Source organism: Parapedobacter flavus (assembly GCF_035818675.1).
Classification (GTDB): domain Bacteria; phylum Bacteroidota; class Bacteroidia; order Sphingobacteriales; family Sphingobacteriaceae; genus Parapedobacter; species Parapedobacter flavus.
The window spans coordinates 286,890-517,575 of record NZ_JAYKZZ010000001.1; the positions used below are offsets into that span (position 1 = coordinate 286,890).

Genomic DNA, 230,686 nt, shown 5'->3' on the forward strand with positions numbered 1-230,686 from the left:
TACGACGTGTTGATTTTGGGCACGGGCAGTCGGCCGACGATGCCGAAAGGTATCCCCACGATGCCGGGCATATTCAGTATGCGGCGGCGTGCGGATGCGGATAACCTCCGGAAGTTTCTCCGCAAAGACGCATCGGTCGTGATCATCGGCGGGGGGCTGTTGGGATTGGAGATGGCGGCGAGCCTCTGCGAAATGGGCATGAAGATCACCGTGGTGCAGCGGGTATCCCGTTTCTTGAATCGGCAACTGGACGCGCTGGGTAGCCAGATGCTCCACGAGGAAATGGTGGAGCTGGGGTGCGACGTGTACTATAACGACGAAGTCCAGCTGTATTATGGCCGGAACAAGGTGAATAAAGTCGAGCTGAAAAGCGGCCGGCAAATCAAATGCGATGCCGTGATCGTGGCCATAGGCACCACGCCCAACATCGAGTTGGCCAAAGCGGCAGGTCTCCAGTGCCACCGTGGCGTGGTGGTGAACAATAGACTGCAGACTAGCGCCCCCTCCATTTATGCCATTGGCGAGATTGCCGAGTTCGAAGGGACACGCTACGGCATCACGGCAGCGGCAGAACAGCAGGGGGCCGTGGTAGCGCGGTATCACCATGGCGATGTGGGGAGTGTCTATGAAGGCAGCGTGTTCATGAATATCATCAAGATACAAGGGTTCGACCTTTGCAGTATCGGCCTGGTGGATTGCCCCGACGATAGCTATGAAGAGATTGTTTTCATCGATAAGGCCAAACGGTATTATAAGAAATGCATCATTCACCAAGACCGGCTGGTGGGGGCCATCTTGATTGGCGACAAAAATGAATTCCTGGAGTTCAAGGACCTGATAACCAATAAAACGGAGCTCAGTGAGAAGCGGTTGCAGCTGTTGCGGAGTGGATCAACGAAAGAACCCGTCATCGGGAAGCTGGTCTGCAGCTGTAACCAGGTAGGTGAGGGGAACCTGAACAACCTGATCCAGTCGGGATGCACCGAGCTGGATGCCCTATGTGAAGCCAGCGGAGCGGGTAGCGGTTGTGGCTCATGCCGACCACAGGTGGCGGCGATTTTGGAAGCTTGTTTAGCGGAAACTGAAAAAATGGAGGTGGTCAATGGCTAAGCCCATGCAAGCTGAATTGCAGCGCGTCAAAGTGAACCTCCCAGGTGGTCTGGTGCCGATCGGTGATTTCAGTACGTTGCTAACGGCAATCGCATCCGTTGGGATCGAGACGGTAAAGGTAGGCGCCCGCCAACAGTTGCTTTTCGCGGCGACGCCGGAACAGATCGAAGAACTAACCTACGACTTTTTCAGTCAGGAACTGCTCCACGAAGTAAACACCGACTATTACCCCAATATCGTCAGTTCCTATGTGTCGGATGGCATCTTTAACCAGCCCCGGTGGCTACGGGAAGGGATTTACAAAGATATTCTAGCCTCTTTTGCGTCTGTGCCTAAACTGAAGGTCAACATCGTGGATGCGAACCAATCGTTAGTGCCCTACTATTCGGGCAACCTGAACTTTGTGTCGTCCGATGTCGGAAACTTCTGGCACGTTTTCATCCGGTGGCCCAAAACCAATCGGATATTTGAATGGTCGTCGCTCGTTTACTCCATGGATATCGGAGAAATTTGCCGGGAGTTGGAGGCCTTGATGCTCGATGATGACGGCCTTCCGAAGATGGGTGATGCCGGTGTGGGAGCCGCTCTCGAATCGAAGGTGAAGGCAGTGGTACCATTCCAGGATCAGGAGCCGGTTCAGCCATTTGTCGAGTCCGAATTCCGCCTGCCCTACTACGAAGGGTTCAACCGGTACGATGAGAAGTTCTGGTTGGGGATATACCGCCCCGATGAAACCTACACGGTTTCCTTTTTATTGGATGTCTGCGAGGCTTGCCAAGCCTCCCGCATCGGCCAGTTGTATACGACGCCTTGGCGCTCGTTGATCATCAAGGATATCCGGCAGGAGGATCGGAACGTATGGGACCATATGCTCGACAAGCACCGCGTTAACCTGCGCCACGCATCGAACGAACTGAATTGGCAGGTTGAAGATTGGTGCGAGCCCGCCCTGCAGCTGAAACGTTCGATTGTCCGGTATTTCGATCGGTGGAACATCCGGACGTACCGGCTGTGCTTTGGCATCAAGCTGGGCTCGAACAGTGGTATCTGGGGCTCTATTATCTTAAAAGCGGTAGCCAAAGAAGGCCACGAGCCACGCTTTGACGTGTTGCATACGCAAGATTTCAATGCCAATTCCCGTGTGCTTATTCCCTATAGGCGAGGGGTGGCCAAACAGGCACTGCCCAGGGTACTCAAGGCACTTTGCGACGGCTTTTACGATTCGTATGCTGCCGATAGCGACTTGCCTGCCAGCCGGGCCGCCGCGCAGTTGCCCGAGGCGGAGGGGCAGCCCGTACTTCGGCAGTTCCAGTGTGCGCACTGCCTGAGTATTTACGATCCTACGTACGGTGATGCGCTGGCGGCGGTGCTGCCCGGATTGGAATTTGATGATTTGCCGGGCGACTATACCTGCGGACTTTGTGGCGCGCCGAAGACAGATTTTAAACTATGGAGCTCTATATTGCATTGACCCTATTCATTGTCGGCTTTTTATATGCGTCGGTTGGCCATGGCGGTGCCAGCGGATACATTGCCGTCTTTTCGATTTTCGGCATTCCCGTTATCCAATACAAGCCACTCATTTTGGTGCTCAACATGCTCGTGGCGGGCACCGGCTTCACCCAGTTCTGGCGCGCCGGTTACCTCAAGTGGTCCATTTGCTGGCCGTTTCTGATTACCTCGATCCCCGCAGTATTTCTTGGCGCACGATATGCCATTGTAGGGCATTTATACTTCGTGCTCCTGGGCCTTGCGTTGATTGTACCCACCATCCGGTTGCTGGGCATCACGCCGAAAGCGCACGTCCAATCGAAACCCGTGCATGTGCCGTTGGCGTTGCTGATGGGAGCGGTCCTCGGTGGACTGGCCGGTATGCTGAATATCGGCGGCGGCATCTTTTTGAGTCCGCTGCTCATCCTGCTGGGCTGGGCGAATGCCAAGGAGGCCGCTGCATCCTCGGCAATTTTCATTACGCTGAACTCGCTGAGTGGTTTGCTGGGCAGTACGTCGCCCATCTATATCGATAGTCAGATCGGTTTTTGGTTCTGCGCAGCCGCCACAGGCGGGTTCATGGGCGCCTATTTCGGTAGTGCCCGTTTCCCGATGGTGACGGTGCGTACCCTGTTGAGTGTGGTGTTGATGATTGCTTGCTGCAAACTGTTATTTTTTATGTAATGGCATTGTTAAAAGACGATATCGGTCGGTCATTCCGTGTGTTGCGTGTCAGCCTGTTGGATACCTGCAACTTTGCGTGCACCTACTGCGTGTGCGACGACCAGCACCCCACCCGAAAGGCCCAAGCGAACACCCTGTCGGTACACGAACTTACCCGGTTGATTGGCCATCTGCACCGGACCCTCAACCTGCGGGCGGTGCGTTTAACGGGAGGCGAACCTTTGCTTTACGCTGATTTGGTGCCCCTGATCGAGGGCATCCGTTCGCTGGGCATCCGCGACATCAAGATGACCACGAATGGGTTCTTGCTGGCACGGAAAGTTGAAGCACTCCAACGCGCCGGACTGCAGTCGATCAATGTGTCGCTGGATGCGCTGGATGAGCAATGCTTCTTCCGGGTGACCAAGCGGGTCGGGGTTGAGCGGGTGATCGCAGGTATTGCGACGGCGAAAAATGCCGGAATGGACGTCAAGATCAATACCGTTGTGATGCGGGGTGAAAATGATCACGAACTATTGCCCTTGCTGGATTTCGCATTCAGACACGGACTGAAAATCCGCTTGCTGGAACTGATGGGAATGGGGCATCTATACGGAACGGGCGACGGGAAGTTTTTTTCGAAACAGGAGATGTTGGTCCGGATTGCCAGCCGGTACCGGATCCGGGAGCTGGCCAAGCGGCCCGGCGAAACCGCGACATACTGGGCGACCGCTTGCGGCCATAGCTTCGGGATTATTGCCAATGAAAGCCAGCCGTTTTGCTCCGACTGTAACCGACTGCGATTGGACATCAACGGGAACATCTACGGTTGCTTGAGCAGCAATACGCCCATTCCCATTGCGGATATCGCTACCCAAAAGGGGCTGGAAGCCAGCCTGGATGCGGCCTTGGCACAAAAGCAACTGAAATTCACAGGAAGTGAGATGAGTATGTTAACCATAGGAGGATAAAGAATGATTACATTAACATTTTATGCCGCATTAAAGGACCATTTTCCGGCCTCGATGGCGGTCGGCGAGCCGCTGAGCGATGTACGGTCACTACGCACGTACTTGACCGATAAAAAGCTGACGGCTTCGACGTTGCTGGCCCAGTGCCGGTTTGCCGTCGCTGATACGTTTGTTGACGACGGGTATACCCTACGTGACGGCGATGTGGTCTTGGTCATTCCACCGAGTAGCGGGGGGTAGGCATGGAACATTTAAGCACGGAACGCATCGATGTGCTTTCGTTATGGCAGCAGTGCCACCACCCCGAAGCGGGGGGAATCGTCTTATTCAGCGGTGAGGTACGGAACAACCACCAGGGCAAAGCGGTTTCGCATCTTTACTATGAAGCAGCCGAACCCATGGCCAACAAGCTGATCGATGCATTGCTGGAGGAAGCCAAGCAACGGTGGGGACTGCAGGTAGCTGTCGCGATACACCGGTTGGGCGAGGTGCCGGTGATGGAAACGGCGGTGGTGGTGATTACGGCGGCAGCCCACCGCAAAGAAGCCTATACGGCAAACCAGTACATCATCGACCGCATCAAGCACCATGTACCGATATGGAAGTGCGAATGCTTTGCGGATGGGGAGCGGGTTTGGGGCGGACACTGCTCCTGCCCGGATGAGCACATGGATGAACGAAAACTTAAAGCGGAGTAAATGGGTGTTACCATGCGGAATTTGATAGGGCTCGTGCTCTGCGGCGGCAAAAGCAGCCGGATGGGGACTGACAAGGGAACGTTGGTAAGAGACGGTTGTACATGGGCCGAACACATGCGGGCGAAATTGCGGCAGCTGGATTTGAAAACGTATGTTTCGATTAATCCCTTGCAATTCGAAAAATATGGACAGTTTTTTTCCTCAACGGCAATGATACCCGATGCGGTGGATGTCAAAGGGCCTTTGGGAGGGTTGTTGAGTGCACACCTGCGTTTTCCAAAAAAAAATGTCCTGGTTGTTCCGTGCGATATGGTCGACCTTGACGTGTCTTTACTACAACGGCTGTTGGACATTCGCCGACAGATTGTGCAAGCGGATGTCTATTTATACGGGCATGCGGAATTTACCGAGCCGTTGTGTGCAATTTATACGGCTTCGGGTCTTCGGAAGCTTTTCGTGAGCTACAACGAAGGGAACCTGACTGACTTTTCCGTAAAGCGCGCCACGCAGTCGCTCAGTGTGGTATATCTACCCATACCGGAACACACGGATGGTTTCCGCAATTACAATACGCCGGAGTGTGTTGCCGAATGGCAGGAAGCTGATTGTATGGATAAGGGTGTTTCCGTTGTTTACCCTGAGTTGTAAATCGCAGAAAAACGGGGTTTGCTACACGTCCCTGTACGCTTGCACCCAAACCCTGTCGACAACACGAGGTCAACCGGTAGGGTGCTTAATTTTTTAGACAAAGATGAACGTATTTGAACCGAAATGAACTTATTTGCACTTCGGAAGCGATCGCATGCCATTGATGATGTGTATGAGCAGGTGTGATGCATATGACTTGTGGGAAAAAACTGTTACCTTTAAATGAAGTAGAGCAATCAGCTATGCATGAAGTCACGATAAAATACAAGAGCCGGAAAACGCTCAAAGCCTTAACTGCGTTGGGGGAGTACTTGGGTTTTACCATTTCCGCCCCCGAAGCTAAGAGCGAGGCAGCTACATATTCGATCAATGGTGTACCTGTAGAAACCGGCGATGCATCTATTAACATCCGCGAATTGGATACGGTATTCACGGGTAAGAACATGGATGCAGCATCATTGCGAAAATCGGTATGCACCCCATGCTAAACGTACTTTCGACGATAGTCCCAATTGATATTCCGTCGTTTCTCAAATTTTCCAAGGTGCATTCTGGGCCCATTCATCAGGAAATCCTAAGTTCCTAACATCAATTTTATGATGCGCAATAAGGCTTTCTATCTTCGAAGTAAAGGTATTGGTCGGATTAAAGCTCGCTAATAAATGGTTTACGGCGATGATGGCCCCATATAGATTCGAATTAGCGAGCTCCGGTATGTTCCCCTCGATTTTATTTTTTTTACGAGAGGGGAAAGTGAGCTTATTCGCTGTAAATTTTCTATTCCAAAGCCTTGAGTGGTGGGCACAGACGTTTCGGCCACCGAATGTGGTACCGTCTATGAATACTGTTTCATCCTGCTAGTTCTGCAGAAACATATAACCACTCAATCGGTAATAACTGACACTTTCTAAATATCGTTTAGCCCTATCCTCATCATCAATTTGCAGATTCCGTTTTAACAGGAGGGCTATCTGCTCATCAATCGTTAATGCTTTTTTGGAATATTTCATAATTAGGTCGGCTTTCAGCAAAAAAAACCCCTGCAAGATGCGCTTGAGTCAGAGGCGTGCAGGGGAATAACATTGCAAAGTTAACTTATTTGTTGATAAATGCAAAATAGTTTTAAATTTGGAATGGGCTCTGCTGAATATTATTTCTTACATTTCCTCTATAAAAGTTGTCCCGCTTCGGCAGAGGAGAGATCGATAAAGTTGCTTTTTTATTTCACGCATTTATAGTTGTATATCGCAGCAACTTTATCTAAGTTTATTTCGGAAAACATCATGATATTATAAAGTTGCACTTCGAAATGTCATGATATAATTAAGTTAAATTTCCGTATATTCAGGTGTGTATGTTTTCAAAAAAGCAGGGGTTTTTCCCGATGTTACATTTTAAATCCATCGACAGCAGGATGATCGTAGCCCATACGATAGATGATGTATATGAGCAGGTGTAATCACCCAAATCAACGATCGTTGATTACAAATCCACGTCCGTTGATAACGAATTAACGATCGTTGATGGTCGATAAACGAACAGCGATGGCAAATCCCCGTCGGGGGAGACCCACCCCCAACCGTTGACGGCCCGCCCATGTCCGTTGATAAGGCATCCCTGTGCGGTGCTGCGTTATCTTCAACCGTTGATGCCGTATTCCCGTCGGGAAAATAAAACCCACGTCCATTGGTTGCGATCAAACGATCGTTGATGGGTGATTAGCGAACAATGATGGAAAATCCCCGTCGGGAAAAGTGCATCCACGAACGGGGAGGCGCTTTTCCCATTCGACGATGCCGCATTCCCGAACACGGATAGCCGACCAATGCATGCGGAAACGCCTCGCATACGCGGGTTAGCGGTGTAAGCGCCTTCTGCGGTAGGGCAGGCAAAATAGGCGACAAAAAATTTGCATTCCCAAATTATTCCACCTAAATTTGCTATGCATGCATAATAAATTGTGAGCAAAACCGGGTATGAACGAAGATAACTCGATAGACTATTACTTGAAGGCCGCGTGGCAATCGGCAGCGAATAAATACAACCAGATTGCATCCCAATTCGGTATTACCCAAGCTACTGGTTACGTACTCATCAATATCCATAAGGAAGGTACGGCGGTCTCGCAGATTGCCAACCTGTTGGGGGTGAAGACCACAAGTTTGTCGCGCATACTGAACAACCTGGAAGGTTTGGGGTTGATTTATAGGGAGACCAACAGCGCCGATAAACGCTCGGTAAAAGTGTTCCTGACGGAACTGGGCAAAGAGAAAAGGGAGCGGGCCAAAGACGTCGTACGGAAATTCAACGCGTACCTCGACGAGCACCTGTCGGACGAAGAGCGGACATCGACCATACGTACATTGAAGCACATCAATCAATTGGCGATACAGTATAAACCAGAGTAAGACGTGAGACATTAGATATGAGACTTCAGATATGAAACACGAGACAATAGACAAAAGGCGAATCACAAAAGTGGCTGTATTGGGTTCGGGTGTAATGGGCTCGCGCATCGCCTGCCATTTTGCCAATATCGGCGTGGAAGTGTTGCTGCTCGATATCGTTCCCAAAGAACTGACACCACAGGAAACGGCTAAAGGCCTGACACTGGAAAGCAAGGCTGTACGTAACCGCATCGTGAACCGGTCACTCCAGAGCGCTATCAAAAGCAATCCGTCGCCCGTATTCAGTAAGCGCAGCGCGAAGCTGATCACGACCGGTAACTTCGACGACGACATGAGCGCAATCGGTTCGGCCGACTGGGTCATCGAGGTGGTGGTAGAGCGACTGGATATCAAGAAACAGGTGTTTGACCAAGTGGAGCAACACCGCAAAGCCGGCACGCTGGTGACGTCCAACACCTCGGGTATCCCCATACACCTGATGGCCGAAGGGCGAAGCGATGACTTCAAAGCTCATTTCTGTGGTACGCACTTCTTCAATCCACCCCGTTACCTGCGGCTGCTCGAAGTGATCCCTACCCTTGACACGAAACCGGAAGTGGTCGACTTCCTGATGCATTATGGCGACAAGTTCCTCGGAAAGACCACCGTTTTGTGCAAAGACACACCGGCGTTCATCGGAAACCGTATCGGCGTGTATTCCATGCTGGCGTTGACCCACTTGGTGGAGCAGCTTGGTCTCACGGTGGAGGAAGTGGATAAATTTACCGGTCCGGCCATGGGCCACCCCAAATCCGCCACCTTCCGCACCGCCGATGTGGTGGGGCTCGATACGTTGGTGAACGTAGCCAATGGACTGGCCGAAAACGCACCGGATGATGAAGCCAAAGGTGTTTTTCAACTGCCCGACTACATCCGGCAGATGGTCGATAAAAAATGGCTGGGCGAGAAGAGCGGACAAGGATTCTACAAGAAGATAAAAGACGAAAAAGGGAATAGCGTCATCCTGGCGCTCGACCTGAAAACGCTGGAATATCGGCAACAGGACAAGGTGAAGGCAGCGACGCTGGACGCTACGAAAGGGGAGGACGATATCCGCAAACGCATGAAGGTGTACGAGCAGGGCACCGATAAAGCCGGTGAATTCTTCCGTGCCATGCACTACCCGCTGTTTGAATACGTTTCCCGGCGGGTGCCCGAAATCACCGACGAGTTTTTCCGCATCGACGATGCCATGCGTGCCGGGTTCGGCTGGGAGCTCGGTCCGTTTGAAGTGTGGGACGCGCTGGGCGTGAAGGAAACCCTAGCGAAGATAAAATCGGAAGAGAAACGCGTCCCCGGCCACAGCGGCGAGGTAGCCGGATGGGTACAGGACATGCTTGCGGCAGGCCACGACTCCTTCTACAAGGTGGAAAACGGCGTGCGGCATTATTACGATATCGGCAGCCAGTCGTATAAGCCCATTCCGGGTACGGAGGGCTTTATTATCCTGGATAACATCCGCGGACAAAAAACGGTCTGGAAGAACAGCGGACTGACCATTACCGATCTCGGCGATGGCATCCTCAATGCGGAGGTCCATACCAAAATGAATACCATCGGTGGCGATGTGATCCAGGGACTGCATAAGGCAATCGATTTGGCCGAAAAAGACTTCCGCGGACTCGTTGTAGGTAATGATGGAGCCAATTTCTCCGCCGGCGCCAATATCGGTATGATCTTCATGATGGCTGTAGAACAGGACTACGACGAGCTGAACATGGCGGTAAAGACCTTTCAGGACACGGCCATGCGACTGCGCTATTCGGCGATTCCTGTTGTGGCCGCGCCGTTCAACCTCGCCCTGGGCGGGGGCTGTGAGTTTTCCATGCATGCCGACTTCGTGCAGCTCCATGCCGAAACGTACATGGGGTTGGTTGAATTTGGCGTGGGCGTGATTCCGGGCGGTGGCGGCTCTAAGGAGTTTGCCTTACGTGCATCAGACGAATTCAAGGAAGGGCAGATTGTGCAGCAAACGCTGCGCGACCGGTTCCTTACCATCGGGCAAGCTAAGGTGTCTACCTCGGCGGTCGAAGCCTTTGAACTGGGCTACCTCCAAGCGGGCAAATATGCCATCAGCATGAACCGCAGTCGGCTGCTGGCCGACGCCAAGGCGAAGGCCGTTGAACTGGCCGAAGCGGGCTACACCCAACCGGTACGGCGTACCGATATCAAGGTGCTGGGTAAGCAGGGGCTGGGCATCGTGTATGCCGGAGCCAATTCGATGCGTGCAGGCAACTACATCTCCGAACACGACCAAAAGATTTCCGAAAAGCTGGGCTGGGTGATGTGCGGAGGCGACCTGTCATCGCCAACCGAAGTGTCGGAGCAATATTTACTGGACTTGGAGCGCGAGGCATTCCTGTCGTTGTGTGGGGAGCGGAAAACGCTGGAACGGATCCAGCACATGTTAACCAAAGGAAAAGCATTAAGAAATTAAGATGATGGAGGCGTATATAGTTGCAGGATACAGAACAGCGGTTGGAAAAGCCCCAAGAGGCGTTTTCCGTTTCACGCGGGCAGACGATTTAGCGGCAGATGTAATCAAACATCTCGTTGCATCGGTACCCAATTTAGATAACGAACAAATCGACGACGTGATTGTGGGTAACGCTACTCCGGAGGCAGAGCAAGGGCTCAACATCGGTCGGATGATTTCGCTGATGGGCCTGGATACCGAAAAGGTGCCGGGCGTAACGGTGAACCGTTACTGTGCATCCGGCCTGGAAACCATTGCTACGGCCGTGGCTAAGATTAAGGCAGGCATGGCGGACGTGATCATTGCAGGTGGCGTGGAGGTGATGTCGGGCATGCCGTTCGGCGGCTGGAAGCTGGTGCCCAATCCGGAGGTGGCCAAGAACCATCCCGATTGGTACTGGGGGATGGGGCTAACGGCAGAGGCTGTCGCCAAGGAATACAACGTAAGCCGCGAAGATCAGGATGAATTTTCGCTGAAGTCGCACCAGAAAGCACTGGCAGCCATTGAAAACGGGAACCTTAAGGATGGCGTGGTGCCGATTACGGTGCAGGAACGGTATTTGGAAAACGGAAAAAAAATCAAGATACGCGAATACGTGGTGGATACCGATGAAGGGCCACGGGCGGATACCAATATGGAAGCTTTGGCCAAGCTGAAACCCGTCTTCGCGGCAGGTGGTTCGGTTACCGCGGGCAATTCCTCGCAAACATCGGATGGCGCTGCATTCGTGCTGGTGGTATCCGAGAAGAAAATGAAAGAACTGAATGCCGAACCCATCGCCCGGTTGGTGAGCTACGGCGTAGCCGGCGTGCCGCCGCGCATCATGGGCATCGGACCTATTTTTGCGATTCCAAAAGCCTTGAAAATGGCGGGGATGAAACTCGAAGGGATGGAGCTGATCGAGTTGAACGAAGCGTTTGCCGCCCAGTCTTTGGCCGTCGTCCGCGAGCTCGGCATCAATCCCGATATCTTAAATGTAAACGGCGGTGCCATTGCATTGGGGCACCCGCTGGGTTGCTCGGGAGCTAAGCTTTCCGTGCAACTGTTCCATGAAATGAAACGCCGGAACCAGCGGTACGGCATGGTGACGATGTGCGTGGGAACGGGGCAAGGTGCAGCCGGAGTTTTCGAGCTTTTATAATCATATAGATATAATGGAAAAAACGAGGAAAACAGCGATAAAAGGTGGTGAGTTTGTCATCTGCGAGACGGACTTTACGGACATATTCATTCCCGAAGAATTCGATGAGGAACAGGTGATGATCCGCCAAACGTGCGAAGATTTCCTGGCGGCTGAGGTTTTTCCCCACCTGGATCGTATCGATGCACAGGAGGAGGGGTTGATGGAAAGCCTGCTCGACAAGGCCGGCGAACTAGGGCTGCTGGGGGTTTCCGTCCCGGAGGCCTACGGCGGATTCGGGAAGAACTTCAATACCTCCATGCTGGTGGCGGATGTCATCGGCGCCGGCCATTCGTTCGCCGTGGCCCTTTCGGCCCATACGGGCATCGGCACGCTACCCATTCTTTACTATGGCAACGACGCGCAAAAGGATAAGTATGTGCCCAAGCTGGCCACGGGCGAGTGGAAAGCCGCTTATTGCCTCACCGAGCCCAACTCGGGTTCGGATGCTAATTCGGGGCGTACCAGTGCCAAACTCAATGCCGAAGGGACACATTACCTACTCAATGGCCAGAAGATGTGGATTACCAACGGGGGATTCGCCGATGTGTTCATCGTATTTGCAAAAATCGATGACGACAAGAACCTCACGGCATTTATCGTAGAACGGGATTTCGGCGGTATCACCATGAATCCCGAAGAACACAAGCTGGGCATTAAAGGATCATCTACCCGCCAGTTGTTTTTCAATGACTGTCCGGTGCCCATCGAGAATGTACTCTCCGAGCGGGAGAACGGGTTCAAGATTGCCGTCAACATCCTCAACGTGGGGCGCATCAAGCTAGGCGCGGCCACCATTGGCTCGTCGCGGCGGGTCATCGATCAGGCTATCAACTACGCCAATGAGCGGGTACAGTTCGGCTTGCCGATTTCCAAGTTCGGCGCCATCCGCTATAAATTGGCCGAGATGGCCGTGCGGAACTATGCCGTGGAAAGTGCCGCTTATCGTGCAGGACAGAACATTGATGATGCCTATGATGCCTTGGTGGCGGGTGGCATGGATGCGGCGAACGCCAAGCTAAAGGCCACCGAACAATTTGCCATCGAGTGTGCCATATTGAAGGTATGGGGCTCGGAGATGCTCGACTATGTGGTGGATGAGGGGGTGCAGGTGTACGGCGGCATGGGTTACTCGGCCGACGCGCCCATGGAACGCGCTTACCGTGACGCCCGCATCAACCGTATTTTTGAAGGCACCAACGAAGTGAATCGCCTGCTCATTGTGGATATGCTGCTGAAACGTGCGCTCAAAGGCGAGCTCGACCTTATGGGGCCGGCACAGGCAGTGGCCGGTGAGCTGATGGCCATCCCCGACTTCGGGGAGGCGGATGATGCACCGTTCGCGTATGAAAAGAAACTGCTCGCCAACCTTAAGAAGGCGGGACTGCTGGTGGCCGGCGCGGCCGTACAAAAGCTCATGATGACCCTGCAAAAGGAGCAAGAGATACTCATGAACATTGCCGACATCATCGGGGAGGTGTACCTCGCCGAATCGACCTTGCTCCGTGCCGAGAAACTGGTGCAACAGCGGGGAGAAGAATCCGTACAACGGCAGGTGGATATGGCACGTATCTACCTGCATACCGCGATAGACCGCGTATACCTCGCTGGCAAGGAAGCGCTTCATTCCTTTGCAGAAGGCGACGAATTGAAAATGATGTTGGTCGGCATCCGGCGCTTCACCAAGGCCGAACCCTATAACATCAAGGAAGCCCGGCAACGGGTAGCACAAATGTTAATTGAAGCAAATGGCTGGTGTTTTTAACGTCTATTAACGTTCAATAGGCGCTTAAAGATTCACAAACACATGAAACGGAACCGGGGCGGGGAAACTTGCCCCGGTTCTTTTGTTAATAGAAAGTCGGGTATATTTCGTACGTTTGGTTAACGTATCATTGATGGCATCAGCAGTTGAAGAACAGAAACTATTGGTCAGTTACCGGGAAACCGGCGAACTACGTTTGCTGGGCAAGCTGTACGAGCCGTATATGCCGCTCATTTATGGATTGTGCTTTAAGTATTACAAAAACGAGGCAAAGAGTGAAGACGCGGTGATGCAGATTTTCGAGTCGCTCATTACGAAGCTGCGGGTCCATGAGGTGAGCAACTTCAAGAGTTGGCTATACACATTGGCGCGGAACCATTGCCTCATGGACCTGCGCACCACCAACCGCATCAATACCGTCGATATCGATGACCATCTTGTGGAAACTGACGCTTTTCTGCATCAACATCATAAGGGGGAGGGAGTCCCGGAGGAACAACTTGCGTTGATGGAGTCTTGTTTGGACACACTTAATGACGAACAGCAAACCTGCGTTCGGCTATTTTACCTTGAGCAGAAATGTTATAAGGACGTTGCCGACATCACCGGTTACGACCTCAACAAGGTGAAAAGCCATATCCAGAACGGCAAGCGTAATCTGAAAATCTGTATGGAGAGAGATAAGCATGGACAATAGTTACCACATTGTACGTATACAGCGGTACCTCAACGGCGAACTCAGCCGGGATGAAATGTATGAGCTCGAACGGGAGGCGCTCGACGACCCGTTGTTGCAAGACGCCATTGACGGCTATCGGATGCAGAAGGAGGTCAGCCATCGGCAGCTGAGCCTTTTGCAACAGCGATTGGCCGACCGCATCGCGGGGCAAGCAAAGGAGCGCAACGCATTTTTCTTTGGGTGGCAACGCCTTGGCGTAGCGGCTACCGCATGTGTGCTTATGGTGCTGGTGCTGGTATTGCTGTGGATGCGCAATCAGCCCACACAACAACCATCAGCCGGTAAAGAGGTACAAGTAGAACTAACGACTCCGGAACTTCCTGGAAACGTTCATGTGGTCGCAGCGGCCGGCCCCGGACTGGATGCCTATCCGGAAGGTGGGTGGGACGCGCTCAATGCCTATATAAATAGTGGCCTGGCCGGTGTTTCGCTGAAAGGGAAAGCAACATTAACTTTTGATATTGATGCACAAGGGTTGCCGACAGATATCCAGGCAGTAGGAGAGGCCGACATAGCCTTGCTTTCGGAGCTACGGCGATTATTGGCGGAAGGACCGAAATGGAGCGGTAGCAGGGGGCAAGCCGAGGTTACCTTCGAATAACCGATGGGTCGCGATACGTCGTTTTTTTTGTTCGAGCGCTTGTCTTTGCTATATTTGTGTTACAATGTCAAAAAACCGTGCTTGGAGTGATGAAGAATTGATAGCGGCCTTAGCCGATAGCGATCAGTTCGCATTCACCGAAATCTATGAACGTTATTGGAAAAAGTTACTGGCGATATCCCTTAGACACACAGAAGATCAGACCCTAGCTGAAGAAATCGTCCAGGAGGTATTCATTGCCCTTTGGAACCGTCGTAATCAGGTTGTCATCCGGTCGTTAGACGGCTATCTGGCCACCGCGATAAAGTTTGGTGCGTTAAAAAGCATATACAAGGCACGTAGGCATCAGGAAATCGAACAGACGAACGTTTACCATGCGGATCAGCAGCTTGACGAAGAAAAAATAGATGCCCGTTTCCTCAAGGAATACGTGGATGGCATTATTGAACAGTTGCCCGAGAAATGCAAGCTGGTATTCCGCTACAGTCGCGAAGAATACAAGTCGAATAGGGAGATTGCCCAAGCGTTGTCCATATCCGAAAAGGCGGTTGAGGCACATATAACCCGGGCACTCCGGTTTTTGCGATTAAATCTACGCAAAGCCGGTATCTTTTGCCTTCCTTTCTTTTTCTTTTAGTGCGCTCCCCTTTTTTCTGTCGTGCTGATTTTTTTTTCGAATCGGTATAGGGTTGCTTGTGCTATTGTGGTACATCCTATTATACAGCACCAGAAAAAATGGTTTATGCACGATAACGAACGCCACGCCCTTATCGGAAAATACCTGTCGGGAACCGCCACGAAGGCCGAGGAAGAACGGTTGCTAGCCTGGTATAGACGCCGCAACGACGGAGAAGAGGTGGTCTGGGATGCCGATACGCCGGATGGTGAACACGAGGTTAGGTCGCGCATGCTGGCGCGGATTACCGCACATGCACGTCTAACTGTAGGCCAACAGCCTTTGAAGCGCTTCCGCCGTACGCGGGCCATCGGCATTGCGGCCGCCTTATTGGTGGGGCTGTCAATGATCGGGGTGCTTGCATGGTATCTGGGGTTAGGTGGCATCCGGAGTCAACAAGTCATTGCCATAGCACCCGTTAAGCAGGTAGAAAACCGGTTTATTATCCTGCCGGATAGTAGTAGGGTGCTGCTGAGGCCGGGAAGCACCTTGGTATACCGATCGGACTTTAAGGGAGCTACGCGTGAAGTGGCGCTCACCGGTGAAGGCTACTTTGATATTAGAAAACAGGAAAATAAGCCGTTCATCATCCATACGGGAAAATTGAAAACGACCGTGTTGGGTACGGCATTTACCATAAAGACAGATAAACACCAACACGAGGTGTCGGTGACGGTGCAGCGGGGAAAGGTTAAAGTAGAGGACGATAAGCAGGTACTCGCCGAATTGACGGCTAACCAGCAGATGGTTTATGATGCGGATGCTAAGCGGTCGCAACAGGAAGCGGTGGTGGCGGTCGATGAACTGCAATGGACACATGAAGATATGCGATTTGACGCCATGCCATTCAGCGAGCTGACAACCCGGTTGGAACGCCGATATGGCATAGCGATTCGTTTTGCTCACGAAGGGCTCGGCAATTGCCCGGTAAGCGGGTTGTTCCGCGGTACCGAAACGTTGGATGAAGTACTTGATATCCTTTGCGCCACGCGGAATGCATCTTATACAAAAACCAAAGATGGCCAGGTATTGATTGATGGCACAGGGTGCCGCTTGCAGCAGGGTTAAGCGGAATAATGAAAAAGGGTTAACGACAAATAAAATGAGTGGATAATGATAAAAAAACTCCCCCGCCGTGGAAAGCTTGAGGGAGTAGCGATCTAAAAAATTCGGTAATAATTTTAAATCTAACACAAATAATGCAAAAATACTTGGTTTTTGCAAACGGGTCGGTACAACGCCGGTTTACCCCGTATTCGCGAACTAGTTTTCTGTTCTTTATGAAGGTCAATTTCATTTGTGTGGCATTGCTGACGCTAGCGATCAACCTATTGGGTGCAACCGAAAGCGTTGGGCAGGGTATCCGCGAAAAGCAGGTACAATTACGACTGAACAATGCCCCGTTAAAAGCCGCACTACTAGCGTTGGAAGAGGCAACGGATATGCCGGTCTTCTTTCCATCGGAAGTTGTAGAGCGTTACCAGGCGCCATTGTTGGACGGCCGGACGCGATCGGTGGCCGAGACGCTCGATCTATTGTTGGCAGGCACGCCATTGGGTTATGCGGAGCGCGATGGACGTATTATACTATCGGTCAAGCAACTGGCCCAGTCGTCCGGCCAAATACTCAACGCCACCGTACAGCAAACCATCCGGGTAACCGGCATGGTGGTAGACGAGCGGGGGCAGCCGGTCTCGGGCGCCACGGTGATCATCAAGGGGTGGGAAACGTTACCCCGGGATGTCGCATCGAGCACGGCTACCGACGTGAACGGCCATTTCGGGATCAATGTGCCGAATGAGCAAGCGGTGCTCGTTTTTTCGCTGTTGGGACACAAGGCGGTGGAGGTGGTAGTCGGCAAGCAGCGCTTGTTGACAGTTACGCTCGAAGAAGACGCCGCCACCTTACAGGAAGTGGTGATTACCGGTTTGTTCGAGCGGCCCAAAGAAATGTATACCGGTGCAGCGCGGTCGTTTACCCAAGAAGATCTACAGCAGGTAGCCAGTAGCAACATGCTTGCAGCATTGAAATCACTGGATCCGTCTTTTCAGATGCCAGAAAATATCAACCTCGGCTCGAATCCCAACGCCCTGCCCGACGTTACACTCCGGGGTGGGAACAGCTTGATCGACCCGAGCGCTTCGTCGTCCAACCCGTTCCATTACGAAAATAATCCCAACACGCCATTGTTTGTCATGGATGGGTTTGAAGTGTCGCTTTCGCGGATCAATGACCTTGACCTGACCCGCGTTAAATCCGTTGACATCCTAAAGGATGCCACGGCGACTTCGATCTATGGCTCCCGCGCAGCGAATGGAGTGATTGTCATTGAGACCATCCGGCCGCAGCCCGGAGAGTTCCGGGTGTCATATAATGGTAACCTCACGCTGGAAGCGCCAGACCTTTCTGCCTATAACCTGCTGAACGCCCAGGAAAAGCTCGATATTGAGGAAAAAGCCAACGTATATGATTTCGGGTGGAACTTCCGGGACCAGCAGCTGGCCCATTATTATAACCACCGGAAAGCGGAAATCCTTAGGGGTGTCAACACGGACTGGATGGCGCTCCCCTTGCGTAATGGCGTCGGCCAGCGGCACAACCTTTATATCGAAGGGGGCAACGAATCCGTACTCTACGGCGTAGGAACCGTGTTTTCCAACACGGCCGGGGTAATGAAGGCATCCAATCGCCAAACGTTCTCGGGCAATACGTTCCTGTCGTATCGCACAGAAAAACTGAACCTGCGTAACGACCTGACATTGACCAGTAATGTCGGTAACAACTCGCCTTATGGCAGCTTCGAGCAATATACCCGGCTCAACCCCTACTGGACCCCCTACAACGCCGACGGTTCCCTGGCGTATTACCTCGAGACGGTTTACGACGAGTATGGCAACCGGCTTACGTTGTTCGACCAGTATGACAACCTGGATGGTACCGAGCCGGGGAGGCCGACCAACCCGTTATATAATGCGAATTTGGGCATTACCGACCGGGCCCGGTATACCAACGTAACAAACAATACCGCTTTCCGCTGGCAGGCCATGCCTTGGTTGCGGCTCGACGGTAGCCTCGCCCTTCAGTTCCAATGGGACGAGTCCGATAAATTCTTACCGGCGCAACATACCTCTTTCGCAGGCACCGAAACCTTTGAGAAAGGGTCGTATGAAAAAGGTGACGGCAAGAAAACCAATTACGACATCAACCTATCGGCCAATGTGAGCGAAACATTCGATAAGCATATGCTGTTTGCCACCATGGGCGTCAATCTGCAGCAAGTAAGGAGCTTTACCAATTATTTTACCGTTGTGGGTTTCCCCAACGCACGCTTAGACGACCTGACCCAAGGCCTTAAATTCAAGGACGATTCGCGGGTTACGGGAGAGGAAACCTACAACAGGTTGATGGGCGCGTTTGCCAATGCATCGTATGCATACGATAATCGGTTCCTCCTGGACCTGTCATACCGGCTGGATGGCTCATCGCAGTTCGGAGCCAACAACCGTGTTGCCCCGTTCTGGTCGCTGGGGGCCGGTTGGAACCTGCATAACGAGCCACTGTTTGCCAACTTGGATTGGTTGCAGCTTTTAAAGGTCCGGTATTCTTTTGGTTATACCGGTTCGCAGAACTTTGCATCGTACCTGGGCAAGACAACATCGCGATACTATGTAGGCAAGGATTACCGCGGTATGATTGGCTCCTACCTATTAGGGTATGGAAATGATGACCTATCCTGGCAAAAGACCAGGAAAAGCAATATCGGCTTCGACCTGACGGTGGCCAAGAAGCTGAATATCTCTGCCAACTATTACATCGAAACCACCAAAGGGTCTATCGGTACCGTCAGTACTGCACCGTCATCGGGCTTCAACTGGTACTCGGAGAACATCGGCGACATCCAAACCAAAGGGTGGGAGCTGTACAGCCGGTATACCCTCTTCAACAATGGGCGCAACAACTGGTCTGTATTTGCCAACCTCTTTTCCGTAGATAACAAGATTTCGAAGATATCCAACACGTTGGAAGCACTCAATGCATCTGCCGACACCACGTATGCATCCACGCCCATCACCAGGTATGCCGTGGGGCAGTCTACCACCGCCTTGTGGGCCGTCCGGTCGTTGGGTATCGACCCGGCTTCCGGCTATGAAATATTCTTGAAAAAGGATGGCACAACCACCAATATATACGACCCGCGGGACCAAGTGATTATCGAAAACGCACGGCCCAAGCTCGAAGGTACGTTCGGGACGAATTTCGAGTATAGGGGCATCGGTGCCAACTTGTTTTTCCGCTTTAAGCTGGGCGGATACGCGTATAACCAGACATTGGTAGACCGGGTAGAGAATGCCTCGGTAAACCGTTACAACGTAGATAGCCGCGTGGCCGAAGAGCGTTGGCTGCAACCCGGCGACCGTACTTTCTTCAAGGGACTGATCGACTATTCGGGTAGAGCCATCAATACGTTGACCTACAACTCGTCGCGGTTTGTACAGCGGGATAATTTGCTTTCGCTGGAGAGCGTGTCCATTTACTACCGGTTTAGCGACCAGTTGAATAGCCGACTGGGGTTATCCAATACCCGGATTACCTTGTATAGCAATGAAGCCCACCAATGGTCGTCCATTCGGCGCGAACGGGGACTGGATTATCCCTTTGCCCGGTCATTCACCTTTCAGGTATCTACATCTTTTTAAAATGAATTGTTACATGATCATGAAAAGAAAGTCGACCCTATATTTCTCCCTCCTTATATTCGCCTGTTGTGCGACCTCTTGCGAGCAATGGCTCGACGTAAAACCTTCCAATCAATTTGACGAAGGCGAACAGTTCGAGACTGAGCAGGGATATCACGATGCGCTTATCGGGATTTATCAATCCATGGCTGTCGACAGTACGTACGGCGCGGACCTCGGGTTCAAATTTATCGACGTGCTGGCCCAGCTTTATCAGAACAAGCGGTTCGTTTCCGACTATTACGGACATACGGCGCGTTACGACTATGCCGCCGGCAGCGATGAACAAGACAACCCCAAGCCCGCCATTGCCGATATATGGCGGTTCCAGTACCAATCGATCGCCCATGTTAACTACCTGCTGAAACACCTGGACCGTAAACCCGACGCCTTGGGCGAGCAACGTTTCGGCTTGGTGAAGGGGGAAGCCTTGGCGCTGCGGGCGTTGCTGCATTTCGATCTGCTTAGACTATATGCACCGATGTATACCGAGAGCACGGCATCGGCCCCCGGCATCCCCTATATGGAAGCATTTACGGTGCATCCGCAGGAGCGGCTTACCCTCGACGAGGTACTGGCCAGGATTTTGGATGACCTGGAGGAGGCCGTGGAGTTGCAATCCGTTTTCACCGAGATCGACCCGATTGCTGGCAACCAAGGAGCCACATCGTCCGAACTGTTTCTGATGTTCCGGCAAAACCGCATGAACTACTGGGCAGCGAAAGCGCTGCTGGCACGGGTATACCTTTACAAGGGCGATAAAGCCAATGCATTGGCGATGGCGGACGAAGTTATTAACTCCCAGCAATTCCACTTTGTCAATACCGCCAGTCTCAATACCGATGAACGGATGGAAGGTTCCAACACCATTTTTTCATCAGAGCACATTTTTTCGATCTACCGTTCCGATTTGTCGGGCGTGGCGGACCGCTATTTCAAAACCCAGCAAACGGCTGCGGAGGCGAGCGACCTGTTCAGCACCGGTGCCGCGCTGGACGAATGGTATGAAGTGAGCCGCGAAGGGTATGGTGTAGATATCCGGTCGCCCCTGGCCACGGCCAACCGGTGGAATGCGTTCAACACGGGCACGGTTTACACCAAGAAATATTATGCTGATCATCCATCCAATGTGAACCAACGGCTTATTCCATTGATCCGCCTGCCCGAGATGTATTACATCGCAGCCGAGGCGGCCACCAGCATCGACCAGGCACTCACCTACCTGAATGCGGTGCGGACGGCGCGGCTGCTTCCCGAATTGACCACAGCTACGGTAACCGATGGGGAGCAATTGGAAAGCGAATTGTTCAAGGAATACCGCAAGGAGTTCTACGGAGAGGGCCAGCTGTGGTATTACTACAAGCGGCACAACTACGCGAGCATTCCGAATAGCCCGGTGTCCACCATGACACCCAGCCTGTATACATTCCCCATTCCGGATGACGAGTTAACGTATAATGTGAATTTTTAACCGAGAGATATGAAGGCAATGAAATATAAGTTGTTTTTTCTGGCGATACCGATGCTCATTTCCGGTTGTTCCGAGGACGATCGGCTGCTTTTTGACCAAACAACGAGTGTTTATTTCAACAATAGCGATTCGTTGGAGTATACCTTTGCTTTTGAGCCGGAAGCGGTATCATCGGATACCATCTACCTGGATTTCCGGATTACCGGTATGGCTGTGGATGTTGACCGCGAAATTGGCATCGAGACGGACAGCCTCACCACGGCAAAAGCGGGCTACCATTTCGATATCGTCAATCCCGTGATCCCCGCAGGCACGTACGAAGCCAGTGTACCGGTGGTATTGTACCGGCGCCCCGGTTTGGTAGATTCCGTGGTTACCGCCTACCTTCGGATCGTCGATTCGCCAGACCTGCTGGCCGGGTATGACGATGCGGCCTGGAGTTGGCCGGTTCTGCGCGCCAAATACAGCCGCCGGCGGTTTAAGTTTACCGTAACCGACCAGCTGAATAAGCCGGCCATTTGGGATAGTTTCTGGATGAGCTTCTTCGGTGATTACTCGCGCGTGAAATTGCGGTTTTTAGCCCAAGCCACCGGATACACCAATTGGAATGCCGGGGTTTACCTGCCGCAGGACCGGAATTTCATGATTCAGGCGGCGCGTTATGCCCTTTACGAATATGAACAGGCCAATGGCCCCATGTTAGACGAAAATGGAAACCGGGTTGTGTTTCCGTAAACAGTGAATAAGCAATGAGAATACGCGATATCAACGTGTTGTGCCTGCTCGTCCTATTCGGGCTTAGCGGGTGCTTGAAAGATAAGGGGAACTACGATTACCAAAGCATCGAAAAAGTAAGTATCAACGACCCCGCGCAGTCCAGCCGGATATATATCGAGCCCGGGCAGACCCTTCAGCTCAATCCGGTGCTCAGCACCGCTTCCGAGGGCTTGAGTTACCTTTGGTTTGTTTATAACAATTCGCCGCAGTCGCCCTATAACCTGCCGAAAGATACCTTGGCGAATACAAAAGACCTCGACTACGCACTCGATCCCGCCATTTTTAAAATGGGTGAGGACTATCGGCTGACCTATAAGGTAACCGACGATGCAACGGGATTGTCGGCTTTCTATTTTTACGACATTACCGTATCCAGTAAGCTCACCAACGGGTGGGTAATGCTGGAAGATAAGGCCGGGAGCGCCGACCTGGCGATGGTGCTGGATAACGGTGAAGTGGTTTATAACATTTTTACGGACCGCCATCCGGATTACCGCGTTGCCGACCCACTGTCGATTTCGATATCCGCAAGAGACGTTACCGACGACGTGAGCACACCCGGTAAAAAGATTTACCTGGTAGCCCAGTCGGATGCTTTTGAAATCGATCCCACAACCTTCGAAAAGCGCTTCGATTTCGATTTCTTGTTTTTCCAGTCCCCTCCAGCCGTAGCACCCACCATGATCGCATGGCCGTCTACCGGTACCGGACTGTTGATTAACGAAGGGAAGTTGAGTACCAACCTCACCGGCGGTTTCCCCAATGCCAAGAAATTCGGATTATATCTAGCCACGCCCAACGGGGATTATGATTACGATATGGCGCCCTATTTCGCATCGCGTTTTGCGTATGCCGATACGTACCAATGCATCATGTACGATCAAAAACACCAACGATTTTACCAGGCGTCATACGATGCGCTGACCGCTTTCCCGAGCAACGCCAGCGATACCGATATTTTTGATATGAATAATGTGGGGCTAGATATGGTCAAGATCGACTCTTCTAACCTGACTAACACATACAACGCGATCATGAAAGATGAGGCGCAGGCGTATATCCTACAGTTCTCGATGGTTGCTACAGAAGGTAATCCGGTAATAACCAAACTCAAACAGCCGATGAACGCACCGGAGTTGATGACCTCGGCCAGCCAGACCGCATCGACCATCACACCACACGTTTTTTATGGTGCGGGTAGCGCACTTTACCGGTACGAAATATCTTCCAATTCGTACCGCACCGCACATACTTTTCCGGCAAACGAAAGTGTCACGGCCACCCAGTTCGTACGCAATGGTTACGGGTTGAATGCCCCGAAACTACTGGTCGCTACGTGGGATGGCACCGAGGGGAAATTATACCATTTCCGCCTTTCAAATGCGGGCCACGTAGAAGGCGTGGACCGGACCGACGCTGGGTTTGGGAAAATCATAGACATGGCATACAAGAATTAATAACGATATAAACACCTTACGACATGAGATATTTGAAATTTTTGGCCATCGGCCTGCTGATGACAACAAGTGGAATTACACTAGCCCAGCAGGCGCAAGACCCCCGTATGCAGGTTGCCCGTGAAGGGACACCCGAAGAGAAAGCCGCCTTGGAAGCAGACTTACGCGGAGCGGTCGGCTCGTACACGAATGAAGACGAATACCGGACGGCACAATACCTCTTCTATGCATTGGGTTACCAGGATGTCGCCGACTCCCTCAACCTCGTGGCCGTCGAAAAGTTTCCGAAAGGTCGTGCGGCGAGATCGGCGTTTGTGACGGATGTGTTTTATGAAGCAGAAGACGTCAAAGCAAAAGAGAAGGTATATAAGAAGATTTTAAAGAAATGGCCCGTAGCGAAGTTCGCGGGCGATGAGGTAGTTTACGACTACATGACCGCCAGTCTCTCGAGGGATTATGCCGAAATAGGCGATTTCGACAAAGCCATCGAATACCTCGGGGAGCTGCGGGAGCGGTTTTGGCGGGGCAACGGATACCTACCCGTTGCGCAGGCCCTACTCACGGCAGGCGATACGGCCCGCGCGTTGCCATTAATCCAACTGGTTGAAGAAGACGCTTATTATTTCCTGACGCTGCCCGAGGAAGAGAAGGATAACAAAGCCCGGTTCGCGGCAGTGGGATACCCCGGTGCGGTATCCATGCTGGCCGATGTATACACGAAACAGGGCGATTACGAAAAAGCATTGCAGAAGATCGAAGAAGCCATACAAGCCGCCCCCGATCAGGCCGACCGGTTTGCCGCTTCATATGCGGTTTGCCTGGAAGCGGCGGGCCGGAAGCTGGAAGCCCTGAACGAGCTGGCCAAGATATACAAAACCGGGCAGTTTGGTGTGGCCGATAAGATGAAGGAATTGTATGCGGAATTGAATACGACAACCAAGGGATTTGAACGGTACCAATCCGCATTACAGGAAGGAATGGTGGCCAAGATACGAGAGCACATCAAAACGTTGGAACAGTACAAGCCGGCACCCGACTTTGAGTTGCTGAACTTGGACGGGCAAAAGGTGGCCCTATCCAGCCTGAAAGGCAAAGTGGTGGTGCTCGATTTCTGGGCGACGTGGTGCCAGCCGTGTATCCGCTCGTTTCCGGGGATGAAAGCTGCGCAGGAAATGTATGCCGACGACGATGCGGTGGAATTTCTTTTTATCAACACATGGGAGCGTACGGAAGACTATAAAGAACAGGTTGCCGCGTTTATCGAAAAACATGCGTACCCGTTTGAGGTGCTCTTTGATGACCAGGTCGACCCCGCCACCAAGCAGAACCTGGCGGCTGCGTTCGGCGTTCAGGGGATACCGGCTAAGTTCATCATTGACAAAGAAGGAAACATCCGCTACGCGCTGACGGGGTCATCGCCACAAGTGGAGTACATCAAAATGGAGATGAAAGAACTGATAGAGGCAGCAAAGGAGCCGATGTCCGCCCGCTAGCGGATATCCTGTTTACTCGTCTACCCAGTGGACTTTGCTTTCAACGGGGAGTCGGTTCGCTTCCCGTGGCGGCTCATCGTGGTAACCCATGTAAAAGAAGCCGAGGCATTCTTCATGCGGTGCCATGTCTAGGAAATCACCGATGTGATGGATGATGGTACTCGGGCTGCTCCAGTAGCCGCCGATACCGGCCGCAGACGCCGCAAGCCAAAGGTTTTGCACCGCGCAGGCCGTGGCGGCCAGTTCCTCCCATTTCGGTACGGCACCGCTGTACGACACGATGATAGCCGCCACCGCTCCGGAGCGCAGCACTTTGTCGCGGGTGTTTTCCAACTTTTTTTGCAAGAACTGCTCCGGTGGTGTTTGTGCTTTGTAGAGCGATGCCAGCTGGTCCGCCAGTCGCGCCAGCCCTTGTTCGCGGAACACGACGAACCGCCACGGCTGGGTGAGTTTGTGGGTAGGCGCTGCATTCGCGCACGCCAATAACTCGGTTAGCAATTCTTTGGGTATAGCTTGTGCGGTATAGCTCGGTGGAAAAATTGCCCGGCGATGGTTGATTACCTGTTTGATGGTTTCGAAATGAGTTGATGGCATGTGAATGAGTTATGACGTATGGTTTTTCTTACGATGAATGTCGACTTCCGGCTAGTTCAACAATATGCAAAATGGTCCGGACAGCCTTTTCCATATCCTGTACGGATACCCATTCCACTTTGCCATGGAAGGCATGGCCGCCCGCGAAGATATTGGGGCAGGGGAGGCCCATGAACGACAGGCGTGAGCCGTCCGTGCCGCCGCGGATACTCCGGCGGATCGGTTCCATCCCTGCGCGGTGGATGGCCTCCAAGCCGATTTCCATGATTTGCGGGTGGCGGTCGACCACCTGCTTCATGTTGCGGTACTGTTCGGCTACTGCAAACCGGTAGCTGCAGCCGGGATGGTGGGATAGTACCTCTTTTACGATAGTTTCCAGTTCCAGTTCATGGCGATGTAGATTTTCATCGGTGAAATCACGGACAATAAACTCGATGGTGGCCTGTTCGACGCCCCCTTTGATGGACACCGGGTGCACAAAACCCTCGCGGTTGCTGGTTGTCTCGGGTGATAGTCGATCTTTGGGCAGCGAATCGATGACGGTGGCCGCTATTTTCAGGGCACTTTGCAACTTACCTTTGGCAAAGCCGGGGTGTACGCTGACGCCATCGATGGTGACGGTGACCCCGTCGGCCGAGAACGTTTCATCCTCAATGGAGCCTGCCGTTTCGCCATCCAGGGTGTAGGCGAAATCGGCACCCAGCTTGGCTAGATCTGCTTTGTCCACACCACGGCCGATCTCTTCGTCGGGCGTAAATAAGATTTTGACGGTTCCGTGTTTGATTTCCGGCTGGGTCATCAGTGCCTGGACGGCGGTCATGATTTCCGCTACCCCAGCTTTGTCGTCGGCCCCCAGCAAGGTCGTGCCACTGGCCGTAATGATGTCGTTTCCCAGTTGGTTTGCCAGGTCGGGGTGTTCGGCAGGTTTGATGGCCACGTTGGGGTCATCAGGCAATGCGATGTCTCCGCCGCCGTAATTCCGGTGCACGATGGGCTTCACATCGGTTCCCGAACAATCGGGCGCCGTGTCCATGTGGGAGCAGAAGCAGATGACCGGTACGGCTTTGTCGATGTTGGCGGGGATGGTGGCATACACGTAGCCATGTTCGTCGAGATGGGCATCGGAGACGCCCATGGCGAGCAGTTCGCCGACAAGTATCCGGCCGAGGTTTTTCTGCTTCTCCGTGGAAGGGCAGCTTGCGGAAGTCGGGTCGGATTGGGTATCTATCTGTACGTAGCGCAGGAAGCGCTCCTCAACGCTGGATATAGGGATATTGTTTATGATCGAATCATTCATGGTAGCGCCAAACTTAGGCAAATTTCTTTGCACTACGGGCACCCAGCAAACAAATCACTAATCCCTTATTCATAATTTAATGTCGCCGTAGCCCGGCAATCCGCATGGCTAACCAGGCGGACCCAACGGGTCTGGAAAGCCTCGGGAAACACATAATCCACGTTTTGCCCGGGAGCGACCTTCAGTTGCTTGTAATCTACCCACATGCCCTGACCGGTAGGGTCTGCCTGCAACGTGAAAGTGACCTCTTTTTCCGAATCATGCAAAAGATGGAGGCTGCGTTTGTCATAAAACGCAATAAGATAAGGGTCGGACGGTACATTTGCCTTCACTTGGCTCCGATTCCACGGGCCGCCGTGGCCGGTCGGTTTCCCCAGCTTCCACAGATCATCGATCGCTCCCACCCAAACGGCCGCTTTTCCGTCGTCGGCCACGATGATATGCTCGCTGCTGTGTGACTTCATGCGTTCGGGGTTGATACCGGTCATGACCAGCATGCCCCGATAGGATGCATAATCTTGGATGCCATACGGATGTGAAGTGACCGGCCTGATTTTAGCGTAGCCATCGGCATTTTCGGCAGGAAGCTCGTAAAAAGTACCGTGACACGAAAACAAATCGCGCTCGGTGGCTACTTCGCGGCATACCCGCAACGCGCCGCTATGGGTGGCGGCAGTGTAGGGGGAGGGACCGAAAGGCAACCTCCAGCGCCGTCCTTTGTCGTCTATCACCAACACCGATGCCTGATCGATGGTTACCACTTGTTTGGGAATGGCAAACCGTTCCCGGATGAAAGATTCTGTCGTGTCGTCTGTTTTCTTTACCAATTTCAAGTGTTCATCGAGTTCGTAGTAACCCGTCGGGCGGGATGTGCCCTGCGCTACGGCTGTTGCTGCCAGTCCCAGTGCGCGGCGATCGTTTCCCAGGCCGTATAGGAGCCCCCCGGTGTACGTCGATTGTGCGATAGGCCGCAAACCCAAAAAAATGGGGTCCGGATCTTCATTCCTTTCTTCAACATCGGTATAGTTGAACTGCACGGATAATTTCGCGGGTGCACTTACCCGAGCACGAATCCACTCCCCTTGGTCACGATTGGAAAAAAGGTGGGAAGCGCCGTTTTTCGCAGGCACACGCACGGAGCTTAGCGTGGTCCATTCGCCGGTACCCTTAGCATCCACCTCAAACGTCACATTTACATCGTGGTCGCTCTCATTATGTAGCCAAGCCATGCGCCGGTCCCATCCTGCAAAGAGAAACGGTTCGGAAGGCGTTTCGGGTTTGACCTCCTCAGCCATCCAAACGGCGCCTTCGGCCGTCGTAGGGCCCAATTCATCGGGCACTGTGTACGAGGTGAACCACAAATTGGAATTGGACTGCCCAGGCCCCCCAATATCCCCTTTGGCTTTCCGCTTGTTGAGGAATTCCCGCTGTGCCGAATCGTCGCAACCGAACACCAGTCCACCCCCCCAACGCGTGAAGTCGCCAATGACCTTCAGATATGCCGACCTGGGGCGTATGCCCGCACTGTTGGTGGAACGGAACGTGCCCGGGAATCTCCAGAACATGCCGTGCATAGTCATGAGGTAATCGGGGTCCGACTCCGTCCCAATATTCCGTATCCGGGGCCACTCCGTATTCCACCCGTGGGCCCCGTCGTAGCTATGGCTGGCTTTCGGTAGTCGGTAGAAGTGCCATGATCCATGGTCGCGGACACCCAACACCAATGAACGGTGATCCCAGCCAATGGTCCAAATAGGATCCGATTCCGGATGTTGGTTGCCGTGGATACCGCCCGGGCCGGTAACTTCGGTAAATTGCATTCTACGAATCAGCTTCCAGGAATTGCCATCCCATTCGCTTAAGCCGCCCGAGCGTGCGTCGAATTCTTCAAGTGCCTGTTTTCCGCGCTCGCCGTTGTTGCTATATACCACCACGCCTTGGCCGGAATACATCCCTTTGCCATGCCAACCCACAAGGTTTGCCCGCGGTACCCCCCGCGTATCCGTGTCTTTAAGGTTTTCATCCGACGTGATCCAGGTAGGCTTGAGTGTATGCACATCGACATCGTAAAACCCTTCCTCCATGGTGCCATAATAAATGCGGTTGGCAGGGTCCGTAAGGTGTCGGGCATTGCCTGTATGTCGGCCGGGCATGTCGCTATAGGGAATCGTACGAACGCTCCCGTTACCGTCAATAGCGTAAGGGCCAATGAACAATTGGTTGCTTTCGGGGTGAATCATCCGGTTGGCAGGCGTGCCGCCAATGCTTTCCTCATGGATAGTCCGTGTAAAGTCTGGCGCAATCTCATACAATTTATCTGACGACCCGAAGGGTAAATGCGGACCGTAAGTAACTGCCCATAGCTTACCCGCCCACGGTACCACGGCGCCGGTGCCGCATTCACCTTCATGGTTATACATGGCCAGATGCGGATAGATGCCGCTAACGGATAGGGTATCTGCCGGTTGCTGAGCTGGTCCCGCTAGCGGAAATAAAAGTCCTGCGGCGAGGAAGGCGCTGGTCATAAAAGTAAATTTACTGAAGTCTACCATGGTTCATGCTAAGATAGACAAAAGTAGCCTATTTTTAAGAACTTTACCAGACCCCTTGCGGGCGCCTAATCAGAAATTTAGGCAATAAAAGGAAGACTACGAAAGACCCCCTCAAAGTCTTCCAAAGGAGAAAAGCAAATAAAAGTGCGCCAAAAAGATTTTCGGGGTACCCCGAAAATCTTTTTGGCGCACTTTTATTTGTGAATGTGGTCTAGTTGTGTCAAAAACATCGATTTTTGCGTTTTTTACCGCGGTAGAATCAGACACCTTACCCCATCTCATCGGCACTCGGTCCGTAGCTGCCCGGTATGGGGATGTCCAGCAGGCGCAGGAAGACACCCAATTGCGCACGGTGATGTATCGTTTGGCTGAATGCATGACGAACCATACCATACTTATTTGTGTCGAGGTACACCACATCACCACCCCGCATCGTCCAGGGCTTGTCCAGCAAGTTTTCGGGTAAACGTTCCAATGCCGACTTGCCGGTCTGGTACGATTTTTCAAACAGCGCCAACAGGTCGGCGTTGCTGTCGATCGGTGCCGGTGTGTAATTCCCTTCGTTGAAGTCCAGCACATCCTGGTCTACAGCCATTGCATACCACGATGGGATTTCGGCGATATGCGTAGCCAATTGTTTTAAGGTCATACTTTTCGGGTGTGGTGACCAGTCGAACCGATCTTCGGGCACGAGCGCAAGCATTTTCCGGGTAATTGCCGCTTCGCTTTCCAATTCTGTCAATAGTTCTTTAATGATGTCCATTTTTCTATATTTATTAATTTCTTATTGCAAAACTAGCTTCGGTCAGTGACAGCCCTATGGCAGGATGAAAAAGGAGAAAATTATTTTGTCTTCTCCAATGATTTGATGCGTTGTTTCAGCGACAATCTTGGTACAGGTTATAGTCCGCTGCTAATCGGGCATGCGACCGCCATTGATGCGAAGTATCCGCCTCGTCAAAAGCGTGGCCCTGCCGTTTGGGTTGATTCGGCAAACGATTCCCATATATTGGTAACGGCGGTGCAGACGGCTATCCCACTCCCTGTACCAGACGTCTCCAAGGGATTGCAGTTTGGACCCAATCATGTCGGAGACTTCCGAAGGAATTCCCGTGCTCATTCGAAAATCGACCAGCAAGCCGTCTTCCGAGATCGCTCCGCCGAAATTATAAACAGAATCGTTCGCTGCCTTCCCGTCGGGTAATCGATATTTTCGGCTCAGGATGCCGTTCAAGTCAAGGACGTTTCCCGCAAAGCGGGCAATGGGATTTGGACGGGTATGAACATAGGTAGCATTTGCTGCGACCGGCTTATACCAATGGGAAAAATCATAATGGATGGAATCAACGGTAACCTCGGCCTGGATAGTATAGTAATTGTTGCTATCCTGCAGCCCGGTAATATCGGCTCCATAATCGATGGCGACTTTTGGCAGTGGTGGCAAATCGATATAACCCAACGAACTGCTGTACCCTCGGGAGGCCTCTTGGCTCAACGGTTCGACCTGTTCTTTGTCGGAATGCCGTACAAATGCCACGGAAGTGGGTACTTCCGATTTGTAATCGACAACAATACGTACAATATCCGGATGTTCTGCAAAAAACGTTTGGTTTGACGTGCTTGGAAAGCCCAGCTTAAACATGGCTTGGAGGTTTTGTTGCCCCATGGTGCTGACCGCGAGTGCGTTGCAAAGAAATGCGAGATACCATCTTTTGTCCATATACAGTTGTTGAGGTTAATCACTTGCCATTGACAGGGCAGATGGTGTTGGAATGATCGTTACCTTCCCATCGGCTTCCAATCGGACATACAATTTTATTGGGACACGCATTGGCCTGCCTGATGAATAGTAAATCCCTGGTGTCCATTTGCCTTGTTCGCGAATGGTACCCTCGGATACGAATATTGTTTCGAGTTGGGCCTTTATCCAATCGGAAAAGGAGGTCGCATCACCGGACAGCAGGTCCAATGTCGGCAAATGTCCCGCTCTGTTGACGATACCGCCAAAGACCAAAATCGAATCCCCTGAGGCTTTTACCCCGCTTACCTGGAATGCGCTCGTTATCCTGTGACTTGCCGTATCCATTTCGCCTTTGAATCGGGGTGTAAAGCTGTCAAAACCGCTTCCGGTTTTACCGATTAACTGGTACGATTCATAACCATAATATACGACGGAATCGCGATGGATGACCATCCATGTATTTCTGCCCGTTTTTCCGGGATTATTGTCCCCGTCAATATAAACAGCCGTAAAAGACGGCGTTACAAAATTGATTGGGCTGTATAGTTTCCGGAATAGGTAGGTATCACCTTCATATTCCATATCAAACGGTTCGCCATGTCTCCCGTCGGTCATAGCCGTGTCAAACTGCAAATAGAAAGTGGTTGGTGGATTCGCACCGAATCTTGCCCTGATCGATTTCACGAACGGGTACTTTTTGAAGAAAGCGTTATTGGATGTATCCGGCTGCACGATATTCCAGGAAAGGCGTGGGAACGAACCGACGACGTAAGGCTCCCTGTTTCGCTGTGCAGTTGCCGTGAATAGGGTGCTAACAAATAATAACGTGATGATAATGTATTTCATCGTGGTTAGCGTTAGCGCGTAGTTTTCAATAACCTTGTTACAAATCTAATTAAAGTTGCCGTAATGTGCAAACATACAATGGGATGCAATCAATTGATTGACGAGTTTTTATTGCCCGTCACAGCGTTTTCGTCCTACCAACCATATACCCACTTTTCCTTATCTTTGTTGCCCCGGTGAAACAATCCACGTCTCGCTCGGTTTCTTAAAGTCCGTAGTACATGAAATTCGAACTCACATCTGAATATACGCCCACGGGCGACCAGCCCGAAGCGATCCGACAACTGGTAGAGGGTGTCAACGCTGGTGAAACATACCAGACCTTACTCGGCGTAACCGGATCGGGGAAGACATTTACGGTGGCCAATCTTATCCAGCAGACCCAACGGCCCACGCTGATATTGAGCCATAACAAAACGTTGGCGGCACAGCTATACGGTGAGTTCAAGCAGTTTTTTCCGGAAAATGCCGTCAACTATTTCGTTTCCTACTACGATTATTACCAGCCGGAAGCGTACATCGCTTCGTCCAATACCTATATCGAAAAGGACCTCGCCATCAATGACGAGATTGAGAAACTCCGCCTGCGCACCACATCGGCGTTGATGTCGGGCAGGAGGGATGTGATTGTGGTTTCGTCCGTATCGTGTATCTACGGTATGGGCAACCCGGAGGATTTTTCGCGCTCGGTATTCCGCTTCGCTGTGGGAACCGTCGTTAGCCGGAATGCCTTTCTGCACCGGTTGGTGGAAATATTATATGCCCGTACGACCACCGATTTCAAGCGGGGTACCTTCCGCGTGAAGGGCGACACTGTCGATATTTTCCCGGCCTACATGGATGAAGCCTACCGCATTTCCTTTTTCGGCGATGAAATCGACGAGCTTAGCGTCATCGACCCCATCTCGGGAAAAACACTGGAGAAAATGGAAGATATGGCGCTGTTTCCGGCAAACCTGTTCGTTACGCCGAAGGAAAAATTCACCGAGTCGCTATGGACGATAGGTGAGGAACTGGAAATGCGCAAAGAGCAGCTATTGACTGATGGGAAGCCGCTGGAAGCCAAACGGCTTGAAGAGCGCGTCAACTACGATTTGGAGATGATGCGCGAACTGGGCTATTGCAGTGGCATCGAAAACTACTCGCGCTTCTTTGACGGGCGGCAACCGGGCATGCGACCGTTCTGCCTGCTGGACTATTTTCCCGACGACTACCTCACGGTCATCGATGAAAGCCACGTTACGCTTCCGCAGATACGGGCGATGTATGGCGGAGACCGTTCGCGGAAACTTTCCTTGGTGGAATATGGGTTCCGCCTGCCAGCGGCGCTGGATAACCGCCCGCTGAATTTTCCCGAGTTTGAATCAACTGTTGGCCAAACTGTTTATGTGAGCGCTACACCGGGCGACTATGAGTTGCAGCAGACAGAAGGCGTGGTGGTAGAGCAGGTGATCCGCCCTACGGGACTGCTCGACCCGATGATCGAAATACGACCGGTGGTCAATCAGGTGGATGACTTGCTGGACGAAGTGGACCGGGTAACCAAAGAAGGTGGCAGGATACTGGTAACTACCTTGACCAAACGCATGTCTGAAGAGCTCACCAAGTACATGGCCAAGTTGGGTATCCGCGTGCGGTACATCCACTCGGAAATCAAAACGCTTGAACGTGTGGAGATTCTACGTGGACTGCGGTTGGGCGAATTTGATGTGTTGGTGGGTATCAACCTGCTCCGGGAAGGGCTGGATCTACCGGAAGTAACATTGGTGGCGATTCTGGATGCCGATAAAGAAGGGTTCTTAAGGTCGGAGCGTTCGCTCATACAGACCATCGGCCGTGCCGCCCGTAACGACAAGGGCCGCGTGATTATGTATGCCGATACAATCACGCAGAGCATGCGGGTGACCATCGACGAAACAAACCGGCGCCGTGAGAAGCAGATCCGTTACAACGAAGAGCATGGCATCACACCCCGTACGGTGGGTAAATCGCGGGAGGCGATCCTGGAGCAGACGTCGGTGGCCGATTTCAAAAGTGGTGACGTCAAGATTTACGTAGAGCCGGATCCGAAGAGTAGCATCGCCGCTGATCCGCTAATTCAATACATGAGTAAGCCCCAGCTGCAGCAAGCGGTCGATAAAGTGCGTAAAGATATGAACAAAGCGGCCAAGGAGATGGACTTCCTGCAAGCGGCCAAGCTGCGCGACGAGCTGTTTGCACTCGAGAAGACATTTGCTGATTTATTTGGTGAGTAGTGATCGGCTGTTCGGCCTATTCTTTTTTTCTTTTTTTATTGGTTAAAGTTCGTTTAAAATGTTACATTCGCTGACAAGTTAACTGATTGTTTTCTGCCAATCCTTATGTTATTTGATTAGATATCTATACGAACACACGCTTGCTCTGGGATTGACTTGTTTGCCGCAACCATCGTATGTGGCTTGTCATTGCTCAGCCACTTATCGCCATGTATTATTGTGTCTATTTGTTCCCAAAGCTGGGAAACCATTCAATAGTGTAGGGTGGGTTGATGTTTTCTTTTGGCATGCTAGTAGCGTACACACTACAATTTTCGTTATGAATCAGAAGCCCAGCGAAAAGCTGGCAAGTTAATTGAAGCAGTTTAGTTGTCGATGCGCATTACTTATTGATAAAATTACAAGCTACATGACGGTATTTAACGGGAAGAAAATTATTTTAGGAGCGCCAACTGCGTACGGGTTTTCTGAAATTATTGAACAGGAGCTGAGACATCAGGGCTTCGAGGTGTATAACTTGTCGTGTGTTCAACATGAATTTAAATATAAGAATATTGCTGAGCGTTTGAATTGTTACTTTCATAAAAATTTTCTGGGTCAGAAGGATTATAAGACCTATCTGAAATTCAAGCGCGTCGAAGACGAACTGTTGGATCGCGTGGCAAAATTACCACGGGTGGATTACGCTATGCTGATCCGTCCGGATCAGTATTCCGAAGATATCATCAATATGATCAGCCTAAAAGCGGATAAAACGGTCGGTTACCAATGGGACGGTCTGAGCCGTTTTCCAGAAGTGTACAAACGGATTAGTCTTTTCGACCGTTTTTTTGTCTTCGACCCGAATGATGCCGTACACACGCAAGCTCTGCCTGTTACCAACTTCTATACCAATTCTTTTGACGTCAGTTCAAGCAAGAAGCACGAATCGGATGTGTACTATGTGGGGACTTATATGAAACGGCGCGCCTCCCAGTTAGAAGAGATCATTACTACCCTTCAGCATCAAGGGCTTTCCGTCAAATACCATATCTGCAAATTTAAAAGCCGGAAGCCGAGTTTTAAGTATTTGGAGACAACTTCTTTCGAATTGGGATATCACGAGAACCTTCAGTTTGCGTTCAACAGCAAAATTTTGTTAGACGTACCCACTACCCATCATAATGGTTTGTCCTTCCGGATATTTGAAGCGATTGGGTTTGAGAAGAAACTAATTACCACTAATAAGGCGGTTAAACATTATGATTTTTATCATCCAAACAATATTTTTGTGTGGGATGGTCAATCGCAGCAAATGTTGGGCGATTTTCTTGATGCGCCGTACGTAGAATTAGCTTCCCATATCAAAGAGAGTTACAGTTTCAGCAGTTGGATCAAAGCTTTGCTTCGTGAGGAGCAATACGTGCCCGTTGAATTTCCAAATACAGAACTGCAGCCAGTTTTAACATACTAAAATTTGGTTTGCGACCTCAGAGATAACCAAATGTACCGTAGTCAAACACCTGTGCATCCAATAGTTTTTTATTTGCCTCAGTACCATCCCATTCCCGAAAACGATGATTGGTGGGGAAAGGGGTTTACGGATTGGGCAAACGTGGCTAAAGCCAAACCGAAATTTAAAGGGCATTATCAACCTCATTTGCCGGCCGATATGGGCTTCTACGACCTTCGGGTGATTGAAACGATGGAAGAACAGGCTGAATTGGCAAAGTCTTATGGTGTTCATGGGTTTTGTTATTACCACTACTGGTTTAACGGGAAGCTTCTCCTCGAGAAACCGTTGGAGCAGATGTTAAATAGGGGCAAACCCGATATGCCTTTTTGTTTATGTTGGGCAAATGAAAACTGGACGCGGAGATGGGATGGCCAAGAGCACGAGGTGTTAATTGCCCAACAATACAGCCCCGATGATGATTTGGCCCATATCCGGTACCTGATACCGTTTTTTAGCGACAAGAGGTACATCAAAATCGAGGGGAAGCCCGTATTTTTAGTGTATCGGTCCGAGCTTCATCCAGACATAAATAAAGCCACCCAAATCTGGCGGGATGAAGTGCGAAAGGCAGGTTTTGAAGATCTATATCTAATAAGGGTAGAAAACTTCTTGCGGAATCTCGACCCAGCGACACATGGATTTGACGCTGGTACGGAATTCGCACCGGATATGGCGCATCGTGGCCCGAAGTATTTTAAGAAACGGAACCTAGTGAAATACGGTATTTCGAAGTGGTTGCACAACTGGAGTATTAGAAAATCGGGATATATCGAAAACGGCGTATACGCTTATAATGACTTGGTGGATAACATGCTCCGTAAGCCTTCGGTGCCTTACAAGCGATTTCGATCGGTTTGTCCATCTTGGGATAATTCCGCTCGTAGAAATACAGATGCGTTGATTCTACAAGGAGCTACACCAGAACGCTTTTCAGAATGGGTACGTGAAATAGCCATTCAAACAAAAGACATGTTTGACGACGATGAGCGGCTGATTTTCATCAACGCGTGGAATGAATGGGCAGAAGGGTGTCATTTGGAACCGGATAGACGATACGGACTACGTTATTTGGAGGCTTTGAAAGCCGGGCTTGAAACTACATAAAATTAGTGGAGACAGGTTATGCAAACGCTTCCCTTGGTTTCGATAGCTCTTTGTACATACAATGGTGCTGCGCATCTAAAGGAACAGCTCTTATCCATTCTCAACCAGCGTTATAAAAATATCGAGGTGGTAGTTGTTGATGATGCATCGACGGATGATTCATGGTCGATTGCTAAAAGCCTGTTGACAGACCCTGCCCTCAAAGGTCCACAGGTGAGACTTTATCAAAACGAACGGAACTTGGGTTATTCAAAAAACTTCGAGCGTGCGATTTCACTTTGCAACGGGGAGTTCATCGCATTGTCAGATCAAGACGATATATGGAACGTAGAAAAGGTGGAGAAAATGGTTGCAGCTATCGGTAGCCACAGTTTAATATACCATGATTCAGCGTATATCGATGAGGCGGGGAATAGTTTGCATAAGTATACGTCGGACCGGTTTCACATGTATCAGGGACACGGTGCCCGCGCGTTATTGCTAGAGAACTGTGTGAGCGGACATACCTGCATGTTTCATGAAAAGATACGTAATTACATACTGCCAATACCTGCGGGCGTTTTTCATGATTGGTGGATTGCTTATCAGTCGGCTACTTTCGGTTCTATTGTGTATTTGCCGGAGCCTTTAGTCAAGTATCGTCGCCATGCAGAAAATGTTACTTTTACAGGAGAAAAATTTGGTCGTAAGGCGCAACGTGTCTTAAAACTTTCGCAAAAGAGAGAACGTGCCATCAATGAAGCAATACGCTTAAAGGCATGTGCTGATTTTGGGAAAAATCCGGATAGAGACTTTGTGCGCAAACTGCATGACGTGTTAAAAGGTCGGATTGATCATTGGCTTAATTTCCGTGCTTTCATTTTGTTGTCTTTGCACCGCCAAGAACTTTTTTCGGTTTCAAAGAAAGCCGCCAAACGGCCACTGTCGTTTGTGTTTGACCGGTATTTTCTGGGGTTAAAGTTAAAAGCATATTGGTATCGGTTGATTTCATAGTGCGTCAAAGATGGCGGGCGCTGAATCGACCCTTTCTCGACGAATGGTAGAGGTACAATGACAACGCGACTAAAGCGTGGTAGAGGTCGAAGCGCTTGTAAAAAACCTCGGCGGCTTTCTTCATGTTCTTTCTGAATGGAAAAAATGGGTTGGTTCGCAGTTTGCTGCCAAAATATCGAATGACATTTGTCCACATGTCCTGAATAAATAGCTCGTCTTCATTGATCGAACTGAACCCTCCAGAAACGAAGCAACTGACCACTATCGGTATGTATTGGACATGATACTTCGCTGTACAGAGCAGATTGAAATCATAATCTGCGCAAACGCGATATTTGGGATTATACCGATGCCCATCATCGAAAATACCACGGTGATAAAAAGTAGCCTGGTGGCTGTAGTTGTGCAGCATCAATTCGGCGGCGCTGGTTTCTCCCCGGTACATCGCGCCATCTTTTGCCCACGGCGTGTCTCCTACCATTTTTACGTTGCCGTATACAAGCTGCGCGGTGGTGCCGGTTAATGCCTTCCGTATATCGGCCAGCACAGCGGGCCCGTAAAGATAATCATCGCTTCCTAGAAACAGCAGCCAAGTGCCCGTACTGCGCTCAATGGCTTTATTCATCGCATCGTAGATGCCATTGTCCGGCTCAGCGAAAAAATGGATGCGATCCGTATCAAAACCTTCAGCTATTTGTGCAGTGTCGTCAGTAGAGCCACCATCCTGAATGATAACCTCTATATCGGTGTCGGTTTGTTTTAAAATGCTTTCCAGGCAGCGTGACAATGTCCGTCCGGCATTGTAGGTAGGGATGATGATACTGAAAAGAGGTGGACTCATCTGCCTAATATTTTTTTCCGAAGACGTTTGAACCATAACGTTTTTCGCGGGGAGAGGTAATACTTCAATGCTTCCCGGTCTTCACCGATTGGCTGTTCGTGCTCGTCTATCCGCTCGCCTATAAAATGATAACCCGTTCTGGGTACCGGAAATGGTTTGCGTTCGAAAAAATCGTCGTGTATCGTTTGCGAGCGCCCGAATGTCCGATAAACTTCCTGTAGGAAATTCTGGTCGACCCCGTATTGATCGCGCTGCTCGGTTATAAACCCCCTGATGGCAGACTCCATGGCGTAGCTGCCACCCCGTATTCCCCACATACCTCCCAGAATGCCCAACCCTTGCGCACCGAACGGCGTTTGGTGATGTGGATGGTCGCGCATGACATGCAGTGTGTTGCCCGACTTGATCCATTCGTCTACTGCTTTCTGTTCCCGCAGGCTGATCCGCGAATCTGTATCCCTGAAAATGGCGTGGGAACAGTCTTCAATATCGGCGGCAAGAAAGCGCCAGAATAGCGAATAAATCGGACTTCCGGTCATGTCGATTAACTGAACATTCAATTGTTGTAATTGAGTGAGGGTTTCATCGGGGACGGTGTTGTCGTGATAGACCAGCACGTGCCAATCAACATAGATTTCGCGAGCCAGCTCCGCATTGCGGATAGCGCCTACCGTATAATGGGGTTGGTCGCCCCATAAGCTGAATGACAAGTATTTAACCGTATTGTCTCTAATCATATTCTCTTCAAAGCTTTCGATGCAATCAAAGTTACTAAACTGACCGACAATCTCAGGTCAAACGTCATTATTTCCAAAAAAGCTACATTTGTAGGGTATTCTAGTCCGCACCGCGTATGCCAAATAAATTTGCAAAGCAGCGTTCTCCTCGCGTTTCCGTACTTATGTCTGCTTATAATGCGGAGCGTTATGTTGGTGACGCTATTCAAAGCATACTTGATCAGTCATTCAAAGACTTCGAGTTGATTATTTTTAATGATGGTTCTACTGACAGCACTGCGTCTATAGTTAGGCAATATTCGGATCCTCGCATTCGCTTTATGGATAATTCCGTAAATAAAGGATTGGTCTATGCTCGCCGCACCACACTAGAAGCTGCAGTAGGCGAATATGTAGCGATTTTGGATAGCGATGATATTGCGATGTCGGGACGTTTGGCGCAGCAATATGATTTTATAGAAAAGTACCCTAATGTGGTTTTATGTGGGGGTAATGCTGTTTTAATCGATGAAGAAGGAAAATCAACGGGTAAGCTCCTGCACCCGGCCTACCGAGCATCCGAATTAAAAGCCCGGTTTTTTTGGAGCAATATTCTGGTTAATTCAAGTGTGATGTTCCGCAGGGAGCAAGCTGTTGCAATCGGGGGGTATCGGGATATGGCGCCCGTTGAAGATTATGATTTATTTGTACGATTAGCAGATCAGTATTCGATACATGTATTCAATGAGCCGCTGGTTTATTATAGGATACATGGGCAAAATATTTCGCAAACAAAGTATGATAAAGCAATTGAATACCTGCGAATAATCAAAGACCAACAGTTACAGCTACTGGGGGCCGATCCTGATATGCTTGGCGCTGTTTTTGATGCATTGCTTTGGAGACGATTTACAGACCATGCTACCGATGACTTCTTTACATTATTGATGCAGTTGAAATCGGCAAACCGCTTGTCGGGGAAATTGCCTATCAGGTTTTTTGAAAAAGAGTTGTTTAATCGATGGTATGACGTGGTGACCGCGACAATACCCAAAAGTCGAGCAGCATCGTACCTGCTTAGGAAAGGTCTTTTTAAGGTTTCCTTTACTTCATTCAAACAGAAGCGCCGCATCTTCAAATTTTGGTTGAGATTATTAATTAATTAGCAATGCGATTCGAACGATTTTGGTCGAGGGTGAGAGGAAAAAGAAAAGGGCTACCTCGTAACTTTTTCTTGCAATATGAAAGCTTATCCGAGCAGGAACAAACATCGAACGCCCGGTTTCGTATATCGCCGGATTTGTTTTACCCCTGTTTAACTGATGCTACCAGCAATACCGCTTTCGATAGACATTATGTCTATCACCCGGCGTGGGCAATGCGCATCATCAAATCCATTAATCCCGACCGTCACGTCGATATTTCTTCCACATTGCATTTTTGCAGCATGCTTTCTGCTGTGGTACCCACCGACTTCTATGATTATCGTCCAGCTGATTTGGTGTTGGATAACTTAACCTCATCGTTTGCAGACATAACATGTTTGCCTTTCCCCGATGACAGCGTTCTGTCATTGTCTTGTATGCATACTGTAGAGCATATCGGGTTAGGTCGTTATGGAGATAAATTAGATTACGATGGAGATTTAAAGGCCATTTTCGAATTGAAACGTGTCATCGCGCCGGGCGGTTCACTGTTGTTCGTCGTGCCCCTGGGTGGCGAGAGTGTAATCTGCTTTAATGCCCATCGGATTTACGATAAGCAGCAGGTACTGGCGCTGTTCAGTGATATGGAATTGATGGATTTTACCTTGATTCCCGAAGATGGTGCGGATGGTGGGTTGGTCCACAATCCATCAGACGCGTTGTTAGCCAAGCAATTCTATGGTTGCGGTTGTTTCTGGTTTAGAAAGGGGGCCACACAATGAAAGTGGTGAAATTTCTCGGTGGTTTGGGTAACCAACTTTTCCAATATGCGTTTTTCTGTCGGTTACAACAAACATTTCCCAAGGTGAAAGCCGACCTATCAGGTTACGATTCGTACGGTCGTCATAATGGCTTTGAGCTCAATCGAATTTTCGGTGTCCAACTACCCCAGCTGACATCTTTTGAGCGTAGGCTTTTTGACTGGCAGGACCGCAGATGGGTTTCGCGCAAGCTACGCCGGATTTACGGAACAAAAAAAGCATATTACGAGGAGAAGCAGTTATTTGGATATGATAGGCAAATCTTTACTGACCCCAACCATCGTTATTATTGGGGGTACTGGCAACATATCAGTTATATCGAACCGGTGGCGGACCGATTGCGTATTGACCTTCGTTTTCCAGATTTTTCAAATTTGGAGAATGTCAAGCTCGTTGAAGTACTCGCCGATGAAAATACTGTAAGTGTACACGTCCGCCGAGGCGATTATTTAGGTGATCCCTTGCTGGGTGGGATTTGTGATGCCGATTATTATCATCGCGCGCTCGACTATATGAAACGGAATATTGACCAGCCACGTTTTGTCTTTTTCTCAGACGATATACCGTGGTGCAAGGCAAATTTTCCGCTTACAAATGCACTTTTCGTAGATTGGAATAAGGGGTTGGAGAGTTTTCGGGATATGCAATTAATGAGTTTATGTAAACACCATATCATTGCCAACAGTAGTTTCAGTTGGTGGGGCGCTTGGTTCAATTCGGATCCTCACAAGATTGTCGTCTCGCCTAGCCACTGGGTGACAAAGGAAGGGTTGGATGTCTCTGGAATAATTTTGCCCCGATTCTGTGTTTGCTAAACCTTTCATCGAGGATTACGCGACTACCGATTGACTTGTGTGTTCTCTCGGTGTTGGAGAAGTGCACGTAATCCTTCACCTATTTATACAAGTCAACCTCGCCATTGGATGGATTCAGATAGATTTTCTCGCTCTGTTTATTTGTTTATAATGTGGAGATTTGGCTTATATAGTTGTCTCTGGGTTAAAAATTTGTAATATTTGGATATTTAACGTAAAATAATTGATACAATCAAAAGATTGGCGGTCTTAAGCGTTAATTCACGATTAAAATAGCTAACAAAGACCCATTAACAAATATTGAAACATTTTAAACCATTAAAAGGTCATGTTTATTCTTGCTGTTGAATGGACTACCGGGTAGCAGGGTTTACTTAAATTCTAGTATCATGGCTGGCCTGTCCTCCGCTCAGCGGCAAAGTCTTATTGTTCATGAATTGGGACATGCGATAGGCTTCAGGCATACCAATTGGCAACCATTGGGCGAGCCTAAAAGCGGGACCCTGCCGGATAACGGTGCAAAGTTTCAAGCTGCCAACCTGCTAGGTACACCAACAGGCGCGGATGTCAATTCTATTATGAATGGTGCAACGTGTGGCACAAGTCCCGTTACACTGTCGAGCTATGACATTATTGCCTTTCAGTTTATGTATCCTGCTAACCCACCAGTGTTTGGAGCAATTCCTGTCTTTAGATATAATCACGACAGTAACCGCAACCATTTTTTTACTACAGATATCACTGAAAAAGGAAATGGATCAAACAATGCCTATGTTTTTGAAGGAATTGGGTTTTTTGCCGCACCACCATTTGCTCCGGGGGCCATTCCTATTTATCGCTATTATCATTCTGGAGTGAAGGATCATTATTATACTAGGACACCTGGTAGTTATAATGGGTACACAGCGGAAGGAGTTGCATTTTATGCCTTCTACCCCTCGTCGGCTGGGAGTGTACCCATATATCGTTATAATCATAACGGAGTGCGTGATCACCACTACACGAAAAATCCAAATGAGGGCCCAATGCCTGGTTATGTATACGAAGGAATTGAGTTTTACGCATACTAAGATTTAGAAAGTCTTGGAAGTCTTCGTTCTTGCGTCAGACAAAATTGTAGTAATTAATCTATTAAAAACTATTTTATTGTGCGGGGGGGCGAAATGGGTAGGTGTGTCCTGCTAGCGACAATGTTTGTTTTGTGTGCATGCAAAAAGGAACACAAAAACGAACCTAGGTATTTGGACCAAATGGTACTTATATATATCGCTGCTAATAATGATCTAAGAACTGAGGCACTAAATAGCGTGAATAAAATAGAGAGCGCATATGAACCGAGCCTCAATTTACTGGTGTATTTAAAAATAGGTTCGGAATCGTCGGTTATTTTGAAGGTCAAATCTGATAATACATCGGAGATCGTAAGTGATACCATTGCGATATATGGAAATGAAAACTCCTCCGATCCTTATTTCTTGTCTAGAGTGGTTAACGACGCTAGAAAACTCAGCCCTGCTTCTTCGTACGGGTTGGTTCTTTGGTCGCACGCAAGCTCATGGGCACCCCCCCTGGAAATAAGATTAAAATCATTTGGTCAAGACAATGGTTTGGAGATGGATATTATTGATTTAAAACAAGCGTTACCGTCCGATTTCCGGTACATTATTTTCGACGCTTGTTCTATGGCCAGTATCGAAGCGATCTACGAATTGAAAAATAATGCCCGCTACATATTGGCGTCTCCGACCGAGGTTTTGTCGTCGAGTTATCCTTATGGGCAAATCGTACCGTATCTATTTGGTGGAAAAGAGGAGCTGATAAAGATCGGACAATCATTTATAAGTTATTATCAGTCGTTAGGAGGAGAATATGCATCTGCGGCGGTTTCGTTGATTGATACAGATTCCTTGTCGTTGTTGGCTCGAAAGATGAAGGTTTTATTGAGTTCGAAAAATTTGAAAATAGGGTTTGACAAGTCGGTACTTCAGCGATTGGATTTCGACCCAAACTCACGGGTTAAGGCTTATGATTATTTGGATTTTCTTAGAAAAGGCTTCGAACCGGAAGACTACTACGCTATAACGGAACAAGTAAACGCTGCCGTTTTGTACAGGCAAAGTACAGAGGCTTTTTTGAATAAGCCAATAACGCATTTCAGCGGATTGAGTATTTATTTGCCCGAATCCCATGACCCACTTCATTCGTATTACAGTAAGCTTGAGTGGTATAGCGCTAGCGGGATGTCCGTATTGTTTGGCAACTGATCTCGAGAGTTGTCTTTAGACTTATTTTTGCTAATTGGGTGTATTTGTTCGGCTCATTTTTTGAACCAGCTATAAATCACCGTATATTTATCCGGTTTTTTGATTAGCGGTATGAGTAGCAATCTTAGAAGTCTAAAAAAATCTGTCACCTTATTTTTCAATGCGTATGGACTCCGGGAGATTCAGATGTTATTGAAATATCACAGATTTTCCTTGGTCCGATCGGATAAAATACCAATGCTCATTTCGATGATTGACGATCGAAGGTTGGGAAAGGGACTCACGGATCGTTTTAAGGGGATTGTTAGTGTTTATGCATTAGCGAAGGCGATAAATGTACCATTTCGTTGTATTCACAGTCATCCTTTTAACCTAGGCGAATTTTTTGCGCCCAACAAGTACGATTGGCTTCCAAAACCAGAGGAGCTAAGCGACACGATCGGTGACGTCCGTTTTAAATTATTACGAAAGCAGCATACCATAAAACGGTTGTTGAACGTACTGCCGTTAAATAAGCAAATGCGTGTATATGCAAATTTGGACTATCTTGATGAAATAAACGAAAAGTACGATCGGCAATACCAGTGGGGGCAGCTTTTTAACGAACTCTTCAAACCGACGAAACTATTGGATGATCGTCTGAAAGAGCACCTCAATCATATTGGAAACCCGGCCTTTATCGCTTGCGTATTCCGCTTCCAGAATCTTTTGGCTGACTTCAAAGAGTACCAATTCAAACCGCTGCCACCATCCGACCGACAAGCGTTACTATCCAAAAACGTAAATGCGCTGAAGCGCATTTCGGAACAGAGCGACGTGCCCGTGTTGGTTACTTCGGACAGTTCTACCTTCCTTGCCGTGGTGAAAGATCTCAAGAACATCTATACCATTCCGGGTAAGGTTGTCCATATCGATAATGTGATCGATGCAGAAAGCGAGGTGTATCTGAAATCATTCGTCGATTTCCTGATGTTGTCGCGGGCGCAAAAGATATACAGCTTAGGCACTGGCATCATGTATAAGACCGATTTTCCGAAATACGCAGCCAAAGTGCACGACATTCCGTTTGAGCGGATTTTAATCGAATAATGCGCTTCAAAAATAAAATCCCTATTTTTGACCGTTTAACGGGCCGCAATGGATATCGATTTTGTAATTACCTGGGTGGATATGAACGACCCGAAATGGCAGCGGGATTTCGCTGCTTATTCGGGTAAGATAGACAACAAGAAGAATGAAGTGACCGAGGCCCGTTTCCGGGACCATGGTCTGTTGAAATATTGGTTTAGAGGCGTCGATAAATTCGCTCCATGGGTGCGAAACATCCATTTCGTTACGTGCGGTCAGCAACCCGATTGGTTAAACACAGACCACCCAAAGCTACGGATGGTTAATCATGAAGACTATATCCCCAAGCAATTTCTACCATGCTTTAATTCGAGCCTCATCGAAATTTACCTGCACCGTATACCGGAGCTGGCAGAGCACTTTGTTTATTTCAACGATGATTTTTTTATCATCAATGACCTCCCGCAATCGCGTTTTTTTACCGATGGGGTGCCCAACGATATCGCGGCCTTCCGCATGAATATGGGGCTCTCGCTATGGAGCAAATGTTTGAAGAATAACATCGAGATCATCAATCGGCGCTTTGACAAACGGGAAGTGATGGCGCGCGATCATGATAAATGGTTCCATGAAAGTTACGGCAAACGTGCTCGACTCACGCGGCTCCTCAAGCCGTATGGCAAGTTCGTAACATTGCGGACACCGCACAATGCGCAGCCATATACCAAAACGACGTTTGAAGAGGTATGGGACTACGCCAGCAAGGAATTGACAGCAATGTCATCGCATCGTTTCCGTAACCCTGAAGATTATACGCAAGAGCTTTTCCGTACATGGCAGATATGCCGCTCCAACTTTGTGCCCTACAACACGTACGCGGATACCAAGATGTTTCCCCTCGTTTTCAGGGCACCGAAAGCGATCAAGGCGATACGCGAGCAATCGTATAAGTTGGTCTGCGTAAACGATAGCGAACACATTGTTAATTACGATAAGACCATGCAGGCAGTCAGCGATGCATTCAACCATATTTTACCCGAAAAATCAAGTTTCGAGCGATGATTGTGCCTGTGTAGAACTCTCATTTCTCGAACATTGACGGAACGGGGTAATGGTTCGCTAAGAAAGGCCTGATTTTTTGTCGATCCCGGTCGTCTACATGCTGGTTGTCATTCAGACAAAAAAGCTTAGAGCCATGTTCTTCAAGATATCCAGCAAAATTATGTTTGTAAACGAGGATTCTGCCCGATTCTTTTCTTCTCACGTACTTCATGTGGCCCCGGCCTATCGCCAAAGCATAATATGAAAACGCCGAACGGTGGAGGTCCCCATATGTTCGAGTACGGTGCGTCTGCGATTGTAATACTTGCTCGCTGAATACCTCCTCCACTGCTTTGAGATAGTCCGATTTGCGGTAAGCATCTACATTATGATGTGGTACCCCTGCGTAATATTTTCCAAATTTTTCTTCTATTAACGCTGACGCATCCGCAACCATTCTCGCGTATTGCCCCAATTTCTTTCCCACAAGACCTTTTATTCGGTGACGCCATTTACCAAGCCGTTTTCTTTTTAGCCGCACAATGGGGTGCCCATCTGGTGCGAAAAAGAAATCAGCCAGGAGGTCAGCATTGAAGAACATATCGTCGTTCGCAAACAAGAAATGTTCGGATAGATTTGGGATTCGATATAGAAAATACTCGATGACGCTGGAATTGAAACATGGTAATGATTCTGAAGGTAGGATTTCCCTATGGTCAACTAACTGTATTTTGGGATGGTTGGTGTCTAACCAATCGGGTGCCTGATTGTCGGTAACGATGAATATCCTTCGGATCCAAGGGACATGTTGAGCCGCTGACCGAAGCGAGTATTTCAATTCCTCATTATTCGCATAGCGTCCTTTGTTGTTCGCTTCCGAGTTATCATCTACTTGGTCTGTGAAGGCTTGTTTTTTCGCTAACCATTTAGGATCGCTGCCATCCACCCACAGATAAACCAAGTCTATTTCAAAGCGCAGGTTGTTCATTTCGTAAGTATATTCCTAATATAGTAATATTTGGTAGTTTATGAGAAATCACAAAAATATGATAATTGTAGCATATTTGCTATTTCTTTTGTGTTACTTCGATGGCAACGTCACCAAGGGTGATACGGACATGGTGGAACGGGACAAGTTTGCTCAAAATACCGAAGATACTACGAAATCGGTAACGAAAAACTTGAAAAAAGCGTTTTCGGTACGGCGGTTGCTAGAAATAAGTAGTTAGGAAATAAATAGCGGGAGCATCATGGCAAAGCATTTATTCATTATAAGGCACGCAAAGTCGGACTGGGGTTTCGATGTGAGTGATTTCGACCGCCCGCTTAATTCGCGTGGCTTCAAAAATGCGCCTAAAATGGCCAAACGGTTGGCCGATTATACCGTTAAACCCCAACAATTGGTCAGTAGTCCCGCCAAACGGGCCATCACCACGGCGCAGATTTTCGCTGAGCACCTGACTATTCCGGTGAACGAGATCAAGCTCGAACCGCGTATATACGAAGCATTGCCCAACACCTTGTTGCAAATCATCAATGAATTGGACAATGGCATTGATCGTGTAGCTTTTTTTGGACATAACCCCGGCCTTACCTTATTGGTTAATTCGCTGGCAGACGAGCATATCTATAACCTCTCTACGTGCAGCATCGTTCATTTGCGTTTTGATGACGTAAGCGAATGGGCATCGATATCGAGTGGAACCGGAACCAATGTCTGGTTTACCGAGCCCGGCAAGGAAGAGTAAGAAGGGACGACAACCGTTCTCCATGTTCGGTAGAAAAACATTACCTTTATCGCCAGATGCCGAATAAACTCCATAGTGAGACCTCGCCTTATCTAAGGCAACACCAGTTTAATCCCGTTGAGTGGTACCCTTGGGGTGATGAAGCCCTGCAAAAAGCTAAAACCGAAAACAAGCTCATCATTGTTAGCATTGGATACTCCGCATGCCATTGGTGCCATGTGATGGAGCGCGAAAGCTTTGAAGATGAGGCCATCGCCGCACTGATGAACGAACATTTTGTTTCCATCAAAGTGGATCGGGAAGAACGCCCCGATATCGACCAGATATACATGGTCGCCGTGCAGTTGATGACAGGTCAGGGTGGGTGGCCGCTCAATTGCATATGCCTGCCCGATGGCCGGCCCATCTATGGTGGTACCTATTTCCAACCCGAACAATGGACGCAATTCCTGAAACAGCTGGTTGCCATGTGGAACGAAAACCCCGCATTGGCCAATGACTATGCCGAGCGGCTTACCACTGGTATCCAACAGAGTGAACAACTGCCTTTTGTGCCGATTCCGGAAAGCTATACGAAAGAAGACTTGGCTGCAATCGTTACCCCCTGGAAGGAACGTTTTGACAAACAGGAGGGTGGATATAATCGAGCACCTAAATTTCCGCTGCCGAACAATTGGCTGTTCCTGCTGCGTTACGGTGTGCTGATGGATGACCCCAGCGTGGTGGATCACGCCCATTTCACCCTACGGAAAATCGCATCCGGTGGTATTTATGACCATGTGGGTGGTGGCTTCGCACGATATTCGGTAGACGCGCGCTGGCATATCCCGCATTTTGAGAAGATGCTGTATGACAATGCGCAGTTGGTCAGCCTGTATGCTGAGGCCTGGCAACAACAGCCTGTTGCACTGTATAAACGTGTGGTGAGCGAAACGTTGCAGTGGGTACAGCGTGAAATGACCAGTCCGGAGGGCGGTTTTTACTGTGCACTGGATGCCGACAGCGAGGGTGTGGAAGGGAAGTTCTATACCTTCCAGCAGCATGAAATCGAAGCGGTGCTCGGTGAAGATGCGGAACTTTTTATCCGCTATTTCGGTGCGACGAAAGAAGGGAATTGGGAAGAAGAACACACCAATGTACTGAAGATAGATATTGAAGCAGACGGCATGGCCCAAGAGGCTGGATTTTCGGTGCACGAATGGGAAACGGTACTCGCCGATGCCAAGCGGAAATTACGCGACTACCGCAGCAAACGGGTGCGTCCGGGATTGGATGACAAGCTGCTGACGGCTTGGAACGCCATGATGCTGAAGGGATTTGTCGATGCATACCGAGTTTTCGATATACCCGCATACCTCGATGTGGCTTTGGCCAATGCCGCATTTATAAAAACGCACCTCTATGCCGAAGACGGCGGTTTGTGGCGCCAACCTCCCACAAACGGCAAAGCCATCGCAGGGTTTCTCGATGATTATGCATTTACCATCGAGGCCTACATCGCATTATATGAGGCCACCTTCGACGAGCATTGGCTGCAGGAGGCGAAACGGCTGGTAGCCTATGTACTGGATCATTTTTACGATGAGGAGACTTCGGTATTTTACTATACATCGGCACACGCCGATCCGCTTGTCGCACGGAAAACGGAGACCATGGACAACGTGATTTCTTCTTCTACCTCTACCATCTCCCGGCAGTTGCGGTGGCTGGGATTGGCTTTTGACGAACCGCATTATACCACTATTACCGCACAACAGCTGGCCAAGGTGGTGCCGCATACCGCGCCGTACGGATCGGCTTATGCCAATTGGGCCACCCAGTTGCTTGATGAGGTAAGCGGGAACTTAGAAGTGGTGCTCACCGGACCCGGTTGGCGGGCACTGCGCTGCGAACTGGACAGGCATTACGTGCCCAACAAAATGATATTAGGCGGAACAAAAGGAAGCCTCCCCTTGTTGGCAGGGCGGATAGGCGACGTAACTAGGGCGTACGTGTGCCGTAATAAAACATGTAGCCTGCCGGTAGCGCAGGCCGACGAATTAGTGCAATTAATTACAAGTAGATAAACCGGTCACGCGTGACGCATGACCACAATTTTAAACACAATGACAATAGCACCCAACAGCGTAGTAACGCTGACGTACAAACTCCACACCGTCGAAAATGGTGAAAAAACCTTTGTTGAAGAAGCTGGAAAGGACAATCCGCTGGACTTCCTGTTTGGCGCGGGAATGATGCTGCCGAAGTTCGAAGAACATATCGCTGGTTTGGGAGCTGGGGATGCCAAAGATTTTGAATTGGTTGCCGAAGATGCGTACGGCGAAGTTAATGAACAAGCCATTGCTCCGCTGCCGGCCGATATGTTTAAGGAAAGCGGCCTTCCTGCGGTGGGCGAAGTCCTCCCGTTGCAAGACAACCAGGGCAACCAGTTCAGGGGTAAAGTAACCGAGGTAAGCCCGGAAACCGTAGTGGTAGACCTCAACCACCCCATGGCCGGGCAGAACCTGCACTTCGCCATCGAGGTGCTGTCCGTCCGCGAAGCTACGGAAGATGAGCTTTCCCACGGGCATTCGCACGGACCTGACGGTACGCACGAGCATTAATCACTTATGGTTTAGTATTTCGTTGCCCGGAGCATCTCCCTTTTACCGGGTGCTCCGGGCACTTTTTCTATGGTAAATCCAAAAGACTTCAGCGTGCGCTTGAGGTGACCGGTAATGGCATAGGTAACGAAAATGCCACCGGACTTTAAAAATGTGCAGACATGCCGTAGCGTTTCTTCCGTCCACATCTCCGGCTGGTGAACCGCTGCGAAGGCATCGAAATATAGCACGTCAAATCGTTTCTCAGTGGTAAATTCCAGTACTTGCGAATGGGCGATTTCAAGCGTGCACCCATCTAGAATGGTCTGCGGTGTTGCCAAACCGTCTGCGTATCGGGAGAGGAAGGCGACCCATAGCGCGGAGCTTACATAGTCGCCGTATGCGGTTTGCGATAGGGTGGCGGCCGGCAGCGGGTACGCCTCCACACCGGTGTAATCGAGCCCAACGCCTTTTGCGAGGCAGTCATCTGCGGTAAGAAGAAAATTGAGCCCTGTACCGAACCCGATCTCCAGTATACTAACTCTTTGCGGCTGGTGCTGCACCACGAAATGCCCTAAGCCCATGCCGAGGAATACGTGCTTGCTTTCCTGTACCGCGCCGTGGCGCGAATGATAATGCTCGCCGATGGCGGGATGATACAGCGTTTTGGAACCGTCAGACGTGACAACAAATTCGACCATGTCGTGCAAACTTAAAATAAATCCATTACTTTAGCCTCCTAAATATGGAAAGGCAACAGTCCAATTTCTTGCAGAACTACGGCAGCATTTTACTGTTGTTGCTGGGTATCGTGGTGGGAAGCATTGTCGGTGGTTTCTTCCCCGGCACGGTGACTTGGCTTAAGCCCTTGGGCGATATTTTCCTTAACCTGCTGTTTGCCGCAGTTATTCCCTTACTGTTTTTTGCTATCGCCGCTGCGGTTGCCAACATCGACGGTTCGCAGAAGCTGGGCCGTATCATTTCGGTGATGGCGGGTGTGTTTCTGGGCACCATTGTCATCGCAGCGGTATGCACGATAGTGGCACTCTGGTTCTTTCCGGTCGAAGCTCCGCAGGCTGTGCAGGAGGCGGGTAGCGAACTTTTCCAGGGCGATCCGGGCGATACGTGGGGCGCTAAGCTGGTGCGGTTTGTTACGGTAGACGAGTTCTACAAGCTGCTGTCGCGCGAGAATATGCTCGCCTTTGTGATTTTCTCCTTTCTCGTGGGGATTGCAGCTATGCGGGCGGGGGAGACGGGTGGTGCGTTCCGGAAGTTCCTTTCTTCGGGCAATGAGGTGATGAAGCATTTGCTCATCCTGATCATGAAAATTGCGCCCATTGGTTTAGGGGCTTATTTTGCCTACCAAGTGGGCACCATCGGCCCGGAGCTCTTCGGGTTTTATGCTAAGCCGCTGGGCCTGTACTATGTGCTCGGCGCCGTTTATTTCATCGTCTTCTTTAGTATTTATGCATACATTGCCGGGGGTAGGCTGGGCATCAACCGGTTCTGGAAAAACAACATCTTGCCCTCCGCTACGGCCGTGGGTACCTGTAGTAGCATCGCCACCATGCCGGTGAACCTTTCGGTGGCTTTCAAGATGGGCATCCCGCCCGCTGTGGCCAATGTGGTCATTCCGCTGGGGGCAACGTTGCACAAAGATGGCTCGTCGATGTCGAGCATCGTCAAGATCTACGTGGCGTTCGTATTGATTGGCTGGGATTTCTTTGACCCGATGACCCTACTCACCGCTATCGGCATTACTGTATTGGTCAGTATCGTAGCCGGTGGCATTCCGAATGGCGGCTATATCGGCGAAATGCTGATGATTTCGGTATATGGGCTCCCTACCGAAGCGATTCCGGCAGTGATGATCATCGGCACATTGGTAGACCCGATGGCGACACTGCTCAATGCCACGGGTGATAATGTGGCGGCGATGATGGTGGCGCGGTTTGCCGGTGGTAAAAACAGATTGAATGTAGCTGGTGGATTGAATACGGATGATACGGATTGACATAGATTCATTACTCCCTTTCGTGCAGTTCCAAACATCGCGGAGCGGGGGTGCTGGCGGGCAGCACGTCAACAAGGTGGAAACCAAGGTTACCCTGCTGTTCGATATCGCTGCCGCGACCGTATTTTCCGAAGAAGAGAAAGCGCGTATCCACAAACGCCTATCTAATCGCCTGCAGGCCGAAGGTCTCTTGCAGATCAGTAGCCAGGAAACCCGAAGTCAGCTGCGCAATAAGGAGCTGGTGCTTCAAAAGCTGGGGGAGCTCCTTTCAAACGCCCTGAAGACCGAGAAGCCTCGTAAAGCGACGAAGCCCTCCAAAGCAGCCGTGCAGAAGCGCCTTGATACCAAACGATTGCAGGCGCTACGCAAAATCAATCGGCGGAAAGATTGGTTTTAAAACCGGTATCCCACCCCCACCGAGCCATACCGATGGCGGAAAAACATTCCCGGAACCTCCTTGGTGTAAAAAATGTACTGGAAATGCAAAGAAAGTGCGTTTTTGGCATACATTACGCCAACTTGGTTGTACCATACCCATCGGGCAGGGGTATAGGTTACGGGTCCTTTGTCGTGCAGGAACATACCCCCTTGGAGCGTGGCGTCGTAACCGACGAAATGCAACCGTGGACTGTAGTACAGGAAAAGCTCCTTGGCCATTGTATGGCCACGTGCCTGTAGCCGGCTGGAGGTGTATACCGACCGGTGAAGCGGATTGATACGGCCGAATCGGAAGCTGGGCGACGCAGATAACCCCGTGTGGTTGAGCCCCAAGGTAGCGGTTGCTCGCCACGACATATCAAACCAGCGGGCCGGGTTGCGGTAGAACAACCCGCCATAGTGCACAGCCGCATCTATGCCGAAGGCGTTTTTCAGCTGGTATTGCCAACCCGCGATGTCATATAGGCGGAAAGCCTTGTGGAAGCTTTCCTGAAACTCCTTGCCGAGTGCCCGCTGCCCGATGGTACCGGCTTCCACAGTGACGGACATGAACCGCTCGCTTTCAAAATAGCGATCGAAATTCGCAGCGAAAAACAAGTAGGCAGTGATCGGCCGATCTACTTCCTCGATGTGGCGGATGTTGGCCGTATAGGCATTGTACATTTTCTGTCCGACGGTCAAGCCCCAAATGCGGTTGGCTTCATTGATCGACAACTTCGCGCTATCTGCCGCTTTGCGGATATTGAAAAACACCCCATTGGTGTAGTATTGGTCTTGTTTGTTGAACAGGTATAGGTCATTGTCGTTCCTGAAATTGAACTCCGTGCGGGGAAAATGCTGTGCCAAACACATGGAATAGCCAAACAGCAGTGCCAGGGCCATGCAGGCTTTACCGATGTGGTGTAGTGGGCTGGTCATTATTTAGTTAATGGTCTATCAATCTTCCCGAAAGCAAACATACGGATTTTTCTACACGTTCTGTTTAGAACGATTCTAAAAGAGCGCAATCACTTGCTTTATTCGTACCTTCATTTTCCAATTCGTAATTTTGCATTCCGGTATTAATCCATTGGGGGATAACGACATGAAGAAAAGTTCAGTAATAGGTATTATCGTTATCGCAATAGCCATCGCTATGATTATTGTGATATATGCAGATTCGAGTACCTACTCCAGTTTCACGGAAGCCAAGGAAAAGCAAACCGAATTATACGTTGTGGGTGTGCTCAACAAAGAGAAGGATTTGCATTACGATCCGAAGGTTGATGCCAATCACTTTTCGTTCTATATGTACGACAATGACAGCACCGAGTGTCAGGTTATTTTCCGGGGTGCAAAACCGCAGGACATCGAGCGCTCTGAACAGATTGTGCTGACCGGCAAGATGGTTGGGGAGAATTTCCATGCGAGCAAGATTTTGATGAAATGCCCATCCAAATACAACGAGGATGAGGTAGAAGTGATAGAGGCGACAACGGCCAATACCCTGGGCTATGTTGCGCCGCCAACCGGTAATCGTTAGTATAGATGGATATAGCTTATGTAGGCGAGCGCCTGTTGCCCGGGCAAATCGGCCAGTTCTTTGTCATTCTTTCCTTTGGCTCTGCGTTATTGGCCTGCGTGGCGTATTACTTTGCCACAAAAAATAAAGAAGACCATTCGTGGCTACGCATAGCGCGGGCTTCCTTTTGGGTTAATGTCGTATCGGTCTTGGCCATAGGTACTTGCCTGTACTATATTATTTACAATCATTTATTCGAGTACCACTACGCGTGGGCCCATTCGTCTAAGTCGTTACCCACCCACTATATTATTTCGAGTTTTTGGGAAGGGCAGGAGGGGAGCTTCTGGCTTTGGATGTTCTGGCAGGCACTATTGGGCGCTGTGTTGCTATTTAAAGCCAAAAGCTGGGAAAGCCCGGTGATGGCTGTGGTAATGCTCTGCCAGGCCGTGCTAGGCTCCATGCTCATCGGCATCGCCATTTTTGGCGAGCGTGTGGGAAGTTCGCCGTTCATCCTCTTCCGGGATGCGATGGACTTACCTATCTTTTCGAATCCGAATTATGTCAACATGATTGCGGATGGGAGTGGCCTGAACGCCTTGCTACAGAACTATTGGATGGTCATTCACCCACCTACGCTGTTCCTCGGGTTTGCTGCAATGATTGTGCCCTTTGCCTATGCGACTGCGGGATTATGGACGCGGCGTTATAAAGAATGGATTACGCCGGGTTTGCCGTGGGCGCTCTTCGCGGTGATGACCCTGGGCGCGGGTATTATCATGGGCTCCTTCTGGGCCTATGAGGCGCTTAACTTTGGGGGCTTCTGGGCTTGGGACCCGGTGGAAAATGCCTCCATTATTCCGTGGTTCACACTCATTGCAGCGGTACACGTTATGGTGGCCTATAAGAACTCCGGGCATTCCTACTTTACGGCTACATTTCTTGCTATGGTGAGTTTTGTGCTGGTTATTTATGCCTCTTTTCTCACCCGTAGTGGCGTGCTGGGCGAAACATCGGTACACTCCTTCACCGATCTGGGGTTGTATTGGCAACTGGTAGCCTTCAACTTGATTTTTCTCGGGGTGATGGTTTACTTCCTGGTGACCCGCAAGCGCGAGATGCCGTCGCATCAAAAAGAGGAAGACATCTATTCGCGTGAGTTCTGGTTGTTTATCGGCGCTTTGGTGCTCACGGTGGCCTGTGTACAGATCATCGCTTCCACGTCGGTGCCGGTTTTCAACGCCATCTTCGGTACAAACGTGGCACCGCCCATCGACCCTATACAGCATTATAATAAGTGGCAAGCCGGATTTGCCGTCGTGGTGGGGCTGCTTTCCGCAGTCACACAGTTCATGAAATACAAACGGACCGACGTCCGTAAATTTTTCGCGGCGGTCATCGCATCGTTGGTTGCCGCAGCAGTGCTGACGGCGGCGGTGGTATACGTCACCGAGGTATACACCAATTTCATGTATATCCTGCTCGTGTTTTCGGCTGCCTATACCATCGTGGCGAACGGGCGGATATTGAGCGACGCCATCCGCGGAAAGTGGAAGCTTACGGGATCTGCAGTAGCACATATCGGTTTCGGGTTATTGCTTATCGGCGCACTCGTAGCGGCAGCAACCAACGAGGTGATTTCCGTAAACAGCGCCAACTACATTGCCGTAGCGGGCTTTGACCAGGTGGAAGACCCGGGCGACAACCTCTTCCTTACCGAAGGCGAACCTGTGCAGATGGGCGACTACCGCATTACTTACGTGGGCGATAGCGTGGCGCCGCCCAATGTGTATTACAAGATCAACTACGAGAAGGTCGACGAAGAGTCGGGCCGGGTGACCGAAAGTTTCCAGCTGCGGCCGTTTGCACAGAATAATCCGGAAATGGGTGGATTAATCGGTACGCCGGATACACGCCACTACCTTACTCACGACATCTATACGCTCATTACTGCGGCCATGTCCGATTCGCATACCCAGGCCCAGGGAAATGGTACACAGACCGGCTTTGAAGATTTTGAAGAGCCCGCTGTGTATGAAACCAATATCGGCGATACCCTGCGGTACCGAAACGGGTATATCGTGGTCGAAGGCATTAATCGCAATGCAACGGTACAGAACATTCCGCGGCAGGAAAACGATGTTATCGTCGGACTGAAAGTCAAGATCCATGCCGCAGACGGCGAAACATACGATGCCGAACCGGTGTTCCTTATCCGCGATGGCAACACATTCGACCTCTTTAAAGATGTGGAAGCGCAAGGGCTCCGGCTCCGCTTCAGTAACATTATGCCCCAAAAGGATAAACTGGAACTGATGGTGTACCAGAAGCCCGTGCCGGAGAAGCGGTGGGTGGTATTCAAAGCGATCAAATTCCCGTATATCAATTTCTTCTGGTGCGGTGCTATCGTGATGACAATCGGTTTCTTCATGTCCATCCTACGCCGCAGCAAAGAAGCCAAACGCCAAAGCGTCTAATGGATATCGTACTGCTTGGCAGCGGCAACGTGGCGACTCACCTGGGCGATGCGCTGGTGCAGGCAGGTCACCGCATCACGCAGGTCTATAGCCCCACTGAGGCCCACGCGCAGGCACTTGCAGACCCGTTGGGAGCGGCAGCGATAAACCACCCAACGGCTATCGACGTACAAGCGGATATCTATATTATCGCAGTAAAGGACGACGTGCTCGCGACCGTAGCAGCACAACTGCCAAACACCTTGCGGGGTACAGTCGTACATACCGCCGGTAGCGTGGATATGGCCGTGCTTGCTGCCCACACCGCCAATTACGGCGTGCTGTATCCTGTGCAGACATTTTCAAAAGCAAAGGCGGTCGACTTTTCAACCATACCCCTCGCAGTGGAGGCATCGGGCGAAGCGGCGTTAGCGCGACTGGAGGAATTAGCGGGCAGCCTATCCAAGCGTGTTTTCCGGTGCGACTCCAAGCAGCGCCTTTCGCTGCATACCGCGGCTGTATTTGCCTGCAATTTCACCAACCACTTCTACACCATTGCCGCCGATATCCTGAACGAGCACGGTTTGGAATTCGACCTTATCCGGCCACTTATCCTCGAAACTGCACAAAAGGTAATGGAGCATGCGCCCAAGGATGCACAGACCGGTCCGGCCGTGCGGAACGACCGGCATACCATGGAGAAGCATTTGGCGTTGCTGGAAGCGAACCCCGCATTAGCAAAACTTTACCGGCTCATCAGCGAGCGGATTCGTTGAATTGCCCCTTTATCCGTTCCAGGTTATCGATCATTTCAGCAAGACGTGCGTGTTCGTTGCGGATGTACTGCTTCATGAAGACGACGTGGCAAACCACAAACCAAAAGATGACGAATACCACTAAGCCGATGAATGTCCACAAAGACAGGGCGAAATACATCTCAATGCCGTACAAAGCGAATGCGACACCAATGCATGCTTCGTAGATGGTGTAATTGCGGGTATTGAACCGATAACGCTTCTGCTGGAAGGTCTTTAGGTAATGGATGTAATCCTGCGGTTTCGACAGGAGGTCTTGACTGTTATGGATAGCGCGGTAGTCACTCAGCTGGCTCGCGAAATAGTAACCGATGCAACCGACCATGATGGCGATGGCCAGATAGGTGGTCCAAGTCGAGAAATCGACGGTTAAACATATCCAAATCAGAATCGCCACGGCGATACCCATTGAAATACTCTGCCAGAACAGCTTTCTGGCCAATGCGGACCGGCTGCTTTTGACCCGTTTCAATACCGTCTCAAAGCTAACGTTTGAATCGGGTGCCTGCCCGTGCCAAAGTTGTTGTATCTCCTCAAACCCTTTCATTGCTATTGTATATTTCTGTTAGCTTATGTTTTATCCGGTGTATCTTTACCCGTAGATTGCCCTCGGAGATACCTGCCACTTCGGCGATCTCGGCGTAGGGCACTTCATCCAATACCATGGTGATGATGATCCGCTCGTTTTCTTCCAGTTGTGCGATGGACTTATATAGCTGTGCGATTTGCTCCTGCTTTTCCGAAGGCTCTTCTGTGTAATTCTCGATGATGCTGTCGTTCAGCTCATCGGTGGCCCGTCGCTTTGCGCTGCGGAGGTAAGACAGGCAGGTGTTTATGGCAATGCGGTATATCCACGTGGAGAATTGAGACTGGTTGCGGAACTTATCCAAGTTCTGCCATACCTTAATGAACGTTTCCTGCATGAGGTCGTTCGCCGAATCGCTGTCACCGGTATAGCCATAACACAGGTGGTAAATCCGATTGGAGTTTTCTTCAAATAATAGCTGGAACAGTTGTCGTTGGTTACTCATGAACGGCAGTTACATGGGTTAGACACCAAAAGAGAGTTGGTGTTACAAAATTATTTCCTAACTTTAGGTCGATGGAAACGTTTATCCCCATAATCATAGCGATTGTCGTTTTTGCTTTCCAAGCGTATGCCAATTACCAAAAGGAACAGGATAAAGCGCGCAAACGGAATCCGGCCCAGCCACCGCTGCCCGAAGATAATGCCAAACAGCTGCGTGATATCACCAGACAAATGACCCCAGCCCCAGTCCCCGCTGGTACCTCGATGCCAACACCGTCTCCAGCTGTTAGGCCCGAATTTGAACATTATTCGGGTGTGATGGGCCATGAGGAATCTCCACGCGGCGCCCGCCGACGGCCGTTAATACCGCAACGGTTGGCCGTGGAAACCGCAACCGATGTGCGGCCGGCATTGGATGCAGAGGAATTTGACCTGCGCGATGCCGTCATCAAGTCGATCATCCTTGATCGGCCGTATAAATAGCCCCGGCCCATGACTGAACTTACGACTTACTTACGACGAGGTTAAATGTATCCATATCTTTAAGGAATGGCAATTCCTTGCGCGTGTCGTCCAAATCTCGCCGATAGATGGTAAACGTATAGAGATCTTCGTATTCGGGCTTATAATATACCACGTCACCAGCGGGCGAAATGCACATCGATCCACCCGAATAGTAGATTTCGTTGCCGTCGTGCCCCACGCGGTTTACCCCGATAACGAACGATTGGTTTTCAATGGCCCGGGCCGGAATGAGGCTCCGCCAGTGGCCGGAACGTTTATCGGGCCAGTTGGCGATATAAAGTAAGATGTCGTAGGCGCTATCGAGGTTACGCGTCCAAACGGGGAATCGCAGGTCATAGCAGATCATTGGGCATATCTTCCACCCCTTGAGGTCTACAATAACCCGTTGCGTTCCCGCGGTGAACACCTTGTCTTCGCCTGCCATGCCAAACAGGTGCCGCTTGTCGTACGTCACGTAGTTGCCGTCTTTGGTCATCCAGACAAACCGGTTGTAGTAGTTGCCTTCCTCTTCGATGATGAGGCTCCCCGCTACTACGCAATCGTATTTTTGCGCCATCTCCAGCATCCAATGCATGGTTTTTCCATCGGCCTTTTCAGCGCATCGCTCCGCATCCATCGTGAATCCTGTATTGAACATCTCGGGCAGAATAATTAAATCCGTCTTTTCGCGGATTGCCGAGAGTTTCAATGCGAGGTTGCTTAGGTTTTTGTCGGTATTTTCCCAAAAAAGGTACGCTTGGAAAGTCGTGATTTTTAATGCATCCATATCGGTAAGCGATGGGGTCCTTATTCGTTGCCAGTGCGAAAAGCACAAGTTAGTAATAAATCGATAAACACAGAAACTGATCGCACGTATCTCTGCAATTATGCTGCCAGTTATACGAGTATCCGTCCGCCTGTTATTGTCCGCGGTTGAGCAGGGCGTGGGCAAGTTCGCGCAAAGGGGCTTTACGGGTAATCGCTACAGGGATGGTATCCAAGGCGGTATAGGCCTGTTCAATGTGATGCTGTTTGGCGGTTTCCACTTGGGTGCGTACGCCGAGCGCATCGTATATGGTGGTAATGTTGCTGATTTTATCCGATGGGTTCGAGTAATCGGCCAACCAATCGTTCAGCTTCGATAGTGTCGCCCTATCGGCCATCTCCAACGCTTTCACCAAGAGGTATGTTTTCTTGTTGGCGAGGATGTCGCCACCGCGTTGCTTGCCGAATTGCGCCGGATCGCCATATACATCCAGAATGTCATCTTGCAATTGGAAGGCGATGCCCACGCCGACGCCAAAATCGTAGATGCGCTGGGCATCGGCTTCTTGCGCACCAGCCAAAAGGGCGCCTATTTTTAACGCTGCACCCAACAGTACGGATGTTTTGAGTCGGATCATGTGGAGGTATTGGTCAATGCTCACGGCGGTGGCCCGCTCAAAATCCATGTCCAGCTGCTGCCCTTCGCAGACTTGGGCAGCCATTGTATTGAAAGTTTCGAGAATAGCCGGAAGGTAATCGGCAGGGCATTTTGCCAACTGTGCATAGGCCATGATGAGCAGGTTGTCGCCCGAGAGGATGCCGACATTTGTATTCCATTTCTCGTGTACCGTTCGGTGTCCACGGCGTAGGGGTGCATTATCCATGATATCATCATGCACAAGGGAGAAATTGTGGAACAGCTCAATGGCTACTGCGGCCGGTACGGCCCCCTCCATGTCTGCGATGGAAAACAAGTCGGCAGCCATTAAGGTGAGTAATGGCCGAATACGCTTACCTCCGATTTGCAGCATGTACCGCACCGGATCGTATAGGTTGGCCGGGTGCTCAGGAACGTTGAGCTCCGACAATCCTTGGGCGATCTGCTTTTGCAATGCGTTGGTATGGTACATGTATGTGTAATTTAGCGGCTAAGATAGGAATGGGGGCACCCATTTCAAAATCGAAAAAAATATCTTAGGTTTGGAGGGATGTATGGGTTACTATTTGGGCAAAATCGTATTAATCAGTGAGAAAAAGGAGGAAGTCTCTTGCACCGGAATCGGATGCCGCAACCATTGAGGGCGTGGCGCGTGGTGATACGGGGAGCTTGGAAGGGCTGTACCGCGATTACTTTCCGATGATTCTAAACATGGTGCTGCGAAATAGCGGCACTGAAGACGAGGCGAAAGATGTCTTCCAAGAGGCTGTTATCGTTCTTTATGACAACGTCAAACAACGCGACTTTGAGTTAACCAGTCGGTTGAAGACGTACCTCTACTCGGTATGCCGCCGGCTTTGGCTCAAGCAATTGGCAAGCAAAGATCGCATGTTTCGCGATGAGGGGGCTTATGACGACGTCATCGCGGTTGAAGAGGACCTCGCGAGGCACGACGAGAAAGACCTCCAGTTGACGATGATGGAGCAGGCACTGGACGAATTGGGCGAACCTTGCCGGACGATTATTCGCGATTATTACATCGCTAATCTGTCCATGCAGGAGATTTGTGAAAAATTTGGATATACAAATGCGGATAACGCCAAAACCCAAAAATACAAATGCCTGCAACGGTTAAAGAAATTGTTTTTTACAGCGACAAAGTAAGTTGATACGGATATGATGGAGAATGAGCAAGAATTTATAAAAAGGGTCGATCGGTATCTGAATGGCGAGATGGACGACGTGGAACGGAATGCCTTTGAACAGTACTGCCGAGATAACGCTACCGCAGCCGAGCAATTGGCGACCCATCGATTGTTCTTACAGCAGTTGAAGGACCATGCCAATCGGCTGGCGTTCAAGCACACGCTCTCTGAGGCAGCGGCGCGGTATCACGCCGGCGATACGGAATTAACCGAACGGCCGGAGCCGCTGGTGGTAACGCTGTGGAACAAATTTAAGGTGAACTCATTGGTGGCGGCCAGCGTAGCCATCGTTGCGGTGTTTTCCACGTTGTGGCTTTCGGGCTATTATAAAACCATGGAAAAGACCACAACGAATTACAGCGCATTGCGGCGGGACATGAATAACGTGAAGAAGAACGTGAATGCCCAGAATGCAGTCATCCGGAATATCAACAACGGACAGCGTGATGACCGATCGGCCAGCAATTTCGGGGGTACCGGTTTCATGATTTCAGCCAATGGTTATGTGGTTACCAATTACCACGTGGTAAGAGGTGCTGACTCGGTACACCTCCAAAGTACGAAAGGGGAGTCGTTCAAGGCAAAAGTCATCTACATCGACCCCACGCACGACCTCGCGATGCTGCACATCAATGACAGTACATTTGCACCGTTGAAAAGTGCCCCATACACGTTTAAGGAGGCTCCGTCAGAACTTGGTGAGGATGTGTATACCATTGGATACCCGCGCGATGAGGTGGTCTACGGACAGGGGTACCTGAGTTCGCGTACCGGTTATGCCGGAGACACCACGGCGTATCAGATATCCATTCCCGTTAATCCGGGCAACAGTGGGGGGCCCGTCCTCGATAGCAAGGGCAACGTTATTGGGATCATCAGCGGCAAGCAGACCGGAACTGATGGGGCGTCGTTCGCCATCAAAACCGAGGCACTGCTGAAGTCGATTGCCGCCGTACCGACAGATTCGCTGGAAAGCGAACTGGTGATTAACAAAAAGAATGTGCTTGGCGGACTGAAACGCACGGAACAGGTGAAGAAGATACAGGATTACGTGTACTTGGTCAAAGTATATTAAAGGGCACCGGTGAAGTAAATAAATAAAAAAAGCGATTGATATAACACCAATCGCTTTTTTTTATGGCTCGTCCGCCCCCTGTTAAATATTTGGTTGGGGGGTAGTACGGAGATAAGGCTTGATGACCTTGTGGCCCTTCGGGAATTTCGTCGGGATATCTTCCGTTGCGATAGCGGGTGATACGATGACGTCTTGCCCATGTTCCCAATCGGCCGGAGTGGCTACGCTGTGGTTGGCCGTAAGCTGAAGCGAGTCGATTACCCGTAGGATCTCCAGGAAATTACGCCCTGTCGAGGCCGGATAGGTGAGCGTTAGCTTAACCTTGCGGTCCGGGCCGATCACGAATACCGAACGGACGGTGGCTGTAGCCGATGCATTGGGATGGATCATATCATACAGCTCGGCAACCTTGCGGTCGTCGTCGGCAATGATCGGAAATTCAACATTGGTGTTTTGTGTTTCGTTGATGTCCTTTACCCACCCATGGTGGCTGTCGATGGGGTCTACGCTCACAGCAAGTACCTTGGTGTTACGCTTCTCAAACTCGCTGTTCAGCTGTGCGGTACGCCCTAATTCAGTTGTACATACCGGTGTGTAGTCTGCTGGATGTGAAAACAATACCACCCATTTGCCTTCTGTGTAATCATAGAAGTCGATTTCTCCTATCGTCGTTACCGCCTTGAAATTTGGCGCGGTATCGCCTAATCTTAAACTCATATATTATTCCTCCTATTATATGTTAATGAATTTGTAGTCTACAAAGTTAATAGATTTTCTTGTAATACAAAGGGTGGCTGTATTTTTTGTAACAATGCCGTATAGGGGATGTCAAACCGTTAGATGGAACAAGACTGGAGTGCGGACATGTCGCCGCTGTATCGGAAAAAGGTAATGATCGAGTTGGCCTTCTGGAAGCACAAAGTGACCAAGAAGCAGCCAGTGGGAGCGGTATGGGCCAAAAACATACAAGCGAAGTTGAACGACTTTATCCCAGAAAAGGTTCACCAAGCCATTACGTTTACGATTGAGAAAATGGTAAAAGGCGTATTGTTCGGTGCTACATATACCATCCCTTCGCCACGGGCTTATGAAAGTTTCCAGCTTCGCGAAGCCTACGTCAAGAAATTTATCGATACCTATAAAAAGACTGCTTCAGTGGAGGGTGCCGTAACGGGTGCCGGCGGTATCCTGATGGGGGTTGCTGATTTCCCTGCATTGCTTGCTATTAAGATGAAAATGTTATTCGATATTGCGTCAACCTATGGTTACGATGTGCGGCAATATAAAGAACGGCTTTTTTTGCTTACCCTATTCCAGTTGGCATTTTCGAGCCATAAGCACCGGGCTGCGGTATATCATAGGCTGTGCAATTGGGAGGCCTATGCCGAAAGCCTTCCCGACGACATCGACAGTTTCGATTGGCGTACGTTTCAACTGGAATACCGCGATTACATCGACCTGGCTAAAATGGCTCAGCTGATTCCGGTCATCGGCGCTGCCGTGGGGGCGGTGGTCAATTACCGCTTGGTGCAGCAGCTTGGTACCACCGCCATGAATGGCTACCGCATGCGGATGTTGGAGACAAGCTAAAAAAAGGGGACCTTTGCCCCATGGCGTTTTCCAAGGATATCATAAGGTGGTATAATCAGCATAAGCGGGATTTGCCCTGGCGCCATACCACCGATCCATATATCATCTGGCTTTCTGAAGTTATCTTGCAACAGACGCGGGTGGAGCAGGGGCGCCCTTACTTCGATCGGTTCCTGTCGCATTTTCCCGATGTTGCTTCGTTTGCATCGGCCTCCGAGGGCGAAATATTGGTGCATTGGCAGGGCCTTGGTTATTATTCAAGAGCACGCAATATGCACCGTGCGGCCCAAGCGGTGGTGACGGAGTATGCCGGCGTATTCCCTAGCCGCTACGATGACCTCATCAAACTGAAAGGCATCGGTGAGTACACGGCGTCCGCGATTGCCTCTTTTTCGGCCAATGAAGCACGGGCGGTGGTTGATGGCAATGTGTTCAGGTTGTTAGCAAGGTATTTCGGTATCGATCAACCCATCAACTCCACCGCTGGGCGGAAGGTGTTTATGGAGGTGGCTCAAGAGCTACTCGATGACAGGAAACCCGGATTGTACAACCAAGCGATTATGGAATTCGGCGCCTTGCAATGCAAGCCTAAAAATCCCGATTGCGGAAACTGTGTGCTGCGGCTAGATTGCAGGGCATTGCAGGAAGGACGGGTTAACGAATTACCGGTCAAGTTGAAAGGAAAAGCAAGCCGGAATCGGTACTTCAATTATTTCGTGGTGGAGGATGGCGACCGGATCTTGATGAATAAACGGGGGCATGGGGATATCTGGGAGAGCCTGTATGAGTTGCCGTTAATCGAAACACCCCACCGCATGGACCTCCGTGAGCTGGCTACGGATGAGACGGTTGTTGCGCACTTCGGGCCTAATGCCGGTCTACGGCTATTAGGAGGGCCGGTGAAGCATGTGCTAAGCCACCAGAACCTACACGCTCAATTCATCGCCGTGGATGGCCACAGCGGGTTTAGCGATAAAAAAATGGAATGGAGTTATGTTTTTATCAAAGATTTGGGTACATTAGCTAAACCGAAGCTGATTTATTCTTTTTTAAAAGGATTGTATGGTTAACCAAAAAGTACCTAAATTATGTCAGGCATCAACAAAGTTATTTTAGTAGGCCACTTGGGCAAAGACCCCGAAGTGCGTCACTTGGAGGGAAATGTTACCGTAGCTAGTTTTCCATTGGCAACCTCGGAAATGTATAATAAGGATGGCCGCCGGATAGAGCAGACCGAGTGGCACAACATCGTGATGTGGCGGGGACTGGCCGAAGTTGCCGCCAAATACTTGTTTAAAGGGAAGCTGGTCTATATTGAAGGCAAACTACGCACACGGACATACGAAGACAAAGAAGGGATAAGGCGCTATACCACGGAAGTGGTGGCCGACAATTTTACGTTGCTGGGACGGCGCAGCGATTTTGAGGTTCCGAGTAACCCGAGTACTACACAGGCCTCAACGGGACAAACCGTTAAGCCGGGAAAAACCGCTGGAACGGACGAATCCGGAGACACATCGGTCGATTTCAAAGAGAACGAGGGCGACGACGATTCGCTGTTTTAAAAAATTTTATTTTTTTCCTGTATATTTCCTCTATTACAGTTGCTTTTCAGCGGCAGAGGAGAAATCGATAAATCCGCTTTTATATTCAATGCGATTATATTGCATATAAAAGCAAATTTATCTAAGTTTGGCGTCATGTTGGACGAGAAGATAGCGCAGTACGCACAGGAAATCGAGCAGTTTACACCAAAATCCCAAGCGGACGTAGAAGCCTTCCGGTTGAAGTTTTTGGTGGCCAAGGGTGTGATACGCAATTTGTTTGAGGCGTTTAAATCCGTTTCACCTGAAGAGAAGCGTATGCTCGGTAAAAGCCTGAATGAGTTAAAGCAGGCAGCCGAGCAAAAACACAAAACAATACAAGAGCAGTTTGCCGCGGATCCGACCGTCAACAAACGCGACATCGACGACCTTACCCTGCCCGGCGAAGGGTTTGTCGTGGGGTCGAGGCACCCACTCTCGTTGGTGCGCAAAGAAATTGTCGAAATATTCAAGAAGCTAGGCTTTGTCGTAGCCGAAGGGCCGGAGATCGAAGACGATTGGCACAACTTTACGGCACTCAATTTCCCGCCAGAGCACCCGGCGCGGGATATGCAAGATACGTTCTTTATCAAGAAACAAGACGGTAATGATATTGCGCTACGTACACACACGTCGTCCGTACAGGTGCGGATGATGGAGAACGGGCAGCCACCATTCCGTGCCATCATGCCGGGGAGGGTATACCGCAACGAAGCGATCTCGGCCCGAGCGCATTGCTTTTTTCATCAAGTGGAAGGGCTGTATGTCGACGAGAACGTATCGTTTGCCGATTTGAAACAGACGCTGTATTATTTTGTACAGGAACTATTCGGCGAAGACACCAAGGTACGCTTCCGCCCGTCGTACTTCCCGTTTACCGAGCCATCCGCCGAAATGGATATCAGTTGTAGCATCTGTAAGGGCAAGGGATGTGCGATGTGTAAGGGAAGTGGTTGGGTAGAGATATTGGGTTGCGGCATGGTTGATCCAAACGTGCTTGAGAATTGCGGTATCGACGCAGGGAAATACAGTGGCTTTGCATTCGGTATGGGCATTGAACGCATCACCAACCTCAAGTATGAAATCAAAGACCTCCGGCTGTTTTCTGAAAACGATGTCCGTTTCCTGAGCCAGTTTGAGACGGAGCTGGTTTAATTGTAATCGCATGGCCAAAGGTCCGGTATTTGTACTGTTCGTTGCATGCCTGTCGTTTCATGGATGTAAAAAGGGCGGATGCAACGTGGTGGATTACATTCCATTCCAACAGACTATATCGTTGGTAGCATTTAATGAACTTCATCTGCTCATGCAGCCGGTGGCCCTCGGGCCCGAATATGGTGGGGTTGCCGGGCTGATCGTTATGCAGGTGAGCGAGGGGGAGTACGTGGCGTTCGACAGATGTAGCACGGTAAACCCAGAAAAACGATGTGCGGTAGAACTAGAAGGGGAGGGGCCGGTAGCGGTGGATCCGTGTTCTGGAGCCAAATTTATTTTAACCAACGGTTCGCCCTCGGCGATTGCAGAATGCCCGCTCAGACCATACTATGTAAGGCGGAATGGCGAAATCTTAACCGTTTCAAATTGATTAATGGAAGCTGATAAAGTAAAAGAATCAATCAAAAAGGCCGCTCGCGAGCTTTTCAGGCGCTATGGTTATAAAAAAACCAGCGTCAATGAAATCGCCCGACGGGCAAAAATTGCCAAGGCGACCATTTATAAGTATTTTGACAGCAAAGAGCTCGTGCTGCACGCCATCCTGATGGATTATATCCGCGAGAGCGTAGCCGATTTATTGAGCAAATACAACAACCAGGCCGATCTCGAAACCTATCTGGGTAATACCATCCTGCGTGTAAGTCGCCTTACCTATGCAATATGCAATGAATTTCTGGGGTGGGACTTTGTCCGCGAGTCGGCCAACACGCAAGAGTATCTGCGTACGCTCTCTGATGATCTTGAGTTTCTGCTGATCAGCTCTTTTATCAACAATGCGGAGATCGGTGGGGCGGTGACACCCGAAAAACTGACCTTCCTTATCAAGGCTAGCAAAAATATCGTTTTTTCATTCGCATTCACCTCGGTAAGCGAAGCTGATGTACGCAAGAACTTCGTTTCTTTCCAGAAGGAAATCCTACCATACCTGGTGAAGGCTACGGTAGATGGCGACTAAAACCGGTACCCTACGCTGATGTGGGGTAGTGCGGCCACGGAATTGTTGTTAAATGACCCTGCTATGCCCGTGATTCCTATCCTTGCTGTTACCCCCCGCGAAAGCGGTTGGTACCGATAGCCCGCACTTAGTGAGCCGAAAACCATTGATCCCGCTTCTGAGGGACCAAACCAGGAGTCGCTCCGATCGCCATGGAAATAGGTGGCGCCAGCGCCGGCTTCGAAAAAATGTCGGGTTCTGCCCAGTAAATAGTTCACTTGTATGGGCACCGAAATGTTGTTGATGCCTTGGCTCGGCAGAAAGCCAATACCTGCACGGAGTCCCCAGCCGTTGTTACTGCGCATAAAACGCGTATCATAATTAACCGAATAAATGGCCGAAGGCCCCCCATATTCCACATATACGCTTTTTGCGCGTGTAGAATCTTGTAGAGACTGTATGTTGGCCAGTGGATTTGACTGGGTAGTGAATATGCCGGCGAGTAGGACAAATTGGGTAAGCAGTGCACGCATGACGAATGTTTTTTCTCATACCCCCACAAAACGCGTACCTTTGTACTTTTTATGAGCAGAAAAAAGTTGACAGCCGAACAGCGATTGCTGGCAGGTGTTTCGATTGTGGATATAGCCGAAGGGGGCAAAGGGGTAGCGAAGGTCGATGACCTCGTGGTGTTTGTCGACAAAGCCATCCCGGGCGATGTGGTGGATGTAGAATTGATCCGGAAGAAAAAGAATTTTGCGGAAGCACGCGTCCGTCAAATCCAGGAATCTTCCGCACATCGGGTAGCACCGTTTTGTGATCATTTCGGCGTATGTGGGGGCTGCAAATGGCAACACATGGATTACGCAGCGCAGCTCACCTATAAGCAAAAAGGTGTGGACGAAGCCCTTACCCGCCTGGGAAAGGTAGATACATCCATGATGGAAGCGATACTGCCAGCTCCGCAGGCGCGGTATTACCGCAACAAGCTGGAATATACGTTTTCCAACAAACGGTGGCTCACGGACCTCGACGATGCCCATGAAGGTCTGGAGATGCGCGCACTGGGGTTCCATGTGCCGTCCCGTTTCGACAAAATCCTCGATATTGAACATTGCTATTTGCAGCAAGACCCCTCCAACGCCATCCGCAATGGGCTTCGCTCATTCGCACTGCAGCACGACATCTCGTTTTACGATCTACGGCAGCACGAAGGGGCATTGCGTAACCTGATTATCCGCACGGCATCGACCGGCGAACTGATGGTCATCGTTGTTTTCGCGTACGCCGATCAGGAAACCATTGAAGTAACGATGGCCTTCCTTCAGTCGGAATTTCCAACGATTACGTCGCTATTGTACGTGGTCAATCAAAAGAAAAACGACACCATCTTTGACCAAGATATCCATGTGTACGCCGGGCGCGATCATATTTTCGAGGAAATGGAAGGTTTGCGCTTTAAAGTCGGAGCCAAATCCTTCTACCAGACCAACTCGGCCCAAGCTTACGAACTCTACAAAATAGCCCGCGATTTTGCGGGTTTAGAAGGGTGGGAACGCGTGTATGATTTGTACACCGGCGCGGGTACGATAGCCAATTTTGTTGCACGGCACGCGGCTGAAGTAATCGGCGTGGAGTATGTACCGTCGGCCATTGAAGATGCGAAAATCAATTCGATGATCAACGGTATCCAAAACACGAAGTTTTATGCCGGGGATATGAAAGACGTGCTTACTGCCGATTTCGTCGCCGCTCACGGACAACCGGATGTGGTCATTGTGGATCCGCCGCGGGCCGGAATGCACGCCGACGTTGTAGCAAGGTTGCTTGAGATGGCTGCACCCAAATTGGTGTACGTGAGCTGCAACGCAGCTACCCAAGCGCGCGACCTGGCTTTACTGGCCGAGCGGTACGTAGTCAAGCGCATTCGCCCGGTAGATATGTTTCCGCATACGCAACATGTTGAAAACGTGGTGTTACTTGCGCTGAAAGGTTGAGTTGACGGCCCACGTATTAATGATTAATTGTTATGGATTTAAAAGACTTACTTGCTGCACAAGCTGGCGACGATGGGCAGCCGAAGAAAGAAAGCCCACTGAAAAGCTTACAGATAGATTTGGACTTTTACAGCGAGTCGATCAAGGAAGTTGCGGTCGAAATCATGGCCGAAGGCTTGTCGGCATATCCTATTTTTATCGCCCACCAGCATGAAGTCGCATTGGGCGAACTGATACTGGATAAGGAAGAGCTGGGAACGAATTGGTCCATCCATGCCGCTACTTTCGAAGAGTTTGTAGAGCGGAGCGTAATTAAGGAAGATCGGAAAGCACACTTCATCAAAAAGTTCAAAAAACCAGAGGAGTTTATGTGCTTATTCGTTATTGTGCCAGAAGGGGCCAACTTCGTGTTTTACCCTTATAAAAAATGACGCGTTTTTTGATAACGTGGGTTGCTATTAAACGTTTGGCGCTATAACCAGTCCAATAAATTGATGAGTTACCGTAATCTACTTGTGCTGATGGTTTCGATGTGGGCACTGCCGATGGGGCTGATGGCCCAGGAAGCTGGGCTTATCCGGGGCATCGTCGTAGAAGCGGGCACGAGTAAACGGTTGGGTAGCGCGACAATTTCCAACATCAATACTGGCCAATCTACAGTGTCAAACAGCTTGGGTACCTTCGAAATCAAAGCTACTGTAGGCGATTCGCTCCAGATTGTACTAATGGGGTACACGACTGTGCTTACGGAGATCAAAACGTTAAGCGACATCCTCATCGATATGCGGCTGTCCAGTATCCTGTTGGAGCAGGTCGATGTAAACCGGACCAGTAAGGAGGCCGAGCTTCGCGATGCCATGCGTGGATACCGCAAGCAAGGCGTCTATTTCAATGGCAAACCACCGGCGCTGGCATACATTTTTAATCCGATAACTTCATTGTACGAATTGTTTGGCCGCACACCCCGGAATGCACGGCGTTTCCACAATTATATGGAAAAGGAGCTTGCCGAAACGGATGTGGACCGGAAATTCAGCAAAGCCAAAATCGAAGGGCTCACCGGCCTTACAGATGATGACCTAACGAATTTCATGTTTTGGTATCGCCCTTCTTACGAGAAAACCCAATACTGGGGCGAGTATGATATAACCGCTTATATTATGCAGTCTTTTAAGCAATTTGACCGTGACGGGCGGCCAGCTGCACCTAAACTCCCCGAGCTGCCCAAGCCAGACCCCAATTCGGTGAAGTAAACAAATCAACAAATCGAGCCGGTTTGGCACTGGGTTTGTGCTTATTCCAGAAACAACACGTTAACGTTATGATTAGGAATAAAGGAATCGTATTATTTGGACTGTCCGTAGCCACTTCAGCGATGCTGTTGAGCAGCTGCGGCACGATCCAATCCATGAGTAATACGCAGAAAGGTGCTGCCACCGGTGCTGTAGCCGGCGGCGCGTTAGGCGCTCTTATCGGAAATAAGGCAGGCAACACTGCTGTTGGTGCTATTGCGGGTGCAGCCATCGGCGGCGTTGCGGGCGGGCTCATCGGCCGGAAAATGGACAAGCAGGCGGCGGAAATTGAACGTACCGTAGCCGGAGCGGAAGTGATAAAGGCAGAAGAAGGTATCATCGTCAAGTTTGATTCAGGTATCCTGTTCGATTTTGACAAGACCGACTTGAAACCTGCGGCTGAAGAGAATATTGCCAAACTGGTCGAATCGTTAAATAACAACCCCGATACGGATATCTTGGTCATCGGCCATACCGACAACAAGGGGGCGGATAAGTATAACCAAGGACTTTCCGAACGTCGGGCCAGAGCGGTAAAAAGTTTCGCGACATCCGAAGGATTGGCGGGGCGTCGGATTAAAACGGAAGGGCGTAGTTTCCACGAACCCATTGCTGATAATGATACCGATGCAGGCCGGGCCCAAAACCGCCGTGTGGAAATCGTGATCGTGGCTAACGATAAGATGAAAGAAGAAGCAATGGACCAAGCGGGTTCATAGCGGGCTATACAACACAAAACAAATCGAAGGAATGCGGTCTGCGTTAAGTACGGCCGCATTTTTTGTTGTGTTTCACATGTGGTTTCACTAAGTTTGTGATATGAACAACGATTACATCATTCCCGCAGACACCCGCATTGGCCACATCCACCTAAAGGTGTCAGACCTCGAACGTTCGCTAGCGTTTTATTGCGGACTGTTGGGGTTCGAACTGACCACACGCTACGGTAATCAAGCCGCCTTTGTGTCGGCTGGCGGATACCATCATCACATTGGCTTGAATACGTGGCATAGTGAGGGCGCACCGCCAGCATCCGTGGACGGAGTGGGGTTGTATCATACTGCTATTGTTTATCCGCAGCGGAAGGACCTTGCTGTTATCCTCCGCCGTCTCGTACAAGCAGATTATCCCCTAACCGGCGCAAGTGATCATGGCGTTTCAGAGGCCCTTTACCTGGATGATCCCGACAAGAACGGTGTGGAGCTTTATTGGGATAGACCAAAGGAACTTTGGCCATCGAAACCTGATGGTTCGCTGGAAATGTACACGCGCGCACTGGATATGCAAGGGCTGTTGCGTGAGTTGGAATAGTAGTCTTGATGCTATGCTTGCATAGTATTTTTCGCTATCTTTGCCTGCAAAACCTCCTGATTATGATATTCGAACTCACCGAGGAGCAACGGATGGTACGGGACGCTGCCCGTGACTTTGCACAACAAGAATTGAAGCCTGGTGTCATTGAGCGCGACGAACATCAGCAGTTTCCTGCCGATCAGGTGCGGAAGCTTGGCGAATTGGGTTTTTTGGGGATGATGGTCGATCCGAAATATAACGGTGCCGGACTTGATGCTGTTTCGTACGTGCTGGTGATGGAGGAGCTTTCTAAGGTCGACGCATCGGCGTCGGTGGTCGTATCCGTCAATAATTCGCTCGTATGCTACGGCCTTGAGGCCTATGGCACCGAGGAACAGAAAGAAAACTACCTTAAACCCCTGGCAGCTGGTGTGCACATCGGCGCATTTTGCCTTTCGGAGCCCGAAGCGGGGTCGGATGCGACTTCCCAGCGTACTACCGCCGAAGATAGAGGTGATCATTATCTGCTCAACGGCACCAAAAACTGGATTACCAATGGCAGCACGGCATCCACCTATTTAGTGATTGCACAAACAGATGCGCTAAAGGGGCATCGCGGTATCAATGCACTCATCGTGGAGAAAGGAACGAAAGGCTTTACCGTAGGGCCAAAGGAGAATAAGCTGGGCATCCGCGGGTCGGATACACATTCCCTGCTGTTTGACGATGTAAAGGTGCCGAAGGAGAACCGGATCGGCGAAGATGGGTTCGGCTTCAGATTTGCCATGAAAACCTTGGAAGGCGGGCGTATCGGCATTGCCGCACAGGCGCTTGGTATTGCTTCGGGCGCCTATAAACTTGCCCGCGATTATGCCAAAGAACGCCAGACATTTGGCAAGCCCATTGCCAATCACCAGGCCATTCAGTTCAAGTTGGCCGATATGGCCACCCAGATCGAAGCTGCGCGGCTATTATGCCTTAAAGCGGCGTGGCTCAAAGACCACGGCCAGCCCTATACCCAAGCGGCGGCAATGGCCAAGCTATACGCGTCTGATGTGGCCATGCGGACCACGGTGGAGGCGGTGCAGATACACGGCGGCTACGGCTACGTGAAGGAGTACCACGTGGAGCGCCTGATGCGCGACGCGAAAATCACCCAAATCTACGAAGGCACCTCCGAAATCCAGCGCATGGTCATTGCACGCGAGCTTTTGGCCGACTGAAGGGGCACGATTAGCCGGAGGGATTAAGGTGGTGTTATTCCGAGGTCGCTAGAAACTTATACACCAGCCCCAGCATGAAATATTGGCGCAAGGTTAGGCGCTCGCTATAGTAGTTGGAGTTGCCACTGCCCCCCATGGAGATACTTTGATTTTGATTAAGGATGTCAAAAGCTGTTAATTTCACCTCGCCTTTTCGTTGCATGATGGGGTAGTACAGCGACGCATTGATGAGGTGCAGGTTGGTGCGGTCGTTGCCCAGACTTCGGGGCTGGTTTCTTACGGTATAGGAAGTCTCCAAGCGGAATTTGCGGATGTTATCCAGCCGCAGCATGCCGCCTATGCTGTGGTTTACATTTTCGATGTCGCGGAAGTTAGCGGTTTGCCGCTGATTCTTACTTTTGTTAAAGCCAAACCCATAGGTAGGTAATACTGTAACGTTGTTTTTGTAGGTTACCGTCAGGCTGCTGTTGAGGTTGCCGTAAAGGCGTTGGGTACTATTTTCTTCGCCATTTACAATGCTGTACGATTCGCTCGTCGACCCGTTCCCGGAGACGTTCCAATTGATGTTCCATGTCTTATTTTGCACAATGCGTTTGTTGATACTGGCATACCCATACCAACGCGCGGTCCCGGGGGCCTCGTAGTAGGTTCGCGTATTTTCAGAACTGCTCACATCATACGAGGTGTTCGATCCGATCGATGAGTCGTAGACCGTATAATTTACATTGGCATTGAAGTTCAGGTGGGCATTTGCAAACCGTTTGTAATAGCTTATACGTCCCGTTTGCTCCAGCTGGTTGTTGAAGTACGGGCTGGCGATGGTCAGCGAAGTGGGGTATAGGTCTGAGTTTACGGCGACAATCCGGTAGAAGGAGGGTAGCCGTACCTGTTTGTTGTACGACAACTGCAGGCCGGCATAGCGCAATGAAACGTGAGGCAGCCAATAGCGGTGTCTGTCGTCCAAATCGGCTACTTTTCCGTAATAATGATAATTGCGGCTCAGATCGAGCTGTTCGATCCCGACGGTGATGCGTAGCTTTTTCTTAAACAACGAAGCGTTTGCACGGGTGCCGATATATAGGAAATTAAATCGCCCTTGTTTGTTATTGGCTACGTCATTCCGGCTCGAATACGTATCCGTATTTATTTTGCTGTCTATTTCCTCGATATTGCGGTCGAGCTCCCAATCATAGCGGGCATACGCATCCCAATTTAGCAGTTCGCCGATGGGTATCTGTATATTCAAGGTATTACGAATAGACCTATTATTTCCGCTGGTTAACTGCAGTATCCCTTGGTTCACCGTGCTGTCGTTAAACAGGTAATACCGATTGAAGGAACTGCGATTATTGGTGTTTTCCGATTGCTGGATGTTGGTGTTTTGTCGGAATGACAGGAGGATCTTTGATGTGGGCAGTTTTTTTTCCGCATAGAAGTTATATCGGAAGTTCCGGTTACCCGAGGAGCTGTTGCTGTTGTTTTCGCTTTCCTGTACCTGTGTCCCTTCATCACGATGCCTGTGCGAGTTGCCGTGGTTGTCGTTCAGGTTCCGGCGGAATGCCATATTGACGTCCATCGACACCGTAGCGGTCGTGTCGGGCTTGTACCTTGCAAATGCGCGCACGCTATGGTTATAGTTTTTAAACGTTGCATTGTGGTGGTTGTTCGCGATTTCAGTGACCGACTCGTAGAAGTTTGAATTGGTGCCTTTGTTGTCTACGTAATCATTCTGCTGCTCAAACGTATACATCAAATTGGCTTTCAGTTTTTTGGCAATGTCATAATTCGCATTGATGCCGATGGAGATTTTATTTTGTAATCCGCCATAATTCATATAACTATACGAATTATTCTCTGCGCGGTTCATCCCGCCATACTGGCCCAGCTCACTGTAATTAAAACCCTGCCGGCTAAGGTTGTTTGCGTAGCCAATAAAACTGATCTGAAGGGTGTCTCGAAAGGTGTTGACCAAAGCGCCTGATTCGTAGCGGTCGCGCGACCCACCGCTAGCATAAAATTTTCCGAAGTTCGCCTTTACAAATTCCTTCTTTGTTTTCAGGTTGATGATGATGGGCAGGTCTGTGTCGTCCAGTATTTCCCGTTTAGATTCACCCTTGTCTTTTACCACCTGCACGGCGTCAATCAGCGAAGCATCCAGGTTGCGCGTCGCGATGGTGAGGTCGTGCGAGAAGAAATCTTTGTTATTTACCCTTATCCCCGAAACTTGCTTTCCCTGGTAATAAATCGAGCCATCCACATTGACCTGGAGGCCGGGCAGCAATTGGAGGAGTTCCTCCACATTGGCATTGGGCCTGGTTTTGAAATAATCGGCTTTGAATTCAAGCGTATCGCCGATCAGCCGAACGGGCGCTACCTGCGTTACCACCACTTCGTCGAGACTAACGCCCGCCATGACGACCGTGTCGAGCGCAAGCGTCTCGTTCGGCTTTAAGTTGATTTCGCGGCTGTAGGGCGAACTGCTCACGTGGGTGATGTGGACCATCAATTTTTGCGCCGTCGGTATCTTAATGAGATTGAACTTGCCGCTGTTATCTGTCAACGAATAGGTGACAACGATCGAATCTGTTACGGAGACGATCGCTATGGTCGCTTTTTCCAAGGGTTGGTGGGTCGCGTCTACGACCATTCCCTTTATCGCACCGTTGTTTTGTGCGGTAAGCAAAAAGGGCAATGATAAGAGACAAATGCTTATAAGAAAGGGCCGCATAATGGTTCCAAAGTGATTAGTATCGGTTTATTAAGTCGCTAATATATTAAAAATATTTTCCACTTTCGAGGCCTTGTTCGGGTAATGCCTGATGAACGATAGCTATTCTTGGATTTATAATAAGAATTATAGTAATTTCGCCGTGTCTCAGAAAAGTCTCAAAGCAAGGAAGAAGAATGATACGGATAAGTAAGGTTAATGCGTCTTTACGCGGTGCATTTTTAGCAATGGTAGGTGTGATGGTAGCTACGACCGCTGCCTTGGCCCAGTACACGGTCAACGGTAAGGTATTGTCGTCGGATAACCGCGGCCTGGCGGGTGTCAGTATACAGGTGTTGAATTCCAATCTGGCAACCGCCACCGATGAACGGGGAGATTTTGTGTTGAGCCCCGTCCCGTCTGGTAGACACGTCATCCGGGTAAGCGCCGTGGGCCATGCCACCGAAAACCATACCGTTATTGTTGAAGGGGATTTAGCGATCGACGTGCAGTTGAGCAGTATCGAAAGCCGCTTGGACGAAGCGGTGGTTACAGCCCAGAAAATGGAAAGCGACCCGCACGATATCCCCGCAAGCTTATCGGTGGTTGGCAGTAAGGCGGTAGAGCAGCAGTACATGTGGAATATCATGGACGTGACGGCTGTGGTGCCGAACCTCAATATGGCCAATCCGGGCGATGGCCGGAATGTAACGTCGCTACGGGGCATTACCACTACGTCATACAACCAGGCAGTGGCGACTTATGTGGATGGGGTAAGCCAATTTGGTTTGGATACTTATATCCCGTATTTGCAGAATGTGGAGCGGATTGAAGTGCTCCGTGGCCCGCAGGGCACGCTTTACGGTCGAAATGCGATGGGTGGAGTCATCAACATCGTCACCAAGCAGCCTACCAACCAGACCAGCGGCCTGGTGGAGGTTAACCTGGGCAACCACGGCCAACAGCGCTACCTGGCCGGGGTGCGCACCCCGTTTATTAAAGACAAACTGTTCTTTGGCGCATCGTTGCTATACAACGGCATGGATGGGTTCTACACCAACGATTTTGACGGATCGCACTACGATAAGCAGCAGACCGTGTATGGTAATTATTACCTGAAATACCTGTTGGACCCCCAATGGGCAATGACACTCAACGTTAAACATGTCTCCAATCGGAACGATGGTTCGTTTGCGCTGATCATGGGATTGGAAGATGCGTTTGAAAAGCCATTCCATTTGAATCAGAACGCGAAGACAACCATGGTTGACGAGTCGCGCAATGTATCACTCTCCATCAACCACTTTGGCAATACACTCAGTTTCAGTTCGCAGACCGCGTTCCAATCCAACCACCGGTACTACCGTACCCCGATCGACGCAGACTTTATGCGGCTCGACGGTATGTCGGTTGTTAACGACTATGGGCGCGATTGGAACAACGTAAAGGTATTTACCCAGGAATTCAAATTTTCCTCTTCGCCGTCGGCAAACACCCCCATCAGTTGGACCGCCGGAACATTTTTATTCCACCAAGATGCACCGACCAAGCAGGGCACCTATTTCGGTGCGGATGCGCCGTTGCTCGGAGACGACTATCCGAGCCATGCCACGAGCATCTTGTCCAACTCGGCTGTCAACCAAGGGGTAGCCGTTTTCGGGCAGTTAGGATACCACTTTGGGGACGGATTGGAGTTACAAGCAGGACTTCGGTATGATTACGAACATGCGGCGTTGGATGCCCGTGGCGAGTTCCAGCCTGATGGTGGTGACCTGATGGTGCTGCAATCGGATACGTCAGCTTCTGCCGATTTCTACGCGCTGAGCCCGAGCTTCAGCGTCAAGTACGCATTCCACGACCGTAGCCAAGTGTATGGTAGCTATACCCGTGGGTTCCGTACAGGGGGTATTTCGCAGCTTTCTTCCGACCCTAGCGAAGCATTGCTGCGACCATTCGATCCGGAGTACAGCGATAATGTGGAAGTTGGCACCAAAAATAGATGGTTTAATCGACGGCTTGAAGTGAATGTGGCGGCATTTTATACCCGCGTGCATAATGCGCAGGTACCAACGCTGGTGCTGCCCGATGCCATCACCGTGACGCAAAATACGGGCCGCATGGAGAGCATGGGGCTTGAGGTGGAAGCCACCGCACGGGTGGTGCGTAACCTTAGCCTCTGGGGCAATGCGGCATTTACCCATGCCCGTTACCTCGATTTGAATACGGCAGGCGAAGAGGGGAATGTGCAACTGAAAGGCAACCGCCCGGTATTTACACCGGATTGGACCGGTTTTCTAGGTGCGCAATATGCATGGCCAATCGGTACTACGCAGCAGTTACAGTTGGGCGTATACGGTAAGTTCATCGGCCAGCAGTACTTCACTGTCGAGAATACGCTGGGGCAAGAAGCATATAGCCTGTTGAATGCCAATATAGGCTATTCACTTCGCGGATACGAGCTTATCCTATGGGGACAGAACCTTGCCGATAAGCGCTATGCCGACTATGCATACGACTTTGGCTTCGCTGCTGTACATTTGGGACGGCCGGTTACCTATGGGGTGACGCTGAGGAAACGGTTTGGGTCGTAGCTCAAAGTGTCAAAAACTTCTGACGGTATTCCGTGGGTGTCATCCCGATAAACGTTTTGAACTGCTTATTGAAATTGGATAAGGTGTTGAATCCCGATTCGTAGCAAATCTGTGCGATGGTCTTCGCCTCTTCCGTAGAAAGCTGCTTGCAGGCATTACGGACACGCAGTTCCGTCAGGAAATAGGAGAATGATTTACTGGTTTTCATCGTGAAATAGCGGCTGAATGATGTCGGTGTCATATTCAGCAGCGAGGCAACCTCTTCTAAAGTGATCTTGTATTTGAAATGCTTGGCCACATAGTTGTAGACGATGTTGATCCGGTTTGTTTCAACGTCTTTTAACTTGTATTGCACCATGTCATCGTGCAGCAGGTGATATTCCTTGCTTTTGGCAAGCAAATCGAGTATCCGGAATAAGTGAATGATGCTTTCCATGCCGTGTAAATGCACGAGTTCGTGCATAAGCAGCGACGTTTGGCGGGCAGTTTCACCGTGGATTTCCATCCCGCGGTGAATTTTTTCCAGCAGGGTTTTCAGTTGGTCGAATTCCTGTTTCTCGATGAGCTGCCCAAGTGCCGCGCCGTTGAAATAAATGACCAGCCCTTGGCTGATTTTTTCGCCGTGTGGGTTGAAGTAACACTCGTCGCTGCGCCAAAGGTGAGGGATATTCGGTCCAAGGAACGTCAAATCGCCACCATCGAAAGGCTTAACCGTATTGCCGATGAATTTGGTGCCGGTGCCTTCCACAACCAGAAAAAGCTGGTATTCCGAATGGGCGTGCCAAGTAGGGTCGAAATGCCTATCGTGCAACTCACGGATAAAGAATATGTTCGATTCCGGTATTCTGGTTTTTTTGATAGCCGTCTTTTTCGAAACAACATTCATCATAACTCCTCATTTGGTTCTATTGGTCCCTCAAAAGTAATTAAACGGCTGCCGTTTCCATATATTGTAAAGAAAATGTTAGCTAATTATCCATTTGTACAGTAGTGGTGGTGTTATATAGATATAATACAGTCAATATTTGTTAATTAATAGGTGTTCCCGGGCGTGGTAAACCGCTACCTTAGCGGATACAACAGCACGTTGTATAAAAAGCTTAAAGTCAACGAATATATAAATGGCATGGTTTAAATATGGCATTAGACGTTAAATTGGGGGTAAGTACCTGGTTGTGGACATCGCCCTTTCGTGCCGAGGAGGCCGCCACGCTGTTTGAAAAAATCGCTTCACACGGTTATGACGCGGTGGAAATCGCAGTGGAAGATCCGGCACTTATCGACGTATCCACGGTGAAGGCGGCACTCCAAGCGAACCAATTGAAGGCAATCATATGCGGCGCCTTTGGTCCAACGCGTGATTTAACGAGCGATGACAAACTGCTGCAACGCACCGGACTGGATTATATCGAAGCGTGTTTGGACATCGCCGGTGCGCTTGGCTCACGGGTTTTTGCCGGGCCCATGTATTCAGCAGTGGGCAAAGCCCGGATGGTTGCCCCGGCACAACGCGCCATCGAGTGGGAGCGGGCGGTGATTAACCTCCAGGCAGTTTGTGAAAGTGCCGCTACCAGGGGATTGGAAATCGCATTGGAGCCATTGAACCGTTTTGAATCGGATTTGGTAAACAATGCGGATGATTTGCTCCGCCTCATCGGCGATATCAACCATCCTGCGGCAAAAATATGCTTGGATATGTTCCACATGAATATCGAGGAACCGGATCCAGAGGCAGCCATCATCAAATCGGGAGACAAGCTTATCCATGTACAGGTATCCGAAAATTATCGGGGTACACCCGGAACGGGTAACGCCAGTTGGGATGCCTACCGGCGGGGCTTGGAAGCCATAAACTACCAAGGGGTGGTATCGATAGAGAGCTTTACACCGGCGAACAAGGAACTGGCGGCGGCGGTATGTATTTGGCGCAACCTAGCGGAAAGCCAAGATTCCTTCGCCCGCGACGGGCACGCATTTTTGAAAGGGTGGATAACAGGGGGGTGATGGAATTCACATTCCTCGGTTAGCAAACGAGAGAAAATGCGGAAATGTAGAAGAAGTAACAAACAAAACATAGAAAAGCAATAAGCATGAGCAAAAAACCAATCAACGTAGCTATTGTCGGCTTGGGTTTCGGCGCGGAGTTCATCCCTATTTACCAGCTGCACCCCGATGCCAATATGTATGCCATTTGCCAACGCAATGAAGAAAGCCTGAATGAAATCGGCGACGCGTTCGGTATCGAAAAGCGGTACCGCGATTATGACGAGCTACTTAAAGATGATCAGGTCGACGCAGTGCACATCAATACCCCTATACCCAACCACGCGGAGCAATCGCTGAAAGCATTGCGGGCGGGTAAACACGTAGCGTGTACGGTCCCGATGGCCACCACGGTGGAGGAATGTCGGCAGCTGGTGGAGGCCGTAGCAGAAACCGGCTTAACCTATATGATGATGGAGACCGTGGTTTATGCCCGGGAGTTCCTTTTCATGAAAGAGCTTTACGAAAAAGATGAATTAGGGAAAATCCAGTTCCTCAAAGCCAGCCACCAACAAGATATGGATGGATGGCCGAATTACTGGCCGGGTTTGCCACCTATGCATTATGCGACGCATTGTGTAGGGCCGGTACTGGGGCTTACACGCAACGAGGCGGAGTACGTTTCGTGTTTCGGGTCGGGAACGATCCGCCAGGAACTGCACCACCATTACGGATCGCCCTTTGCTGTCGAATCCGCTCACATCAAGTTCCGCGATTCAGATTTGAGCGCCCACGTGTACCGGTCACTGTTTGATACCGCCCGCCAATACAGGGAAAGTTTTGAAGTTTACGGCTCCAAGAAAGCAGTGGAATGGCCGTTGATTGAGGGGAACCCTTTGATTGTCCACACTGCTAAAAAAGAAGAACATGAGATTCCCGAGGAGGTAACCTGTCCTGATTACGCCCACTTGTTGCCCCCCGCTATCCAGCATTTCACTACCGGCGGTGTATATGATGAGGACGATAACCAACACCTTTCCTTTATCCAAGGTGCGGGCCATGGTGGCTCACATCCGCATCTGGTGCACGAATTTGTTAGCGCATTGATCGACGGCCGCCAGCCATTCCCCAATGCGCAGCAGTCGGCCAATATCACCTGCGTAGGTATATTGGCACATGAGTCGGCCTTGAAAGGGGGCGCCCTGATCCCATTACCCGAGTTTACCCTGACCGGTCGCTGACGCAACCCGATGGTCGGATAGCCTTCCCTTGGCGGGAAGGAGTATATGCATTTACAAACCAATACATGTCATTCGAACGGTAAAATGAAAAAATTAACGAAGCTACTTGCGTTGGTCATGCTCCCGTTGTTGTTTTCGGGTTGTGGCGGCCAGCGCCATAACGATGATGGACCACGACGGCTGGAGTTGTTTTTTCTTGGCCATGCGAGTAAACATCATGATTCGGAGTTGTTGGCCGGTATATTGGCGCAGGAGTATTTCCCCGACGGGATAAACATTACCTATTCGGTGGACCCCGAGGACTTGACGCGTAAGGATCTCAAGCGGTACGACGGACTTATTCTCTATGCCAACCATGACTCCATTAGCCCTGCGCAGGAAAAGGCATTATTGGATTATGTGGCCTCGGGCAAAGGGTTTATTCCGCTGCACTCGGCTTCCTATTGCTTCCGCAATTCACCGGAGGTGGTGGCGTTGACCGGGGGGCAGTTTAAGCACCATGGCGGCGGAACTTTTTCAGCCGAGGTGATCAGGCCTGATCACCCGGCCATGGAGGGGGTGACCGCCTTTGAGACGGAATGGGACGAAACCTACGTACATGACCACATCGCCGACGATATCGTGGTGCTGATGGAGCGGATGGACAGCGCGGGCCGCGAGCCTTACACCTGGGTGAAAGAGTATGGCAAAGGCCGGGTGTTCTATACTGCCTTTGGTCATGACGAGCGCACGTTCCGCAATCTCGGTTTCCTCCAACTGATCAAAAGCGGTATCCGCTGGGCGGTCGGCGACGAAGCGGTGGCCAAGATGGATGCCTATACCGTTGCCCAACCACAATACGAGGAGGGCCGTATGCCGAACTACGAACGCCGCGATCCGCCGCCGCGGTATCAGCTGCCGCTTAGTGCGGAGGAGTCGCAGACGCTGATCCAGGTGCCTGTTGGCTTCAAACTGGAGCTTTTTGCCAGCGAGCCCGATATCCGGAAGCCCATCGCCATGGAGTGGGATGAGCAGGGGAGGTTGTGGATTGTGGAGACGGTCGATTACCCCAATACGGTGCGTAATGACAAAAGCGTGGGGGATGACCGCATTACCATCTGCGAAGATACCGACGGCGACGGCAAGGCGGATAAGTTCACGGTTTTTGCCGAAGGATTAAACATCCCCACGTCGTTTACTTTTGCCAATGGCGGTATCATCGTTGCGCAGGCACCCGAATTCTTGTTTCTCAAAGATACCGACGGCGACGACAAGGCCGACGTACGGGAAGTGCTGATCAATGGCTGGGGCACGTTCGATACGCATGCCGGCCCGTCGCACCTACAGTACGGGTTGGACAATAAAATATGGGGAACTGTAGGGTATTCGGGGTTTGAAGGTACCATCGGTGGAAAGCCCTTCAAGTTCGGCGCAGGGGTATATCAATTCGCTCCCGGCGCCGAGCACTTCGAGTTTCTGGGCAGTACCACAAACAACACATGGGGACTCGGCTTTTCGGAAGAATTTGATGTCTTTATATCCACGGCCAATAATGAACATAGCGACTTCTTCGCCATACCGGCGCGGTATTATGAAAAGGCAAACCTGCATGAGCGGGGCATTGAAAAGATCGATGGCCATTATGGCATGCATGTGCTTACCAAGGAGTTGAGGCAAGTAGATGTGCATGGTGGATTCACCGCTGCCGCAGGGCATGCCCTGTATACCGCGCGTGCGTTTCCGGAGGAATACTGGAACCGGGTGGCATTCATTGCCGAGCCGACGGGAAGGCTGGTGCATCGCCACGTGCTAGAGCCAGTAGGCGCTGGGTTTAAAGAGAAAGGCGACGGTTGGAACATGGTGGCGAGTTCGGACAACTGGTTCGGACCGGTAGCTGCCAAGGTAGGACCCGATGGCGCTGTATGGATATTGGACTGGTACAACTTTGTTATTCAACACAACCCTACGCCGGATGGCTTTGACAACGGCGAGGGGAATGCTTACATCGATCCCCTTCGTGACAATACCAGGGGGCGCATCTACCGGTTGGTTCATGAAGACGCCAAACGGTACACGCCTGTGAAGTTAAACCCCGATCGGCCGGGCACATTGGTCGATGCACTGGCGAATGATAACATGTTCTGGCGGCTTACGGCCCAGCGGTTGCTGGTCGAGGCGGGCGACACCGAAGTGGCGGCCGACCTGTACGACCTGATCCGAGATGAATCGCTGGACGAGGTGAATACCAATGGACCAGCGGTACACGCGATATGGACCCTGCATGGATTGGGTTTGCTGGATGGCCATGACCAGGAGAGTCTGGCGGTGGTTGCCGGGGCATTGAAGCACCCCGCTGCCGGTGTACGACGGGCGGCAGTACAGACGCTCCCGATTAACCATGAGGGCGTGGTGCAGCAATTGCTCGCCGCGGGCGTAACCAGGGATCCCGATCTGCGTGTGCGTTTGGCGGCGTTCCTCGCGCTATCGGATGCAGCGCCATCGGCGGAGGTCGGCAGGGCGGTTTTCGACGCTGCGCAGCAATCTGAAAACACCGAAGATAAATGGATTTCACATGCGTTACTCATTGCCCGGGCAGCGCATCGACAAGCAATCGCGGGTGAACATCTCCGGGAGATCGGTCGCCCCGCCCACTCGGATGCCGACGGGTCATTGGAAGACCATATTGTTGCCGGTGCGGCTGATCAGACCATCACCATTAAGGCTGTCATCGGCGAAATGAAGTACGATATCACCCATTTCACCGCCAGGGCGGGACAGACATTGAAGATCATTTTTGACAACCCCGACCACATGCAGCACAATATGCTGGTATTGAAGCCCGGCAGTTTGGAGCGGGTGGGCGCAGCCGCCGATGTGTTGGCGCAAAAGCCCAACGGCGTGGAAATGCAATATATTCCCTCTACATCGGACGTTTTGTTCAGCACGCCGCTGGTCAACCCCGAGGGGCGGTACGAGCTGATACTTACCGTACCCGACACACCGGGCGACTATCCGTACGTGTGTACCTTCCCTGGCCATTGGCGCATCATGCATGGCGTGATGCAGGTAGTGCAATGACGGGAATGCCGGTCTGGAGCTCTCCCGGGGGGAGGTTGATGTACGCGGCGCAACGCGCGACAAAAATTATAGTTGGTTGTTTTATATGCCGATTTTCCTATTATCTTTGTGGAATAGGCATTACTAACCTGATTTTAAAATAATGATAGAAAAAGCAAGTAAGTCCATTGCTGTTGTCCTCGCCCTAGCGGGTGTGTGGGCTTGTAATCCCCCTCAGGAACAATCGTCGGCTACCGACGCATCATCTGTTTTGACCGTTTCGCCGGCCGATTTCCAAGCTGAGATCGATGGCGACTCCGTTAGCTTGTATACGTTGACCAATGGTGAGGTGGTCGCTGCGATTACCAATTACGGGGCCCGTGTGGTGAGCCTGCATGTTCCCGATCAACATGGAGATCTTGTTGACGTGGTGTTGGGTTATGAAGGTCTGCCAGCATACCGGCAACCGGGTGATGGGTTTTTCGGCGCCGTTGTAGGTCGGTACGGCAACCGCATTGCCAAAGGCCAATTTGAGCTGGGGGGTGAACACTACCAGTTGGAAATCAATAATGGTCCAAATTCCCTGCATGGCGGTACCAACGGATTTTTCTCTAAGGTTTGGGAAGTGAAGCATGTGACCGACAGCAGCCTTGAGTTGCAATACCTTTCGCCCGATGGTGATGCTGGTTATCCCGGAACGCTGGAAGCGACCGTGGTTTATACGGTCACATCAGATAATGGCTTGGAACTTGCCTACCATGCAACAACGGATAAGGCAACGGTGGTCAACCTAACCAACCATGCGTATTTCAATCTTAGCGGTGAGGGTGATAGTACCATCTTGGATCACCTGTTGACCGTGCGTGCCGATGGGTATACGCCGGTCGACGAGACATTGATCCCCACGGGCGAAATTGCCGCTGTTGAAGGCACTCCCTTTGATTTCCGGCAGCCCACAGCGATAGGTGCGCGTATCGACGCTGCCGATGGGCAGCTGTTGCTCGGTGGAGGGTATGACCATAACTTTGTGGTGAAGAAAGACCCTGGCCTGCAGCTGGTGGCAACGGTAGAAAGTCCCAAGACCGGTATTGTGATGGATATCCTGACGGAAGAACCCGGCTTGCAGTTCTATAGTGGCAACTTCATGGATAACATACAGCACGCCAAGGGAGGCAAAGTATACGGCTACCGCTCGGCGTTTTGTTTGGAAACCCAGCATTTTCCCGATGCCCCGAACCATCCGGATTTCCCGTCCACGGTATTAGAGCCAGGCAGTGAATACGCTACCAAGACTGTGTACCGGTTTAGGTAACCTCATTCGGTAAATTACCCTTTCTAGGGTGTTTCCGATGATTCGAGCAATTCGTTTTTGACGTATCGGTAGCTTTGTGCAATGCTTTCAAAAGGGGGTATCATGATGACATCCTGCTCTACAAAAGCATATTGCAGGCCCGCTGTTTTCGCCTCGTCCATGATGTGCTTAAAATCGATACTCCCGGTTCCTACCTCGGCATATGTGATGCTGTCGACGATTTCCATGAACGGCTTCGTATCATAATCGCCCCCGATAATGGTCTCCGAATGGTGTTGATCCATATCTTTGATATGCCAGAGGGGAAAGCGTCCCGGGTATTTCTCGAAATATGCGGCGCTATCTGTTTCTGATTTCTCGCTCCAGAACAAATCCAATTCGAAGGCGACCAGTTCTTTGTCGGTATTTTCGAGAAGAATATCCATCCCCCTGCTGCCGTCGGCGAGCGTGCGGAATTCCCAAAAATGATTATGATAGCCAATCTTTAGGCCCGATCTGGCCGCGAGTTCGCCACCGCTATTGAGTTGGTCGGCCATGAAGCGGTAATTATCGGGTGTTAGTGTGTCAATCAGCAAAATCGGCGGCACGGGCGCAATCAGGTAATGTTGCCCCAGCGTAGCGGCGGTATCGATATAAGCTTTTAGCGCATCTTGGTTGCCATCGCCGGGTGTGAGAAAGGCACCTAGGTCGTAATGGCCACTGTATGTTTTCAAGTGATGGTCGCTGAGGTGCGACGACAACGTCTGTGCGTCTAGCCCCCAGAATGTAACCTTGCCGTCGTCACCGATTAATGCGTCGAAGGTCTCCACATGGTTGTACCCGATTTCGGCCACACGGGCAATGGTAGCAACCGCATTGGTGGCCACTTGGTCGCGCAGCGTATAGAGCTGCAGACCGATTTCGGTCAGGGTGGCCGTTGATTTCCTTTGCGGTGCGCATGAAGCAAGGAGCGAGGGGCTCAAATAAGCGGCAGCCATGCCTATTCCCGCTTGCTTCAAGAATGTACGTCTGTTGTTCATCGTTGGATTTTTATCCAGCTAATGTAAACGTTTGAGCCGGTAAATAAAAATCACAGCTTCCGCTAAGAATCGATATTTTCTTTAATATTACAGTACCGAGATGTCTTTTTGCTTAAAGCCTTGCAAATTGTAATCGCTGGGATCTAATTCCGTAATGAGGTAGTCTATGGCAGCAGCGTCACATATATTCAGCCATTTTGCCGTATTCAGTTTTTCAGAGATGCTTAAGACAGCACTTTTTTTCGCAGATCGTATTAATGCTTTTTTCACCTGTACAATCTCCCAATCATGATCAGTGAGGCCCTCTTCGAACGAAAATGCGTTTGCACCCAGTAAGCACAAATCTGCTTTGATATCGGAAAGTTGGTTTACGACACTGGCTCCCGTGTATAAGTTGGCATTCTTAACGAGCTTGCCGCCAATACCGATTACCGTTATATTCTCATGCTGGGTTAAGGTAATCGCGACTTGGGGGCTTATGGTGATGAATGTTGCTTTCATGCTATTGGGTATGATTTTCGCCAGCTCGGTAATGGTTGTGCCGCCCTCGGTGAGCACAATCATGTTATTCTTGATGAGTGAGACGGTTTTTTCGGCAATTTTTCGCTTGGCCTCTAGCGCATAAACCGTAGAATCGTTGTTAAATGGAGAACCGAACGATTTGCTGATCGCCCCACCATGCACTTTGATGACTTTACCGTCTTTTGCAAGTTCATGCAAGTCCCTTCGGATCGTGTCGTCGGATACTTTCAATTGCTCACTGAGTTCCACTGAAAAAACCTTGTTATGAAGATCGATCTCCCTAAGAATGATTTCTTGTCTTTTGTTTTTTCTCATGATGGTTGGTTAAAGTGAAGCGAACGAAAAAGAATTTATTTTGATGTTAACCTACGGTTATCCGCAAATATACATCATATTCCTTAAGTATTGCGACATTTACGACCTGGAATGGTTAAAGCAAACGCCCGGAGGCGGCATACGTAAGAGGTGACGGTATCGTGAAATTCTATTTACGGGTTTTTTGCGTTTTTATTTGTTAGTATTGTTTTATTTGCTGATATTGCGCTGTGTTTACAGCATAAAAGGAATGCGTAGGCGGTTTAAATGCAGGTTTGATGACGGTATCTGATCGAGGTCAATGTTTTTCGAGTCGCTTTACGCTATACATTCGTAATATTGATAACCACAAAAGTTTTATAAACCTAGTTCGTTTTAAATATGAAACCATCATGATTTATTCAATCACACAGAGGAATGAATAAATCTGATAGCTTCATCACCATTAAAAAATAAATGATATACAGATGAAAAATACGTTAAATCGCCGGGGCTTCATTCACCAGGCAGGAGTCATCGGATCGGGATTCGCTTTATTAGGTGGATACCCGCTTTTGGCAATAGCCAAGAGGGAAGGGGGCAAACCGGCTCTTTTGGGAGGGGCAAAGGCTGTGCAGAGCGGATTTTCGCGTTGGCCAATTTATGATAAGACCGAAGAGAATGCTATTGTTGCGGTGTTGAAGAGCAATAAGTGGGGGCGTCTGCAAGGGGCGGTGACGGCAAATTTCGAAACGGCCTATGCTAACCTATTGGGCGTTGGCCATAGCCTGGGTGTATCAAGCGGTACCGCAGCCTTGACAACGATCCTCGGTGCCCTGGATGTCGGTCCCGAAGACGAAGTGATTATGCCGATATATACGTTTATAGCAACCTACAACGTGATTGTGCTGAATTATGCGTTGCCGATATTCGTCGACACCGATGTGGAAACTTTCCAGATCGACGCGAATAAAGTCGAAGGTGCTGTCACGTCGAATACGAAAGCCATCATGCCGGTACATATCGGTGGGTCTCCGGCAAACATCGATCGTTTTTTGGAGATCGGTGATAAAACGAATCTGCCGATCATTGAAGATGCTTGCCAAGCTCATCTGGCGGAATGGCGGGGCAAGAAAGTGGGGTCGTTCGGTTTGGCGGGAGCTTTTAGTTTCCAATCTTCCAAAAACCTGAATTGTGCCGAAGGCGGAGCGGTGACCACCAATGATGAAAGCTTCGCAAAACGTTGTTATAATTTCCATAATCAGGGCCAGGGTGGAAGAGGAACGTCCTACGGTACCGGGGTAGGTACCCGTGGAAGCAATTTAAGGCTAACCGAGTTCCAAAGCGGGTTGTTGTTGGCTCAAATGACCCGTTTAGAAGAGCAATCCCGGCTAAGGCACGAGAATGCGAAATACCTGACGAGCCTGCTGGAAGAAATACCGGGTATTGAACCGGCCAAGCTCTACGAGGGTACAGACCGGTCTGCATACCATTTGTATATGTTCCGGTATTTGAAAGAGCATTTCGACGGATTGAGTAGAGCGCAATTCCTGAAAGCACTCGCGGCCGAAGGCATTCCCTGTTCTTCCGGATACACCTCGATGAATAAAGGAGACTATGTGAAAAGCCTGGCAACCAATAGACATTACATCAAGATTTACGGCAAAAAGAAAATGCATAACTGGTTGGAACAAAATCAATTTCCGCAAAATGACATCATTGCCGAGGAACAAGGAGTTTGGTTTGTCCAGACCGTATTGTTGAGTTCGCGTAAGCATATGGAGCAGATTGCCGAAGCGATCATGAAGATAAAAAAATACGCGAACGAACTTAAAGCAGTCTGAATTTTTTTGCTATTTGATATGAGTATTCGTATTACAGAAAGCCCTTCTTCGTATAGACACCTGGAGGAGAAATCCATACAGGAGATCACTGCATCTATTAACGGAGAGGATGAAAAGGTGGCTCCCGCTATCCGGGAAGCATTGCCCCAGGTGAATGAACTGATTGCGGCTATTGTTGATAAAATAAAGCAGGGGGGGCGTCTATTCTACATCGGAGCCGGTAGCGGCGGCAGGCTTTCCGTACTGGATATTATTGAACTGCCTACAACCTATGGCATACATAAAGGTGTTTTTAATGTGATCCTGGCCGGCGGTATGAACCGTTTGACGGAGGCACGGGAGGAGAAAGAAGACGACCGCGAAGAAGGTTGGACGAAGTTGGTGGAAGCCGGCGTGAGCAACAAGGATATTCTTGTGGGTGTGTCAGCGAGTGGAACAACGCCTTTCGTCCATGAGTCATTAAAAACAGGTAAACGCGAAGGGGTGACCACCGGTTGTATTGTCAGTAACCCGTCTTCTCCCATCGCAGCGTTATCAGACTACCCCGTGGAGGTGATTACCGGACCGGAATTTATTACCGGTAGTACCCGTATGAAGTGCGGGACAGCCCAAAAAATGATTTTTGATATCATCAGTACGACAACAATGATCCAATTGGGAAGAGTAGAGGATAACAGTATGGTACATGTGGCATTGATCAATGATAAGATTATGGATAGAGCCGTCCGAATGCTTCAGGAGAAATCAGGATTGGAAGATTATGAAGAAGCTAAACGTGTTTTGTTGGAACACGGTAGTGTGAAGAACGCATTGACGGCATTGGCTTCAGGCAATGTTAAATCCAAAGGCTCCGTCTGGTAACTGAAAAAGTAAAAAATAAACAGATGAAAAACAACAGACTGTCTAGGCGTGGGTTTATCGGGAAGACCGCTATGATGGGGGCTGGTATTGCCTTAGCGCCATCGTTGATGGACGCCTCGATGGTGCAGGATAAACCGGCTATCCTGGGTGGTAAAGCCGTAAGGAACAAGCCATGGGCCAAATGGCCGCTTTGGAAGCCTGAAACAGATGAAAAACGGCTGTTGGAGGTTATGAGGAGCGGCGTATGGTCACGGAATAAGGTGGTAGCTGAGTTTGAGCAGGCGTGGGCAAATGCCACTGGGGCAAAGCGTTGCCTTACCGTGGTGAACGGTACCAATGCGCTTATTACCGCGATGGTTCAACTGGGTATTGGTGCTGGGGATGAAGTGATTCTCTCTCCTTATACTTTTATTGCGTGCTCGGCAGCTATTTTGGCCACAGGGGCCATACCCATTTTTGTGGATGTTGATCGGGAGACATTCCAGATCGATCCGGCTAAAATCGAGGAACGTATTACTGATCGGACGAGAGCCATTATGGCGATTCACATATTGGGGTTGCCTTGCGATATGCCAGCCATACTTGATATAGCCCGCAAGCACGACTTATTGGTGTTGGAGGATGCTTGTCAAGCGTGGCTTGCCGAAATCAATGGGCAGAAAGTAGGTACGTTTGGAAATGCGGGATGCTTCAGCTTCCAGAACTCGAAAAGCATGGCCATAGGCGAGGGCGGCGCGATTGTCAGCAATGATGATAGGTTCATGGATCGATGTTTTTCTTACCATAATTTTGGTACCCCCTATGGGACGGTTTCCAATCCCGGTACGCATGGGCCGGTGATGATGGGTACTAAACTGAGGTTGACCGAATACCAAGCAGCTATTGGTTTGTCCCAACTGACGCGTTTGGAGGAAGAAACGAGGGTGAGGACCGAAAACGCAAATTACCTGCACGACCTAATCAAGGAAATCCCCGGTATTATGCCCTATCGATTGTACGATCACGTCACTCGTGCGGTATTCTTCTTGTTTCCATTCCGCTACCAACAGAACCAATCGCATGGATTGACCAGGGAAGGCTTTATCGAAGCCCTCCGGGCCGAAGGAATCCCCTGTTCCAGCGGATATGCACCATTGAATAAAATGCCCTATTTAGCCCATGCTTTTCAGACCAAAAACTTCAAACGGATGTATACGGCAGAAGAGTTGGATATCGATGTATACAATAGACGGAACCATTGCCCCGAAAATGACGCGCTCTGCGATAAAGAAGCGGTATGGTTTACGCAAAATATGCTCTTAGGGCCGCGGTCGGACATGGAAGAAATCGCATTTGCCATGGAGCGTATTCAGCGGAACGCCGCCCGAATTGCCCAACAACGCTAACAGAGTTTTGATATTTTGCGGTTTTACGACTCGTATTTCGCTTTTTCTGCGCAAATAGAGAAAAAAATCATAAAAACATTGCATTATTAAAATAGTTTATCTACTTTTACGTTGTAAAACCGCTTATAAACCGCATATTGAATTTTAGGGTTTTACTTATTGTGTGTATGGTTTGTTGAAAGAGCGCGGAGTAGTCGCTTTAAAATTCGAAACCGATTGGTTGGCCATTTAAAAACTTGGAAGTCAAGCAGGGAGCGCTTGGTAAGCTTAGATAGGTGATCCATTTTCAAAATGCTATAAATTATGAAAAGTAAATACAACATCAATTAGTCGCATACACAGCTTTGCGATAGCCAAATTATAGGTCGACCGGTTTGATACATCGGTTTACATAACTATTTAAACCCACAATAACTATAAATTATGAAAGGTAAAATCTACAAATGTGTGGTTCTTGTACTGATTGCCTTGTTACCGTCTGCGTGGCTTGCCGGAAAGGTAAGTGCCGATCCGGTTGCCTCTTGGTTGCAGGAGCGAACAATCACCGGTCGCATTATGAATGCGGAAGAGGCGGGAATAATCGGCGCAAGTATCAAGATCAAAGGGACAAGTGTTGGTACGGCCTCGGATTTAAATGGCAACTTCTCGTTGACGGTTCCGAATGACGATGTCATATTGGAGATCAGCTCGGTAGGGTGGGTGTCGCAGGAAGTGCCTATCAGAGGACTGAAGGAAGTCCGTGTCACGTTGGAAGAAGCAACCGAGGGCATGGACGAAGTGGTCGTTACCGCTTTCGGTGCGGTGCAGAAAAAAGAAAGCGTCGTGAGTGCAATTTCGACCATTAATCCTGCGCAGCTGCGCGTTCCTTCGAGTAACCTGACACAAGCGTTTGCAGGCCGGATGTCTGGTGTAATCGCTTACCAACGGTCGGGCGAGCCGGGGTTGGACAACGCGGAGTTCTTCATCCGGGGGATTACCACATTCAGTACCGGGGGTAAACGGGACCCATTGATCCTGATCGATGGGATCGAGATGAGCACCAATGATCTGGCTCGGCTGAATGTGGATGATATTGAGTCTTTTTCTGTGTTGAAAGATGCCAGTGCAGCGGCGTTATACGGCGCGCGCGGCGCCAATGGGGTCATCCTGGTTACCACCAAAGTGGGGAAGGCCGATCGGCTGACCATGAATGTCCGGGCCGAGCAGACGACTTCCATAAACACGAAATTGGTTGAGTTGGCAGACCCCATCACGTACATGCGCCTCCACAACGAAGCGGTGCGTACCCGGGACGCGGAGCGGTTACTTCCCCACCGTCTGGGCGATATCTATGAGACCGAACGGGGTTCGGATCCGATAAGATACCCCAACGTTGATTGGTACGACTATCTGCTGAAAGACCACGCGACCAACCGGCGCGTTAACCTCAATCTCACTGGCGGGGGGCAGTCTGTACAGTATTACTTGGCAGCGGGCTACCAGAATGACCAGGGTATTTTGAAGGAAACCGAAAAGAACCTGTTTGACAACAACATCAACATCGACCGTTTGCAAATCCGTTCCAATGTGACCATTCGGTTTGCGCCGAATACGACCGGGGTTGTACGTGCCTATGGATCGTTTGACGACCGTACTGGGCCCAATGCGAGGACTACTGATTACAAGGGGAAGACCATATCCGGGGGTGCCGCTGTGTTCCACTGGGCACGCAATGCTACTCCAGTTAAGTTCCTGCCCTACTATCCGGCCGATGCGACTTACAACGGTGTGCAGCATACCTTATTCGGCATGGGGCCAGAGCTCGGCGAATACGTCAACCCCTTGGCTCAGGTTGTCAGCTCAAATCAGGAATCGAAAGAATCTACGATGCTTTTGCAGCTGGAGATGGAACACAAGTTCCTCGGAGCGTTGGAGGGGCTAACGGTCCGGGGAACGTTCAACGCCATGCGCAAAGCCTATTATGCATTGGAGCGAAACTACCGACCGTTTTTCTATACCCCCATGACGACCATTGATGGCTCCTATCGACTTCAGGCCCTCAATCCGGATACGGGTACAGAGTATTTAATTTACGCAGGCGATTCAAGGTCTGTTAATGCGACGCAATATGGCGAACTCCGTTTGTCGTACAACAAGTTGATCAATGACGTACACGACATCAACGCTTTGGTGGTCGGAACCATGCGGAACGAAACCGGAACATTGAATTTTTCGAGGGTGTATGACGACAACAATGCGACATCCGATCCGATCCAGGCTTCGCTGCCCATGCGGAATATTTCGACAGCGGCACGGGTGGCTTACGGTTACGATTCCCGTTATTTCGTCCAAGTGGATGTCGGGATTAACGGGACTGAGCGTTTTGCTGCGAGAAACCGATGGGGTGTTTTTCCTACCATTGGTGTTGGCTGGGCGATCCACAACGAGCGTTTCATGTCAAATTCGCAGGAGCTCATCTCGAACCTGAGGTTGCGCGGTACGTATGGTCGCGTAGGGAACGATGCTATCGGACACGTCAATGATCGGTTCTTTTACCTTTCCCAGGTCAATATGAGCGGGCCAGGATATTGGTTTGGCTTACCCGGGGGCGGTAATATCGATTATTGGCGGACGGGTATACAGATTGACCGTTATGCGAACGAATTGATTACCTGGGAAATCGCTACTAAATCCAATATCGGTTTGGAAATCGGTTTGTTTAATAATGCGTTTACCCTCAATTCGGATTATTTCTGGGAAACCCGGGAGAACATCCTTCAGACACGTCCGGATATACCAACCAGTATGGGCTTGCGGACGATTCCGCAGGCCAACCTCGGCATTGCGTCGGGTAAGGGTTTCGAGACCGAGATGAAATACGAGAAGAACTTCAGCAGTGATGTTTGGCTGTTGATGAACGCGAATTTTACATACGCTACTGCCAAATACAAGTACATCGAAGAGGCGGATTACAGCGATGTGCCCTGGCGTTCGTCTATTGGAAGGAAACTTAACCAGCCGATGGGGTATATTGCCGAGCGCCTGTTTATTGATGAAGAGGAGGTGAATAACTCCCCCAGTCAATTCAGTGGCCAATACCTGGCTGGGGATATCAAGTACAAGGACATCGACGGGGACGGTCTGGTCAACCAGGATGATATGGTGCCAATTGGGTACCCAACGGTACCGGAGATCATCTATGGGGGTGGTTTTACCTTTGGATACAAGGCGTTTGACGTCAGTGTGTTTTTCCAGGGATCCGCCCGCTCGTCGTTCTTCATCGAACCGGCTGCTGTTACGCCGTTTGTCAATCAGGGCCAACGTGGCTTGCTGAAATATATTGCGGAGGACCACTGGTCTGAAACCAACCGGGACATTTATGCGTTCTGGCCCCGGTTGTCGGATTACAGCATTGCTAACAATAACCATGAGAGTACCTATTGGATTCAAAACGGTGCGTTCGTTCGGCTTAAACAGGCAGAAGTTGGATATACGCTACCGCAGCACTTTACGAATCGGTACCACATCAATTCCTTACGGGTCTATGCCAGCGGTACTAACTTAGCCCGTTGGTCGCATTTCAAGATGTGGGATCCCGAGATGGCCGGTAACGGTTTGGGGTACCCCCTCCAGCGGGTGTTTAACCTTGGCGTGAGCGTTGGTTTTTAACGAGGACTGAAAAGTAATATGATATAACGATGAAGAGTTGTAGAAAAATAATAGCACTCACTGTCCTGATGGGCATGATGGGATGTGATTTTCTGGACGTAGTACCGAATGACACGGCAACACTGGACCATACATTTTCGAACCGTTCGGTGATGGATAAGTTCCTGCGGACCGTGTATTCCTACCAACCCGACCCCACCCATCCGCACCATTACCCATCCTATTTCACCAGCCGCGATGAGTATGACTGGCGGACGGACACGCGGGCGGGCAACCTGCCTGCTGGCCAGATTTCCCAAGGGAACCAGAACGCAAGCACGCCCTATCTGGATTATTGGTCGGGCCGCAATGGTGGCAAGCCCATGTACGAAGCGATCCGGGCTTGCAATATTTTCCTGGAAAACGCACACACCCCCCAGGATATCGATGAGGAGGAACGGAAAAAATGGATTGCCGAAGCCAAGTTCCTGAAGGCATATTATCATTTTTTCCTTATGAAACTTTATGGGCCTATTGTCATTGTACGCGAAAACATACCACTGGGTGCCACCACTGAGGAGGTTATGGTGTATCGTGAACCGATCGATGAAGTGGTCAGCTATATTGTAGAGTTGATCGACGAAGCCGTGCCCGATTTACCGCTGGCCATTCAGAACCCATCTGCCGAGCAAGGGCGTATTTCGCAGGTGATCGCCTTGGGTATCAAAGCCAAGGTACTGGCGTGGGCCGCTAGCCCCTTGTTTAACGGAAACCCCGACTATGCCGGATGGATAGATAACCGGGGTGTACAATTGATTCCGTCGATACACGACCCCGCCAAATGGGAAAGGGCAGCGGAGGCGACACTGGCTGCTATCGAGGCAGCGCACGCCGCAGGCTACCGGCTCTATGAATTCAATAAATTTGCCCAGCCAGGTACCTTTGCGATGAGCGATACACTAGTGACCATGATGACGGTCCGCAAGTCCATTACAGAGGCTATCGATCGAAATACGGGGGTAATCTGGGCGACCCAAGAGCAGTTCGCCAACGGTAAAGGCGGGCCTGGATTGAGTATTTTAGGCAACATGCTGGCAAGCACCTTTCAGTTTTTGTATGCTACGGACCAACCGCTTCTAATCAATTACATGTCGGCTTCTTGGCATATGGGCAATCTATTTTATAGCAATAACGGGGTGCCCATTGAAGAGGATCGATTTTTTGATTACGCCAACCGGAATAACCCACGGCGTGCTACGCCGGGGGATAACCACGCGGCCTACATCGCCACGGGCGAGGTAACAGCCTCCAAGCACTTTAATCGTGAGCCGCGGTTTTATGCCAACCTCGGTTTTGACCGTGGCTTTTTTGAATTGCTTTCCACTACAGAGGACGGAGGAAAGACCTTCGCCCCATTCATCAAGAGCCGTCCCAATGAGATCGGCCCGGCTGCGGGGCACTCTGCCTATACGCCCAAAAAAATCCATGCTTACGAAACCACCGGAAGCGAGGGAGTTACCGGACGTACGTACCGGCAACATAATTACCATTTCCCCTTGCTCCGTCTGGCCGATTTATACTTGCTCTATGCAGAAACGCTGAACGAAATCAAAGCGCAGCCAGATCCCGAGGTGTATTATTGGATTGATACGATCCGGGCGCATGTAGGGCTGAAAGGGGTTGTGGAATCCTGGCGGGAAGCAGCATATAACGCGGAGGCGCCAAGCAACAAGAACGAGATGCGCCGGATTATTCAGAAGGAACGCCTCATTGAGCTGGCCTTTGAAGGGCAACGTTACTGGGACATACGCCGTTGGAAAACTGCCGAGCAGTACTGGACGTTGCCCCCCACCCGATGGGGCGATGGCGGCGTCAATAATTCAGACGAGGCATTCTATGTGCCTACGGTATACAGTACGATACGACGACAGGTTACGTTCCGGGATTACCTGTTCCCGATCCATATAAGTGACCTACGGACAAATACCAATCTGGTACAGACCTACGGATGGTAGGCATGTTTTAAGAATTAGTAACATGTTAAAGCGTTTTACAATGAAAAAATATAACTTAATACTGATATTCATTTCGGTGCTGGGTCTCTTCCTCGGATGCAAGGAGTTGGATGACCGGCGTCCAGACGGCGGGGACTGGGGTTCTGAAGCATTAGAAGGGTACGAAATCACACCTATCAATGGCGGGGCCGAAATCCGTTACAATATACCTGATGACCCGGACATTTTGTATATCATGGCGGAGTACGAGCGGAACGGTCGGACATATACCGAAAAGGCTTCCGTGCATACCAACTTGTTGACCATTGAAGGCTTTCACCGGGTAGACCGGGTAAAAGCGACACTGTATAAGGTCAACCGGGAGGAGAAACGGTCCGACCCGGTGGAAATCGAGTTCGAGCCGCTGGAGTCGCTGATCGATATCGGGGTTAGTTCCCTGGAGATGGTACCCGGTTTCGGTGGTATCGTTGCCAGCTGGGAAAACCCGCAGTCAACGGAATTGGGTGTACGGTTTATGAAAGTGGCGACGGATGGCGAGGTGGATTATGATGAGATGTATTTCACCACATTGGAAGAGGAGCGCCGCGCATTCAGAGGCTTTGACCCCGAGGAATCGACATTTGCCATTTCTTTTGAGGACAAGTGGGGCAACGTTTCTGACACGACCTATCTAACGGTTACCCCCTTTTATGAAACGATGATACCCAAGCCCTATGCGGATTTCCGGGGGAATATCCCCTATGACAATACCACCGATTTGTCAGGGCGTACCACAGCTACCCTTTGGGATGGCGTTGTGAACACGAGTCGGCATGGGTGGCTCACGAACCCGTCGGGTAGCGGATTGTCCATGACTTTCGATATGCAGCAGGTAGCCAAGCTTAGTCGTATTGTTATCCACGGTTATCACATTAATTCAGTTTATGGGCAGGTCAATATCACAAAATTTGAATTGTGGGGTACGGATGAGATCGATGGTGACCGCTTTGCCGACCGCCCGTATTGGTTGGATGAGACCAGTGTGCGTAACAGCGCGATCCATGGAGTGGACAACACAACGGTGCTGCCAGACCAAACCTTTAAGGAGGATTGGGAGTATCTGGGCTGGCATGAAATTCCCCGCTATGACCGTATGGTGCCGCCCGATCCGCAGGGTGTATTAAACTTGTCGGCCAATGGAACGGAATACGAAATGCCAATCGATGCCAAACCCGTGCGGTATATCCGGCTTTTCGTCCGTGAAGCTGCCGGCGTCATGCCGCCGCCCTCCAATAATTATTTCTCTATGGGCGAAATAACGTTCTATGGGGATAATACGGCAGCGGCGCAGAATGAGCAGCAATAACATGGATAACGATAATGTTAAGGCCTTTGGCGATGGTTTGCCTACGGCGTTAGCTGATCATTGAAGATTAAAGAGAAACTGATGAAAAAGATTACGAAATTATTCTCCCCGGCCTGGGGGCTTCTAGCATCCTTGCTTTTCGTGTTGTCATCATGCGACAAAATGAATGATATCCAGCAGGAATATGCCGAGCGGACGGAGAAGGTGTATCTGGGGAAAGTGGACTCTATCGAGTACAATCCTGGTTTTGGCCGGGCAAAAATCACTTGGTACATCAGTGCCGACCCCAAGATTGAACAGACAATTATCTATTGGAACATGCGGCAGGATTCCCTCGTAAAAGAGGTTGTTCGTAGCGAATCAGGCGTATATAAAGATTCAGTCATCTTAGAGAACCTGCCCGAGGGCAGCACCCTGTTTGAGTTCCGTAACGTGAATGATCGAGGCGAGTATTCCCTCTATTCCTCTGCCTCGGTGTCCGTGTGGGGTTTGGAATTTGGCGACGGGCTGCGAGCCCGCAGGTTGCAGGCCTTTGACTATGATTACCAGCAAGCCATTTATAACCTAACCTTATCCCCTTCGGCGATAGGAGACAGTGTGTTGTTCTCTGAGATTACATATATCAACAATCTCTCGGTCGAAAAGACGGTTAAGATTGAGCGAGACATCAATGAGGTGGCCTTGGCCGACTTTCCCGATGGGGGCGATTTCCAGTTCCGTACGGTTTTCTTCCCACCCCAGGGCATTGACACGGTCTACAACGACTTCCAAACGTTCGAGGGGCCGACCGTGGTGTCCGACAAAGGAGTGGAAATTGCACTGCAGGGAAATATGGAAAGCAAGTACTTTGGCAAGTACGGGGAGTTGTTATACGAATGGAATGCCAATGGCGATTTGATTGAATATGCCATTGGTGCGAATGGAGAATTAAGCCAATCCGCGTCGTATCCCATGCTCGCACCCAGGACAACCTACCGGGATTTTTTCTTTTACGATGACGATAAGTTTATCGGGATAACCACAGGTAATGGAGTAGCCATGGTGCAGTTTGAAAATGGTGCGCTGAGTCAGGTAGGAGCGGCAACATTCGGGTCAGGCTTTGGTTTTCCCCAATTCCTGCCGACGCGGGGCTTCTTCTTTTCCCGGTCCGATGCCGGCGCACTACAAACTTGGGTTGCCCGGAACGACGCTACTTGGGGTACACCCAACGGTACGAACCGGGGCGATGGATACGAAACATATGGCATAATGACTGTATTCAATCATGAAGTGCTGTTGGCGGTGGATGAGAATGGATACCTGTGGAGTGTCCCATATTCGGTGAGTGGTACGCTGGGATCCAGAAGTCGGGTTGGGAGCGGCTGGGGCCGGTTTGAAAAGATATTCAGCGTGGGTACGGCATTGTATGGCATGGAAGCCGACGGTGATTTTTATGTGTTTAACGACTTTAATGTCATGGAAACCTTTTTGGTGGTAGATTAAGGATGATAATGCGATTTTCACCCACTTGGCGGAAGTGCTCACAACGATGGCTTTTCATTTTCTCCCTCCTTGTTTCTGCTTGGAGGGTAAGTGCACAGGTTGCGCCATTCGGGATAGATTCCATTCCGGTGGTCAATGGGAAAATCGTATTCCAAGCCGAGTTTGTGACGGATATGGACCAGGCGACGGTACGGAACAGGGTAAGTTTATATTTGAACGACGTCTTAAAGCCACACACGGGTACGGTTTACGTGAATAACGATAACCATATCCGGTGCAGGATAACAGACTATATTAACATTAGCGCAAGTTTGTTGCAGTCTGTCGGCATGTATATGACTTACGATTTGAGTTTACAATACAAGAATGGAGGGTGGACCATGCTTATTTGGGACATCCTGTATGTAGAGAAGCAATATTACGAAGCCCAGGAGGTCTCAAAACGTAAGCTAGATATACCGCAATACTCGGCAGAAGATATTATATTGGGCAATCAGTACAAATTAATTCTGATAAAGAACGCTTCAAAGCGCATTGCCGAATCATCGATTGAACGAATAAATGGGATTGTACGGGACTTGGATGTACTGTTTTCCGAAAAGGGTTGAAAGGGACGCCGAAGAACGAATGACCAAATTACAAGCAGCATTTTCAAGAAAGGATACAGATGAAAGAGTTTAGTCGCCGAAAGTTTATTGGAAAAGTGGGGCATGGAACACTTGCCGCCCTTGCCACATCAGCATTGCCCATATATGCATCGGGTTTTTCTAAAGATGCCAGTAAACCGGCGGTATTGGGTGGCACGGCAATACGCCATAACAAAACATGGCCACGATGGCCATTTGTGGATGAGAAGATGGTCGAAAGCATCGTCAAAACAACCAAAAGTGGGATTTGGAGCAGGATACAATCCAAGACGGGTACAGTACCTACTTTCGAGAAGCGGTTTGCAGAACTGATCGGTTCGGCATATTGCGTGGGCACCGGCTCGGGCACCCAAGCGCTCAGTACCTGTATAGAAGCGTTGAATATTGGTCCCGGAGACGAAGTGATCACTTCGCCGTACACCGATTTCGGTACCATCTCGGCTATTTTGACGAGCCGCGCATTGCCGGTATTGGTTGATCTGGACCCCGAATCGTTCCAGCTCGACCCTGATGAGGTAGAACGGTCTGTCAACGCGAATACGAAGGCCATCATGCCGGTACATATCATGGGGTTACCGGCCAATATGGAGCGGATTATGGGCATTGCCCGGAAACATCGTCTAAAAGTCATCGAGGACGCCTGCCAAGCTCCGTTTTCGAAGTACCAGGGCCAGGCTGTTGGATTGATCGGTGATTTAGGATGTTTCAGCTTTCAGGCGAGCAAGTCTATCGCTGCCGGTGAAGGTGGAGCAATCGTAGGGAATGATGAGCGATTGATGGACGAATGTTACACCGTGCAGAATCGGGGTACATCTAAGGCAGGTGCCAACGAACGGATAGGTCCAAAATACCGTATGAACGAATTTGAAGGTGCCATATTAATGGGCCAATTGGACAAGGTTAAGGAACGCTTTGAAACCCGGAATTCGAATGCGGAGTACTTGAACGAAAAGTTAAAAGACTTTCAGGGTGTTATTCCTCAAAAGCAATACCCCGGCACAGAAAGTGGCGCTTATTACAATTATGCGATGCGGTACGATAAAGCTTTCTTTGATGGATTGGAGCGAAGCCAGTTCCTAAAGGCGATACAGGCAGAAGGGGTTCCCTTCACATCATATATACGAAAAGGGTTGCATAAAGACAGCTGGGTGGATACCATTCTGGCGCAACGTGTGTATCAGCAGTTTTTTAGTGACCAACGGCTGAAGGACTATCGGGAAGCATTATATCTACCCAAGTGCGATGAAATCACCGACGAGACACTGATTGCTTTCTGGGCGTCGGGCGTACTACTGGGTAGCCGGAGTGATATGGATGATATTGTAAACGCCATCATCAAAGTGTACGAAAACAGAGCATCATTGAAAAAGGTATAAACAATGCAATACATCATTATTTCATGGTTAAGGATCACGCTGCTTTTTGCAGTGACGGCCTTGATGTCTACACCTGTTTTTTCCCAACCCGGCGATTCGCTCATTCCACCTCATCCATCAGCTGATCTTGTATCGGTTAGCACATTTGATGTTGATGCCACCCCACCGGTGGGTAGCTATCTCACCTACGATGTGATGACCCATACATGGGATATGGGGCTCCGGGCAAGAGGAGTTGTCATTTCGGGGGCGGGGGACCCCATCGTACTATGCTCGGTAGATTGGATAGGGATTGCCAATGAGGGGCAGGATGAGTTCAAGCGTGTTTTGGCGCTCGCAGCCGGCACGACACCCGACCGTGTAGCCGTCCACACCGTGCACCAGCACGATGCACCTACCTGTGATTTCGGGGCCGAAGCGTTGTTGCTCTCCAAAGGACTGGACCCGATTAATTATGAAGGAACCTTTGCGCGCCAAGTGCTGAAACGGCTCGAACGTGCGGTTCAACAAGCCATGGAGCACCCCCAGCGGGTTACTCACGTGGGCTTGGGGTCATCGTTTGTACATCAAGTCGCATCCAACCGACGCATTCTCGATGAGCATGGCAAGGCGACCATCAGCCGTACATCAGCTACCGCACGTGCAGACATCAGGGCCTATCCTGAAGGGATTATTGATCCGGAGGTGTCGTTGATCAGTTTTTGGGACGAAGATAAGCCAGTCGCAGTACTTAGCTATTATGCCTGCCATCCGCAGAGCTATTACCGTACGGGTACGGCCAATCCTGATTTTCCGGGGATTGCCCGGTTCATGCGGCAAATGGCGGTGCCCGAAGCACTGCATGTGCATTTCAATGGCGCGGGTGGCGATATCACGGCAGGGAAATACAACGACGGGTCAAAGGCTAACCGGCTTGAATTGGCGAAACGACTAGCCGCAGGGATGGAACGCGCTTGGGAAAATACAGAACGGAGCCCGCTAACGCCCAGCGACATCGGCTGGGCATCGACCCCGCTGAAGTTGCCCATTGCACAGACGGCCATTGCTCTTGAAGACGAACTGGCCGACCATAACCCTATTTTCCTGGCCAACAATGTATATAAACTGGTGCTTGCCAAACGGCAGGAACGGGGGCTGTTCATTCCACTTTCGTGCCTCAAGCTGGGGCGCGCCAGGATATTACATCTTCCTGGCGAACCGTTGGTGGCGTTCCAACTTGCTGCCAAAAAGATGCGGGAAGATTTGTTTGTAGCGGTGGCTGGGTATGGCGACTATGGTCCGGGATATATCTGTCCCGCCTCGGCCTATGAGGAAGGAGGCTACGAAGCTGGGCCGGCATCGGGTGTCACGCCAGAGGCCGAAAAGGTAATGATGGCGGCAATGGAGAAGCTATTGAAAGATTGACCGCACGTTAATAAGCAGATAAACGATAGATCAGAATCAAAAAATCAATGATTAAGAATCGACATTCTAGAAGAGACTTTATAAAAAATGGCGCATTGGCCGGTATGGGACTTGCACTTGCCAATTCATTGCCGGTGCCGGCGTGGGCCGCCAACGAGGAGCCACTGATGTTTTTTGACGGGTTTACCAATATTGGCCCCAAGCGAAATAAACATCCGGCGGAACGGTGGAGTCTGAAACATTTGGTAGAAGAAATGGGGCACTGTTCCATTTCCGGTGCACTCGTGGCATCGGTGCTCTCTGTAACCTATGACCCGATGTACTCCAACCTTGAGCTGAGTAAAATGCTCAAACCGTACCCCTATCTTTTTGCTGTATGGAATCTCATGCCAGCAAACACAGGGGAATTTCCCGCACCTGCGGAACTAGGGCGGCTGATGAAGGAGCATGATGTTCGCGCCGTAACGGTACATCCCGCAGGCAATAACTGGGATTGGCATACACCTGAGGCATCCGAATTGCTCAATTGGCTGCGAGACAATCGGATATTGACGATTGTCCGTGCCGATGAATTTGGCGGGCTTGGCGGTATCAAGGAGTTACTCAACACACATGCCGATCTTCCGATACTGCTGACAGGGGTGTACTGGTCCGCCCAGCGCACATTGTTGCCCATGCTGGGGGTCTACAAGAGTCTGCATATCAGTTTTGATAATTTCCAGATCAATGAGGGGCTTGAAACCCTGTATGCCGATGGTTATATTGATCAACTGGTCTATGCGTCTAATGCGCCTACGATGTCCATCGGTGCCCACCGTACCTACGTGGACTATGCTGCCATTCCCAAAGAAGCCAGAGACAAAATCGCCGGGGGCAACCTAATCCGTCTTCTGCATGGGCAACGCCCACCCGCTATCCGGGAGAACAAATCAGAAGACATCCTGATGAGCGCCGTGCGCCACGGAAAACCAGTGCCCACACCGATCATCGATATGCATATGCACATGTTACACGAAGGACTCAATGGTACCGGATGGCATTACCGTATGCACAATGGCGGGCCCAGCGGCGTCTTCGAACTGGTGAAACGGCTGGGGTACTGCGGCGGAGGGATTATGAGCTGGAATGGAGTAGTTAGTGTCGACTCCAAGGGCGGTAACGTAACCGCCACGCAAGCCTTGGATGCGGCACCTCCCGGCTATTGGGGGTTGGCGAATTTCGATCCGGTCCATTATACCCAAGAAGAGCTGGCCGTCATGATCCCCGAAGTATATAAAGACAAGCGCTTTATCGGTATGAAGCCCTATGTCCATTATGGCGTTCCTTACCACGATCCGTCCTATGATATTTGGTGGAAGTATGGCAATGAACACCAGTTGTATGGCTTATTGCATAATACCCGATCGGATTTGCAAGAAGTAGAGACACTCGCACCAAAATACCCCAATGTCCGCTGGGTGATCGCCCACGCAGGCAGCAACTTCAGGTTGGCCGACATGGCGATAAAGGCCATGAATAAATATCCAAATGTATACGCAGAAATTACGTTAACCACCGTGTATCTAGGTATCATCGAGTACCTGATCGAAGGAGCAGGGGAAGACCGGATTTTATACGGGTCAGATCTACCTATGCGTGATCCGCGTCAGCAGTTGGGCTGGGCGGTGTTTACGCGATTACCCCTGGCAGTGAAAAAGAAGTTGCTTGGTGGAAATGCCCTGCATGTGATCAAGCCCAAATTGGAAGAGATGCCCGTATATAACATCCCCGAGAATTTCAGGACAAAAAAAGGGTAATGAATTACGCCGTAAAGCAAATAAATATCCAGCTCGTTGTTGTCGGACTGTTGCTTGGAATTTCTTCCGGGGTAGACGCACAACAACACGCTGAATTGGATACCATACCATTCGCGTTGGTTGCACCGCGCACGGCCCAATTTCCGTTAAAAACGGACCGGATGTTCTATTCCGACGATGAAATAGCCTTGGCTAGGCACCACGTAGCTACCCATGCCGGCGCGAAAAGAATAGCCGACAGGATCATTAAGGCCGCTGACTATTGGGTAGACTGGAAGAACCAGGACATCGTAGATGTGATGGCCGGTGCGCAGGTACCCCGGGCGTTCGACTTGAATGCTAAAGGATGCCCTATCCATGGTTCGGAAGTTTTTACCGTGGGGGGCGCCTACCCTTGGATTGTCGATCCAAAACATCCCTTCCAGGTGAAATCGCCCATCGACGGACGTATGTTTCCCTCCAATGATTTTGCTGCGTACTATAAAAGCGGATTCCAGCAAAAAGCTGGATGGGATACCGAGTACGTGGATGACGGTTGGGGGTGGGTGGCCCCAGATGGTGAGCGCTATTGGTTTGTAGCCTACGCGAACCACTGGGTGTGGCATCGCCATGTCATACCCGGGATACAGAAGCTCGCCCGGGCATATCAGTTAACGGGCGATCAGCGATATGCGGATAAGGCTGTATTGATGCTGCACCGATTGGCCGAGGTATACCCTTCGATGAACTATGAAGAGCAGTCGCGGTATGGCCAGATGATGAAAGCCCGTAATTCCGTATACAGGGGCAAGGTGGTGAACGCCATTTGGGAAACGGGCACGGTACTCCGTTCGGCCGAGGCTTATGATGCCGTGTGGGAAAGTATTGACGGGAATGAGGCATTACAACAATACTTGGGCAAAACCGGTCCGGAAATCCGCGAATACATCGAAGCCAATTTCCTCGAAGAAGCCCTGCGGGCATTTGAGGAAAATAAGGTGCTGGGCAATTTCGGAATGCACCAGGGAGCGGTGTTGGCGGTAGGGTTGGCACGCCAGTATGCGGATCCTGAAAAATACATCAGGATGATACTGGACGAGCCGGGGGAGAATAGAAGCAAGATGGGGATCAATTATGCACTATACAACCAAGTGTTTAGAGATGGGTTCCCACTCGAATCGCCCCAGTATAATTTTTTATGGATCAGGTATATTGGTATCATTGCCAACCTGTTGGACAAACAAGGCGTTGATCTGTTTGCCTTGCCTAAGGTCAAAAGGTTACTGGATGGACCGATCCAGACACTAGCTATCGGACGCTACACGCCAGCATTGGGCGATGGTGGAAATGTGCTCGGGGACGTTACCGGCAGGAATGCCGAGACTTACCAATCTGCCTTTGCCGCAATCGGCGACTCGACTTATATTTCATGGCTGAATCTTTCCCGCGACCAATATTTCACGACGTATGAATCGTTGTTCAGGGAGGTCGTCGATGTTCCCGGATTGGCTTCGGGCAATCGGATACTCCCCCCTAGCAAATCCAGGCTTTTTGCAGGTTATGGGTTCGGCATACTTAACAATAAACGCGATGAGTCGGCTCTGGCTACAACATACGGCATGCATTACGCACACTACCACTGGGATTTTCTCAATTTTGAGTTGTTTGCTAACGGGCAGAAAATGATGCCGGATATCGGCTATCCCGATGCCATGAACAGTTTTGTAAAGGAAGTGTATACTTGGTCTTTAAATACGGTTTCTCACAATACGGTGGTTGTGGACGAGCAACGGCAGCGTGTGAATCTGCCAGGTACGCTCCATCATTTTTCGGAGGGGGAGTTTGCCCAAAGCATCGATGCGCAGTCCCCCGCGTACCGGCAAACCAACCAATACCGGCGCAACCTCGTCCAGATAGCGGGCGATGATGGGCAGACCTACGTGGTCGATTTCTTCCACGTGCAAGGAGGAAAACAACATGATTATTCACTGCACGGGCCGCCGGGTGAGGTGGTGTTCACGGATCATGTGTGGGGAGCTGTACAGCCCGGTACATTGGCTGGCGCCGATGTCGGCTGGGGGGAGATTTATGATAACTCGCTGTTGGAAAGCAAAGGAGACTCCATTGGCTATAACGGCTATGTGGGTTCAGGATATCAGTATTTATTCAACGTGCAAAAGGCGGCGGCAAGCGAAGCGTCGCTGGTATACAAGCATGTCAACGATACTAACGCACGGTTGAAAATACATATGATGCCGCACAACGACCAGCAGGTATACATCGCCGATGCGTACGGCAAACCTAGGGCAAAAAACCATGTGCTCAAGTATATGATTGCCCGGAGAAAGAGCAGGGAACAAACACCGTTAAACAGCACGTTCATCGGCGTATTTGAAACGTATCAGCACCGCCCGTTTATACAGGCCGCCGAACGGTTGGCGCTGACGGGAGGCAACGGCACAGCCCTGGCCGTGACACGCCAACAACATGTGGATGTGATTGTGCGAGATACGGTAAACACCATCAAGACGATACGGGAATATGGTATAGAGACCGATGCCAATACCGCGGTTGTGACCTTCAACATGGAAAATAAGCTCCAACGGGTTTACTTTACAGATGGCACGTACTTGAAAGTAGGGGGCGACACGTTTACGGACCACCCGATACAGGGGAAGATTCGAGCGGTAAACTTCGCAGATAATGAAGTGCTTATAGATTTGGTTTCGGGCGATTTGGAGGACGTTTCCACGGGTTTCGATGGCATCTATCATTTCACCAACCCCTACCGCACCACGGTGCACCCTGCCCACGTGGCCGACCTAACGGGGAAAACCCTTCGGTTAAAACTGCACGACGATATCCTGGTCGGGTATTTCGGTGTGGCTACGGTTAAGGATCATAGCCTTACATCGGACACGGAGTTGAATTTTTTTCATCAATATGGCGGTACCACGCTTTTGGATGCGAATCTGAACCCCATTGGTCAGGTCGTAAAAGCGGGGAGAAAGCATGTCGAACTCGCAGATGGTTTTTCCAGCCCCCCGGATGAAGCCGATAAGGTATGGATAGCCAATATATGGAAAGGGGATACCGTGACGTTTAAAACCGTGTTTTCATGGCAAACGGACGACAAGGAGCAGGAAAATTTCAATTAAAGTCACCGTAAATGATGGTTTCGACGCACATGTTCCGGTTTTGTATCTTGGTCATCCTGATTTTCTCGATGGTTTGGCTTGGCTGGTCCATGGTGCCCCAACATTTGGGCTTATTGACGTATATTGATGATGAGGGCGTTGTGAAGGAGGTCCGCACGACAGCCGATTGGGAAAAAAAGCGGGAACAAATCCGGACGCGCATGCAACTGGTGATGGGCCTGCTGCCTGCCACGTCGGAATTGGGCACGCCGTTGGTGGATACCGTCTCGCAGGAAAAGAGGGACGGATATACCCTGTTCCATATCCGGTTTCTCGCCGCTCCCGATGAGTGGGCCACGGCCTTTCTATATATCCCCGACCCACGGGAAAGAAAATCTCCGTTGCCCGCAATGCTCGTACTGCATGGCACCGGCGCACCGGGGAAGCGGTTGGTGGATGGTGAGAGCCGGCTACCCAACCGTGCCCACGCCAGGGAACTCGCCGAAAGGGGTTACGTGGTGATCGCCCCCGATTATCCGAGCTTTGGCGATTTAAGCGACCATGATTTTTTGTCGGATCGCTACGTGTCAGGAACGATGAAAGGCATCTTCAACCACATGCGGGCGGTAGACCTGTTGGTCGGATTGGAAGAGGTTGACCCCGAGCGGATCGGTGTGATCGGTCATTCTCTGGGAGGGCACAACGCCATTTTCGTCGGGGCTTTCGACGAGCGCCTAAAAGTGGTCGTCTCCAGTTGCGGCTGGACCCTTTTCGATTATTACGATATCGGCGAGGCGGGTACCAAACGATACGGAGGAAAACTCGGCCCTTGGGCCCAGGATCGATATATGCCCCTGATGCGAGACCGTTACGGTTTGGATGCGGCGAGGATACCATTTGATTTTGATGAAGCGATTTCAGCGATTGCACCCCGGGCATTTTATTCGAACGCGCCGGTCAATGATGCTAATTTCAGTGTGGAAGGGGTGAGGCTGGGTATCAGCCGAATTTCCCAGGTCTACCAATTATACGACGCGGGAAACAACTTACGGGTCAATTACCCTGACGCCGGACATGATTTTCCTGTAACGGTACGGTTCGAAGCATTCGAATTCATTGACCGTATATTGCATGTAGAAAGACCGTTGTGAGGCCGGGTTGCCTTTGAGTAAAATGAATAAATGGACCGATAAATAACGAGTGATGAATAGACTGACTTTAGCGCTTCTTTTCGTGGGTATGACACCCTTTGTTACCGGTCTGAAAGATGGGGGCATGTCCGTTTCTACGGGAGAGGGCCAGTTTTTGGAACATGGCGTCGCCTCCCCTTTTTCAAACGACCGGGGGATTGTCGCGACTGTAGACGGTGATGGGAGAAATATCGTCATGCTGTGGCTATTTGACCGGAGGGGAGGGTATGGGTTATTGGTTATCGATGCGGCAACGGGAAAAAGCGAAACGTTCCCCATGCCTTTTGATGTCGGAGGTGATGCCCCCTATTCTTCGCTGTTTTCATCACAAGGGAAGTTATACACGCTTTTTAACGGCAACTTTGTCGAATTTGACCCTAAAAAAAGAGCATTTACATTCAGCCATAAAACGGCACCCCGTATGGCCATGGGCATGACGGAAGATGATCAAGGCAGGATCTGGTCAGTCACGTACCCCAATAGCGGTGTGGTTTGCTACGATCCGAAGACCGGCGAACTGACGGATTATGGCCATGTCCATAAAGAAAATTGGGCCCAATACCAACGGTATGTGGCCACCGACGACCGGGGTTGGGTATATTTTGCCGTAGGAAATACCGATAGCCATATCATTGCGTTGAATCCCGAAACAAAGGCGGTAACGCCCTTGCTGCAGCCTACAGAGCGCAAGCGGGGGATGGCCTATGTATATCGTGATAACAATGGGAAAGTGTACGGAAAGGCGCTTGGGAATCAAGACGAACCATGGTATGAGTTGTACCAGGGAACGATCAAGCTGATCGGGCATGGTCATACGGTGGATGAAAAGGAGATTATTACGGGTTCTCAAGCCCTCCGTGTATTAGCCTTTCCCAATGGGCAGCGTGTGGGTGGTATTGATTTGGTCAATAGAAAACTAACAATTACCAATCCTGGTGGCAAGGAAGACCAGACTGTAGCTATTGATTATGATACGGAGGGAACATGGGTGATGGGTATCGCGGCATCGCCGGATAAAAAATCCATCATTGGTGGAAGCGCATTCCCGATGCGTTTATTGGAATATGCCGTGGCAACGGGCGAATGGGGGCACGATGCGGCTTACGGTCAGTATAACGCATTGACAACACATGGAAAATATGCGTTTTTTGCATCCTACCCGAGAGGTGACTTAATCGTTTGGGATACGGAGAAACCATATACCGGTGCAAAGCGGGGTGACCCCCATGCCAATCCCAGGTTATTGGTTTCATGCAGCCCTGTTATACATCGCCCCCATCGGGTTTTGGCACATCCCGACGGCAAAACGGTGATCATGGGAGGTACACCTGATTATGGCTATACGGGTGGCGGGTTGCTGTTTTATGACCTGGATACCGATGAACATGTACTGATGACAGATAACGAGTTGGTGCCCAATCAGTCCGTGATGAGTTTGACTGTTTTGGATGATGGTAAAATATTAGTCGGAACTACCACAGCGCCCGGTACCGGGGGAGAGAAGAAAGCCAACTTGGCAAGACTGTATATTATCGATAAAGATAGCAAGGAGGTCGAATGGCAAAGTGCGGTTATCGCCGGCGCGCAGACCTATACCGATTTGACGACGAGGGCCGACGGTAAGGTGTATGGTTTTGTCAATGGGAAAATATTTTTCGTGTTTGACCCCGCTAGTAAAAACGTGATTTACCAAAAAGATATTTCGCACGAGTTCGGTCGTACGGTGGCGGAGCAATCTCCCCGGGTTTTTGTGAAGGGCCAAGGAGAGAACACCTATATTCTTTTCCACCAGGCTATTGCCCAGGTAGACCATCAATCTTACGCGATTAACGAAATCGCCCGCCCACCCTTGCCAATCCGTGCAGGGGGAGGCTTTTTAAACAATAGAATATATTATATTAGCGATTCCCGTTTATACAGCTACGGATTATAGTGCCTTAATGAGTTTTGATTTTTTGGATTTTTTAATCGCCTTATGGATACCCACGAAAAAAAGTATACGACGTCCCCTTTCAAACGCTGGCTTTTGGCATTGGCACCGGGCCTTGTTACCGCGGCCATCGTATTTGGCCCCAGTAAGGTCACCATTACCTCCAAAATGGGGGCCATGTACAGTTACGATTTGTTGTGGGTTATCGTTGTAGCCATTTTCTTTATGGTGATTTTTACGGCAATGGCATCGCGGATAGCGCTGGCTACCCATCAGTCCCTACTGTGTACCATCAGGGACCGCTTCGGTAAGTGGGCTGCGATATTGATCGGTATCGGGATATTCCTGGTGGCCACATCTTTCCAGGCGGGCAACTCCGTAGGTGTTGGGATTTCGATCGGAGAAGCCACGAAGACGTCGCCGGCCATCTGGATTGTTTTGTTCAACCTGATTGGCTTCGTGCTGTTGTTTTTCCGGAATTTCTATAAAATGCTGGAACGATTGATGATTGCCATTGTTGGCCTGATGCTGTTTGCGTTCTTAACGACGATGTTCCTGTCTAAACCCGATATTGCAGGTATCATAAGCGGATTTACAACTCCCTCGGTGCCGGCCGGTTCGCTTGGCTTGGTTATCGCTTTTTTTGCGTCCTGTTTTTCAATTGTGGGCGCGTTTTACCAATCGTATCTGGTCCAGGCCAGAAAACGAATCAGTCCCGATTTACGGCAAGATGGCCAAAACAGTTTGGTGGGGATGATCGTCTTGGGGCTGATGAGTGCGGTGGTTATGATCTGCGCGGCGGCGGTGTTGCACCCCCAGGGAATAGCGGTGGAGAAAGCTTCGGATATGGCCCTTGCCTTGGAGCCCCTGTTTGGTAACTATGCCGCCCAACTGTTTCTGGTGGGGTTATTTGGAGCTTCATTTTCTTCGTTAGTGGGTAATGCCACTATCGGCGGCTCGCTGTTGTCCGATGGTTTAGGGTTGGGGAGTGTATTAGACTCCTTTTCGGTGAAAGCACTTATTGCTCTGGTGATGTTGGTGGGTGCCCTTGTAGCGATTGGTTATGAACGCCCGCCATTGGAAATCATCGTTTTTGCACAAAGCGTGACCATTTTCCTGGTGCCGTTTATCGGGCTATTCATGTATTTGATCTCCAGTGATAAGCAGATCATGGGGGAATACGTTAACCGTGGGTTTTCTAAAGCGGCGGGATTGGCAGGATTGATTGTGCTGGTGCTGCTTGCCATATATAATGTGAACGAATTATTTATAAAGTAATATAAAATGATGTCAAAGTTAGCGTCCTTGGAACGGGAAATTTTAGCGCCTTCGGAGGCGTTGGTGGCAGATATGGCTAAAATCGATGGCGATATCCTGTTGTTGGGTGTTGCCGGCAAGATGGGGCCTTCCATGGCAAAGGTTGCAAAACGGGCAGTGGAGGCGACAGGGGTCAAGAAGCGGATTATCGGAGTGTCACGGTTTTCGAATCCGGCGACCAAGGCTGATTTGGAGGCTGCAGGAATAGAAACCCTCTCGGCCGACCTGTTGGATGATGCGGCGTTACAGGCGTTGCCGGAGGTGCCGAACGTGATTTACCTAGCCGGCCAGAAATTTGGAACGACGGGTAAAGAAGCGTTTACATGGGCGATGAACACGTACTTGCCCGGGCGGGTGGCTGAAAAATACCGTAACGCTCGTATTGTCGCGTTTTCGACCGGGAATGTTTATCCCTTTTCGCCGCTTTCACAAAATGGATATTCCGAAGAGCATCCCGCAGAGCCCATAGGCGAATACGGGCAGTCCTGTTTAGGTAGGGAACGGATATTCCAGTATTTTTCCGAGAAATACGATATTCCCACGCTGATATACCGACTGAATTATGCCGTGGATTTCAAGTACGGCGTCTTATTGGAAATTGCCAAGTCGGTCCAGAACGGCCAGCCCATCGACTTACGTACAGGGCACGTGAATGTGATCTGGCAGGGAGATGCCAATGAGATTGCGCTACGTTCCCTGTTGCATTGTCAAACGCCTGCCAAACTACTGAACGTTACAGGGCCCGAAACGGCATCTGTCAAATGGCTGGCATACCAATTTGGACTTTTGTTTGGCAAAGAGCCGATTTTCGAGGGACAGCCTCACGATAGTGCATTGCTTAGCAATGCGTCAGAAGCACATCGCTTGTTCGGCTATCCGCGGGTGACATTGAAACAGATGATCGAGCTGATCTACCAATGGCTGGTAGCGGGCGGAGAATTGATAGAAAAGCCGACACACTTTCAGGAACGTGCCGGGAAGTTTTAATGCGCGGAAGCCCCGAAAGCTTCCAATTGATTGATGAGTTTAAGCTGAGGACAAATACAAAATGAGTAAATTATCACGACATAAACACGCTTTGTTGCACGATGGGACGTTTATTCCGGCACATCCGTTGGCATTGGATAGCCACAGGCAATTGGATGAGTTCAGGCAACGCCGCCTAACCCGTTATTATATGGCGAGTGGAACAGGAGGTATTGCAGTAGGCGTACATAGCACGCAATTTGCGATTCGCGATCCACAGATTGGTTTACTGGAGCCGGTATTGAGCTTAGCGGCCGACGAAGTAAAAAAGGCAGGTGTTGCGAGTACTTATCTACTGATCGCCGGACTTTGTGGACCAACGGAACAAGCGGTAAAAGAGGCGGAATTAGCGCTGAAGTATGGGTACGATATGGGGTTGCTGAGCATGGGTGGCCTACAGGGATGGACGGAGGAACAGATCTTGGATCGGACCAGGGCCGTTGCACAGGTCATTCCGGTTTTGGGGTTTTACTTACAGCCCAGTGTGGGAGGGCGTATTTTTTCCTATGGGTTTTGGAAGGAATTCGCAGAAATTCCGGGGGTCGAGGCCATTAAAGCCGCTCCTTTTAACCGCTACCAGACGCTTGATGTCGTCAGAGCCGTTGCACATTCGAATCGCCGCGATGACGTTGCACTATACACCGGCAATGATGATAACATCGTAGCAGATTTATTGACAACATACACCTTCGATGTGGACGGAGGGCAGGTTAGGAAAGGGTTTGTGGGCGGGTTATTGGGCCATTGGGCGGTCTGGACACAAGCATCGATTCGACTGTTGGCAGCCATCAAGGCTGCGAAAAAGAGCGGTAGTATCGATTACGATCATTTCCTAGCGATAAATGCCAAGGTTACCGATATGAATGCGGCCATCTTCGACCCCGCTCATCACTTTCACGGCTGTATTCCGGGCATCCACGAAGTGTTGCGACGGCAAGGACTATTGGAGGGGATCTGGTGTTTGGACGAAAATGAGGCGCTATCACCGGGACAGGCCGATGAGATAAGCCGGGTGGCCCGCGCGTACCCCGAATTGACCGACGACGATTTTGTCAGGGATTTTTTGGCGACAGACCAGGTTTCATAAGAAAGGACGTATAATGGTTGATCGGAGGACTTTTTTGAAAACTGCTGGATTATTAACGACATCGATGGTCTCTGCTCCCTTTGTGGGCAATTGGAGCCAAGCAAAATCAGAAGATACCATGAAGAACATTCAGATTGTGAAAACCGACAGTGGCTTCGAGCGCGAACCGCTGCGCTTTCCGTTTGGTTTCAAAGGGGGATACCTGACCGAGTTGTGGCAGGCCGTTTCCCGAATCCAGTCGGCATCGGGCCATAGCGGGATAGGGATTGCCACGCAAAGCGTTCTGTATGGCGACGCCGACCTGTTTTCCATGAACAATGAGGCAGCCGGAAATGCGTTGATGTTCCTCGTTACAAACAAAGCACTGGAGCTGATGCGGCAAACCACGTTCCAGTCACCGATCGAGCTGTTGGATCGGATATTCCCAGTATTGTTCGAGGAGGCCAAAGTACTTACCGCGAAGGCCGACCTGAATCCTAACTTCGTTTACAATGCCCTAGTGAGCGCCGACAATGCGATATGGCTGGTTTATGCTGCCGAAAACGGTTATACAGACTACGACAGCATGATTCCCGAAACATATAGACCCGCATTGGGCTATCGCAATGACCGGATCGGGATCATGTTCCAGGTTTCTTACGATATGCCCGCCGAGCAGATTATGCAGGCAGTGAGCGACGGCTACTTCATCTTCAAAATTAAAACCGGGTATCCCGGCGATCAAAAAACGATGCTGGAAGGGGATAAAAAACGGTTGAAAGATATCCACGATTTACTGAAAGATGTGCGCACGAAGGAAACCGATGATGGCCGGTTGATTTACACGATGGATGCCAATGGTCGGTACGAAACCAAGGCAACATTCGTGCAATACCTGGATTATGCGAAAAAAATCGGTGCCCTCGGTCAGATTTTATTTTACGAAGAACCGATGGCGGAAGACAACGATGATTATATGGGCGACCTTGGCGTGCGGGTAGCGGCAGATGAAAGTGTGTATGACGTGGCCAGTGCCGAGCGCCGGATCCAACAGGGATACCAAGCAATTGTGCTTAAAAGCGTAGCCAAGACGTTAAGTCAAACGCTTAAGATCCTCGAATACGCCCACCGCCATAACGTGCCCTGTTCGTGCTCAGACCTAACCATCAATCCTGTCTTGCTCGAATGGCATAGGAATTTTGCCGCGAGGTTGCAGCCTTTCCCCGAAACAGGAATGGTATTGATGGAGACCAACGGTGCAAGTAACTATGTGAATTGGCAAACCATGCAGCGATACCACCCGATGTATGGGGCTCCATGGACAGCGCAGAAAGCAGGAAAATTCCAGCTTGGTGATGAATTTTATGAAAAAAGCGGTGGCCTGTTCCTGCCATTGCCGCATTACCAGGCCATGTTTACCCGATGAAAAAGAAGGATTACCTGCGGAAATACCTGTACGTTAATTTTGCACGTTTTCGTAAATAATGTTCTGATTATAATTAATATTGATAAATTAGCGGTATTATTGCGTGTTTTAATCGGTTTTGAGGTCGGTGTCCGGCAATATACAACATAAACAGATGAAATAACCATCATAAAAGTACGAATATGAAAAGATGCTTGATGTTCTATTTGCTGGCCATGGCTTGCCCTTTCGGGCTCCTCGCCGCACCCGTACAGGAAGGTAGCTGGAAAGCGGGGGTCGCCAAGGTCGTCATTACGCCCAGCGAACCGATGTGGATGGCTGGCTACGCGGCGCGGACAAAACCAGCTGAAGGTAAACAGCATGAGCTGTGGGCCAAAGCGATTGTCCTTGAGGATCGGGACGGTAAGCAATCGGTTATGGTGGCCACCGATTTGCTGGGATTTACACGTCAGTTGTCATTGGTCATTAAGCAGCAATTGCGCGACCGGTACGGCCTTGCGGATGCCGATATCGTATTAAACGGCAGCCATACCCATTCTGGCCCTGTACTGACCGGCGCGCTGGTTGATATTTATCCGTATGGCCCGGAAGAACAAACCCGGATAGACCAGTATACACAATGGCTGGAAGCGCGCATTGTTGGCCTCGTTGCCCAGGCGTTCAAGAACCTAGAACCGGTGCAAATCTATGCCGGCATCGGGATATCGCGTTTCCAGGTGAACCGCCGCAATAACAATTCGGGCGAGCTGTATCGACTCACCGATTACAACGGCCCGAACGACTATGCCGTGCCCGTGATGAAGGTAGCTGATCGGAAAGGTAAGGTGAAAGCCCTGCTGTTTAGTTATGCCTGCCACCCGACCACGCTGGATGGCTATGAATGGTCGGGCGACTACCCCGGTTATGCCCAGCTGGCACTGGAAAAGACCTATAAGGGTGCCATAGCGCTCTTCTTTCAGGGCGCTTCGGCCGACCAAAACCCGCTACCGCGCCGGACCGTTGCGTTGGCCCAACAGTATGGAAAAGAGTTGTGTGCCGCAGTAGTTAGGGTGTTGCAGGAAGATCAGATGAAAGAACTCCAGCCGGTGTTGAAAACGGCCTATCAGGAAGTGGATCTGCCGTTATCTCCCGCCCCCTCGAAGGATGACCTGCGCGCGGTTATTGAGAAAGACGGAAACAAAACCTATTTTTCCCGGTGGGCCAACCGCTTGATCGGTCGTCTCGACCGGGGCGAAAAGCTCGAAACCTCATATCCGTATCCGGTGCAGGCATGGAAGTTGGGCGACCAGTTGTTGTTCAATCTCGGTGGAGAAGTCGTCGTGGAGTATGGCATTAACCTGAAGAAAAAATACGGGTGGGATTCCTTTGTGTTCGCTTACAGTAATGATGTGATGGCTTACATTCCGTCGGCGACGATACTTAAAGAGGGTGGATACGAAGGCGACTCTTCACAAAAGGTGTATGGTTTGCCTTCGCTGTGGGACCCCCGTATCGAATCACTGATTTATTCGGTCTGCGACCAAGTTGCGGCAGACCTCAAGTAGAATTGTTAACATTTTTTATATGAATTCGAGATTATTTTACATCGTAGGGATCGGTGCACTGTCTTTCTTAATCGGCTGTGGGGAGCAGCCACGGTATGCTGAGTCGCTTTCGCCTGAGGAGGCGCTGGAAGCCTTTGAGATTGAGGACGGCTTTGAGATCGCGTTATTTGCTTCAGAGCCTTATATCTCAGACCCAATCGAACTGCTGTTTGACGAAGATGGCAACGCTTATGTGGTAGAAATGGGCGATTACCCGTACAAGCCGGAGGAAGGGGACGGACTGGGCATTATCAAGTTAGTCAAAGATACCGATGGCGACGGCGTTATCGATAGTGCCATCGTATTTGCAGAAGGGATAGCGGATGCCACGAGTATGATGCCATATGATGGTGGGCTATTGGTCGCGGCGGCTCCCGATATCCTATACCTGAAAGACACGGATGGCGACGGAAAGGCAGACTCCACCGAAGTCTTGTTCACCGGATTTTTTGAGAACAACTCAGAAGCCCAGATCACCAGCTTCCGGTATGGTGTGGACAACTGGATTTACATGAATAATAATGGCCAGCGGGGCGAAGTAACGTTCACCAGAAGGCCCGACTTGGCGCCGATTCCCGTGGGGGGGAAAGACTTCCGGTTTAGGCTTGACCGCAACCTGTTTGAGGTAGAATCGGGGTTGGGTCAATTTGGACTCACGTTAGACGACTGGGGCCATCGCTTTTTTACGCAGAACACGTTGCACCTGCAAACAGCCCCCATACCTGCGCGGTACCTGTACCGGCATAGTTTTATGCCTACTTACGGTGCTGTTGCCAATATCTACGGAAACGATTTAACAGCCTACAATATCAGTGAGGCCCCTTATTGGCGTGTTGAGCGTAGCGAGGGTAGGCAAAAGCAATATGATGAGGCAGGCCTCGATCGGGTAGAGCATGTCTTCGGCCATTTCACTGGCGCTTCCGGAGGGCGGATGTATAATGCCGGACTATTCCCCGACGCGTATTACGGCAACATTTTTACGGCTGAGGTAGCGTTGAACCTGGTTCACCGCGACGTTATCGATTACACCCAGGAAGGTCCGTTTTTGACGGCAAAACGTGCGCCCGAGGGTGTGGAAAAGGAATTTTTGGCGTCGACCGACCCTTGGTTCAGACCGACCAGCTCAACGGTGGGCCCCGATGGAGCACTCTACGTGGTAGACATGTACAGGCAGCATATCGAAACACCGGTGTCGATCCCCGATACCTTAAAAGAAGATATGGATTTTCTTTATGGAAAGGAATTGGGACGTATATACCGCATTTATCCAAAAGGGAAGCGTCCTGAGTTGGCCAAGCCTGGATTGACAGGCAAGTCCACGTCGGAGCTAGTCGATATATTGACCCACCACGATCAATGGTGGAGGACCAGTGCACAGAAATTAATCGTAGAAAGGCAAGATGTGTCTGTCATTGATCAAGTGACCGGTCTCTTTGAAACACACGATGACCCCCGCACGCGCTTGCATGCACTGTATACGTTGGAAGGGCTGGATGCGTTGTCGCCGGACCTCGTGGCGGCGGCATTGTTGGACGACCATGGCCAAATAAGGCGGCATGGGGTTATTTTGGCGGAACGGTATCCGTCGTTGCTGCCCTCAGTAATTGCGTTGGCCGACGACGATGAAGCGTATGTTGCCTTTCAAGTGGCGCTTAGTTTGGGGCAATTTGGTCAAACGCCCGAAATAGTGGGCGCCCTGGCTAAATTGGGCGCTAAATATGGCCATGATGCGTGGTTCCGTAAAGCCATTCTAAGTTCCCACGCGGGTTCTTCATATGCTGTTTACGACCAGTTGCAGCATACGGACTTCTTTGAGCAGGGTGATGATGGCCATAAAAAGTTTGTTGAAGAGCTTGCCTACGTCATTGCGGCCCGCAGTGATGTGGCTGAGCATAACCAATTATTCAGCACATTCCCAGTCAGCGATGAAGGATACGAAGCGGCCATCGTACGGGGCTTCGCCAACGGGATTAAAAAAGCGGCATTAGACGAAAAGCAAAAACGGAATTTAGCTGCCGATCTCGACCGGCTTGCTGTATCGGAGGTGAATAAGCCCGCCGTGGAGTCGGCGCGTGAGGCGTTACTCGCCAAAGAATAGCTGAGATCCGTAACGAATAACAGGTACGTAATAGAACGATGACGATGAAAAAGGACAGAAGGTTTTTTTTAAAACGGCTGTTATCCGCTGGGGTGTTGTTGGGCGGCGGATTGCCGATGCTGGTGGCATGTGGAGGGGGCAAAGGACAAAAGGAAGGAGCGGCGTCTGCTCCATCCGCCGGCGCCGACACGGCCGATAACGGCGCTACCAGTAGGTTCGGTGGTAACTGCGATGACTTTTCGAAGTTGACTGAAGCCGATTATGAAATCAGGGAACGACTGGGCTACGAAAAGACGTCGCCGAGCGAGGAAACCCAATGCCAGCATTGTAATCTGTGGCTACCGCCGCGCTCAACGGAAACATGTGGGGGATGTACGCTCTTTACAGGGCCGATAGAGCCCACGGGGACCTGCACGTACTGGGCGCCCCGCCAATCCTGATACCTGTAGTTACGCCTCCAGGTCCTTCGCACTTTCCACTACTTTCTTTGCCAATTCGGCTTTGTAGGCCAGTAAATTTTGTGTAAGTTGCTCGTTAGCCACCGCTAGGATCTGGGCGGCTAGGATGCCCGCATTTTTTGCGGCATTGAGCGCTACGGTAGCTACGGGGATGCCATTAGGCATCTGCAGGATGGAGAGCACCGAGTCCCACCCGTCGATGGAGTTGGACGATTTTACCGGCACACCGATGACGGGCAGGTGGGTGAGTGATGCTACCATACCGGGAAGGTGGGCCGCACCCCCGGCACCAGCGATGATCACTTTCAGTCCGCGGGAAGCTGCACTTTTCGCATAGTCGTACATCCGGTCGGGTGTGCGGTGTGCTGATACGATGGATACTTCCACGCGCGCACCCAGCAACTTCAGTATCTCTACGGCATCCTGCATAACCGGCAGGTCCGACTTGCTCCCCATGATGATGCCTACTTCTGGTATTGTTGTTTTTGTTGCCATTCGTTAGTTGCCTTTCGCTATTTGTTTTTTATACGAGCTATCCCTTATCGCCTATCATGTCACCACCTTCAGTATCTGCTGCACTTCCCTTGCAACAGCAATGGCCTGCTCACGATCTTCATTGACGATGCACACATGGCCCATTTTGCGGAAGGGCTTGGTGAATTTCTTGCCGTATAGGTGTAAATACACACCTTCCATCGCTAAAATATCCTCAATCCCTTCGTAGTGCGCTAGCCCTTCGTGGCCCGCTTCGCCCAGCAGGTTCACCATCACGGCATTGGTCCTTATGTCCGTATTGCCGGGGGCAAGGTTGAAGATGGCCCGTAGGTGCTGCGCAAATTGGGAGGTGAAGTTTCCCTCAATGCTTTGGTGACCACTGTTGTGCGGCCGCGGGGCCAGCTCATTGACCAACAACTGGCCATCACGGGTCAGGAACAGTTCCACGGCAAGCAGACCCACAATCTGCAGGTCTTCGGCAATCTTCTTGGCCAGCAGTTCCGCCCGCTGTTGGATATCGAAAGATAGGGTGGAAGGCGATATGAGAAACTCGACGAGGTTGGCTTCGGGGTTGAATTCCATTTCCACGCATGGGAAAACGGCGACGTCACCATCTGCGTTCCGCGACACAATAATCGCCAGCTCCTTTTCAAAGTCGATCCATTGCTCCACGAGGCTCGGTGCCTCGAAAGCGTTTTCGATATCGGCCTCATTGGTGATTTTCTTTACTCCACGGCCATCGTAGCCATCCTTTCGGAGTTTTTGGATATACGGTAGGGGTATCGTCGCATTTGCTAAGTTTTCTTTCGACGATATCAGTTGAAACGGCGCTGTTGGGATTTCATTTTGCTTGAAGAACTGCTTTTGCAGCCCTTTGTCTTGTATCAAACGGATTACGCGCGACTGCGGATACACTGCTACGCCTTCTTCTTCAAGCTTTTCGAGGGCATCTACATTTACCTTTTCGATTTCGATGGTCACCATGTCGAGCCCTTTTCCGAATGCGTACACGGTGTCGAAATCATCCAGGGCACCGTGTACAAACTGGTTGCTGAGGTTACGGCAGGGCGCGTTTTTGTCGGGATCAAGTACGTGTACGTTTACATTGAAATTGATGGCTTCCTGGATGAGCATGCGGCCTAGTTGCCCGCCACCGAGGATTCCCAATTTCAGTTCGCCATAAAAATCTTTTGCCATGATGAAGATTGAAATATACGTTGAAGGTTATGCGTGTGTCGATTGCAGTTTATCGCCTACTAGATGTTCCGTTTCTATTTTTTTCTGTAATTCCAAGAAAGCACCGATGAGCGCTTCGGGCCGCGGCGGGCAGCCCTGTACATAGATGTCTACGGGGATGATGCGGTCTACCCCTTTGACCACATGGTAGCCGTGTTGCCAATAAGGGCCGCCGCAGTTGGAGCACGACCCCATGGAGATGACATACTTGGGGGCCGGCATCTGCTCGTAGAGCCGACGGATGCGGTCGGCCATTTTGAAGGTGACGGTACCGGCAATGATCATCACGTCAGATTGCCGTGGCGAGGGACGTGGGAACACGCCGAACCGGTCCAGATCGTAGGTAGAAGCCATGGCACCCATCATCTCGATAGCGCAGCAAGCAATACCGAAGCTCATGGGCCACATGGACGATAGCCGGGCCCAGTTGAGCAGGTCATCCAGTTTGGCGATGACAACGCCGTTGCTTTCCAATTGTTTGTCGATACTCATGATGGTGTCGTTCCGGGTTTTCTAAATTTGGGTTTGAAAGCCGGCTTTTTCGGTGCATCGTCAACAGGTGTCGTTTTCTCCGCAGTCGGGGTTACATTATGGGGACTGAATTTCCGTACACGGTATTGACCGCTGTTCAGCCGATCGTATGCCGATACGGGTATATTTACGTCAACGTGCGGTGTCACCGGCCGGGGTTTAATCCATTCCAGATCGCCTTTTTTCCAAACATATACTAAGCCAATGATCAGAATGCCCACGAATAATGTCATCTCCATGAGCGCAAACCAGCCCCAGCGCGCGTCGGCAGCAATCAGCTCCGGCTGGCCGAATACGGTTGCCCAGGGAAAGATGAATAGCAATTCCACGTCAAACAGCAGAAAAACCAGGGCAATGACATAGAAGCGTGGATTGAACTGTATCCATGCATTGCCTACTGCTTCCTCGCCACATTCGTACGTGCTCAGTTTTTCGGGGGTGGGTTTCTTGGGCGACAGGATACGGCCCAGCAGTAAGGTGAATAATACCAATAAGAGACCCGCCACTCCGATGAGGAGTATTTTTCCGAATTCGGTTAACTGCGCCGGGTCATCCATGATTCAAAGGTAGTGATTTTTTATTATCTCCCCATCGGCATTTTCGGTGTGCCCTTCATCATGCGGGCCATGGCTGCCGGGTTAGACATTTGTTTCATCACCTTGCGCATGTCGCCGAATTGCTTCATCAGCTTATTGACTTCCACCAATTCCGTACCCGATCCTTTGGCAATACGTGTCCGGCGTCTCTGGTCGATCACGTCGGGGTTCTCCCGTTCATAAGGCGTCATGGAGTTGATGATGGCTTCGATGGGTTTGAATGCGTCGTCGTCGATTTCCACGTCTTTCATCGCCTTGCCCACACCGGGTATCATCCCCATGAGATCCTTCATGTTGCCCATCTTTTTAATCTGCTGGATCTGGCTCTTGAAGTCGTTGAAGTCGAATTTGTTCTTCCGTATTTTACGTTGCAGCTCGGCCGCTTCCTTCTCGTCGAACTGTTGCTGGGCACGCTCTACAAGCGATACTACGTCGCCCATACCCAATATCCGCGAAGCCATCCGGTCGGGGTGGAACACGTCGAGTGCTTCCATCTTTTCGCCCGTACCGATGAATTTGATGGGTTTGTTGACCACCGACTTGATCGACAAGGCGGCGCCGCCGCGGGTATCGCCATCCAGTTTGGTGAGCACCGCCCCGGTAAAGTCGAGCCGATCGTTGAAGGCTTTGGCCGTATTGACGGCGTCCTGGCCGGTCATGGCGTCTACTACGAAGAGGATTTCGTGCGGTTGCGTCGCGTCTTTTACCGCCGATATTTCGTTCATCAAGGCTTCATCGATCGCGAGGCGGCCGGCGGTATCCACGATAACTACGTTGTACCCTTTTTGCTTGGCCTCGGCAACACCCGCTTGTGCAATGCCGATGGGATCGTTGGATTCCCTGTCGGTATATACCGGCACATCCACCTGTTGGCTGAGCACTTCGAGCTGGTCGATAGCTGCCGGCCGGTATACGTCGCCTGCTACCAGCAGCGGCTTTTTACCTTTGCTTTCTTTGAGGTATTTGGCCAGCTTGCCCGAGAAGGTGGTTTTACCCGCCCCGTTGAGCCCCGCGATGAGGATGACGGTGGGGTTATTGCTGACATCCAGTTCCGTGGTGGAACCGCCCATCAGTTCGGTCAGCTCATCGTTCATGATTTTGGTGAGCAATTGGCCGGGGGATATGCTTGTCAGCACATTCTGGCCCAGTGCCTTTTGCTTCACCTCATCGGTAAACGCCTTGGCGGTTTTGTAGTTCACGTCGGCATCGAGCAATGCCTTGCGGATTTCCTTCATGGTCTCCGCAACGTTGATCTCGGTAATATTTCCCTGGCCTTTTAATACCTTGAAGGCCCTATCTAACTTATCCTGTAGGTTCTGAAACATCGTCAGTTGTAAAATAAAATGGAACGAGGTGCAAAGGTACGAAATCTGTTATAAAAATAGTCCGCCCACCCCAAGGGCGGACGGACCTTTCTAACCTCTTGCTTTGAAAAAAATCGTTACTCCCTTCTGCCCAGCAGCATGCTGGCGTAGTAGAGTAGGGTGACCAATGATGACAGGGCTGCCACCACATACGTCATTGCTGCCCACCAAAGGGCATCTTTTGCCCCAGCATGCTCTGCGCTGCTGTGGGTAATGTTTTTATTGTCGAGCCACGCCAATGCACGCTTAGACGCATCGAACTCAACGGGCAGCGTTACGAACGAGAAAATCGTGGTGATGGCTAGTGCGGCCACGCCGACTGCCAGTACATATGGATTATTAATGAATATCATCAACAACACACCAATCATCAATACCCACGTAACCATGTTGGAAGCTACGCTCACGATGGGCACCATCGCCGAGCGGAACTGCAGCCAGGAGTATGCCTTGGCGTGCTGCACGGCGTGGCCGCATTCGTGGGCTGCCACGGCTGCCGCGGCAATGCTACGACCGCTGTATACCTCGGGGCTCAGGTTTACCGTTCGGTTGGCGGGGTTGTAATGGTCGCTCAACCGACCCTGTGCCGAAACGATCTGTACGTCGTAAATGCCATTATCGTGTAGCATTTTCTCTGCCACGTCCCTACCGGTCATCCCGCTGCTGAGCGGGGTCTCCGAATACTTCTTGAATTTGCTCTTGAAGCGCCACTGCACGATCATGCTCACCAGCATGATACCGCCAAAAATAATCCAATAACTGATCATAATATTTTTCTTTGTTGCTGTTTGCCTTTTGCTGTTTTGCCCGCTATGTGCTACGATCCCTAATTTTACTCACACGTTCACAGACCACTTACTCACTTAGCCGGACAAAAAACATACCGAACACTTATCGCTGACGATATGACGTTTTACGGTCGTTACGAATATAAAAAAATCGTTGTTGGCCTGCAAATCCGTCGGGAGGTTTAAGTAATTATAATGACAAAGTTGCACGGATTAGCAACCACTACATGGATTAGCCTAAACCGGAGTACGGATGGCTCAACCCCTACATGGATTAGCTTAGCCCCTACATGGATTCGCCCAAACCGGAGTACGGAACGCGCAACCCCTACATGGATTTGCTTAAACCCTACATGGATTCGCCCAAACCGGAGTACGGATGGCTCAACCCCTCCATGGATTAGCTTAGCCCCTACATGGATTCGCCCAAACCGGAGTACGGAAGGCGCAACCCCTACATGGATTAGCTAAGCCCCTACATGGATTCGCCCAAACCGGAGTACGGATGGCTCAACCCCTACATGGATTTGCTCAACCCCTACATGGATTCGCCCAAACCGGAGTACGGATGGCTCAACCCCTACATGGATTAGCCTAACCCCTACATGGATTCGTCCAAACCGGAGTACGGAAGACCTAACCCCTACATGGATTAGCTCAACCCCTACATGGATTCGTCCAAACCGGAGTACGGAACGCTCAACCCCTACATGGATTAGCCCAAACCGGAGTACGGAAGGCGTAACCCCTACATGGATTAGCTCAAACCGGAGTACGGAAAGCGCAATCCGGAGAGCAGCATGCAGAGCCCTCGTATACCCAGAGCTAACTACAATAAGTAAATGTCAGAATTTCACGCTAATAACAGCCGTTAAACCGTCATGATATCTTTTTCCTTCGCTTCGGCCAATTGATCGACCTTGGTGATGTAGGTGTCAGTAAGTTTCTGAACCTCGGCCTCACCGGCCTTGATTTCATCTTCGGATACGCCGTCGGCTTTCAGCTTCTTGATGGTATCATTGGCATCCTTGCGGATGTTGCGCACGGCTACGCGCCCTCTTTCGGCCTCCTCCTTTACTTTCTTTACCAGATCGCGGCGACGCTCTTCGGTGAGCGGTGGGATATTGAGCCGGATGATGCTGCCATCATTCTGGGGCGTCAACCCGATGTTGGCATCGAGGATGGCTTTTTCGATCGGGGCCAGCATGGTTTTCTCCCAAGGTTGCACCACCAGTGTACGGGCATCGGGGGTGTTGATGTTGCTTACCTGCGCCAGTGGTGTGGCTGTACCGTAGTAATCTACGTGTATGCCGTCGAGCATGGAAGGCATGGCCTTGCCCGCACGGATTTTAACGAGCTCCGACTCGGCGAATGCCACCGCTTTGTTCATCTGCTCGGTACTATCTTCCAGTTGTAAGGATATCAGTTCGTCCATGGTTATGCGTTTATTATATGGGTTAGTCAACAGTCGTTATTCTCGTACTAGCGTACCAACATGTTCTCCATTTGCCAACCGGGCGAGGTTACCGGGCTTGTTCATGTCGAAAACAATGATGGGTAGTTTATTCTCCTGGCACAGGGTGAAGGCGGTCATATCCATCACGCTGAGGCCGCGGTTATACACATCTTGGAAGGTGATCTCGTCAAAACGGGTGGCCGATGCATCTTTCAGCGGATCGGCGGTATAGATGCCGTCTACACGGGTACCTTTGAGTACCACATCGGCATTGATTTCGATGGCGCGGAGTGACGCTGCTGTATCGGTAGTGAAATAGGGGTTACCCGTACCGGCACCGAAGATAACCACGCGGCCTTTTTCGAGGTGGCGCACCGCCCGCCTGCGGATAAAAGGCTCACAGATCTGCTCCATTTTGATGGCCGTGAGTAGGCGAGTTTTTATTTCGAGTTTCTCGAGGGCATCCTGCAGCGCCATGCTGTTGATCACCGTGGCCAACATACCCATATAGTCGGCCTGCACACGATCCATGCCCGCCTTTTCGGCACTGAGCCCGCGGTAGATGTTGCCGCCACCGATAACGATGGCGATTTCCATCCCCTTGCCGTGGATTTCCTTGATGTCTTTAGCGTATTGGGCGACGCGGTTGATGTCGATACCATATTGCTGGTCGCCCATGAGGGCCTCACCGCTGAGTTTGAGTAGGATGCGCTTGTATTTCATATTTTTACTGTCTTGGAAGGGGACTCCCAAGCGCCAAAGATAAAAGAAATTTTTTAACTGCCAGCGATGACTTCTTTGTAATACTGTTCGTATAACGGCATGATGTTGGCCAGCTGGAAATCCTTGGCCCGGTTCAGTGCTGCTTCCTTGAACTGTTGCAGCCGATCGCAATCTTCCAATATATAAATAGCATGGGCCGCCATCGCATCCACGTCACCTGTCTCAGCGAGAAATCCGGTTACCCCATCGATATTCAGTTCGGGCAGCCCGCCCGTGTTTGATGAGATGACGGGGACCTTGCAGGCCATGGCTTCCAGGGCGGCCAAGCCGAAACTTTCCGAACCGGAAGGGATGAGGAACAGGTCGGACACCGAGAGGATTTCTTCAACGGCATCTTGTTTTCCCAGAAAGCGGATGTCGTTGGCTACACCGAGCTCACGCGACAATTGTTCGGCTGCGGTACGTTCAGGTCCGTCGCCCACCATCAGCAGCTTGCTGGGGATTTTCTCCTGCACCTTCTTGAAGATACGGATCACATCGGTGGTGCGCTTCACCTTCCGGAAGTTAGAAGTGTGCACCAGCACGCGTTCGTCGCCGGGGGCGATGGCCTGTTTGAAATGCTGCCGCGGCTGGAGGTTGAACCGACCCAGATCGATAAAGTTCGGTATAACCCGGATTTCGCGCTTGATGTCGAAATGATCCAATGTCTCCGCTTTCAGGTTTTCGGAAACCGCCGTAACCCCGTCCGACTGGTTGATGGAAAAAGTAACCACCGGACTGTAGCTGGCGTCTTTACCCACCAAGGTGATGTCCGTGCCGTGCAATGTGGTGACTACCGGTATATTGATGCCATAGGTGGCCAGGATCTGCTTGGCCATGAACGCCGCTGAGGCGTGCGGGATGGCGTAATGCACATGCAGTACATCTAGTTTTTCAAACCGTACTACATCCACTAGCTTGCTCGCCAATGCGAGTTCGTAGGGGGGGAAGTCGAACAACGGGTATTTGGATATCGTTACCTCATGGTAGTAGAGGTTTTCCGAAAAGAAATCCAGCCGGGCCGGTTGGCTGTAGGTGATGAAGTGAATCTGGTGCCCATTAGCAGCCAAAGCCTTACCCAATTCCGTAGCAACTACACCGCTTCCACCAAAGGTGGGATAACATACGATACCGATTTTCATGTACTGCCGTATTTGTTGCCAGCAAAGTACGGATAAATTTCCCGTTGGGATATTCATACGAACGTAAAAAGATTGGGATAATCAAACGTTTTGACGGCTTTTGTAAAAACTAAAGAATTAATTATGAAACTATAATATTAGTTTGTACCTTTGGTGATGTAAACAGGATGGATTTAACGAAAAATAAGATACAATGAAAGAACTCAAGGAACTGACGCGTGCTGAAGAACAGATCATGCAGGAACTATGGGACCTGAAGAAAGGTTTTGTCAAAGACATTATCGAGCGGCTGCCCGATCCCAAGCCGGCTTACAATACGGTGTCCACCATTGTACGGATATTGGAGACCAAGGGTTTTGTGGCCCATGAGGCATTCGGCAAAAGCCACCGGTACTACGCCGTGGTATCCAAAGAAGACTACCGCACGTTTGCGGCGGGTAAGCTGCTTCACGGTTATTTCGACAATTCGGCGAGGAACATGCTTTCGTTCTTCCTTGACGAGCAGAAGCTCGATTTGAAGGATGCCGACGAGTTGTTGAAGCTGCTTGAAGACGCAAAGAAGAAGAAAAAGTAACGGGGTAACCCAACCGTTCACGATTAAAACTTAACGTTATGATGTACTTCGTATTAGCCAACCTATATCTCTGTGTTTTCTACGGTTTTTATTACCTCTTTTTGCGCGGGGAAACCTTCTTCCAGGGGAACCGTATTTATTTGCTCACGGGCTTGTTATTGGCATTTACACTTCCACTTGCCGAATACGCCGGATTCGACGACAGTGTCGTGTACCTGTATCAGCTGCCCATTATCGAATTGGGTGGTTCGGCATCCGAGCCGCTTGCCGGTGAGGTTGGCATGGCGAAATCCCCGACATCGGCAACGTCCTACATTTCCATATTATATGCGGTGGGTTGTAGCATCGCCACACTCTACGTGCTGTTGCAGGCATTTGGGACCGTCCGCGCACTGCGACGGGGGCGGGCTGGTGAGGCTTTTTCCTTTTTCGGCATGATACGCATTGACCGCACGGCATACGGGAGTCATCAGATTGCCCACCACGAACAGGTACATGCGCGGCAGTGGCACAGCGCGGATATTGTGGTGATGCAGGTGGTGAAGATTTTCAATTGGTTCAACCCGGTGGTGTACCTCTATGAACGGGCCCTGCGGCTGCAGCATGAATATATTGCCGATGGGCGGACCGCTGCCGACGACCAATTTGCGTATGCCGAGCTGTTGGTGTCGCGTGCCATGGGAGCAAGCGGCCCGGCATTGGTCAACTCGTTCTCAAACAGTAACCTGTTGAAGCGGCGTATCGCCATGCTGTTGCGCGATAAGTCGCCCAATGGCCACGGCTGGCGCTATGCCGCATTGTTACCGGTCGTTGCGGGGATGCTTGTTTTTTCGCTGGCGTGTAACCATCAAGGTAAGGCCGGAGGGGAGACCGATTCCACGGAAACGTTGTCATCGACAGCGGGGACGGTCGATGCGAAGGCGTTTAAGAAGGCCTTGGGTATGCATGTGATGTATCGGGAGGAGGCCATACGCAACGGCACACAGGGCATACTGGCCTTTACCTTTGAAAAGACCGACGGCGGCGCGATAGAAAATATCTCGTTTCTCAACGAGCTGGGCGATGGGCAGGAGGAAGAGGTGAGAAAGGCCCTTCAATTGGATCCGGTACGGCATGCGGCGCCGATGGGTAAAAGTATGGTGTATATCCATTTTAGGCTTTCGAATACTGATCCCGTCGACGTGTCACCACCTCCGGCTCCCAACGGGTATAATGCATTGGGCGAGATCGTTATCATGGGCTATCAACCCCCGCCGCCCCCAATGGTTGAACCCGCTCCACAAAAGAATGGTGATGCCAAGGCGGCCAGTGGGAAAAAACAATTCCCAGAACCAACGGTGGTGCAGGTGCGGGTAGGTGAAAAAGAACAGGACGAAGAATCCAAAGACCTGATATTCCAGTCGGTCGAGATCGATCCGAAGCCACAGGGGGGCATGGGGGCATTCATGAAATATATCGGCGAAAACTACGATTACCCGCAAGAGGCAATAGAAGAGGGAGTGAAGGGCATAGTGCAGGTGTCGTTCGTGGTCGAAAAAGACGGTAGCCTTACCGATATGAAAATTGTCAGGGATTTGGGATATGGCACAGGTGACGCCGCCATCCGCGTATTGCAACGCAGCAGCAAGTGGTCGCCGGGCGTTCAGAATGGCCGGCCCGTGCGGGTGGCGTACACCTTGCCTATCCGGCTGAACCTGCAACAGTAACGGAAATCCCTTTCGGTATTTTCAAATGTGAAAAATGTCCGGCCAACGAGTCGGGCATTTTTTTTACCTTTGGCGCGTACCAACGAAGTTTGATCCGCCAATTAACAACCATGGATAACACTGCAAATGCTTCCCCGCTGATTACCGATGATGCTGTTGTATTCGGCCTGCTGATGGTCATTTTGGCCATCATTTTCTATACATCCAACAGTAAACATGCCGGACTCCGTAAGTTTTATACCATCTTGCCGCCGCTGTTGCTCTGTTATTTTGTGCCGGGATTGTTCAATTCGTTCAATGTCATATCCGGCAGCGAATCTGAATTGTATAGCATGAGCTCCAATTACCTGCTTCCGGCGTGTTTGGTGCTTTTTACCTTGAATTTGAATTTCCGGGAAGTATGGAAACTCCGGAAAAACGCCGGTTTGTTGTTCTTTACCGGTATGATAGGGATCATATTGGGTGGGCCGTTTGCGGTGTGGTTGTTTTCGTTGTTCGCACCCGAGGTGGTGTCGGGCGAAGTATGGAAGGGGTTGGCCACACTGGCCGGCTCGTGGATCGGCGGTGGGGCCAACCAAGCCGCGCTGTTCCGTATTTTTGAACCTCCCGCGGAGATTTTTGCGGTCGCCGTAGCGGTGGATGTGTTCGTGGCGTACGGATGGATGGCTATATTGCTTTATGGAGCAAGCAAGCAACAGCAGCTCGACCGTTACTTCAAGGCTGAAGGTAATGAAGTACAGGAGCTCACCCAGCGGATGGAGGCGTATACCGAAGACACCGGGAAGGTCAACGAAACCAAGGATTACATCATTATGCTGGGGGTTGCTTTTGGTGTAACCGGGATTGCCCACTTATTGTCGGGCCGTATTGCAAACTATATAAGCATGCATGCCCCGCAGCTTGATAAATTTAGCCTCACGTCGAGCTTTTTCTGGTTGATATTGTTGGCCACGATGATGGGTATCGGGTTGTCGTTTACCAAGGCCCGACGGTTGGAAGCGAAAGGCGCATCGCGCTTGGCGACGGTTTTCTTATATGTGCTCATTGCCACGATTGGGATGCAGATGAATATATTCGCTATTTTGGATAATCCTGGCTTATTTTTAGTGGGTCTCACCTGGTTGGCCTTCCATGCGCTGTTGCTTTTCATTGTGGCCAAACTGGTTAAAGCCCCTTTCTTTTTCCTGGCCATTGGCAGCATGGCCAACATCGGCGGCGTGGCGTCCGCATCGGTTACTGCCGCGGCGTTCCACTCGGCGTTGGTTCCCGTGGGTGTGTTCATTGCCGTGCTTGGCTACGCCGTAGGTACGTATGGGGGTTACCTGTGCGGCATACTGATGCAGATGGTGGCACCTTGATAGGCTTTTTTCCATCAACCGTAGGACGCACGCAAAGCCAGCAAAGAAGTGTCTTTGGCAATCTTTGCGACAGACCTTTGCGACCTTTGCGTGAAAAAGATAAACCGGAAAACATCAAAAATCCATACCTTTGCGCTCATGACCAAAGAACAGATACAGGACTTGAGGGATAGAACAGCTTCCCTAAGGAGGCACCTTTGACATCGATGCGCGCAAGAACCAAATAGAAAGCGAACAGGCCACCACGTTGGAGCCCGGCTTTTGGGACGACTCCAAGGCGGCCGAGAAAGTCCTGCAATCCATTAAGAGCAAGAAAATCTGGACCGACCACTTCGACGAGGTCGCCGCTTCGGTGGACGACACCGCCGTGATGTTCGAGTTTTACCAGGCCGGCGATGCTTCCGAAGGCGAAGCGCAGGAACAGTATGACATTGCGCTAGACAGGGTGGAAGCACTGGAGTTTAAAAACATGCTCAGTGCGGAAGAAGACCAGCTGGATGCCGTATTGCAGATTACGGCCGGCGCCGGCGGTACGGAGAGTTGCGACTGGGCGGGCATGCTGATGCGGATGTACATCATGTGGGGCGAAAGCAACGGCTACAAAGTGACCGAGCAGGATTATCAGGAAGGTGATGTGGCAGGTATCAAAACCGTCACGCTACAGTTTTCGGGCGACTTCGCCTACGGATACCTGAAAGGCGAAAATGGTGTGCACCGACTGGTGCGTATCTCGCCGTTCGACTCCAATGCCAAGCGGCACACGTCTTTTGCATCTGTATACGTATATCCGCTGGTGGACGACAACATCGAAATCGACGTGAAGGACTCGGAAATCGAGTGGGATACCTTCCGGTCCGGCGGCGCCGGTGGCCAGAACGTGAATAAGGTGGAAACGGCTGTGCGCCTGCACCATAAACCTACGGGCATCATCATCAAAAACCAAGAGTCGCGCTCGCAACTGCAAAACAAAGACAATGCATTGCGTCTACTGAAATCACAGCTGTACGAAATCGAGATGCGCAAACGGGAGGAAGCCAGCGCGGCGATAGAGGGGAGCAAGAAGAAAATTGAGTGGGGCTCGCAAATCAGGAATTATGTGCTGCATCCCTATAAGCTGGTGAAGGACCTGCGTACCAACGTGGAGACTTCCAACACGCAAGCTGTGCTTGATGGTGATATTGATGAATTCCTGAAGGCTTATCTGATGGAGTTCGGCGGGAGTTAAAATTCATTCTTCCACATCATACTCTCCACGGGGCGGGTGGTCTTATTGTTGTACTTGGCATTGCCTTTGGTATTGTACAGAATTTCGATATCGCCCTCCACGTGGAAATAGATCAGCTGGCCAATGGGCATACCCGCATAAATGCGCACGGGCTGCGCCACGGAAATCTCTAGTGTCCAAGTGTTGCAGAAACCCACATCCCCTTTGCCTGCTGTAGCGTGGATGTCGATGCCCAACCGGCCGGTGCTCGACTTGCCTTCCAGAAAAGGAACGTGCTTATGCGTTTCGGTATATTCAAGTGTCACACCGAGGTATAGCGTGTTCGGCTCCAGCACGAAGCCATCCTTTGGGATTTCGAAGTGGATAATCTCGTTGTGTTTTTTCGCATCCAGTACGCGGTCTCTGTATGTAGCGAGGTATTTGCCCAAGTGCACATCGTACGAATTGGTGCCAAGGCATTCCCTCCGGAAAGGCTCGATAACGATGGAACCGCTGTCCAGCTCCTCTAAGATACGTTTGTCGGATAAAATCATTTTTTAAATAAGCTCGTGACAAAAATACACTAATGAATCAGATTTTTAGGGGTATTTGGTAATAAATCGCTATTTTTGGTTTCATGGCTTTAGCATATTTACGGGAGTTGGGCAATAACGTTCGGTTTGCTATCTGGCGGATTGAAGAATCGTCTGAAGACCTGATCCATCGAATCCAACTGGATGATCGCGAAAGGGCCATCTTGAGTCGGTTGAACAAGGGCAAGCGCACGCTGCACTGGCTGGCCACGCGTGTTTTATTGCGTACGATGTTGGATACAACGGGATTCATCGACTGTCCGTCAGACGAAAACGGTAAACCTTATCTGGTGAATTTCCCGCAGCGTATTTCACTGACGCACTCGTTTGATTATGCGGCGGTGATGATGAGCGACAATGGCGAAGTAGGTATCGATCTGGAATTGGTGAAGCCGAAGATCGTCCGTATTGCCGACAAGTTCATGAAGGCCGACGAGCTTGCGGCGATCGGCAGAGACCATATCGAGAAGCTCTATGCGTGCTGGTGTGCCAAGGAAGCGGTGTATAAATTGCAAGGTAATAAGGGGGTATCCTTTAAAGATAATATGACCATACAGCCATTTGATTTCCAAGATCAGGGAATATTATTCCTGGAACTGGATGCACCGCACCGCAGGGAGCACTTTAAAGTATACTATGAAAAATTCCAGGAATATATGCTGGGCTACGTAATGGAAGGAGAGTTGGATTAAACGATGCTGAAAAGAGATTCATTAACGGCGATGATGCAGCAACTGAGCCACACGTTGGCCAAGGTGAAACGGCTTATTGTCGAAGATCAACATGCCGAGGCGGTAGCGACATTGGAATCGGTGCTGGGCGAATATTTCGGGACGTCGATTACCGACCTGCTGGAAACACCGGCGAATATCTTCCGTCAGCAATTGGATAAGGCAGACTTTCTCCCCGAGGAGCTGAGTCTGCTAGCCGATTTTTTGGACACCGCTGCTGAGATGCGCGGGGAGGATGCCGAGCGGGACCGGATATGGGAGAAGGTACTGCTCATCTATGATGTGCTGGAGCAGGAACACAAAGTGGTATCGTTTGCCCACATTGCGCGCCGGGCCGCTATCAACGCGGCGGTCGGTAGCTGACGGCGACCTCATCGGTCGGCAAATCAGGTAACTGTAGCCTGACGAAAGTCATGTTGGGCAGATCAGCCGAGTAATTCCCTCACCTGCTGGGAGGCCCGCTGGTTATCGACCTTGTCTATGATATGTGTGATGACGCCTTCCTCGTCGATGACGAACGTGGTGCGCAGCGTGCCCATGTATTTTCTTCCGAAGAGTGACTTTTGAGCCCAAACACCATAGTCGTTGACGATGCGCTGGTCGGTGTCAACAAGTAAGTTAAAAGGCAGGTTGTATTTGCTGGCGAAATTGCGGTGGGAGCGTTCGGAGTTGACGCTGACACCAATAACCTCAACCCCATCCGCCAGCAGCGATTGATAGTTGTCGCGGTAGTTGCAAGCCTCGGTGGTGCAGCCTGGGGTGTTATCTTTCGGGTAAAAATAGAGAATGACCTTCTTGCCTTTGAAGTCGCTCAAAGACACCGCTTGGCCGTGTTGGTTTGTCGCTGTGATTGCCGGGGCTTTGTCGCCCACTTTCAGTATTGCCATAATTTTACGGATTTCGATGTGTTATTTTAAAAATGAGGCCTCATAAACCTGTTTGTTGTCTTTCCAGTCGACCACCTCCAACCGTAACTGATGCTTGCTGGTGGGTAGGCTAGGCTCAAATTCATGCCACAGTGATCGTGATTTGGGGTCGTACGCCATCAGCACCCATTTGCCATCGATGTAGCCATTGAATGATTGGATGCCCGATAGGTTATCGGAAATTTTGAAGCTTACGCGCCGCGCCGCCCCCATGTCTTTGCCCGGGCTGATGTTCTGCGGACTGATAGTTGGCGGCACGGTATCCACGGCGATGTGGAAGCTGCCGAACGAGCGGGTTTTGGTACGTACCCAGCCGTCATCGAAGTTACCGCCGTACGAGTTGCCGTGGTCGTTGACAATGATGGCTTTGGCTTTCAGGGCATCGGTCAGCGTGCTGTCGGGTTTGATCTTGAGTTCATAGCTTTCGAAGAGCGGGATGAAACGGTTATGCACGTGCTGTACCATCGAGTATCCATCTTTCGGACGGGCTCCTTGGTGGTAGTTGAAATGCAGATGGTCGTACAGCGCCCCTTTGGGCATGATGACTTCGATATGGTCGGCAGCGAAGCGGTTTTCGCTGTCGTACCTGAACATTGCCGTACCGGTAGTGCGTTGCCGGTCGGGTATATACGATGGGTCGTTTTTCACTTTCAGGGTATGGGTGCTGGTGTTTCCATGCACGTCGCGCACCCGGTACATGAGGGTGTGCTCGAGGTTATCGGTAATCATGATGCTGCCATCGCCCTCGAGGAAATGGAAAATGTTGATGGGGTTATTGGGGTCTTTAAAACTCTTCTGTATCCGCGTTCGCTTGAGGATGTAATAGGGGTAATCGATGTAGGAGTGGATAGCCCGCGAAGTAGCAAACGACAATTCTTCAAAAAGGACGGTGCTGATAGGTTTATTGTCCAAGCAGAGCTCGATGGAGTATACACCATTATTGAAGGTGGTGCCGTTATGCCGGTCGGAGGTGTTGATACCGATGCCGAACCGGCCGTTTACACGGATGGTCTGCTTGTCGGTCAACGACAGGTGCCTTCTCGGCGTCAGTTCACTGAAGGGCCGGTCGGCAAGATCATACACGGTTACGCCGCGTATGGTGGGGGGGATGTTATCGGGAAATTCCAGTCCGAAGAGCTGCGGATTAAGGGGCGCTTCGGTTTCGGTATCGCGTAATTCGAAATGGAGGTGTGGTCCTTGGGAACTGCCTGTGTTGCCTGATAAACCTATTCGGTCGCCTTTTTTCAGTAATAAGGTCGTTGAGTCTAGCGGAACATCCACGTCAAAGCGCTCCAGTTCATATTGCTTTGCTTTTACAATGGCTGCAAGCTGGGGGGTGAACTCTTGCATGTGCAGGTACACGCTGGTGTACCCGTTGGGGTGGGCAATATACACGGAGTTACCACCGCCCCCTATCTGTACGCGTATGCGCGATACGTATCCATCGGCCACGGCGAAGATCGGTAAACCCACCCGTTGCTGGGTACGGTAGTCATCGCCGGCATGGAGATGTGTCGACCGCAGTTCACCGAATGTGCCCGAGGCCTGGGGTGCAATGCTCAGTGGGTTCCGGAAATAGCCAACGGGGTAATCGCGCGTAGTGATGATGCTGGGTTGCGCCCCAGCCATAAGCGTTGCGAAAAACAGGCCGATACAGAAACAGAAAACCTTCATATACGCTATTGTTATTTTACATGAAAATGGAACACGCGTTGGTTGCCGATGTATCCTTCGAGGTAATCGCCGATAGCTACCGGACCCACGCCTGCCGGTGTACCGGTGAAAATCAGGTCGCCCTTGCGCAGGGTGATATACTGCGACACGAACACCAAGATGTCCTCAAATGAAAAAATTAAGTCGGTGGTGTTGCCCTGTTGTACCGTCTCTCCATTTTTATCCAATCGAAAAGCGAGGTTATAGACGTCGCCGAACGTATCTTTTGGATACAGCGTGCTAACGGGTGCCGACCCATCAAATGCCTTTGCGAGCTCCCATGGCAAGGACTTTTCCTTGTGTTGCTGTTGGATATCCCGCGCGGTGAAGTCGATTCCTAAGCCGATAGCATCGTAATAGGTATGCGCAAACTTCGCGCCGATGTGTCTTCCTTCTTTGGCGATGCGGAGAACGACTTCCACTTCGTGGTGGATGTTTTCGGAGAAAGCCGGATAATAGAAATCGCGGTTGTCTTTCAAGAGTGCGGTGTCGGGTTTAAGAAAAATAATCGGCTGTTCCGGTACCGGATTGTGTAGCTCCTTGGCATGTTCGGTATAGTTTCGGCCAATGGCGATAATCTTCATGTTTTACGCTGTTTGGGGCAAATTTACCTAAATTTTGCCGTAATGGGAAAATGCCTGATGCTGATTTTGTTTGCAACTACATCAATTATTACATACCTTGGCCCCGTTGTTTGGCTCGTGTTGCACAGCTAACAAACCAAAGAAAAAACAAACAAATAAAGTTGCTTACCTGTTAAAACATTCGTAGACATGGCGACACATATTTTTTATTCATCAATTTGCTAAAATAATTTAGTGATTGCTGTATTTGATCAGATGGAAAGCGGTGGGGGAGTCGGTACGATTTCCAGGCGCGGCGGCCCGTTATGAACCAACAATATATTGATCCAACAATAAATAATGAACCAAAGTGAATGATTTACCAAACACACAAAATGATGAATCAACGATTAACTAATGCATGTGGCGGGAGTATGCGATTGGCCTTACTTTCGCTAGCCGCCGCATTGCTGGCGGAGCCTGCAGTTGCGGGAAGCAATGGGCACACAAGATCACATCTGATAGCCCCAGCTGCGCAGCAAACGATTATCGGCACGGTAACCAGTGCCGCAGATAGCGCACCTTTGACAGGCGTGTCGGTTGCCGTGAAAGGTACCTCACGGGGGGCGGCGACCAATGACTCGGGACAGTACACGATTGCGGCTGAGGCGGGCGAAATCCTGGTGTTTTCTTATTTGGGTTATACACCTCAGGAAATTGTGGTGGGGCAGGCAGCCACCATTAATGTACGGCTGGAAGAAGACGCCGAGAGTTTAGAGGAAGTGGTGGTGGTAGGGTATGGTACGCAGCGGAAATCCGACTTGACGGGATCAATAGGGGTGCTGTCGGCAGAAGACTTGCTGCAAGCTCCGGTCAACAACGCGCTACAAGGTATGAAGGGCCGCGTTGCGGGCGTCAACGTGTTCCTGAACTCGGGTTCCCCATCAGGGAGTCCGCGTATCCTGATCAGGGGGCTGGGTACCATAAATTCCTCTTCAAACCCGTTGTTTGTCGTTGATGGGGTAGCGATGGAGAGCATCCAATTCCTCAATCCCAACGACATCGAGCGGATGGAGATCCTTAAAGACGCCTCATCCACGGCCATCTACGGTGCCCGGGGAGCAAATGGTGTCATATTGATCAGTACCAAACGGGGCGCGAAAGTCGCCGGTACGGTCGTGAGTTACGACGGTTTCCTGAATGTGGGTACACTGCCGCGCAAGATCGATGTGCTTAATTCCGCCGAATGGCTGGAGGTCATTGAGCGTGGTTTTGCCAACCACACCAAATACAGTACGGGCACTATTCCAACACTTACCAGGGATGACCCAAGGCTCTTCGATGCAGAAGGGAACCCCTTGTACGATACCGATTGGCAGGAAGAAGCGACACGTACGGCGGTGTCTCACAACCACCAGTTTGCCGTACAAACCAAGGCCGATAATTCGTCGTTTGGCGCCTTTATCAACTATGCGAACATGCAAGGGATTATGCTTCGCAATGATGTGCAACGCATCAATGGTAAGATTGCTTACGATGCCCAGCCAAAAGATTGGCTGTCTTTGGGAGTTAATTTGCTGGCGAATTACACGAAAGAAAATGAATTCGAAGAAGGCGGGGGGCACCAGATGCCACGGCGGTCGATGCTTGAGATGGTGCCGATATTTCCGGTGAAGTTCCCCGATGGGACATGGTCGAATAGCAGTATGATCACCGACCCGTTCGGCTTGGAGGCTATCCCTAATCCGGTGCATGTACTGGAAACACAGGATCGGCTCCGCAAGCGGCAACAGCTGTTTGGAAATGCTTACCTTACGTTCCACATCCTGCCCGGATTGGATCTACGTACGCAATTCGGATTTGACAAGCACGATACCAACATCCAGGAGTACAGCCCGACTGACTTGATTAACATTTCACAGCCACTGGGCCGTGCTTACCTGGAAAACCAGCGGTCTTTTTATTGGCAGGAGGAAACTTACCTGAATTACAACAAGGAGATAGGCGACCACCGTATTAATTCTGTACTCGGATTAAGTTGGCAGCAACGGATCTATGAGAACAATTGGGTTTCTGCCGAGGGTTTCGCGGACGATTTTTTCCGTTTCAACGCCATCCAATCGGCCAGCCAACCGGGGGCACCGGGGTCGTCGTACGACAAATGGGCGATGAACTCTTATTTTTTGCGGGGGAGCTACAGCTACAAAGACCGCTATTTGGTGACCGTAACGGGCCGGATTGACGGTTCGTCGCGATTCGGTGAAAACAACAAGTATGGTATCTTTCCGTCGGCAGGTCTGGGCTGGGTGTTATCGGAAGAGTCATTTTTAAGCGATGTGCAAGCGTTGGACGAGCTTAAAATCCGTTCGAGTTACGGGATAACCGGTAATACCGAAATCCCTACGTACCAATCGCTCGGAACGATATCGACCGGAACGACGCTGCTTAATGGAGGCCGCGTGTCACAAAGCTATGTCAATCGCCTGCCAAACCCCAATTTGGAATGGGAGAAGACCAACCAATTTGATGTTGGCTTTGACTTGGCAATGTATAACCGTCGTCTTACCGTGGCATTCGATTATTACTACAAACTTACGACGGATTTACTGCTCGATAAGCCGGTACCTACTTCCACCGGTTTCACGGGGGTAAGAGATAATATCGGCTCGGTATCCAACCGAGGTGTTGAAGTACTGTTAAGTGGTGTGCCAATAGCGAATGATGCGTTCAATTGGGAGTCTACACTCAACTTCAGTTTCAACAAAAATCGTATTGAGGAGTTGGGAGAAAATGACGAGGATATCTTTCCGGGCCCCAACTGGGTGTCGGGAAGCCAAACCATATTGCGCGTAGGTGAGCCGCTGAGCTCGTATTGGGGCTACCAGCGGTTGGGAACGTGGGGTGCGGATGAAGCTGATGAAGCTGCGGCAGTAGGCGCCATTCCGGGTGTTGCCAAGCGTAGTGCCGAACGGACCATCATTGGCAACGGCCTGCCCGACTGGGTAGGTAGCTTCGTGAATAACTTCAGCTATAAGAATTTCGACCTTACTGTCGACCTCCAGTTTGTTTGGGGAGTGGATATCCTGCAGCAGTTCACGCACTCCATGGAAGATCGTACCGGCCTGTCAAACGGCTTGGCAACAACCTTGTATGACAGTTGGACGGAAACCAACCAAAATACGATGGTGCAACAGATTAGAAACGGTGCTTATTCTGGCCAGAACAGCGAAGTGGATGACCATTGGGTAGCGGATGGCTCGTATCTGCGCGGAAACCTCATCTCGCTTGGATACAATTTCGGCAGCGTGTCGCTGGACAGGATGAACCTGAAAGGCCTGCGGGTCTATGCCAGCGTACAGAATGCATTCCTGATCGATTCCAAGGAATTCAAAGGATACGATCCGGAGGCCACATCTTGGGGCGGCAATCAATGGGGGCAGAATATTTTCTTCTTCCAATACCCCAACCCACGCACGTTTACGATAGGCACCAGTTTCCAATTCTAACCTTAAAACTATTGAAGATGAAAAAGTTAATAGCAATCATAGTTACCGCAGGAGTACTGGCAACCTCCTGCTCGGAGTTCTTGACCGAAGTGCCGAAAGATGAGATCGCGCCGAACCAGTTTTTTAAAAATTCGGACCATGCCTATAATGCGGTGAACGCGCTGTATCGGTCGGGGGCACCATCGTTATTTGGTGGTGGTGTTTATTCCGGGTCGAGACTGATGTTTGGGCCTTACATGTCGGGGTTGGTAGACAATGACTACAAGGGGCAGGAAGTCCATGTGCAGCATGCCCAAGAACTTACCTTGAATAGCGTGAATATGTCGGGTTACCTGGGTGGATTTTGGCGCGATATGTATTTAGGCATTTCACGCGCAAACAATGCCATCAAGTATATTCCAACAACACCGGGATTACCTGAATCCGAAGCCAATAAGCTGCTTGCAGAAGCTCGTTTTTTCAGAGCGATGAATTATTATTACCTCGTTCGCTTTTTCGGTGGGGTACCGTTGATCACTGAGCCGTACGAAAGCTTGGAGAACCTGTATATTGAACGGGCGCCCGTTGCTGACGTATACGCGCTTATCATTGAAGACCTGACGTTTGCCACCCAAGACGGCGTGCTTTCGGCGGCTACGATGAGTGGTAATGAAAACCGGATAACGCAGGGTGCGGCGCAAGCATTGCTAGCGGAAGTATACCTCACAATGAGCGGATACCCGCTACAGGCCGACCGGTATGCAGACGCCGCCCAAGTGGCCCGCAGTATCGTATCCAGCGGTGTGTATAGCCTTACCTCGCACGGAAGAGATGCGGAAGGGGATGTTGTCGTTGCCAACAGCGCCTATAATAAAGCGCGGATTGCGGACAATCTTCCGAATGAACAAATCTATTACTATGAGTATGAAGTGGGTATTTCCAATTCGGGGTATACACAATACGCCTTCCCGGTAAGCATGGCACCGGAGTTGGCGTATGCGATTTTCAACAACGCGTATCGGCCTACGGCTGATCTGTTGCAGGCTTACGATACGGATGAAGACTTGCGTATCCAGGAAAAACAATACTTCCATTCGTCGTTGACAAGGGCCGACGGCACGGTTGCTCATTTCGATACGGCGCCCCATATCTGGTTTGATGAACAAGCCTCTTTGGAGACTGCTACATCGGGTAAAGACCTGCCGATCATAACGTATGCCAATGTTTTATTGGTAGCGGCAGAGGCGATTGCCCAATCGGAAGGTGTTACCGCCGAAGCCGTTGACTATTTGGCACAGGTAAGGAGCCGAGCTTATTGGAAACAGACCACCGCCCAAGTTAAAGCTGATTTGACAGGTCTAAGCCCACAGCAATTTGTGGAAGAAGTGTGGAAGGAGCGCCTGCGCGAATTGATTTTTGAGTTCTACGTGTGGTCCGATATCCAACGCACGCGGCAATTCCCCGTAACGGGTGCGGATGGCCAGATTGATTTTGTGGACGTCATCGGTCACCAGAACAATTTTGGTGCTACATATGGCGAAGGCCACCTGTTGTTCCCCATTCCGGACGATGAATTACAGCGTAACCCGTCGCTGGATCCGAATCCGGGATACGGTAATTAATCATTAACTGTCAGTAAGTTGTTACGTAACTTACTGACAGTTTTGCTATATTAGCAGCGTATGGCTTGCGGTGTGCAGGGCGTGCGAAACAGAAAAGCTAAAACAATTTAATCAGATGTTAGATGAAAAATAGTAATCAGTCAAAAGCAGGTGCAACCCGTAGGGATTTTATCAAAACCGGGGCTGCAGCTGCTGCAGGATTTATGGTGGTGCCGCGCCATGTATTGGGCGGTACGGGGTTCGTTGCACCCAGCGACAAATTAGTCGTGGCGGGTATTGGTGTAGGTGGTAAGGGAAATTCAGATCTTAAGAATTTCCACGACAGTGGTAAGGCGGAGATTGCCTTCCTTTGTGATGTGGATGACCGACGGGCAGCGGGTTCCGTAAAGCGGTTCCCACAGGCTAAATATTATAAGGATTACCGGGAGATGCTCGATAAAGAACACCGTCATATCGATGCGGTGTCGGTATCTACGCCCGATCATAACCACGCCGTACAGGCCCTGGCAGCGATGCAGTTGGGCAAACACGTCTATGTACAGAAACCACTTACGCACGATGTGTTTGAAGCGCGTGCGCTGACGCAGGCAGCAAAGAAATATAAGGTAGTAACCCAGATGGGCAACCAAGGTGCTTCGGGCGATGGTGTCCGCATTATGCGTGAATGGTTTGACGCTGGGCTCATCGGCGACGTGCATACCATTTATACGTGGACAGACCGGCCGGTGTGGCCGCAAGGTATCCAGTGGCCGGCCCAGAAGGCAGAAGTGCCCAACGAGCTCGACTGGGATCTTTGGTTGGGTACCGCACCCTATAAAGATTATATCGATAAGTTAGTGCCATTCAACTGGCGCGGCTGGTGGGATTACGGTACCGGTGCACTTGGCGATATGGGATGCCACATTATGGAGGCACCTTTCAGTATTTTAGGGCTCCAGTATGTAAAGGATGTGCAGGCCAGTGTTGGATCCGTCTACGTGGATGAGTTCAAGCGTGGGTATTTTCCCGAAAGTTGCCCACCTTCGAGCTACGCCGTACTTACGTTCCCGAAATCGGAAAAAACAACCGGCGACGTGAAAATCCATTGGATGGATGGCGGTATACAACCGCAACGCCCGGAAGAACTGGGGCCGAACGAGGTATTCGGCGATGGCGGTAACGGTATCCTCTTTGTAGGTACCAAGGGCAAGATGATGGCTGGATGCTATGCGGAGAACCCCAGGTTGTTACCTACTTCGTTGACCAAGCAGCATCAGTTGCCTGTTAAGTACGAACGGGTGCCAAACGGGTCGGGCGGCCACTATGCACAGTGGGTTGAAGCCTGTATTGCTGGCCATGGTAAAAAGGAAGTAAGCTCACCATTTTCCATTGCCGGCCCGCTTACCGAAGCGCTCCTCATGGCCAATTTGGCTATTCGTGGGTCAGACTTGCGTATCGACAACAAGTATCCCGGAAGAAACCTGAAGTTGATTTGGGATAACGACAATATGAAGGTGACTAATTTCGATGAAGTCAACCAGTTCGTGAAGCGGCAATACCGGCAGGGCTGGAATTTGCCAACCGTTTAAAAACGATTACGTTTAATGAGTAAACGGGGTACGCCAATCGGGGTACCCCGTTTTTGTTGGTGACAACTTCCGATACAATTAATTGTAAATTATTTAGACTTATTATAAACTAGTGTCTATATTTGTCCTCGTAAAATAAAAAGGCCGCGCAGTTCGCACCTGCACGGCCCATCCACCAAGGGTGGTTGCTTTTAAAAATATGGGTATACATTCAAAAGCTATGCAAAATAGGCAAATTTTGTTTGCAGCGGCAATCGGCACCTGTAAAATTATTGCTAATATGCCCGTCAGGGCCTTCCGACGGCCTTTCCACAATTTTATCTTTTCATTTCTAACACATTAATTATCATGAAAGCTAAACACGTCATCGTTGTTTGTATTGTATGTTTATTTTCTTTTTCTACCGCATGGGCACACGCACTGTGGATCGATACCGCCCCCATAGGTAAATCGGGCAACGTGCACCAGGTCCGTATTTATTACGGCGAACCGTCTGAGGGGGTATTGGAGAACGTTGAAGATTGGTGGTCCGACGTCGGTTCATTTGTGCTGACATTACACCTACCCGATGGCAGCACCAAGCCATTAGCCGTCACTGCGAAAGCCGATCACTATGTAGCTGCATTTACGCCCGAAAGAAACGGTGTTTATGCCCTTAGTATCACCAAACCCGTTGCGGAAACCTTCGACGGCCACAAATACCAATTCAATGGTGCCGCCTTTGTGCACGTGGGGGTAAAAGCTGAACAAACAGTAGAGGCTGTGGGTGATTTCCGCTTACTGGCTCGTTCGGCTGGCAAGGAGACTGTTGGCAAGGCTATCTCCATCGATGCGCAACTTGACAATCAACCGTTGGCCGATTTAGAGGTGACGGTGTTTTCGCCCAATGGCTGGCAAAAAACCTTCCATACGGACGATAATGGGGCGATTTCGTTTGTCCCCGATAGACCGGGGCATTACCTCGTTGAAGCGTTGCATAGCGCTGACGTAACGGATGCGGACCATAAGCACCTCCATCGTATTGCTACCTGGAGTTTTAACATTGACTAATTATTTAATAGTAACAACGATGCGGTTAATTAAACAATTGGCGATTTTAATCCTATTAGCCACCTTCGGGTTTTATCCGGCATATGCACAAAATGGGAGACACACGGTTATCACGGGAAAAATTACGACCTCCAATGGGGTGCCGGCAGGACATGTTTCGGTTCGCGTGAAGGGTACCCCTTTTGGTAGTCAGACGGACGACGAGGGTGCCTACCGGATTGAACTTCAAAAAGCGGGTACGCTGACGTTGGAAATCAGTGCGCTGGGCACTGCCAACCAATCGAAAACCATTACTGCCCGCCCGGGAGACACCCATGCACTTGATTTTATCATTGACATGACCAGTCAACAATTGGAGGAAGTATTGATCAGCGAAAAGCGGGGGAGCTATAACATCCTTACACCATCCCCCACGTTGCGTCTGGATGCGCCGCTGATTGAAATCCCACAGAATGTACAGGTCGTATCTAGCAAATCCCTTTCGGACCAGCAGGTGATCAGTATGAGCGACGGGTTGATCAGGAATGTAAGCGGTGCTGTCCGGCTGGAGCACTGGGGTAACCTGTATACGAACATCAGTATGCGGGGCACCCAGATACAGGCCTTCCGGAATGGCTTTAACGTGGTGGCTTCTTATTGGGGGCCGCTTACGGAAGATATGAGCTTCGTGGACCATATCGAGTTTGTGAAAGGTCCCGCCGGGTTTATGCTATCCAATGGCGACCCCTCGGGCTCCTACAATGTGGTAACCAAGAAACCGACAGGGGAAACCAAGGGTGAAGCTACGCTTACGATAGGTGAGTACGACCTGTACCGTACTACGTTGGATTTGGACGGCAAGCTTAACAAAAGCGGCAGATTATTGTATCGTTTTAATGCATCGGCTCAAACCAAAGGCTCGCACCGGGCCAATGAGTTTGACAACCGGTACGCTCTGGCCCCGGTGGTTTCCTACCAAGTGGATGCCAAAACCAGGGTGACGGCCGAGTATACGTTGCAATATGCGAAGATGTCTGACGTAGGCTCGTATTATGTGTTTGGCCCCACGCCCGATGGCTATGCTAGTCTGCCGCGTGAGTTTACCATGATGCCCGTGGGTCTGGAACCTACCAACATCAAAGACCAGACCTTCCTGGTGAACCTCACCCATGATATCGACACGAACTGGCGATTGACGGCCCAAGGATACTACCTGCGGTATGACCAGGTGGGCTCTTCGATGTGGCCGGCATCCAACATGACCGACGGTGGCAAGATCATCCGGAGCGTTGGCATTTGGGATGCATTCAGCGAGATGAGCTTGGCGCAGGTATTCGTCAACGGAAGGGTTACTACGGGCCCCGTGCGGCATCGCATTCTTTTAGGCATTGATGTAGGGAAGAAGGACTACCTGGCCGATTGGGGGCAGTCTCACGCGTTGGATACCGCCAATGGCGGTGAGTTCGATGTGCACAACCCGTACCTCGGTGTGCCGGTGAATGGTTATCCCTCTTTCGACCGGACCACCAGCTTGGAGGCCAGGGCAGCAATTGCCGGCGGATCGGTGACCCAGCAATATAAAGGGATCTACCTGCAAGATGAACTCGGGTTCTTTGACAACCAATTGCGGCTTACCCTTGCGGGACGCTTCACGTCGGTGAGCCAAAGCGCGTATGGTGGAGCACCTGAAAAAGCCAGCCACTTCACCCCGCGGGTCGGTGTGAGTTGGAGCATGGACAAACATACTGCCCTATATGCGTTGTACGATCAGGCCTTCGTGCCGCAATCGGGGCGCATTTTCGGCGGTGGACGGGTGAGACCTGTTACCGGGAATAATCAAGAAATAGGGCTGAAACGGAATTGGGCGAACGGTGCCTGGAATACGTCGGTTTCGGCTTACCGTATCCTGAAGGAAAACGAGTTGACGGCCGACCCGCTGCACAGCACGCCGACCGAAAGCTATAGCATTGTTCTTGGGCAGAAGGTTACGCGCGGTATCGAGTTTGATGTACACGGCCGACTAGCCCCGGGGCTGGACCTTATTGCCAATTATGCCTATACCGATGCGGAGGTGACCGAAGTAGCCGAAGGTGTTACCGATTACGAAGTGGGCGACGACCTGCTCGGTTATGTAGCGAACACGGCAAATACCTGGTTAACTTACCGCATCCAGCGCGGTGCGCTGCGGAACTTGGGCGCTGCGGCCGGATTTACCTGGCTATGGGATCGCAAAACGGACGACTGGGATACGAGTGATGTGCGGCTGCCCGATTATTTCAAGCTGGATGGAGGACTGTTTTGGGAGAATGACGACCTACGGATTAGCGCGAACCTATTCAATATATTGGATGACTACCTGTTTTCCGGGTCATACTACTCTTGGAACAACGCATTTTACTGGCAATCTGAAACCCCGCGCAACTTGCGGGTGAGCATCGGATACAAGTTCTGATTGTGGGGTAGGAATAGAAAAGGGGGCTATACGCCCCCTTTTGTCATTATATGGCTATCGACGTATCCATCACGAAATCTTCGTCGCGAAGATGCACGATTTCCGTCGCTTTTTCGTAGTTGGTAGATTTCTTGGAGAAGAAATCATGCTGGGTGGTTTCTACACTGAGCCCATTCAACACGATTGGGTTTACGCGTTTCACCTCGAACAAGGGGTCGAAGCCCAGGTTCATCAGTGCCTTATTCGCATTGTAACGCACGTACTCCTTTACCTCGGCTGTGAGCCCTACCTCGGTGTAGATTTCTTCCGTATACTTGAGCTCATTTTCATACAGCTCATTGAGCAACTCCAACAGCTTTTCTTTGGTCTTTTCGGGGCGGGGGAGTGTTTTATATACGTCTTGAGCCAGCAATCCTACAAATACGCCGTGGATGGATTCATCGGCTACGATTTTCTTGATGATGTCTGCGCTGGCCACCATGTGTCCCTGTCCGCAAAGCCACAGCGGGATGAAAAAACCGCTATAAAACAGGAACGACTCCAGGAATACCGATGCAGCCAGCCCCATGAAGAGATCTTCCTTGCTGATGTCTTTATCGGCAAGCTTACTGTAGTACTTATCGATGGTCGATGCTTTGAACTGTAAGTACTTATTGTTCTGCACCCATTGGAAGATGTCTTCAATGTCGCGCGAGGTAGCTACCGTGGTAAAGATGGTCGAGTATGATTTGGCGTGGATGGCTTCCATCATACACATATATGCCAGCACCGATTTATTTTGCAATGAATCGATATGGTCCATGATTTTGGGCATACCCGTGTGGCTTTGCAGGGTGTCTAGCAGGGTGAGGCCACCTAATGCTTTTTTATAGCACTCTCGCATCTCGGGCGAAAGGGATTTCCAACTGTCGATGTCCTTCGAAGGGATGTATTCGGTATCGATCCAGAACTGCTTGATGTTCTGCTCCCAAAACATCAGTGCGTAATCATTTTCCGGTTCGTTCCAGTTGACTGCTTTATATTGCTTCATTTGTTCTTTGCTTTTTTGCTCTTTGCTTTCTGCTCTTGCTCCTTGTTCGCGAGGCTACGCCGAGCACGAAACACACTCGTTGATCGATGACTTCCGCGTACGTGTATAATATAGCGATTTGAGTCCTACTTTGTGTCCGTAGATGTAGTATTTGGCCAAATCCCTGGTGTTGTCCTTCGAGTTGGTATGCAGGATGGTGGATATGCCTTGATCCACGTGCCGCTGGATAACGGAAACCAGCCGCAATACCTTCATCTGGTCCATGTCGTATGCCGACTTGTAATAGAAGTAGTTGTCGTTGGTGAGGTAGGGCATGGGATAATAGGTGGTACTATCTCCATACTCCCGCACTTCAATGGTGTCTACAATCGGCATAACCGAGGCGGTCGCATTCATGATGTAGGAGGTCGACTGGTTGGGCGCAATAGCGATCCGATAAGCGTGGTATATGCCGTGCTCCTGTACCTGCTGCTTCAATGTTTCCCAATCTTCCATGGAAGGGATGTCGACACCAGCGAACAATTCGGTCACCTTGATGGTAGTGGGGAAGTAATCGCGGGTAATGTATTTGTCGAAGTAGGACCCATCGGCATAAGCCGTTTTCTCAAAGCCTTCGAACGTTTGCTTCCGCTCGCGGGCGATATCCATGGATGCCTGAAGCGAGTAATAGTTGACCATCATGAAAAACACGTTGGCAAAGTCCAGCGCTTCTTCACTTTCATACATGATGAAATTCTTGGCGAGGAAACCGTGTAGGTTCATCGCGCCCAGGCCCACACTGTGTAGTTCGCGGTTGGCCTTCTGGATGGAAGGGACCATGGCGATATCGGTTACATCCGTTACCATGGTAAGCGCACGCATAGCGGTTTTCACGGATTGTTTGATCCGCTTGTTTTCCATCACTGTAGCGATGTTGAGCGAACCGAGGTTGCACGAAATGCCGTATCGGATGGTGTCTTCCTTTCCGTAGATATTGATGTCAGACACCTCGGATACCTGCATGATTTCGGTACAGAGGTTAGAGAATTTTACTTTACCGATGCCGTTCAATGCATGTTGCTTATTGGCATTTTCTTTAAAGAAAATGTACGGGTAGCCACTTTCTTTCTGTGTTTGGGCAATTTTGACCAGCAGGTGGCGTGCATTGATTTTACGTTTCTTTATTTTGGGATTGGTAACGAGCTCGTCATACATTTCGTCCATATCCAAGTTGTCCAGGGGTTGACCATATTCCTGCATCACCGTATGTGGATGGATTAAGTAGCATGGCTCATCCTTTGTTGCCAGTTCCATGAACTTGTCGGGCACGATTACGCCGATAGAGAGCGACTTGATACGGACTTTCTCATCCACATTGATTTTCTTACAATCGAGGAACTCTTCAATATCCGAGTGGAAGATGTTGAGGTATACAGCTCCGGCTCCGGGCCGTTGCCCCAGTTGATTGGCATAGGAGAAGGTATCTTCTAGGATCTTCATGATGGGCAATACGCCACCGGCCCGGCCTTCCACGCCTTTAATGGCCTCGCCACGGGCGCGGATTTTCGAAATATTGAAAGATACACCACCGCCAATGGAAGACAGTTTCATTGCCGAATCTACCGCGTAGCCGATGCCGTTGAGGTTGTCGCCAATTTCGTCGAGGAAACAAGAAACCAATTCCCCCGAGCGTTTTTTTCCTGCATTGAGAAACGTCGGTGTGGCTGGCTGGTATTCTTGGTTGATCAGCAGTTCGGCATATTCCAAGGCTTCATCAACGCCGCCGTGGCGGGCGAGGAATAGCGACACCGCAGCAACGCGGTCTTCGTATCGTTCCAGGAACTTCTCGCCCGAATCATCGCGCAGGGCGTAGCTTTGGAAAAACTTGAAAGCACTCATGAACGAGGCGAAGCGGAATTTTTTGGAAGCGATAAAGTCATACACCCGTTCCATCTCTTCGAAGGTAAACCACTCGTAGAAATTGATGTAATAGTTGTTTTCGATGAGGTAGTCTATTTTTTCTTTGAGGGTGTAAAAGAATACCGTGTTTTTATTGACGTACTCAAGGAAATAAGCGCGCACAGCCTCTTTGTCCTTGTGCAGGCTAAATTCCTCATCGTTCTTGATCATGATTTCGTTATTGAGCAGTATCCAGCTCTTTGCTACCTCGTTTGTTACCATGGTTTCTCCTTGCTTTGATGATGGCGATAAATTCGTTAATGTCTTCATTGGTTCCCGATAGCTCAAATTTCAGTGCTAAGGGGATGTCGTATTCGATGGCAATCTTGTTTCCGGCAACGGCGAAATTCTGTCCCCAATTTCGGTTTCCGCTCGACGAGACGGATAGGATATACGGGCTTGCTTGCTGCAGGAAGTTTTTCGTGGTTTCGGGGATTTCCCCGAACCGTGTGGTGAACGTTACCAAATGACCCTCTTGCACGGCGACCGTATCGGGTTGGATTTTCTGTGTTTCCCATCCCGTTGCTTCGGCCACTTTATGCATGAACCGTTCTACGTTGCCTGTTTTGCTGTCGTAATATATCCGCTCCATTTTCGCGAACCTTTTTAGATGCCAAACCCCCACATACTGAGGGGGTCTTTTTTATTATAATGGTGCCGTACTGCGCAGGTCTGTTGCAGACCCGTTGGGTTTGGCGGGTTATTGTACGGTCAATGCCGATAACTCTTCCGGCTTGAACCCGATGATACGCTGGGTCTCTTGGTCCTGGTTCAGCACAATGACGGTGGGCACGGTACGAACCTTGTATTGGATGGCCAGTTCCGGTTTGTCAAACGGATTCACTTTTTCATAGGAAATACCTCTGCGGTCGAGTAACTCCGACACCTGGTTGCAGGGCGCACAATCGTTTTTTTCGAACTTAATAATCCGTGTCATACGCTATAAAATTTTATTGTTCAACATCTACCGGAAGCAAATCGTCTTTTCGGAACACTTCCGATCATTTTTTTCCGTGTGGTTGGTAAGTTGTAGCCTTTGAACAAATATCAGCTATTTAATTTCAGTTCGGTAGCAATTGTTATCAACAGATGTTGAATTATACACAATGTGGATAATTACGGTGGGTTGTCATAGGTTCAACCGGTTGATTGTTAGTGTGATGTGTTTATTTTAATTGTTTTCACAATTGCTGTTGTGGATAATTGACTACTGTTTTCGGTATGTTTATTGACAGATCAGCAAGTTCATCCAACCGCAATCTTCTCCTGCCATCATATCAGGTATTCAAACAATGTAGGGTCGTTGTTTACTTCCTTGAAATCGAAGCGATTCTTACGCATCCGGTCGACCAACGCGGCGTAATCGGCCGCGTCCTGCAGCTCAATACCTACCAGTGCCGGCCCACGTTCGCGTTGTGTTTTCTTGATGAATTCGAAGCGGGTGATGTCGTCGTGCTGGCCCAATACGTCGTTAACGAATAACTTAAGTGCGCCGGGCCGTTGGGGGAAGCGGACAATGAAGTAGTGTTTCAGTCCTTCGTAGAGCAGGGACAGTTCCTTGATCTCTGCCATGCGGTCGATGTCATTATTACCGCCGCTCACGATGCATACTACTTTTTTACCCCTCACTTGCTCGGCAAAGGCATCGAGTGCTGCAACGGCGAGGGCGCCTGCAGGTTCGGCCACGATGGCGTCTTTATTATACAGTTCGAGGATGGTGGTGCAGATTTTGCCTTCTGGGACAAGCTGTACATTATCCAGCAGTGTGCTTCCGTACCGATAGGTGAGGTTACCGATACGTTTCACCGCCGCGCCATCTACGAAGCGGTTGATTTCGTTGAGGGTTATCGGGCCGCCATTTGCCAATGCGGCTTTCATGGAGGGGGCCCCTTCAGGCTCTACGCCCAGGAGGGCGATTTCCGGCTTCACTTCCTTGAAATAGTTCCCTATTCCCGAGACGAGGCCACCACCGCCGATGGGGACAATAACCATATCGATGTCGGGTTGGTCTTGCAGGATTTCAACGCCCACAGTACCCTGACCTTCGATGATATCGGGGTCGTCAAAGGGATGGATGAAGGTGAGCCCGTGTTCGGCACCGTAGGCCGTAGCAGCCTGTTGGCAGTCGTCAAAGGTGTCGCCGGTCAGGATGATTTCGATACGGTCGCCGCCGAACATCTCCGTTTGGCCGATCTTTTGCCGCGGAGTGGGGCCGGGCATGAATATGACCCCATCGATGCCGAGGCGTTTGCAAGAAAATGCTACTCCTTGTGCATGATTGCCGGCACTGGCACATATCACTCCCTTAGCACGTTCGGCCTCCGTGAGTTTGCTGATTTTGTTGTAAGCACCGCGCAATTTGTAGGAGCGGACTACCTGTAGATCCTCCCGCTTAAGATACACCGCCGCGGCGTGTTTTTCCGACAGCCGCTGGCTATATTGAAGCGGCGTATGGGTTACCACCCCCGCTAAGCGTTCGGCCGCCGCTTCGGTGCGGTGTTTCATGAAGCAGGGGTTTCGACTGCCTCGGCCAGCCTTACTTGTGCTGCCAGCCAATCACCTACTTCACTGGTTTTGTAAGCCTTGTTTTTGCCTGACAGGTCTTCGGTGACAACGCCTTCGGCCAACGATTTATTGACAATGGACCGGATAAGGTCTGCTTCATCAGTAAGGCCAAACACATCTTCTAACAGCATGGCAGCCGATAAGACGGTGGCCAGTGGATTCGCGATGTCTTTACCTGCGGCTTGTGGATAAGACCCGTGTATCGGTTCAAATAGCGAAGTGTGCACGCCAATGGAAGCCGAGGGCATCAGCCCCATGGACCCGGAGATGACGGAAGCCTCATCGGTAAGGATATCACCGAAAAGGTTTTCGGTAATGAGTACATCATAAGCACTGGGCCACTGGACTAACCGCATGGCCACAGCATCTACAAATTCATAGCTTACCTCCACTTCTGGAAAATCCTTTTCCATGTCCTGCACCGTTTCGCGCCATAGGCGGGAACTTTCGAGCACGTTGGCCTTATCTACGCAGCAAAGCTTCTTACTGCGGCTCATGGCCATTTCAAAGCCCAGCTTCGCCAGGCGCTGTACTTCTTCCCGGGTGTAGGTACACGTATCGAACGCGGTGTTGCCACCATCTTTCCTTCCGCGCTCACCAAAGTAGATACCACCGGTAAGTTCCCGGAGGATAATCAGGTCCGTTCCTTCGATGCGTTCCCTCTTTAAGGGTGAATTATCAATAAGTGACGGAAAGGTAAACGTAGGGCGTACGTTGGCAAAAAGACCGAGTTTCTTGCGCATCTTCAACAGCCCTTGCTCCGGGCGCACGGCGGCTTTGGGGTCGTTGTCATAACGGGGATGGCCAATGGCTCCAAACAATACCGCATCGGCCGCCATACAGATTTCGTGTGTTGCCTCCGGATAGGGATCGCCCACGGCGTCGATGGCAACTGCTCCTGTTAAACCAGAGGTCCAGTTCACTTGGTGTCCAAATTTTTCGGCAATCGCGTCGACTACCTTTACCGCTTGGGCAACTACTTCAGGCCCGATTCCGTCGCCGGGCAACTGCGCTATATTCAAATTCATTTTACAAAGTTAAAAGTCAATCTAATGTCTATCGTTTAATGTCTAATTTCCAGCAGGATGTTCAGCATCTTCTGGGTTGCCTTGATGGCCGATACGGTTTGGTCAGAATCCAACCCGCGAGTCGAAAATCTTCTTTTCTGCGTTTGCCAGGTGATGGTGGTCTCGCAGAGCGCATCCGAGCTACTCCCCGGTGCAATGCGGACGTTGTAATCGATCAAGGCCGGTAACCGGATATCATTCTTTGTATAGGCCCTCGACAGTGCATTCATGAAAGCATCGAACTGGCCATCGCCCTGGGCATGTTCTTCAAACAGTTTGCCCTTTATCCGTACAGCAATGGTTGCTGATGGGCGGAGGCCCTGTGCATGGGTGAGCACGTATGATTCCACCAGGATTTGCTGATTCTGGGTGCCGGCGGTCAGCACGTCGGAAATGATATAGGGTAGGTCCTCCGTGGTTACGGTTTCTTTTTTATCACCCAATTCGATAACCCGCTGGGTCACTTTCCTCAGGTCCTCCTCATTCAACTTGAGGCCCAGCTCCTGCAGGTTCTTTTCGATATTGGCTTTTCCCGAGGTTTTCCCCAAGGCATATTTGCGCTTGCGGCCGAAACGTTCGGGCAATAGGTCGTTGAAATAAAGGTTGTGTTTGTTGTCGCCGTCGGCATGGATACCCGCTGTCTGTGTGAATACGTTATCACCTACCACGGGTTTGTTGGCAGGTATGCGCACGCCGGAAAAGTTTTCCACGAGTTTGCTTACGGTATAAATGGCCGATTCGTTGATCCGTAAACTGGCATCGGGTAGTAAGTCATTGATTGCCGCCACGGCACTGGCCAATGGTGCGTTACCGGCCCGTTCGCCCATACCGTTTACGGTAAGGTGCAGTCCGTCGATACCGGCCTTTACGGCTTCCAGTACGTTGGCCGTGCCGAGATCGTAATCGTTGTGCGCATGGAAATCGAAACGCGTTTCGGGGTATTGAGCCCGGATGGCAGCAACAAACGCATAGGTTTCGTTTGGCGAGAGGATGCCGAGGGTATCGGGCAGCATAATCCGCTCGATAGGCTGCGAGGCTAGGAAATCGAGGTATTGCAGCACGTAGTCCGGCGAATGGCGCATACCATTGCTCCAATCTTCGAGATACACGTTTGTGCGGATGCCGTGTTCAGCCGCCGACTCGATGACCGCCGCAATCTCGTCAAAATGTTGCTGCGGGGTTTTCCGCAACTGGTGCGTTAGGTGATTCAGCGAGCCTTTCGTGAGCAGGTTCTGTATGTTGATCCCTGCCTGCCGCATCCAAGTGAGCGACTTGCCACCGTCTACAAACGAGAGGACCTCGACACGGTCCAAGTAGCCGTTATCGGCAGCCCAAGCGGCAACTCCGGTCACACAGTCAAATTCGCCCTGTGAAACCCGGGCTGACGCAATTTCCACCCGATCTACCTGTAGCTCTTCCAAGAGCAGCTGCGCAATGGTCAGTTTTTCTGAAACCGAGAACGACACACCCGATGTTTGTTCGCCATCGCGTAGCGTGGTATCCATGATTTCAATTGTCCTGCCGGCCATGCGTTTACAATGGAAGGGTTTCGGAAAACACTTCGATGTCGGATTTTATATTGAGCAGGTAGTCGATGTCATCGAAGCCATTCGTCATGTTGCTTTTTTTGTAGCTGTTGATGTCGAAAGACTCCTTTTCGCCGGTTGCCAGGATCGTCACGGTCTGTTCGGGCAGGTTAACTTCCAGCTCGGTAGCCGGATCGGCATAAACGGCGGCAAGCACCTTCTCTAGGAAGGGTGCGCTTACCTGTACGGGCAGTACGCCGACATTCAGGCAGTTATTGCGGAAGATATCGGCAAAGAAGCTGGATATTACGCACCGGAAGCCATAATCGTAAACTGCCCACGCCGCATGTTCGCGGGATGAGCCCGAGCCGAAGTTTTTGCCACCGAGGAGGATTTTGCCACTATAGGTTGGATCATTCAATACGAAATCTGCCTTCGGCGTATTATCGGGGTGGTACCGCCAGTCGCGGAAGAGGTTGTCGCCGAATCCTTTACGCTCGGTAGCCTTCAGGAACCGTGCTGGGATGATTTGGTCGGTATCCACATTCTCGATAGGAAGTGGAACCACTGTACTTGTCAATATATTGAAACTGTCGTATGCCATGTTGTTATTGGATAAGGGTTCGTGGATCGGTTACTTTGCCGGTTACGGCGGCAGCCGCCGCCACCAAGGGGCTGGCAAGCAAGGTGCGGGATCCCGGACCTTGCCGGCCTTCGAAGTTACGGTTTGATGTACTTACTGCATATTTGCCAGCGGGGATTTTATCGTCATTCATCGCGAGGCACGCAGAACAACCGGGCTGCCGCAACGTGAAGCCCGCTTCGGTGAGGATATCGAAGATGCCTTCCTCCCGGATCTGTTTTTCGACGACATGCGAGCCAGGTACCAGCCACACCGTTACGTCTTCGGCTTTCCGTTTACCTTTAACAAGCGAAGCAAAGGCGCGGAAGTCCTCTATGCGGCCGTTAGTGCAACTACCTAAGAAAACATAATCGATTTTCTTGCCGACCATGGCTTCACCTTCATGGAAGCCCATGTAACCGAGTGATTTTTCAAACGTTGCCGGTGCTGCTTCCGCCTGTTGGGCATCGGGGATATCGTGGGTAATACCGATACCCATGCCTGGGTTGGTGCCATACGTAATCATGGGCTCGATTTCCGAACCGTCGAACGTGAGTTCTTTGTCGAATTGGGCGTCGGGGTCACTTTTCAGTGTTTTCCAATATTCCATCGCCTTATCCCAGTCTGCTCCTTTCGGACTGAATTCACGGCCTTCGATATAGTTGAACGTGGTCTGGTCGGGTGCGATCATCCCACCGCGCGCACCCATTTCGATGCTGAGGTTACAGACGGTCATCCGGCCTTCCATGCTCATCTGCTCAAATACCGAACCGGCATATTCTACGAAATAGCCAGTAGCACCCGAAGTAGTGAGTTTGGAAATAATGAATAGCGCTACGTCTTTCGGTAACACACCACGGCCTAATGAACCGTTGATGGTGATGCGCATTTTTTTCGGTTTCGGCTGCATAATGCATTGGGTCGAAAGCACCATCTCCACCTCGGAGGTGCCGATACCGAAGGCGATGGTGCCGAAGGCACCATGGGTAGAGGTGTGCGAATCGCCGCATACGATGGTGGCACCGGGTTGCGTAATGCCGTTTTCCGGACCGATCACATGGACAATGCCGTTCTTGTTATGGCCTAATCCCCAATGCGGGATGCCGTATTCCTTGGTGTTCTCTTCCAGTGCCCGCAATTGGTTGGCAGACAGTGGGTCTGCCACGGGCTTGTCTTGGTCTATTGTCGGCGTGTTGTGGTCTGCCGTTGCGAATGTGCGCTCCGGATACAATACACTTATTCCACGTTTCCTGAGTCCAAGAAAGGCAACCGGACTGGTTACCTCATGGATCAAATGCCGATCAATAAATAACACATCAGGCCCTCCTTCGATCTTATGCACGACGTGTGCATCCCACACTTTGTCAAATAATGTCTTACTCATTTCTATAGTTGTTTCGTTTTTTGCTAAATAAACTTGTTCAGTGCATCGAGGTACGCATTTGCGGATGCTCTTACGATATCCGTGCTGAATCCGTAACCCATATAGGATTTGTCTTCGTACACGACTCGCATATCCACTTTGCTGACGTCATCGCAGCCGCCGTGTATGGAATGGATATTGAATTCCTTGATTTCAATGTGTTTACCCGTGATTTCCTCAATGGCCTTAATGGTGGCGCTCACTGGCCCATTGCCGGCAGCGGTGGTTGTAAATTCCTTGCCATTGTGCGCCAATTTGATGTTTGCTATGGGCGTGTCTTGGTCACCGGTAGTTACTTGCAGTGCACTGATGGCCAAGCCATTTTTGAAATTCTCTTCGGCCTTTACACCCATCAGTTGGAGCAGGTCGTCGTCTTTCAGCTCCTTTTTCACATCGGCCAGTTCCAAGAAGCGTTGGTATATCTGGTCGAGGTCGAGCCGGTCACTAGCGTATCCTAAGCGTATTAGGTGATGTTTCAACGCATGCCTGCCGCTCCGGGCGGTTAATATGATCTCCGACTGGTCGATACCGACATCCTCGGGGTTGATGATCTCGTAATTTTCACGGTGTTTGAGCACCCCGTCTTGGTGTATGCCCGAACTATGTGCAAACGCATTTCGCCCAACAATCGCTTTGTTGGGTTGCACCGGCATACGCATCATCCGGCTTACTGTACCGCTGAGTGGATACAGTTGTTTGGTGTTAATTTCTGTGTGAAGATCGAGCGACTGGTGCACTTTCAATGCCATCACAACCTCTTCGAGCGAGGTGTTTCCGGCACGTTCGCCGATGCCGTTGATGGTACACTCTACCTGCCGGGCACCATGCTGCAGGCCAGCCAAACTGTTTGCCGTTGCCAACCCGAGGTCATTGTGGCAATGGACGGAAATGATGGCTTGGTCGATGTTTTTTACATGGTCCTTGAGGTACTTGATTTTGGTACCATATTGTTCGGGGAGGCAGTAGCCGTTGGTGTCCGGTATGTTCACTACGGTTGCACCGGCAGCAATCACCGCTTCAATCATGCGGGCAAGGTACTCATTGTCGGCCCGGCCGGCGTCTTCTGCATAAAACTCAATATCTTCAACGAAACTTTTCGCGTATTTCACGGCTTCGACGGCGCGTTCCAAAATCGCTTCCCGCGTGCTGTTGAATTTGTATTTGATGTGCATGTCTGATGCACCGATGCCTGTATGAATCCGCGGATGCTTCGCATATTTCAGGGCTTCGACGGCGCTGTCGATATCGCCCTTGACAGCCCGCGTAAGTGCACATACCGTTGGGTTGGTTACCAGCTTGGATATTTCTACGACGCTGTTGAAGTCGCCCGGGCTCGAAATCGGGAAACCGGCCTCGATAATATCTACACCCAGCGTCTCCAGCGCTTCAGCAATGATGAGTTTCTCGGGGGTGGTCAATTGTGAACCCGGTACCTGCTCCCCATCCCGGAGAGTAGTGTCAAAAATATATATGCGGTTAGGATCGTGCAACATAATAAGTTGTTTTTTGTTTCTGTTATGTGTTCTCTGATAACCTATTTAGCAAACAAGTTCGTTCGTCTCTTCCATTACTTTAACCTCGCCTTTTTCAAGTACCATCTTCTTTTCCAAACAACTGGGTAACTGGGTTTCGTAGTGGCCGACGTAGATCAGCGTTTTTCCGAAACCGCATAACTCATCAACAACGGCATTGAACAGGGCCGTTTGTGTATGGTCGAGTCCTTGGCAAGGTTCATCCAGTATCAGCAACGGCGGGTTTTTGATCATCGTTCTGGCCAGTAGTACCAACCGCTGTTTCCCTAGGGGCAGTGTAGTAATCAATCGGTCTTTGACGTCTGTAAGTTCAAAGAACGCCAACAGTTGATCGATTTTCTGCTGCTGCTCGTGGCTGACTTGCCTGAACAGGCCAATACTGTCATAGAAACCGGAAGCAACCGCCTGCCATACACGGGCGGTTTTATCAAAATACCAGTGCAGTTCGGGCGAGATGATGCCTATACGTTCCTTAATCTCCCAGATGCTCTCGCCGCTACCACGCGGTTGACCGAAGAGGCTGATGTTATTGGCATACGCCTGCGGGTGGTCGCCCGTAATCAAACTCAATAAGGTCGATTTGCCCGACCCGTTATGCCCTTGGAGCAGCCATCTCTCACCTGCTTTTACCGTCCAATTAATTCCCTTCAGCACCACCTTCTCGCCGTAACGGACATGGATGTTTTCCATGTGCACCATGGTGTCGGACGGTGACGTTGGTGCTTCCCTCAGGAATGCGGGAAGCGGTTGCGGTGTACGCGCAGCATCCATTGAAAAGGCCTGTGCGGTATCTACTCGATTGATTCTCCCGTTCTCAACTTCGGCAAACCGGTTGATGCAGCTGGGCAACTCCGTCTCGTTCGTGACGAGTACCAACTGCACTCCGCTGACTGCAAGCTCATCAAAAAAACCGTTCAACTTTCGACGTGACGCTTTATCCAACCCGGTATAAGGTTCGTCGACAATCAGTAATTGGGGTTTTAGCCATAGTGCTTTAATCAATTGCAATTTCTTGTGTTCGCCACTGGAGAGTTCAATCAGCTGCGTGCCTTTCAAATCAATGAATTCAAAAAGCGTAAGGTACTGTTCGAGGTTCGCAAATGACAAGCCTTCGGATTCGGCGTAAGCGGCTAACTCGGCATATACCGTCAGCGTATCGTTTTTCTGCTGTTTGTTGTATCGCTGTTGGTAATAAAAATTGCGATCTCCTTCCAGGTTGGTAAACTGGTACCAATTGGATACGTATAATGCACGGGCAGGTAGCGAGGACTGGTGATCAAACCGGGTTTGGATGCTACCACTCGTTTTCTCAAGTCCCGCCAATGCTTTCGCTAGTGCACTTTTTCCCGAACCGCTTTTACCGCCGATGAGCCAGTGTTCTCCGCGATGGATTTGCCAATCCAATTGATCCAATACCACCACCCCTGCATACTGCAGGTTCAATTGGTCGATATGGACGACGGGATCAGTCATTATTTATGCGATACAAATTTACGAAAAATGCCAATAATATGCAATTGTGCCGTTTTTTGGCCTGTTAAACCCATCCGGATCGGGCTCGGTACTTACCGGCTTTTTACCGATCCGGCTAGGGGGGTTCTTAAACTGTTTTTATTGCCTTCATCGCGGTCATGGCCTTGCGTAATACGGCGCCCACTTTTTCAACAGGGTGGGTGCGTATGGCTTCGTTCACAGCGATCAATGCTTGATTGTCGACCGCAAGGTCTTTGCCTTCATTGAAGTCCCTGCCGATAATGTCGGTGTCTACGGTTTTCATGAAATCGGCCAGTAGTGGCTTACACGCGTGGTCAAACAGGTAACAGCCGTATTCGGCGGTATCGGAAATCACACGGTTCATTTCGAAGAGCTTTTTACGGGCAATGGTGTTGGCGATCAAGGGTGTCTCGTGCAACGACTCATAGTATGCCGATTCGGGCTTGATGCCGGCCTCAACCATGGTTTCAAACGCGAGCTCGACGCCTGCTTTGATATAGGCGACCATAAATACCGCGTGGTCGAAATATTCCTGTTCGCCGATCTTCACATCGCCGGCAGGTGTTTTTTCAAAGGCGGTCTCGCCGGTGGCGGCACGCCAACCCAAAAGTTGCTTGTCGCCGTTCGCCCAGTCTTCCATCATCGTGCGACTGAATTCGCCGCTCATGATATCGTCCTGGTGTTTTTGGAACAAGGGCCGCATAATCGCCTTCAGCTCTTCCGAAACTTCGAATGCCTTGATTTTAGCTACGTTGCTCAGGCGGTCCATCATGGCGGTCACACCGCCTTGTTTCAACGCTTCGGTGACGACCTCGACGCCATACTGCACCAATTTGGAAGCGTAGCCGGCGTCTATGCCCTTTTCGATCATTTTATCGAACGATAGGATGGATCCGGTTTGCAGCAAGCCGCATAAGATGGTTTGTTCGCCCATCAAGTCGGATTTGACCTCCGCTACGAAAGATGAACGCAATACGCCGGCCTTATGGCCACCTGTTCCTACGCAGTAAGCTTTGGCTTCGGCTAAACCTTTTCCCTGCGGGTCATTCTCGGGATGAACAGCGATGAGTGTCGGTACGCCAAAACCGCGCAAATATTCAGCCCTTACTTCGGAGCCGGGGCATTTCGGAGCGATCATCACGACGGTAATGTCTTTGCGGATCTGCTTTCCTTCTTCAACGATGTTGAAACCGTGTGAATAAGAGAGCGTGGCGCCTTGTTTCATCAGCGGCATCACGGCGTCGATGACCGATGAGTGCTGCTTGTCGGGCGTCAGGTTACTGACCAGATCGGCCGTAGGGATAAGCTCCTCATAGGTGCCTACCGTAAAGTGGTTGTCGGTGGCGTTCTTCCACGAGTCGCGCTTTTGCTCGATGGCTTCCTTACGCAGGGCGTAGGAAACATCCAGTCCGCTGTCTCTTAAATTAAGCCCTTGATTGAGCCCTTGAGCACCACAGCCCACGATAACGATTTTTTTGCCTTTCAATGCGCTGATGCCATCATTGAATTCACTGATATCCATGAATTCGGCAACGCCTAATTGGTTCAATTGTTCTCTAAGAGGGAGGGTGTTGAAATAGTTTGCCATTGTTTTATTTATGTAATTGACTTTTTTGTTTTCGTATGTATTTAGTTGTCGTATCGATGTCGCCGATCACATCGTAAACACTTTATCCTGTTTATCGAGGTACCGGTTCTCCACGATTTCCCCTGCCGGCTCGGCTTCCTCAAACTCCTTCAGCTTTTTATGGAAGCCTTCGCTATCCTTAATGATCGCAATGCGGGCACTCCGCACAAACTCGATGAGGTTATATTCGGCCAATGCTTCTGTAAGCGCATCGATTTCTTCCCGGTGTCCTGCGGTTTCGAATACGGTGTAGTCGTTGCGTATCACCACCGCACTGGCGCCGTATTGGCGCAACAGCCGCTCAACGGGTGCTTTTTCGGTAACTACCTCCGTGGGTACCTTATACAAGGCCTGTTCCTGCCAGATGACCTCGTCGTTGGTGTTGTAATATGCTTTCAATACTTCCACCTGTTTTTCAATCTGCCGGCACAGCTTGCGCACCACTTCTTCCGTTTCAATGGTGACGATGGTGAACCGGTGGATGCCTTCGGCTTCCGAGGGTGATGTGTTGAGGCTCTCGATGTTGATTTTGCGCCGCGAGAAGATGGTGGATATACGGCCGATCATCCCGATGCTGTTTTCCGTATATAAGGTGATGGTATATTCTTGCTTTTCCATGTTTTTAGTCAAAAGTTAATAACCAAGGATCAAAAAACCAATTACTTTAACCTGATTTCACTTACACTGCTTCCTTGGGGCACCATCGGAAAGACGTTATTCTCTTTGCCTACCATCACCTCAAGGAGGTAGGATCCATCATGGTCAATCATTTCCTTTACCGCCTGTGCCAGTTCCGACCGGGCGCTGATGCTGCGGCCGGGTATGCTGTAACCTTTCGCCACGGTAACGAAATCGGGGCTAGTGATGTTGACAAACGAGTACCGCCTATCATTGAAGAGCTGCTGCCATTGACGTACCATCCCCAAAAACTCATTGTTGAGAATGAGGATTTTTACTTTAGCGCCGAATTGCATGATGGTGCCGAACTCCTGAATGGTCATCTGGATGCCACCGTCGCCGATTACGGCGACCACGGTGCGATCGGGTGCACCGTACCAAGCGCCAATCGCTGCGGGTAGCCCAAATCCCATGGTACCCAATCCACCGGAGGTGACATTGCTCTTGGACTGGTTGAATTTCGCGTAGCGGCAGGTCACCATTTGGTGTTGGCCTACATCGGTAACGATGACGGCATCGCCTCCTGTTAGCTCGTTGACGGTCCGGATAACCTCGCCCATGGTCATGATGTCGGTGGTGGGGTTAAGCTCGTTATGGATAACCTCTTTTATTTCCTCCTGCTCCAATTCGCGGAAACGCGCTACCCATTCCTTATGTTCACGCGGAGCTACCAATTCGGTGAGTAGTGGCAGCGTTTCTTTGCAATCTCCCCATACCGGAACCGTTGTTTTTACGTTCTTATCGATTTCGGCCGGATCGATGTCGAGGTGGACCACTTGGGCCTGTTTGGCGTATTTATCCAGTCTACCTGTTACACGGTCGTCAAAGCGCATGCCGATGGCTATAAGTACATCGCAATCGTTTGTGAGCACATTGGGGGCATAGTTGCCGTGCATGCCCAGCATGCCCATGTGCAGTGGGTGGTCGGTTTCCAGCGCGCTCAGCCCCATCACCGTGGCTGCTGCAGGAATTCCGGCTTTTTCAATGAATGTCTTGAACTCCGCCTCTGCCTTGCCCAAGATAACACCTTGACCGAACAGGATAAAAGGCTTTTTGGCCGCGTTGATTAGCTCGGCAGCTTGCTGCACATACTCCCTACGCACAATAGGCTTCGGGCGGTAGCTGCGGATATGGTTACAAACCTGATAGCCTTTATAGTCAAACGATTGGATCTGGGCGTTCTTGGTGATGTCAATCAACACGGGGCCGGGCCGACCGGTGCGTGCTACGTGGAACGCTTTGGCTAATGCCGTGGGGATTTCGCATGCGTCGGTAACCTGGTAGTTCCATTTGGTAACGGGCGCCGTGATATTGATTACATCGGTTTCCTGGAAAGCATCGGTTCCGAGGAGGTGAGCAAACACCTGTCCGGTGATGCAGACAATGGGGTTGCTGTCAATCATGGCGTCGGCAAGGCCAGTCACCAAGTTGGTGGCTCCCGGGCCGCTGGTGGCAAAAACCACCCCCACACGGCCGGATGTACGCGCATAGCCTTGAGCAGCATGGATGCCACCCTGTTCATGCCGTACCAAGATATGCTTTAGCTTTTCATTGTAATCATACAGCGCATCGTATATCGGCATGATAGCACCGCCGGGATAACCGAATATGGTGTATACGCCTTCTGCCAGCAACGCTTCGAGCACGGCCTGTGAACCACTCAATTGGGTGGTTTCGGTTTCGCCTTTCAAATTGCCCTGTGGGTTGTCTTTTGTGATTTCCAACGTGTTCATGGTTTTGTCTTTTTTGCGTTTTGTTCTAGGTTTTATACCTAAAGCTTACTGTCTTTCGACTAATGACTAACGATTACGATTTGAAATTAACATTCATCCGTTACGCAGCCGGAAGCCGCGTCGGCTACCGTCTTCGCGTATTTATAAAGTACACCTTTTGTTACTTTCAAAGCGGGTTTTTCCCATTTGGCTCGGCGTTCCGCGATGATATCGTCGGCTACCATCAGGTTGATGGTGTTGTTGACCGCATCGATAATAATGGTGTCATCGTCCTCAACCAACCCAATTAGCCCGCCTTCGTAGGCTTCGGGCGTGATATGGCCTACCACAAATCCGTGGGTGCCGCCGCTGAAGCGGCCATCGGTAATCAGTGCCACGTTTTTGCCCAAGCCGGCTCCAATGATGGCTGATGTGGGTTTCAGCATTTCCGGCATGCCCGGCGCGCCTTTTGGGCCTTCATTTTGAATGACGACCACATCCCCGGGCTTCACCCGTCCCGATGCCAGACCGGCAATCAGGTCTTTCTCGCCGTCAAATACACGTGCGGGGCCTTCGAAACGCTCTCCTTCTTTTCCCGAAATCTTGGCGACACTGCCTTTTTCAGCAAGGTTGCCGTACAGGATTTGAAGATGCCCTGTTGGTTTGATCGGCTGGTCGAGCGTACGCACGATCGGCTGGTCCATTTCGTTGATAGGCGTAACGTTCGACAGGTTTTCTGCCAGGGTTTGCCCGGTCACGGTCAAGCAATCGCCATGCAACAGCCCTTCATTAAGCAGGTATTTCATCACGGCAGGTACACCGCCATAGTTGTAGAGGTCTTGCATCAGGTATTTTCCACTCGGCTTGAAGTCGGCCAATACCGGAGTGGTATCACTCATCCGCTGGAAATCATCCTGGGTAATGTTGATGCCCACACTTTTACCGATAGCGATGAAATGGAGCACGGCATTGGTGCTGCCACCGAGGATAATAATGACACGCAGTGCATTTTCGAATGCGTCGCGGGTCATGATATCCGACGGCTTGATGTCCCGCTCGAGTAGGATACGGATATATTTACCGGCTTCGCGGCATTCTTGTTTTTTCTCCTCGCTTACGGCGGGATTAGAAGACGAATAGGGGAGGCTCATGCCGAGTGCTTCGATGGCAGCGGCCATGGTGTTCGCGGTATACATGCCGCCGCAGGCGCCTGCGCCAGGGCAGGTGTGTTTGACAATGCCGAGGAAATCTTCATCCGTGAGTTCGCCTGCTATTTTTTGCCCAAGTGCCTCGAAAGCAGATACGATGTTCAGGTCCTGTCCTTTATAGTGGCCCGGGGCGATGGTGCCACCGTACACCATGATAGATGGGCGGTCGAGTCGGGCCATGGCCATAATGGATCCGGGCATGTTTTTGTCGCAGCCGGGGATGGTGATGACACCATCGTAATATTGCCCTCCACAGATGGCTTCGATGCTATCGGCGATGATATCACGGCTCACCAGCGAGTACCGCATGCCATCCGTGCCGTTACTCATACCGTCGCTCACACCAATGGTGTTGAACACAAGGCCTACGAGGTCATTCCCCCATACGCCTTCCTTCACTACCTGGGCGAGGTCGTTGAGGTGCATGTTGCACGTATTTCCGTCGTAGCCCATGCTGGCGATGCCGACTTGTGCTTTCTGCATATCATCGTCCGTCAGACCGATGCCATAGAGCATGGCTTGGGCTGCTGGCTGGGTCTTGTCTTGCGTAAATACCTTGCTGTATTTGTTTAGTTTTGTTGTTTGATTAGTTAGCATAATTATATGATCACTTCGTAATTCTCTTTTTCTAATGTTAAATTCTTGTATGCGCGTTGTATGGTTGCGCCTAATGTATCACTCCAGGCTTCGGGGAACGTTACGCCATCCACCGCTGCAATACCGACAATACCGGTTGCGGTACCGGTGAGGAATGCACTGTCGGCCGCTTTCAGTTCGTCGGGCGTCAGCTGTTTTTCCTTTACGTCGATATGGAACACGCCCGCGAGTTCGATGACCGCCTGTCTCGTGATTCCCGGGAAGATGTGGCCGGATGCCGGTGTAAATAAAGTGCCATCCTTTTCTATGAATAAGTTGTTGCTCGATGCCTGTGCAACATACCCATCTTCGTCCAATAGGATAGCCTCGTCAAACCCCCGTTTCGTGGCCTCGGTCGTTGCTAAGATGGAAGATACATATTGGCCCGACACCTTAGCCGTCATGGGTACGGATTGGGGCGATGGTCGTCGATATGGAGACAGGGTAGTCCGGATAAGGCCTGCGCCTAAAAATGGCCCCCACTCCCAAGCGGCGATGACTATGCTGGAATCCGTAGACGGTGTAAGGTACATGTTGCGCCCGGTGGTCACCAATGGCCGGACGTATGCGCTCCGTAGGTTGTTTTTTTCGAGCAATTCATACGTCTTGTCTACCAACGTATCGGTATCCCATTGGAATTCGATGCCAACCTCTTCACAAGAGCAACGGAGACGATCGTAATGCTGTTCGGCCTTGAACAGGCGCGTGCCATTGTGGGTGTTGTATGCGCGGATTCCTTCGATAGCCGACAACCCATAGTGTACCGACTGGCTGAACAGGTCTGCCCCTACGGTGTCGGCTTTGACAAACCGACCGTCCAAATAAATCCATGCATTTTTATCGAAGTGCTTCATTATTCCTCGACCAAATTTTATCCATATCCACGCTTGTCAGACGCCTTGATATTCGACTTCATCAAGGTAAAACCTTTATTCATTATAGGCAATAGCAAATGCTTATTTTTTGAAACAGAACATTATTTTGTTTTTCAATAAAAACCAAAATATTTTTTCATGAATTCATGATTTTATAGTGTAAAAATCCGACTAATGTATACCGAATCCATTTTCGGTATTCGGTCCATTTTTTACATCTGGGTGGTCTCAATATGAAATTCTGCGTAAAATCGGTCTGACCGCCGAAAAAGTTTTAAAAAAGCAAGCCCCTCGGCAGTGTATTTACCGAGGGGCTCATCGCTTTTTTTCTTTATTGTTTTTTACGGTTCCTTTATCCCTTCAGCAAGTACAGTGACGTTGTTGTGGACCACCTCCACTACGCCGCCGATAATATTAAAAATATCTTCCCCTTTTCCAGTGCGGACGATAACCTTGCCGCGTTCCAATGTAGATACGAGTGGAGCGTGGTTTTCCAGCACTTCAAAAGCGCCGGCGGTACCGGGTACGGTTACCGATGTGATATCGCCTTCAAAAACAGGTTGGTCTGGGGTGAGGATTGTAAGTTTCATTTATACAGCTTCAGCGAGTAATTTCTTGCCTTTTTCGATTGCGTCTTCAATGGTGCCCACTAAATTAAAGGCTGCTTCGGGATATTCGTCCACTTCGCCATCGATGATCATGTTAAACCCTTTGATGGTTTCTTTGAGGTCTACCAGTACCCCTTTCAGGCCGGTGAATTGTTCGGCTACGTGGAATGGTTGTGACAGAAAGCGCTGAACGCGACGGGCGCGTGCAACAACCAATTTATCCTCTTCAGACAGTTCATCCATACCGAGAATGGCGATGATGTCTTGCAGTTCTTTATAGCGCTGAAGGATTTCCTTCACACGTTGTGCGGTATTGTAGTGCTCATCTCCCAAAATGGCAGGGCTCAAAATCCGTGAGGTCGAATCCAGGGGATCTACTGCTGGATAAATGCCTAGCTCGGCGATTTTACGGGAGAGAACAGTAGTTGCATCCAAATGGGCAAACGTTGTTGCCGGTGCAGGGTCTGTCAAGTCATCGGCAGGTACGTATACAGCCTGTACCGATGTGATGGAGCCGCGTTTGGTGGATGTGATACGTTCCTGCATGAGCCCCATTTCGGTAGCCAACGTCGGTTGGTAACCAACTGCCGACGGCATCCGGCCCAAGAGTGCTGACACTTCCGAACCTGCTTGTGTAAACCGGAAGATATTGTCGATGAAGAAAAGAATGTCTCGGCCTGCGCCTTCACCGTCGCCATCGCGGAAATATTCAGCGATTGTCAGTCCAGAGAGTGCTACTCGAGCACGTGCTCCCGGAGGCTCGTTCATTTGTCCGAATACAAAGGTCGCCTTGGAATCCTTCATTTCTTCGGTATTCACCTTATCCAACGGCCATTCGCCTTTTTCCATGCCTTCCAAAAACTCATCACCATATTTGATGATGCCTGATTCCAGCATTTCACGGAGTAGGTCATTCCCTTCGCGGGTACGTTCGCCGACACCCGCAAATACGGAAAGGCCGGCGTATGCCTTGGCAATATTGTTAATCAATTCCTGGATCAATACGGTTTTCCCAACGCCGGCACCTCCGAACAAGCCAATCTTGCCACCCTTTGCATAGGGCTCCAAGAGGTCAATTACTTTAATGCCCGTAAGCAGCACTTCGCTTTCTGTAGAAAGGTCCTCAAATTTTGGGGGGTCGTTGTGGATGCTACGGCCAGCGGATTTGTCGAGTTCCTGAATACCGTCAATAGCATCACCTACCACGTTGAATACCCGTCCTTTGATACTTTCGCCAGTTGGCATTTTGATGGGGGCTCCTGTGTCAACCACCTTCATTCCGCGCATAAGACCTTCGGTGGCATCCATGGCGATGGTGCGCACGCGCTCCTCACCCAAATGCTGCTGTACCTCTAGAACAATACGCTGACCATTCTCCTTCTCGATTTCCAACGCATCGTAAATTTTCGGAAGCTTGGCGTTTTCAGAGAAACTAACGTCGACCACTGGGCCGATGATTTGGGCAATTTTTCCAATATTGGACATACTATCAGGAACTAAAATTTTATAAACCAATCTAATAAAGGCCAATTATGCGCCTTAATTTTGGTCTGCAAAAATACGCTTTAAAGAATTAAAAGCAAATATTAATTCAAACAATTATTCGACTACTTATTGTTATAACCGTTTATTGATTTCGTCCTGTAACTGACGCTTCAGCCTTTGCTCCTTCTCCATGGCCTTTTTCCGATGTTGGTCGAATTCTTCTTGGAGATCGTCGATCGCTTTTTTGGTGTCCCGTGTCACCACATGGCTCTGGTTGAACCGGTAGATGAAGGTGGTCAATGCGACGGCTAATAACAGTACAATTCCCCACATGATTAAGCTATAGGTCGACTTTTGCAGGGAGATGCCAATAAAGGAGAAACTATCTTTCTCGCGTTGGGCCTTTTGGAGCGATTCCTGTATGAGCCCGAGCGAATCGGTAAGCGCATCTACCGCGGCAAGCTGACTACCGTCTTTCGCCTTTAAGTCTGTTATTTCCTTGGTTAACGTACGGATGGAGTCGGTGACATTTTTCCGGATTTGCTCGAGATTAGCCCGACGAACATGTTCCATGCCATTCTGTGTCCGTGAAATTGCATAAAGGTAAACGAATTGACTATCGATGGTACCACTAGTGAGCGAGCCTTTCGGAGGTGTACGCGTCGTTGTACTTTGGCCAAAAACGTTGCCAGTTGAAAAGACAGCAATTAAAATCGCAAGGATTGTAGAGTTTCTCATGTTCGTCTATTATATTATTTTTTATTTTAAGAACACGATATTACGGGTTTTATTGTCTAAATGAAAATCCAATCCACAAAAAGTCAGTCGACCTTCGTCAATCATGACAGCCCATAACAGTTCGTGTTTTCATGTTTTCTATCTTGCGCTGTTTTTATAGCTAAATGACCGAAAATTTAACCGTATTGATATGCAAGCACTAGCAGGAGTATTTTTTCATTTCGTTGGCGGGTTTGCCTCCGGTAGTTTTTATGTGCCTTATAAAAAGGTGAAAGGTTGGGCGTGGGAAACCTTCTGGATCGTGGGTGGATTGTTTTCGTGGCTTATCGTTCCGCCATTGGCTGCCTACATTACCATTCCCGGTTTTGCCGATATCATCCGGCAGGCCGATAGCAGCACACTAGGCTATTCGTTCCTGTTTGGCTTGCTGTGGGGGGTTGGTGGCCTCACCTATGGGTTGGGTGTACGGTACCTGGGCGTGTCGCTGGGCAGCAGCATCATTTTGGGGCTGTCTATGGTATTCGGTTCGTTGATGCCATCTATCTACTATTACTTTACGGGCAGCGAAGGAAAGGAAACCATCGATTTGTTTTTCACCACGAATTCCGGCCGCGCGGTTTTAATCGGCTTGGCAGTTTGCGTATTTGGTATTTATCTGTGTGGTAAAGCGGGTGTGCTGAAGGAGAGGGAGTTGACAGCGGGCGCAGGCGATGCCAGTGGGAATAAGGATTATAAGTTTGGCTTGGGCTTGATTGTCGGTATCGTTTCGGGTATACTCAGTGCATGTTTCAACTTTGGGCTGGAAGCGGGTAAACCAATGGCTAATGTAGCCAATGATCTTTGGAAAGCTGCCAATCCGGGGGAGGGTGAGTTTTTGTTCCAAAACAACGTTACCTATGTGGTTATCCTATGGGGCGGCCTGACTACTAATTTTTTATGGTGCATGTTCCTGAATGCACGTAACAATACCTTTGGCGATTATATAAACACCAAAACACCAATCGCGCGCAATATCTTGTTCTGTGCATTAGCTGGCACTACGTGGTACCTGCAGTTTTTCTTTTATGGGATGGGGGAGAGTCGACTGGGCAACGGGGCCAGTTCTTGGATTCTGCACATGGCATTTATTATCCTGATCGCCAATGCTTGGGGTGTTATCCTGAAGGAATGGAAGGGCGTCAGTAAAAAGACCTACTCCACCATTATCGGCGGTATCGCTACGATTATCCTTTCCATTCTATTGGTAGGCTTCGCGCGGACGCTGGATACATAAGTCCGATAAGGGTTTGCAGCAGCAAAATGGAAAAAAGAGAACACACGAAAAGAATAATACGAAAACGAATAAACAATAAATAAGATGTCAAATATTATTGAGAAAGACACATTCAAGCATGTGAGTTATTTGTGGGATCACGCGAAGGCCGCTGAACTGGAGGGTGACGAGGTTGCACTTTTGCTCTACCGGTCCAACTTATTGGGGGCAGATTTGCGCCTTACGAATTACGGTGGTGGCAACACCTCTTGTAAGGCTGTTGCCAAAGATCCGCTTACAGGTTCCGAAACAGAGGTGATGTGGATCAAGGGTTCGGGCGGCGATATCGGCACGCTCACGCGTAGTGGCCTTGCGGCGCTTTATGTCGACCGTTTAAGGAGCCTCAAAGACGTGTACCGTGGCATCGAACATGAAGATGAAATGGTAGAACTTTTCAACCATTGTATTTATGATCTGCAGTCTAAGGCGCCATCCATAGATACACCCTTGCATGGTTTCTTGCCATTTAAGCATATTGATCATCTACACCCCGATGCCGCAATAGCCATTGCCGCCGCGAAAGATGGAAAGCGGATCACCCAAGAGTTGTTTAATGGCGAGATTGGTTGGGTAGAATGGCAACGTCCAGGATTCGATCTGGGGTTGCAACTAAAACAATGCCTTGATGAAAACCCCGGTATACGGGGTATCATGCTGGGCTCGCACGGTTTGTTTACCTGGGGCGACACTGCGTATGAGAGTTATGTAAATACGCTGACCGTCATCGAGCGTTGTGCTGAATACCTGGAAGCAAACTATGGTAAGAAGCGCCCGGTATTCGGTGGTGCCAAGGTTGTGGATGTCAACGTGGATGCTCGAAAAAAGCAAGCGGCGGCGTTGGCGCCCGTCCTTCGTGGGTTCTGTTCGTCCGAGCGGCGTATGGTGGGGCATTTTACGGATGATCCCCGGGTACTTGAATTTATCAACTCCAATGACCTCGATCGTTTGGCCCCCTTGGGTACCAGCTGCCCGGACCACTTTTTGCGTACCAAAATCAGTCCGTTGGTGCTTGATTTGGCTCCCGATGCTGACTTGTCGGATGCAACTGAACTTAAAGCCCGGCTTGAACCGGCATTTGAAGCTTATCGGGCGATGTACAACGATTACTATGAAACGTGTAAGCACCCCAATAGTCCGGCGATGCGCGACCCTAATCCGGTGATCATCCTTTATCCGGGTATTGGTATGTTTTCGTTTTCGAAAGATAAACAGACAGCCCGCGTGGCCGCCGAATTTTATACCAATGCGATCAATGTGATGAAAGGCGCTGAGGCCATATCCGAATATACCTCGCTACCGCGGCAGGAAGCGTTTGATATTGAATATTGGCTGTTGGAAGAAGCGAAGTTGCAACGTATGCCCAAGCCAAAGCCGCTTTCGGGGAAGATCGCCTTGATTACAGGAAGCGCCGGCGGTATCGGCAAAGCCATCGCCAAAAAGTTTGTGCAGGAGGGAGCTGTTGTTGTGCTTAACGACCTCAACGCGACACGTTTGGAAGAGGCAGCTAACGAGTTTCACGAGACTTTCGGCAAAGACGCCTATGCTACGGCACTATTGGACGTAACGAATGCAGACCAGATACACCAGGCCTTTGATGAGGCGGCACTGGCGTTCGGTGGCGTCGATATTGTCGTAAACAATGCCGGCCTTTCGATATCGAAATCAATCGAAGACCACACGCAAAAGGATTGGGATTTGTTGTATGACGTATTAGTTAAAGGACAATTCTTAGTAACGCAAGCGGCAGTTACTGTGTTGAAGAAACAGGCAATCGGTGGCGATATCATCAATATCGTTAGCAAGAATGCGCTGGTAAGCGGTCCAAATAACGCCGGTTACGGCTCGGCCAAGGCAGCCCAGCTGCACTTGAGCAGACTAAATGCTGCTGAACTCGGTGCCGATGGTATTCGTGTGAATGTGGTTAATCCCGACGCCGTGATTAGCGACAGCAATATCTGGGCTGGCGGGTGGGCCGAAGGCCGCGCTAAAGCCTATGGTGTTACGGTGGCAGAATTGCCCGCATACTATGCAAAGCGTACACTGCTCAACGAAATCATTCTCCCAGACGATATCGCTAATGCATGTTTCGCGTTTGCTGGTGGTCTGTTGAATAAATCGACCGGCAACGTGTTGAACGTAGACGGGGGTGTGGCCATGGCATTTGTACGTTAATTATCTTTTTTTTGCAGAATGGTCAGCTCAATTGATCCACGGAGCAATGGGTTGACGATTCTGCTTACTTTTGTTAAGAAATTATTATGAATATCGATAAAAATCAAGTAGCGGAACATAATCAACGGTTGGAAGCGGCGCAGCAACGCCGGTTTGAACGGTTGGTGGACGAGCTACCCAACGTAGTAGATATAGTAAACAAATTAGTGGACTTCCAAGTGGCTATACCGAGCTGGGCATTAGGCACGGGAGGTACACGCTTTGGCCGTTTCTCCGGCGGAGGCGAACCGAGAAATTTGGAAGAAAAAATTGCAGATATCGGGCTGTTGCACGCTCTTAACCAGTCGAGTGGTGCCATTTCGCTACATATTCCTTGGGATATCCCAGAAGATTACGAGGCGATCCGTACACTCGCCAGCCAGCATGGATTGGCGTTTGATGCCATGAATTCCAATACGTTCCAGGACCAACCTGACCAAGCACACAGTTACAAATTCGGCTCCATGCAGCATGTGGATCGCGCGGTGCGCAAGCAAGCGATCGATCACAATATCGAAGTCATCAAACATGGTGTCGAGCTGGGATCGAAATCGTTGACGGTATGGCTGGCCGACGGTTCCAGTTTTCCGGGGCAACTCAATTTCCGCCAAGCGTTCCAAAACACTTTGGAAAGTTTGCAGGAGGTGTATGCGGCGTTGCCTTCCGATTGGAAGATTTTTGTAGAGTATAAAGCATATGAGCCCAACTTTTATTCGACAACAGTGGGCGATTGGGGCCAATCGCTGCTTTATGCCAGCAAGTTGGGCGACAAAGCGTATACGTTGGTCGATTTGGGTCACCACCTGCCGAATGCCAACATTGAGCAGATTGTCTCTTTGTTGTTGATGGAGGGTAAACTTGGTGGCTTTCATTTCAACGATTCCAAATATGGTGATGACGATCTTACCACAGGGAGCATCAAACCTTACCAACTATTCCTGATATTCAGCGCACTGGTGGAGGGGATGGATGCACGTGGTATGGACCATACAAAAGATTTAGGATGGATGATTGACGCTTCGCACAATTTGAAAGATCCATTGGAAGACTTGATTCAATCGGTAGAGGCGATTTTGATTGCGTATGCGCAGGCATTGCTTATCGATCGAGCCGCACTGCGTGCGGCCCAGGCTGCTAATGATGTGGCTCGGGCGCAGGAAGTGTTGCAACAGGCATTCCGTACAGATGTACGTCCGTTAGTGGCCGAAGCACGATTGCGCGCGGGTGCCGCATTGAATCCGATTGAACTTTACAGGGAATTGAATGTGCGGAACGAGTTGATCAAGGAAAGGGGAGCGAAGACGGTAGCGACGGGGTTGTAGATGAAGAAGCAAGTCATAGCGATATTCGACGTTGGCAAAACCAACAAAAAGCTCTTTCTATTCGATGAGCGCTATAAAATCGTGTTCGAGCGGTCGGCGCGGTTTACCGAAACGGAAGACGAAGATGGTGATCCATGTGAGAACCTGGAAAGTCTGCGTTTATCGGTGTTCGACTCTCTACATGAGGTGTTCCGGAGGCCGGAATTTGATGTACGGGCGATTAATTTTGCGGCGTATGGAGCCAGTTTGGTGTATGTCGATGAGAATGGGAAGCCGCTCGCACCCTTGTATAATTACTTGAAGCCCTACCCGGAGCAACTGCAGCAGCATTTTTACGAAACCTACGGCGGCGAGGAAAAAGTAGCATACGCTACCGCCTCGCCTGTATTGGGAAGTCTCAATTCGGGTATGCAGCTCTATCGGGTAAAATATGAAAATCCAGCCCTTTTCGAACAGATACGCTATGCCCTGCATTTGCCGCAATACCTTAGCTTCCTGGTGTCTGGTCGTATGTACTCCGACATGACGAGTATCGGCTGCCACACGCAGCTTTGGGATTTCGGCAAAAACGACTATCATGAGTGGGTACGTAGCGAAGGCCTTGATGAGAAACTTGCACCAATCGTAGCGGGCGACGACATCTTTCCGGCCTCGTTCCCGGGAAACGGATACGGAGTAGGAGTAGGATTACACGATAGTTCGGCGGCCCTGATACCCTACCTCGTGAGTTTCCATGAGCCGTTTGTGTTGATATCAACAGGAACGTGGTGCATCAGCCTCAACCCGTTTAACCATACGCCTCTTACCAAGGCAGAATTAGACGCTGATTGCCTTTGCTATATGCAGTACCAAGGTACCCCGGTGAAAGCGTCGCGCCTTTTTGCCGGCTATGAGCACGAGCAGCAAGTGAAGCGTATTGCGGAACACTTTGGCCAGCCTACCAGCCGCTACCGCAATATGGCGTATAATCCACTTACCGTGGCCAAACTGCGGAGGGAGACTTCAGGCCCGGTGCCTATCGGAAGTAAAGTGTCTGCCTTCACCCAACGCAACCTGTCAGACTATGCCTCATACGAGGAAGCCTACCATCGGCTGATGATGGACTTGGTCGACCTGCAGGTGATTTCGACGGGACTGGCCATAAAAGGTTCCGATGTGAAGCGTATTTTTGTGGATGGTGGGTTCAGCAAGAATGCCATCTTCATGAATTTACTGGCCAATGCATTTCCGAAAATGGAGGTCTTTGCCGCTTCCATGGCCCAAGCAACGGCGGTAGGTGCGGCGCTGGCTATCCACACGGCATGGAATAAACAGCCGTTGCCGAATGACTTGATAGAACTGCGTTTTTACGCACATTCGAATGAAACCTGATCCCTCAGGTGACATGAGTCCGTTGGAGAATATTTTTTCGCATGAAAACAAAGAAAAGCAATGAATCCTGAGCTACTGAAATACAACCCCAAATACCCATCAGTCCAAGACCTGAAAAGGAAAGCGAAAGGGCGGATTCCCAAGTTTGCGTTTGACTACCTCGAAGGGGGATGTAACGACGAAGTGAATCTGTGGCGTAATGAAGCGGATTTCCGCGATATACAGCTCATCCCTCGGTACCTCAAAAAACATCATGGGTTAGATATGCGGGCCGAATTGTTCGGGCACGTATACGATGCCCCTTTTGGCATATCCCCCATCGGCCTACAAGGGCTGATGTGGCCAAACGCTCCCGAGATATTGGCCAAAGCTGCATTGAAGCACAATGTACCTTATATTTTGAGCACCGTATCTACGAGCAGCATTGAACGTATTGCCGAAGTCTCGGAATCTCAATTTTGGTTCCAGCTGTACCACCCTACTGAAAACAGGCTCCGCGACGATATCCTTCGCCGCCTGGAAGCTGTGCAATGCCCAGTTTTGGTCGTGTTGGTCGACGTACCGTCGTTCGGCATGCGTTACCGCGAAATTAAGGCAGGTCTTTCCATGCCGCCAAAGATAACGATCAATAACTTCCTGCAAGCTGCTATACGGCCCGCTTGGGCGTTTGAGACCCTCCGGGTGGGAATTCCTGAGTTCGCCACGTTGAAGCCCTATATGGACAAAAACCTCAACCTTAGCCAGTTGGGTAAGTTCATGAACGCCACCTTCACGGGCCGGGTAGACGTAGATAAGGTGAAAGCTATCCGGGACCTATGGAAAGGCAAATTGGTTGTCAAGGGGGTTGTGTGCGACGAAGACATGGAAGCCAGCATAAGCTTGGGGGCAGATGGTGTGATTGTATCTAACCATGGTGGCCGGCAAATCGATGCTGGCGAGTCGACCATCAAACCCCTGAAAGGCTTGGTGGAGAAATATGGTAATCAGATAAAGGTAATGATTGACAGCGGCTTGCGTTCCGGTCCGGATATTGGCCGTTCGTTGGCCTATGGTGCAGACTTTACGTTTATGGGGCGGCCATTTATGTACGGCGTTTCCGCACTGGGCCAACGCGGAGGGGACCATACCATTGCCCTACTCAAAGCCCAGCTGAAGCAAGTCATGGAGCAGGTGTGCTGTGAGAAAATAGGTGACTTTCCAGGAACATTGGCTTAGCCACTGGTCGGGCCTTTTTAGGGTTTACGCGGTATGAGCCATCTATACTTGTATATTATGCTATAGTGAACCATTGAAAAGGAGACAATCATGCGAAAACTACATCGGAGAGATTTCATCAAACTATCTGCCGCTGCCGGACTTACCGCCGCGGTATGGGAGCCGTTGTTGCAGCGGGCACTAGCCGTGGAAGCGCATAACGCCACTCGGTCTATCAACGATGTGGAGCACATTGTCATCCTTATGCAGGAGAATCGTTCCTTCGATCATTATTTTGGTGCCATGCGGGGTGTGCGAGGGTTTGGCGATCGGTTCCCTGTTCCATTGGCCAGTGGTCAGCGGGCTTTCCACCAATCCGACGGAAAGCAGGTTGTGCCTCCCTATCGGGCAAATAAAAACACCTCGAATGCCGCATTGATCAATGGGACCCCCCACAATTTTCCCGATACACAGGCTGCTTGGAATCAAGGGAAATATGGGTTTTGGCCGCTGTTCAAGACCCCGTATTCCATGGCCTATTATACGCGAGAGGAAATCCCGTTCCAATATGCCATGGCCGAATATTTTACCATCTGCGATGCTTATCACTGCTCCGTAGCCACAGGCACCGACCCCAATCGGATTGTGTTTTGGTCCGGTTCGGTATGCGATCCCGAAAAGCGGGCGGCGGGCATCAATTGTACCGATGCCGACGCTGAGCCGGTCAACCTGCGTTGCTGGATCAAAGGCCATATGCCGGAGCCGGGTTACACCTACCAGGGGAACGCGTTCACTTGGCCCACGATTCCCGATGTATTGCAAGAGGCGGGCGTAAGCTGGCGTGTTTATCAGGATCCGAACGACAATTGGACGGGGGCGATGCATGGTTGCCTGGCATTCGAGAGCTTTCGTAACGCCAAGCCGGGATCACCTATTTATGAGAATGGAATGCGCCATTGGTCGATAGAAGATCTCACCAATGACGTGAAGAACGGGACGCTGCCGCAAGTGAGCTGGGTTTTACCGTCGCAAAGCAATTCGGAACACCCAGGGGCACCGTCTAGCCCTTACCGAGCAGCCGACTTCACCCATGAAGTACTTTCGGCGATCACGGCCAATCCCGACGTATGGAGTAAGACCGCTTTCTTTCTCACCTTTGATGAGAACGATGGCCTTTTTGATCACGTACCCGCACCTGCGGTACCCTCTTATAACCTTGATAACACCCTCGCTGGCAAGTCAACAATCGATGTGGCCGGCATGTATTTTCACAATGATAAGGATAACCTTGAGGACACGGAGGCAGATCGTGTTTATACCGACAAGCGGGATACCATTTCGGGCAACTTGCGCCCCTGGGGCATGGGCCCCCGGGTGCCGATGTACATCCTGTCGCCGTGGAGCAAAGGGGGATGGGTAGACTCGGGGGTCGCCGATCACACCTCCGTAGCACAATTTATCGAGAAACGGTTTGGTGTAACGGTGCCGGCCATCTCTCCTTGGCACCGTGCTGTGAGCAGTGATTTGACATCGGCATTTGATTTTGTCACACCCAACGACCCAAAGTTTCCCCGTATGCCGGAAACGTCCGAATTTGAAGCGACTGACGCGGCTTCAAAGGCGCTACCCAAGGCTACGGCACCTAAGGAGCCATCACAGCTCTATCAAGAAAAAGGAACTCGGTTGTCGCGTGCGCTCCCCTATGTGTTGCATTGCAGGCTTCAATACATGCGCGAGCATCACCAGGTGGGATTGGTTTTCGAAAATAAAGGGGTAAAGGGCGCAGTCTATCATGTATACGATATGAACCGGCTTGAGCAGATACCGCGTCGATATACAGTAGAGGCCGGTAAATCGCTGACCGACGAGTGGGGCGTGGCTGAAATGGGTGGGTCATACGACCTTGAGGTGTACGGGCCTAACGGCTATTTCCGTAAGTTCACCGGCAACATTCATGCTGTTGAACCCGAGGTACAGCTAGATTACGACCAACGTAAAGGTCGTATTTCCATACGGTTGCAACACCATTCGCAAACACCACTTCCGGTAAACCTTGTCGCCAACGCGTACGGATACCCGGCATCGGTAGAACTGTCTGTTGCCGCGAGGCGGTTGTTGACGAAACATATATCACTGAAAGACAGCGCTAATTGGTATGACTTTTCCATACAGACAGCTGATGGATATTTATGTCGTTTCGCGGGACGAATAGAGACCGGTGAACACGGCATTAGTGATCCGGCCATGGCAGCAGCGTTGTAGAGGCTGCTTTAATAGCCCCCGACCACTGGAATAGGCCTACTAACGAGTGTGTAAGTTGATTGATTTTTGATGTCATGAATAGATTCTTAAACGGTGGTTTAGCGTTAGCCATCATTGTCGCCATTTTGTCCTGCCAGGAGAAGGCAGCGGTTTGGCCTTTCAAGCCAGCTCCCGAAAGCAGCATCGTTATCATAGGCAACTCGTTTGCCGAGGGGCTTCAACGGAGCAATTATTTCGAGGCAATGCTTCACGGCAGTTTCCCGGACCGTCACCTCAGCGTGCGGAACCTGGGTTGGAGCGCGGACGAGGTGAACCTTCGACCCCGGCCGCTGAATTTCGGTACCCTAGAGGAGCATATCCACCGGCAGGGGGCCGACGTGGTCATCGCCTGCTTCGGCATGAATGAATCGTTCAAGGGACCTGACAGCCTGTCGGCATTCAAGGAAGATCTCACTACCTTCCTTAACGGTTTGCGGGCGCACAGCCACGACGGCAAGGAGCCCCTGCAGGTCATCCTGGTGTCGCCGATTGCGCATGAGGCGCTAGGCGGTTTCTTGCCCGACCCCTCCGGACACAACGAATCACTGCGGGCTTATACCAGTGGCATGCGGCAGGTGGCCGGATCGCTGAACATCCCCTTCATCGATCTTTATACCCCCACCAAGACCCTGATGGAATCGGAAAGCGAGCCGCTTACGAGCAACGGAATCCACCTGACGGACCGCGGGTACCGCATCGCCAGTGAACTGATGGCTGTCTCGCTGGATCTACCGGTAGCCAGCTGGCCCGACGATACGCATATGGCCGCATTGAAAGATCTCGTGGCTACGAAGAACCAGCATTTCTTCTACCGCCACAGAGCACAGAACGGCGAATACATCTACGGGCGCCGGCGCGAGTGGGCCGGTGGCGGCGCGTTGCCGGCTGAGCTGGCCGAGCTTGACAGCATGGTGATACGCCTGGATAGCCTGGTGTGGGCCGGGGCAGATAGTGGTAGCACGGTACCCCAGCAGGCCGTCGAGCGGGTGGTGGCCTTCGGCCGCGATTCGGTGGCGCCGACGGCCGCACCCGTGAGCACGCGCGGCGACCTGGAGGTCGCCAAGTCGCAGTTTGTGCTCCCAGAGGGTTATGAGATCGAGCTTTTCGCGTCGGAGGTGGATTTCCCGTTAGCCAACCCGGTGTCGATTACGTTTGATGCCCAGGGGCGGCTTTGGGCGGCCACCATGCCCTCTTATCCACATTATACGCCCGGCAATCCGCCCAACGACAAGATCATCGTGCTGGAAGACACCGACGGGGACGGCAAGGCCGATGCCCACATCGTATTCGCCGACAGCTTGTACCTACCACTGGGTTTCGAGCTGGGCGATGGTGGAGTATACCTAACGCAGGCGCCCGACTTCGTGTTCCTCAAGGATACTGATGGCGACGGGAAGGCCGACCTGAGGCAGACCCTGCTCTCAGGCTTCGGTACCGAAGATGCGCACCATACGTTAAACACCTACGAATGGGGCCCCGACGGTGCGCTGTACATGCACATGGGTACCTTTCTGCACACGCAGGTGGAGACGCCCTACGGGCCGCGCCGCGGTGCGTACGGCAACACGTGGCGGTACGAACCGCGAACCATGAAGTTTGATGAATATATCTCCTACCCCTATGCTAACCCTTGGGGTAACGTCTTTATGCGGGATGGCACACACCTGATTGCCGATGTATCCACGGGCATGAATTACTTCGCCCCACCGCTCACGGTGGCCATCGACTATCCGAAGAAGCACATGGGTATGAAGGATTTCCTGACCTCGCCTTCCAAGCCGAAGACCTGCGGCATGGAGATTATATCGAGCCGGGCATTCCCGGATAGTGTGCAGGGCAACGTACTTTTCAATACGTTCCTCGGCTTTCAGGGTATCCGGCAGCATAAAGTGTCCGAATCGGGTAGCGGTATCGTAGGTGACGAGACAACGCCGTTACTACAGTCCAAGGATCCGAACTTCCGTCCGGTCGACTTGCAATTCGGCCCCGATGGCGCGCTATATGTTGTCGATTGGTACGACCCGATTATCCAGCACGGTGAGCAGGCCTTCCGCGATCCGCAGCGCGACCATACGCGCGGCCGTATCTGGCGGATCACTCACAAGGGTATGCCTACGTTAAAGCCCATAGATATGAGCCGTCTGGATGTCGTCGGCCTACTGGACCAACTCAAGGCCCCGGAAGACCGCACACGCTACCGTGCGCGGCGCCAGCTTCGCGAATTTCCGGCGGAAGAGGTGCTTCCCGTCCTGGAAAGTTGGATAGGCCGGTTGGATGCCTCGGACCCGCAGGCAGAACAGCATCGGCTGGAGGGGCTTTGGGTTCACCAGCAGTTCAATGTGCCCAACGCAGGGCTTCTGGAAGAGCTGCTGGCCAGCAAAGACCACCACGTCCGTGCCGCGGCTACGCGTGTACTACTTTACTGGTCGGACCGGATCGAGGATTCCCAAGGCAAGCTCATTGCCATGTCCGCAGACCCCTCACCCCGGGTACGGCTGGAGGCGATAGCGGCATTGAGTCATTTCGAGACGGAAGAAACGGTGCAAGCGTTACTGGCAGCAACCGAATTACCCGTAGACGATTACATCGGTTATGCGTTGGGCGAATCGTTCAAGCACCTCAAGCCGGTGTGGATGGAGATGTTTAGGAAAGACAAACGCTTTCTGGCTGACCAGCCGGAGAAGGCTTATGCATTACTGCGTCCGTTGGCCTCGGCGCAAGAGCTTCAGGTGCCAGGCTTTATTACGGAAGATCCCAATTACCGCAAGTATGGGGTGGATCCGCTTTCAGCGGCCGATTTCGAGCAGCTGACGGGCGTGGTTGCCGTAAAGCGGTTCCGCGAGGATCACCCGGATATCCTGGAACCCGACACGGCGCCACCGGCCGGCCCGGCCAACGAAGCGACCGGGAAGGAGCGGGGCGAGGTCGTTATCCGCCTCAAAGCCCTGCCGGGCAAGATGGCGTTCGATCAGGAAACCCTCACGGTGCCCGCAGGCAAATCGGTATCCCTGCTGTTTGACAACAGCGACCAGATGCCGCACAACGTTGTGGTGGTCAAGCCGGGTAACCTGGAGAAGGTTGGCGTGGCCGCCGATGCCATGGCCCGCCTACCGGATGGTTACGAAAGGCAGTTCATACCCGATATGCCCGAAGTGCTGTTCGCTACTCCACTGGTCAACGCAGGCGAGGCTTACCAGTTGGACTTCGTGGCGCCGGAGACACCGGGCGATTACCCGTTCATCTGCACCTTCCCCGGCCATTGGCAGATTATGCAGGGGGTATTGACTGTTAATTGATGGAATATAAATCATTCGGTAGAAGGACATGAAGTTTAGCATAACGAAATGGGTGGGAATGGGTTTATTGGCGGCTCCCTTTGGGCTCGTTGGCCAATCGCTGCCAGCTACGGATGCCCTGGGTAGGAAATTACCTACACATGATGAGGTAGGCGACGTGCGGAGCGATAAGTTCGTAGGTATGTTCTATTGGACTTGGCACAATCATTTTGCTGACAGTCCGCCCTACAATGTCTCCGAACTGCAAAAGTTAAACAATGGCATGTTTGCCGATTATGACCATCCGGCATGGCCCGAAGACGCGTCATACTATCATTGGGCCGAACCATTATTTGGTTATTATCGGAGTACCGACCGATGGGTGCTGCGCCGTCATGCGGAAATGCTGGCCGACGCCGGCGTGGATGTGGTGGTGTTTGATTGCACCAATGGCTCATACACATGGGAAGAATCGTATATGGCGCTGTGTGAAGTCTTTGCCGAGGCCCGGAAAGACGGCGTAAAGACTCCGCAGATTGCGTTTATGCTTGGGTTTGCAGCCCACGAAGGGAGCCTTGCAGCAATCACCAAAATTTACCAGCATTTGTATGCGCGGGGTTTGTACCGCGATCTTTGGTTTCAGTGGAAAGGCAAGCCGTTGATCATGGCGTATTTCGAGCACTTGGAGGCAAAAACCGGCGACCCACAAAAGGATCGTTTGTATACGGATATTCGGCAATTTTTCACGTTTCGGCCACCCCAGCCGGTTTACGATAAAGGTCCCCAACGAGATGATCATTGGGGATGGTTGGAAATTTATCCCCAGCACGGTTTCGCAGCCAATGGAAAAGGTGGTTACGAACAAGTCACCGTGGGTGTAGCGCAGAATTGGACCAAAGAAAACGGATTGAGTGCGATGAATGCACCGGGTGCGTTCGGCCGTAGCTATACCCACCACGGGGGGCATGTATACGATGACAATAAAATCGCCTACGGGTTGAACTTCCAGGAGCAGTGGGACCGGGCATTGGAAATCGATCCGGAGTTTGTTTTCGTAACGGGTTGGAACGAATGGGTGGCAGGCAGGGCGAAAGAATGGAGTGGTACATCCAATGCCTTCCCCGACCTGTTCGACCAAGAACATAGTCGCGATATTGAACCGATGAAAGGCGGCCATGGCGATGCCTACTATTATCAGTTAATAGCTAACATACGCCGATTTAAAGGTACCAATCCCCAACAACGTGTAGAAAAGTATACCGGCATCCATATTGATGGCGATACGGCCGATTGGGCCGCTGTTGCGCTGCAATTTGACGCACACCGGGGGAATACAGCACATCGGGAAGAGAAAGGATGGGGCAACTTGTACTACCGGAATACGACCGGCCGGAACGACATTATCGGTACGAAAGCCGCTTTTGACGACGACTACGTTTATTTCCTTGTCGAAACGGCAGCTCCCCCTACTGCTACTAAAGGCGCTGCGTGGATGAACCTGCTGATTGATGTGGACCGCGACCGAAGTACGGGATGGGAAGGCTATGATTTTATTGTTAATCGGGTTGCCCCCCGTAAGGGTATGGCGGTGCTTGAACGAAACAGAGGAGGCTGGAAATGGAAGCGCACCGGAACGGTTGAATTTGCCATCATGGGCAACCAGGTCGAGCTACGGATTGACCGGAAAGCATTAGGGATTACCAACAACGATGTGAACATCGAATTCAAATGGACAGATAACGTGCCGCAAAGTGGTAATATCATGGATTTTTACCAATTTGGCGATGTGGCACCCCTGGGGCGGTTCAATTACTATTTGACAGCAGGCGGACAACAGTAAGCCATTCGCTAATAAGCGCCGCTGTGTAAGGCAATTAAACTTGCATATACAGTGTTGTTTCTCTACTTTTGCATGCAAGTAAAAGTCTATACAATTATGGTGTGCCGCTTAAAGACGAATAGCACATCGAATCAAAACAACAAATGAGTTACAACGAAATCAAAACAACAATCGATATTGGCGCTGGTCGCCAGATCGAGATTTCCACCGGGAAGATGGCCAAACAGGCAGATGGCTCGGTGGTGGTCAAGCAAGGGAAAACCATGCTATTGGCTACAGTGGTTTCCGCACAGGAGCCCAAACCCGGAGCGGACTTCTTGCCGCTTTCGGTAGATTACCAAGAGAAATATGCGTCCACGGGACGTATTCCGGGTGGCTTTTTACGTCGTGAGGCCCGACTGTCGGATTATGAAATTTTGATTTGCCGATTGGTCGACCGCGCCTTGCGCCCCCTATTCCCCGAAGACTACCACGCCGATACGCAGGTGATGATATCACTGATATCAGCCGATAAAGATATCATGCCCGATGCCCTTGCCGGGTTGGCAGCTTCGGCTGCGATAGCGGTTTCTGACATCCCATTCAATGGGCCGATATCGGAAGTCCGTGTTGCCAAAATCGATGGCCAATTGGTCGTTAACCCGCTGCTGAGCGAGCTCGAAAATGCTACGCTTGAGTTTATCGTCGCAGGATCCGCCAATGACATCGTGATGGTGGAAGGCGAAGCCAAGGAAATCTCGGAATCCGAGATGGTCGAGGCGATCGAGTTTGCCCACCAGATCATTAAAAAGCAGGTTCAAGCTCAGGTGGAACTGGCCCAATTGGTTGGAAAAACGACCAAGCGCGAATATAGCCACGAACCAAGTAACCCCGAATTGCGCGACCAGATATTTGCCGCTACGTATGACAAGGTGTATGCCGTGGCGAAATCTGCTTCCGCCAAACATGAGCGTAGCGAACAGTTCAAGCAAATCGGTAGCGCGTTTGTAGAAGCTACATTTGGTGAAGAGGAACTTGATGCGGATACATCATTCTTAGTTAAAAAATATTACCACGACGTGCAATACGACGCGATACGCAACTTGGTGCTGAATGAAGGTATGCGGCTCGATGGCCGCGATGTCCGTACCGTACGGCCGATATGGAGCGAGGTGGACTACCTTCCTGCGGCACATGGATCGGCAGTATTTACCCGGGGAGAAACCCAATCCCTTACATCAGTGACACTTGGAGCCAAAGACGACGAGCAAATGATTGATGGTGCGTTTATTCATGGCTATAACAAATTCCTTTTGCATTATAATTTTCCTGCGTTTTCAGTAGGCGAAGTGCGCCCCAACCGGGGGCCGGGCCGCCGCGAGGTAGGTCACGGCAACTTAGCCTTGCGATCCTTGAAGCAGGTGCTGCCGACAGGCGACGATAATCCATATACTATCCGGATCGTATCCGATATCCTGGAGTCAAATGGTTCTTCATCCATGGCCACGGTTTGTGCGGGGGCATTGGCACTCATGGATGCTGGTGTAAAAATCAAATCGCCCGTATCAGGTATTGCGATGGGCTTGATTACCGACGAGCAGAGTGGTAAATATGCCATATTGAGCGATATCCTAGGTGATGAGGATCACTTGGGCGATATGGACTTTAAAGTGACCGGTACCGAGAAAGGTATCGTGGGTTGCCAGATGGACTTGAAAATCAACGGCCTGAAATGGGAAGTTTTGACACAGGCGCTGGAACAGGCGAAGGAAGCAAGGCTCCATATCCTCAACGAAATGAAGAAGACGCTTGCCGAACCACGTGCCGATTACAAGCCGCACGCGCCACGCATCATCAGCTTCTCGATCGATAAGGAATTTATCGGAGCTGTGATTGGGCCGGGTGGCAAGATCATCCAAGAAATGCAGCGTGAAACAGGAGCCACCATCGCGATCGACGAAGTCGACAACAAAGGTGTGGTGCAGGTTTTTGCCGATGACAAAGCCTCTATAGATGAAGCTGTACGTCGCATCCAAGCCATTGCTGCCAAACCCGAAGTCGGTGAAGTCTATGAAGGTAAGGTGAAATCTATCATGCCATTCGGTGCGTTCATTGAAATCATTCCCGGAAAAGATGGCTTGCTCCATATTTCGGAAATCGACTGGAAGCGATTCGAAAACATGGACGGAATCTTCAATGTGGGCGACATCGTTAAGGTGAAATTATTGGATATCGACAAGCAAGGTAAGCTGAAGCTATCCCGTAAAGCGCTGATCCCGAGACCGGAAAGAAACGAGGCTTAATCGTCACTGATTTGGCCATTTGATGATATGCTGATTTGAAAATGCTGTACGGTTATTTTCAAATCAGCATTTTTTATGCATGTGGTTATCCTAAGTCGCCGAGTTTTAGCGAATTATTTTGGCCTACGTCATAAAAATATATAGGTTTGTGCGGGTGCTAAATATGAAGCTTCTTTGCTAAAATAATGAAGAAAAAAATACTCATCAGTGACATCGCTAAAGATTTAGGGGTGTCGGTTACTACCATATCGTTTATCCTGAATGGCAAGGCCAGGGAAAAGCGTATTAGTGAGGGATTGACCAAGCGGGTACTCGAACACGTCCAAAAAGTTGGGTATAAGCCAAATGAACTTGCAAAAAGTCTCCGTACCGGAAAAACCAAAATCATCGGCTTGGTCATTGAAGATATTTCCAATCCGTTTTTCGCGAATATTGCTAGGCTCATCGAAGCTAAAGCCTACAGCCGGGGCTACCGTATTATCTACTGCAGCACCGACAACCAGCCGGAAAAGGCCACGGAGCTCATCCAGCTTTTTCGAGACCGGCATGTCGATGGCTACATCATCACCCCGTCTGAGGGTGTGCGGGATATCATTGCATCGCTTTTAAGCAGCCAGCTCCCGGTTGTGTTGTTTGATCGATATATTCCCGGATTAGAAACCAGCCATGTCATCACCGACAATGTGAGGGGGGCTTACGATGCCACCGGCCATCTGGCCCAGCAGGGGCACCGACGCATCGCGATGGTGACGCTATATTCGTCGCAAACGCAAATGCGGGACCGGATGGATGGTTATATGCGGGCCATCGATACCTTCAAGCTGCAACCCTATGTAAAAAAGGTCAACATGGGCGACGATGAACCGACGATAATGGCCGATTTCCGTGCATTTATGGAAGACCAGCAGCCCGATGCGGTGTTCTTTGCCACCAATTATTTGGCAATAGCGGGTCTGAAAGCCTTAAAACAGCATCAAATACCTGTTCCTGCGATTGTTTCTTACGACGACCATACACTTTTCAAGCTGTTTACACCCACCATCACGGCAGTGTCTCAGCCCATAGAAGGCATTGCCAGTGAGCTGATCAATATTTTATTGAACCAGCTCGATGGTCATCAGGAGAAAGGGCAGAAACAGGTGGTTCTGCCATCAGAACTGATTATTAGGGAGTCTTCGACGCGACAAACTTCATCGAAAGGGAATTGACACAGTGCCGCGTGTTTTTCGGTGTGAACTGTTCGCCAATAAATACATGACCCAGATGGCCGCCGCATTTCGCACATAGAATTTCTGTACGCCTTCCATCCGCGTCGGGCACGTGTTTTACGGCTCCGTCGATTTCGTCGTCAAAACTCGGCCAGCCGCAATGCGATTCGAATTTGTCTTCCGATCGATAAAGCGGCGCGTCACAACGCTTACACACATAGGTGCCGTGTGCTTTGTTGTTTAGCAACGCTCCGGTAAATGGCCTTTCAGTTCCCTTGTGACGTATGACGTATTCCTCTTCCGCTGTCAATTCGTTGTATTTTGATGTGTCCATTTTGCTGGCAGTTTTGTGATGTTCGCTAACGTCGGCTTCCCTTTGGTTATTCCGCTGTTGAGCGGTTTGTCCACAAGCTGTTTGCAGTGATAAGAACGCTAACATGAGTCCGATATAACGCATCGTATTTAATTTAATTCGAGTAAGGCATGCGAATGGCCCGTTATGCGAATATACGCTATTTATCTTTAACGTGTTTTCATCCGAAAGTCATTATTGTCGTTGCATAATATTCAGTCATTCGTCACGATGCAGCTAGGTGTATGTAAGACACCCTATCTGATAATAGAAAATAATTTTTAGAAACCCAAATTTGCGAGAAACATTACCAATAATTAGTTGTCATCGCCATTCCATTAAAACATACTACAGATACTTTAAACGCGTATTTCAATCAATTTAGAACGGTTATAAATTATTAAATTCAGTCATCCCATTGTCATCCATAAGCCAATAAGTTATACTTTTGTGGCATTATTAGAGGGGTGTAGTTCCATTGATTCAGATTACCCAAATTTTAACATTCATCATAATCAGTATAACGTGCTCAATATGAGACATATCTCGTTAGTTTTTGAAAGGATTGCCAAGCCGATATCCGTTGCATTGGTGTTGTTGTTTGCGGTTTCTTCGTTGCAAGCTCAGGACCCGAAACAGGGCGAGACGATTTTTAAAGCAAATTGTTCTTCTTGCCATAAGGTGTTCGGTAAGTTTCTAGGGCCGGAGCTGGCCGGGGTAAACGAGCGGCACGATGAAGCTTGGTTGCTGAAGTGGATAAGCAATGCGCCTGCCATGATTGCGTCTGGTGACCCCGCTGCATTGGAATTGGATGCGCAGTTCCCGAATGCAATGATGTCGGCATTCCCGACACTTTCTGACGATGACATAAAGAACGTTCTTGCCTACATCAAGTCGGAAGAGACTAAGAAAGCCGCTGCCGATGCAGGTGGTGGTGCGGCAGGTGGCGCCGCCGGTGCTGCAGCAGCAAGTGGAGATGCGAGCAATTTCATGATCATTGGCCTCGTGGCCGTGATTATCTTGGCTTTTGCGGTGATCCTTGTACTCAACAAAGTTATTCGTACGTTGGAGCGGGTTATTACCAATAACAAGACGCTGATTCCGGAAGAAGCCGAAGAGGAGCCAGGGAAAGACTACCTTGGTAAGTTGAAGAAATTGGCCAAAAACAAGAAGCTGGTGTTTTTTACGGTACTATTAGTCGCCATCTTTTTGAGTTCAGCAGGTTGGAAGACGCTTTGGAACGTAGGGGTTCATGAAGGATACAAACCTGTGCAACCTATCAAGTTCTCCCACCAATTGCATGCGGGGGTTAACCAGATTGATTGCCAGTACTGCCACGGCGGTGCGTACAAATCCAAAAATGCCTCTATCCCGTCGGCCAATGTATGTATGAACTGCCACAAGGCCATTACGGCGAGCGATAAATACGACGGCGAGCTTTCACCGGAAATTGCAAAGATTTACCGGGCACTGGATTACGATCCCGAAACCATGGAATATGGACCGGATCAACGCCCCATCGAGTGGATACGTATCCACAACCTCCCTGATTTCGCTTACTTTAACCACTCGCAACACGTGGTAGTGGCAGGCGTAGAGTGCCAAACGTGCCACGGTCCGATTGAAACGATGGCCGAAGTGTACCAGTATTCACCACTTACCATGAAGTGGTGTATCGATTGCCACCAGGAGACGGAAGTAAACCACGAAGATAACGCCTACTACGACCAGCTGATAGCTGCGCATGAGCAGTTGAAGAAAGGGGAAAAGGTAACCGCAGCCATGTTGGGCGGATTGGAGTGCGGAAAATGCCATTATTAATAACAATTACGTAATCATTAGACTACGCAATCTTTATACATAGCTTAAATGGATAGCAACAAGCAATATTGGAAAGGTTTGGAAGAGTTGCAGCAAACGCCGGCTTTCGTAGCACAAAGCAAGGGGGAGTTTGCCGAGACAATTCCTGTTGAAGATGTTTTGAATGAGGCTGGCCTAAGCACCAAAACTCCGCGTCGGGACTTCCTGAAAGCGCTGGGTTTTGGGGTAGGTGCCGTCACATTGGCAGCTTGTAACCGTACACCGGTACACAAAGCCGTGCCTTATTTGATCAAACCGGAAGAAATCACTCCCGGTATCCCCAATTTCTACGCATCCAGTTACAAAGGACAGAGCGTGTTGGTACGGACGCGTGAGGGTCGGCCCATCCTGTTGGAGGCTAACCCTGCGGCCGTAGACTTGAATTGTGGTACAGATGCCGGCACGCAAGCATCCGTGCTCGACCTGTACGACCAATCAAAATTAAAGGGTCCGAAGTTCAACGGAGCCGATATATCGTGGGACGAGTTGGATACACACGTCGTTACCGCGTTGGGTGCGGCCCAAGCGGCAGGAAAGCAAATCCGTATTGTATCTTCCACGGTTAACAGCCCATCAACAATCGCGGCTATCGCCCGCTTTACCGAGAAGTATCCGACCGCTAGGTTGGTCGAGGTCGATGCGGTTTCCTATAGTGGTATCATCGAAGCGAACGAGCGTAGCTTTGGCAAGGCCGTCGTACCGCATTACCGGTTTGACAATGCCGATGTTATCGTTAGCGTGGCAGCCGATTTCCTGGGTACCTGGCTCAGCGGCGAGGAGCACACGCAGCAATACATCACCAACCGCGACTACAAGAGCCTGAAAAAAGGGAAGATGTCGCGCCATATCCAGTTCGAAGGAGGCATGAGCCTGACAGGCACCAACGCTGACGTACGTGTGGCCATCAAACCTTCGGAAGAAGGTCCGTTGATGATCGCACTTTACAATGCGGTAACAGGTAACAATCTGCCCGGCGCACTGAGCACCAATCCGAAGGCCCAAACCGCATTGAAGTTGGTGGCGCAGGAGCTATTACAGGCCCGTGGCCGTGCAGTAGTGGTTTCCGGTTCGAACGATGTAGGGATACAAACGATGACCAATGCCCTCAACGTAGCGTTGCAAAGCTATGGTGCGACCATCGATTTGGATAACCCCTCCCACCACCATAAAGGCAATGACGAAGCGTTCGAAGCATTTTTGGCCGAAGCGGGCCGAGGTGATGTAGATGTCGCGTTCTTCCTGAACAGCAACCCGCTATATGAGTATGTCAAAGCAGATACGCTGGCGGAGGCGTTTGGAAAGATCAAGTTTAAACTTTCTTTTGCCGATCGTGAAGACGAAACGGCAGCGGAATTGGATGCCATTGCGCCGAACCATAATTTCTTGGAATCTTGGGGCGATGCCAATCCGCGGGGCGGATATTATACCATTGTACAGCCAACAATCAATCCCGTATACAACACCCGTCAGGTAGAGCAAAGTCTGCTAGTGTGGGCTGGCGATACGACCGACTACTATACATTTGTTAAAAATAACTGGGAGCAGCAGATACTCGCCGGTAGCAGTAAGACTTGGAAAGACGTGCTGCAGACCGGATTTGAGTTCAAAGGTGACCAGCCGGCATCGACATATAGCTTCGATGTAGCGGGTTTGGGCGCCGTGGCGCAAGCGATCGCTGCGCAAAGCAAAGCCCAAGCCAAAGATGTAGAAGTACAACTATACCAAAGCGTGGCACTCAAGGATGGCAAGCAAGCGAACAACGCCTACCTGCAAGAATTGCCCGACCCGGTGTCGAAAGTAACCTGGGATAACTACGCAGCGCTGAATCCCAAATTTGCCGAAACACTGGGCTTGGGTGAGAACAGCCTCGTAACGGTGGAGGGTGAGAACGGTTACAAGATAACCCTACCCGTATTGATGCAGCCGGGGCAGGCGATGGGGACTGTATCTATTGCCCTGGGTTACGGCCGTACCAAAGCCGGTAAAGCAGGCAACAACGTGGGTCAGAACGCATACCCTTTTGCGAAGTTGCAAAATGGTACGATGCAGTACAATACAACGGCGACGTTGACAAAAGCCAGTGGCTCATATGAGCTGGCCCAGACCCAAACGCACCACACCATCGAGGGGCGTAACATTATCCGCGAGACCAGTTTTGCGAAGTACCAGGAGAATCCGGCCCATAACGCTGGTCGGTGGACCGATACGCACAAAACGTACGATTTGTGGAACAAGTACGAACAGCCGGGCCACAAGTGGGTGATGGCTATTGACCTCAATGCTTGTACGGGCTGTGGTTCTTGTATCGTTGCTTGTAATCTTGAAAATAATATTCCGGTAGTAGGCCGCGACGAAGTACGCCGCCGCCGTGAAATGCATTGGATACGTATCGACCGGTATTACTCCATCGAGCAAGACGGTAAAGCGTATACCGAAGAAGACGAAATCCGTCACCTGGACGATATGGAGAATGTATCGGTGGTACACCAACCGATGCTCTGCCAACACTGCGAGCACGCACCGTGCGAGACAGTTTGTCCCGTATTGGCTACGGTACACTCCTCAGAAGGACTGAACCACATGGCTTACAACCGGTGCTTCGGTACGCGGTATTGTGCCAATAACTGCCCCTACAAAGTCCGTCGTTTCAATTGGTTCAACTACTGGAATGATTCGCGTTTCGATAACTACCTCAATAACGAGTTCACCCATTTGGTGCTCAATCCTGACGTGGTTTCGCGTTCACGCGGTGTGATGGAAAAATGCTCGATGTGTATCCAGCGCATCCAAGCGGGTAAACTGCAGGCCAAGATGGAGAAGCGTCCGTTGAAAGACGGCGATATCAAGTTGGCATGTGCCTCAGCGTGCTCGGCAAACGCCATTATCTTCGGCGACGCCAACGATCCCGAATCGGAGGTATCAAAAGCGTTGAAGAATGAACGGGTATACTATGTGCTGGAAGAAATCAATGTACAGCCAGGCATTGGATACATGACGAAGGTTAGAAACACCTACGAGGCTTAATTAATTTTTGAAAAAACATATTTATGTCATCGCATAACGAATCAATAATAAGGGAACCTTTAGTAACCGGTAAAGACATCACCTATGCCAAGGTGACTGACGATATCCTGTTGCCGGTGGAGAACAAGCCTAACAAAGCATGGTGGATTGGCTTTACGTTGGCAGCGTTGGGCGCTTTGCTTTGGGTGTTCAGTGTGGGTTATACGTTCTGGACCGGTATTGGTGCCTGGGGGCTTAATAAGACCGTGGGCTGGGCGTGGGATATCACCGACTTCGTTTGGTGGGTAGGTATCGGTCACGCCGGTACATTGATTTCGGCAGTACTTTTGATTTTTCGCCAAAACTGGCGTAACTCCATCAACCGATCTGCAGAGGCCATGACCATTTTTGCGGTAATTTGCGCGGCTACCTACGTGGTTGCTCACATGGGCCGCCCTTGGCTTGCGTACTGGATTTTTCCGCTACCCAACCAATTCGGCTCGCTATGGGTTAACTTCAACTCGCCGCTGGTATGGGACGCATTTGCGATCTCTACATACTTTACCGTATCGTTGGTGTTCTGGTATTGCGGGTTACTCCCCGACATTGCTTCCGTACGTGACCGTGCTGCGGGCTTGAAGCGGCGGATATATTCCATCATGTCATTCGGATGGAACGGATCTGTGAAAACCTGGCAACGGTTTGAGATTGTATCGTTGATCCTCGCCGGTATTTCCACGCCGCTGGTACTTTCGGTGCATACCATCGTATCCATGGACTTTGCCACGTCGGTAATTCCAGGCTGGCACACCACTATCTTCCCTCCCTACTTCGTCGCAGGCGCTATCTTTTCGGGCTTCGCCATGGTGCAAACGCTGTTGTTGGTGATGCGCAAGGTGCTCAACTTCGAGAACTATATCACGATGTTCCACATCGAGTCGATGAATAAGATCATCCTGGCTACGGGTTCGATTGTGGGTGTTGCTTATCTGACCGAGTTGTTCATCGCTTGGTACTCGGGTTCGGAATATGAAATGTATGCGTTCGCCAACCGGATTGCCGGGCCTTATTGGTGGGCATATTGGACGATGATGACCTGTAACGTTATTTCACCCCAACTATTTTGGTTTAAACGTATCCGTACAAGCATCCCCATTTCATGGGTGCTTTCGATCGTGGTTAATATCGGGATGTGGTTTGAACGTTTCGTGATTATCGTTACCTCCCTGCACCGCGACTACTTGCCTTCCAGCTGGGCTATGTTTTATCCCTCGTGGGTAGATGTTGGCGTATTTGTTGGGTCGGTAGGGGTCTTCTTTACACTGTTCCTGCTGTTCCTTCGTTTCCTGCCCGGCATAGCCATCGCCGAAGTGAAACTGTTGCTGAAGAGTTCGAGCTTGCAGCATAAGACGAAGTTGATTGAGGAAGGCCATCAAGATAAGGAACAGGTCGAATTTTTCAGGAAGTCGCTGACCAAATACGATTCGGTTACGGACCAAGAAATTAACGAATTAGAAACGAAATAGCGCAATGAGCAATATTAAGTACATCCTTGGCAGTTTTGCCGATCCAGACGAAATGATGGATGGGATCGATAAACTGCAAGCCAACAACATCAGCATCTACGATTGCTTTACCCCGATGCCGATCCATGGTATCGAAGCGAAACTCGGCGTCAAGCCTTCGCGCTTACCAATTGCTGCTTTCTGCTTTGGAATTACGGGTACATGCCTTGGATTCAGCTTGCTGTATTATACGATGACCTACGATTGGCCGATGAATATCGGTGGTAAGCCATCGCTTCCGCTGCCGGCATTCGTGCCTGTTACGTTTGAGGTGACGATTTTACTTTGCGCGTTGGGTATGGTGGCGACATTTTTCTACCGTAACCACCTGTTTCCCGGCCGTGCCCCCCGGGTGATGGATTTGCGTGCTACGGACGATCGGTTCATTATCGCCATTGATGCCAAAGACAATGGGGAACATGAGAAGATCGAAGGCCTGCTGAAGTCGGCAGGTGCGGTTGAAGTGAAGTACAACGAACGAAAATATGTTAGCTATGAATAAGATGAAGCTTCTTAGCGCTGTAGGTGCGGCTGTTGCGATCGCGGCAGTGGTTACTTCTTGCGGTGACGGCACCACACGTAGCCGGGGCTGGGAGTTTTCACGGAATATGTATGACCCTTTAGGCTATAATCCCGATCAGCCGAATCCGAATTTTGCCGATGGTAAAACGGCTCAGATGCCCCCAGCGGGTACCGTACCGGTGGGTTTTGAACGATTTGCTTATGCGAATACCACAGAAGATTACGAGCGTGCCGGAGCGGAGCTGGTGAACCCGTTGGTACATACAGAAGCCAATCTCGCCAAAGGTGAAGCGCTTTATCAGGTATATTGCGCGGTATGCCATGGACCCGAAGGGCATGGTGACGGCTCGATTACGAAAGACAGGACCCTGGAGGCTGAGTCGCGTCAGTTGGAAAACTTTCCGCCGCCGCCCTCCTACGCACGGTCAGACAGTGCCAACTCTTCCCGGGGGGGAGCGATGGCTGATCTCAGCGCTGGCAAGATATACCACACCATTACCTACGGGCTGAACATGATGGGGTCGCATGCATCGCAACTATCGCCTGAGGAACGCTGGCATGTGGTCATGTATGTTAGAGAATTACAAAAGAAATAATATTATATCAGCTATATTAAATGGGAACTCACAGTCATCATAACGATTATAACTTCAGCGAGCAGTTTAAATTCACTGGAAGGGGGAAAGTGGTGAGTTTGGTTGCGCTAGCCATAGGCGTCGTGACTATCGCTATTGGCTTACTTTCCAGCGACCACGTCACGGTCGAGCGCACCTACGCCAATCTGTTGCTGATGGGGTATTATTTTACCGGCGTATGCGCAGCTGGCGGATGTTTTCTAGCGCTTCAGTACGTTACCCAAGCGGGTTGGCCGTCGGGTCTGATACGCATACCGCAGGCAATGGCGTATGTGTTGCCTGTTGCTTCATTGATTTTGCTCGTCATTATTGTCAGTGGGTTGTTCTCGCATAACCTTTACCATCACTGGTTTGGCGAAGGGCTTACCGATCCGAATAGTCCTAATTATGATGCGTTGATCGCAGGGAAGTCGTCATTTCTTAATGCGCCTGGTTTTTTGATTAGACAAGTCGCGTTTATGGGAGCGTATAGCATCTGTGCATGGCTTTTGGCGCGGTATTCCTACAGTGAAGATTTGCAGGGCGGACTGAACTCCTACAAAAAAAGCTTCAAGTTGTCTGCAATATTTCTAGTGATTTTCGGATTCTCCTCACCCATCTGGATGTTTGATACCATCATGTCATTGGAAGCCCACTGGTTTTCCACGATGTTTGGCTGGTATAACTTCGCTGCGATATTTGTTAGCGGTCTCTGTGTGATTACGTTGATGGTTATCCTGTTGAAGAAAGCGGGTTATTTAGCGTGGGTCAACGAAAATCACCTGCATGATCTTGGAAAATTGATTTTTGGGTTTTCCATTTTTTGGACGTATGTTTGGTTTGCACAGTTTATGTTGATTTGGTATGCAAACATCCCGGAAGAGACGGTGTACTTCTATAAGCGCTGGGAGCCGGAATACAAACCTTGGTTTTGGATTAACATATTCATTAATTTTGTGATACCGGTGTTGGTATTGGTTAATCGTGACTTTGTACGGAACAGTAAGATACTTGCTACGGTGTGTGTTATACTGCTTCTCGGCCACTGGCTTGATTTTTATATCATGGTGATGCCAGGTACGGTAGAGGCTCATCGTGCGTTTGGTTGGGTAGAGATTGGTGCGGCGCTCGGTTTTACAGGACTGTTTGCTTTCCTCGTACTCAACAAGCTGAGCAAACATGCGTTGGCGCCGGCCAAGCACCCGTTCTTGGAAGAGAGTTTGCACCATCAAATTTAAGGTAGTAAAAGCTACCGAGGTGAAAATAGAGATACGAAACACTAAATAGGGATAATCGTTATAATAAGAAATGGGCTTTATAAATAATAGCAAGTTTAGGGCAGTCGTTGTGCTGGCATTCATTGTGGGAATAGGGCTGGTAAACCGCGCGTTTTCGCAGGAAGCTGCTGCCACGGCGGCAGATACGGTAGCGCAAGCGGTAGACACGGCAGCGGTAGCGGCGGCTGACACAGCGGCAGTTGCTACTGATACGGCAACGGCGGTTACCGATACAAGTGCAACGGCTGCGCCTGCTACAGCGGCGGGTGGCACCACGGCTGCGGCGGCGACGGAAGAGAGCGGACCGAACATCGACCCGCAGGTATACATGAATTTCTTTTATGGCCTGTTGTTGGTGTTTTTAATTTGCGTGCTGGTAGGGGTAATCGGTAAGATTATCCAGGTGTATGAATTGACTCGGCGGATGAATGGGAAGGACACAACCTATTACATGCGTAATTTCAATGCCAAATTATTCGTGCTTGCACTCGTATTGGGCTTGTACGGCGTCTATTGGTCGTATGCGCACCACGGTGCCCAGTCGTTCCGGGCGGCGGCGACCGAGCATGGCGCAAGCATCGATACCATGTTTATCATCACCACGGTAATCTGTACAGTAGTATTGGTCATCATGCACATTGCGATGTTCTCGTTTGCCTACATCTACCGTGCCCGGCCGAATCGGAAAGCCTATTTCTATCCCCATAATAACACATTGGAAAAAATCTGGACGATTGTTCCAGCCGTGACACTGACGATACTTGTGCTCTTCGGTTTCTTTACCTGGCGCTCAATCACCAACGTTTCCGAAGAAGCCCAAAAGGAGGCAATACTCATCGAAGTGGTGGGCGAGCAATTTATGTGGACGGTAAGGTATCCCGGCCGGGATGGCAAAATCGGTGAGCGAAACTACAAGTTGACCACTCCGCTCAATGGTTTGGGTATCGACTTCAACGATAAGAACAGTTGGGACGACCAATTGGGAAGCGAAATCGTTATTCCGGTGAATAAACCGGTTCGTATACAGATCGGGTCAAAAGATATTTTACATAGTTTCTATATCCCCGATTTTCGCGTGCAGATGAATGCCGTACCGGGCATGAAGACCTATTTCCAGTTTACCGCGACGATAACCACCGAGGAGATGCGCGATAAGATGGGCGATTATAATTATGACTTTGTCATGTTATGCAATAAGATATGTGGCGGTGGCCACTACAATATGCAGAAGAAGGTACGGGTGGTTACCGAAGAGGAGTATCAAGCGTGGCTTAACGAGCAGCCGTATTTCTTCACTGAAGATTTGCGGAAAGAGTTTCAATTGTCTCAGGCTGCCAATGATGAGGAAGACGCCAACTTATTGGCCGAAGCTAACTAAAGATCGAGGAAATAACGTATTTAATACAGAGATATGTCAAGTATAGCAAGCGCAGATACACATGGTTTAGAACACCACGCTGAACATGGGCATCACCATGAATCATTTTGGACTAAATATGTATTTAGTCAAGACCACAAGATGATTGCGAAGCAATTTTTGATTACCGGTATCATCATGGCCGTTTTTGCCATGATCTTATCCATATTGTTTAGGCTCCAATTGGCTTGGCCCGATAAGGAATTTCCGATTTTGGAATTGTTTTTGGGCAGCAAATGGGCCGAAGGTGGACGTATCCACCCGGATTTTTTCCTGGCGCTGGTCACCATACACGGTACCATTATGGTATTCTTTGTACTTACGGCCGGGCTTAGCGGTACGTTCAGTAACCTGCTGATTCCTTATCAACTTGGCGCCCGGGATATGGCATCGCCTTTTATGAATATGCTTTCATACTGGTTCTTCTTTGGGGCGTGTGTCGTTATGGTCTCGTCCTTCTTTGTGGAAAGCGGACCAGCTAGTGCGGGGTGGACGGTCTATCCGCCACTATCTGCGGTGCCCAAAGCCATCAGCGGCTCCGGTTTGGGGATGACCTTGTGGTTGGTTAGTATGGTGATGTTCATCATATCGCAGGTGTTAGGTGGTACCAATTATATCAGTACGATTTTGAACTTGCGTACCAAAGGGATGGACCTTTGGAAAATGCCGCTGACAATATGGGCGTTTTTCCTGACGGCGATTGTCGGATTGCTTTCGTTCCCGGTGCTGGTATCGGCCGTGGTATTGCTGTTCTTTGATCGGAGCGTCGGTACTAGCTTTTACCTATCAGATTTGGTTATCCAAGGGCAAATCCTCCCCAATGAGGGTGGAAGCCCTATTTTGTTCCAGCACTTGTTCTGGTTTTTGGGTCACCCCGAAGTGTACATCGTATTGATGCCTGCGCTGGGGCTTACATCAGAAGTGATCTCGACCAATTCTCGTAAACCGATCTTTGGTTACCACGCAATGGTTTACTCCCTGGTTGGTATTACCGTATTGTCATTTATCGTGTGGGGCCACCACATGTTCGTCACCGGGATGAATCCGTTCCTGGGTGGTGTGTTTATGATTACCACACTGATTATAGCGGTACCTTCGGCGGTGAAGTCGTTTAACTACCTGGCTACGTTATGGCGGGGGAATATCCGGTTTACGCCGGCTATGCTTTTCGCCATAGGGATGGTGTCGTTTTTCATCTCAGGAGGCTTAACCGGATTGTACGTGGGTAACTCTGCCTTGGATATTAACCTGCACGACACCTATTTCGTTGTCGCCCACTTCCACTTGGTTATGGGGTCGGCGTCGATATTCGGGATGCTGTGCGGTGTTTACCATTGGTACCCCAAGATGTTCGGCCGCATGATGGACGAAAAGCTGGGCTATCTTCATTTCTGGCTCACGTTTGTAGGTGCGTATTTCGTATTCTTCCCCATGCACTTCATGGGAATCGACGGCGTGCCGCGCAGGTACTACGCCTTTACCGAATTCCCGTTCATGGAGAAATGGATGTCTGTGAACGTGTTTATCACTTGGTCTGCAATCATCGCCGGTTTAGGACAGATCGCCTTCCTGTGGAATTTCTTTACATCCATTAAGTTTGGTAAGGTTGCGCCACAGAACCCTTGGGGTTCCAACACATTGGAGTGGACTACACCGGTGAAACATATTCACGGCAACTGGCCTGGGGAAATTCCGACGGTTTACCGGTGGCCATACGATTACAGCAAGCCAGGGCATCATGAGGATTTCATCCCACAGACGGTTCCTTTCTCTGAAACGATGAGTTCAAACCTGCCCCACGATTTCGAGGGCAATCCGGAGGCGGAACGTATCCAGCGGGAATGGGAGTTGGCGAACAACCCCCAACGGGAAAAGGAAACGGAGTAACCGGACATGCTGCCCCCCGCTGAACGACGATTTTTAAGGATTAACAAGATAACGATTGTTTCGATATTCCTGGTGATCCTCGCAGGCGGTGTGGTACGGAGTACGGGGTCGGGTATGGGATGCCCAGACTGGCCCAAATGTTTCGATCGGCTGGTACCGCCTACGGATGTGTCGCAATTACCGCCTGGCTTTGAAGAAAAGTACATCGCGGGACGGAAGGCCAAGAATGAGCGGTTCGCGCATATGTTGGAGCGGTTTGGTTACGAGGAGCAGGCCGACCGTATCCGGCACGATGAGAGCATCCTCCAACATGAGGAGTTCAACGCAGCGAAAACGTGGACAGAATATGTCAATCGATTGGTGGGCGCGGTAACAGGGGTTTTGGTATTGCTCACCGCAATATGCTCCATTACGTTCTTTAAAACAAAGCGATCCATTTTTGTTTGGAGTGTGATCAATGTATTTGCTCTGGGTTACCAGGCTTGGTTGGGGTCTATTGTTGTATCGACCAACCTGATGCCTTGGATTATCACGGTGCACATGTTGTTGGCACTGGTTATTTTGGGCATTAGCATCTACACCTATTTCAAGGTGAGATCGATGCGCGACAAAGACCTGCTGATTAATCACACGTCACGTTGGATTAAGCCACTGGCGATATTTTCCCTATTGGTCATTGTATTGCAAGTGGCTATTGGCACCGGGGTGCGGGAAGAGATTGACATGATAGCCTCATCGGGCAATTGGCCCGATAGGGCGCATTGGCTGGATCAGGTCAATGGGGTGTTTGAGCTCCATCGTAGCTTGGCCTGGGTGTCGGGTATCGTCATCGTAGCGCTGTTCTTTGTGGTACGTTCGCGGTTCGCCGCCAATACCCACCAAAGCAGATTTACTAACGTGCTGCTCATACTGTTCGGATTACAGTTAGTTAGCGCGTTGATATTGGCCTATTTAGCAATGCCCCCGTACGCCCAGACGGTACATTTGATGGTGGCCTGTTTGTTGTTCGGTACACAGTATTATCTGGTATTGCTGTTAAGCACGGTGTCGCGGAAGAACATTTTATAATTTGAAGGAGAGGAAATGAATATATCGGATAATGACATGCAAGCCAAAAAAAGCAGGGGAGATGTCGTTGTGCATAAACAACATCGGGGGGTGGTGCTCGCAGAAGTGATGCAGTTTGTCGACGATCTGAAGAAGTTGGTCAAAATGAGGTTGACCATGACAGTGGTGTTCTCGGCCTCCATTGCGTTCCTCATAGGCAGTAAGCAACAAGGCGATATCAACTGGCTCAATTGGCTGATACTGACACTTGGTGGCTTTCTGGTTACCGGTTCGGCCAATGGCTTCAACGAGATTATTGAGCGCGATTTGGACAAGCTCATGAAACGTACGGCAGATCGACCGATTCCTGCCGGGAGGATGACCACGGGGCAGGCACTAGTACTGAGCTTGCTGATGGGGATTGTAGGGACATACACACTGGTTACGCTCAATTTTATAGCCGGCGTACTGTCGGTGTTTTCCATTATTCTTTACGCCTTTATCTATACTCCACTGAAGCGGAAATCGCCGATAGCCGTATTTGTTGGCGCGTTCCCTGGGGCACTTCCGCCGTTAATTGGCTACTATGCGGCTTTCAGCCAAAATGATTTGGCTGTATATAGCCAATCAAATGCGGCGGCGATTGTCGTGATTCCGCTGGTTTTATTTGCCATCCAATTTGTATGGCAGTTTCCTCATTTCTGGGGTATTGCTTGGGTGCTGGATGAAGATTATAAGCGGGCGGGCTTTCGGTTATTGCCTACCACGAAACGCGATAAAGTGTCGGCATTCATGGTGTTGGTCTCTACTTTATTGATGATTCCGGTAAGCTTACTTCCGTACTATTTCGGGTTTGGCGGTTTGGCGGTCTCACTGGTCTCCTTAGCAGGGGCTTTGCTGTTCAGTTGGTATGGTCTCAAATTGTTCATGCAGCGCGATTTGGCATCTGCCCGGAAGGTGATGTTTACGTCTTTTTTCTACTTGCCGGTTATCCAATTGGTATTACTGTTTGATTTTGTAGCATTATGATAGCCATGGTACAATACACCCAAAATAAAGAAGATTTAGCGCAGCAAAAAGCTAAGAAATTCAATCTTTGGCTTGGCATGATTGGTATGTTCATGATGTTTGCCGCACTATCCAGTGGTTTTATCGTGTACACGGCGGGGGGAGTGGACCGCGGTATCAAAACGATATTACCCGATGCCTTCATTTACAGCACGCTTTTGATTGTGGCCAGTAGCGTGACCATGCAACTGGCCTATGTTGCTGCAAAGAAAACCCAATTTGCGAAGCAGAAACTACTGCTCGTAGCAACACTCCTGCTGGGCATTGGTTTCTTTGTCATCCAAGTATATGCTTGGGGCATACTAACGAGTAGGGGAGTCGTGTTTGTGAATAACAATGCATCCCAATCGTTTATTTATATTTTTACCGGCATGCACCTCGCTCACATTCTCGCGGGCGTCCTTGTGTTGGCTCGTGCGTTGGTAGGGCGTGTTCAAGGGATTAACCAAGTGAATAATGTATTCCGGATGGACTTGGCTACGCTGTTTTGGCATTTTCTAGGCTTTTTGTGGATTTATATTTATGTTTTTTTACTTTTGAACCAATAATACTGAACAATGAGTACAACTGTAACGGAATTAGATAAGGTAAAGACCGGACGATGGAACGGTGGTAGGTCGCCTTTCAACGTGGAGTACGGCAAAATCATGATGTGGTTTTTCCTTACCTCCGATGCATTTACGTTTTCCGCGTTTTTGATTTACTACGGCTCGCAACGGTTCGCCCACATGACGTGGGTAGATCCGGATAAGGTCTTCCAGTCGATCCCTTTCATAGCAGATTACGGCTATCCGTTGGTATTTGTGGGGATCATGACCTTTATCCTCATCATGAGTTCGGTAACGATGGTTCTGGCCGTTGAAGCCGGTCACCGCAATTCGAAGAAGGAGGTGGTTGGCTGGATGATTGCTACCATTATCGGCGGTTTGATGTTTATTGGTTGTCAGGCTTTGGAGTGGACACACCTGCATCATGCTGGTTTCTGGTGGGGCAGTATTCCTTCACAGGAGGGCGTATCGCCCGAGGTTACCCTGGCACCCTATTTTTCGAAAGACATTTCGGAAGTTTCGGCGTTGCAGTTCGCCAATCTCTTCTTTACCATCACGGGCTTCCACGGTTTCCACGTGTCCATCGGTATCCTGCTGAACATCATTATCCTTTTTATGACATTGGCCAACACCTTCCAACGCCGGGGTAGCTACCTGATGGTAGAGAAGGTAGGACTCTACTGGCACTTTGTAGATTTGGTGTGGGTATTTGTATTTACGTTCTTTTATTTGGTATAAACAGTTAAAGCAGTTATTGAAATTATGGCTACGCAAGATCATACAGTAGAACACGCGGAAGGGCAGCACCACGAGGGCATGACCAAACGTAAGATTTGGCAGGTGTTCTTTTACCTCCTCGCACTTACCGCATTGGAGTTTTTTATTGCACTCGTATTGGTCCACGGTGGGGTCATCGAAAAGAGCATGGCGGTGAATGTCGTTTACATCGTACTTACTTTGGTTAAGGCTTATTACATCGTAGCCTACTTCATGCATCTTAAGTTTGAGACATTCGGCTTCATCATGTCTGTGGCTATCGTATTCATATTGATTATTTACTTCATTGCACTGATGCTTACTGAAGGCGGGTACCTCAATACCCATTATCACGCATTCCCGCATTGGGCTAATCCACAATGACAGGCTCGGCGAATACAAGTGGCATAAAGAAAATCATAATCCTGGCAGTTATTTTGATCCTGCCAGGATTTTTATATTTCTTGCTGGAAAGGAAGGGTGAAAACCGATATCAGAAGTTGCCTATTTATGGTGAAAAAGTACTAACGGGCACCTTCACCAGTAGGATGGGTAAGCAGGTGCCCGATACCCTGTTTCATCAGATTGCCCCTTTTTCACTGACCGGCCAGGAGGGGGCGCCCGTACAGGTGTTGACAAATGATACGACCATATCGGTGGTTAATTTCTTCTACACCCGCTGCGCCACCTTCTGCAAGCACATGAACGATGAAATGAATCGGGTAGCTGAACGTTTTGCCACGAATGGGATGATCAACTTTTATACCATCACCGTAGATACGGCTTATGATACGCCAGCTGTCTTGCGGAAGTATTCGGAACCCTATCAGCCTGCAGCGAAAAAATGGCATTTCCTCACAGCCGGCGAGGACGATGTGTATGCTATTGCCCGGAATGGATTCCTGGTTGATGCGGTACAGGATACGACGCGCGATGCGCATTTCATCCACAGTTCATCGCTGATATTGGTAGATTCCAAACAGCGCATACGGGGCTATTACGATGTGAATAGGAAAAAGGAGGTGGACCGCTTGATCGACGAGCTTAAATTACTGCTGGTGCAGGAGATCAGGGAAACAAGTCCGTATTGAGATACGGGATGTGAGATATGAGAAGTGAGATGCAAGATATGAGCAAGGAGCAAAGCATAAGCGACGACGCGAGGAAGTATAACAAGTGGATTATCATACTTTCCATTGCTATTCCAGTGGTTGTAGCCATCCTGTTTGGTGTAAACCTGCGGGATCTGGGATATGATGTGAAACCGTTAACCTTCCTGCCACCGATTTATGCCACCATCAATGGTTTGACGGCCATATTGCTGGTCATGGCCGTGGTGGCCATCAAGAACGGTAAACGCCGCGTACATGAAACCCTGGTGAAAATATGCATCGGTTGTTCAGCGGCATTTCTGCTAATGTACGTCGCCTACCACATGACGGCCCAGTCTACACCCTACGGCGGGGAAGGTTCTATCCGCTATGTTTACTTTTTTATCTTGATTTCCCATATCCTGCTGTCCATTGTTGTCATCCCTTTTGTACTCATCACGTTTGTCCGGGGTCTGTCTGGCGACTTTATACGGCACCGCAAGTTGGCCAGGTACACCTTCCCCCTCTGGTTGTATGTGGCGGTTTCAGGCGTGGTGGTTTATCTGATGATTTCGCCGTATTACACCTAAATCCGTACCTTTGCTTATATGCAACGTATTTGGATATATCAAGCCGACCGGCAATTGACGGCGGCCGATAAAGCAAAGGTACAAGACAAGTTAGCGCTGTTCACGGCCGATTGGAAGGCGCACGGCCAGCCTTTGGCCGCAAAGGCCGAGATTCGTTATGATCGCTTCATTATCCTGATGGTGGATGACGCCATCGCCCCGCCAACAGGTTGTTCCATCGATAAATCCGTATACCTACTTAAGGAAATCGAAGAGGAAACCGGACTGAATCTCTTTGACCGCCTACAGATGGCTTATCGAAAAGGAGAGCAGATCGTTGCGGCCCCACGCCATGAGTTTGAGCGGCTAATTGCTGAAAAGGAAGTGACAGAGGATACTATCGTATTCAACAACCTGATTACCTCGTATCCCGAACTCGATACCCACTGGGAAGTGCCGATGAAAGAAAGCTGGCACGCACAGGTATTTTTGTAACTGACAGTTGATGATTGACAGACCATTCACCATCCATTATCGATAATTAGGGAATTTCGCTGTGCCCCAAATACCGCACAATGGTGCGGGCCTTGCGGTTGATGAAGGCCGTCGGTTTGGCGGGCGACCAGCGTCGTGGATTGGGCAGTACGGCGACGATCAACGCCGCTTGCCGCTTGGTAAGACTCTTTGCAGATTTTCCGTAATAGTGTTGCGCGGCAGCCTCCGCGCCATACAGGCCGTCGCCCGTTTCAATTACATTCAGGTACACTTCGAGGATTCGTTTCTTACTCCAGAACAATTCAATCAACAAGGTGAAATACGTTTCGAAACCTTTTCTTATCCATGAACGGCGGGGCCAAAGGAATACGTTCTTTGCGGTTTGCTGGCTGATGGTGCTGCCTCCGCGTAGCTTGCCGCCTTCCTTGTTGCGCTGATACGCATCGGCGATCGCCTCGCGGTCCAGCCCCCAGTGTTCCATAAAACGGGCGTCTTCGCCAGCGATGGCTGCACGCTTCAAGTTATCCGATAAGTTGTCATACCGTCGCCATTGCTTCGTTATTTTCCATTCTTTACCATCGGCTTTCCGTTCAATACCGCGTTGCACCATCAGCCACGTGATAGGCGGATTGATAAAACCAAGCACGATCACCCAGCCGATGGTGATGATAAAGAAATAAGCAACTATCCGCAGGGACCACCGGAGGTATTTATTTTTAACCTTCGGGAGGTGTTGAGATCGTCGTTTTCGTTTTTGCCTACGTTTTCGTTTGGCTGCCATAGTCTCTGTTACGCGAATATAATAGAAACTTGCCAAATCACACCAATAATCCTATTTTTACCCCCCTAACATGGCAAAGACAGCAAGTAAGGCGGTGAAAAGCACGTCAAAGAAAGAAACCCCGTTGATGCAGCAGTACAACAGCATCAAGGTGAAATATCCCGGAGCGTTGTTGCTTTTCCGTGTAGGCGATTTCTACGAGACGTTTGGCGAGGACGCTATCAAGGCTGCCCGTATTCTCGGTATCGTGCAAACCAAACGGGGTAATGGCAGCGAATCGGAGACCGCCTTGGCGGGCTTTCCGCACCATTCCCTCGAAACCTATCTCCCTAAACTGGTTCGGGCTGGCCAGCGTGTAGCGATATGCGACCAGCTGGAAGACCCAAAGACCACCAAGACCATCGTAAAACGGGGCGTAACCGAACTGGTAACCCGGGGTGTGTCTTACAATGATAACATTGTCCAACAGAAATCCAACAATTACCTAGCGTCCGTTTTTTTCGATAAACAGACCGTTGGTGTGTCATTCCTCGATATTTCCACGGGCGAATTTCTGGTGGCACAAGGAACCCCAGCCTACATTGATAAGCTGCTCCAGGGTTTCAAGCCCACGGAGGTCATCATGGGCAAACGCCAATACAAATCGTTTGTTGACCAGTTTGGAAGCCAGTTCTATACATATACCCTCGACGAATGGGCGTACACGGGCGACTATGCCACGGAAACCTTACTCAAGCACTTCGAGGTTAAATCGCTCAAGGGATTCGGTGTGGATCGTTTGCCGTTGGGTATTGTGGCGGCAGGCGTGGCGTTGCACTACCTCAACGAAACCGAACACCGCAACCTGCGGCATATTTCGACCCTTTCGCGCATTGAGGAAGACCAATATATGTGGCTCGACCGATTTACCATCCGCAACCTCGAGCTGGTGGCGTCAGCGAATGAGCAGGCCGTTACACTGGCCGATGTAATGGACCAAACGGCCTCGCCCATGGGCGCTCGCTTGCTGAAGCGCTGGATGGTGATGCCGCTGAAGGATGAAAAGGCCATTACGGAAAGGCTCGAAGTTGTCGACTACCTGTACCGGCAAGCCGATCTCCGCGAGGAGTTGATCCGTGAAATCAAGCAGATCGGTGATTTGGAGCGGCTCATCAGTAAGATTGGCCTCCAGAAGGCCAACCCCCGGGAGGTCGTTCAATTGAAGCGGGCCCTCCATGCCGTGGAAGCGTTGAAAACACGCATCGGCAGTGTGTCGGTACCCGCACTCAACACCCTTGCCGACCAGTTGAACACCTGTGTGCTGATCCGCGAACGCATCGAAACACAGTTACAGCCCGAACCCCCGGTGGCGGTGAACAAAGGGAACGTTATCGCCGACGGTGTGGACAGCGAGCTGGATAAGCTACGTGAAATAGCGTTCGGTGGCAAAGATTACCTGCTCGCCATCCAGAAGCGCGAAGCGGAGGCCACCGGCATCCCTTCGTTGAAGATTGCCTTCAATAATGTATTTGGCTATTACCTGGAGGTGACCAACGCCCATAAGGACAAAGTGCCCGCCGAGTGGGTGCGTAAGCAGACGCTGGTGAATGCCGAACGGTACATTACCGAAGAACTGAAAACCTACGAAGAACAGATACTCGGCGCAGAAGAAAAGATACAGGCATTGGAGACCCGGTTGTATGGTGAGCTGGTAGCCGCCGTTGCCGAATACATCAAACCGATACAGCTTAATGCCCAACTCGTGGCGCGGCTTGATGTACTGCTCAATTTTGCAGTGATTGCCGAACGGAACCATTACGTGAAGCCAACGATCGACCTCAGCAACGCCATCGACATCAAAGGTGGCCGCCATCCGGTCATCGAACAGCACCTCCCGGTCGATGAAGACTACATCACCAATGATGTTTTCCTCGACAACGACACCCAGCAGATCATCATCATCACGGGCCCCAACATGGCCGGTAAATCTGCCCTGTTGCGGCAGACCGGACTGATTGTACTCATGGCACAGATGGGCAGTTTCGTGCCAGCTAAGGAAGCACGAATTGGCTTGGTCGATAAAATATTTACCCGCGTGGGGGCATCGGACAATCTCACCTCGGGCGAATCGACCTTCATGGTGGAGATGAACGAGACGGCCAGTATCATGAATAACCTCTCCGAACGCAGCCTTATCCTGCTCGATGAGATCGGACGGGGTACCAGCACCTACGATGGTATATCCATTGCCTGGGCGATTGCAGAGTTCTTGCATAGCCATCCGGCGGCAAGGGCAAAGACGCTCTTTGCCACCCATTACCACGAGCTGAACGAACTCGCGGCCTCTTTCCCGCGAATCAAGAATTTCAATGTCTCCGTAAAGGAGGTGGCGAACAAAGTGATTTTCCTCCGTAAACTGGTACCCGGTGGCAGCGAGCACAGCTTCGGTATCCATGTAGCCAAACTGGCCGGGATGCCCCCTAAGCTGCTGCAACGGGCGAACGAAATCCTGAAGCGGCTGGAGCAGGAGCGCACCGGTGGTGAGCACATCAAGGACAGCATGAAGAAAATCCAGAAGCAGGCCTATCAGCTGCAGATGTTTTCTATAGACGACCCCATCCTTGTGAAAATCCGGGATATGCTCAACAACCTCGATGTGAACACCCTGACGCCTGTGGAAGCACTGATGAAGCTGGATGAGATCCAGCGGTTGTTGAAGAATTGACACTGATTACCCATTTTCCGGTACCGGTTAACATTTTTCAGATACCGATTAGGTTTTCTCCGATACCGGAAAATTGCTTACCTGTATCGGTTGAGATTTTCCCGATACCGGTTAGGACTTTCCTGATACCGGTTAGGTTTTTCCCGATACCGGAAAATTGCTCACCTGTATCGGTTGAGATTTTCCCGGTACCGGTTAGGACATTTCCTGTACCGGTTAGGTTTTTTCCCATACCGGAAAATTGCTTACCCGCATCGGTTGGGATTTTTCCGATACCGGTTGGGACGTTTCCTGCACCGGTTAGGTTTTTTCCGGTATCGGAAAATTGCTAACCTGTATCAATTGAGATTTTCCCGATACCGGAATGCGCTTTCCCTATATCGGTTAGGACTTTCCCTTTACCAGTTAACATTTTTCCGGTACCGGTTAGGTTTTCTCCGATACCGGAAAATTCCTTACCCTCCTTCTTCATGTTCCTTTTAAACGTTAATTAAACTTGTGTTTGGAAATAGGTTTCTTTAAGTTTGCGTATCGCTTTTTTGCCCTTTAGACATGGCAGCATAACTGCGGCAATCGTTTGCTAATGGGTTAACGATATAAATACGATACAGAAACAATTATAAATTAATGGATAACAAAGAGACAGTGGGTTTCACACGCCGCGGCTTCCTGAAAACGGGTGCGGCGGCAGCTGCAGGGTTTATGATCCTGCCACGCCATGTGTTGGGTGGTACCGGGTTTATCGCTCCGAGCGACCGCCTCAATCTGGGGTACATCGGTACCGGCAGACCATCATTTGACGTTGAAAAATAAAATAGCCATGAAATCAAAAGAAAAAACACCGATATCCCGTCGCCAGTTCCTCGCATCGACATCCGCCCTGATGATCGGTGCAGCAATTGCTCCGCCAGCCTGGGGTATGCCAGCCTACATCCGTAATCTCGGTAAACCGGATTCCGTATTCAAGGGCGTGCAGATCGGCGTAATTACGTATTCTTTCCGGTCAATGCCAAGCAGTGCGGAAGAGCTATTGCGCTACTGCGTAGAAGCCAATGTGAGCGCTGTGGAGCTGATGGGGCCAGCAGCAGAAGCGTTTGCCGGTGCGCCGGAAGCACCTGCAAAGACCGGCGATGAGGAGACCGACAAGGCCGCGCGGACGGCATACCTCCAAACACTGGCCTCATGGCGGGCAAATGTGCCGATGACGCGCTTCAAACAGCTCCGCAAGATGTACAAAAAGGCAGGTGTCAGTATCTACGGTTATAAGCCGAGTGCGCTGGGGGCGAACAATACCGATGCGGAAATCGACTACGCCTTCCGTGCCGCAAAGGCATTGGGCGCTAACCAGGCGAACGTGGAGTTTCCGAAAGACCCGGCACATACCCAGCGTCTGGGTGCCATCGCTGCACAGAACAAGGTGTATGTTGGCTACCATGGGCACACGCAACAAACTTTCGATATGTGGGATGGAGCCATCGCACAATCGCCCTACAATGCCATCAATTTCGATATGGGGCACTATGTGGCGGCAGGTTATGAAGCCATTCCATTCATCGACGCCAAACATCCGCACATCGTAAGTATGCACACGAAAGACCGGAAGTCGAAAGCCAATGGCGGCGCAAACCTGCCATGGGGCGAGGGCGATACGCCGATTGTCGAAGCATTGCAACTGATGGCGGAACGTAAATATAAGTTTCCCGCAACAATCGAATTGGAGTACGCCGTGCCGGATGGCTCGGATGCCGTGAAGGAAGTAGCTAAATGTGTGGAGTTTGCGCGTAAAGCGCTTCAAGTATAACTGGTAGAATTATAAATGAACGCGACGAATCTATTGAAATCCCTGTTGCTTGCATGGGTCGTGCTAAGTGGGGGCGGTTGTGCTGACCATCGTAGTGATGATGCAGATAGGCGGCCCAACATTATTTTCCTCCTGACCGATGACCACCGCTGGGACGCGTTGGGAAGCATGGGGAATCCCGTTATCCGAACGCCTCATCTCGATGAACTGGCCCGAGGCGGATATTTATTCCGTAATGCATACACTACCACGTCGATCTGTGCAGTAAGCCGCGCAAGCATCCTCTCGGGGCAGTATATGGCTAAACATGGCATCGACGATTTCAGTACGGATTTTTCGACCGACGCGTTTGAGCAAACCTATCCGATGGTATTGAAGCAAAACGGATACCGCGTGGGGTTTATCGGGAAATTCGGTGTGGGCAAACATCCGCCTGCAAACCGATTTGATTTTTGGTCGTGTACCGAAAAAGGGCAACCACCTTATATTTACCAAGATACGCACGGTGCTCCAGTACACCATACCGATAGCATCGGCCGCGATATCGCCAAATTCCTGATCTCGCAAGACACGGCCACGCAACCTTTTTGCCTTTCGGTGAGTTTTAAAGCACCCCATGAATTGGATGGACGGCCACCTAAGTACGTTGTGCAGGAGGAGTTTGCCGATTGGTACGACGACACATCGGTGCCGGTGCCCGAATCGGCGAAGCCGCAATACTGGGATAGTCTGCCCGCTTTTTTTAGGGCACCTGAAAGTATCGCGCGATATCGGTGGGAGACATTCTTTTCAAACCCTGAGACCTACCAAGAATCGGTGAAAGACTATTACCGCTTGATTTCGGGCGTGGATGCAGAAGTGGGGAAGTTGATGGTTCAATTGCGCGACCATGGGCTCGATGAGAATACGGTGATCATCTTCATGGGCGACAATGGCTTTTACCTGGGCGAGCACGGGCTTGAGGGCAAATGGTTTGCTCACGAAGAGTCTATCCGCGTGCCATTGATCATCTATGATCCACGGAAATCAGCGGTGGACCCGGGTCGAGCCTTGGAGCAAATTGCGCTGAATGTCGATATCGCACCGACAATCCTTTCGCTGGCAGGCATCAGCAACGACGGCATTCCAATAGGTATGCAGGGAGTGGACCTTACCAAATCCATTAACCATGGCACATCCACACGCAAACGGTTTTATTATGAGCATCGTTTTTACGGCTCACCCCAGATACCGGCATCCGAAGCTGTCGTTTCGGTAGACTACAAATACATACGATACCCCGAGCATCACTATGAGGAGTTTTTCGATCTAACGGCAGATCGCTGGGAGATTCAAAACCAGATGGCAAATAACACTTACGCAGATTCAATTGCGTCGTTTCGGCGTGCCTTTGTCGATTTGAAGGAGCAAGCTAGTCAGTAGTTTGCTTCCGGTCGGGAAATAACGGGAATACCGCACTCTCCTGATGAGCCTCGTCCATCACCTGGGCCAGTTGTGCCGCCACTCCGGGGTGCTCGGCGGCTATGTCGTTTGTTTCCGCCGGGTCTATCTGTAGATTGTATAGTTCTACGGTTGCATCAGGGTTTTTCTTAACGTTCAGTTTTACCGCTTTCCATTTACCCATGCGGACGGCCTGTCGGCCACCACCACCATGAAATTCCCAATAGAGGTAGGCGTGTTGCTGCTGTCGACGTTGACCAAGGAGCGTCGGCAAAAACGAAATGCCATCGGTATAATGGGGGCTTGGTGCGTTGATGAGGTCCACCATAGTGGGCATGACGTCCCAGAAAGCACCGATATGTTCCGATACGCTTCCGGCAGCGATGTGGTTTGGCCAGCGTGCAATGAAAGGTGTGCGGATACCCCCTTCATAGAGGTCGCGCTTTACGCCGCGTAGGCCACCCGAACTGTTGAAGAAGGCCGGATCAGCACCCCCTTCTTTATGGGCACCATTGTCGCTGCTAAACAGTACGAGGGTGTTATCGGCCAGCCCCAGTTCTTCCAGTTTGGCCATCACCTGCCCCACGTACGCGTCCATGCGGCTCACCATAGCAGCGAATGTGGCTCGTGGCTTGGCCACCGAGGCATAGCCGGCCACCGTGGCGTCGGGGCCGTAGCCATTGCCTTGATGTGGTGTCTCCTCGAAAGCATGTTCGTATTGCCTATAGTATTCGTCGTCCGGCCCCTGCAATTCGGCATGCGGCAGCACCGTGGGAATGAACAGGAAGAACGGCGTATCTTTATGAGCCTCAATGAAAACCAGCGTTTTTTCTTGGATAAGAGCTGGGGCGTAATGTGCTTTCCGCGATAAATCATTGCCTTCTAGTATCACTTTTTCGCGATTGTGCCAAAGGTGGGTGGGGTAGTAGCGATGCGACTGCCGTTGGCAGTTGTATCCGAAGAATTCGTCGAAGCCTTTCATATTAGGGTCGCCGCTGGTGCCCACCATACCGAGCCCCCATTTGCCGAAGGCACCCGTAACGTAGCCGGCCTGTTGCAGTAATTGGGCGAATGTCCGCACGGAATCGGCCAATGGTTCCTGTCCTTCTGGCTGTATTTCCTTGTTGCCACGGATATAGGTGTGCCCGGTATGCTGGCCGGTAAGAAGTGCGGAACGCGATGGCGCACATACCGTCGTGCCAGCGTAGAATTGGGTGAAGCGCATACCTTCGGTTGCCAGTCGGTCGATATGGGGCGTGCGGATGTACTGCTGCCCATATACGCCGAGGTCGCCGTAGCCAAGGTCGTCGGCCAGGATAAATACGATGTTCGGCCGTTCCTGGGCATGTAGGGTGAACGGTAACAGAACGAATAAAAGTAGTTTGAAGGGTGTGGTCATCATCATGGGATCTCTTTAATTGCGTGATAACAGGTTAATAATTGTTTTTTATTTTGTGTCGCTGTATAGTGCTGCAGGTAGGTTCCCCGGGCCCCGCTCCCCACCCGTTCCTTGTAGATTTTGTCGGTGTTTATCCACTCGCTGGCCTTTTTGCGTAAAGCCCTGGCATCGTTTGGAGTAAACCGCCAGCCGTTTTGCCCGTCATTTACCAGGCTTTGCATAGCGCCGAGGTCGCTAGCAATGACAGGTGTGCCCGCAGCTAGCGCTTCGATCAATGTCATGGGCAACCCTTCATACCAAATGGATGGGAAGAGTAGCGCGGAACACGCAGCGAGTTGCTGATGGATGGCAGCACGTTCGAGGCTACCGAGATAGGTGATGTTCGGCGACGTCTGGGCGATTTCCATGACATGGTCTCTCAGCGGACCATCGCCCGCAATCCGTAACGGATAATCTGTGCCAGCAAAAGCTTCCAGCAGAATATGTACACCCTTTTCTTGGGTAAGACGGCCGACGAACAGGAAATGACGACCCCGCGGTACGGTGGTTTCCGGGCCGTCTTCGACAAAATTAGGCTTGGTTACAAATTTTTCCATTGATAAACCAAGTGAAGAGGCAACAAACAGTTGTTTAGCAAAATCCGTCAACGTAATGTACCGGTCTACCATGCGCCAGGTGCCTACTCTTCTGTGGATCCAGTTGGTAAAGGCGAGCCAGCCTGTTTTTATAACCGATTGGCTATGCACCCCTTTTCTGACCGCTTTCCATGGGAAATTTGCATGGATGCTCGCCGTGAACACTTCGCCTTGGTGAAATAGTGTTGCCGAAGGGCATAGCAATCGGTAATTGTGGAGCGTCATCACCACCGGCACCCCCATCCGTTTCGCAACACGAATGGCGATCGGGCCACTGGCATAATGCAGATTGTGAATATGGACGACATCCGGCCGATGGTGTTGGATGGCCTGTTTCACACGCTGTCCAGCCCATATGTTCCATGGCAGCCAGAGGGTCTGCCATACGCCTCTCCAGCCCTTCTGGTTGGCAAAGGTGAGCGAAAAAACGTCTTCCGTTGTTCCGAGCAACGCCTTCTCCTGCTCGAAGACCACATCTTCGCCACCTGGGTGCTGATAAAAATTATGGATCACAAGTATGCGCATGAATGCGGTTTGAACAGCAAAGCTACGAAATGTATTTACAAAAAAAATCCTATCTTTAGGGCACCATCATGTGGTTGTCAAACAGAACCCTCACCTATGGAAAGAAAATGCATGGACTGCGGTGAGCCAATTATAGGCCGCGCAGACAAGAAATTTTGTGACGATGCTTGCCGCGCCAATTTTAATAACCGACGCAATAGCGGCGAAAGCGGCTACCTCCGTAAGGTAAACAACATCCTCAAGCGGAATAGGAAAATCTTAGCGACACTTAGTCCGACTGGCGACCGAAAGGTGAAATGGCAGATATTGATGAATGAGGGGTTTAATTTCAATTACATTACCGATATGAATGAGACAGCCGAGGGTACGCAATATCGGTTCTGCTACGAATACGGGTACCTGTTGCTGGATGACGATGAAGTGTTCTTGGTACGGCGTAAAGAATGAGCCCGAACGGGGCCAACAAGTGTGTTCCCGCGTATTTTATTTGGCAATGATCACCTTCAACCCTTGTTCCTCAAGCTCCTTCACCATCGTTTCGGGGATGCCGTCGTCTGTTATAACATACTGGACATGGTCGAGCTCGCATATTTTGCCGATACCACGTTTGCCGAATTTAGAGCTGTCTGCCAGTACCACCACTACCTGCGATGCATTGATCATTCGTTGATTGATGTTGGCTTCGGTAAGGTTGCTGATGGAAAACCCAAAGCCCAGGTCGATGCCATCCACACCAATGAACAAAACCCCGCAGGATACCCGATCGAGCATGTACTCGGCGTAGGAACCGGCTACCGATGATGAGTTGGTACGGATGATGCCGCCTAATTGCAACACCTCAACGTTCGGGCGATCGCAAAGTTCCATCGTAATCTTAATGGCAGGCGTAATAACGGTGAGCGGGATGGCCGGGTGTAATTGGCGTGCTAATTCGAAAGCCGTTGTCCCAGACCCGATAATGACCGCGTCGTTTTGCCCGATAAGTTTCAAGGCTGCACGCGCGATTTTTTTCTTTTGCGCGGCATTGATGGTCTCTTTTTCGATAATAGGGCGGTCTATCGTATAGGGGTTGGTCAACGATGCGCCGCCGCGCGTGATGAAGATAAGCCCCTTGTCTTCCAAGAATTTGAGATCTTTCCGAATGGTAACGCCAGACACCTTTGTTTGATCAATCAACTCCGGAATTGTGATTTGCCCTTTGTCTTTGAGCCGTTCCAAAATAAACTGGTGCCGTTTAGTGATGTTCTTCATGTTAACTTATCTTTAATTCAAAAGCGAACGTTCTCTTTCTGCAATGTTAACTGATTTTATGGATATATGGAAATGATGTGCCCATATGTCTGCTATTTCCCAGGTTTTGCAATTAATAAATGTTAATGAAATTGCATAGGTCTGTTATTTTTTATTTTATTTTGTTTTTAAACATTTAAATTTATTAAATTTGGACAGTTGTAAACCTTGAATAACTACGTTTATGTAACGGTTGCATCGAGTGACAAGGTACAAGATTCGCTATTTTACTGAGATATTACGGTTGATATGGTATTGTTTGCCTACGAAATACAAGATTATCCCACGTTTCAATTTATTTTTGAATGAGCGCAATGATTCCGCCCGAGCGGCGTAGGTGGTTAATCGTAGCCGTTATTTTCCTCGCCATCGTTTTCAATTACGTAGACCGTCAGATCGTGTCGATTCTCAAGCCTACACTGAAAGATGTGTTTAGTTTGGGCGACGATGGTTACGCTTTCATCGTCAATATCTTTACGCTTTGTTATGCTGCCATGTACCCGGTGACCGGGTGGTTGGTTGATCGGTTCGGTGCCGGAAAGGTGATGCTTTATGGGATTATTGCATGGTCTGTAGCCTGCATAGGGGGTGGCATTTCCCGTACAGTGGGTCAATTTTCCTTTTTTCGTGGCATGCTGGGTATGGCAGAACCGACCAATTTCCCTTCGCAGCTCAAGGTGGTTACCGTTTGGTTCCCGGGAAAACTGCGTGCTACGGCGAATAGCCTTTGTGTAGCGGGTAGCTCAATAGGGGCCATCATTGCACCACCACTGGTTGCTTGGTTGGCGATAACTTACAATTGGCAAACGGTTTTCTGGGTCTGTGGTGCCTTCGGCCTGTTTATCGCTGCGCTGTGGTGGCTCATTTATCGTGATCCGCCCAAGCATATTGCTGCCGAAGCGGGTCAAGACACGGCGGATAACGAAGCAGCTTTTACGTGGGGACAGTTATGGAAAACAAAAAGCCTTTGGGGTATATTGATGATTCGGTTTATCAGCGACCCCGTATGGTACTTCTGCCTGTTTTGGCTCCCCGGATACCTACAGGAGGAGTCGGGGCTGACGCTTGCCCAGGTCGGTATGTTTGGCTGGATACCTTTTTTGGCCGCCGATATCGGTGGCATTGGTACCTCGGCGTGGTCCGATCGTTTGGTGCGGAAGGGAATGCAGCCCCTCCGGGCCCGTAAGGTGATGCTTACCGCAGCCGCTGTTTTTGGTCCGCTGTGCGCCCTAACACCTTATATCCCCAGCGCTGGCGGTACATTGGTGTTGTTTAGCGTGGTGGCGGCTGTATGCATCAGCTGGCTGTTTACCGTAAGTGTGGTTGTTGCAGAGGCGTTTCCAATGAAAAATGTAGCGAGTGTATTGGGTATCGCAGGCGGATGTGGTGCGCTTGGCGCCGTTCTTTTCAATTATTTTGTCGGGCAGTTTATTGGCACGGTGGGGGCCGACAAGATTTTTCTGGTGATGGCATTTTTGCACCCCATTGCCGCCATGATTTTGTGGTTGGTCGTACGACCGGAAAAGCCGAAACAACGATTAAAAGCAACTGAAAACTTAGCGTAGTAATCTCATCGATACCTTGAGAGACAAATAATGAATCGATGAATAAAAAAATAAACAGATGAAAACGATAAAAGAAGCATCAAAAGAACTGCCGGTAAGAAAGGAAGTGGATGTGCTGGTGGTCGGTGGCGGTCCTTCGGGGCTTATCGCAGCACAGGCTGCTGCCGAAGACGGTCTGTCTGTTACGCTTATCGAAAGCAGGAGTTTTGTAGGAGGAAACATGACGATAGGACTACCCATATTAGGGTTTCTTGGTCAAAAAGGCAACCAGATCATCAAGGGTTTGCCGCAACGGTTTATCGATCGGCTAAAAACGATGGATGCTGCGAGCGAACACCGTCCGTGCCCGCTGCATATGAGCCTCACCCTGGTCGAACCCGAGGCGGTGAAAACCGCCGGCCTCCAGTTACTGGTCGACAGCAATGTAGACGTATTATTCTATACATTTTTTGCCGGCGTGGTCATGGAGGGGGAGGAACTGAAAGGAGCCATCATTGAAAGCAAGGCGGGGCGTGAGGTTATACTTGCCAAGGTGGTGATTGATTGCAGTGGTGATGCGGACGTAGCCTACCACGCGGGCGTGCCCTGTGAATATGGCAATGAGCAGGGCGGGGTGCAGCCGCCCACATTGATGTTCTGCCTGGGCGGGGTAGACACCGAAAAGCTGCGATTGAGTATCGCCGAGGAACCGCGTACCTATCTCACTGATTTCATTCCGGCCGAATATTTTGGTCAGAACAACCAGTTTATCGTGGTTGGTTTGCGGAGTCTGATCAAGCAGGCCGCCGACGACGGATTAACCTTGCCCGTGGAACGGACGATTCTGATCACCGGACTGCGCAAAGGGGAAATTTGGGTCAATATGAGTCGCGTGAATGGCGTCAATGGCACTGATCCGGGTAGTTTGACCTATGGCGAAATAGAAGGAAGGAAACAGGTGGAGGGCATCAAACAGTACCTTATCCGCTATGTGCCGGGATTCAAGGACGCCTATTTCTTGAAGACGGCCCCCTTTTTGGGCATCCGCGAAACCCGTCGGATCATCGGCCAATATATCATGACGCAGGAGGATGTCCTGGGGTGTGCGCATTTTGAGGATGCCATCGCCGTGGCTAGCTATCCGCTGGATATCCACCACCCGGAAGGCGGCGGTTGCACATTGACTTGGTGTGGCGATTGCTATGATATACCGTATCGGTCGCTCGTTCCGAAGACGGTGAAAAACCTGTTGGTAGCGGGCCGGGCGATTTCAACGACGCACGAAGCCATGTCGGCCATACGGGTGATGGCACCTTGCATGGCTATGGGAGAGGCGGCCGGAAGGGCGGCAAAAGAGGCCGTTAGGGCAGGCGTAACGCCGAGCGATATTGATGTTGGAAAATTGCAGCGTGAATTAAGAGATAGCGGCGCTTTCTTACGTCCTTACCCCGAAGCCTCGGTTAATGTATAACAGATGGAACATGAGTTGTAAATTGAATAGAAAAGATTTTATCCGTGCGGCCTCATCGCTGGCGATATTTCCATTGGTGAGCAACGACCGGGCCACGCTCCCAAGCCGGCCGAATCAGCGGTTCCGGTCGGCACACCGTGTGCTTACCTGTAACATCCGTGTGGACTTACCCGCCGATGCTGAAAAAGGATTTGGATGGCAGGACCGTAAAGGAATCTGCATCAAGATAATCGCTGAACAGCAACCCGATGTTATCTGTTTGCAGGAGGTGCTGAAAGGACAGATGGAAGATTTGATGGCGGCGTTCCCTGGTTTCGCAGGGGTCGGTTTCGATGGGCCGGAGATGGATGCCCATCTCACAGGCTACCATGGCGTTGCCAAAAACCCAATCCTGTTTTCAAAAGACAGGTACGAGCTGGTCGGAGCAGGCACCTATTGGTTGTCTGAAACACCGTTGCGAGGTGGCAGCATTTCATGGGGTTCGGCCAGAGCAAGGCATGCGAATTATGTCCGTTTGAAAGAGCGGGAAACGAATAAAGAGTTTCGTGTGATTAATCTGCACCTCGACCATAAAAGCCAGGAGGCACGGGAGGAACAGGTGAAATTGGTGTTGGCAGAAGCAGCGCAGTACACGGCCGATTTCCCACAACTCTTAACCGGCGATTTCAACGCGAGTATGGCAAACCAAGTTTATCGGTTGGTCTTAGAACAGGGCTGGCGCGATAGTTATACGCACATACACGGGGACACTGAACCGGGCTATACGGTACACTTGTTCAAGGGTGATCGATATGAAAAGAAGGCTAAAGGAAAGAAAATCGACTTCATCTTCGCAAAAGGACATGTACATGCAGTGGATGCTGAAATCATACGGGACCATGTGGGTGGTCAATACCCCAGCGATCACTATTTTGTCTCGGCCGATGTGAAACTTAAATAATATTTATTATTCTTTATAAATTGTTGTAATTGGTTATATTTAGCCAGTTTTTTATGAAATTATCACTAATCAGTTCTAGCTTTTATGACTACCACCACAACTGAAAAGCCCGATTTCTTTTCGAAATCCGGCTTGCCTAAGCCGCTCGCTTGGGGTTATCTCGGCATTATCATCTTCATGATGGGCGATGGTGTGGAGCAGGGATGGCTAAGCCCTTATTTAATTGAACACGGGCTTTCCATGCAGCAATCTGCTTTATTGTTCACCGTATATGGAATTACCATCGCCATTTCATCGTGGTTTTCGGGCGTATTGGCCGAGGGGTACGGACCACGAAAAGCCATGCTCCTTGGGTTGCTGCTATACATCATCGGTACCATCGGATTCGTTGGTCTAGGCATGCAGAACCTGGATTATCCGGTGATGTTGATTACCTATGCCATTCGAGGGTTCGCATACCCGCTGTTTGCTTACTCGTTTCTAGTGTGGGTCACTTACCGTACGCCGCAAAGTAAATTAGGCCGCGCGGTGGGCTGGTTTTGGTTTGTGTTTACCGGTGGGCTCAATGTATTCGGCGCCTATTATTCCAGTTGGGCTATCGACGCGTTGGGTTATCACAATACGCTGTGGAGTTCGATCTTCTGGGTGCTGGTAGGTGCATTTTTCGCATTGGTGATGAACAAAGATAAGTTTGTGCCGGTTGGCGATGCGGGTTCGAAAGCGAAGGAATTGCTCAAAGGCCTAACCATTGTTAGGGAGGAGCCTAAAGTGCTCATCGGTGGGTTGGTGCGTGTTATCAATACAACTGCTCAATTCGCTTTTCCGGTGTTCCTGCCCATCTACATGGCGACCCATGGGTTCAGTACGGTGGAATGGTTGCAGATATGGGGCACCATTTTCACAAGCAATATCGCATTCAACCTCATCTTTGGGTTCGTAGGCGATCGGATGGGTTGGCAGAATACCATCATGTGGTTTGGCGGGGTGGGGTGCGGTCTCACGACCCTACTATTTTTCTACTCGCCCGTATGGTTTGGTGGCGATTACTGGGCAGTGATGTTTTGCGGTGTGCTTTGGGGCGGGCTGCTAGCAGGTTATGTACCGCTTTCGGCACTCGTGCCCTCATTGGTCAAAAAAGACAAGGGCGCGGCGATGGCTATCTTAAACCTCGGCGCCGGCCTGCCGGTTTTTGTCGGTCCTGCCATCGTAGGGTTATTGATTGGCATTATCGGTGATGAAGGAGTGATTTGGGTGTTGGCTGGTTTATATTTCCTCAGCGCTTTGCTCACCAAATTCATCACCTTACCCGAACCTACGGCGGATGATTTGGAAAGCAACATAGCTACCGTCGAAAATAAGTGAAGAAGAGTACGCAGACGATAATATATATTAAGATTTTTTATGAAGATATTGGTCACAGCGCCTTACCACGAAAAAGGTAGGGCGGAGTTGGTGCAGCTATTTGGAGATATTGTTTACAAGCCCTGGAAGGCCCACGGGCAAGGGTACCGACCCGAGGAACTCATCGATTTACTACGTGCGTCGCAAGCGGACGCCTTGATAACGGAACACGATGAGGTAACAGCGGCGGTTATCGAAGCCTGCCCAGCATTAGCATTCATCGGTGTTTGCCGCGGTACCCCGTCCAACGTAGCAGTGGATACGGCGACCCAGCATGGGATACCCGTGTTTAACACGCCTGCACGCAACGCCCAAGCAGTGGCAGAGCTTTTTATTGCCAACATCATTTCCTTTTTACGGAAGACACGGCAGGGCATCGAATGGCTCGAAGGGGGGCAATGGGGCGACGGGGCACACACGGCATACCTGCAATTCAAAGGCAATGAACTGGCGGACAAACAAGTGGGGATGGTCGGATTCGGTGCGGTGGGCCAAACCATTGCTCAGATACTGAAGACATTTCCCTGCGAGATTACGTATTTCGACCCGTTCTATACCGCTGAAGATCCCTTATATAAAAAGCAGTCGCTGGAAGAACTTTTCCGTACCAGTGATGTCGTGGCGATACACCTGCCGGTTACGGCCGAGACGCGGGGCATGATCGATGCTGAACTCTTGGCGTTGATGAAAGCAGATGCAATATTTGTTAATACCGCGCGTGCCGTGGTGGTCGATCGCGATGCGTTGTTGGAAGTCATCGAGAATGGGCGGATTCGTGGGGCAATATTGGACGTGTTTTACAACGAACCGCCCGATGAAAAGGACTATCGCCTCATTAGACACCCCAATGTGTTGGCCACTCCGCATATTGCAGGAGCAACGCACGAAGTGGAAGATCATCACGTGGATATCATGAATGGCGTGTTGAGGGATTTTTTTAAACAGGATAAAAAGGACATCAAACAGTTCGTTAATAGGGAGGGCTTAACAGCGAATTTAAAGTGAAAGGATGAGCATGAAATCAACCAATCGTCTGTTGCGGAATCTGCTACTCGTTGCCGTATGCTGCTTAGGGTACGGCCAAGTGGCCACTGGGCAGCCCTCGATGGAAGTCTTTGCGCACCGGGGGTTTAGAGGCCTGCATCCCGAAAGTACGATTCAAGGGATGAAGAAAACGCTGTACCATGGAGCGGTCTTGGAGTTTGACCTAGCCATCAGCAGGGATAAAAAGGTAATGGTAACCCATGACGCGGTGATGAACCGAAAAATCGTCAGGAAGTCAGACGGAACTCCTATTGCGAGAGGTGAGAAGCATGTGCTCTACCAAATGGATTACGCCGATATCCGTATGTTCGACATCGGTATGAAGCCAAATCCTGATTTCCCCGAGCAGGAAAGATACCCGGCCTACATCCCACTGCTGGGCGAGTTGGTCGACTCGGTAGAGACGTATGCCGCCGAACAGGGGTTGCCGGTACCGCGTTACTTCATCGAAACAAAACTGAATCCGAAAAATGACGGAATGAACCACCCAGGTCCTGAAGAGTTTGTAGACCTGATGATGCAGGTTGTGGAGGCCAAAGGTATCCGCGATCGGATCATCGTGCAGTCTTTTGACCCGCGGACACTACAAGTGCTGCGCCGAAAGTTCCCGGACATCGAACTGGCTTTTCTGGCCAAGTCCAAAACCACATTGGAAAGCAACTTGGAGTGGCTCGGTTTCACGCCCGACTTTTACTCCATTAACTCGGCTTACATCGATGCTGCACTGGTGGCTGCGTGCAAGGCGATAGGTACCGAGCTCATCATCGGTAATTGCAACGACTATAACGAAATCAAGAGACTTTCGGCGATGGGCGTGCATCGGGTAATCTCCGATTTCCCGATAACGTCCTTAGCCGCGAAAGGACAAATCCATAATAACGGAAGATGAACAATATGACACCATCAAAAAAAGCCTATTTAGTTGTCGATGTCGGCACTGGGAACGTACGTACCGCTGTTGTCGGCACAACCGGCGGGATACAGGCGTTGCATCGCGAAAACGTAACGTATATAAAAGATGCAGATTATCCGGATTCCATTTATTTTGATCCGACACAGCTGTGGAAACAGATTAAGCGACTTGCTGCACAGACGCTTGCTGAAGCCGGTCCGGTGCAGATCGAGGCAATTACTGCGACAAGTCAACGTGAAGGGGTGGTGGTGCTGGATAAGGAAGGGCAGCCCGTCATCGGCATGTCTAACCACGACAACCGTGGGCGGGAATGGGAAGCGTTGGTAAAAGACAAGAACCGCATGTATGCCTTGACCGGCAGATATCCGACCGCATTGTTTTCGGCGCTGAAGCTGGTGGGACTGCGCGAACGTAAAACAGCGCTCTGGAGTGGGGTTGCCACATTTACCAGCATCAGCGATTGGGTGCAGTTTCAGTTTTCGGGCGTATTGGGCTACGAACACTCCCAAGCATCGGAGACCCTATTGTATGATATAAATGCGAAAGACTGGTCTTCGGAACTTTGTGATGTTTTTGGCCTGCCGACGTCCCTCTTGCCTCCGTTGAAGTCGTCGGGTGATGTGCTGGCTACCATTCGGGCCGATGTGGCCGAGGAACTGGATATCGCTGCCGGTGCTGTGGTCGTGGTAGGGGGCGCCGATACGCAGTTGGCGGTGCACAGCACGAAGCCCGACCGCGATGATGTTGTTATCGTATCGGGTACGACGACGCCCATTATCAAGATCGTTGATCGGTACGTTACCGATGGACAGCAGCGTACCTGGACCGGCCGTCATATCGATACGGGTAGTTTCATGCTAGAAGCCAATGCCGGAGTAACCGGGTTGAACTACCAGCGTCTCAAGGAAATTTTCTATCCCAATGAAGACTATGAAGTCATTGAGCAGGAACTTGATGAAACGTCATATTCGCAATGCGTAGCTTCTTTGGGCTCATTGGTGGCCGACGAAGATACGCCCCTTACCAAAGGCGGCTTTATCTTCAATGCACCCGTATCGCACCAACTAACCCGTGGCGGTTTCGTGTTTGCCATCCTGTGGGACATCGCATGCAGTATTTATGAAAATTATAAGGTGCTGGACAATGTGTCCGCACACAACCGCGATTACATCTGGGCGTGCGGTGGTGGTGTGCAGAGCCGGAAGCTCCGCCAGTTCATCGCCAATCTCACCAATAAAAAAATCCGGATATGCAATACCTACAGACAGTCCTCCGTGTTGGGTGGTGCGTTCATCTGCGCCGAGGCAACCGGCCAGCAGGGTGCCGTGCCCGAATTGCAGGATGAAGTAATACCGCAAGACCGCGACCGGTTCATGGAGCTGTATGCCGAATGGAAGCGTGCACGGCATACATTTAGCCAAATCAGCTAGAAATGCAGCAGTGTTTTATCGGCATCGACGTGGGTACGCAAGGTGTGCGTGCGTCGCTGGTCACGGAAACAGGGGAAGTGCTGGGGGAAGCCTCGCGCAAGTTTACCCTTACCTCCGATTCGCGCATGGAGCAGTCGCCGGCCGACTGGTGGCACAGCACACTTGAGGTGATGGATGAACTGCATGTGGGGCGGGCACACGGTGATGCCTACCAGGTGGTTGCCGTTGGCGTAGACTCTACGTCGGGTACCGTCATTCCGCTTGACCGCGCGAACCGTCCGCTGCATTCGGCCATCATGTACAGCGATCCGCGTTCAGCGGAGGTTGGGCGCCGCGTCAAAGCCCTGGCCGAGCGCCACGTGCCCGCTGGTTATACCGGATTCAACGCATCAAGCGGGCTGTCCAAAATGGTTTGGTTTGTCGAAACGTATCCCGAAAAGGCAGCGGAAATTCATAAATGGATCCATGCATCGGACTACATCACCGGCATGCTGTGCGGTCGGTTTGACGTAACCGATTATACCAACGCGCTGAAGTCGGGCTATGATGTGGCGGCGTTCCGATGGCCCGAATACCTCACGGCCGAGCTACCGTTGCAGCGCGAGTGGCTCCAAGAAGTGGTTCCTTCCGGAACGCCCATTGGTCATTTGCACGAGGAACTGGCCGTGCGTTGGGGAATGCCCCAAGCGCAGGTGGTGGCAGGCATGACCGATGGCTGTGCGTCGCAGGTAGCATCGGGCGCAGTACGACCGGGCGAATGGAATACGACCATCGGTACCACGCTGGTCATCAAAGGAGTGACTAATGAGGCGGTGCATGATCCAGAGGGTCGATTATATAGTCACCGTCACCCCGATGGATACTGGATGCCGGGCGGCGCTAGTAATACGGGAGCCGATTGGGTGGCTACCGACTTCGGTACGGATTTGCAGCAATTGGATAAAGCAGCGGCAGGTCTCATTCCCACCGGGCTGCTCGCCTGGCCGTTGAAACAGACCGGTGAGCGGTTTCCCTTCATTGCACCGGATGCCAAAGGGTTTATGCCCGCAGGGGTGTCACTTGCACAAGGCTTTGCAGCGGGTATGGAGGGCGTGGCGTTCATCGAACGAATGGCCTATGAACTCATTACCCAGCTCTCGGGCGAGCGCATTGCCGCAGTTTACACCGCAGGTGGCGGCAGCAACAGCGACACGTGGCTTCGTATCAGGGCCAACGTACTGGGATGTCCGATATACAAATGCCGGGATGCCAATGGCGCGGTGGGCGCAGCCATCGGGGCAGCGTCCAAAACCCGGTTCAATTCCATGGCAGATGCCGCACAATCCATGACGGCTATCGAGCGGGAGGTTTTGCCGGAAGCGGCGATGGTAGACCGATATGAGTTGGCTTATGGTCGTTTTGTAGATGAAATGAAAAAGAGAAAATATTGCTGATATGTTACATGTGTATCTACTCCGCCACGGAGAAACCACGTACAACGCCGACGGTAATCGCTACTGTGGGCGTACCGATGCCAAGCTGACGGAAAATGGGCTTGCACAGGCCCAGCGTGTGGCCAATGCCCTTCAGGGCATAAAAATCGATGCAGTATATGCCTCGCCTTTGGAACGCGCCTATCGGACCGCCGAAATTGCCGTCGGTAGCCAACTGCCGGTGACCCGCGACGCCCGGCTCATTGAACTCGACTTCGGTGCCTGGGAGGGGAAAACGAGGGCCGAATT

General features: G+C 50.5%; 192 protein-coding genes (2 of these 192 only partly in view). 132 read left to right on the forward strand and 60 right to left on the reverse strand.

The annotated features are described in order from the left end of the window. The 21 genes from U9S71_RS01190 to U9S71_RS01290 all read left to right on the forward strand — a co-directional run. A protein-coding gene (locus tag U9S71_RS01190) for a molybdopterin-dependent oxidoreductase (RefSeq protein ID WP_326324594.1) crosses the window boundary here: on the forward strand, positions 1–1,110 show its end. It extends 2,403 nt beyond the left edge of the window; only the last 1,110 of its 3,513 coding nucleotides appear in the window; its start codon lies beyond the left edge, outside the window; it ends in the stop codon at positions 1,108–1,110. Continuing rightward, positions 1,103–2,581 (forward strand): rubredoxin, encoded by a 1,479-nt coding sequence (locus U9S71_RS01195; protein ID WP_326324596.1) that lies wholly within the window; start codon positions 1,103–1,105, stop codon positions 2,579–2,581. The genes U9S71_RS01190 and U9S71_RS01195 overlap by 8 nt, the downstream gene beginning before the upstream one ends. Continuing rightward, positions 2,560–3,285: a sulfite exporter TauE/SafE family protein gene (locus U9S71_RS01200; protein WP_326324597.1), complete on the forward strand. Its 726-nt coding sequence runs from the start codon at positions 2,560–2,562 to the stop codon at positions 3,283–3,285. Before U9S71_RS01195 ends, U9S71_RS01200 begins: the two co-directional genes overlap by 22 nt. Beyond that, positions 3,285–4,235, forward strand: a complete 951-nt coding sequence (locus U9S71_RS01205; RefSeq protein WP_326324599.1) for a GTP 3',8-cyclase MoaA — start codon at positions 3,285–3,287, stop codon at positions 4,233–4,235. The genes U9S71_RS01200 and U9S71_RS01205 overlap by 1 nt, the downstream gene beginning before the upstream one ends. 3 nt (positions 4,236–4,238) lie before the next feature. Then, entirely contained in the window at positions 4,239–4,475 is a 237-nt protein-coding gene (locus U9S71_RS01210; protein ID WP_326324601.1) for a MoaD/ThiS family protein, read from the forward strand. Positions 4,476–4,477: 2 nt separating this feature from the next. Next, the gene (locus U9S71_RS01215; protein WP_326324602.1) at positions 4,478–4,933 is read left to right on the forward strand and encodes a molybdenum cofactor biosynthesis protein MoaE; all 456 of its coding nucleotides are present in this window, start codon (positions 4,478–4,480) and stop codon (positions 4,931–4,933) included. A 12-nt stretch (positions 4,934–4,945) separates the two neighbouring features. After that, on the forward strand, positions 4,946–5,581 hold the full coding sequence (gene mobA, locus U9S71_RS01220) for a molybdenum cofactor guanylyltransferase (protein WP_326324604.1): 636 nt from the start codon (positions 4,946–4,948) through the stop codon (positions 5,579–5,581). Between the two features lie 242 nt (positions 5,582–5,823). After that, positions 5,824–6,069 (forward strand): hypothetical protein, encoded by a 246-nt coding sequence (locus U9S71_RS01225; protein ID WP_326324605.1) that lies wholly within the window; start codon positions 5,824–5,826, stop codon positions 6,067–6,069. Between the two features lie 1,488 nt (positions 6,070–7,557). Beyond that, on the forward strand, positions 7,558–7,989 hold the full coding sequence (locus tag U9S71_RS01230) for a MarR family winged helix-turn-helix transcriptional regulator (RefSeq protein WP_326324606.1): 432 nt from the start codon (positions 7,558–7,560) through the stop codon (positions 7,987–7,989). 31 nt (positions 7,990–8,020) lie between these two features. Continuing rightward, positions 8,021–10,465, forward strand: coding sequence for a 3-hydroxyacyl-CoA dehydrogenase/enoyl-CoA hydratase family protein (locus tag U9S71_RS01235; RefSeq protein ID WP_326324608.1), 2,445 nt, complete (start codon positions 8,021–8,023; stop codon positions 10,463–10,465). A 4-nt stretch (positions 10,466–10,469) separates the two neighbouring features. Then, positions 10,470–11,645 (forward strand): acetyl-CoA C-acyltransferase, encoded by a 1,176-nt coding sequence (locus U9S71_RS01240; protein WP_326325279.1) that lies wholly within the window; start codon positions 10,470–10,472, stop codon positions 11,643–11,645. Positions 11,646–11,658: 13 nt separating this feature from the next. Further along, the gene (locus tag U9S71_RS01245) at positions 11,659–13,449 is read left to right on the forward strand and encodes an acyl-CoA dehydrogenase FadE (RefSeq protein ID WP_326324610.1); all 1,791 of its coding nucleotides are present in this window, start codon (positions 11,659–11,661) and stop codon (positions 13,447–13,449) included. A gap of 133 nt (positions 13,450–13,582) precedes the next feature. Continuing rightward, positions 13,583–14,146 (forward strand): RNA polymerase sigma factor, encoded by a 564-nt coding sequence (locus tag U9S71_RS01250; RefSeq protein ID WP_326324612.1) that lies wholly within the window; start codon positions 13,583–13,585, stop codon positions 14,144–14,146. Next, positions 14,136–14,789 carry a hypothetical protein gene (locus U9S71_RS01255; RefSeq protein WP_326324614.1) on the forward strand — a complete coding sequence of 218 codons (654 nt, stop codon included), beginning with the start codon at positions 14,136–14,138 and terminating at the stop codon, positions 14,787–14,789. Before U9S71_RS01250 ends, U9S71_RS01255 begins: the two co-directional genes overlap by 11 nt. A 64-nt stretch (positions 14,790–14,853) precedes the next feature. After that, positions 14,854–15,426, forward strand: a complete 573-nt coding sequence (locus tag U9S71_RS01260; RefSeq protein WP_326324616.1) for an RNA polymerase sigma-70 factor — start codon at positions 14,854–14,856, stop codon at positions 15,424–15,426. A 105-nt stretch (positions 15,427–15,531) separates the two neighbouring features. Continuing rightward, a complete protein-coding gene (locus U9S71_RS01265; protein ID WP_326324618.1) occupies positions 15,532–16,533 on the forward strand; it encodes a FecR family protein in 1,002 nt (333 codons plus the stop codon). Between the two features lie 212 nt (positions 16,534–16,745). Continuing rightward, on the forward strand, positions 16,746–20,162 hold the full coding sequence (locus U9S71_RS01270; RefSeq protein ID WP_326324619.1) for a SusC/RagA family TonB-linked outer membrane protein: 3,417 nt from the start codon (positions 16,746–16,748) through the stop codon (positions 20,160–20,162). Positions 20,163–20,181: 19 nt separating this feature from the next. Beyond that, positions 20,182–21,672, forward strand: coding sequence for a RagB/SusD family nutrient uptake outer membrane protein (locus U9S71_RS01275; RefSeq protein ID WP_326324620.1), 1,491 nt, complete (start codon positions 20,182–20,184; stop codon positions 21,670–21,672). A 9-nt stretch (positions 21,673–21,681) separates the two neighbouring features. Continuing rightward, positions 21,682–22,407, forward strand: coding sequence for a DUF4843 domain-containing protein (locus U9S71_RS01280; RefSeq protein ID WP_326324621.1), 726 nt, complete (start codon positions 21,682–21,684; stop codon positions 22,405–22,407). Between the two features lie 14 nt (positions 22,408–22,421). Beyond that, entirely contained in the window at positions 22,422–23,906 is a 1,485-nt protein-coding gene (locus tag U9S71_RS01285) for a PKD-like family lipoprotein (protein WP_326324622.1), read from the forward strand. Between the two features lie 23 nt (positions 23,907–23,929). Then, positions 23,930–25,399: a redoxin domain-containing protein gene (locus U9S71_RS01290; protein ID WP_326324624.1), complete on the forward strand. Its 1,470-nt coding sequence runs from the start codon at positions 23,930–23,932 to the stop codon at positions 25,397–25,399. Between the two features lie 12 nt (positions 25,400–25,411). Here the strand turns inward: U9S71_RS01290 and U9S71_RS01295 are convergent, their stop codons facing one another. The 6 genes from U9S71_RS01295 to U9S71_RS01320 form a co-directional block, all read right to left on the reverse strand. Then, positions 25,412–25,993, reverse strand: coding sequence for a nitroreductase family protein (locus U9S71_RS01295; RefSeq protein WP_326324626.1), 582 nt, complete (start codon positions 25,991–25,993; stop codon positions 25,412–25,414). A gap of 28 nt (positions 25,994–26,021) precedes the next feature. Then, the gene (gene pepT, locus U9S71_RS01300) at positions 26,022–27,290 is read right to left on the reverse strand and encodes a peptidase T (protein ID WP_326324627.1); all 1,269 of its coding nucleotides are present in this window, start codon (positions 27,288–27,290) and stop codon (positions 26,022–26,024) included. Between the two features lie 65 nt (positions 27,291–27,355). Further along, on the reverse strand, positions 27,356–29,815 hold the full coding sequence (locus U9S71_RS01305) for a hypothetical protein (RefSeq protein WP_326324628.1): 2,460 nt from the start codon (positions 29,813–29,815) through the stop codon (positions 27,356–27,358). A 295-nt stretch (positions 29,816–30,110) separates the two neighbouring features. Then, positions 30,111–30,605: a DinB family protein gene (locus U9S71_RS01310; RefSeq protein WP_326324629.1), complete on the reverse strand. Its 495-nt coding sequence runs from the start codon at positions 30,603–30,605 to the stop codon at positions 30,111–30,113. A 150-nt stretch (positions 30,606–30,755) separates the two neighbouring features. Further along, on the reverse strand, positions 30,756–31,562 hold the full coding sequence (locus U9S71_RS01315) for a hypothetical protein (RefSeq protein ID WP_326324631.1): 807 nt from the start codon (positions 31,560–31,562) through the stop codon (positions 30,756–30,758). 15 nt (positions 31,563–31,577) lie between these two features. After that, positions 31,578–32,429, reverse strand: a complete 852-nt coding sequence (locus U9S71_RS01320) for a hypothetical protein (protein ID WP_326324632.1) — start codon at positions 32,427–32,429, stop codon at positions 31,578–31,580. Between the two features lie 221 nt (positions 32,430–32,650). Here U9S71_RS01320 and uvrB point away from each other — a divergent pair, with 221 nt between their 5' ends. The 4 genes from uvrB (at position 32,651) to U9S71_RS01340 (ending at position 38,276) form a co-directional block, all read left to right on the forward strand. Further along, a complete protein-coding gene (gene uvrB / locus U9S71_RS01325) occupies positions 32,651–34,684 on the forward strand; it encodes an excinuclease ABC subunit UvrB (protein ID WP_326324633.1) in 2,034 nt (677 codons plus the stop codon). A 409-nt stretch (positions 34,685–35,093) separates the two neighbouring features. Then, on the forward strand, positions 35,094–36,137 hold the full coding sequence (locus U9S71_RS01330) for a WaaS/CpsH family glycosyltransferase (RefSeq protein ID WP_326324634.1): 1,044 nt from the start codon (positions 35,094–35,096) through the stop codon (positions 36,135–36,137). A gap of 72 nt (positions 36,138–36,209) precedes the next feature. Beyond that, on the forward strand, positions 36,210–37,283 hold the full coding sequence (locus tag U9S71_RS01335; protein WP_326324635.1) for a glycosyltransferase WbsX family protein: 1,074 nt from the start codon (positions 36,210–36,212) through the stop codon (positions 37,281–37,283). Between the two features lie 18 nt (positions 37,284–37,301). Beyond that, the gene (locus U9S71_RS01340; RefSeq protein ID WP_326324637.1) at positions 37,302–38,276 is read left to right on the forward strand and encodes a glycosyltransferase family 2 protein; all 975 of its coding nucleotides are present in this window, start codon (positions 37,302–37,304) and stop codon (positions 38,274–38,276) included. A 4-nt stretch (positions 38,277–38,280) separates the two neighbouring features. On the opposite strand, the gene U9S71_RS01345 is transcribed toward U9S71_RS01340, so the two are convergent. Both U9S71_RS01345 and U9S71_RS01350 read right to left on the reverse strand, forming a co-directional pair. Beyond that, positions 38,281–39,117 (reverse strand): glycosyltransferase family 2 protein, encoded by an 837-nt coding sequence (locus U9S71_RS01345; protein ID WP_326324638.1) that lies wholly within the window; start codon positions 39,115–39,117, stop codon positions 38,281–38,283. After that, positions 39,114–39,854 carry a hypothetical protein gene (locus tag U9S71_RS01350; protein ID WP_326324639.1) on the reverse strand — a complete coding sequence of 247 codons (741 nt, stop codon included), beginning with the start codon at positions 39,852–39,854 and terminating at the stop codon, positions 39,114–39,116. Before U9S71_RS01350 ends, U9S71_RS01345 begins: the two co-directional genes overlap by 4 nt. Before the next feature lie 116 nt (positions 39,855–39,970). On the opposite strand from U9S71_RS01350, the gene U9S71_RS01355 reads away from it, so the two are divergent. From U9S71_RS01355 to U9S71_RS01385, 7 genes are all read left to right on the forward strand, one after another. After that, positions 39,971–40,999: a glycosyltransferase family 2 protein gene (locus tag U9S71_RS01355; RefSeq protein ID WP_326324641.1), complete on the forward strand. Its 1,029-nt coding sequence runs from the start codon at positions 39,971–39,973 to the stop codon at positions 40,997–40,999. A gap of 2 nt (positions 41,000–41,001) precedes the next feature. Then, positions 41,002–41,760 carry a DUF268 domain-containing protein gene (locus U9S71_RS01360; protein WP_326324642.1) on the forward strand — a complete coding sequence of 253 codons (759 nt, stop codon included), beginning with the start codon at positions 41,002–41,004 and terminating at the stop codon, positions 41,758–41,760. A gap of 83 nt (positions 41,761–41,843) precedes the next feature. Continuing rightward, positions 41,844–42,614 (forward strand): alpha-1,2-fucosyltransferase, encoded by a 771-nt coding sequence (locus tag U9S71_RS01365; protein ID WP_326324644.1) that lies wholly within the window; start codon positions 41,844–41,846, stop codon positions 42,612–42,614. A 344-nt stretch (positions 42,615–42,958) separates the two neighbouring features. Beyond that, positions 42,959–43,684, forward strand: coding sequence for a M57 family metalloprotease (locus tag U9S71_RS01370; RefSeq protein ID WP_326324645.1), 726 nt, complete (start codon positions 42,959–42,961; stop codon positions 43,682–43,684). Positions 43,685–43,864: 180 nt separating this feature from the next. Continuing rightward, positions 43,865–44,878 carry a clostripain-related cysteine peptidase gene (locus U9S71_RS01375; protein WP_326324647.1) on the forward strand — a complete coding sequence of 338 codons (1,014 nt, stop codon included), beginning with the start codon at positions 43,865–43,867 and terminating at the stop codon, positions 44,876–44,878. Positions 44,879–45,397: 519 nt separating this feature from the next. Next, on the forward strand, positions 45,398–45,967 hold the full coding sequence (locus U9S71_RS01380) for a P-loop NTPase family protein (RefSeq protein ID WP_326324649.1): 570 nt from the start codon (positions 45,398–45,400) through the stop codon (positions 45,965–45,967). A gap of 48 nt (positions 45,968–46,015) precedes the next feature. Continuing rightward, positions 46,016–47,008, forward strand: a complete 993-nt coding sequence (locus U9S71_RS01385; protein WP_326324651.1) for a Stealth CR1 domain-containing protein — start codon at positions 46,016–46,018, stop codon at positions 47,006–47,008. A gap of 19 nt (positions 47,009–47,027) precedes the next feature. Here U9S71_RS01385 and U9S71_RS01390 read toward each other — a convergent pair whose 3' ends face one another. Further along, on the reverse strand, positions 47,028–47,975 hold the full coding sequence (locus tag U9S71_RS01390) for a stealth family protein (RefSeq protein WP_326324653.1): 948 nt from the start codon (positions 47,973–47,975) through the stop codon (positions 47,028–47,030). Positions 47,976–48,237: 262 nt separating this feature from the next. On the opposite strand from U9S71_RS01390, the gene U9S71_RS01395 reads away from it, so the two are divergent. From U9S71_RS01395 to U9S71_RS01405, 3 genes are read left to right on the forward strand one after another with little or no spacing between them, the layout of a single operon-like run. Then, positions 48,238–48,735 (forward strand): SixA phosphatase family protein, encoded by a 498-nt coding sequence (locus U9S71_RS01395; RefSeq protein WP_326324654.1) that lies wholly within the window; start codon positions 48,238–48,240, stop codon positions 48,733–48,735. Between the two features lie 56 nt (positions 48,736–48,791). Continuing rightward, positions 48,792–50,801, forward strand: a complete 2,010-nt coding sequence (locus U9S71_RS01400) for a thioredoxin domain-containing protein (RefSeq protein WP_326324655.1) — start codon at positions 48,792–48,794, stop codon at positions 50,799–50,801. Positions 50,802–50,840: 39 nt separating this feature from the next. Continuing rightward, positions 50,841–51,338 (forward strand): FKBP-type peptidyl-prolyl cis-trans isomerase, encoded by a 498-nt coding sequence (locus U9S71_RS01405; RefSeq protein WP_326324656.1) that lies wholly within the window; start codon positions 50,841–50,843, stop codon positions 51,336–51,338. Positions 51,339–51,349: 11 nt separating this feature from the next. On the opposite strand, the gene mnmC2 is transcribed toward U9S71_RS01405, so the two are convergent. Beyond that, positions 51,350–52,018 (reverse strand): tRNA (5-methylaminomethyl-2-thiouridine)(34)-methyltransferase MnmC2, encoded by a 669-nt coding sequence (mnmC2, locus tag U9S71_RS01410; protein WP_326324657.1) that lies wholly within the window; start codon positions 52,016–52,018, stop codon positions 51,350–51,352. Positions 52,019–52,062: 44 nt separating this feature from the next. On the opposite strand from mnmC2, the gene U9S71_RS01415 reads away from it, so the two are divergent. Together U9S71_RS01415 and arfB are read left to right on the forward strand one after the other, a co-directional pair. Continuing rightward, positions 52,063–53,331, forward strand: coding sequence for a dicarboxylate/amino acid:cation symporter (locus tag U9S71_RS01415; protein WP_326324659.1), 1,269 nt, complete (start codon positions 52,063–52,065; stop codon positions 53,329–53,331). Continuing rightward, a complete protein-coding gene (arfB, locus tag U9S71_RS01420; RefSeq protein WP_326324661.1) occupies positions 53,318–53,728 on the forward strand; it encodes an alternative ribosome rescue aminoacyl-tRNA hydrolase ArfB in 411 nt (136 codons plus the stop codon). The genes U9S71_RS01415 and arfB overlap by 14 nt, the downstream gene beginning before the upstream one ends. Here the strand turns inward: arfB and U9S71_RS01425 are convergent. After that, entirely contained in the window at positions 53,725–54,687 is a 963-nt protein-coding gene (locus U9S71_RS01425) for a lipid A deacylase LpxR family protein (RefSeq protein ID WP_326324662.1), read from the reverse strand. The two genes, arfB and U9S71_RS01425, sit on opposite strands and share 4 nt — an antisense overlap. 166 nt (positions 54,688–54,853) lie before the next feature. On the opposite strand from U9S71_RS01425, the gene U9S71_RS01430 reads away from it, so the two are divergent. Genes U9S71_RS01430 through U9S71_RS01440 form a run of 3 tightly spaced genes read left to right on the forward strand, consistent with a single transcriptional unit; the run spans position 54,854 to position 58,502 of the window. Next, the gene (locus U9S71_RS01430) at positions 54,854–55,291 is read left to right on the forward strand and encodes a cytochrome c maturation protein CcmE domain-containing protein (RefSeq protein ID WP_326324664.1); all 438 of its coding nucleotides are present in this window, start codon (positions 54,854–54,856) and stop codon (positions 55,289–55,291) included. A 5-nt stretch (positions 55,292–55,296) separates the two neighbouring features. Next, positions 55,297–57,747, forward strand: a complete 2,451-nt coding sequence (gene ccsA, locus U9S71_RS01435) for a cytochrome c biogenesis protein CcsA (RefSeq protein ID WP_326324666.1) — start codon at positions 55,297–55,299, stop codon at positions 57,745–57,747. Next, positions 57,747–58,502 (forward strand): Rossmann-like and DUF2520 domain-containing protein, encoded by a 756-nt coding sequence (locus tag U9S71_RS01440; protein ID WP_326324667.1) that lies wholly within the window; start codon positions 57,747–57,749, stop codon positions 58,500–58,502. The genes ccsA and U9S71_RS01440 overlap by 1 nt, the downstream gene beginning before the upstream one ends. Here the strand turns inward: U9S71_RS01440 and U9S71_RS01445 are convergent. Continuing rightward, positions 58,483–59,088, reverse strand: a complete 606-nt coding sequence (locus U9S71_RS01445) for a hypothetical protein (protein WP_326324668.1) — start codon at positions 59,086–59,088, stop codon at positions 58,483–58,485. The two genes, U9S71_RS01440 and U9S71_RS01445, sit on opposite strands and share 20 nt — an antisense overlap. Next, positions 59,075–59,572, reverse strand: coding sequence for an RNA polymerase sigma factor (locus tag U9S71_RS01450; protein ID WP_326324669.1), 498 nt, complete (start codon positions 59,570–59,572; stop codon positions 59,075–59,077). The genes U9S71_RS01445 and U9S71_RS01450 overlap by 14 nt, the downstream gene beginning before the upstream one ends. A 71-nt stretch (positions 59,573–59,643) precedes the next feature. Between U9S71_RS01450 and U9S71_RS01455 the strand changes: the two genes are divergently transcribed. After that, positions 59,644–60,054 carry a hypothetical protein gene (locus U9S71_RS01455; protein WP_326324670.1) on the forward strand — a complete coding sequence of 137 codons (411 nt, stop codon included), beginning with the start codon at positions 59,644–59,646 and terminating at the stop codon, positions 60,052–60,054. 19 nt (positions 60,055–60,073) lie between these two features. On the opposite strand, the gene U9S71_RS01460 is transcribed toward U9S71_RS01455, so the two are convergent. Together U9S71_RS01460 and U9S71_RS01465 are read right to left on the reverse strand one after the other, a co-directional pair. Continuing rightward, complete coding sequence (locus U9S71_RS01460; protein WP_326324672.1) at positions 60,074–60,862, reverse strand: amidohydrolase; 789 nt, start codon at positions 60,860–60,862, stop codon at positions 60,074–60,076. A gap of 133 nt (positions 60,863–60,995) precedes the next feature. Next, positions 60,996–61,970 (reverse strand): polyprenyl synthetase family protein, encoded by a 975-nt coding sequence (locus U9S71_RS01465; protein ID WP_326324673.1) that lies wholly within the window; start codon positions 61,968–61,970, stop codon positions 60,996–60,998. Positions 61,971–62,086: 116 nt separating this feature from the next. On the opposite strand from U9S71_RS01465, the gene U9S71_RS01470 reads away from it, so the two are divergent. Both U9S71_RS01470 and U9S71_RS01475 read left to right on the forward strand, forming a co-directional pair. After that, positions 62,087–62,662, forward strand: a complete 576-nt coding sequence (locus U9S71_RS01470) for an RNA polymerase sigma factor (protein WP_326324674.1) — start codon at positions 62,087–62,089, stop codon at positions 62,660–62,662. Between the two features lie 12 nt (positions 62,663–62,674). Continuing rightward, positions 62,675–63,778: a S1C family serine protease gene (locus tag U9S71_RS01475; protein ID WP_326324676.1), complete on the forward strand. Its 1,104-nt coding sequence runs from the start codon at positions 62,675–62,677 to the stop codon at positions 63,776–63,778. A gap of 81 nt (positions 63,779–63,859) precedes the next feature. Here the strand turns inward: U9S71_RS01475 and U9S71_RS01480 are convergent, their stop codons facing one another. Continuing rightward, entirely contained in the window at positions 63,860–64,495 is a 636-nt protein-coding gene (locus U9S71_RS01480) for a peroxiredoxin (protein WP_326324678.1), read from the reverse strand. A 123-nt stretch (positions 64,496–64,618) separates the two neighbouring features. Here U9S71_RS01480 and U9S71_RS01485 point away from each other — a divergent pair, with 123 nt between their 5' ends. The 6 genes from U9S71_RS01485 to U9S71_RS01510 all read left to right on the forward strand — a co-directional run bounded on the left by U9S71_RS01485 (position 64,619) and on the right by U9S71_RS01510 (position 69,121). Next, positions 64,619–65,368, forward strand: a complete 750-nt coding sequence (locus U9S71_RS01485; protein ID WP_326324680.1) for an EcsC family protein — start codon at positions 64,619–64,621, stop codon at positions 65,366–65,368. Between the two features lie 20 nt (positions 65,369–65,388). After that, entirely contained in the window at positions 65,389–66,438 is a 1,050-nt protein-coding gene (mutY, locus tag U9S71_RS01490) for an A/G-specific adenine glycosylase (protein WP_326324682.1), read from the forward strand. Positions 66,439–66,456: 18 nt separating this feature from the next. Continuing rightward, on the forward strand, positions 66,457–66,933 hold the full coding sequence (locus tag U9S71_RS01495) for a single-stranded DNA-binding protein (protein WP_326324684.1): 477 nt from the start codon (positions 66,457–66,459) through the stop codon (positions 66,931–66,933). Positions 66,934–67,068: 135 nt separating this feature from the next. Further along, the gene (pheS, locus tag U9S71_RS01500; RefSeq protein WP_326324686.1) at positions 67,069–68,106 is read left to right on the forward strand and encodes a phenylalanine--tRNA ligase subunit alpha; all 1,038 of its coding nucleotides are present in this window, start codon (positions 67,069–67,071) and stop codon (positions 68,104–68,106) included. Positions 68,107–68,116: 10 nt separating this feature from the next. Next, a complete protein-coding gene (locus U9S71_RS01505) occupies positions 68,117–68,536 on the forward strand; it encodes a hypothetical protein (RefSeq protein WP_326324687.1) in 420 nt (139 codons plus the stop codon). Between the two features lie 3 nt (positions 68,537–68,539). Further along, positions 68,540–69,121 carry a TetR/AcrR family transcriptional regulator gene (locus U9S71_RS01510; RefSeq protein WP_326324689.1) on the forward strand — a complete coding sequence of 194 codons (582 nt, stop codon included), beginning with the start codon at positions 68,540–68,542 and terminating at the stop codon, positions 69,119–69,121. Here U9S71_RS01510 and U9S71_RS01515 read toward each other — a convergent pair. Then, positions 69,118–69,633: a hypothetical protein gene (locus tag U9S71_RS01515; RefSeq protein ID WP_326324691.1), complete on the reverse strand. Its 516-nt coding sequence runs from the start codon at positions 69,631–69,633 to the stop codon at positions 69,118–69,120. The genes U9S71_RS01510 and U9S71_RS01515 overlap by 4 nt on opposite strands. A gap of 51 nt (positions 69,634–69,684) precedes the next feature. On the opposite strand from U9S71_RS01515, the gene rlmD reads away from it, so the two are divergent. The 6 genes from rlmD to U9S71_RS01545 all read left to right on the forward strand — a co-directional run bounded on the left by rlmD (position 69,685) and on the right by U9S71_RS01545 (position 74,905). After that, the gene (rlmD, locus tag U9S71_RS01520) at positions 69,685–71,097 is read left to right on the forward strand and encodes a 23S rRNA (uracil(1939)-C(5))-methyltransferase RlmD (protein WP_326324692.1); all 1,413 of its coding nucleotides are present in this window, start codon (positions 69,685–69,687) and stop codon (positions 71,095–71,097) included. Positions 71,098–71,129: 32 nt separating this feature from the next. Next, complete coding sequence (locus U9S71_RS01525; protein ID WP_326324693.1) at positions 71,130–71,528, forward strand: hypothetical protein; 399 nt, start codon at positions 71,130–71,132, stop codon at positions 71,526–71,528. 63 nt (positions 71,529–71,591) lie between these two features. Further along, positions 71,592–72,350 (forward strand): peptidase associated/transthyretin-like domain-containing protein, encoded by a 759-nt coding sequence (locus U9S71_RS01530; RefSeq protein ID WP_326324695.1) that lies wholly within the window; start codon positions 71,592–71,594, stop codon positions 72,348–72,350. A gap of 68 nt (positions 72,351–72,418) precedes the next feature. Then, complete coding sequence (locus U9S71_RS01535; protein WP_326324696.1) at positions 72,419–73,108, forward strand: YiaD family glycine zipper/OmpA-like lipoprotein; 690 nt, start codon at positions 72,419–72,421, stop codon at positions 73,106–73,108. 100 nt (positions 73,109–73,208) lie between these two features. Then, positions 73,209–73,700 carry a VOC family protein gene (locus U9S71_RS01540; RefSeq protein ID WP_326324697.1) on the forward strand — a complete coding sequence of 164 codons (492 nt, stop codon included), beginning with the start codon at positions 73,209–73,211 and terminating at the stop codon, positions 73,698–73,700. Positions 73,701–73,762: 62 nt separating this feature from the next. Then, positions 73,763–74,905, forward strand: a complete 1,143-nt coding sequence (locus U9S71_RS01545) for an acyl-CoA dehydrogenase (protein ID WP_326324699.1) — start codon at positions 73,763–73,765, stop codon at positions 74,903–74,905. Positions 74,906–74,939: 34 nt separating this feature from the next. On the opposite strand, the gene U9S71_RS01550 is transcribed toward U9S71_RS01545, so the two are convergent. Next, complete coding sequence (locus U9S71_RS01550; protein WP_326324700.1) at positions 74,940–77,588, reverse strand: carboxypeptidase regulatory-like domain-containing protein; 2,649 nt, start codon at positions 77,586–77,588, stop codon at positions 74,940–74,942. 221 nt (positions 77,589–77,809) lie between these two features. Here U9S71_RS01550 and U9S71_RS01555 point away from each other — a divergent pair, with 221 nt between their 5' ends. After that, positions 77,810–80,203: a TonB-dependent receptor gene (locus U9S71_RS01555; protein WP_326324702.1), complete on the forward strand. Its 2,394-nt coding sequence runs from the start codon at positions 77,810–77,812 to the stop codon at positions 80,201–80,203. A gap of 1 nt (position 80,204) precedes the next feature. Here the strand turns inward: U9S71_RS01555 and U9S71_RS01560 are convergent, their stop codons facing one another. Continuing rightward, complete coding sequence (locus U9S71_RS01560) at positions 80,205–81,092, reverse strand: AraC family transcriptional regulator (protein ID WP_326324704.1); 888 nt, start codon at positions 81,090–81,092, stop codon at positions 80,205–80,207. A gap of 248 nt (positions 81,093–81,340) precedes the next feature. Here U9S71_RS01560 and U9S71_RS01565 point away from each other — a divergent pair, with 248 nt between their 5' ends. The 4 genes from U9S71_RS01565 (at position 81,341) to U9S71_RS01580 (ending at position 87,775) form a co-directional block, all read left to right on the forward strand. After that, the gene (locus U9S71_RS01565; protein WP_326324706.1) at positions 81,341–82,207 is read left to right on the forward strand and encodes a sugar phosphate isomerase/epimerase family protein; all 867 of its coding nucleotides are present in this window, start codon (positions 81,341–81,343) and stop codon (positions 82,205–82,207) included. 86 nt (positions 82,208–82,293) lie between these two features. Then, the gene (locus U9S71_RS01570) at positions 82,294–83,427 is read left to right on the forward strand and encodes a Gfo/Idh/MocA family protein (protein WP_326324707.1); all 1,134 of its coding nucleotides are present in this window, start codon (positions 82,294–82,296) and stop codon (positions 83,425–83,427) included. A gap of 84 nt (positions 83,428–83,511) precedes the next feature. Then, positions 83,512–86,484 carry a PVC-type heme-binding CxxCH protein gene (locus U9S71_RS01575; RefSeq protein ID WP_326324708.1) on the forward strand — a complete coding sequence of 991 codons (2,973 nt, stop codon included), beginning with the start codon at positions 83,512–83,514 and terminating at the stop codon, positions 86,482–86,484. 142 nt (positions 86,485–86,626) lie between these two features. Further along, the gene (locus tag U9S71_RS01580; protein WP_326324709.1) at positions 86,627–87,775 is read left to right on the forward strand and encodes an aldose epimerase family protein; all 1,149 of its coding nucleotides are present in this window, start codon (positions 86,627–86,629) and stop codon (positions 87,773–87,775) included. 23 nt (positions 87,776–87,798) lie between these two features. On the opposite strand, the gene U9S71_RS01585 is transcribed toward U9S71_RS01580, so the two are convergent. Together U9S71_RS01585 and U9S71_RS01590 are read right to left on the reverse strand one after the other, a co-directional pair. Beyond that, positions 87,799–88,794, reverse strand: a complete 996-nt coding sequence (locus U9S71_RS01585) for a sugar phosphate isomerase/epimerase family protein (RefSeq protein ID WP_326324710.1) — start codon at positions 88,792–88,794, stop codon at positions 87,799–87,801. Positions 88,795–88,881: 87 nt separating this feature from the next. Next, positions 88,882–89,631, reverse strand: coding sequence for a DeoR/GlpR family DNA-binding transcription regulator (locus tag U9S71_RS01590; RefSeq protein ID WP_326324712.1), 750 nt, complete (start codon positions 89,629–89,631; stop codon positions 88,882–88,884). A gap of 467 nt (positions 89,632–90,098) precedes the next feature. Between U9S71_RS01590 and U9S71_RS01595 the strand changes: the two genes are divergently transcribed. The 21 genes from U9S71_RS01595 (at position 90,099) to U9S71_RS01695 (ending at position 122,584) form a co-directional block, all read left to right on the forward strand. Beyond that, positions 90,099–91,454 carry a DegT/DnrJ/EryC1/StrS family aminotransferase gene (locus U9S71_RS01595; RefSeq protein WP_326324714.1) on the forward strand — a complete coding sequence of 452 codons (1,356 nt, stop codon included), beginning with the start codon at positions 90,099–90,101 and terminating at the stop codon, positions 91,452–91,454. Positions 91,455–91,472: 18 nt separating this feature from the next. Continuing rightward, positions 91,473–92,315: an N-acetylmuramic acid 6-phosphate etherase gene (locus U9S71_RS01600; RefSeq protein ID WP_326324716.1), complete on the forward strand. Its 843-nt coding sequence runs from the start codon at positions 91,473–91,475 to the stop codon at positions 92,313–92,315. Positions 92,316–92,338: 23 nt separating this feature from the next. Beyond that, positions 92,339–93,700, forward strand: coding sequence for a DegT/DnrJ/EryC1/StrS family aminotransferase (locus U9S71_RS01605; protein ID WP_326324717.1), 1,362 nt, complete (start codon positions 92,339–92,341; stop codon positions 93,698–93,700). Between the two features lie 423 nt (positions 93,701–94,123). Further along, positions 94,124–97,348, forward strand: a complete 3,225-nt coding sequence (locus U9S71_RS01610) for a SusC/RagA family TonB-linked outer membrane protein (RefSeq protein WP_326324719.1) — start codon at positions 94,124–94,126, stop codon at positions 97,346–97,348. Positions 97,349–97,377: 29 nt separating this feature from the next. Further along, entirely contained in the window at positions 97,378–99,342 is a 1,965-nt protein-coding gene (locus U9S71_RS01615) for a RagB/SusD family nutrient uptake outer membrane protein (RefSeq protein ID WP_326324721.1), read from the forward strand. A gap of 40 nt (positions 99,343–99,382) precedes the next feature. Beyond that, complete coding sequence (locus U9S71_RS01620) at positions 99,383–100,687, forward strand: DUF5126 domain-containing protein (protein WP_326324723.1); 1,305 nt, start codon at positions 99,383–99,385, stop codon at positions 100,685–100,687. Positions 100,688–100,768: 81 nt separating this feature from the next. Next, the gene (locus U9S71_RS01625; RefSeq protein WP_326324724.1) at positions 100,769–102,169 is read left to right on the forward strand and encodes a DUF4998 domain-containing protein; all 1,401 of its coding nucleotides are present in this window, start codon (positions 100,769–100,771) and stop codon (positions 102,167–102,169) included. An 8-nt stretch (positions 102,170–102,177) separates the two neighbouring features. Beyond that, positions 102,178–102,777, forward strand: coding sequence for a DUF4468 domain-containing protein (locus U9S71_RS01630; RefSeq protein WP_326324726.1), 600 nt, complete (start codon positions 102,178–102,180; stop codon positions 102,775–102,777). Between the two features lie 59 nt (positions 102,778–102,836). After that, a complete protein-coding gene (locus U9S71_RS01635) occupies positions 102,837–104,192 on the forward strand; it encodes a DegT/DnrJ/EryC1/StrS family aminotransferase (RefSeq protein WP_326324728.1) in 1,356 nt (451 codons plus the stop codon). Between the two features lie 3 nt (positions 104,193–104,195). Further along, positions 104,196–105,596, forward strand: coding sequence for a hypothetical protein (locus U9S71_RS01640; protein WP_326324730.1), 1,401 nt, complete (start codon positions 104,196–104,198; stop codon positions 105,594–105,596). 47 nt (positions 105,597–105,643) lie between these two features. Then, positions 105,644–107,392, forward strand: coding sequence for an amidohydrolase family protein (locus U9S71_RS01645; protein ID WP_326324732.1), 1,749 nt, complete (start codon positions 105,644–105,646; stop codon positions 107,390–107,392). Continuing rightward, entirely contained in the window at positions 107,392–110,529 is a 3,138-nt protein-coding gene (locus tag U9S71_RS01650; protein WP_326324734.1) for a heparinase II/III domain-containing protein, read from the forward strand. Before U9S71_RS01645 ends, U9S71_RS01650 begins: the two co-directional genes overlap by 1 nt. An 11-nt stretch (positions 110,530–110,540) precedes the next feature. Beyond that, entirely contained in the window at positions 110,541–111,659 is a 1,119-nt protein-coding gene (locus tag U9S71_RS01655; protein WP_326324736.1) for an alpha/beta hydrolase, read from the forward strand. 52 nt (positions 111,660–111,711) lie between these two features. Continuing rightward, positions 111,712–113,631: a hypothetical protein gene (locus U9S71_RS01660; RefSeq protein WP_326324738.1), complete on the forward strand. Its 1,920-nt coding sequence runs from the start codon at positions 111,712–111,714 to the stop codon at positions 113,629–113,631. Positions 113,632–113,673: 42 nt separating this feature from the next. After that, positions 113,674–114,906, forward strand: a complete 1,233-nt coding sequence (locus U9S71_RS01665; protein WP_326324739.1) for an Nramp family divalent metal transporter — start codon at positions 113,674–113,676, stop codon at positions 114,904–114,906. Positions 114,907–114,912: 6 nt separating this feature from the next. Further along, positions 114,913–115,932 (forward strand): NAD-dependent epimerase/dehydratase family protein, encoded by a 1,020-nt coding sequence (locus tag U9S71_RS01670; protein WP_326324740.1) that lies wholly within the window; start codon positions 114,913–114,915, stop codon positions 115,930–115,932. A 61-nt stretch (positions 115,933–115,993) separates the two neighbouring features. Then, a complete protein-coding gene (locus U9S71_RS01675) occupies positions 115,994–117,058 on the forward strand; it encodes a dihydrodipicolinate synthase family protein (protein ID WP_326324742.1) in 1,065 nt (354 codons plus the stop codon). A 118-nt stretch (positions 117,059–117,176) separates the two neighbouring features. Continuing rightward, on the forward strand, positions 117,177–118,463 hold the full coding sequence (locus tag U9S71_RS01680; RefSeq protein ID WP_326324743.1) for an enolase C-terminal domain-like protein: 1,287 nt from the start codon (positions 117,177–117,179) through the stop codon (positions 118,461–118,463). A gap of 182 nt (positions 118,464–118,645) precedes the next feature. After that, complete coding sequence (locus U9S71_RS01685; protein ID WP_326324744.1) at positions 118,646–120,007, forward strand: neutral/alkaline non-lysosomal ceramidase N-terminal domain-containing protein; 1,362 nt, start codon at positions 118,646–118,648, stop codon at positions 120,005–120,007. Between the two features lie 19 nt (positions 120,008–120,026). After that, a complete protein-coding gene (locus U9S71_RS01690; RefSeq protein ID WP_326324746.1) occupies positions 120,027–122,144 on the forward strand; it encodes a PVC-type heme-binding CxxCH protein in 2,118 nt (705 codons plus the stop codon). A gap of 44 nt (positions 122,145–122,188) precedes the next feature. Next, positions 122,189–122,584: a hypothetical protein gene (locus U9S71_RS01695; protein ID WP_326324748.1), complete on the forward strand. Its 396-nt coding sequence runs from the start codon at positions 122,189–122,191 to the stop codon at positions 122,582–122,584. Positions 122,585–122,593: 9 nt separating this feature from the next. Here the strand turns inward: U9S71_RS01695 and purE are convergent, their stop codons facing one another. The 9 genes from purE to bshA form a co-directional block, all read right to left on the reverse strand. Further along, on the reverse strand, positions 122,594–123,097 hold the full coding sequence (gene purE, locus U9S71_RS01700) for a 5-(carboxyamino)imidazole ribonucleotide mutase (RefSeq protein WP_326324750.1): 504 nt from the start codon (positions 123,095–123,097) through the stop codon (positions 122,594–122,596). A gap of 54 nt (positions 123,098–123,151) precedes the next feature. Beyond that, the gene (locus U9S71_RS01705; protein ID WP_326324751.1) at positions 123,152–124,294 is read right to left on the reverse strand and encodes a 5-(carboxyamino)imidazole ribonucleotide synthase; all 1,143 of its coding nucleotides are present in this window, start codon (positions 124,292–124,294) and stop codon (positions 123,152–123,154) included. 27 nt (positions 124,295–124,321) lie between these two features. Further along, positions 124,322–124,825, reverse strand: a complete 504-nt coding sequence (locus U9S71_RS01710; protein ID WP_326324753.1) for an NADH-quinone oxidoreductase subunit B — start codon at positions 124,823–124,825, stop codon at positions 124,322–124,324. After that, the gene (locus tag U9S71_RS01715; RefSeq protein ID WP_326324754.1) at positions 124,822–125,421 is read right to left on the reverse strand and encodes an NADH-quinone oxidoreductase subunit A; all 600 of its coding nucleotides are present in this window, start codon (positions 125,419–125,421) and stop codon (positions 124,822–124,824) included. The genes U9S71_RS01710 and U9S71_RS01715 overlap by 4 nt, the downstream gene beginning before the upstream one ends. Before the next feature lie 23 nt (positions 125,422–125,444). After that, on the reverse strand, positions 125,445–126,785 hold the full coding sequence (gene ffh, locus U9S71_RS01720) for a signal recognition particle protein (protein WP_326324756.1): 1,341 nt from the start codon (positions 126,783–126,785) through the stop codon (positions 125,445–125,447). Between the two features lie 116 nt (positions 126,786–126,901). Then, positions 126,902–127,591, reverse strand: a complete 690-nt coding sequence (locus U9S71_RS01725) for a zinc metallopeptidase (RefSeq protein WP_326324758.1) — start codon at positions 127,589–127,591, stop codon at positions 126,902–126,904. Positions 127,592–128,483: 892 nt separating this feature from the next. Further along, on the reverse strand, positions 128,484–129,047 hold the full coding sequence (gene frr / locus U9S71_RS01730) for a ribosome recycling factor (RefSeq protein ID WP_326324760.1): 564 nt from the start codon (positions 129,045–129,047) through the stop codon (positions 128,484–128,486). Positions 129,048–129,083: 36 nt separating this feature from the next. Further along, the gene (gene pyrH, locus U9S71_RS01735; RefSeq protein ID WP_326324761.1) at positions 129,084–129,791 is read right to left on the reverse strand and encodes a UMP kinase; all 708 of its coding nucleotides are present in this window, start codon (positions 129,789–129,791) and stop codon (positions 129,084–129,086) included. Between the two features lie 53 nt (positions 129,792–129,844). Continuing rightward, positions 129,845–130,972, reverse strand: coding sequence for an N-acetyl-alpha-D-glucosaminyl L-malate synthase BshA (bshA, locus tag U9S71_RS01740; RefSeq protein WP_326324763.1), 1,128 nt, complete (start codon positions 130,970–130,972; stop codon positions 129,845–129,847). Between the two features lie 193 nt (positions 130,973–131,165). On the opposite strand from bshA, the gene U9S71_RS01745 reads away from it, so the two are divergent. From U9S71_RS01745 to prfB, 4 genes are all read left to right on the forward strand, one after another. Continuing rightward, positions 131,166–131,546 carry a BlaI/MecI/CopY family transcriptional regulator gene (locus U9S71_RS01745; RefSeq protein WP_326324765.1) on the forward strand — a complete coding sequence of 127 codons (381 nt, stop codon included), beginning with the start codon at positions 131,166–131,168 and terminating at the stop codon, positions 131,544–131,546. A 38-nt stretch (positions 131,547–131,584) separates the two neighbouring features. Further along, positions 131,585–133,252, forward strand: a complete 1,668-nt coding sequence (locus U9S71_RS01750) for a M56 family metallopeptidase (RefSeq protein WP_326324766.1) — start codon at positions 131,585–131,587, stop codon at positions 133,250–133,252. 110 nt (positions 133,253–133,362) lie between these two features. Further along, positions 133,363–134,610 (forward strand): DUF819 family protein, encoded by a 1,248-nt coding sequence (locus U9S71_RS01755; RefSeq protein ID WP_326324767.1) that lies wholly within the window; start codon positions 133,363–133,365, stop codon positions 134,608–134,610. Positions 134,611–134,748: 138 nt separating this feature from the next. Then, positions 134,749–135,835, forward strand: a protein-coding gene (gene prfB, locus U9S71_RS01760; RefSeq protein WP_326325281.1) for a peptide chain release factor 2 whose coding sequence is annotated in 2 segments (ribosomal slippage) — positions 134,749–134,808 and positions 134,810–135,835 — 1,086 coding nt in all. Because the reading frame shifts where the segments join, the coding sequence is not laid out codon by codon here. Here the strand turns inward: prfB and dcd are convergent. Next, entirely contained in the window at positions 135,832–136,368 is a 537-nt protein-coding gene (dcd, locus tag U9S71_RS01765; protein WP_326324769.1) for a dCTP deaminase, read from the reverse strand. The genes prfB and dcd overlap by 4 nt on opposite strands. 83 nt (positions 136,369–136,451) lie before the next feature. On the opposite strand from dcd, the gene U9S71_RS01770 reads away from it, so the two are divergent. Continuing rightward, on the forward strand, positions 136,452–137,099 hold the full coding sequence (locus U9S71_RS01770) for a 4'-phosphopantetheinyl transferase family protein (protein ID WP_326324770.1): 648 nt from the start codon (positions 136,452–136,454) through the stop codon (positions 137,097–137,099). A gap of 3 nt (positions 137,100–137,102) precedes the next feature. Then, entirely contained in the window at positions 137,103–137,501 is a 399-nt protein-coding gene (locus U9S71_RS01775) for a hypothetical protein (protein ID WP_326324771.1), read from the forward strand. A gap of 62 nt (positions 137,502–137,563) precedes the next feature. Here U9S71_RS01775 and bcp read toward each other — a convergent pair whose 3' ends face one another. From bcp to U9S71_RS01790, 3 genes are read right to left on the reverse strand one after another with little or no spacing between them, the layout of a single operon-like run. Further along, entirely contained in the window at positions 137,564–138,025 is a 462-nt protein-coding gene (bcp, locus tag U9S71_RS01780) for a thioredoxin-dependent thiol peroxidase (RefSeq protein WP_326324773.1), read from the reverse strand. Positions 138,026–138,046: 21 nt separating this feature from the next. Continuing rightward, positions 138,047–139,738, reverse strand: coding sequence for a M23 family metallopeptidase (locus U9S71_RS01785; protein ID WP_326324775.1), 1,692 nt, complete (start codon positions 139,736–139,738; stop codon positions 138,047–138,049). A gap of 11 nt (positions 139,739–139,749) precedes the next feature. Beyond that, positions 139,750–140,361 (reverse strand): fumarylacetoacetate hydrolase family protein, encoded by a 612-nt coding sequence (locus U9S71_RS01790; protein ID WP_326324776.1) that lies wholly within the window; start codon positions 140,359–140,361, stop codon positions 139,750–139,752. A gap of 374 nt (positions 140,362–140,735) precedes the next feature. On the opposite strand from U9S71_RS01790, the gene U9S71_RS01795 reads away from it, so the two are divergent. The 5 genes from U9S71_RS01795 to U9S71_RS01815 all read left to right on the forward strand — a co-directional run bounded on the left by U9S71_RS01795 (position 140,736) and on the right by U9S71_RS01815 (position 150,496). Then, positions 140,736–143,846: a SusC/RagA family TonB-linked outer membrane protein gene (locus U9S71_RS01795; protein WP_326324778.1), complete on the forward strand. Its 3,111-nt coding sequence runs from the start codon at positions 140,736–140,738 to the stop codon at positions 143,844–143,846. A 17-nt stretch (positions 143,847–143,863) separates the two neighbouring features. Next, positions 143,864–145,447, forward strand: coding sequence for a RagB/SusD family nutrient uptake outer membrane protein (locus U9S71_RS01800; RefSeq protein WP_326324779.1), 1,584 nt, complete (start codon positions 143,864–143,866; stop codon positions 145,445–145,447). Between the two features lie 122 nt (positions 145,448–145,569). Next, positions 145,570–147,015: a Gfo/Idh/MocA family protein gene (locus U9S71_RS01805; RefSeq protein WP_326324781.1), complete on the forward strand. Its 1,446-nt coding sequence runs from the start codon at positions 145,570–145,572 to the stop codon at positions 147,013–147,015. A gap of 348 nt (positions 147,016–147,363) precedes the next feature. Beyond that, on the forward strand, positions 147,364–148,065 hold the full coding sequence (locus tag U9S71_RS01810; protein ID WP_326324783.1) for a DUF4198 domain-containing protein: 702 nt from the start codon (positions 147,364–147,366) through the stop codon (positions 148,063–148,065). A 19-nt stretch (positions 148,066–148,084) separates the two neighbouring features. Beyond that, the gene (locus tag U9S71_RS01815; RefSeq protein WP_326324785.1) at positions 148,085–150,496 is read left to right on the forward strand and encodes a TonB-dependent receptor; all 2,412 of its coding nucleotides are present in this window, start codon (positions 148,085–148,087) and stop codon (positions 150,494–150,496) included. A 46-nt stretch (positions 150,497–150,542) separates the two neighbouring features. Here the strand turns inward: U9S71_RS01815 and nrdF are convergent, their stop codons facing one another. From nrdF to U9S71_RS01910, 19 genes are all read right to left on the reverse strand, one after another. Continuing rightward, positions 150,543–151,526, reverse strand: a complete 984-nt coding sequence (gene nrdF, locus U9S71_RS01820) for a class 1b ribonucleoside-diphosphate reductase subunit beta (protein WP_326324786.1) — start codon at positions 151,524–151,526, stop codon at positions 150,543–150,545. A gap of 54 nt (positions 151,527–151,580) precedes the next feature. Further along, a complete protein-coding gene (gene nrdE, locus U9S71_RS01825) occupies positions 151,581–153,686 on the reverse strand; it encodes a class 1b ribonucleoside-diphosphate reductase subunit alpha (RefSeq protein ID WP_326324787.1) in 2,106 nt (701 codons plus the stop codon). After that, on the reverse strand, positions 153,643–154,056 hold the full coding sequence (gene nrdI / locus U9S71_RS01830) for a class Ib ribonucleoside-diphosphate reductase assembly flavoprotein NrdI (protein WP_326324789.1): 414 nt from the start codon (positions 154,054–154,056) through the stop codon (positions 153,643–153,645). Before nrdI ends, nrdE begins: the two co-directional genes overlap by 44 nt. A gap of 108 nt (positions 154,057–154,164) precedes the next feature. After that, a complete protein-coding gene (locus U9S71_RS01835) occupies positions 154,165–154,401 on the reverse strand; it encodes a glutaredoxin family protein (RefSeq protein ID WP_326324791.1) in 237 nt (78 codons plus the stop codon). Between the two features lie 335 nt (positions 154,402–154,736). Continuing rightward, positions 154,737–155,969, reverse strand: coding sequence for a threonine ammonia-lyase IlvA (gene ilvA, locus U9S71_RS01840; RefSeq protein ID WP_326324793.1), 1,233 nt, complete (start codon positions 155,967–155,969; stop codon positions 154,737–154,739). Continuing rightward, positions 155,966–157,057, reverse strand: coding sequence for a 3-isopropylmalate dehydrogenase (leuB, locus tag U9S71_RS01845; protein WP_326324794.1), 1,092 nt, complete (start codon positions 157,055–157,057; stop codon positions 155,966–155,968). The genes ilvA and leuB overlap by 4 nt, the downstream gene beginning before the upstream one ends. 35 nt (positions 157,058–157,092) lie before the next feature. Further along, on the reverse strand, positions 157,093–158,625 hold the full coding sequence (locus tag U9S71_RS01850; protein WP_326324795.1) for a hydroxymethylglutaryl-CoA lyase-like TIM-barrel protein: 1,533 nt from the start codon (positions 158,623–158,625) through the stop codon (positions 157,093–157,095). Between the two features lie 4 nt (positions 158,626–158,629). Further along, positions 158,630–159,226, reverse strand: coding sequence for a 3-isopropylmalate dehydratase small subunit (gene leuD, locus U9S71_RS01855; protein ID WP_326324796.1), 597 nt, complete (start codon positions 159,224–159,226; stop codon positions 158,630–158,632). A gap of 4 nt (positions 159,227–159,230) precedes the next feature. Next, positions 159,231–160,628 (reverse strand): 3-isopropylmalate dehydratase large subunit, encoded by a 1,398-nt coding sequence (leuC, locus tag U9S71_RS01860; RefSeq protein ID WP_326324797.1) that lies wholly within the window; start codon positions 160,626–160,628, stop codon positions 159,231–159,233. A gap of 23 nt (positions 160,629–160,651) precedes the next feature. Then, positions 160,652–162,160 (reverse strand): 2-isopropylmalate synthase, encoded by a 1,509-nt coding sequence (locus tag U9S71_RS01865; protein ID WP_326324799.1) that lies wholly within the window; start codon positions 162,158–162,160, stop codon positions 160,652–160,654. Between the two features lie 45 nt (positions 162,161–162,205). Continuing rightward, a complete protein-coding gene (locus U9S71_RS01870; RefSeq protein WP_326324801.1) occupies positions 162,206–163,672 on the reverse strand; it encodes an ATP-binding cassette domain-containing protein in 1,467 nt (488 codons plus the stop codon). Positions 163,673–163,799: 127 nt separating this feature from the next. Further along, the gene (ilvC, locus tag U9S71_RS01875) at positions 163,800–165,281 is read right to left on the reverse strand and encodes a ketol-acid reductoisomerase (protein ID WP_326324802.1); all 1,482 of its coding nucleotides are present in this window, start codon (positions 165,279–165,281) and stop codon (positions 163,800–163,802) included. A 66-nt stretch (positions 165,282–165,347) separates the two neighbouring features. After that, positions 165,348–165,938: an acetolactate synthase small subunit gene (ilvN, locus tag U9S71_RS01880; protein WP_326324804.1), complete on the reverse strand. Its 591-nt coding sequence runs from the start codon at positions 165,936–165,938 to the stop codon at positions 165,348–165,350. 41 nt (positions 165,939–165,979) lie between these two features. Continuing rightward, a complete protein-coding gene (ilvB, locus tag U9S71_RS01885) occupies positions 165,980–167,731 on the reverse strand; it encodes a biosynthetic-type acetolactate synthase large subunit (protein WP_326324805.1) in 1,752 nt (583 codons plus the stop codon). Between the two features lie 86 nt (positions 167,732–167,817). Continuing rightward, positions 167,818–169,515, reverse strand: coding sequence for a dihydroxy-acid dehydratase (gene ilvD / locus U9S71_RS01890; RefSeq protein ID WP_326324806.1), 1,698 nt, complete (start codon positions 169,513–169,515; stop codon positions 167,818–167,820). A 2-nt stretch (positions 169,516–169,517) separates the two neighbouring features. Beyond that, a complete protein-coding gene (gene ilvE / locus U9S71_RS01895; protein ID WP_326324807.1) occupies positions 169,518–170,408 on the reverse strand; it encodes a branched-chain-amino-acid transaminase in 891 nt (296 codons plus the stop codon). Positions 170,409–170,770: 362 nt separating this feature from the next. Next, a complete protein-coding gene (gene atpC, locus U9S71_RS01900; protein ID WP_326324809.1) occupies positions 170,771–171,019 on the reverse strand; it encodes an ATP synthase F1 subunit epsilon in 249 nt (82 codons plus the stop codon). Then, on the reverse strand, positions 171,020–172,522 hold the full coding sequence (gene atpD / locus U9S71_RS01905; RefSeq protein WP_326324811.1) for a F0F1 ATP synthase subunit beta: 1,503 nt from the start codon (positions 172,520–172,522) through the stop codon (positions 171,020–171,022). A 132-nt stretch (positions 172,523–172,654) separates the two neighbouring features. After that, entirely contained in the window at positions 172,655–173,260 is a 606-nt protein-coding gene (locus tag U9S71_RS01910) for a hypothetical protein (protein ID WP_326324813.1), read from the reverse strand. Between the two features lie 190 nt (positions 173,261–173,450). Between U9S71_RS01910 and rhaT the strand changes: the two genes are divergently transcribed. The 10 genes from rhaT (at position 173,451) to U9S71_RS01960 (ending at position 191,576) form a co-directional block, all read left to right on the forward strand. Beyond that, positions 173,451–174,533: an L-rhamnose/proton symporter RhaT gene (rhaT, locus tag U9S71_RS01915; RefSeq protein ID WP_326324814.1), complete on the forward strand. Its 1,083-nt coding sequence runs from the start codon at positions 173,451–173,453 to the stop codon at positions 174,531–174,533. Positions 174,534–174,617: 84 nt separating this feature from the next. Further along, positions 174,618–176,744 carry a bifunctional aldolase/short-chain dehydrogenase gene (locus tag U9S71_RS01920; RefSeq protein ID WP_326324815.1) on the forward strand — a complete coding sequence of 709 codons (2,127 nt, stop codon included), beginning with the start codon at positions 174,618–174,620 and terminating at the stop codon, positions 176,742–176,744. An 86-nt stretch (positions 176,745–176,830) separates the two neighbouring features. After that, positions 176,831–178,105 carry a sugar isomerase gene (locus tag U9S71_RS01925; RefSeq protein WP_326324817.1) on the forward strand — a complete coding sequence of 425 codons (1,275 nt, stop codon included), beginning with the start codon at positions 176,831–176,833 and terminating at the stop codon, positions 178,103–178,105. Next, the gene (locus U9S71_RS01930; RefSeq protein WP_326324818.1) at positions 178,106–179,476 is read left to right on the forward strand and encodes an FGGY-family carbohydrate kinase; all 1,371 of its coding nucleotides are present in this window, start codon (positions 178,106–178,108) and stop codon (positions 179,474–179,476) included. Between the two features lie 60 nt (positions 179,477–179,536). Beyond that, entirely contained in the window at positions 179,537–180,691 is a 1,155-nt protein-coding gene (locus tag U9S71_RS01935) for an alpha-hydroxy acid oxidase (protein WP_326324819.1), read from the forward strand. 90 nt (positions 180,692–180,781) lie between these two features. After that, a complete protein-coding gene (locus U9S71_RS01940) occupies positions 180,782–182,932 on the forward strand; it encodes a phosphocholine-specific phospholipase C (protein ID WP_326324821.1) in 2,151 nt (716 codons plus the stop codon). 74 nt (positions 182,933–183,006) lie between these two features. Continuing rightward, entirely contained in the window at positions 183,007–186,267 is a 3,261-nt protein-coding gene (locus U9S71_RS01945; protein WP_326324823.1) for a PVC-type heme-binding CxxCH protein, read from the forward strand. A gap of 28 nt (positions 186,268–186,295) precedes the next feature. Then, on the forward strand, positions 186,296–188,086 hold the full coding sequence (locus U9S71_RS01950) for a glycoside hydrolase family 71/99 protein (RefSeq protein WP_326324825.1): 1,791 nt from the start codon (positions 186,296–186,298) through the stop codon (positions 188,084–188,086). 143 nt (positions 188,087–188,229) lie between these two features. After that, positions 188,230–190,368, forward strand: coding sequence for a polyribonucleotide nucleotidyltransferase (pnp, locus tag U9S71_RS01955; protein ID WP_326324827.1), 2,139 nt, complete (start codon positions 188,230–188,232; stop codon positions 190,366–190,368). A 185-nt stretch (positions 190,369–190,553) separates the two neighbouring features. After that, positions 190,554–191,576 (forward strand): LacI family DNA-binding transcriptional regulator, encoded by a 1,023-nt coding sequence (locus tag U9S71_RS01960; protein WP_326324829.1) that lies wholly within the window; start codon positions 190,554–190,556, stop codon positions 191,574–191,576. Here U9S71_RS01960 and U9S71_RS01965 read toward each other — a convergent pair. Then, entirely contained in the window at positions 191,533–192,033 is a 501-nt protein-coding gene (locus tag U9S71_RS01965; RefSeq protein WP_326324830.1) for a methionine-R-sulfoxide reductase, read from the reverse strand. The two genes, U9S71_RS01960 and U9S71_RS01965, sit on opposite strands and share 44 nt — an antisense overlap. 429 nt (positions 192,034–192,462) lie before the next feature. Between U9S71_RS01965 and U9S71_RS01970 the strand changes: the two genes are divergently transcribed. The 16 genes from U9S71_RS01970 to U9S71_RS02045 all read left to right on the forward strand — a co-directional run bounded on the left by U9S71_RS01970 (position 192,463) and on the right by U9S71_RS02045 (position 209,647). Further along, positions 192,463–193,749 (forward strand): c-type cytochrome, encoded by a 1,287-nt coding sequence (locus U9S71_RS01970; protein WP_326324832.1) that lies wholly within the window; start codon positions 192,463–192,465, stop codon positions 193,747–193,749. Positions 193,750–193,797: 48 nt separating this feature from the next. Next, entirely contained in the window at positions 193,798–196,812 is a 3,015-nt protein-coding gene (locus tag U9S71_RS01975) for a TAT-variant-translocated molybdopterin oxidoreductase (protein WP_326324834.1), read from the forward strand. Between the two features lie 23 nt (positions 196,813–196,835). Continuing rightward, on the forward strand, positions 196,836–198,317 hold the full coding sequence (nrfD, locus tag U9S71_RS01980) for an NrfD/PsrC family molybdoenzyme membrane anchor subunit (RefSeq protein ID WP_326324835.1): 1,482 nt from the start codon (positions 196,836–196,838) through the stop codon (positions 198,315–198,317). Positions 198,318–198,321: 4 nt separating this feature from the next. Then, positions 198,322–198,858 carry a DUF3341 domain-containing protein gene (locus U9S71_RS01985; protein WP_326324837.1) on the forward strand — a complete coding sequence of 179 codons (537 nt, stop codon included), beginning with the start codon at positions 198,322–198,324 and terminating at the stop codon, positions 198,856–198,858. Further along, a complete protein-coding gene (locus U9S71_RS01990; protein ID WP_436410297.1) occupies positions 198,851–199,474 on the forward strand; it encodes a c-type cytochrome in 624 nt (207 codons plus the stop codon). Before U9S71_RS01985 ends, U9S71_RS01990 begins: the two co-directional genes overlap by 8 nt. A gap of 20 nt (positions 199,475–199,494) precedes the next feature. Continuing rightward, the gene (locus U9S71_RS01995) at positions 199,495–200,730 is read left to right on the forward strand and encodes a quinol:cytochrome C oxidoreductase (protein WP_326324840.1); all 1,236 of its coding nucleotides are present in this window, start codon (positions 199,495–199,497) and stop codon (positions 200,728–200,730) included. A gap of 70 nt (positions 200,731–200,800) precedes the next feature. Further along, positions 200,801–202,147, forward strand: coding sequence for a cytochrome c oxidase subunit II (locus U9S71_RS02000; RefSeq protein WP_326324842.1), 1,347 nt, complete (start codon positions 200,801–200,803; stop codon positions 202,145–202,147). A gap of 33 nt (positions 202,148–202,180) precedes the next feature. Beyond that, the gene (locus U9S71_RS02005; protein ID WP_326324844.1) at positions 202,181–204,073 is read left to right on the forward strand and encodes a cytochrome c oxidase subunit I; all 1,893 of its coding nucleotides are present in this window, start codon (positions 202,181–202,183) and stop codon (positions 204,071–204,073) included. A 6-nt stretch (positions 204,074–204,079) separates the two neighbouring features. Next, positions 204,080–205,141, forward strand: coding sequence for a COX15/CtaA family protein (locus U9S71_RS02010; RefSeq protein WP_326324846.1), 1,062 nt, complete (start codon positions 204,080–204,082; stop codon positions 205,139–205,141). A gap of 105 nt (positions 205,142–205,246) precedes the next feature. Beyond that, entirely contained in the window at positions 205,247–206,149 is a 903-nt protein-coding gene (cyoE, locus tag U9S71_RS02015; RefSeq protein WP_436410300.1) for a heme o synthase, read from the forward strand. Next, positions 206,146–206,736, forward strand: a complete 591-nt coding sequence (locus U9S71_RS02020) for a cytochrome c oxidase subunit 3 (RefSeq protein ID WP_326324848.1) — start codon at positions 206,146–206,148, stop codon at positions 206,734–206,736. The genes cyoE and U9S71_RS02020 overlap by 4 nt, the downstream gene beginning before the upstream one ends. Before the next feature lie 9 nt (positions 206,737–206,745). Further along, a complete protein-coding gene (locus U9S71_RS02025; RefSeq protein WP_326324850.1) occupies positions 206,746–207,474 on the forward strand; it encodes a cytochrome c oxidase subunit 3 in 729 nt (242 codons plus the stop codon). A 24-nt stretch (positions 207,475–207,498) separates the two neighbouring features. Next, positions 207,499–207,876 (forward strand): cytochrome C oxidase subunit IV family protein, encoded by a 378-nt coding sequence (locus U9S71_RS02030; RefSeq protein ID WP_326324851.1) that lies wholly within the window; start codon positions 207,499–207,501, stop codon positions 207,874–207,876. A gap of 80 nt (positions 207,877–207,956) precedes the next feature. Then, positions 207,957–208,583, forward strand: a complete 627-nt coding sequence (locus U9S71_RS02035; protein ID WP_326324853.1) for an SCO family protein — start codon at positions 207,957–207,959, stop codon at positions 208,581–208,583. A gap of 17 nt (positions 208,584–208,600) precedes the next feature. Continuing rightward, positions 208,601–209,173, forward strand: coding sequence for a DUF420 domain-containing protein (locus tag U9S71_RS02040; protein ID WP_326324855.1), 573 nt, complete (start codon positions 208,601–208,603; stop codon positions 209,171–209,173). An 18-nt stretch (positions 209,174–209,191) separates the two neighbouring features. After that, on the forward strand, positions 209,192–209,647 hold the full coding sequence (locus U9S71_RS02045) for an ABC transporter ATPase (protein WP_326324857.1): 456 nt from the start codon (positions 209,192–209,194) through the stop codon (positions 209,645–209,647). A 46-nt stretch (positions 209,648–209,693) separates the two neighbouring features. Here the strand turns inward: U9S71_RS02045 and mtgA are convergent, their stop codons facing one another. Continuing rightward, positions 209,694–210,428, reverse strand: a complete 735-nt coding sequence (gene mtgA, locus U9S71_RS02050; RefSeq protein ID WP_326324859.1) for a monofunctional biosynthetic peptidoglycan transglycosylase — start codon at positions 210,426–210,428, stop codon at positions 209,694–209,696. 70 nt (positions 210,429–210,498) lie between these two features. Between mtgA and mutS the strand changes: the two genes are divergently transcribed. Then, positions 210,499–213,132, forward strand: coding sequence for a DNA mismatch repair protein MutS (gene mutS, locus U9S71_RS02055; protein ID WP_326324860.1), 2,634 nt, complete (start codon positions 210,499–210,501; stop codon positions 213,130–213,132). A gap of 37 nt (positions 213,133–213,169) precedes the next feature. Here the strand turns inward: mutS and U9S71_RS02060 are convergent, their stop codons facing one another. Both U9S71_RS02060 and U9S71_RS02065 read right to left on the reverse strand, forming a co-directional pair. Next, on the reverse strand, positions 213,170–213,364 hold the full coding sequence (locus U9S71_RS02060; protein WP_326324862.1) for a hypothetical protein: 195 nt from the start codon (positions 213,362–213,364) through the stop codon (positions 213,170–213,172). Positions 213,365–213,460: 96 nt separating this feature from the next. Beyond that, the gene (locus U9S71_RS02065) at positions 213,461–213,604 is read right to left on the reverse strand and encodes a hypothetical protein (protein WP_326324863.1); all 144 of its coding nucleotides are present in this window, start codon (positions 213,602–213,604) and stop codon (positions 213,461–213,463) included. A gap of 155 nt (positions 213,605–213,759) precedes the next feature. On the opposite strand from U9S71_RS02065, the gene U9S71_RS02070 reads away from it, so the two are divergent. From U9S71_RS02070 to U9S71_RS02080, 3 genes are read left to right on the forward strand one after another with little or no spacing between them, the layout of a single operon-like run. Beyond that, positions 213,760–213,945 (forward strand): twin-arginine translocation signal domain-containing protein, encoded by a 186-nt coding sequence (locus tag U9S71_RS02070; protein WP_326324865.1) that lies wholly within the window; start codon positions 213,760–213,762, stop codon positions 213,943–213,945. A 7-nt stretch (positions 213,946–213,952) separates the two neighbouring features. Then, complete coding sequence (locus U9S71_RS02075) at positions 213,953–214,933, forward strand: sugar phosphate isomerase/epimerase family protein (RefSeq protein WP_326324867.1); 981 nt, start codon at positions 213,953–213,955, stop codon at positions 214,931–214,933. 15 nt (positions 214,934–214,948) lie between these two features. Beyond that, complete coding sequence (locus tag U9S71_RS02080) at positions 214,949–216,355, forward strand: sulfatase family protein (RefSeq protein ID WP_326324868.1); 1,407 nt, start codon at positions 214,949–214,951, stop codon at positions 216,353–216,355. Here the strand turns inward: U9S71_RS02080 and U9S71_RS02085 are convergent. Both U9S71_RS02085 and U9S71_RS02090 read right to left on the reverse strand, forming a co-directional pair. Next, positions 216,345–217,778, reverse strand: coding sequence for an arylsulfatase (locus U9S71_RS02085; RefSeq protein WP_326324869.1), 1,434 nt, complete (start codon positions 217,776–217,778; stop codon positions 216,345–216,347). The genes U9S71_RS02080 and U9S71_RS02085 overlap by 11 nt on opposite strands. Further along, entirely contained in the window at positions 217,775–218,932 is a 1,158-nt protein-coding gene (locus tag U9S71_RS02090; RefSeq protein WP_326324870.1) for a glycosyltransferase, read from the reverse strand. The genes U9S71_RS02085 and U9S71_RS02090 overlap by 4 nt, the downstream gene beginning before the upstream one ends. A 96-nt stretch (positions 218,933–219,028) precedes the next feature. On the opposite strand from U9S71_RS02090, the gene U9S71_RS02095 reads away from it, so the two are divergent. After that, entirely contained in the window at positions 219,029–219,379 is a 351-nt protein-coding gene (locus U9S71_RS02095) for a hypothetical protein (protein WP_326324872.1), read from the forward strand. A 36-nt stretch (positions 219,380–219,415) separates the two neighbouring features. Here U9S71_RS02095 and U9S71_RS02100 read toward each other — a convergent pair whose 3' ends face one another. Beyond that, complete coding sequence (locus U9S71_RS02100) at positions 219,416–220,183, reverse strand: DeoR/GlpR family DNA-binding transcription regulator (protein WP_326324873.1); 768 nt, start codon at positions 220,181–220,183, stop codon at positions 219,416–219,418. Between the two features lie 344 nt (positions 220,184–220,527). On the opposite strand from U9S71_RS02100, the gene U9S71_RS02105 reads away from it, so the two are divergent. From U9S71_RS02105 to U9S71_RS02145, 9 genes are all read left to right on the forward strand, one after another. Next, complete coding sequence (locus U9S71_RS02105; RefSeq protein WP_326324875.1) at positions 220,528–221,787, forward strand: MFS transporter; 1,260 nt, start codon at positions 220,528–220,530, stop codon at positions 221,785–221,787. A gap of 58 nt (positions 221,788–221,845) precedes the next feature. Beyond that, complete coding sequence (locus U9S71_RS02110) at positions 221,846–223,237, forward strand: FAD-dependent oxidoreductase (protein ID WP_326324877.1); 1,392 nt, start codon at positions 221,846–221,848, stop codon at positions 223,235–223,237. 10 nt (positions 223,238–223,247) lie between these two features. Then, positions 223,248–224,177 (forward strand): endonuclease/exonuclease/phosphatase family protein, encoded by a 930-nt coding sequence (locus U9S71_RS02115; protein WP_326324878.1) that lies wholly within the window; start codon positions 223,248–223,250, stop codon positions 224,175–224,177. A gap of 84 nt (positions 224,178–224,261) precedes the next feature. Then, complete coding sequence (locus U9S71_RS02120; RefSeq protein WP_326324880.1) at positions 224,262–225,539, forward strand: MFS transporter; 1,278 nt, start codon at positions 224,262–224,264, stop codon at positions 225,537–225,539. 39 nt (positions 225,540–225,578) lie between these two features. Next, on the forward strand, positions 225,579–226,583 hold the full coding sequence (locus tag U9S71_RS02125) for a 2-hydroxyacid dehydrogenase (RefSeq protein ID WP_326324881.1): 1,005 nt from the start codon (positions 225,579–225,581) through the stop codon (positions 226,581–226,583). A gap of 10 nt (positions 226,584–226,593) precedes the next feature. After that, positions 226,594–227,511, forward strand: coding sequence for a glycerophosphodiester phosphodiesterase family protein (locus U9S71_RS02130; RefSeq protein ID WP_326324883.1), 918 nt, complete (start codon positions 226,594–226,596; stop codon positions 227,509–227,511). Continuing rightward, entirely contained in the window at positions 227,508–228,965 is a 1,458-nt protein-coding gene (locus U9S71_RS02135) for an FGGY-family carbohydrate kinase (RefSeq protein ID WP_326324884.1), read from the forward strand. The genes U9S71_RS02130 and U9S71_RS02135 overlap by 4 nt, the downstream gene beginning before the upstream one ends. A 2-nt stretch (positions 228,966–228,967) precedes the next feature. After that, the gene (locus U9S71_RS02140; RefSeq protein WP_326324886.1) at positions 228,968–230,398 is read left to right on the forward strand and encodes an FGGY-family carbohydrate kinase; all 1,431 of its coding nucleotides are present in this window, start codon (positions 228,968–228,970) and stop codon (positions 230,396–230,398) included. Position 230,399: 1 nt separating this feature from the next. After that, positions 230,400–230,686, forward strand: the 5' portion of a protein-coding gene (locus U9S71_RS02145; protein WP_326324887.1) for a histidine phosphatase family protein. Its footprint extends 310 nt past the window's final position; the window shows 287 of its 597 coding nt (coding positions 1–287); its start codon is at positions 230,400–230,402; its stop codon lies off the right edge, out of view.

Excerpts from the sequence above, each read along its gene's own strand:
- U9S71_RS01195 (WP_326324596.1), top strand. The coding sequence starts at position 1,103 with ATGGCTAAGCCCATGCAAGCTGAATTGCAGCGCGTCAAAGTGAACCTC.
- U9S71_RS01200 (WP_326324597.1), top strand. The coding sequence starts at position 2,560 with ATGGAGCTCTATATTGCATTGACCCTATTCATTGTCGGCTTTTTATAT.
- U9S71_RS01205 (WP_326324599.1), top strand. The coding sequence starts at position 3,285 with ATGGCATTGTTAAAAGACGATATCGGTCGGTCATTCCGTGTGTTGCGT.
- U9S71_RS01210 (WP_326324601.1), top strand. The coding sequence starts at position 4,239 with ATGATTACATTAACATTTTATGCCGCATTAAAGGACCATTTTCCGGCC.
- U9S71_RS01215 (WP_326324602.1), top strand. The coding sequence starts at position 4,478 with ATGGAACATTTAAGCACGGAACGCATCGATGTGCTTTCGTTATGGCAG.
- mobA (WP_326324604.1), top strand. The coding sequence starts at position 4,946 with ATGCGGAATTTGATAGGGCTCGTGCTCTGCGGCGGCAAAAGCAGCCGG.
- U9S71_RS01225 (WP_326324605.1), top strand. The coding sequence starts at position 5,824 with ATGCATGAAGTCACGATAAAATACAAGAGCCGGAAAACGCTCAAAGCC.
- U9S71_RS01230 (WP_326324606.1), top strand. The coding sequence starts at position 7,558 with ATGAACGAAGATAACTCGATAGACTATTACTTGAAGGCCGCGTGGCAA.
- U9S71_RS01235 (WP_326324608.1), top strand. The coding sequence starts at position 8,021 with ATGAAACACGAGACAATAGACAAAAGGCGAATCACAAAAGTGGCTGTA.
- U9S71_RS01240 (WP_326325279.1), top strand. The coding sequence starts at position 10,470 with ATGGAGGCGTATATAGTTGCAGGATACAGAACAGCGGTTGGAAAAGCC.
- U9S71_RS01245 (WP_326324610.1), top strand. The coding sequence starts at position 11,659 with ATGGAAAAAACGAGGAAAACAGCGATAAAAGGTGGTGAGTTTGTCATC.
- U9S71_RS01250 (WP_326324612.1), top strand. The coding sequence starts at position 13,583 with ATGGCATCAGCAGTTGAAGAACAGAAACTATTGGTCAGTTACCGGGAA.
- U9S71_RS01255 (WP_326324614.1), top strand. The coding sequence starts at position 14,136 with ATGGACAATAGTTACCACATTGTACGTATACAGCGGTACCTCAACGGC.
- U9S71_RS01260 (WP_326324616.1), top strand. The coding sequence starts at position 14,854 with ATGTCAAAAAACCGTGCTTGGAGTGATGAAGAATTGATAGCGGCCTTA.
- U9S71_RS01265 (WP_326324618.1), top strand. The coding sequence starts at position 15,532 with ATGCACGATAACGAACGCCACGCCCTTATCGGAAAATACCTGTCGGGA.
- U9S71_RS01270 (WP_326324619.1), top strand. The coding sequence starts at position 16,746 with ATGAAGGTCAATTTCATTTGTGTGGCATTGCTGACGCTAGCGATCAAC.
- U9S71_RS01275 (WP_326324620.1), top strand. The coding sequence starts at position 20,182 with ATGAAAAGAAAGTCGACCCTATATTTCTCCCTCCTTATATTCGCCTGT.
- U9S71_RS01280 (WP_326324621.1), top strand. The coding sequence starts at position 21,682 with ATGAAGGCAATGAAATATAAGTTGTTTTTTCTGGCGATACCGATGCTC.
- U9S71_RS01285 (WP_326324622.1), top strand. The coding sequence starts at position 22,422 with ATGAGAATACGCGATATCAACGTGTTGTGCCTGCTCGTCCTATTCGGG.
- U9S71_RS01290 (WP_326324624.1), top strand. The coding sequence starts at position 23,930 with ATGAGATATTTGAAATTTTTGGCCATCGGCCTGCTGATGACAACAAGT.
- U9S71_RS01295 (WP_326324626.1), bottom strand. The coding sequence starts at position 25,993 with ATGCCATCAACTCATTTCGAAACCATCAAACAGGTAATCAACCATCGC.
- pepT (WP_326324627.1), bottom strand. The coding sequence starts at position 27,290 with ATGAATGATTCGATCATAAACAATATCCCTATATCCAGCGTTGAGGAG.
- U9S71_RS01305 (WP_326324628.1), bottom strand. The coding sequence starts at position 29,815 with ATGACCAGCGCCTTCCTCGCCGCAGGACTTTTATTTCCGCTAGCGGGA.
- U9S71_RS01310 (WP_326324629.1), bottom strand. The coding sequence starts at position 30,605 with ATGGACATCATTAAAGAACTATTGACAGAATTGGAAAGCGAAGCGGCA.
- U9S71_RS01315 (WP_326324631.1), bottom strand. The coding sequence starts at position 31,562 with ATGGACAAAAGATGGTATCTCGCATTTCTTTGCAACGCACTCGCGGTC.
- U9S71_RS01320 (WP_326324632.1), bottom strand. The coding sequence starts at position 32,429 with ATGAAATACATTATCATCACGTTATTATTTGTTAGCACCCTATTCACG.
- uvrB (WP_326324633.1), top strand. The coding sequence starts at position 32,651 with ATGAAATTCGAACTCACATCTGAATATACGCCCACGGGCGACCAGCCC.
- U9S71_RS01330 (WP_326324634.1), top strand. The coding sequence starts at position 35,094 with ATGACGGTATTTAACGGGAAGAAAATTATTTTAGGAGCGCCAACTGCG.
- U9S71_RS01340 (WP_326324637.1), top strand. The coding sequence starts at position 37,302 with ATGCAAACGCTTCCCTTGGTTTCGATAGCTCTTTGTACATACAATGGT.
- U9S71_RS01345 (WP_326324638.1), bottom strand. The coding sequence starts at position 39,117 with ATGAGTCCACCTCTTTTCAGTATCATCATCCCTACCTACAATGCCGGA.
- U9S71_RS01350 (WP_326324639.1), bottom strand. The coding sequence starts at position 39,854 with ATGATTAGAGACAATACGGTTAAATACTTGTCATTCAGCTTATGGGGC.
- U9S71_RS01355 (WP_326324641.1), top strand. The coding sequence starts at position 39,971 with ATGCCAAATAAATTTGCAAAGCAGCGTTCTCCTCGCGTTTCCGTACTT.
- U9S71_RS01360 (WP_326324642.1), top strand. The coding sequence starts at position 41,002 with ATGCGATTCGAACGATTTTGGTCGAGGGTGAGAGGAAAAAGAAAAGGG.
- U9S71_RS01375 (WP_326324647.1), top strand. The coding sequence starts at position 43,865 with ATGGTACTTATATATATCGCTGCTAATAATGATCTAAGAACTGAGGCA.
- U9S71_RS01380 (WP_326324649.1), top strand. The coding sequence starts at position 45,398 with ATGCGTGTATATGCAAATTTGGACTATCTTGATGAAATAAACGAAAAG.
- U9S71_RS01385 (WP_326324651.1), top strand. The coding sequence starts at position 46,016 with ATGGATATCGATTTTGTAATTACCTGGGTGGATATGAACGACCCGAAA.
- U9S71_RS01390 (WP_326324653.1), bottom strand. The coding sequence starts at position 47,975 with ATGAACAACCTGCGCTTTGAAATAGACTTGGTTTATCTGTGGGTGGAT.
- U9S71_RS01395 (WP_326324654.1), top strand. The coding sequence starts at position 48,238 with ATGGCAAAGCATTTATTCATTATAAGGCACGCAAAGTCGGACTGGGGT.
- U9S71_RS01400 (WP_326324655.1), top strand. The coding sequence starts at position 48,792 with ATGCCGAATAAACTCCATAGTGAGACCTCGCCTTATCTAAGGCAACAC.
- U9S71_RS01405 (WP_326324656.1), top strand. The coding sequence starts at position 50,841 with ATGACAATAGCACCCAACAGCGTAGTAACGCTGACGTACAAACTCCAC.
- mnmC2 (WP_326324657.1), bottom strand. The coding sequence starts at position 52,018 with ATGGTCGAATTTGTTGTCACGTCTGACGGTTCCAAAACGCTGTATCAT.
- U9S71_RS01415 (WP_326324659.1), top strand. The coding sequence starts at position 52,063 with ATGGAAAGGCAACAGTCCAATTTCTTGCAGAACTACGGCAGCATTTTA.
- arfB (WP_326324661.1), top strand. The coding sequence starts at position 53,318 with ATGATACGGATTGACATAGATTCATTACTCCCTTTCGTGCAGTTCCAA.
- U9S71_RS01425 (WP_326324662.1), bottom strand. The coding sequence starts at position 54,687 with ATGACCAGCCCACTACACCACATCGGTAAAGCCTGCATGGCCCTGGCA.
- U9S71_RS01430 (WP_326324664.1), top strand. The coding sequence starts at position 54,854 with ATGAAGAAAAGTTCAGTAATAGGTATTATCGTTATCGCAATAGCCATC.
- ccsA (WP_326324666.1), top strand. The coding sequence starts at position 55,297 with ATGGATATAGCTTATGTAGGCGAGCGCCTGTTGCCCGGGCAAATCGGC.
- U9S71_RS01440 (WP_326324667.1), top strand. The coding sequence starts at position 57,747 with ATGGATATCGTACTGCTTGGCAGCGGCAACGTGGCGACTCACCTGGGC.
- U9S71_RS01445 (WP_326324668.1), bottom strand. The coding sequence starts at position 59,088 with ATGAAAGGGTTTGAGGAGATACAACAACTTTGGCACGGGCAGGCACCC.
- U9S71_RS01450 (WP_326324669.1), bottom strand. The coding sequence starts at position 59,572 with ATGAGTAACCAACGACAACTGTTCCAGCTATTATTTGAAGAAAACTCC.
- U9S71_RS01455 (WP_326324670.1), top strand. The coding sequence starts at position 59,644 with ATGGAAACGTTTATCCCCATAATCATAGCGATTGTCGTTTTTGCTTTC.
- U9S71_RS01460 (WP_326324672.1), bottom strand. The coding sequence starts at position 60,862 with ATGGATGCATTAAAAATCACGACTTTCCAAGCGTACCTTTTTTGGGAA.
- U9S71_RS01465 (WP_326324673.1), bottom strand. The coding sequence starts at position 61,970 with ATGTACCATACCAACGCATTGCAAAAGCAGATCGCCCAAGGATTGTCG.
- U9S71_RS01475 (WP_326324676.1), top strand. The coding sequence starts at position 62,675 with ATGATGGAGAATGAGCAAGAATTTATAAAAAGGGTCGATCGGTATCTG.
- U9S71_RS01480 (WP_326324678.1), bottom strand. The coding sequence starts at position 64,495 with ATGAGTTTAAGATTAGGCGATACCGCGCCAAATTTCAAGGCGGTAACG.
- U9S71_RS01485 (WP_326324680.1), top strand. The coding sequence starts at position 64,619 with ATGGAACAAGACTGGAGTGCGGACATGTCGCCGCTGTATCGGAAAAAG.
- mutY (WP_326324682.1), top strand. The coding sequence starts at position 65,389 with ATGGCGTTTTCCAAGGATATCATAAGGTGGTATAATCAGCATAAGCGG.
- U9S71_RS01495 (WP_326324684.1), top strand. The coding sequence starts at position 66,457 with ATGTCAGGCATCAACAAAGTTATTTTAGTAGGCCACTTGGGCAAAGAC.
- pheS (WP_326324686.1), top strand. The coding sequence starts at position 67,069 with ATGTTGGACGAGAAGATAGCGCAGTACGCACAGGAAATCGAGCAGTTT.
- U9S71_RS01505 (WP_326324687.1), top strand. The coding sequence starts at position 68,117 with ATGGCCAAAGGTCCGGTATTTGTACTGTTCGTTGCATGCCTGTCGTTT.
- U9S71_RS01510 (WP_326324689.1), top strand. The coding sequence starts at position 68,540 with ATGGAAGCTGATAAAGTAAAAGAATCAATCAAAAAGGCCGCTCGCGAG.
- U9S71_RS01515 (WP_326324691.1), bottom strand. The coding sequence starts at position 69,633 with ATGCGTGCACTGCTTACCCAATTTGTCCTACTCGCCGGCATATTCACT.
- rlmD (WP_326324692.1), top strand. The coding sequence starts at position 69,685 with ATGAGCAGAAAAAAGTTGACAGCCGAACAGCGATTGCTGGCAGGTGTT.
- U9S71_RS01525 (WP_326324693.1), top strand. The coding sequence starts at position 71,130 with ATGGATTTAAAAGACTTACTTGCTGCACAAGCTGGCGACGATGGGCAG.
- U9S71_RS01530 (WP_326324695.1), top strand. The coding sequence starts at position 71,592 with ATGAGTTACCGTAATCTACTTGTGCTGATGGTTTCGATGTGGGCACTG.
- U9S71_RS01535 (WP_326324696.1), top strand. The coding sequence starts at position 72,419 with ATGATTAGGAATAAAGGAATCGTATTATTTGGACTGTCCGTAGCCACT.
- U9S71_RS01540 (WP_326324697.1), top strand. The coding sequence starts at position 73,209 with ATGAACAACGATTACATCATTCCCGCAGACACCCGCATTGGCCACATC.
- U9S71_RS01545 (WP_326324699.1), top strand. The coding sequence starts at position 73,763 with ATGATATTCGAACTCACCGAGGAGCAACGGATGGTACGGGACGCTGCC.
- U9S71_RS01555 (WP_326324702.1), top strand. The coding sequence starts at position 77,810 with ATGATACGGATAAGTAAGGTTAATGCGTCTTTACGCGGTGCATTTTTA.
- U9S71_RS01560 (WP_326324704.1), bottom strand. The coding sequence starts at position 81,092 with ATGATGAATGTTGTTTCGAAAAAGACGGCTATCAAAAAAACCAGAATA.
- U9S71_RS01565 (WP_326324706.1), top strand. The coding sequence starts at position 81,341 with ATGGCATTAGACGTTAAATTGGGGGTAAGTACCTGGTTGTGGACATCG.
- U9S71_RS01570 (WP_326324707.1), top strand. The coding sequence starts at position 82,294 with ATGAGCAAAAAACCAATCAACGTAGCTATTGTCGGCTTGGGTTTCGGC.
- U9S71_RS01575 (WP_326324708.1), top strand. The coding sequence starts at position 83,512 with ATGAAAAAATTAACGAAGCTACTTGCGTTGGTCATGCTCCCGTTGTTG.
- U9S71_RS01580 (WP_326324709.1), top strand. The coding sequence starts at position 86,627 with ATGATAGAAAAAGCAAGTAAGTCCATTGCTGTTGTCCTCGCCCTAGCG.
- U9S71_RS01585 (WP_326324710.1), bottom strand. The coding sequence starts at position 88,794 with ATGAACAACAGACGTACATTCTTGAAGCAAGCGGGAATAGGCATGGCT.
- U9S71_RS01590 (WP_326324712.1), bottom strand. The coding sequence starts at position 89,631 with ATGAGAAAAAACAAAAGACAAGAAATCATTCTTAGGGAGATCGATCTT.
- U9S71_RS01595 (WP_326324714.1), top strand. The coding sequence starts at position 90,099 with ATGAAAAATACGTTAAATCGCCGGGGCTTCATTCACCAGGCAGGAGTC.
- U9S71_RS01600 (WP_326324716.1), top strand. The coding sequence starts at position 91,473 with ATGAGTATTCGTATTACAGAAAGCCCTTCTTCGTATAGACACCTGGAG.
- U9S71_RS01605 (WP_326324717.1), top strand. The coding sequence starts at position 92,339 with ATGAAAAACAACAGACTGTCTAGGCGTGGGTTTATCGGGAAGACCGCT.
- U9S71_RS01610 (WP_326324719.1), top strand. The coding sequence starts at position 94,124 with ATGAAAGGTAAAATCTACAAATGTGTGGTTCTTGTACTGATTGCCTTG.
- U9S71_RS01615 (WP_326324721.1), top strand. The coding sequence starts at position 97,378 with ATGAAGAGTTGTAGAAAAATAATAGCACTCACTGTCCTGATGGGCATG.
- U9S71_RS01620 (WP_326324723.1), top strand. The coding sequence starts at position 99,383 with ATGAAAAAATATAACTTAATACTGATATTCATTTCGGTGCTGGGTCTC.
- U9S71_RS01625 (WP_326324724.1), top strand. The coding sequence starts at position 100,769 with ATGAAAAAGATTACGAAATTATTCTCCCCGGCCTGGGGGCTTCTAGCA.
- U9S71_RS01630 (WP_326324726.1), top strand. The coding sequence starts at position 102,178 with ATGCGATTTTCACCCACTTGGCGGAAGTGCTCACAACGATGGCTTTTC.
- U9S71_RS01635 (WP_326324728.1), top strand. The coding sequence starts at position 102,837 with ATGAAAGAGTTTAGTCGCCGAAAGTTTATTGGAAAAGTGGGGCATGGA.
- U9S71_RS01640 (WP_326324730.1), top strand. The coding sequence starts at position 104,196 with ATGCAATACATCATTATTTCATGGTTAAGGATCACGCTGCTTTTTGCA.
- U9S71_RS01645 (WP_326324732.1), top strand. The coding sequence starts at position 105,644 with ATGATTAAGAATCGACATTCTAGAAGAGACTTTATAAAAAATGGCGCA.
- U9S71_RS01650 (WP_326324734.1), top strand. The coding sequence starts at position 107,392 with ATGAATTACGCCGTAAAGCAAATAAATATCCAGCTCGTTGTTGTCGGA.
- U9S71_RS01655 (WP_326324736.1), top strand. The coding sequence starts at position 110,541 with ATGATGGTTTCGACGCACATGTTCCGGTTTTGTATCTTGGTCATCCTG.
- U9S71_RS01660 (WP_326324738.1), top strand. The coding sequence starts at position 111,712 with ATGAATAGACTGACTTTAGCGCTTCTTTTCGTGGGTATGACACCCTTT.
- U9S71_RS01665 (WP_326324739.1), top strand. The coding sequence starts at position 113,674 with ATGGATACCCACGAAAAAAAGTATACGACGTCCCCTTTCAAACGCTGG.
- U9S71_RS01670 (WP_326324740.1), top strand. The coding sequence starts at position 114,913 with ATGATGTCAAAGTTAGCGTCCTTGGAACGGGAAATTTTAGCGCCTTCG.
- U9S71_RS01675 (WP_326324742.1), top strand. The coding sequence starts at position 115,994 with ATGAGTAAATTATCACGACATAAACACGCTTTGTTGCACGATGGGACG.
- U9S71_RS01680 (WP_326324743.1), top strand. The coding sequence starts at position 117,177 with ATGAAGAACATTCAGATTGTGAAAACCGACAGTGGCTTCGAGCGCGAA.
- U9S71_RS01685 (WP_326324744.1), top strand. The coding sequence starts at position 118,646 with ATGAAAAGATGCTTGATGTTCTATTTGCTGGCCATGGCTTGCCCTTTC.
- U9S71_RS01690 (WP_326324746.1), top strand. The coding sequence starts at position 120,027 with ATGAATTCGAGATTATTTTACATCGTAGGGATCGGTGCACTGTCTTTC.
- U9S71_RS01695 (WP_326324748.1), top strand. The coding sequence starts at position 122,189 with ATGAAAAAGGACAGAAGGTTTTTTTTAAAACGGCTGTTATCCGCTGGG.
- purE (WP_326324750.1), bottom strand. The coding sequence starts at position 123,097 with ATGGCAACAAAAACAACAATACCAGAAGTAGGCATCATCATGGGGAGC.
- U9S71_RS01705 (WP_326324751.1), bottom strand. The coding sequence starts at position 124,294 with ATGGCAAAAGATTTTTATGGCGAACTGAAATTGGGAATCCTCGGTGGC.
- U9S71_RS01710 (WP_326324753.1), bottom strand. The coding sequence starts at position 124,825 with ATGAGTATCGACAAACAATTGGAAAGCAACGGCGTTGTCATCGCCAAA.
- U9S71_RS01715 (WP_326324754.1), bottom strand. The coding sequence starts at position 125,421 with ATGGATGACCCGGCGCAGTTAACCGAATTCGGAAAAATACTCCTCATC.
- ffh (WP_326324756.1), bottom strand. The coding sequence starts at position 126,785 with ATGTTTCAGAACCTACAGGATAAGTTAGATAGGGCCTTCAAGGTATTA.
- U9S71_RS01725 (WP_326324758.1), bottom strand. The coding sequence starts at position 127,591 with ATGATCAGTTATTGGATTATTTTTGGCGGTATCATGCTGGTGAGCATG.
- frr (WP_326324760.1), bottom strand. The coding sequence starts at position 129,047 with ATGGACGAACTGATATCCTTACAACTGGAAGATAGTACCGAGCAGATG.
- pyrH (WP_326324761.1), bottom strand. The coding sequence starts at position 129,791 with ATGAAATACAAGCGCATCCTACTCAAACTCAGCGGTGAGGCCCTCATG.
- bshA (WP_326324763.1), bottom strand. The coding sequence starts at position 130,972 with ATGAAAATCGGTATCGTATGTTATCCCACCTTTGGTGGAAGCGGTGTA.
- U9S71_RS01745 (WP_326324765.1), top strand. The coding sequence starts at position 131,166 with ATGAAAGAACTCAAGGAACTGACGCGTGCTGAAGAACAGATCATGCAG.
- U9S71_RS01750 (WP_326324766.1), top strand. The coding sequence starts at position 131,585 with ATGATGTACTTCGTATTAGCCAACCTATATCTCTGTGTTTTCTACGGT.
- U9S71_RS01755 (WP_326324767.1), top strand. The coding sequence starts at position 133,363 with ATGGATAACACTGCAAATGCTTCCCCGCTGATTACCGATGATGCTGTT.
- dcd (WP_326324769.1), bottom strand. The coding sequence starts at position 136,368 with ATGATTTTATCCGACAAACGTATCTTAGAGGAGCTGGACAGCGGTTCC.
- U9S71_RS01770 (WP_326324770.1), top strand. The coding sequence starts at position 136,452 with ATGGCTTTAGCATATTTACGGGAGTTGGGCAATAACGTTCGGTTTGCT.
- U9S71_RS01775 (WP_326324771.1), top strand. The coding sequence starts at position 137,103 with ATGCTGAAAAGAGATTCATTAACGGCGATGATGCAGCAACTGAGCCAC.
- bcp (WP_326324773.1), bottom strand. The coding sequence starts at position 138,025 with ATGGCAATACTGAAAGTGGGCGACAAAGCCCCGGCAATCACAGCGACA.
- U9S71_RS01785 (WP_326324775.1), bottom strand. The coding sequence starts at position 139,738 with ATGAAGGTTTTCTGTTTCTGTATCGGCCTGTTTTTCGCAACGCTTATG.
- U9S71_RS01790 (WP_326324776.1), bottom strand. The coding sequence starts at position 140,361 with ATGAAGATTATCGCCATTGGCCGAAACTATACCGAACATGCCAAGGAG.
- U9S71_RS01795 (WP_326324778.1), top strand. The coding sequence starts at position 140,736 with ATGATGAATCAACGATTAACTAATGCATGTGGCGGGAGTATGCGATTG.
- U9S71_RS01800 (WP_326324779.1), top strand. The coding sequence starts at position 143,864 with ATGAAAAAGTTAATAGCAATCATAGTTACCGCAGGAGTACTGGCAACC.
- U9S71_RS01805 (WP_326324781.1), top strand. The coding sequence starts at position 145,570 with ATGAAAAATAGTAATCAGTCAAAAGCAGGTGCAACCCGTAGGGATTTT.
- U9S71_RS01810 (WP_326324783.1), top strand. The coding sequence starts at position 147,364 with ATGAAAGCTAAACACGTCATCGTTGTTTGTATTGTATGTTTATTTTCT.
- U9S71_RS01815 (WP_326324785.1), top strand. The coding sequence starts at position 148,085 with ATGCGGTTAATTAAACAATTGGCGATTTTAATCCTATTAGCCACCTTC.
- nrdF (WP_326324786.1), bottom strand. The coding sequence starts at position 151,526 with ATGAAGCAATATAAAGCAGTCAACTGGAACGAACCGGAAAATGATTAC.
- nrdE (WP_326324787.1), bottom strand. The coding sequence starts at position 153,686 with ATGGTAACAAACGAGGTAGCAAAGAGCTGGATACTGCTCAATAACGAA.
- nrdI (WP_326324789.1), bottom strand. The coding sequence starts at position 154,056 with ATGGAGCGGATATATTACGACAGCAAAACAGGCAACGTAGAACGGTTC.
- U9S71_RS01835 (WP_326324791.1), bottom strand. The coding sequence starts at position 154,401 with ATGACACGGATTATTAAGTTCGAAAAAAACGATTGTGCGCCCTGCAAC.
- ilvA (WP_326324793.1), bottom strand. The coding sequence starts at position 155,969 with ATGAAACACCGCACCGAAGCGGCGGCCGAACGCTTAGCGGGGGTGGTA.
- leuB (WP_326324794.1), bottom strand. The coding sequence starts at position 157,057 with ATGAATTTGAATATAGCGCAGTTGCCCGGCGACGGAATCGGGCCTGAA.
- U9S71_RS01850 (WP_326324795.1), bottom strand. The coding sequence starts at position 158,625 with ATGGCCGGCAGGACAATTGAAATCATGGATACCACGCTACGCGATGGC.
- leuD (WP_326324796.1), bottom strand. The coding sequence starts at position 159,226 with ATGGCATACGACAGTTTCAATATATTGACAAGTACAGTGGTTCCACTT.
- leuC (WP_326324797.1), bottom strand. The coding sequence starts at position 160,628 with ATGAGTAAGACATTATTTGACAAAGTGTGGGATGCACACGTCGTGCAT.
- U9S71_RS01865 (WP_326324799.1), bottom strand. The coding sequence starts at position 162,160 with ATGTTGCACGATCCTAACCGCATATATATTTTTGACACTACTCTCCGG.
- U9S71_RS01870 (WP_326324801.1), bottom strand. The coding sequence starts at position 163,672 with ATGACTGATCCCGTCGTCCATATCGACCAATTGAACCTGCAGTATGCA.
- ilvC (WP_326324802.1), bottom strand. The coding sequence starts at position 165,281 with ATGGCAAACTATTTCAACACCCTCCCTCTTAGAGAACAATTGAACCAA.
- ilvN (WP_326324804.1), bottom strand. The coding sequence starts at position 165,938 with ATGGAAAAGCAAGAATATACCATCACCTTATATACGGAAAACAGCATC.
- ilvB (WP_326324805.1), bottom strand. The coding sequence starts at position 167,731 with ATGAACACGTTGGAAATCACAAAAGACAACCCACAGGGCAATTTGAAA.
- ilvD (WP_326324806.1), bottom strand. The coding sequence starts at position 169,515 with ATGCTAACTAATCAAACAACAAAACTAAACAAATACAGCAAGGTATTT.
- ilvE (WP_326324807.1), bottom strand. The coding sequence starts at position 170,408 with ATGAAGCACTTCGATAAAAATGCATGGATTTATTTGGACGGTCGGTTT.
- atpC (WP_326324809.1), bottom strand. The coding sequence starts at position 171,019 with ATGAAACTTACAATCCTCACCCCAGACCAACCTGTTTTTGAAGGCGAT.
- atpD (WP_326324811.1), bottom strand. The coding sequence starts at position 172,522 with ATGTCCAATATTGGAAAAATTGCCCAAATCATCGGCCCAGTGGTCGAC.
- U9S71_RS01910 (WP_326324813.1), bottom strand. The coding sequence starts at position 173,260 with ATGAGAAACTCTACAATCCTTGCGATTTTAATTGCTGTCTTTTCAACT.
- rhaT (WP_326324814.1), top strand. The coding sequence starts at position 173,451 with ATGCAAGCACTAGCAGGAGTATTTTTTCATTTCGTTGGCGGGTTTGCC.
- U9S71_RS01920 (WP_326324815.1), top strand. The coding sequence starts at position 174,618 with ATGTCAAATATTATTGAGAAAGACACATTCAAGCATGTGAGTTATTTG.
- U9S71_RS01925 (WP_326324817.1), top strand. The coding sequence starts at position 176,831 with ATGAATATCGATAAAAATCAAGTAGCGGAACATAATCAACGGTTGGAA.
- U9S71_RS01930 (WP_326324818.1), top strand. The coding sequence starts at position 178,106 with ATGAAGAAGCAAGTCATAGCGATATTCGACGTTGGCAAAACCAACAAA.
- U9S71_RS01935 (WP_326324819.1), top strand. The coding sequence starts at position 179,537 with ATGAATCCTGAGCTACTGAAATACAACCCCAAATACCCATCAGTCCAA.
- U9S71_RS01940 (WP_326324821.1), top strand. The coding sequence starts at position 180,782 with ATGCGAAAACTACATCGGAGAGATTTCATCAAACTATCTGCCGCTGCC.
- U9S71_RS01945 (WP_326324823.1), top strand. The coding sequence starts at position 183,007 with ATGAATAGATTCTTAAACGGTGGTTTAGCGTTAGCCATCATTGTCGCC.
- U9S71_RS01950 (WP_326324825.1), top strand. The coding sequence starts at position 186,296 with ATGAAGTTTAGCATAACGAAATGGGTGGGAATGGGTTTATTGGCGGCT.
- pnp (WP_326324827.1), top strand. The coding sequence starts at position 188,230 with ATGAGTTACAACGAAATCAAAACAACAATCGATATTGGCGCTGGTCGC.
- U9S71_RS01960 (WP_326324829.1), top strand. The coding sequence starts at position 190,554 with ATGAAGAAAAAAATACTCATCAGTGACATCGCTAAAGATTTAGGGGTG.
- U9S71_RS01965 (WP_326324830.1), bottom strand. The coding sequence starts at position 192,033 with ATGCGTTATATCGGACTCATGTTAGCGTTCTTATCACTGCAAACAGCT.
- U9S71_RS01970 (WP_326324832.1), top strand. The coding sequence starts at position 192,463 with ATGAGACATATCTCGTTAGTTTTTGAAAGGATTGCCAAGCCGATATCC.
- U9S71_RS01975 (WP_326324834.1), top strand. The coding sequence starts at position 193,798 with ATGGATAGCAACAAGCAATATTGGAAAGGTTTGGAAGAGTTGCAGCAA.
- nrfD (WP_326324835.1), top strand. The coding sequence starts at position 196,836 with ATGTCATCGCATAACGAATCAATAATAAGGGAACCTTTAGTAACCGGT.
- U9S71_RS01985 (WP_326324837.1), top strand. The coding sequence starts at position 198,322 with ATGAGCAATATTAAGTACATCCTTGGCAGTTTTGCCGATCCAGACGAA.
- U9S71_RS01990 (WP_436410297.1), top strand. The coding sequence starts at position 198,851 with ATGAATAAGATGAAGCTTCTTAGCGCTGTAGGTGCGGCTGTTGCGATC.
- U9S71_RS01995 (WP_326324840.1), top strand. The coding sequence starts at position 199,495 with ATGGGAACTCACAGTCATCATAACGATTATAACTTCAGCGAGCAGTTT.
- U9S71_RS02000 (WP_326324842.1), top strand. The coding sequence starts at position 200,801 with ATGGGCTTTATAAATAATAGCAAGTTTAGGGCAGTCGTTGTGCTGGCA.
- U9S71_RS02005 (WP_326324844.1), top strand. The coding sequence starts at position 202,181 with ATGTCAAGTATAGCAAGCGCAGATACACATGGTTTAGAACACCACGCT.
- U9S71_RS02010 (WP_326324846.1), top strand. The coding sequence starts at position 204,080 with ATGCTGCCCCCCGCTGAACGACGATTTTTAAGGATTAACAAGATAACG.
- U9S71_RS02020 (WP_326324848.1), top strand. The coding sequence starts at position 206,146 with ATGATAGCCATGGTACAATACACCCAAAATAAAGAAGATTTAGCGCAG.
- U9S71_RS02025 (WP_326324850.1), top strand. The coding sequence starts at position 206,746 with ATGAGTACAACTGTAACGGAATTAGATAAGGTAAAGACCGGACGATGG.
- U9S71_RS02030 (WP_326324851.1), top strand. The coding sequence starts at position 207,499 with ATGGCTACGCAAGATCATACAGTAGAACACGCGGAAGGGCAGCACCAC.
- U9S71_RS02040 (WP_326324855.1), top strand. The coding sequence starts at position 208,601 with ATGAGAAGTGAGATGCAAGATATGAGCAAGGAGCAAAGCATAAGCGAC.
- U9S71_RS02045 (WP_326324857.1), top strand. The coding sequence starts at position 209,192 with ATGCAACGTATTTGGATATATCAAGCCGACCGGCAATTGACGGCGGCC.
- mtgA (WP_326324859.1), bottom strand. The coding sequence starts at position 210,428 with ATGGCAGCCAAACGAAAACGTAGGCAAAAACGAAAACGACGATCTCAA.
- mutS (WP_326324860.1), top strand. The coding sequence starts at position 210,499 with ATGGCAAAGACAGCAAGTAAGGCGGTGAAAAGCACGTCAAAGAAAGAA.
- U9S71_RS02060 (WP_326324862.1), bottom strand. The coding sequence starts at position 213,364 with ATGGGAAAAAACCTAACCGGTACAGGAAATGTCCTAACCGGTACCGGG.
- U9S71_RS02065 (WP_326324863.1), bottom strand. The coding sequence starts at position 213,604 with ATGAAGAAGGAGGGTAAGGAATTTTCCGGTATCGGAGAAAACCTAACC.
- U9S71_RS02070 (WP_326324865.1), top strand. The coding sequence starts at position 213,760 with ATGGATAACAAAGAGACAGTGGGTTTCACACGCCGCGGCTTCCTGAAA.
- U9S71_RS02075 (WP_326324867.1), top strand. The coding sequence starts at position 213,953 with ATGAAATCAAAAGAAAAAACACCGATATCCCGTCGCCAGTTCCTCGCA.
- U9S71_RS02080 (WP_326324868.1), top strand. The coding sequence starts at position 214,949 with ATGAACGCGACGAATCTATTGAAATCCCTGTTGCTTGCATGGGTCGTG.
- U9S71_RS02085 (WP_326324869.1), bottom strand. The coding sequence starts at position 217,778 with ATGATGATGACCACACCCTTCAAACTACTTTTATTCGTTCTGTTACCG.
- U9S71_RS02090 (WP_326324870.1), bottom strand. The coding sequence starts at position 218,932 with ATGCGCATACTTGTGATCCATAATTTTTATCAGCACCCAGGTGGCGAA.
- U9S71_RS02095 (WP_326324872.1), top strand. The coding sequence starts at position 219,029 with ATGGAAAGAAAATGCATGGACTGCGGTGAGCCAATTATAGGCCGCGCA.
- U9S71_RS02100 (WP_326324873.1), bottom strand. The coding sequence starts at position 220,183 with ATGAAGAACATCACTAAACGGCACCAGTTTATTTTGGAACGGCTCAAA.
- U9S71_RS02105 (WP_326324875.1), top strand. The coding sequence starts at position 220,528 with ATGAGCGCAATGATTCCGCCCGAGCGGCGTAGGTGGTTAATCGTAGCC.
- U9S71_RS02110 (WP_326324877.1), top strand. The coding sequence starts at position 221,846 with ATGAAAACGATAAAAGAAGCATCAAAAGAACTGCCGGTAAGAAAGGAA.
- U9S71_RS02115 (WP_326324878.1), top strand. The coding sequence starts at position 223,248 with ATGAGTTGTAAATTGAATAGAAAAGATTTTATCCGTGCGGCCTCATCG.
- U9S71_RS02120 (WP_326324880.1), top strand. The coding sequence starts at position 224,262 with ATGACTACCACCACAACTGAAAAGCCCGATTTCTTTTCGAAATCCGGC.
- U9S71_RS02125 (WP_326324881.1), top strand. The coding sequence starts at position 225,579 with ATGAAGATATTGGTCACAGCGCCTTACCACGAAAAAGGTAGGGCGGAG.
- U9S71_RS02130 (WP_326324883.1), top strand. The coding sequence starts at position 226,594 with ATGAAATCAACCAATCGTCTGTTGCGGAATCTGCTACTCGTTGCCGTA.
- U9S71_RS02135 (WP_326324884.1), top strand. The coding sequence starts at position 227,508 with ATGAACAATATGACACCATCAAAAAAAGCCTATTTAGTTGTCGATGTC.
- U9S71_RS02140 (WP_326324886.1), top strand. The coding sequence starts at position 228,968 with ATGCAGCAGTGTTTTATCGGCATCGACGTGGGTACGCAAGGTGTGCGT.